This window comes from Myxococcus virescens (assembly GCF_900101905.1).
GTDB lineage: Bacteria > Myxococcota > Myxococcia > Myxococcales > Myxococcaceae > Myxococcus > Myxococcus virescens.
The window spans coordinates 228,349-457,020 of record NZ_FNAJ01000004.1 but is presented as its reverse complement, the minus strand read 5'-3'; the positions used below and the strand labels follow the sequence as shown (position 1 = coordinate 457,020).

Sequence of the window (228,672 nt, the reverse complement as noted above, 5' to 3'; positions counted from 1 at the left end):
GGTGCAGGCGCCGCTGTCGGGAGGCGCGGGCGGCATGGAGTTCCCGGGGCTGGTCACCATCGCGACGCAGCTGTACCGCGGCGCGGCGGGGGCCTCCGAGATGCTGGGCGGCGGCATGCCGGGCATGGAGGACCTGGAGGCGATGCTGGGCATGCTGGGGCAGAGCGGGGGCGGGGGCGGGGTGCTGGGGCAGCTCAACGGCGCCATGGAGCGCACGCTGGAGTTCACCGTGGCGCACGAGGTGGCGCACCAGTACTTCGCGGGGCTCGTGGGCTCGGACCCCATCCTGGAGCCGGTGGTGGACGAGTCGCTGGCCCAGTACGCCGCGCTCCTCTACCTCGAATGGAAGCACGGCAAGAAGGTGGCGGAGTCGGTGCGCCAGGAGACGCTGGTGGGGCAGTACCACCTGTACCGGATGACGGGTGGGAAGGACGGCCGCGCGGACCGGCCCACGGGCCACTTCGCGGATGAGATGGAGTACGGCGCGCTCGTCTACGGCAAGGCGCCCCTGCTGCACCACGCCTCGCGGAAGCTGGTGGGAGACGCCGCCTTCCTCAAGGCCCTGCGCGCCTACGTGGACACGTACCGCTTCAAGTGGACGTGCAAGGACTGCTTCACGAAGGAGCTGGCGAAGGCGAGCCCCGCCAACGCGAGCGCGCTGGAGCGGCTGCGCACGCGCTGGTGGCGGGAGGCGAAGGGCGACGAGGATTTGGGCAAGCCCCGTCTGGAGTCGCTGTTGGGGGGCTTCGAGGGCCTGGAAGGACTGGAGGCCCTGCAGTCGCTGCCCGGCATGGACCTGGAGGCGCTCCAGGGCATGCAGGGCTTCGAGGCCTTCCAGGAGATGGACGCCCAGTCGAAGGAGCTGCTGGAGCAGCTCATCCCCGGGCTGATGGGGGAGTGACGCGGGCCCTCAGTCGAAGAGGGCGCGGACGAACTCGCGCGGTTCGAAGCGGCGCAGGTCGGCCACCTTCTCGCCCACGCCCACCCAGACGACGGGGAGCTTCAGCTCGTCGCAGATGCCGATGACGACGCCGCCCTTCGCGGTGCCGTCCAGCTTCGTCAGGGCGATGGCGCTGACACCCACGGCCTCGTGGAACTGCTTGGCCTGCTGAATCGCGTTCTGGCCGTTGGTGGAGTCCAGCACCAGCAGCACCTCGTGCGGCGCGCCGGGCAGGGCCTTGTCCATGACGCGCTTCACCTTCTTCAGCTCCTCCATCAGCGGAGCCTTGGTGTGGAGCCGGCCGGCGGTGTCCGCGATGAGGACGTCCGCGCCTTCCTCCTTCGCCTTCTTGACGGCCTCGAAGATGACGGCGCTGGGGTCTCCGCCCTCGGCGCCCTTCACCAACTGGGCCTGGGCGCGCTCGGCCCACACGTCGAGCTGCTCGGTGGCGGCGGCGCGGAAGGTGTCACCCGCGGCCAGCACCACCTTCTTGCCCTCGCCGGTGAGCTTCGCGGCCAGCTTGCCGATGGTCGTCGTCTTCCCGGCGCCGTTGACGCCCACCACCATGACGACGTGCGGCGGGCCGCCGCCTTCCAGGGAGCGCGGCACGGGCAAGTCACAGATGCGGGCGACCTCGTCGCGGATGAGGCCCTTGATGCGCTCGGGGTCCTTCAGCTCGTTGCGCTTGAGCTTCTCGCGGGCCACCTCCACCAGGTGGTTGGCGGTGCGCACGCCGATGTCGGCGGTGAAGAGGATTTCCTCCAGCTCCGCCAGGACGGACTCGTCCACCTGGCGCTGCTGGCCGAACAGGCCGTTGAGCCGGGCCATGAAGCCCTGGTTCCGGGTCTTGTCCAGGCCCTGGGCCAGGGTGCGGCCGGCCTCGGCCTCCACCTTGGCGCGCGCGGCGGCTTCCTCGGCGCGGCGGGCTTCCTCGGCGGCGGCGGCCTCGCGGGCGCGCTCCTCCTCCATCAGCCGCTGGGCTTCGACTTGCTCGCGCTTGCGGCGCTCCCGGGCCTCGTCGTCCGCGGCCTTCTTGGCGCGGTACTCGGCGCGCTTCTCCTCTTCTTCGCGCTCCTTGAGGGTGCGGGCCTCCGCCTCCAGCCGGGCGCGCTCGGCGGCGTCCGTGGCGGTGCGGGCGGCCTGGGCGGCCTCGGTGCGCTGGCGGGCCAGGGCCTCGGCGCGGTCGTGGGCGGCCTCGGCCTCGCGGAGCCGGGCGGCCTCCGCTTCGGAGGGGGGCAACTCCACGCGCAGCCGGGGCTGCTCGGCGGGGAGGGCGGGCTTTTCGGCCGCGGGGGGGACGGTGGGGGGCTTCTTCTCCTCGGGGCGCTTGCGGAAGAACAGCTTCCGGGCGGCCAGCACCATCAGCAGGACGAAGAGGGCGGCGGCGCCAATGCCCACGACGTCGCCCGCGGGGAAGCTGTCCGAGGGGGGCGTGCCGGTGCCCGGCTGCGTGGAACCCCCGCCCGGGGTAGGAGCGGGAGAGGGGGCGGGCGGCACCTGAGCGGTCAGGGTGTCGAGGGCGTTGGGCGTCTTCATGTGCGCGGGTTCGCATACACCAACGCGCCGGTGGATGCAGCGCCCGTGGCCGGGTAGAACCCGGTCGTGATGCGTCTCAAGCCCTCTTGTGTCCTGCTCCCGTCGCTCCTGCTGCTCGGCAGCGCCTGCATCGTGGAGGCGCCCGGCGGCGCGAGCGCGCAGGAGCGGCGTGCGGCCACCGTCACCCAGGTGCCCCCCCTGTCCGTGAAGAGCGGCGCCAACCTGGGCGGCAAGGTGGAGCTGGTGGGGGCCACGGTGGAGCCCGGCCGGCTGACGCCCGGAGACCAGGCGAAGGTGGCGCTCTACTTCAAGGTGCTCCAGGCCATGGACGACGACTACCTCATCTTCGTCCACGTGGAGGACGCGGACGGCCGCGCCGAGCGCATCAACGTGGACCACAAGCCCGCGGGCGGCATGCTGCCCACGTCGCAGTGGAAGCCCGGTGAGACGGTGAAGGACGAGTTCCCCATCTACGTGCCGCCCGGCTCGACGGCCCGCGCGCTGAACATCTGGCTGGGGTTCTGGGAGCCGCGCACGGACTCCCGGCTGCGCATCCTCAACCCGAACGCCGTGCGCAACGACGGCAAGGACCGCATCCTGCTGGGCCAGGTGCCCGTGGCGCGTTGAGTCGCGCCTGAGCGGGCGTCTGGGGACTCACGCTTCATCTCCTGGTCCTCAAAGATGGGCGGGGGCTCGGCGCCTGACGCGTGCCCTCACTGCCGCGAACAGGCTCCAGGAGGAAGGCGACCTTGACGCCGCACGCGCACTGCTGTTGGACCTGCTCGCGGTTGAGGCTGTCCCCTCCTACCGTGAGCTCGCCCAGATTCAGTGGGATGCGCCCGACGAGCCGTCGCTGCTTGAGTTCACGAAAAACGCCGGAGCGGCCGTGTAAGCCGAGTTCTGTTCCCACCCCTTTCGGGATGGGCGGTGAACATTCATCTAGGGCCCTGGTTGCCCAGGGGCCTCATCAGCGAGCAACCCGAACGCATGGGACGGGCCATCCCTGTCCTCCGTACGGCGAGGACGCGCTCCTATTGGCTCTTGCTCCAGGTGGGGTTTACCGAGCCGTCCGAGTCACCCCGGACGCGGTGCGCTCTTACCGCACCGTTTCACCCTTACCCGCCCCTTGCGGAACGGGCGGTCTGTTTTCTGTGGCACTTTCCTGCGAGTCGCCTCGACTGGCCGTTAGCCAGCACCCTGCCCTCTGGAGCTCGGACTTTCCTCCCGCCACCCATGACTGCGGTGACCGGCGTTCACCCGGGCCGCTCCGGCACCTTGCGCTTACAACAGCCGGGCAGGGGCGGTCCACTCCAGGGCGTCCACCGGGCTCAGGAACGTCCGCTTCCGCGCGCGCAGGCGGCGGCCCGCGCGAGGAGCAGCGCGCGTTCTCGCGCGTTCCCCGTGAGAGCGGCGGCCTGCTCGAACTCCGCGCGGGCCTCGTCGAGCCGGCCCAGCTTGCCGAGCAGGTCTCCGCGGACGCTGGGCAGCAGGTGGTAGCCCTGGAGTGACGGCTCCGAGGTCAGCGCGTCCACGAGGGCCAGCCCCGCCTCCGGGCCGAACGCCATGGAATGGGCGACCGCCCGGTTGAGCTCCACGACAGGGGAGGGGACGACCTGGGCCAGGGTGTCGTAGAGCGCTGCGATGCGTGCCCAGTCCGTGGCCTCGGGCGTGCGCGCGCGGGCGTGGCAGGCGGCGATGGCGGCCTGGAGCGCATAGGGACCCTGGGCGCCTCCCAGCGCCTCGGCGCGTTCGAGCGCCGCGAGGCCCCGGCGAATGAGGAGTTGATCCCAGAGGGCCCGGTTCTGTTCCAGCAGGAGGACGGGCTCGCCCTTCGGCCCGACGCGCGCCCGTGAGCGGGACGACTGAATCTCCATCAAGGCGACGAGGCCATGGACCTCCGGCTCCTTTGGCGCGAGCCCCGCCAGGATTCGGCCCAGGCGCAGGGCATCCTCGCAGAGCGCAGGGCGCATCCAGTCATCGCCGGCCGTCGCCGCGTAGCCTTCATTGAAGACGAGGTAGATGACTTCGAGAACGGTCGACAGGCGGGCGGCCAGTTCCTCGCTATCGGGGACTTCAAAGGGGACGTGTGCCTCCGCGAGCGTGCGCTTGGCCCGGACGATGCGCTGGGCCACGGTGGGGATGGGGACGAGGAAGGCGCGGGCAATCTCCTCGGTCGTCAGGCCTCCGAGCAGCCGGAGCGTGAGCGCCACCCGTGTCTCCTTGGAGAGCACCGGGTGGCAGGAGACGAACATCAATCGCAACAGGTCATCGCCCACGACGTCGTCGAGCGCGGCGTCCAGGTCCGGCGCGGCCGTGCCTTGCAGCGACTCCAGTTCGTGACCGAGTTCCGCGTGCTTGCGCTCGAGGAGCTTGCCCCTGCGCAGTTCGTCGATGGCGCGGCGCTTGGCGGTGGCCATGAGCCACGCGCCCGGGTTGTCCGGGACGCCCGTCTCCGGCCATTTCTCGAGCGCGGCGACGAGCGCGTCCTGTGCGAACTCCTCCGCGCGGCCCACGTCGCGCACCATTCGCGCGAGCCCCGCGATGAGCCGAGCCGACTCGATTCGCCAGACTGCTTGAATGGCCCGTTGTGTCTCGGTGGAAGCCGTCACGGGGGCCACTCAATCACCGTCTGCTCCCGACTCAAGCGTTCTGCGCGTCCGTCATTTTCTTTTGGGTTCACGACTCCCTTCAACTACGCGGGCTCCGTGCTGCTCAGGTTCTTGTGCCGCATCAACTCCAGTTGATGTGACGTGGCTCCAGCCCAAGCGCCTTGCTGATGCGCGGCCCATGGCGCCGCTGGACGGACAGGAAGGCCCGTGCCCTGGCGTCCGGCATCGCCACCGGCAATGCAGGAAACCGCAATGTCACCCCCGACCGGGCGAGACGGCAGCGCATCCACCGCAGGGCAAGGTGGCTTCTGACGGTCTTCTGCGCATCGGGCTTCATGTGCTGGAGGACCGTCGTGCCGTACCAGCACAGACCGCCTCTACCACGTTCCGGGAGCGGTAAATACCGCCCTGGGGTGACGCATCGCGGGCAGCGTGCCAGGCAGGCACGACATAGAAATCGTGGGGCTGGTCTACCCCTGCCGACTGCCCATCCGGGGTGATAGACGCATGAAACGGAGCCATGAGCAGGCCTCGCACCATGCGAAAACAGAACGCCGCACCTGGCCTGATGTGCCTCTTGGCCGCCATGTCGCTGGGCTGCTCCAGCAGCGCCACCGGCACCGTTGGTCGCCGCGACATGGGCCGTCGCGACGCCTACGCGCTGGCGTCCTGCACTGACACCGTCTCGTGCTGCATCCAGCGCAACCCGGGCGTGCCCGATGCGTGCGGCCTCACGGCAGCCGAGGCCGCCGCTTACGTGGGGACCATGGATGCCGCCATGAAGCGCGCGAATGAGAAGGCAGAAGAGGAAGAGGACGATGACGCCGACGACGGATGGAAGGAGCACTGCATCAACACCTACGTCGCCTGCCGAGACGAGAAGAAGCCGCGTTGGCAGGGCGACTGCTACGCGTGTTTTCGACTGTGTGAAGGACAGAAGCAGTGGCCATTCCACGAATGCCGCAAGCGCAGATAGGGCCCCCACATGCCGGAATATGAATTTTGGAACCAAATCTGGGAGCTGAATCACCGGGTTGCCGACTTAGGGGAGCCACTCGCTCTCACGGACGAAACCCGCGCGTTGCTACGGGACACAGCAGCCGAGGTGGCCATCGCGCCCGAAGAAGCAGCCAGCGCACTGCAAGGCGACGTGAGCGCCGCTGCGTTGCTCAAGGAGATTGCGAAGCGTATCCGTGTCGGCTCGCGACGCCTGTCGCGTGCGCTCATTGAAGCAAGGAAGCACGAAGAGGCTGGCGACCGTGACGCCGCACGCGCGCCTTTGCTGGCACTGCTGGATGTCGAGGTCGTGCCGCTCTACCGCGAACAAGCCCAGATTCAGCTCGACGCACTCGACGAGCCGTAATGACAACGGGGGCGCGACTGACGCCGCGCCCCCGCCGTACTCAGGTGCCGCCACCAGCTCCAGGCGGAGCCGGCTCCACGGGCGGCGCCTCGGCGCGCCCCACCACGGCGGACACCTGCGACACCACCGATTGCAGGTTGCTGTTGTTGTGCACGGATGCGCTACGCGAGGGAGCCATCGCGGTGAGCGAACCCTCCGGCCGCATCGCGCGGAGAAATGGCCGCGAGGGTGGGCGATGAGGCCGCATGCCGTTGTGAGGGGAATGGGACTGGAGGGGTAGTTGTGACCCGTCTCAAAACGAGTAGTTCGAGAAAATTCGGTTGGGATTAGACTCAAGGGGTGTCCGCTCTCCAGCCGCGCTCCTCGAACTTCGAGTTCTTGCGGTCCCATGATCCCCTGCTCGTCGCGCTTGGGGCGCAAGCAGAGAGGTACTTCACCGAGGACCCCACCACGTGTCTGATGAAGCTCAGGCAATTCGCGGAGGTGCTCGCGCAACGAGCCGCTGCGAACCTTGGCCTGCTCGCTTCCTCGAATCAGAGCCAGGTGGACCTCATCCGAGCCCTCGACTCGCGCGGTGCGTTGACCGCCGAGGTTCGTCAGGTTCTCCACGACCTTCGCCGGACCGGTAACGCCGCCGCACACGAAGTTCGCGGGACGCACAGCCAGGCCCTCCACGGGTTGAAGCTCGCCCGCGCACTGGCCATCTGGTTCCACCGGAGTTTCGGTGATGACCGCGGGTTCAGCCCTGGGCCGTTCATTCCTCCACCTGACCCGACGCTGGAGACCAAGGCCCTCGCTCAAGAACTCGAGCGGCTTCGGTCTGAGCTCGCCCAGGCCAAACTGGGTGCGGAAGCCGCCCAGGCCGCCGCCGCTGAAGAGTCCAGGCGGCGCCTCAGTGCCGAAGAGCGGGCTCGGAGAGACGCGGAAGATCGCGAGGTTTGGCAGGCGCTCGCGGAGGAGGCGGAAGCGAAGCTCAAGGGGCGCCTCGACGCGGCTCAAATTCAGGCCGAAGCGACGCCCACGCGGCAGCTCGATCTCATGGTCCAACAGGCGCAGGCCGCAGGTGCCTCCCTGGACCTGGATGAGGCCGACACGCGGCAGCTCATCGACGAACAGTTGCGTCAGGTGGGCTGGGAGGCTGACTCCCAGAACCTCACGTTCAAGGCCGGCGCCCGGCCGCAGCGCGGACGCAACCTGGCCATCGCGGAGTGGCCAACCCAGAGCGGACCCGCGGATTACGTTCTCTTCCACGGTCTTGAGGTCCTGGCCGTGGTCGAAGCCAAGCGTCGCGGGAAGGATGTTGCAGGCGCTGTCCAGCAGGCGAAGCGGTACAGCGAGGGGTACCAGCGCCAGGGGGAAGAGGCACCGCCCGATGGCCCTTGGGGCAAGTACCGGGTGCCGTTCCTCTTCGCGACGAACGGCAGGCCGTATCTGCGCCAGCTCGAAACGAAGAGTGGCATTCACTTCCTCGATGCGCGGCGCCCGACCAACCACCCCCGGGCGCTTGTCGGTTGGTACTCGCCTTCAGGGCTTCGTGAACTCCTCCAACAGGACCGGGAGTCTTCCGAGGCGGCGCTTCGCTCCGAGCCGAGCCACTACCTTGGCTTGCGCGACTATCAGGTCAAGGCGATTCATGCCGTCGAAGCCGCCCTTGAGACGGGGCGCCGTGACTGCCTGATTGCCATGGCCACTGGCACCGGAAAGACGCGCACGTTCATCGGGCTCGTCTATCGGCTCGTGAAGACGCGGCGCTTCCGCCGGGTGCTCTTCCTCGTGGACAGAAGTGCGCTCGGCGAGCAGGCCATCAATGCCTTCAAACACGCGCGCCTGGAGGGCCTTCAAACTTTCACCGACATCTTCAACGTGAAGGGCCTTGAGGATGTCCGGCCGGACCCCGAGACGAAGCTCCACTTCGCCACGGTCCAGGGGATGGTGAAGCGGCTCCTCTACAGCGACGACGCGGAGCGGCTAACGGTGGACGACTACGACTGTATCGTCGTGGACGAGTGCCATCGTGGCTACACGCTTGACCGGGAGATGAGCGACGCGGAGCTGAGCTTCCGAAGCCAGGATGACTACATCAGCACGTACCGTCGCGTCCTCGACTACTTCGACGCCGTGAAGATTGGTCTGACGGCGACGCCGGCGCTGCACACCACGCAGATCTTCGGCGCGCCGGTGTACACGTATAGCTACCCGGAAGCCGTCATCGATGGCTGGCTCGTGGACCATGAGCCGCCGATCCGCATCAGCACGGAGCTCTCCGACGGAGGCATCCACTGGGCCGTGGGGGAGGAGGTTCCGGCCTACAACACCGAGACCCAGCAGCTCGATCTCATTCACGTGAAGGACGAGCTGTCCTTCGATGTGGAGTCGTTCAACACGCGGGTCGTCACAGAGAACTTCAACCGGGTGGTCTGCGAGGAGCTGGCCCGGCAGATTGAGCCTTCCGCTGACGGAAAGACCTTGGTCTTCTGCGCCACGGACCAGCACGCGGACATCGTGGTCGCGGCGTTGAAGAAGGCGCTGGACGCGCAATATGGCGGCGTCGATGACAACGCCGTGATGAAGATCACCGGCAGCTCGGACAAGCCGCTTCAGCTCATCCGCCGCTTCAAGAATGAGAAGCAACCGAGCATTGCCGTCACCGTGGACTTGCTCACCACGGGCATCGACGTGCCGCCCATCGTGAACCTCGTGTTCCTGCGGAGGGTGAAGAGCCGCATCCTGTACGAACAGATGCTGGGGCGTGGCACTCGCCGCTGCGACGATATCGGCAAGGAGGTGTTCCGGATTTTCGACGCCGTGGAGCTTTACGATGCGCTGGAGCCATTCACGTCGATGAAGCCCGTCGTCGTGAACCCGTCCTTCACATTCGCTCGGCTCATCGAGGAAGTGCTTCGTCTCAAGGAGGAGTCCTCACAACGGCAGGTCATCGATCAACTCGTGGTGAAGCTGCGGCGCAAGCGCCGCCTCTTGGAGGGGGCGTCCGCAGACTCCTTCGAGGCAGCGGCTGGAATGCCCGTCGCTGACCTGTTGACCCTGCTCCGCGAGAAGTCCCCAGCCGAAGTGGCCGCCTGGTTCTCGGCGCACCAGCAGATTGGAGAAGTCCTCGACGCCACGACGGGCCCAGGGCCGCGTCTTTACGTGAGCAGCCATGAGGACAGCCTGAGGGCCGTGGAGCGGGGCTATGGGCCGGGCCGTGTAAGACCGAAGGACTACCTGGACGAGTTCGAGACCTTCATCCGGGAGAACCAGAACGTGTTGCCGGCGCTGATGGTGGTCTGCCAGCGCCCTCGCGAGCTGACGCGGCAGCAGCTCAAGGAGCTCAAGCTCGCGCTCGACAGCGCGGGCTACAACGAGACCTCGCTCCAGACAGCCTGGAGAGACATGACGAACCAGGACATCGCTGCCTCCATCATTGGCTTCATTCGCCAGCGGGCGTTGGGAGAAGCGCTGGTTCCGTACTCCGAGCGTGTGGATCGTGCCCTCCGCAAGGTGCTGGAGTCGAAGTCCTGGACGCCGCCGCAACGGAAGTGGCTGGAGCGGATCGCCAAGCAGCTCAAGGTCGAGACCGTCATGGACAAGGAGGCACTCGACCGAGGTCAGTTCGAGGCCAGCGGCGGCTTTGGCCACATCAACAAGGTCTTCGAGGGCCGGCTGGAACAGGTCCTTGCTGACTTGAGCGCCGCCCTCTGGCAACAAGGTGACAAGGCGACGGGATGAATACGAACGCGAACGACCTTGTACAGAAGCTTTGGAACCTCTGCTCGCTCCTCCGCGAGGACGGAGTCACCTACCACCAGTACGTTGCCGAGCTGGCCTTCGTGCTGTTCTTGAAGATGGCGAAGGAGACGAAGCGGGAGGAGCAGCTCCCCAAGGGATACCGTTGGGATGACCTTGCCCGGCGAGAGGGCATGGAGCAGTTGCGGTTCTACCGAGAACTACTCCTCCATCTCGGCACCCATGGAAGCACGCGCGTCCAGGACATCTACGCGAACGCAAGTACGGCTCTTCGCCACCCGAAGAACCTGAACGCGCTCGTGAAGGCCCTTGATGCACTCGATTGGTACGGGGTGGATCGGGAGAACTTGGGGGACCTCTATGAAGGACTCCTGGAGAAGAACGCCACCGAGGTGAAGTCCGGGGCGGGGCAGTACTTCACGCCCAGGCCCCTCGTGGACGCGATCGTCTCCGTGCTGAAGCCGCAGCCCGGTGAGACCGTGCAGGACCCTGCCGCTGGCACGGGCGGGTTCCTGATCGCCGCCGACAGGTACGTCCGCGCCCAGACCGACAACTACTTCGACCTCGCCGATCCAAAGCGGCAGGAGTTCCAGCGGAAGAAGGCGTTCTACGGGGTGGAACTTGTTCCGGAGACCCGTCGTCTGGCCCTGATGAACATGGCGTTGCATGGCCTCGAGGGTGAGCTGATCCTCGGCGACACGCTCTCGCCAGTCGGGCGCGACTTGCCGAGGGCAGACATCATCATCACGAACCCGCCGTTTGGAACCAAGAAGGGCGGCGGCAAACCCGAGCGCGACGATTTCACGTTCCCGACCTCGAACAAGCAGCTCGCGTTCCTGGAACATGTCTATCGGGGCCTGAAGTCCGCTGGTCGCGCGGCCATCGTTGTCCCAGACAACGTGCTCTTTGAGGAAAACGTCGGCCAGGAGATCCGCGCCGACCTCATGGACAAGTGCGACCTGCATACCGTCCTGCGACTGCCGACGGGCATCTTCTACGCGCAGGGAGTGAAGACCAACGTGCTGTTCTTTACCCGTGGCCAGACCGACAAGGGCAACACGAAGGCCGTCTGGTTTTACGACATGCGGACCAATGCTCCCGCCTACGGGAAGCGAACGCCGTTTCTGCGAGAGCACTTCACGGACTTCGAGAAGGCGTTCGGGGCCGATGCCTACGGCAAGAGCAGGCGCAAGGACCAGGGCGCCGAAGGTCGGTTTCGGAAGTTCTCGCGTGAGGAGATCAAGACCCGGGGCGACAACCTGGACGTGCTCTGGCTCAAGGATGAGGGGCAAGGCAACGGTGATGACCTACCAGAGCCAGCGGTGTTAGCCGAAGAGATCCGCCAGCAACTCCAGACGGCATTGATGCATATTGGCGAACTGGGTTCACTTCTGGAGGCTGATTCGATGGAGACGAAATGAAAGGCCTTCGACCTCTGCCGCCAGGATGGATGTGGGTTCCGTTCGATGATGTGGTGTCTATCGAGTCAAATCTTGTTGACCCTAGGGACTTTCCAGACGCCCCTCACATCGCGCCGAATCACATCGAGTCAAAGACAGGGCGACTGCTCCCTTATGTGACCGTAGCTGCAGACAAAGTGACCAGTCCCAAGCATCGGTTCCGTTCTGGTCAGATTTTGTATTCAAAGATTCGGCCTTACCTCGCTAAGGCCGTCCTTGCAGATTTCGAGGGACTTTGCAGCGCGGACATGTACCCATTGTCCACGTGGCTCGAATCTGGGTTCCTATTGCGATGGCTGCTGTCGGACGAATTCACCGCGAGGGTATCGCTTGAACAGGGGCGTACAGTCCTTCCCAAAGTGAACCAGACTGCTCTTGGCAAGATCAACGTTCCCGTACCTCCAAGGAACGAGCAGCGTCGCATTGTTGCCAAGCTCGAAGCCCTTCTGGCTCGTAGCCGCCGGGCGAAGGGTGCCCTGGATGTCGTTCCTTCGCTGCTGGAGCAGTTCCGGCAATCGGTGCTCGCAGCCGCGTTCAGAGGCGACCTGACACGGGATTGGCGAGAGAAGAACCCCGATGTGGAACCCGCCTCGAAGTTCCTGGAGCGGATCCGCACCGAGCGCCGTCACCGCTGGGAAGAGGCAGAACTGAAGCGGATGCAGGCCAAAGGCAAGGTGCCGAAAGACGAACAATGGAAAACGAAGTACGAGGCCCCGGCACAGATCGACGACAGCGGCTTGCAGGCGTTGCCCAGCGGTTGGGCCTGGGCTTCAATCGAGGAGGTTTGCCCGCTCGATGCACCCGTAGTCTACGGAATCATTCTCCCTGGTGATGATGTACAGGGCGGCGTTCCGTATATCCGGCCCGTAGACATGAACTCCGACGGGACGATCGACTTCACGTCCATGAAGAGAACATCATCGTCAATTGCGGCGCAGTACCAAAGGGCGAGCCTGCGAGGCGGTGACATCGTGCTTTCAATCGTGGGCACGATCGGCAAGGTGATTGTCGTACCGGACGAACTCGACGGCGGTAACATCACCCAGTCATCCGCACGGCTTCGGCCGCCTGAATGGCTATCAGGTGAGTACCTTCGCCTTGCACTTCTATCCTCTACTCTTAGAAGTCAGTATGACAAGTTCAGGTTCGGGAACGCGGTACAGCGCTTGAACATTGAGCACGTTCGCAGATTGGCCATCCCGATTGCGCCAGCGGAAGAGATGAAGTTCATAGTGACACGGGCAACCGCCGCTCTTGCTCGCGCAGAGCAGGTACAGATCGTCGAGCAGCGTCAACAGTTCGACAAGTTTGAGCAATCAATTCTTGCCAAGGCTTTCCGAGGGGAACTTGTGTCCCAGGACCCTACTGACGAACCGGCATCGGCACTAATCGATCGCATCCGCGCCCAACGAGAGATGGCCGAACAACAGCAGATGCCGGCCCGTTCGAAGCGGCGCCGCGAGACCACAGTTGCCTGACCATGACTATCCCTGACTTCCAGAGCGCGATGCTTCCGGTCCTCAGGCTCGCCCAGGATGGCAAGGACCACACGCTTCGCGAGGCTGTCGAGGCCATTGCGGTGGAGTTCAAGGTCACTGATGTAGAGCGCAATGAGATGCTCCCCAGTGGTCGCCAGCGGAAGCTCCACAACCGGGTGGGCTGGGCGAAGACCTATTTGCAGAAGGCAGGCCTTCTGGAGGCAAACGGGCGTGGGCGCTTCCGAATCACCCCTCGCGGTAGGGAGGCGCTGCAGGCCAGGCTGAGTCGCATCGATTTGAAGTTCCTGGCGCAATTCCCTGAGTACAACGCCTTCGTGGCACTCCGACACGATGCTGCTGATGTGGAGCCCTCCGTACCTCCGCTCTCGGCAACGTCAGAAACCCCAGAGGAGATTCTCGAAGACAGCTACCAAGAACTGCGGAAGCGCCTCGCGGATGAACTACTCGAACGCATCAAGGCTTGCGACCCCAGGTTCTTCGAGAAGCTGGTTGTCGACCTGCTTGTGGCCATGGGGTACGGCGGCTCCCGCACGGATGCAGGGCAGGCTGTTGGACAGAGTGGCGACGAGGGCATCGACGGCATCATCAAGGAGGACCGCCTAGGGCTGGATGTCGTCTACATCCAGGCGAAGCGATGGGCCAAAAACGTCGGCAGACCTGTGGTTCAGGAGTTCACAGGAAGCTTGGAAGGTCAGAGAGCGCGAAAGGGCGTGCTCATCACGACTTCCGACTTCAGCCGCGATGCGCGGGACTACGTGAAGCAGATCGAGAAGAAGATCGTCCTCATTAATGGCGTCGAGCTCGCCAAGCTGATGATTGATCACGGCGTCGGAGTCACGGAGGTCGTGACGTACACGGTGAAGAAGCTCGACCTCGATTACTTCGGTGACGAGGACTAACGCACGCCGTCGCGAGCTACAGCCGCTCGTCGATGGCGCGGTTGCTCATCTCATCCGCCTCGGCGTTCTGTGCGCGGGGGACGTGATGCAGCTTCACTTTCGTGAAGCCCTTGAGCAGCTTCCGCGCCTCTTCGTACAGCGGCTTGAGCGTCGGACTCTTCACCTGGTAGCGCCCGCCGAGCTGACGAATCAGCAGCTCGCTGTCCGCGAAGACTTCCACCTCGCGCGCGCCCAGCGACTGCGCATGCTTTAGTCCCAGCAGCAGGCCCATGTACTCCGCGCAGTTGTTGGTCTGATGCCCCAGGAACCGCCCGAGCCGGGCCACCACGTTGCCCTCGGGGTCCATCAGCACCGCGCCCGCGCCTGCAGGCCCAGGATTGCCCCGCGCCGCGCCATCTGAATAGACGCGCAGCCGCGGATGCGATTCGGAAGCGGGCGCCGCATCCACCGGCGGGCTCATGGCCCCAGCCGGCACCTGCGTGCTCGGAGCCGACGCAGCGGAGGCTGGCGACATCCCGCCGAGCCGCTGTGCGGCATCCTCAATGAGCTGCCCGAGGTGCTCTCGGGTGAGGCCTCGGAACGCACGTACCGTCCCTTGCAACGGCTCCTCACGCGCGATGTGGCGGAGGATGTCGATGATGGACGGCGCGGGCATGTCCACGAAGCCGTGCCGCTACTTCGACGCCGCCGGGGTTTCCTGCAGCGCTTCCACCGCGTAGATGATGCGGTTGCACGAAGGGCAGATGTCCGTGCCCAGCCCGGTGCGGAGCTGGTTGTAGAGCTGCGGGGGCACGTTCATGTTGCAGCCCTGGCAGGTGCCGGCGACCACGCCGACCATGGCGGGCAGCTTCTTCTTGCGCACCACCTCGTAGCGGCGCAGCAGGGTGGCATCCACGCTCGAGGCCACTTCGGCACGACGACCTTCCAGCCCCTTCACCTGCGACTCGGCCTCGCCCAGCTTGCCGCGCAGCTCCGTCATCCGGCCGGACAGGCCCTGCTGCTTCGTCGCGTAGTCGGCCTCCTTGCCTTTGATGGCCTCGCGAGCGCCGCCGAGCTGCTTCGTCAGCTCCGTCAGCTCCTCCGCCATCGTCAGATTGGCCTTCTTGGCGATGTCGATTTCACGGGCCAGGGCGGAGTACTCGCGAGTGGAACGCTGCTCGCTGAGCCGCGTCTCCCACTTCTTCACCTTGTCCTTCTCGTCCGTGATGTTCTGCTCGAGCTGGGCCTTCTGCTTCTCCATGTCGGAGACGCGTGCCCGTTCCGCCTCGATGGCGCTGCGGGCCACACCCAGTTCCCGCTCCAGCTCGGCAATCTGACGGGGGTGAACGTCCGCGGCCTTCCGGAGCGAGGCGACCTCGAGGTCTACGTTCTGCAGCTCCGCCAGCGCTTTCAATTTCTCCCGCAAAGTTGCTGCCTCCCACAGGGCCGCACCGTGTACGGCAACGGCCTCGTTCTTGTACCAACAAGGTTAATGAGGGTCCAACGTCCAAATGGGCCACGAGTCATCCCTCGTGGCCCTTGCTGCCATGCTGCATTTGAAACAGCTTCACGCACCCGTTAGACCGGAGCGCGTGCTTCGTCCATCCTTCGTCATCGTTCTCTGCGCGCTCACTCCTGCCTGCAAGGAGTCCGCGTCCCCACCGCCCGCCACCACCACTGCGCCGGCCATCGCGCCTGCCGCTACGAACACGAAGTGGGGTGTCATCGAGGGGCGCGTCCGTCTTGTCGGCACGCCCCCCGCACCTGCCCGCCAGCCCACCATCGGCACCGTCGTCTCCGTGTGTGGCGAGGAGACGGAGGAGCGCACGCTCGTGGTGGGAAGCGAGGGCGCGTTGGCCCACACCGTGGTTTCCCTTAGAGACGGCCACACGCTGCCCGCGTCCACGCGCGCCGCGCCGGAGCCCGTGCTGGACCAGAAGCAGTGTGTCTATGACCCGCCCGTGCTGGCCGCTCGCACTGGCAGCACCCTGGTGATCCGCAACTCGGACCCCTTGGTCCACAACGTTCGCGCCGCCTCCGGAACGAACCGCGCCTTCTTCAACGTGGCCATGCCGCTGGAGGGCATGTCGGTGAAGCGGCAGCTGCCCGCGGAGCCAGGCGAGGTCCCCATCCACTGCGACATCCATCCGTGGATGCGCGCGCGCGTGCGCACCTTCAACCATGGGTACTTCGCGACCAGCGGCGCGGACGGACGCTTCCAACTGGAGGTCCCCGAGGGCACCCACACCCTGGTCCTCTGGCACGAGCGGCTTCCAGAACAAGCCCGCACCGTGACGGTTCGCGCCGGCGAGCGCGTCCAGGTGGACGCGGAGTGGCCGGTGGCCGACCTGAAGTAGCCCGCCAGCCCGTACCCTTGAAGGATTCCGGCGCTCGACGTCTAAAAGGTTGAGAAGCCGCGAATCGATTGGCGTTTCCGTTCCGACAGAAAAATTGTTATGCGGGCGGCAGAAGCCACGACCGAGAAGAGGGGGCCGAGTCATGCAGCAGCAACCAAAGAAGCAAGCATTCCCGAGCAACGGCATGCGCGGCCTGGAGGCGCCCCGCAAGGCGGCGGTTCGGCCCATCGGCATGCAGGAGATGGGGCCGACCCTGTACGAGCAGCTCCGCCGCGCGCTGGTGGAGCTGACGCCCGCCTCGTCCAACTGAGGCCTGGCCGTCCGGGCGCGAACCCCCGGCCTGAAAAGCGAAGGGGCTCCCGGCTTGTGCCGTGGAGCCCCTCGTTGTTTGCGAACCTAGATTTCGTCCTCTTCGCTATCGCCTCCCGCCGCCTCGTCGTCGTCGAAGGAGTCCAGCTCCTCCTCGTCGTCTTCGCCGCGACCGGCGGGTTCCTCCGGTTCAATAGGCTCAATGACCTTCGGGGCAGCGGCGAGACGGCCACGCCTTCCCTCGGGCTGGGGCTTGAGCGCCGGGCTTTCCCGCTGATCCGCCCCACACTTCGGGCAGATCGGGTCCGGCTTCTTCATGTCGTAGAACTTCGTCTGGCACTTGAAGCAGACGTGTTTTGTTCCGAGGTCCTTCGCCGGCATTCGCCACCTTGTGTAAAAGGCGAGTGAAGACAGGGGGGAGGGCGGCTCAATAGTTGGGCCGCAAGACAGAGTCAACCTGTGGTTTGCGCCGGAGATTTCTAGCGGTAGCATCCCGCCCACGTTTTCCCCCGGAAGCTGGACACCCCTCTTGAACTTTACCTGCGACAATTGCCAGAAGCGGTATTCCATTGCGGACGAAAAGGTCCGCGGCAAGACGGTCAAGGTCCGCTGCAAGAACTGCCAGAACGTCATCACCGTCGAAGGGCCCGCCGAGGAAGAGAACACCCGCGTGGTGTCCCTCGCGGACGTGGAGCGCATCCGCGCCCAGGAGCGTTCCCTGGCGGAGCCCGAAGCGAGCGCCGCCCCGGCGGCCGTCATCAGCGCGCCCATCGCGGCCGCTCCGGTGGCGAAGGCGCCCGCGGCCGCGCTGCAGACGCCCTGGGACGATGAGCCCACGCGCGCCGCGCCCATGAAGGCCACGGGTTCGCCCTGGTTCGTCATGGTGCGCAACAAGCAGGAGGGCCCGCTGGACGAGGGCGCCCTCCGCGAGCTGGTGGCCACCAACACCGTGAATGGCCGCAGCTTCTTCTGGCAGCAGGGCATGGCGGACTGGAAGCGCGGTTCGGACATCCCCGAGCTGGCCGGCCTCTTCGAGCCGCCGCCCGTCGCAGAGCCACCCCCGCCGCCGCCCGCCATCGCCGCGCCGCCTCCGCCCGAGCCTGCACGCCCCTCGCGCGGCACGCCCGCGCGCCGGGAGCCGGAACCGCAGGACTTCATCCCGGAGCCCGAGCCCGAGCCGCGGCACGCCGAGTCCGAGCAGCCCTGGCCGGACGAGGAAGACGAAGCGCCGGACAACACGTATTACGGCGACCCCTTGCCGCGCGCGCAGCCGCAGCCTCAGCAGCAGGCCCAGGTGACCCGCCGCGCGCAGCAACCGCAGCCCCAGGCCGCCAGCGCCGCGCCGCTGGACGACGCGCTGTTCTCCGACCTGGACCTGCCGGGCAACCGCAACGGCGGTGACGGCGAGGAGCCCCAGGACGACGGCGGCGTGCCGTACCCCGACGACCCGCGGGCCGCGCTGGGCGGCGGCGAGGACGACGACGAAGGCAAGGCCGTGGAGGACACGCGCCACTTCGCCAAGAAGTCGGGTGTCACGCGCCGCAACCCCGCCTGGAAGTACGCCGTCTTCGCGTTGCTGCTGCTCATCGTCCCGCTGGGGCTGGCGTATGTCCTGTCGGAGACGCTGGGCGTGGTGCCGCTGCGCGTGCAGACGGTGGACGCCAGCGGCAACGCGGTGGAGCAGCCCATCTTCTCGTCGGAAGGCGTGGGCGCGCTGCGCGACAAGCTGATGGGCCGTGAGCCGCCGCCCGCGCCCCCCAAGCCGCCCGCAGAGGGCAAGCGCCCGGTGCCCCCCTCGGAGGGAAAGCGTCCCGCCTCCGCGCCCGGTGACACCGGCGCGGTTGCGGACCCGGAGGCCGCCGCGGCGCCGTCCAAGGGGGCGCTGGAGGCCGTCTACGTGGACCCGGACAAGAAGGACGTGGACCCGACGGTGCGCAGCGGCGAGGAAGTGGCCGCCGCGGACACCGAGGAAGTCGGCGGCCCGTCCGACGAAGAGGTGGAGCGCGTGCTGGCGAAGACGCAGCCCGCCTTCCGTGACTGCGTGGAGGCCGAGCTGCGGAAGAACCCGTCCTTCAAGGGCGGCAAGGTGACGCTGACGGCCACCGTGGGCAGCTCGGGCACGGTGAAGGCTGCCACGTTCGACCGCAAGGACCTGAACCGCAACAGCCCCGTGGGCACCTGCATCCGTGACCGCGCGAAGGGGATGGTCTTCTCCGCCTTCGCCGGCGAGGACGTGGACCTGGAGATTCCGCTGGTCCTCTCCAAGTCGATGTAGCCGCCTAGAGGTCGAAGCTCCCGGCCGGCGGCGGCTTCTTGCCGCGCGTCGCCTTCTCGCGGGCCCTGCGCACCTCCTCGCGCAGGGCCTCGGTGGCCTCAGCGTCCACCTCCAGGGTGTCGAGGTCGAGCACGTCTCCCTCCCGGATGCCCGCGGGCAGTTCGCTCAGGGGGCGCGTCAGCTCGCGGCCCTCCACCACCAGCACGGCGATGTCGTCTTCGATTCGGTCCAGCGTGGCCCGGGTCGTCATGGGGCGTGGCTCCTCAGGGGTTGCAGTCCCGGGCAGGCCGCCGTCCGCGCGAGGCCTCTTCCCGGCTGGAGAAGGTCACCAGGTTCGATGACTTGATCTTCACGACGTTGCGGCAGGTGGGCCTGTGGAACACGTCGCTGCGGACGCTGCCGACGTAGGTCCCCACCTTCACGGCGCCTGAGTCGGAGGTCCCGCTTCGCGAGCGCGAGCCCGCGCGAGAGGGGGGCGCCCCTTCGTCCGTCGGGTCGTCGAGGCTCAAGGTGTACATCTTCCCCGTGGGCTGCTTGCCCGAGCCGTCCCGGGTGCCGGAGCGGCCCGTCCCGCGCCGGGAGTCCCCCGTGAGCGCGGCGTCCCGGGGCATGGGCGTGCCCAGGCCCGGGTAGCTGTAGCGCGTGTCCTCCGGGACGCCCGCCGACAGGCGCTGCGGCGTGACGACGAGCGTCTTCCCGTCGCTCACCACCTGCACCTCGCCGTGAAGGTCGGTGCGGAACACCTGCGCGCCGGTGGTCTCCAACTGCTCGAGGATGGCCGGCGCGGGGGCGCCAATCAGGTTGCCTTCACCCGCGGAGATGACGGCGGCGCGAGGCCCCACGGCCGTCAGGAAGGCGGCGGTGGTGGGCCCTTCGGTGCCGTGCGCGGCCACCTTGAGCAGCGTGGCCTGCATGGGGGCGTTGCGCGCCAGCAGGTGGTCCACCGTCCGGGCATGCGCGTCCGCCATGAAGAGCACCGCGGTGTCCCCATAGGTGAGCCGGAGGATGACGGAGTTGGCCTCCAGCGCGGCCTCGGGCACGTCGAGCAGCGGCTCGGTGGGCGCGCGGGGCCACAGCACCGTGAGGGACACGCCCGCGCCCAGGGGCAGCCGCTGGAGCGCGTTGGGCGTGGCGGGGGAGGGGGACGGGGAGATGAACTCCACGCCCTGGCTGGCCACGGCGCCGAGCAGCGCGTCATAGGCCTTTGGCGTGGCGCCCAGCTGCGGCTCCAGCAGTTGCCTGGCGCCCACGCGCTTCAGCACCGGCTCCAGCGCGCCATGGTGGTCCGAATGCGGGTGGGTGAGCACCACCAGGTCCAGCCGCTGCGTGAGCAGCTCGGGCAGCCGGTTGACCAGGTGCTCCGCCGCGGAAGCGGGGCCCGTGTCCACCAGCGCGGTGTACCCGTCCGGCGACACGATGAGCGCGGCGTCGCCCTGGCCCACGTCGAAGAAGTAGACGTGGAGCTTCCCGTCCGGGGTGCCACCGAAGTAGCGCCGAGGGGGCTCCGCCGGTCGCGTGGCAACCGGCTGCGGGGGAGGTGGCGGCGATTCCTTGCAGGCGGCCAGTGCCAGCAGGACGGGGAGGAGGACGCGCGGGCGGAAGCTCATGGGTGGCAGTCCTCGGCGGGGCGGCGCTCGCGCATGGCTTCGGCGCGGCTCGAATAGGCGGTGCGGTCCGACTTGGAGCGCTTCAGGGTCCGGCAGCTCTCTTTGTGAAATACCTTGCTGCCCTTGAGGCTGAAGTATCGGGGCGCGTCCGTGTCGCGTTGCGTGGAGTCGGTGCCGGGGGCCTCCGCCGGGGCGGACGCGGCGCCGCGCCCACGGGGCGTGCTGGTCCGGCGCGTTCCCCGGGTGATGGGCCCGAGCGCGACCGAGCCGGGCTTCACGCCTCCGGGAACCAGCTCCGACGCCCCTGCGCGCTTCTCCGCGCGCAGGGAGACGACGTTGCCGTCGCTGGTCGCCACCACCTCGCCGTCCTGGTCGGTGCGGAACACGGTGGCCTTCACCGCGCGCAGCCGCTCCAGCACCGCGGAGGTGGGGTGGCCGTAGTCGTTCTTCGCGCCCACGGAGATGACGGCGGCTTGGGGCTTCACCGCGGCCAGGAAGTCCGCGGTGGACGAGTGCCGCCCGCCGTGGTGGGCCACCTTCAGCACGGTGGAGGCGAGGTCGATGGGCTTGCGCAGCAGCGTGGCCTCGGTGTCCGGCTCGGCGTCGCCGGTGAAGAGGAACGCCGTCTTGCCGTAGGTCAGCTTGGCGACGATGGAGTTGGAGTTCGGGTCCGAGCGGGTGCCCGTGAGGAAGGGGTCTTCCGGCACGCGAGGCCACAGCACGGTGAGCGCCGCGCCATCCCCCAGGCCAATGGTGACCAGGGAGCGCGGGTCCTGGGGGTTGGGAACGGGCGTCATCACCTGGCCCACTTCGTCGCCCACGACGTTGAGCAGGTCTCGGTACGCCTCGCTCGGGTGGTCGAACCCCGGGTCCATGAAGCGCCGGGCCCCCACCGAGCGCAGCGCGGTGGACATGCCTCCCAGGTGGTCCAGGTGGGGGTGCGTGAGGATGGCGAGGTCCAGCGGCTCCTTCACCAGCTCCCGCAGCCGCTGCTCCAGGCGGTGCCGCGCGTCGGGCGGGCCGCTGTCGATGAGCACCGTCTTGCCGGTGGGGGAGATGATGAGCGCGGCGTCCCCCTGTCCCACGTCGAAGAAATGCACCGTGAGTGGCTGGCCGGCCGATTGGGCCAGGGCCTGGCCCGGAACCGAGGCGAGGAGAAGGACGAGGAGTGCGAGCCACCGGACAAAAGACATCACGAGGCGGACTCTACCGCTCCGTCCCCCCACTGGCACCCAGGGGCTCCGATGATGCGCGCTTCTCCCGCGAGCGCTTCCCGAGGGCCTGGAAGTGGGCTAAGGGGCCGGGCATGTCCGACTCCGAAGACCTCTTCCATTTCGTCGAGGACATTGCCAACCAGGCGCGCCGCCGGCTCGAGGCGTGGAAGGAGGGGCAGACGCCCGGGGCCCGTGCTCCCGCCTCGGGCCCGTCCACCGCCCGGGTGGCCATGGAGACGGTGCGCTCCCACGCGGACCTGGCGCCGTACATCGACCACACGCTGCTCAAGCCCGAGGCTCGCGCCGAGGACGTGGTGAAGTTGGCCGAGGAGGCCCGCCAGTACGGCTTCGCCACCGTCTGCGTGAACAGCACGCACGTGGCCACCGCCGCGCGGGTGCTGGCCGGCACGTCCACAGTGCCCATCGCCGTGGTGGGCTTCCCGCTGGGCGCCTCGCTGCCGTCCGCCAAGGCCTTCGAGGCCCGGGAGTCCATCCGCGCCGGGGCGCGGGAAATCGACATGGTGCTGAACGTCGGCGCGCTCAAGGCGCACGACTACGCGCTGGTGCACCAGGACATCGCCGCCGTCGTGGAGGCCAGCCGGCCCGTGCCGGTGAAGGTCATCCTGGAGACGGCCCTGCTGACGGACGAGGAGAAGGTCATCGCCTGCTCGCTCTCCAAGGCCGCGGGCGCCGCCTTCGTGAAGACGTCCACGGGCTTCGGTCCGGGCGGGGCCACCGAGGCGGACGTGGCGCTGATGCGCCGGGTGGTGGGCGACACGGTGGGCGTGAAGGCGTCGGGCGGCATCCGCTCCGCCGAGGACGCGATGAAGATGCTGCGCGCGGGGGCCAACCGTCTGGGCGCGTCCGCGTCGGTGGCCATCGTCTCCGGGCAGACCTCCTCCTCGAAGTACTGACCCGGGGCGGACACCGTGAACGCGAAACAGCGAGACGAGCTCAAGGCGCTGCTGCTCGCGCTCCACTCGGAGCTGACGGAGAAGACGCCGTCGAGAATCGAGCCCAACCGCACCGATGACGCGCGCATCGGCGGCGACGAGGACGAGCAGCCGCTCAATGAGATGATGCAGGCCATCGCCTCCAACCGGAACCGGAACATGGATGGCGTGCTGGCCCGCGTGCTCAAGGCGCTGGGCAAGCTGCGCGACGACCCGGACGCGTTCGGTGAGTGCGAGGAGTGCGGCGACGAGATTCCGCTCGGGCGGCTGCGCGCCATGCCCTACGCGGAGTTCTGCGTGACGTGCCAGGGCAACAAGGACGGCCCCAAGGGCCGCGCCACCCGCAGCAAGCTGACCGACTACACCTGAACAACCGGCGTGCGAGCCCCGTGCCTCGCGCGCCCTCAACGGCTACACGAGGCTTCGAGGGCTCATGGACACCACCGGACTGAAGGAGCGGGCGGAGGCGTGGCGTCAGGCGGACCCGGACCCGTCCACCGCGGCGGAGCTGGCGACGTTGCTGGCGAAGGCGGACTGGGCCGAGCTGGAGGACCGCTTCTCGCAGGACCTGGAGTTCGGCACCGCGGGCCTGCGCGGCGTGCTGGGCGCCGGCCCCAACCGGATGAACCGCGCCGTCATCCGCCGCACCACCGCGGGCCTGGCGCGCTACCTCAAGGAGCAGGTGCCGGACGTCGCCGCCCGGGGCGTGGTGGTGGGCCGCGACGCGCGCAACCTGAGCGCGGAGCTGGCCGAGGACACCGCCGCGGTGCTCGCCGCTGAGGGCATCCCCGCCCATGTCTTCCCGGAGCCGGTGCCCACGCCGCTGGTGGCCTTCGCCGCGCTGCACCTCAACGCCGCCGCGGCCGTCATGGTGACGGCCAGCCACAACCCGCCCGAGTACAACGGCTACAAGGTCTATTGGGGCAATGGCGCGCAGATCATCCCGCCGCATGACACGGGCATCGCCTCCGCCATCGCCCGGGTGGAGCCCGCCAACCGCGTGCCGCTGCTGACGCTGGCCGATGCGCGCGCCAAGGGCCTGTGGCGGGATTTGCCCGCGGCCATCGGCGACGCCTACGTGCGCGCCATCCTGGGGCTGCGCGTGGTGGGCAAGGGCTCCGAGTCGCTGTCCATCGTCTACACCGCCATGCACGGCGTGGGCGGCGACTGGGCCGTGCGCGCCCTGCGCGAGGCGGGCTTCCCGCGCGTCACCCCCGTGGCCGAGCAGCAGCAGCCGGACGGCCGCTTCCCCACCGTGCGCTTCCCCAACCCGGAGGAGCCGGGCGCCATGGACCTGGCCACCGCCACCGCCGAGCGCGTGAAGGCGGACGTGGTGCTGGCCAATGACCCGGACGCGGACCGGCTGGCCGTCATGGCGCGCGACGCGGACGGGTCGCTGCGGCTGCTGACGGGCAACGAGGTGGGCGTGCTGCTGGGCCACTACGTCCTCACCCAGGGGTCGAAGCAGGGGAAGCCGCACGTCGTCACCACCATCGTCTCCTCGGCGCAGTTGGGAGACATCGCGCGTTCGCTGGGCGCCGCGTGTGACGAGGTGCTCACCGGCTTCAAGTGGATCGCCAACCGCGCGCTGGAGCGCGAGCAGGCCGAGAGCACCCGCTTCGTCTTCGGCTACGAGGAGGCGCTGGGCTACACCGTGGGCACGGTGACGCGGGACAAGGACGGCGTGGGCTCGGCGCTCGTCATGGCGGACCTGGCGGCGTGGTGCCAGGCGCGCGGCACCACGGTGCTGGGCTACCTGGAGGAGATTCAGCGCGCGCATGGCCTGTACGTGGGCGCGCAGCGCAACTTCACGTTCCCCGGCGCGGCGGGCGCGCAGGTCATCCGCGGCATCATGGACGCGTTCCGCGCCTCGCCTCCGAAGGACATTGGCGGTGACGCCGTCCGCGCGGTGAGTGACTACAAGAAGGGCGAGCGGGGCCTGCCTCCGTCCAACGTCGTCGCGCTCGAGTTGGAGAGCGGCGGCCGCGTCACGCTGCGCCCCTCTGGCACCGAGCCGAAAATCAAATACTACTTCGAGCTGAAGGAGACGCTCGCGGACGGTGAGCCCCTGGCTCAGGCCCGTGCGCGCGCCGAGTCCCGGCTGGCCCGCTTCATCGATGCTTTCCTCGGCCTCGCGCGTGAGCGCGGGCAGCCGGCATGAGTCTAGAGACGCAGCACCGCACCCACCGCCCGCCCTCCTCGGCGGCCCTCGCAGAAAGGTACCGTGTGAAGCGACTGCTCCCCGGAGTCCTCCTCGCTTGCTTCCTGGCCCTCCCGGCCACCGCGCTGGCGCAACGCGGTCAGGGTTGGTCTGTCCTCGCCGGTGAAACGCTGGGACGGGGCAACACCGCCTTCCATGGCCAGATTGGCTGGCCCGGCATCTCCCTGGGCCTGCTGCACGGTGGCTCGGAGCGCTTCGACATCGGCGGCAAGTTCAGCTTCAACTGGGGCCGCGAGGGCTGGGTCCGCTACACGGACCCGGGCATCAAGCTCCAGGCGTGGATGCGGTTGCAGCTCGTCAAGGAGCGCAACTTCTCGCTGGCGCTCACCTTCCAGCCGGGCCCGTTCTTCTACTTCAACCGGCATGACACCGACGTGGGCCTGGCGCTGCCCCTGGGCCTGGTGGTGGGCATCCCCGCCGGCAGCGCCGTCATGGTGAACCTGGGCCTGGACATCCCCTTCCACGTCTACTTCGGCGAGGGAATCGGCCCGGTGTTCCCCATCCTCGTGGGCGGCGGCCTGGAGTACTTCGTCAACCGCCAGCTGGGTGTCACCTTCAACGTCCGGCTGGGGCCCGCCGTCATCCCGGACATCGACGACACCGAGTTCACGCTGGAAGCGCTCTTCGGCGTCGCCTACCGCTTCTAGCTACCAGGACGACGTCTGCTCGGGCAGCTCCACCGTGAAGGTGCTGCCCAGGTTGACGCGGCTGTGAACCGTCACCGCGCCGCCCATGGCTTCCACCAGGGTGCGCGCGACGGTGAGGCCCAGCCCGGCGCCCTTCTCGGGCGCCTTCGTCGTGTAGTAGGGCTCGAAGACGGCCTGCAGCTCGTCCTCGAAGATGCCGATGCCCGTGTCCTTCACGTACAGGCGCGGGCCGAAGTCCCCGAAGATGTCCGGAAGCTCCACGCCCACATGGATGCGACGCGGGCGGTCCGTCACGTCCTCCACCGCGTCCACCGCGTTGGCCAGCAGCTCCACCAGCACCTGCTCCAGCTGACGGCGGTTGAAGACGACGGCGATGGCCTCGTCCGGCAGCTGCACCTTCACCTCGGCGGTGCCGAGGCGGCCGGCGTCACGCATCCGCTCCACCACCGCGGGGACGAGGTCGCGCAGGTCGAAGCGCTGGATGTCCTTCGGATTGGTGGTGCCCAGCGACAGCAGGTGCTGGCCGTGCAGGCGCATCTGCTCGCCGGCCACGCCCAGCTTCTTGAGCTCGTCTGCGTCCGGCGGCAGGCCCTGCAGCGCGCGCGTGCGAACGTGCTCCAGCGCCCGCTGGAGGCCTTCGCCCACGCGGCCCAGGTTCTGCGCCACGTCCGCGGCCAGCGTGCCCACGCGGGCCAGCCGCTCCATCTCCACCCAGCGGACGCGCGGGTCCTGCAGCGCTTCGGCGCGCTGGCCACCGCGCTCGCGGTGCGCCTTGAGCTCCAGCAGCGTGTGGATGCGGACCTTCAGCTCCAGCGGGTCCAGGGGCTCGGTGATGAGCAGGTCATCCACGCCCGCCTCGAGCACCTCGCGGCGCGTCTCCCGGTCCGCGCTGGGCGTCAGCATGAGCACGGGGAGGGCCGGGCTTCCCAGCGCGTCCTGAAGGCGCCGGTACGTCGCGAGGCCGTCCGTGCCAGGACGCTCCACGTCGAGCAGCACCAGGTCCGCGGACTGGTGGGCCGCCGCGGCCGCCGCAGCCGCCAGCCCGCTCGCGGTCAGCACGTCATAACCCGCCGGCGCGAGGATGGAGCACAGCCGCTCCATGCCGCCCGACTCCACGTCCACGGCCAGAACTCGGGGCCGATACGTCGCGGTCTCCGTCGTCTCCAGCATCACGCCACCCCTACATGGTGACCAGGTGAGCTTCACCCGGGTGTTCCAGGCCGTCCTACGGACCCCTCTCGCCCTGGATGGAGCTCCTCCGGGCACCTGCGTCCAGTCCGGTACGTGATCCGATACCGCGCTGTGTCTATGCGAGGCTCATGCCGCGCTTCGTCCTGGCGCGTCGGAGCCGCCCATTGCACCACCAACGGTGGAAGCCCTGTAACGTCAGGGGGTTGAATCGTTGCGACACTGGAGAAAGTTAGCTCAACTGGAATCCGGCCAACGAAAGACGAGGTCGCTCCTGACCCGAAATCGTTTTTCACCCGGGTATTAAATGACCTCCTTGCGCGCGAAGTGTCAGCGCGACTCTTGCTCGTACGGCGTGCCGAGCGCGGCGGGGGCGCTGCTGCGTTGGCCCTGGAGGGTCAGCACCACCAAGGTGAGCAGATAGGGGAGGGCCAGGAGGACGCCCTGGGGGATCAGCTCGACCAGTCCGGGGGCGCTCGACACCAGGCCGATGCGCAGCGCGTTACCGAAGGCGAAGAAGGTGGCGGCGAGGAAGGCGCCCACGGGCGTCCACCGGCCGAACACCATGGCGGCCAGGGCCATGAAGCCCAGGCCCGCGGGGGTGTGCTGCTCGAAGCGGTCCAGCACGGCGGTGGACAGCACCGCGCCGCCCAGGCCCGCCAGCAGCCCGCTGCCCAGCACCGCGCCCCAGCGCAGCCCCGGTACCGACAGGCCCAGCGTCGCCACGGCCTGGGGCTTGTCGCCCACCGCGCGCAGCCGCAGGCCCAGGGGCGTGCGAGTCAGCAGTCCCTGGAAGGCGAAGGGCAGCAGCAGCGCCAGGTACGTGGGCGCCGAGTGCCCGGACAGCGCGCCCAGCACCGGCACGGAGCCGAGCCCGGGGATGTTCCAGCGGGTGAGCTGCTGGATGGGCGGGGTGCCGTTGGGGCCGTAGAGCGACTCCAGCAGGAAGGTGCCGCCGGCCAGGGCCACCAGGTTGAGGGCGATGCCGGACACCACCTGGTCCGAGCGCCAGCGGATGCTCAGGAAGCCATGCACGCCGGCCAGTGCCGCGCCCGCGAGCATGCCCATGACGACGGCCAGGGGCGTGGGCATCGTCAGCGCCGCCACCGCCGCACAGAAGGCGCCCACGCGCATCATCCCCTCCATGCCCACGGCAATCACGCCCGCGCGCTCGGAGAGCACCGCGCCCAGGGCGGCGAAGATGAGCGCTGGCGCCGCGTCCAAGGTGGAGAACAGCAGCGAGTGGAGGACATCAAGCACGGGGCACCTCCGCCGACGCCGCGGGCGCCACGTTCCGCCGGCGCAGCAGCGCCAGCCACACCATGCGCCCGGCGACGAAGAGCAGCGCGAGGCCCTGGATGAGCTCGGGGAAGCTCTTGTGCACGCCGAGCAGCTGCATGCGCGTTCCGCCCGCGCGCAGCACGCCGAAGAAGAGCGCGGACACGGTGGCGCCCAGCGGGTGGTTGTTGCCGATGAGCGCGATGGCGATGCCGTCGAACCCGTAGGGCGCGCCCAGTGTGCCGGGGTAGCGCCCCTCCGTCCCCAGCACCAGCACCGCGCCCGCCAGCCCCGCCATGGCCCCCGCGAGCGCCATGGCCAGGCCCATGCGCCGGGCCACGGGGATGCCCGCGGCGCGCGCGGCCTCGGCGCCCAGGCCCACCGCGCGCGTTTCGAAGCCGGAGCGCGTGCGCGTCAGCCACACCCACACCGCCAGCGCCGCGGCGAGCGCCAGCGGGAAGCCCAGGTTGAGCCGCGAGCCTTCCCCCAGCAGCCGGGGCAGCACCGCGGTGGCCTGGATTTCGGCGGTGCCGGTGATGGACTGGCCGCCTTCGGCCGCGCCGCGCAGCGGGCCCACCACCAGCCAGTTGTCCACCAGGCTCAGCGCCACCCAGTTGAGCATGATGGTGGAGATGACCTCGTGCACGCCCCGGTAGATGCGCAGCAGCCCGGCGATGCCCGCCCACGCCGCGCCCGCGAGCGCCGCGCCCAGCAGGGCCGCGGGTACGTGCAGCACGCCGGGCAGTGACACCTGGGCGCCCACCACCGCGGCGGCCAGCGCGCCCAGCAGCATCTGCCCCTGCGCGCCGATGTTGAACAGGCCCACCTTGAACGCCACCGCCACGGACAGGCCGGTGAGGGTGAGAATCGCGGCCTTCATCGCGGACTCGCCCAGCGGGCGGGTGATGACGGTGGCCGCGGCGCCGTCCAGGTACGCGGGCCAGTTGCCGATGCCACCCCACAGCATCTGCAGATAGGCGTCCGTCGCGGTGCCCGGCTCCATGGTGAGCGCGATGAGCGCCCAGCACACGCCCAGCGCCAGCAGCACGGAGAGCACCGACGGCAGCATCTGTCTCACGCGCTCAGGCATGGCCCGGCTCCGTGGTCCCCAGCATGCGCCGCCCCAGCTCGCGTTCATCGAACTCGTGACGGAGGAAGTGGCCCGTCACGCGGCCTTCGAAGAAGACATAGACGCGGTCCGACAGGGCCAGCACCTCTTCCAAATCGAGTGACACCAGCAGCACGCCCGTGCCCTGGTCGCGCGCCTCGCGCAGCTTCGCGTGGACCTGCGCCACCGCGCCTACGTCCAGCCCGCGCGTGGGCTGCACCACCACCAGCAACCGGGGCCGCGCGTCCAGCTCGCGCGCTACCACCACCTTCTGCTGATTGCCCCCGGACAGGGCCCGCAGGGCGACTTCCGGGTCGGGCGGCCGCACGTCGTAGGCCACGGTCAGCGCGCGCGTGCGCTCGCGGCGGCCCTTGAAATCAATCCACGGGCCCTTCGCGAAGGGCGGCCGCGTGTGCCGGCCCAGGGCCACGTTCTCCTCCACGCTGAGCGCCTTCACCACCGCGCGGTGGAGCCGGTCCTCGGGGATGTGCCCCACGCCGCGCGTCCGCGCCTGGGCCGGCGTGAGGCCGCTCAAGGGGCCTCCCAGGAGCGCGCCGCTCCCAGACGTCAGCGGGCGCAGGCCGGTGAGGACCTCCGCCAACTCGCGCTGTCCGTTGCCGTCCACGCCCGCGATGCCGACGATTTCACCCGCGCGCACCTCCAGGTCCACGCCGCGCAGGGCAGGGCGCCCGTTGTCGCCGGTGGCCTGGAGTCCGCGCACGTCCAGCAGCGACTCGCCGGGGGCCTGGGACACGGCCGGGGTGGAAGTGGCGGCGGCCGGAGTGCGCTGGCCTTCACCCACCATGAGCGCGGCGAGTTGTTCGGCCGTGGTGTCGGCGGCGCGGACCTCCGCCACGCAGCGGCCCCGGCGCATGACGGCGATGCGGTCCGCCACGCCGAGCACCTCCTTCAGCTTGTGGCTGATGAGCACCACGGTGTGGCCCTGCGCGACCAGTCCGCGCATGACCCGGGCCAGCTCGTCGGACTCCTGCGGCGTGAGGACGGCGGTGGGCTCGTCGAGGATGAGCACCTGGGCGCCGCGGTGCAGCGCCTTGACGATCTCCACCTTCTGCTGCGAGCCCACGCTGAGCGTGTCCACTCGCGCCCGGGGCTCCAATTGGAAGCCGAAGCGGGCGCAGGTGGCGGACACCTCCTGCACCGCGCGCTCCAGGTCCAGCAGGCCGTTGCGGGTGGGCTCGCGGCCCAGCACCACGTTCTCCGCCACCGACAGCGTGGGCACGAGCATGAAGTGCTGGTGCACCATGCCAATGCCCCGCGCAATCGCGTCCCGGGGGCTCTTGAAGCGCACGGGCTGGCCGTCCAGCGACAGCACGCCCGCGTCCGGCTGGTAGAGCCCGTAGAGGACGTTCATCAGGCTGGACTTGCCCGCGCCATTCTCGCCCACCACGGCGAGCAGCTCGCCACGGCGCACGTCCAGCGACGCGTCCGCCAGCGAGACGCACGTGCCGAAGGCCTTGTGGATGTTCTGGAGGGAAATCAGGGGGCGGCAGCCTGGAAGGAGGCGAGGTCCGCCGGGACGGCAGGGACCTGGAGCGTCCCGGAGATGATGCGCTGACGCAGGGCCTCCACCTTCTGGAGCGCCTCCGCCTTGCCGGGGAAGTCCACCCGCACCTCCGCCATGCCCACGCCGTTCTCCTTGAGGCCGAGCACCTGCTCACCCGCGGAGAACGTGCCGTCCACCAGGTCCTTCGCCGCCTGATACACGGCCAGGTCGGAGTACTTCATCATCGACGTGAGGATGGCGTCCGGCGCCACGTGCGACTGGTCGGAGTCCACGCCAATGGCGTACACGCTCTTGCCCGCGGCGCGCGCTTCCTTCACCGCCTGGATGACACCGATGCCGTCCGCGCCCGCGGCGTGGAAGAGGACGTCCGCGCCCTTGGAGATGAGGTCCTGCGCCACCTGCTTGCCGGCGGCCATGTTGTTGAAGCTGCCCGTGTAGACGGACATGAGCGCCTGGGACGCCTGGGCGTTGGTCGTCTTCACGCCCGCGCGGTAGCCCACCTCGAAGCGCTGGATGAGGGGGACCTCGATGCCGCCCACGAAGCCCACCTTGTTCGTCTTCGTCACCAGCCCGGCCAGCGCGCCCACGAGGAAGCTGCCCTCCTGCTCCTTGAAGAGGACGGTGCGCACGTTGGGCAGCTTCATGGCCTTGCCCTGCGCGTCCAGCACCTGACTGTCGATGAGCAGGAACTGGGCCTTGGGGTTTTCCTGGGCGGAGGTGCGCACCGCGTTGGCCAGCATGTAGCCATTGCCCACGGTGAGCCGGGCGCCCTGGTCCACCAGGAGCTGGAGATTGGGGACGTAGTCCTCCTGGGCCTTGCTCTGCAGGACGATGGGCTGGATGGCCAGCGCCTTGAAGCTGGCGGCGTCCGCGCTCAGGTGGGGCGGCAGGGACTGGCGGACCTCATCGGGGGTGGCGTCCACATACTTGCCGCCCTCGTAGCGCTTGCCCGCGGCCCACAGTTCCAGGCCACGGAGCGCCGCGTCATTGAAGGAGTGGTCTCCGCGCCCGCCCACGTCGATGACGAGCCCCACGGGGAGGGCCTTCTTTTCCGTCTTCCCAGCGGCGGGGGGGTGGGCGCCGGAGGGGGGCGCTTCTTCCTTCTGCTTGGAACACGCGCACAGGAGGGCGGTGAGGGCAAGGACGTGGAGGCGGAGCATCATGAGGCGTCTATCTACCAGATGCCCGCCCTTTCCCGGAGTGCATGAAGGGGGGGTTCCTGCTATGGGCTCGCCTCGTGCAACCCTACGAACTCATCAAGGCCAAGCGGGATGGCGGCCGGCTGGAACCGGCGGACATCCGTGCGTTCATCGAGGCGTATACGGCGGGGACGGTGGCGGACTACCAGATGGCGGCCATGTGCATGGCCATCTTCTTCCGGGGCATGGACTCCCGGGAGCTGGGCGCCTGGGCCCGCGCCATGCTGGAGTCCGGTGAGGTGCTGGACCTGTCCGACACGCCGGGTGTGAAGGTGGACAAGCATTCGACGGGCGGGGTGGGCGACAAGGTCTCCCTCAGCCTGGCGCCGCTGGCCGCCGCGTGCGGAGTCCCGGTGCCCATGATTTCGGGCCGGGGCCTGGGGCACACGGGTGGGACGCTGGACAAGCTGGAGTCCATCCCCGGCTTCAACGTCAACCTGCCGACGTCGGAGTACCGGCGGCTGGTGCGCGAGGTGAACTGCTGCCTGATTGGCCAGACGGCGCAGGTGGCCCCGGCGGACAAGAAGCTCTATGCGCTGCGGGACGTGACGGCGACGGTGGACTGCATCCCGCTGATCGCGTCCTCCATCATGAGCAAGAAGCTGGCGGAGGGCATCGACGCGCTGGTGCTGGACGTGAAGGTGGGCAGTGGCGCCTTCATGAAGCGCGACGAGGACGCGCGCACGCTTGCGAAGACGATGATTGGCCTGGGCGCGGAGATGGGGAAGAAGGTCGTGGCCCTGCTCACCGACATGGACCAGCCGCTGGGCCGCAAGGTGGGCAACGCGCTGGAGGTCATCGAGGCGGTGGACATGCTCCGCGGCAACGCGCCGGAGGACTACACCGAGGTGACGTATGCCCTCACGGCGGAGATGCTGGTGCTGGGCAAGAAGGCCGCCACGGTGGAGGAGGCGCGCGAGAAGCTGCGCAAGGTGGTGGAGGACGGCAGCGCGGTGCGCAAGCTGAAGGAGATTGTCCAGGTGCAGGGCGGAGACCCGCGCTCCATCGACGACTACTCCCTGCTGCCCCAGGCGAAGGCCACCGTGGACGTGGTGGCGCCCCGGGACGGCTTCGTCACCGGCATCGACACGGAGGGCGTGGGCCTGGCGGCGGTAGCGCTGGGCGCGGGCCGGCAGCGGACGGACAGCAAGATCGACCCGGCCGTGGGCTTCACGCTGCTGAAGAAGTCGGGCGAGTCCGTGAAGCAGGGCGAGCCCTTGGTGCGCGTGCATTACAACGACGCGGCCCCGTTGGAGAACGTGAAGGCGCGCCTCTTGGCCGCGTACCGGTTCGGCGACGTGGCCCCCGTGGCCCGGCCGCTCATCCGCGAGCGGGTGGAGTAGGGCGCCGAGCCGGGTGGTGACCTGGGAGCCCCCCGCCAATGCCCTTTCAGGGCGCGGCGTGGGGCTCCTTTCGCGTGGAGCATCAGGGAGTGGCGCCGTTCATGGTCGCCTCCGCCTCCGTCCTACGGGCCACGAGCAGCGACTCGATGTCTCTGATGATGCGGATGCACAGCACCGCCGCCGCGATGGAGAGACCCTCCGAAAGAATCCCGGCGAGGAGCGCCACGGACAGCGAAGTGGAGCTCGCGGCATCCGCCCTGCCGAAGGTGCTGCCGACGTTGCTGATGATGTTGCTGAGGATCCACGTCGCCCACCAGGCCGTGAGCATGGACTGCCTCTCCGGGGGGCCGCCCAAGCCTTGCCAGAGGCCTCGCACCACCTCGAGCGGCTTGAAGAGGTTGGCGAACGGAATGAACCAGCAGAACGTGGCCCAGCCCGTCGATTCGTTGCTCAACCCCAGGGCATTGGCGGTCTTCACACTCAAGCGCAGCCAGCGCAGGTAGAGGACCACGGTGGCGAGCATCGTCAGCAGGGAGGGGAGCGCGAGCAGCGCGTTCAGTTGGTCGAAGGACTCGGCGTCCTCGAGGCTGGGGCTCCCATTGTCGAAGCGCAGGTAGAGCCAGAGGTTGAGGATGGCGACAGGGACGGCGAGGACCGCGCTCGCCGCCAGGGCCACGCTCGCCCACCGCGTCCGGGCCCGGGTGAGGGGCAGTGCCTGGACCTGCCGGGCGGAGCAGGCGGCGCAGACACCCGCCTGGGCTGTTCGGCATTTCGCGCAGACGAAGCGCCCGCACCGCTCACACGTCCCCGTGGACGGTTCGCCAGCATGGTCAGGGCAGACGGGGGCTGTTTCGGGAACGGCGGATTCGGTCAGCATGGTGTTGTCAGGGCAAGGGCAGGCCGCCGCGCACGCAACGCGCGTTGGGACGTGTGGGGGGCGGGCGGGGAGGAACTTCGGACGCGCACTCTAGCGGCCTGATGCACCGCCGCACAGAGGTGGTCCGGACCCGCCCCGGCACCGGGGGGCATGGCGGCAACTTGTGGCTTCACCCCGCACCGGGAAGGCGCCATCCTTCAGCCCTGAGCCATGCGGGGCAGGGGGCCATGAACCAGGGCGCGGCGCTGTACATCCATCCGGGCGTGAAGGTCCGTCCGTGCGAGTGGGGCTACGGCGTCTTCACGGACGCCTTCATCAAGGCGGGCGACCTCATCGAGGAATGCCACTACCTCAAGTTGCCGCGCGCCCTCTCGCAGAACCCCCAGCTCCAGGACTACGTCTTCCTGCTCCAATGGGCGAAGCACGAGGTGCCCCGCGAGGGGGAGTGGGTGGCGCTCGTGCTGGGGTACGGGATGATCTACAACCACGCCCGAGAGCCCAACACGTCCTATCACCGCGAGGCGACCCGGGACGTCTTCTGCTACCACGCGCTGCGGGACATCCACCCCGGCGAGCAGCTCTGCATCAGCTACGGCGAGGACTGGTGGGCGTCCCGGGACCAGGGCGTCCCAGCCTGAGCGCGACCCCAGGTCTCACGGGGCCAGCACCGGGCGGGGGGCGCCGGCAATCCGCCAGATGGCCCCGCCTGGAACGGTGGGGGCCCCAATTTTTCCCAGCCTCGCGGGCCGGTGTTCCCCCGTATGATGGACGGGTGACGGGGCGTCGTGACAAGGCGGGGCGGGTTGTCGGAGGGGGGAACGTCGCCTCGGACGAGACGGCGGCACGCGTCTACGGTATGGGCTCGCGGGCCAGGACCCACGTGGGTTTCCAATGACGGGCGGTGGCGCGAGCATGAGCGGCAGGGAGGTAACGGCGATGGCCGAGAGGAACGACTCGATGAGCGACAAGGCCGAGGACCGACGGGATTCGCCCCGGGTCCCCATGCGCCTGAAGGTGCGCCGGGAAGGCAGCTCGGGGGACTTCGAGCAGCATGAGGGAGACCTGTCCCTGGGCGGCTGCGCCTGGCAGGGCTCCGGTTGGGAGCAGGGGACGCGCGTGGAAGTGCGCTTCCGGCTGCCCATCCTTCCCGATGAGGTGGAAGCGAAGGGCGAGGTGCTCCAGGCCGCGCCGGGCGCCAACGGTCCGGCGGCGCGGGTCCGCTTCGTGGACCTGCCGGTGGAGTCCGAGCTGGCCATCGCGCGCCACCTGGATGATGTGCAGAGCGGCACGGCCCGCTCGTAACGGACCTCAAGCCAGCTTCGTGTAGGAGGGCGTCATGGCGGACGAGATTCCCTGGGAGCGCCTGTTCGAGGAAGCCGCGCGCGTGCGAGCGCGCGCCCACGTGCCCTATTCGCGGTTCCCCGTAGGGGCCGCCGTCCTCTTTGCGGACGGCGCCGTGGTGGCCGGCTGCAACGTGGAGAACGCCACCTACGGGCTCACCGTCTGCGCGGAGCGCAATGCCTTCGCGGCGGCCGTGGCCCAGGGGCACACCCAGCCGGTGGCCGTGGCCATCGTCGTGGATACCCCCGAGCCCTGTCCTCCGTGTGGCATGTGCCGCCAGGTCATGGCCGAGTTTGGCGGGCAGGAGCTGCCCGTGCGCAGCCGGACGCCTCAGGGCGGCGAGGCGCGCTACACCCTGGGAGGCCTGCTGCCGCATGCCTTCACCAAAGACTTCTTCTAGCGAGAGAGCCTGAGCACGCCGTGGATTTGCTCCTGACTGGTGGCACGGTTGTAACGATGAACCGCGAGCGCGAGGTGCTCGTGGATGCGGACGTCCTCGTCCAGGATGGCCGCATCGCCAAGGTGGGCCGGGGCCTCAAGCCTCGCGGCACCCGGCGGGTGGTGGACGTGACGGGAAAGGTGGTGCTGCCGGGCCTCATCCACGGCCACCTCCACGCTTGTCAGACGCTCTTCCGTGGCCGCGCGGACGGGCTGGAGTTGCTGGACTGGCTCCGCGAGCGCATCTGGCCCTTCGAGGCCTCGCACGACGCCGCGTCCATGCGGGCCTCGGCGGACCTGACCTTCGCGGAGCTCATCCGCTCGGGCGCCACGGCGGCGCTCGATATGGGCAGCGTGTACCACTACGACGCCGTCTTCGAGTCGGCGCGGGACGCCGGCTTCCGGCTGGTGGGCGGCAAGGCGATGATGGACGCGGGCGCGGGCGTCCCCGCGGGCCTGCGCGAAAGCACCGAGGAGTCGCTGCGGGAGAGCCTGGCGTTGAAGGAGCGCTGGCACGGCACGCACGGCGGCCGGCTGCGCTACGCCTTCGCCCCGCGCTTCGTGCTGTCCTGCACCCCGGAGCTGCTGCGCGAGGTGGCGCGGCTGGCCAAGGAGCACGGGCTGCGCATCCACACCCACGCCAGTGAGAACGCGAAGGAGACGGACGCGGTCCGCCAGTACACCGGCGGCGAGGACAACGTGGCCTTCTTCCACACGGTGGGGATGTCCGGCCCGCACGTGACGATGGCCCACTGCGTGTGGCTGTCCCAGGAGGAGCAGGACATCCTGCGCGACACCCGCACGGTGGTGTGCCACTGCCCCGGCTCCAACCTCAAGCTGGCGTCGGGCATCGCCAAGGTGCCGGAGCTGCTGGAGGCCGGCGTGGCGGTGGCGCTGGGCGCGGACGGCGCGCCCTGCAACAACACGCTCGACATCTTCTACGAGATGAAGCTCGCCGCGGTGATGCACAACCCGCGCGTGGGGCCGTGCGCGATGACGCCCATGCGCGTGCTGGAGATGGCCACGCTGCACGGCGCCCGGGCGCTGGGCCTGGAGGACGAGGTGGGCTCGCTGGAGCCCGGCAAGCGCGCCGACATCACCGTGGTGGACGTCAGCGGCCTGCACGCGGGCCCCACGCCCGAGGACGTGCTGGTGCCGCTGGTGCACTCCGCGCGGGGCAGCGACGTGGCGCACGTCTTCATCGACGGCCAGCCGGTGCTGCGTGATGGGGTGCTCACCACCTTGGACGCGTCCTCCGTCCTGGCGAACGCGAACGCGCAGGTGGCGCGCATCCTCAAGCGCCGCCAGAAGAAGGCGCGCAGCGGCTGAGGCTCAGGCCGGCAGCCGCAGCACGAAGGACGTGGACCAGCCGGGCGCGTCCTCTACCGCCAACCGCCCGCCGTGGGCCTCCGCGGCGAGCCGGCAGAAGTAGAGCCCCAGGCCGTAGCCACGGCGGCTGTCCCGCTCCGCGTCGGCCTGCTCGTACTTGTCGAAGATGCGCCCGCGCGCCTCTTCGGAGATGGGCGGGCCGTCGTTGCGCACCGCGAGCCAGCGGCCGTTCACATCCGCGCCGGCTTCCAGGCGCACCCTCCCGCCCGACGGGGCGTAGCGCAGGGCATTGGTGGTGAGGTTCTCCAGGACGCGGACCAGCAGGTCGGCGTCGCCCTCCAGCTCCAGTTGGACGGGGACCTCCGCGTCCAGGGTGAGCTTGCGCGCGCGGGCCACGCTCTCCAGGGAGCGGCGCACGTCTTCCACGATGCGCGTGGCGGGGAAGGTGGTCCGCTGCGGCTCCAGCCGGCCTTCCTCCAGGCGGGGCACGTCCAGGAGGTCGGAAATCATCCGGTCCAGCCGCGCGGTGACGGCCAGCCCTGTGCGGACGGACTCGCCGAGGATGCCCTGCTGGGGCACCTCCTGCTCCATCCACGACAAGGAGAGCGTCAGCGCCGACAGGGGCGAGCGCAGGTCGTGGACCAGGAACTCGGTCAGCTGCTCCTTGTCCCGTTGCAGCCGCTGCAGTTCGGCGTTCTGGGCCTGGGCGTCCGCCAGCATGCGCTCAATCGTGCGGCGCGCCTCCTCCACTTCCTGGAAGCGGCGGGCCTCCAGCGCCCGGTCCACTTCCAGGCGGGAGAGCGTCACCGCCAGGTTGCGCAGCCGCCCGGTGCCGTAGTGGCTCACCACGGCCACCAGCACCAGCGCCACCACGGCGATGGCCACCGCGCCCCAGCCCACGTCCGCCTGCCGCATGAGCGCCGCCTGGGCCACGGCGGACAACAGCGCGGTGCCGTAGACGACGGTGCCTCGCATGCCCAGCCCGCTCAGGGCGACGACGAGCGCGAACAGGCCCAGGCTGAAGCCCGCCACACCCGCGGGAAAGGGCGAGACGGGCAGGGCCGTGGACTGAAGCCAGTACACGAGCCCCACGTCCACCAGGGACTGCACCGCGCCCAGGCCCCGGGCCACGCGCCGCTGGCGGAGCATGAACAGCACGCCGGCGACCGAGGCGTAGAGCCCCAGCGCCGGTGGGTACATCCCCCAGTCCCGGCCTCCGGCCAGCCACAGCGTGGTGCTGATGGCCAGGAACAGGGCCGCGCCGACGAGCCGCACCGCCGCGCCCGCGCCGACGACGCTCCTCCGTTGGGCGTCCATGGCCCGGGACATCGTCTCTTCGAGCGGGCCGGGCACGGGATGCGGAGACGTCACGAGGCGTGGTTTTTCCCTGCTTCCTTCGTGGCTTGCAAGCCCCGCTGCCTGTCGTGCGGAAGCGGACGGACGGGCGGGCGTAGCGCGGGCGGGCTCCATTTTCCGACGTAGAACCGTCACGTCACGCTTTTGGAAACGCCGCAATCGCCTTAGGTAGAAGCGCGTAAGTACTGAGAAGACATTGGGACTGTGTCTGCTTGCTCGCCCCGGGGATCGTGTAAGGTGGCTGCAAGTAGGTCTGGACGGAGGTAGACCGCCGATATGTGGCAACGATTCAAGAGAGCAATGCGTAGCTTCGCCGGGTTCTTCGTCTCCTCCATCGAGGACCCGGAGTTGATTCTCGAGCAGAACGTCCGTGACCTGAACGACCAGGTCCCGAAGATGAACGAGTCCATCGCCATGGTCCGGGCGAACGTGACGCTGCTGGAGAAGGAGAACGCCAAGTACCAGGACGACGTGCGCTCGCTGACGGCCAAGGTGAAGGCCGCCATCCAGGCGGGCCGTGACGACCTGGCCGCGCAGTACGCCTCCAAGCTCCAGATTGAGAAGGACGCGCTGGCCCGCAACGAGCAGCAGCTGGCCACGGCCCGCCAGGCGTACGAGAAGGCCCTGTCGGTGAAGAAGGCGTTCATGCGCGAGAAGGAGCGCAAGACGCAGGAGGCCATGAACGCCATCCGCGAGGCGCGCCGCGCCAAGTGGCAGGCCAAGGTGGCCGACACGATGGAGTCCTTCACCGTGGCGGGCATCGACTCGACCCACGATGAGATGCTGCGCAAGGTGCAGGAGAAGTCCGCCATCAATGAGGCCCGCATGCAGATGGCCCTCGAGTCGGTGGACCACACCGCGGCGTCCATCGAGGAAGAGGCCGAGAAGATCCAGGCCAACGAGCTGGTGAAGCAGTTCAAGATGGAGATGGGGCTCGTCAGCAGCCCGGCGCCGGTGTCCGAGGTGGGCAGCGGGCCGGAGAAGACCATCGGCAAGAAGGTCGGCGTCGAGTAGTCCGTCTTGAATGAGGCTCCACCGCGGTCCAGGTCTCTTCCTCTTCCTGTTCCTCTGTGTGCTCGGCGCGAGCTATGCGCTCGCGTCGCGCATGGGGTACCTGGACCGCTTGCAGGAGCGGTACTTCCCGTCCACGCGTGAGGCGGTCCGCCTGTCGCCGGGAGACTTCCCGGCCGGCGTGGCGGCCCCGGTGGCGGACGTGGCCTCCGTGCCCCTGCGGCCGGTGCTCATCGGCTTCAGCCCGCGCGGTGCCTCCGCGGGCCTGCTGGTGGCGACGGGTGGGGCCACCACCCTGGACAACCCGGTGCCTCCGCCCGGCGCGGCGCAGGGGCTGCTGAAGACGGCCTATGCGTTGGACGCGCGGGCGGTGCTCTTCGCCAAGGAAGAGGACCTGCGCCACGCGCTGTCCATTGGCGCGGAGAACGGCGGCGTGGACATGGCCACCCTGTCCGTCGACCGGCTGGCCGCGTGGGCGCCGTTGCTGCGGGACGCCGCGCCTCGCACGCTGCTGCTGGTGGGGCGCAGCCGGGGGCAGGAGGCCCTGGCCGCGGTGGGCGTGCCGGACCTCGCCTCCCTGCGTGGCAGGCGATTGGGCGTGTACCCGTACGGCTCGTCGCACTACTTCGCGCTGTGGTTGCTGTCGCGCGTGGGGCTGCGCATCACGGACGTGCGCTGGGTGGAGCTCCCCACCACCTTGGATGCGGGGCGGGCGTTGCGCGAGGGCCGGGCGGACGCCGTGGTGGGGCTGTGGGGTGACGTGGAGCTGGCGGCTCGGGACCGTGGCGGCGCGGTGCTGGCAACGACGGCGGATGCGCCGCACCTGGTGGCCACGGTGCTGGTCGCCAGGGGGGACTTCGCCGCCCGCTACCCGGATGCCGTGCGGCGGGTGCTGCGGGGGCTCCTGGACGCGGGTCAGAGCGTGTTGAAGGACCCGACGGCGGGGGCCCGGATGCTGGGGGAGGTGGCGCCGTACCTGGGCGACCCCATTGAAGCCATCCGCAGCGCGCCGCCGGCCACGCTGGCGGACAATCGGGCCTTCTTCGGGCTTTCCGGCGAGGCGCCTGTCACCTATGACGAGCTCTTCCAGAGCGCCGCGGCGCTCTTCCAGAAGTTGAAGCAAGGGCCTCCGGTGCCTCCCGCGGAGGACACGAAGGATTTGGGGGCCTTGAAGTACGTGTCGGAGGCTCGCGGCCCCTGACGCTGGAGGACGGACGTGGCGAAGTCGCCGAACTACATCAAGGCCGCCTTCATGATGCCCGCCAACCTGGTGGGGCTGGGCACGGCGGCTGCCTCGGCGGCCATGACGGGTGAGCCGCTGCCCATGCTGGTGGCCCTGGGCCTGGAAGGCCTCTACCTGGGCGTCATGTCGTCCATGAAGCGCTTCCAGCGTGCGGTGCGGGCGAACACGCTCGACGACCCGGAAGCGGCGCGCAAGGCGCTGGACGCGCTCCAGGCGGACCTGGCGCCCTCTCAGCGCGAGCACTACCAGCAGCTCGTCGGGCTGAAGGAGAAGATCCTCGCCAACTACCGGAAGCTGCCGGGCGGCAAGGTGCTGGAGGCGGACAGCGAGCCCCGGTTGGATGCGCTGCTGACGTCCTTCCTGCGGCTCATCTCCACGCTGAACCAGTACCGCACGTACCTGAACAGCTCCGACCGCGAGCACCTGCAGCGCGAGGTGGCGGAGCTGGAGGTGGACGTGGCGGGGGAGACGAACCCGCGGCTGAAGGACGTGAAGCAGAACCGCGTGGACATCCTCCGCAAGCGGCTGGCGCGCTTCGAACAGGCCGGTGAGAGCCGCGAGGTGGTGAGCCACCAGCTGGCGGGCATCGAGGACCTGATGCGGCTGACGCACGAGCAATCCGTGGCCATCCGCGACCCGGAGGTCGTCAACCGCCAGCTCACCATGCTGAGCGCGGAGGCGGAGGCCACCGAGGAATCCGTGCGGCAGATGGAGCAGTTCCTTGAGTTCTCCGAGGAGACGCGGGGCCCGCTGCCCCACGGCAGCCGGGTGCGTTGAAGCTCCACGGCCGGGGGCCGTCTCCTGGCCGTCGCCTGCCCATCCTCCGGGCTCCTGGACTGGCACTGGGGGCCCCCACGAATCGGTTGACTCTCCGCCCCAGGCAGCCTGAGGTGCCCGCATGCTCCGCCGAGTCTGGCTTCCGTCCCTCCTCCTCGTGCTCGCCGTCGCGGGCTGCTCCCGTTGTGGCAAGGACGTGGACCCCGCCGCCCCGGCTCCGACGGCAGGGGTGGCCCGCTACCTGCCGCGCGACGCGCAGGCCGCCGTGGTCATCAATGACCTGGGAGCGCTGGGAGAGAAGCTCGCCCGCTTCCAGAAGCTGAAGGCCGCCTCATTCGCCGCGCAGCTCCAGAACTTCTCCACCGCGGAAGGCTACGTCTCCGCGGTGATGCGCCAGATTGGCGTGGACCTGCGCAGCCGGCAGGCGCTCGAAACGGCCGGCATCGCGCCAGAGCTCGGCGCGGGCGCGGCGTTCCTCGGGGGGCACCGAGCCATCTCCGTGGTGGGCGTCAAGGACGCGGGCAAGCTCGAGGAGACGTTCGGCAACTTCGCGCGCAGCCGCCTGGGCGCGTCCGACAAGAAGCAGTCCTCCGTGGACGGTGGGGACCTGGTCACCTTCAGCCGGCCCGGCAGCGCCACGCCCGCGCTGGGCATCTTCTTCGTGAAGGGGACGCGCTTCGCGCTGCTCGGCGCGGGGCCCACCGCCGCCACGTTGGGGACGCTGGCCACGCAGCCGGAGGAGCGCTCGCTCGCGAAGGAGCCGGTGATGGCGGCGTCGCTGCAACGGCTCCCGGCCCAGCGTGACTTCCACGTCTGGCTCCCAGGCGGCGCCGGGCTCGTGCCGCCGGGCACCGTCCAGGGCGTCACGCTCACGGGCCGCATCGAGGACCGCGCGGTAACGCTGAACGCGGACGCGCCCTGGCCGGATACCCAGGCGTCCCTGGCGGCGCTGGACGCGGTGGCGCCCGCCGCGAGCACGCTCCTCACCGCGCTGCCCACCGACAGCTTCCTGGTGGCCCGGTTCCGCGGGGACGCGTCGCACCTCGACGGCGTGTGGCCCTACCTGGCCGGCGGCTACCTGACCCGGGCGGTGCAGAACAGCGGCCTCAACGTGAAGACGGAGCTGCTCGACAACCTCAAGCCGGGCACGGTGCTGGGCCTGTCACTGTCGCCCACCGTGAATCTGGGCGCGGGCATGCCGGTGCTGGATTTGCGCCGCACCAACCCCTTCCGCTTCGTCCACCTGGTGGCGCTCGCGGACGCCGAGGACGCTGCGAAGATGCAGTCCACGCTGGAGCAACTGCCGCGCATCGCGGAGAACTTCGGCGCGAAGGTGGAGGCGTCGGAGCTGAGCGGCCAGCGCGTGTACCTCACGTCCTACCGCGCGGGCGAAGGCGCGCACTTCGCGCTCGCGCCCAACGGCCGGCTGGTGGTGGCCTCGCCCAAGGCGCGGCTGGAGTCCACGCTGGCCTCGCTCGCGAAGCCCTCGGGCGACGGGCCGGTGGCCGCGGACCTGAAGGACGCTGGCAAGGACGCGGCCTTCAGCGCCGTGCTGGATTTGCGGCGCCTGTCGGACGCCGTGAAGAACCTGCCGTCGGAGGCCTGGGGCATTGGCGGCTTCGCCATCAAGGCTACCACCGTGCGCTGGCTGGAGGCCGTGGATGACCTGCGCGCCGTGACGCTGGCCGTGTCCCGCAAGGACAAGGCGCTCCAGGCGGAGCTGTCCCTGCGCCTGGCGCCCTCCGCCGCCACCTCCAGCCCGTCGGCCGCGCCGTGATTCAAGCCCGGGACGTCGTGAAGACGTACGTGGACGGCGACGGCACCCAGGTGCGCGTGCTCGACGGCATGTCGCTGGACGTGGCGCAAGGGGAGTTCGTCGCGGTGGTGGGCTCGTCCGGCAGCGGGAAGTCCACGCTGCTCCACCTGCTGGGCGGCTTGGACGTCGACTACCGCGGCGACATCCGCGTGGGCGGTGTGACGCTGCGAGGACTGGGCGACAAGGCCCTGGCGCACTTCCGCAACACACACGTGGGCTTCGTCTTCCAGTCCTTCCACCTCATCCCCAACCTCTCCGCGGTGGAGAACGTGCTGTTGCCGTCGCACTTCGGCGTGGCGCCCCCGGATGCTCGCAAGCGCGCGGAGGCGCTGCTGGAGCGCGTGGGCCTGGGCGCGAAGAAGGACCGCGCGCCGGTGCGCCTGTCCGGCGGCGAGCGGCAGCGCGTGGCCATTGCCCGCGCCCTGTTCGGCAAGCCCCGCCTGTTGCTGTGCGACGAGCCCACGGGCAACCTGGACGCGGCCACGGGCACGGGTGTCATCGCCTTGTTCCAGGAGCTGCACCGCGAAGGACTCACCGTGCTGTGCGTCACCCATGAAGAACGGATGAGCGCGGCGGCCGGGCGCGTGCTGCGGCTCAAGGACGGGCAGCTCGTGGAGGAGCGCGCGGGGCTTCAGGTGGCCACGGGAGGTGCGCCATGAGGCTGGACGCACTGTCCCGGCTGGTCCGGCTGAGCCTCGCCCGCGAGCGCAAGGGGGCGTTCTTCTCCGCCTTCGGCGTGGCCATGGGCGTGGGCGCGCTGGTGTTCTTCGTGGGCCTGGGCCTGGGCGTTGGCCGCGTCATCAAGGAGAAGGTCTTCCCCACGGACGCGCGGCTGGTGGACGTGGTGCCTCCGGCGGTGTCGCTGGGCTCGCTGCTGGGCGGTGGCCAGCTGGACGCGCCCACGGTGGAGCGCCTGCGCGAGCTGCCCGGCGTGGAGGCCGCCTACCGGAAGATGAACGTGCGCGTGCCCGCGGTGACGCGCTACGACGGCGTCTTCTTCGGCACCCGGCTGCGCATGGGCATGGAGGTGCTGGCCCTGGGCGTGGAGCCGGCGCTGGTGCAGGGCGACGTGCAGCTGGGCGAGTTCAAGGACGCGGGAGAGGGGCAGCCGATTCCGGCGCTCGTGTCCACGCGGCTCCTGGAGCTGTACAACAAGACGTTCGCTCCGGCGCGCAAGCTGCCCCAGCTCTCCGCCAACATGCTGGTGGGCTTCGGCTTCCCGGTGGAGTTCAACCGCTCCTACGTGGCCGCGGCGTCCGCGTCGGGGCCCACGCAGTCCGGGCAGGCGCAGGTGGTGGGGGCGTCGGACCGGGCGCTGCTGGCCGGCATCACCATTCCGCTGGACGCGGCCATCCGCCTCAACCGCGCGTTCGGCGTGGACGCGGAGAACTACTCCGGTGTCACGCTGGTGGCCACGGACCCGTCGCAGGTGCCCGTCATCGTGGACGGGGTGAAGGGCATGGGGCTGGAAATCGACGACCAGGAGCGCCGGATGGCGGAGAACTCGGGCGCGGCGGTGGCGCTCACCACGTCCGCGCTGGCGCTGCTGTCCCTGCTCATCTGCATCCTCGCGGCGGTGAACATCGCCCACGCGCTGTCCGCCTCCGTCCGGGCGCGTGCCAAGGAGATTGGCGTCATGCAGGCGGTGGGGGCCTCTCGCGCGGACATCCGCGCCATCGTCCTGGCGGAGGCCGCCGTGGTGGGGCTCGCGGGCGGCGCCGCGGGAACCATCGCCGCGCTGCTGCTGGCCCTGGGCGTCAACCGCCTGGCGGCGGGGTACCTGCCCAACTTCCCCTTCAAGCCCGACAGTTTCTTCTCCTTCCCCTGGCCGGTGGTGGCCGGAGGTGTCGCCCTGGGGCTCGTCGCCGCGCTCGCGGGCGCGTACTTCCCCAGCCGCCGCGCCGCCGCCACCGACCCCGCACGCACGCTCGCCGGATGACACTTCCTTCTCGCAAGACGCTGCTTGGCAATGCGCTGAGCTTGATGGCCCTCGCCTGGATTTACGGAGGCGACCTCTCCGACGCCGTGCGCGCCCGCACCGCGGACGTGTCCGCCTTCATGACGGTGCCCTCCCTTGAGCGGCCCGCCGTGGTGCTGGCCGTGGCCGCGGTGGCCGCGCTCGCGTTCGTCGTGGGCCTGCTCCAGCGCAAGGAGGAGGGCTTCAAGGGCTACCGGTTGCTGCCCATCGTCCTGGTGGGCGCGCTCTTCGTGGACCTGGTGCTGTCGGAGAGCCGCACGCCGCTGACGTCCACGGACATCGCGTCCATGGCGCTCCAGCGCTTCCACCAATCGGCGCAGGAACGGACCTCCGCGCTGGAGGTACCGGATGACCCGCGCCTCCTCCAATCCCTGCTGGAGGAACTGGGCCGGCCGCCGTACCTCGTGCGGGGGGAGTCACTCCCGGCGTACACCCTCCAGGTCAGAAAGGACTGCGAGGGGCCCGTGCGAGATGCGCCCGGCGTGCGTGCCGGGACGATTCTCTACTGCGTGGCGCCCGAGCGGCAGGGCGCCTGGGTGACGATGGTGGGCCTCCCCGCGGAGGAGCGCTTCGGGCCGCCGGCCGTCGTGTCCGTCGCGGGCGAGCCGCGCTTCCTGCTGGTTCGCCCCATTCCACCCGATGAGGCGGAGCCAGGAGCCGCATTCCGCGACAGCCTTGCTGCCCCACCGTCACCCGCTGGTGACACGGACGCGGGTTCTCCTCGGGCCGGGCCCTGATCCACCGCCTGCCTGCCTGGTCAGTTTGGGCGGGGCTTTCACGAGGTTGACCCCTTGGAGCCCCGGTCGATAGGCTCGCTGAGAACGGACCCTCCCCCACGTGACGACCACTCAACCGAAGCGGCAGCCCATCCCGTTTGGGAAGTACCTCCTTCTGGACCGCATCAACATTGGCGGCATGGCGGAGGTGTGGCGCGGGAAGCAGTTCGGCGCGAGCGGCTTTGAGCGGCTCGTCGCCATCAAGCGCATCCTCCCCAACATCGCGGAGGACGACGAGTTCATCTCGATGTTCATCGACGAGGCGAAGATCAGCGTCCAGCTGACCCACGCCAACGTCGCGTCCATCTACGAGCTGGGCAACATCCTCGGCAGCTACTTCATCTCGATGGAGTACATCCCCGGCAAGGACATGCGGGCCATCTTCGACCGGTGCCGGAAGAAGGGGGAGCCCGCTCCGGTGCCGCTGGTGGCCTTCTGCGTGTCCAAGATGTGCGAGGGCCTGGACTACGCCCACCGGAAGAAGGACGGGATGGGGCGGGACATGAACATCGTCCACCGCGACATCTCGCCGCAGAACGTCCTCATCTCCTATGAGGGCGAGGTCAAGGTCATCGACTTCGGCATCGCGAAGGCGGCCGGCAAGGCGACCAAGACGCAGGCCGGCATCCTCAAGGGCAAGTTCGGCTACATGAGCCCGGAGCAGATCCGCGGCCTTCCGTTGGACCGGCGCTCGGACGTGTTCGCCATTGGCGTGTGCCTCTACGAGATGCTGACCGGTGAGCGCCTCTTCGTGGGCGACAGCGACTTCAGCGTGCTGGAGAAGGTGCGCAAGGCGGAGGTGCCGTCGCCCAGCACGTACAACCGGCGCATCCCGGAGACGCTGGAGCGAATCGTCCTCAAGGCGTTGGCCAAGGACGTGGACGAGCGCTACCAGTACGCCAGCGAGCTGGGCGACGACCTGCAGCGCTTCCTCATCACCAGCGACACCATCTTCAGCCGCAAGGACCTGGCGCAGTACATGAAGTCCACGTTCGCGGAGGACGTGGAGCGGGAGAAGCAGCGCCTGCTGGACTACGCGGACATCAAGCCGCCTGAAGGCATGCAGGCCGCGCTGGAAGCTGCGTCCTTCAACAGCCCCATCATGCCCTCCGCGCCGCCGCCGGCGCCCGTGCCGGTGGTGCAGCCGGTGGCGCCGCAGCCCCGGATGACGGGCTCCATGCCGACGGTGCCTCCAGGTGGCGTGCGCCGCTCGCCCACGCTGGCCGCGCTGCCGAAGCTGACGGCCGCCACCGCCGCGCCTCCTCCCGACGAGGACGAGGGTGGGGCGACGCAGCTCGTCTCCAGCGACCACGAGTTCGCGGACACGCCAGAGCCCACCACGCAGCCGGGGGCCGCCGTCGGGCGTGCCATCACCCCGCTGGAGTTGCCGTCGACGCCGGGTCACGACGCGGACGACGAGCCCGTCAGCGGCAGGACGGCGGTCATTTCGCCGCCCGCGCCCCTGTCGCCTCCCGTCGGCCCGCCACGGCTGTCACACGCGAACATCCCCGTGGTGCGGCCGTCCATGTCCGTGCCCACGCTGTCGCCCTCGGACGCGCCGCCGCCCGCCTCGGGGTCCACGCCCCGGACGAGCCGGAGTGGGGGCCTGCCGCGGATGACGCGGGATGTGCAGGTGCCGGACGCCTCGCAGGCCGCGGCCCGCCCGGTGTCGCCACCGGCCCCCGTGGCTCAGCCCGCGCCGGTGGCCCCCGCGTATGACGATGAAGACGACGGGGACGCCCCGGAGCGGACCACCGGCGCGACGCCGACCGTGGGCGGCCGAGCGCCCATTCCCAGGAAGGTGCTCTTCGGCGGCATCGGCGGGGTCGCCGTGCTCGTGCTGGCGCTGATCGGCTGGGCGGTGTCGGGGCCCGGTGTGGGCTACGTGCTGGTGGACCTGCAGGGCGTGCCCTCGGAGGTCCGCAACCGCGTGCAGGTGCGCCTGGACACGCAGCTGGTGCCCCTGGAGGGTGGCAGCGCGACGCTCCTGCGCGAGGTGCCCGCCGGCAAGGTCATGGTGGTGGTGAGCGCGGAGGGCTACAACACCTTCACGAAGACGGTGGAGGTCGCCGAGGGGAAGGACGTCACGCCCGTGCAGGCGGTGCTGGAGAGCCTGGTGCGCACCTCGGCGTTGGTGCTCACGACGGAGCCCGCCACGGCCGAGGTGAAGGTGGATGGCCGGGTGGTGCGCGAGCAGGGCAAGTCGGCGGCCTACATCAAGGACGTGCCCATCAGCGGGTCGGAGTGGGTGGTGGAGGTGAGTGCGCCTGGCCACAAGCCCGCGTCCAAGCGGGTGCCGGTGTCCGGCGGTGGACCGGTGGAGGTGTCGCTCAAGCTGGAGCCATTGGTGACGCGGGTGTCGGTGAAGGTGGAGTCCAAGCCGGCCGGTGCCACCATCTTCGTGGACGGCAAGGACATGGGCGCCACCACGCCCGCCGTCGTGCAGGTGCCACCCAGCGCGCGGCAGCTCACCCTGAAGCTGAAGTGCCACAACGAGGCCGAGGTCGACGTCCCGGACGCAGCGCCAGGCAATGAGCCGGCCACCGCGAGCGTTTCCCTCAAGCGGCAGCCGCGCTGCCGTTAGCCGAAGGCCCGCTTCCCGCGAAGGGGGCGGGCGCGCCAGCTCCCCTGTGGGTGGAGCGAGAGGAGGCGGGAGTTCGTGAGCAAGGTGCGCAAGGTGAACAAGGCGGATCCCCTGGCGGATCTTCCTCGCTGGGCCCAGCAGCTGGCCCGGAAGTACTACACGAAGACGGTCAGCGCCTTCCTGCTGTACGGGGCCGTGCGGGACTTGCAGCCCCTGCAGTTGGAGGATGGCGGCCGCGGCTTCGGCACGCTGAAGACGTTCCTCTCCGAGGAGCTCTTCGGCGGCCGGGACCACGTCATCTTCTATGACCGGTCGTCCGGCATCCGCTCCGCGACGCCGGAGACGCAGAAGGACCTGCAGCGGGCCATGGCGGGCTACGACGCCATGTACGGCACCGACTACGCCAAGGTCATGCCGAGAGACCCGGGCCGCGCGCTCCAGATTCTGGAGAACTTCATGCGCATGCGCCTGAGCGAGGGCCGCTCGCTGGCGCTCATCGTCGACTTCGCGGAGACGCTCGTTCCCGGCGGGGAGATGAGCCACCTCTCCAGCGAGGACCGCTTCGTGGTGGCCACGTTGGACAAGTGGGCGCACGACCCGCAGTTCCTCGCGTCCGACGTGTCCGTGGTGCTGCTGGCGGAGAACCTGGCGGACGTGTCGCCGCGCATCAGCCGCAACCCGTACGTGGCGCCCATCGAGCTGCCCCTTCCCACCGAGGAGGAGCGGCTGGAGTACGTGCGCTACAAGCTGGAGGGCAAGCGGCTCCAGTCCGTGTCGGACGTGCCGCTGGCGGGCCTGGCGAAGATGACGGCGGGTTTGTCCCGCATCAACCTGGACCGCGTGCTCACCGAGGCCATCGAGCGCGAGGTGCGCATCACCTCCGAGCTGCTCAAGGAGAAGAAGCGCGAAATCATCCAGGCGGAGTGTCACGGCCTGCTGGAGTTCATCGAGCCGGTGCACACGCTGGACGCCGTGGCGGGACACGCCAAGGCCAAGCAGATGCTGCGGCAGGCAGCCGGGGCCCTGAAGAAGGGGCGCCTGGAGGTCATGCCCATGGGCTACCTGCTGTCGGGTCCCGTGGGCACGGGCAAGACGTTCATGGTGAGCTGCTTCGCCGGGGAGATTGGAATCCCCGTGGTGAAGTTCCTCAACTTCCGCAGCCAGTGGCAGGGCGTCACCGAGGCGAACCTCGAGAAGATCTTCAACCTGCTCAAGGCCCTGTGGCCGGTGGCGGTGATGATTGACGAGGCGGATACGTTCCTCGGCAACCGTGACTCCGGCGGAGACTCCGGGACGAGCAGCCGCGTGTTCGGCTCCATCGCCTCGTTCATGGGCAACACGTTCTACCGCGGGAAGATTGTCTGGTTCCTGATGACGGCGCGGCCGGACCTGCTGCCCATCGACCTCAAGCGGCAGGGGCGCGCGGAGGAGCACCTGGCGCTCTTCTATCCGCAGACGGACGCGGAGCGGGACGAGCTGTTCCAGGTCATGTCCAAGAAGACGGGCGTGTCCGTGGAAGGCATCGAATCCTTCTCCACGCTGATTCCGGAGGGCGTGCGCGCCTTCAGCGGCGCGGACATCGAAGCCGTCATGGTGCGCTCGAAGTTCCGCGCGCTGGCGGAGGGCCGCGAGGCGGTGACGAAGGACGACCTGGCCGCGGTGCTCGCGGACTTCGTGCCCCCCAGCTACCCGCTGGAAATCGAGCTGCAGAACCTGGTGGCGGTGCAGGAGTGCACCAGCCGCGAGCTGCTGCCCGAGGGCTTCCGCCAACTGGACCGGGACTACATCACCCGGCGCGTGCGCGAGCTGAAGGCGCTGCTGGAGTCGCAGTAGCCGGTGCCGCCTCACGCCCAGGCGCTTGTCCTGGGCGCACGGCCCGCTGAGACTGGGGACATGGCTGCTGGCCCCACTGCTCCGCGTTCCTGGTTCGCGTACTCCCTCGACCTGGCCCCGGTGATTGCGCGCGAGCGCCTCCCGGGGCTCCCGCCCATTCCCGACGTGCTGGAGGGCGAGCTGGCGGAGGCGCTCGACGTGGACGTCGTCTACGACGTGGCGTCGGCGGCCTGGGGCGGGAAGGTGGCCCGGCTGGTGGATGCGCCAGGCCACAAGCTCCCCGGCATGCTCCGCCGCGTTCCCGCGGACGCCTGGGACGCGCTGGTCCGCCTGGAGTCCGCGATGGCGGGCGCCACCGAGGTCCGGCAGGTGAAGGTGCGCACCTTCACCGGGGCCGTGCTCAGCGCCCACGTCTTCACGCCCACGGCTCCCGCGACGCCCGCTCAGGGGCTCGTGAGTGAGGCCTTCCTCGTCACCCTGGCGCTGTCGGCGGAGGAGGCCGGGCTGTCCCCGGACCACGTGGAGCGGCTCCAGGCCGAGGCCCGTATCGTCCAGGCCCTCCAGAAGGCGGGCCCGGAGGCCCTGAGCCTATCGAAAGCCCCTGGAAAGAAGGGTTAGGCGGGTATCCAGGTGCAAAACGACCCCCAGGTTCTTTTTCTTCGTAAGAAAACGGAGCCGTGACGCAACTTGGCGCGCCGAACGGCCGACGATGGGAGAAGGGGCTCCACCTCGTGCCTCACCTCGTCGGCCCCGAGGACGTTCAGGATGACGCTGCGACCCACCACGACGCGAGCCGTTCCCCCGCGCCCGACATCGGCCGCTTCGCCCCTCAATGCCGTCACCACGCCGGGAGGAAGCTGGAGACGCTCGACGGCCCGCGAGGTGCCCATCAACGAGCTCCAGGAGAAGTTCGGCTGGAAGGATGACAGCTGGCAGGTGGGGGTGATGCAGGCCGCCGACGCGGCGGGCAGCAAGACGCGCGGAGGCAACGGGCAGGTGTCCGCGGCGGAGCTGGAGAGCTACCTGGCCGCGCCCGAGGACGGGCAGTACCTGACGTCCACCGCGCTTCAGCAGAAGCGCTCCTCGCTGGACGCGAAGCTCGCTCAGGGAAATGGCTCCGCGGTGGGCGTGGACGCCTTCGAGAGCGGCTGGCAGGCCACGGTGGCCCGGCGCGCGGACCTGCTGGGGGGCAATGGAGACGGCCAGCTCAGCGCGGAGGAACTGGACGCGTTCATCCAGGCGTCGAAGGCGGGCAAGCACGCGGACACCCGCTGGGTGCCGGACCAGCAGATGGCCGCGTTCCAGAGCCGCGTGGCCGAAGCGGCCGGAGAGCTGGACCCACTGCGCCCCGCTGGAGCCCTGGGCTCGGAGGGGCTCAGCCTGGTGAAGGAGTATTCGCGCCTGGCGCTGGACCAGGGGGCGAACGTCCCCACCTTCGTGAGCTACATGCTGTCCGCGTCGGACATCCAGGAGACGCCCGCGACGGTGTCCCGGCTGGAGAGCACCTTCGTTCGCGACCCCGAGCTGGGCCGCACCGGCGTCACCGACTCCGACTACACGCGGACGGGCTTCGACCGGGGCCACATGAAGCCGGCGGAGGACTCGCCCACGCAGGAGGCGATGAACGAGAGCCACCTGATGACCAACATCGCCCCCCAGCATGGCAACCACAACCAACAGGTGTGGCGCACGCTGGAGCAGGGCGTCTCCGGTCTCGTGAACTCGCTGGGCGGCAAGGCGTACATCCTCACCGGCAACCTGTACCTGGATGACAAGGGGCAGCCGCTGCCTCCGGAGAAGCGGGAGACGACGGGGGCGGGGGAGCGCCGCATCGCCGTGCCCACGCACAACTTCAAGACGGTCCTCCATGAGCTGCCGAACGGCAGCCTCACGATGTACGCGTACCTCGTGCCCAACATGAAGGACGGGCCGTCGAAGAAGGAGGACATCCTCCCGCTGCTCGATTCGCACCGCGTGCCCGTGGACCGCATCGAGGAGCTGCTGGGGCAGGACCTCTACGCAAACCTGCCCAAGCGGGTGCAGGACAAGCTGGAGACGGGCACGTCGGCCGAAGGCGTCTTCCAGCGCAACAGCCTGTACTTCGCCGCCAGCCTGTTCCGTTTCGCGCCCGGCAACTGACGCGGGGCTTCGCGGTCTGGGCTTCGCTTCCGGGGGAGGCACGGGCTCACGCCACGGGGCGCGGTACGCCCAGGGGCGGGTCGTCCACGTGCTCGACGACGGCCACGCGGTCTCCCACGGAGAGCGCGTCGTGCAGCACGCGCACGGCCTCGTTCGAGTGGCGGATGCAGCCGTGCGAGACGTCCGTGCCCAGGAGGGCGGGGGCGTTCGTTCCGTGCAGCTCCTCACCGGAGTGCCGGCCGTCCGCCCAGGAGAGGTCGAGCATGCGCACGCCGAAGACATGGCGGTCGTTCCACAGCCGTGCGCCGGCCGCTTCGGTGGCCAGTTGATCCAACTTCGTGCGGACCACCTTGAGCCCGGTGCGGGTAGGGGAGGCCGCGGCGCCCGTGGCGTTGGGGAAGATGTCCACGAGTTGCCCACGGGTGTCGAAGAGGAAGGTCCGGTGCTCCCGGAGGGCCACCACCACGCGGACCTGTTGTCCGTCGAAGAAGGCGGAAGGCAATCCCCATGTCTGCCCACGCGCCCCTGGCGCTGGCGCCAGTGCATCCAGCGCGCGCAGCGTGGCGGCATCCAGCGCGCCCGTGGGGAGGACGGCGGGGAAGGTGCGCGAGGCGTGGACCTGGAAGTTCCGCAGCGCTCGGCTCGTGTGCGGGCCGTGGCGTCCGTCCGCGCCGCCGTGCAGGGCGAAGCCCATGTCGAGCAGGGTGGCTTGTACGGCGCGGAGGCCCTCGCCCTGGCTGCCGGGGCCGAGGACCTGGGCCCCTGACGCGACGTCCGCCAGTTGGGGCAGCCCGGTGAAGCGCGCGTTGTCAGGGGGCGCTGGAGTGCGCGCGGGCCGGTCCACGCCTTCCGGAGGCAAGGGCGTCCCGGACCGTGGACGTGCATCCAGCGCGGGCTGAGGACCTTGGCCGACGGTGACTCGGGAGGCGAGCTTGGGACTGCGTGCCGTCTTGCCGAGGGCGGGTGTTGATGCCGCGTCCGAGACGTCAGGCGGAAGGAACGAGATACGTGACTCCGGTGGCGAGATGGATGAGGTCATCCCCGGCCTCAGTGCAATTCGCTCGCCCGACGCAACCACGTGAGGCTTGCCGTCGCGCCGGAGACTACGGCGCGCTGAGGAGCAGCACCTTCCCCGTGGGAATGGTGCGGTTGTCCTTGATCTTGTTCCACCGCATGATGTCGTCCACGCTGACGCCGTAGCGCTGCGCGACAGACCAGAGCGTCTCGCCCTCGGCCAGCGCGTGGACCTTGCCGGCCTTGCCCGCGGGCTTGGCGACGCTCACCGAGTGCTTCGCGAGCACCGTGCCGCCGCGCTCCTGCACGCTGGCGGTGGCCGTGTTGCCATCGGGCCAGATGAACAGCGTGGAGCCCACCTGGAGCGTCGGGTTGCGCCGCTTGAGGTTGTTCCACTGCTTCAGCGAGTCCACCGACACGTTGAACTTGTTCGCAATCACCCAGAGGCTGTCGCCGGACATCACGCCGTATGTCACGCGCGTGCGCCCGTTGATGGTCTCCTTCTTCACGGGGCCCGCGGCCACCGGGCCTTTGGGCGTACCCGCCGGTACTTCGTCCTCGGGCCGCACCACCACGCCGCTGCGTCGGGCCTGCGCCACCTTCGTCGCCAGCGCGCCGCCCGAGCTCTTGCCGGCAGGAATCGGAATCACCAGCTCTCCGCCCACGCGCAACGTCCGGGCCGACTTCAGCTGGTTCATCTGGAGGATGGCCTCGGACGCCGTGCCGTACGTCTCCGCGATTTGGGACAGGGTGTCGCCGCGCTTCACCTTGTGGATGCGGAAAGTGAGCCGCTCCGCGGGGCTGATGCGCTTGTAGTTGTCCGCGAACTGAGTCCCTGCCCCCTTGGGAAGCCGGAGCGTGTAGGGCTTCTTGGCCGTCGCCGGCGGGGTGCACCAGCGCTTCAGCTCGGGGTTGAGGTCCTGCACCACCTTGACGGGCACGCCGGCCGCGCGGGCGACGACGTCCAGGTCCGCCGCGTCGGTGAGCTGCACCTCGTCGAAGTCGAGCACGGGCTCGGGGTCGAACTCGTTCTCGTTGAATCCGAACGCCGCCGGGTGCTTGGCCACCAGCGCCGCGGCAATCAGCTTGGGCACGTAGTGCTTCGTCTCCTTCGCCAGGCCGCGCTCTTCGGACAGGAGCCAGAAGTTCGTCGTCCCGTGCCGCTCCACCATCCGCCGGACGCGCCCGGAGCCGGTGTTGTAGCCGGCCCACGCCAGGTACCAGTGCCCCAGCTCGCGCTTGAGGTCCTTCAGGTAGGACGCCGCGGCGTGGGTGGCCTTGATGGGGTCCCGCCGCTCGTCCACCCAGAAGTCCTGCTTCAGCCCGTACTGCTTGCCGGTGCTGGAGATGAACTGCCACGGCCCCGCCGCGTGCGCCCACGAATAGGCATGCGCCGAGAAGCCGCTCTCAATCATCGCCAGGTACACCGTGTCCTTCGGCAGGCCGTACTGCTCCAGGATGGGGTGCATCACCGGCACGTACCGGGCCGCGCGCGACATCCACTTGCGGAACCAGCGTCGCCCGGGCCCCTGGAAGAACTGGACGTACTGGGCCACCAGCGGCTGCATCTCCACTGGGATGTCGTAACGGTCCTGAATCTGCGCCACGTCAAAGGTCGCCAGGTCCGTGATGAGCGGAATCTCCGGCAGCTCTTCGTCCTCGCGGAAGGTGTGTTCGTCGAGCGCGTCCAGCATGCGCATCCGCAGCGGGTTGGCGAGCCCGAGCCGCCGCAGCGACTGCATCACCTCCGCGGTGGAGCGCGACGCCGGGTCCAGCGCGGCGCCTTCCAGTGCGCGCAGTTCCTCCAACTCGGCGGACTCGGACTCAACCGCGTCGCGCGTGGCCTCGCCTTGCTCGGAGGCGTCCCCGGCCACCATCGGCGTGCCGGGCTCCAGCGGCTCCAAACCGGGCTCATCGACATCCTCGGTCGCGGTATCCGCGGCGCCGGGTGCCGTAGCAGCCGTTGGTGCCTTCTCGCCACCAGCCACCGGCGACGGAGCCTCGCCTGCCGGCTTTACGGCAACGGGGGCCGCTTCCAGGCTGGCCGTGGGCGCCTTCTCGGCCGGTGACTGCGCCACAGGTGCCTGCGCACCCTCGGATTCCACCACCTGAGCCTTGGCAGGAACGGGCCCCACGGGCGGTGGGGTGAGCCCCGAAGCAGGGGCTGAGGCCAGGGCGAGCAGGAGCAGAGGTAGAGGCGGCATACAGTCGCGGGAACGGGCGCCCGGAGGCAGGCGAAAGCGGGAAGTAATCGCCCTTTTCCTTGACAGTCAAACAAGGAGTCGCGGCATGCGCGTCTTGTTCGGACGCCGGGTAGGAGCAACCACCCAGGCGAGGGCCTGGATTCCCGGATGACTAGGGCTTCCCGTGTCCTGGCCCCACGATGCGCGGCAGGTACGTCGCGAAATCGAAGTGAGGCGAGTTCTCCGGGTTGTGACAGGTGACGCACACGCTCTCGCCCGGCGAGGCGATGATGTTGTGGGCTCCAGGCGCGTCCGCGTGCTCCGAGCCCGGACCGTGGCAGCTCTCACAGCCCACGTCCTCGCGGCCCGCCACCTTGTCCAGCCGGCAAACGCCGCCGGGCTGCTCCCAGCCGGTGACGTGGCACCCCACGCAGTTGAGGTGGAACTGCTTGCCCACCTGTTCCAGCGTCTCCCAGGCGTGGTGGTGCTTGGACTTCTCCCAGACGGGGAAGGCGTCCTCGTGGCAGGTGCGGCAGGGCTCGTTGCCCACGAAGCCCGCGCGGCCCGGCGCGGGAGGGGGGCAGTCCTGTCCATGCGCCTTCGCCCAGGCGAGGTTCATCTTCCCCACGTCCGCGTCGTAGGCGGACACCAGCGCGACCGCCTCCGCGTCGGAGGGAAGGCTGGACTCCAGGGGCACGAAGCGCAACGTGAATGCGTTGACGCCGTCGGGGGTGACGGGCGGAGCGTCCAGCAGGGCCTGCCGGCGCGCCACCAGTTCGTCGCGCTTGCCCTGCTTGAGCGCCTTGAGCTTCGGGTCCGTGCCGGGGAGGTTGATGTCCTTGTCCAGCAACGCCGTGCGCTGCTCCAGGGCGGCGGCCTCACGCTCCAGGTCATCCTGACCCTTCTGCAGCGCGAAGGGGCCCGTCTGGGGCGCATAGGCCAGGTCCACGCGCAGCAGCGAGCGTCCCTTGCTCTGCAGCGCCACCACCGGCACCGCGGACCGCACCAGCCGGTTCTCCTCGCCGCTGAACTCGGTGGCGGTGCGGGTGGCCACCACCACGTCGGCCTTCAAACCCGGCTGCTCCACCGCCTGCTGGGCCACGTCCAGGGTGACGTCCAGCAGACCCACCACGAAGTCCGCTCCCTGCGCGCGGGCCTGGGCGCTGGCCTCCGCGAGCTGCGCGGCCGTGGTCGCCGCCACCACGCCCACCTTCCGTTCGCCCGCGGGCAGCAGCTTCACCGCGCCCGGCGCCAGCTCCGGCAGCCCCAGGCCCTTGCGGAAGTCCACGCCCTGCGTGTCGTCCAGCGGGCCGGTGGCGCGCACCGCCAGGCCCATGTGCCGCATGGCGTCCGCGAGCGCCTTGGCCTTGCGTTCCTCCTGGGGCACTTGTCCCGGCTTGAGCCGCTGCTCGCCGAAGAGGCTGTTGCCGCCATCCACATAGAGGACCGGCAGCGAGCCCTTGCGCGCCGACTGCACCTGCGCGGCGGCGCGGGCAATGCCGCCTCGCATGTTCTCGCTACAGCCGCACGGGCCCAGGTAGCCACGCGTGTCGGCGGAGAGGAAGAGGATGGCGCCCGAGCCCTGGCTTGCCGCCACGGCGGGCTTCGCGGCGGCGGTGGCCGACGTAGCCGAAGCGTCTGCTTCCGCGGGCTTGGGGGGCGGGTCCTTGCGTGCACAGCCAGCGAGCGACGCGGCCAGCAGGGCCGCGGCGAGGAAGGCACGCATGGGATTCACCAGAGGATGCTCTGCACCAGTTCGTCGATCTTCTCACCCATGGCTTCCAGCCCGTTCACCTTGGACAAGGAGCCGTCTGCCCCCACCTGTTCGGCGAGCTTGGACAGCTCGTCGTCCGGGAGGCTGGAGAAGAGGACGATGGGGATGTCCTGCGTGCCGTACTCGTTCTTGAGCGTGCGACAGATATCCGTGCCCTTGGCTTCGGGCATGTGGATGTCGGTGAGGATGAGGTCCGGGCGCCAGGTCTGCAGCGTCTTCTCGAACTCCATGAGCGTGGAGGTGGCGATGACCTCGTAGCCGCGCGCTTCGAGCACGGCCTTCTCCATCGCGAGCGTAATCTCGCTGTCATCAATCAGGAGGATTCTTCGCTTCTCGGACACGGCGACCTTCCTTCACTCCTTTATCTATCCTACCCCCACGCGCCGCACCAACGCTTTCCCGTGCGCTCCCGGGGCCGGTGTTTCCCTGATTTCGGATGTCCACCGCCGCACGCTCGCCCGCCGGGTCTCCGGGGACGACTTCTTTCCAGTGAGACATCCAAAAAGGGATATGGAAGTCAGCCATGATGCACCGTGACAGATGGACCCTGAGAGCACTCGTCCTGGGACTGGGGCTGCTGTGGAGCCTTCCTGCCGCCGCGCTCAACGCGGGTCTCAACCCGCCGCCCCCCTCGGTGGACCGGAAGACGCCGCAGGCCACTGTGCAGGGCTTTCTGGCCGCCGCGCACCGGGGGGACTACGCCCTGGCGGCGCACTACCTGGACCTGGACTACATCCCGCGCGCCCAGCAGGCGGAGCGGGGCTTCCAGTTGGCCCGCGCGCTCAAGTTCGTGCTGGACCGCAAGCTGCCCGTGGACGTGAGCGCGCTGAGCAAGGAGCAGGAGGGCGACCCGGCCGACGCGCGCTACGACCAGTTGGGCACCATTCCGTTGCAGGGGAACAACGTCCCCGTCCGCGTCCAGCGGGTCTCCTCGACTGAGGGGGAGCTGGTCTGGGTCTTCAGCGAGTCCACGGTGCGGCAGGTGGACCCGCTCTTCGCGGAGTATGGCCCCCGGCTGGTGGGCCTCCTGCCGGCCTTCTTCTTCAGTGACACGGTGCTGGGACTGGAGCCCTGGCAGTGGCTGGGGCTGCTGGTGACGGTGCTGGGCAGCCTGGGCCTGGCGGTGCTGCTGGAGCGCCTGGTCCTGGCTTTCGCCCGCCGTGTGGCGCGGTGGACCCGGTTCACCTGGGAGGAGAATGTGGTCTCCTCGGGGAAGGGGCCGCTGAAGCTGCTCACCTTCTCCGCGCTGCTGGTGGTGGGCACGCTGCTGTTGCGGCTGCCTCGTCCGGCGCAGGGCGTGTTCATCCGGATCGGCTATTCGTTGAGCGTCGTGGCGCTGGCCTGGGCCGTGCTGCGCATCCTCCACGTCTCCGTCGCCTTCGTGCAGAGCCGCGTGTCGTCGGAGATGAAGGACGCGGCCCGGGCGCGCAGCGTGAGCACGCAGTTGGTGGTGCTCCGCGCCATCTTCGAGGTGGCCACCTACGTCATCGCCGCGGCGCTGCTGCTCATCCAGTTCGAGGTGGTGCGCAACGTCGGAGTGTCACTGCTGGCCTCCGCCGGTATCGCCGGCCTGGTGCTCGGTCTCGCGGCGCAGAAGTCCATTGGTACGCTGCTGGCCGGCATCCAGCTCTCCATCACCCAGCCCATCAGCATCGGCGACACCCTCATCACCGAGGGCGAGTGGGGCACGGTGGAGAAAATCACGCTCACCTACGTGGTGCTGCGGACGTGGGACCAGCGCCGGCTGGTCATCCCCATCGTCCAGTTCCTGGACAAGCCCTTCCAGAACTGGAGCAAGGGGAACCCGGAGATGCTGGGGCCCGTCATCCTCCAGGTGGACTTCCAGACAGACATCGACGCGCTCCGCGCGGAGCTGCGCCGCATCCTGGAGAACGAGGGCAAGGCCCTGTGGGACGGCCGCGTGGCGACGGTGGTCGTCCTGGACGTGCTGGACCGGACCCTCACGGTGCGCGCGCTGGTCAGCGTGTCGGACTTCAGCAAGCTCTTCGACCTGCGGGCCCTGGTGCGCGAGAAGCTGGTGGCCTTCCTGCGCGCCCACCCGCTGTGGCTGCCCGTCACCCGCACGGAGGCGCGTCCCTTCCCGCCGCCCGAGCTGGATCCGGCGCGGCTGTCCGCTTCCCCGGATTTGCCGCCCGCGCCGCCCGTGCCGCCTCGGGCGTGAAGGCGGGCTGCTCCCCAGGCGCAGTGAGCCCTTGCCTGGGGGCATGGGGTTTTGAATAGTCGGCGCGCCGCGCCGTCATAGCGCTGGAAATTCGCACCTACCGCCCGGGGGAGTCTTCGAGATGATGCGTCATGTCAGGTTGTGTGGGGCCCTTGCGATGGTGGCCGCCACCGTGCCGCTGACCGCCAGTGCCCAATCCGGAGGCCGTACGGACGGTCCAGAGGAGTCCGAGTACGGCAAGGGTGGCTACAGCGGCCCCGGTGGCCGGAGCGTGTCGCTCCAGCTCGACTGGGGCGCGGCCATCAACTCCCGCAAGCCGCCTCGGGGCGCGCCGGAAGGCCCGCCGCTGTTCGTGGGTGCCACGCTGTCGCTGTGGGGCGCGGACTGGTACCAGCTGGACGTGAGTGGTGCCTACGTGTTCGACGGGGGGCGCTTCGTCGGCATGGTGGGCCCGCGCTTCCGAACCTGGGGCTGGCCGCTGGTGTTCACCGCGGGCCTGAAGGCCGGCGCCATCGTCATCCCGGAGGGAGAGGGCCTGCGCTTCGGCATCTCCCCGCAGCTGGGTGCCGAAATCCTCCTGGGGGACCGGGAGAACATCCTCATGGCCCTCAACTACACCCCGGACATCCCCATTGGCGGTGGCGGCGTCACGCACCGGCTGGGCATGTCCGTGGGCTACAAGTTCTAGCAAGGAGGCTTCGACATGATTGCCCAGCTGCTTGCCGCCACGCTGGCGTTGACCTCCAGCCAGGCGCCCGTCTCTGTTTCCGGCCGGGGAAGCCCGCAGGTGAACCTGCCGTTTCCGGCCGGAGACGTGCAGACCTACAACATCATCCAGTGGGACCCCAACCAGCTCCCGCGCATCTACGAGCGCTCCGACCAGCTCCCCCTCACCGACGAGGAGCTGACGAAGCTGTCCCAGGCTGGCTTCGAGCCCGCCCAGCTCGTGAAGATGATTGAGGAGCGCCGCTGCGCCTGCGACGCCAGCGCGGACGGCCTCATCCGGCTCAAGAAGGCCGGCGTGGACAAGGACGTGCTGGCTGCGGTGTCCCGGCACGGCCTGGCGCCCAACCGCGGGTTGAACCTGCTGGTGACGTTGGACTTCACCGGTGAGAGCCGCACCGCGCGCGAGGCGTTCCTCTACTTCTTCGTGGACGACGGGGACATCACCCGCGTCTTCACCGCCAACATCCCGGAGCTGCTGCGCCGCCGCAACAGCCACGAGACGACGGTGGACCGCAGTGACATCCTCGTCGCGCGCACCGTGCGCCGCGTCCAGCTGGCGGGCCAGGTGCCCCTGCGCACCTACGGCAAGCACAACGTGCTGGTGGTCGCCAGCGCCAGCCCCACGCTCACGCATCCATCCCAGCTCACCGCGCAGGAGCTGTCGCGGGCGCAGCGCTACACCTTCGACTACCCCCGTGCGTCGCTGCAGAACGTCTGCCGCCTGACGGCCGGGTACCGCCGCGACGCGGTGCTCGCCTACAAGTGGAACTTCGAAGGCAGCCGCTTCGAATGCGAATGGAACTAGGAGTGACCCGCACCATGAACACCCGCCGCCTGCTTCTGTCCGCCTGTCTCGCCGCTTCGCTGTCCGCCTGCACGGGCCCGCGCGCCTTCACGCGTGGCACGTACGAGGACCCGAACACCATCGAGATGCTGTCGGACCGCTTCAACGAGAACGACCTGCAGCTCATCGCGAAGAAGATGGCGGAGTCGCTCGCCACCTCGCCGCGCTTCTCCCAGCCCCGGCCGGACGGCTCGCTGCCCATCGTCCTGGTGGGCAAGCTGAAGAACAGCACCTCCGAGCACATCGACATGCGCTCGCTGGGCGACAAGATTCAGACGGCGCTGGCGCAGACGGGCCGCTTCGCCCTGGTGGACCAGCAGGCGCGCCAGGACATCGCGGAGGAGTACGAGTACCAGCAGTCCGGCTACGTGGACCCGAACACCGCCAAGGGCCCGGGTCAGCAGACGTCGGTGGACTTCCTGATGACGGGCGACCTCGCCTCCATCATCCAGGAGGTCGGCCGGGACAAGCTCGTCTATTACAAGATGACCGCGAAGCTCAGCAACGTGCGGACCGGCCTCATCGAGTGGACGGACGAGAAGCAGATCCGCAAGAAGTTCGAGAAGCGCGGCGTGAGCTGGTAACGGGCGCACCCTTCCATGTCCATCTTCTCCCGCAGCCCGGTCCGCCTGAGCGGGTGGGGCGCGCTCGCGCTCGCGAGCGTGCTCCTCCTGTCGTCGGGCTGTGCGGGTGACTATGTCGCGCGCACCCGGGGCGTGCGGTCCGCGTACCAGCAAGGGGACTATTCGCGCGCGCTGTCTTCGCTGGAGGCCGCGGCGAAGGAAGGGCCCGAACAGGACCGCCTGCTGGTGTTGATGGACAAGGGCATGGTGTTGCACGCCGCCGGGCAGTGGGCGGAGAGCAACGCCGTGCTCGAGGAGGCGGAGCGGCTCAGCGAGCAGATCGACAGTGTCTCCGTCAGCGAGGAGGCGAAGACGCTCGTCACCAACGAGCGTCAGCGCACCTACCGTGGGGAGGACTTCGAGAAGCTGATGATTTCCGTCCTCCAGGCGCTCAACTACGCGGAGCTGGGCGACGACGAAGCCGCCATGGTGGAGGTCCGCCAGGTCAACGAGCGCCTGGAGAAGATGATCGCCGAGGAGAAGAAGCCCTACGAGCAGCTCGCGATTGCCCGCTACCTGGGCGGCGTCATCCGGGAGGACCAGCGGGACTGGGACTCGGCCTACATCGACTACGCGAAGGCCTATGAAATCGCGCCCCGCAAGGACGCGCTGGCCGAGCCCCTGCTGCGGCTGGCGAAGAAGGTGGGCCGCGACGACATGTACGCGGAGCTGCTGGCGAAGTACCCGGACGTCCCGCACGAGCCGCTGGCGCCGGACGAAGGGCAGCTCGTCGTCGTGGTGGAGGCGGGCCTGTCTCCCGAGAAGCAGCGCGGCTCCAGGGACCCGGGCGGCGGTGGCGACCTGATTGAAGTCCCCACCTACCGGAACCGGGGGCTCGCGCCGCCCGTGAGTGTCGCCCTGGAGGGCCAGTCCCAGCAGGCGGTGACGGTGACGTCCCTGGCGGACGTGGCCGTGGTCCACCTGAATGACCGGATTGGCCGCATGTTGGCGAAGCAGCTCGCGGGCGTGGCCGTGAAGGCGGGCGTGGCCGCGGGCGTGGGCGCGCTGACGAAGAGCGATGAGCTGGGCGTGCTGACCTTCCTCGTCCTCAACGCGATGAATGCGCCAGACCTGCGTTCCTGGCTCTCCCTGCCCGCGGAGTTCCAGGTGGCGCGCTTCCGCGTGCCCGCGGGGAATCACACCGTGCGTGTGACGAGCTGGGGGCAGGTGACGGAGCATCCGGTGGAGGTGAAACCGGGCCGGGTGGGGTTGTTGGTGCTCCGGCGCTACTGATTTGGTTTTTTGATGTAGGGTGCGCGCCCCATGTCGCCGGTCCTGGCCACGGTGGCCCTGTATTCCCTCATCATCGTCCTCGGCGCGCTGGCTGGCGCAGTGGTCGTCGTCTTGAACGACCGGCCCACCCATCTGGTGCGCTTCCTGGCTTTCGCCGCGGGCGTGATGCTGGGCGCGGCCTTCTTCCACATGCTGCCTGAGGCGTATCTGGGTGGCGGATGGTGGGCCTTCGCCCTGGTGCCCGCGGGCTTCGCCTTCCTGCTGGTGCTGGAGCGCTACCTCGTCGCGCACGCGGGCGAGGACATCTCCCACGGAGACACCATGGCGGGCACCGGGCACTCAGTGCATCCGGGCCACGTGCTGGGGCTCACCGCCTTCCTGGGGTTGTCCACGCACACGTTGTTCGACGGGATTGCCCTGGGGTCGGCGGTGGAGGAGGGCGTGGGGGGCATGGCGCTGCTGGCCATCGTCGCGCACAAGGTGCCCTCCGCGCTGTCGCTGGCCTCCATCCTCAAGACGGAGGGGCGCTCGAAGGCCTCCATCCTGTCGCTGTCCACGCTGTACGGGATGATGGTGCCGGCCGGCGCGCTGCTCTACTTCCTCTTCGACGCGATGCTGCAGTTCGAAAGCCTCGCGGCCAAGGCCCTGGCTTTCTCCGCGGGCACGTTCCTCTACATCGCCGTGTCGGACCTGCTGCCCCACGTGCACCGGCACGGCAAGGACCAGCCGGGCCGCAACGTGCTGGCGCTCTTCGCGGGCCTGCTGCTGATGTTCCTGCTCGCGCGGCTGATGGGGCACCCCGAGCACCCCGGCCACTGAGCGCCCTTCATGGAAAAACGCACCGACTGGTACGAACACCCGCAGTACTACGAGGCCATCTTCGGCACGGACACCGTGCGCGAGGTGGACTTCCTCCAGACGCTCAGCGAGCGCTTCGGCACGGGCGGCAAGCAGTGGCTCGAGCCCGCCTGCGGCGCGGGGCGGCTCGTCGAGGAGGCATCGAGCCGGGGCCTGCGGGTGGTGGGCTACGACATCTCCGAGGCGATGCTGGCCCATGCGCGCAAGCGCCTGACGCCGGCGCAGCGGCGGCGCGTGAAGCTGGGGCCGTCACGCATGGAGTCCTTCGCCGACCCGTCGCTGGAGGGGCAGGTGGACCTGGCGCACTGCCTGGTGTCGACCTTCCGCTACCTGGACAGTGAGGCCGCGGCGCGCCAGCACCTGCTGGGGACGCGGCGGCTCTTGAAGCCGGGCGGCATCTACGTGCTCGGCTTCCACCTCACGGACTACGCGCGCGCCCGGCCCGAACACGAGCGCTGGGTGGGGCAGGTGGGGGAGGACCGCGTCGTCTGCAACACGAACGAGGGCCTTCCGGAGCAGCGGGCGCGGCGCTCGCCCATGCGCAACCGCCTGCGCGTCACCGGGCCGGACAAGGATTGGCTCATCGAAACCCAGTGGTACTTCCGCACGTACAGCAATGCCCAGGCGGCGAAGCTGTTCCGTGACGCGGGCATGCGGGTGCTGGCCGGGTACACCTTCGACTACGACATCAACGCACCTGTGGAGCGGGGCAGCCTCCGGTTGGACCGCGTCTTCGTCCTCCAGCCGGACCCCGAGTCTCCGTCCGCGGACCCTGCCGAGCCTGGGCGTGCGTCCGCGCGGAAAGCGCCCAAGAGGGCCTCGACGCCCCAGAAATCGCGCAAGATTTCACGATGAGGGCGTCTTGAGAGGGCTGGAGAGGCACTCTCGGTGAATTCTGGGCGGCCTGCGTTCTGATGGGACGCGGGCGCGTCCTGCTGGAACGCAAAACAGGCCCCTCGTGGTGGCCGCGTTCACCCATCTCCTTGGAATCACACGAATGTCGCGTTTGGCACGGGACGCGCATGTCGTTTTGCCGTGGCGCTTCGGGAAACCGGGCTGCCCCGCAGTATCGGAGTTTCGGGAACGCGGAAGGAGGGGCCGCTCCTTCCGCGTTCTTCATCTCCGCTACACTCCGTCCCCCTGATGTGGTTCCTGACAGAGCCTGTCGGAGGGCATTGGACGGAGGCGAGTGGATGCAAGACGAGATGGCGCAACTCCTCACGGATTTGCGGGGAGCCAAGGACTTCGAGGCTGCGGCTGCCGCAACGCTCCGGCGGCTGCAGGCCGTCGCCCAGGAGGCCGTTGCGTCCAGTCGGTACGCAGCCCGGGGGCGGGTGCTGCGAGGCATCGTCCACCTCCGTCCCGGCGAGGCCTACCGCAGTCTGGCCGCGCTGGAGGTAGGGGCTGCGGAGATTACGGATGCCAGTGTAGGCACGCCCTTCTTCACCTCCGCCACGGCCTGGCGCGCGGTGGTGGAGCACCGGTGCGCGGTCTCCATCGACGTGAATGTCGGGACGGTGCAGCCCCATGCGCCCAACGCCCCCGTGACGGGAGACCCGAGCCTGGCGGGCTTCAACAGCCATGAGAGCCGGCAGCGCTTCCTGGGCCGTCATGCGACACACGTCTGTGTGCTTCCGCTGCGCACGCCGGGTGGGGACATCGAGGGCATGATTTCGCTGGAGGCGGACTGCCTGGCCGCGATGGGGCAGGACTTCGTCTGGCTGGAGGCGGGAGACCGGCTCCAACTGCTGGCGGACGTGGCGGCGCCGTACCTGGCCCGGCTGCCGCAGCGGCCCGTGGCCCGGCCGGAGGTGGATGAGTTCCTCCCGGTGGTGGGGCGCTCCATGGCGGAGCTGCTGCCCATCCTCCGTGTCTTCGCGCTGCAGGATGAGACCATCCTCATCAGCGGCGCCACGGGCGCGGGCAAGTCACGGCTGGCGCGCTGGTGCCACGAGCGCTCCAATCGTCGCGGCAAGCCCTTCGAGACGCTGGACCTGGTGACGGTGCCGGAAGACCTCCAGATGGCGGAGCTCTTCGGCTGGAAGAAGGGCGCCTTCACCGGCGCGGTGCGAGATGCCCCCGGCAGCGTGGCCCGCGCGGAGGGCGGCACGCTGTTCATCGACGAAATCGACAAGCTGTCGCTCAAGGCCCAGGCGGGACTGCTGCACCTGCTGGAGTCGCGCAGCTACCGGCCGCTGGGCGAGGGCACCGGTGAGCGGCAGGCGGACGTGCGCTTCATCATCGGCACCAACGCGGACCTGCACGCGGAGGTCCGCGCCGGCCGCTTCCGCGAGGACCTCTACTACCGCGTCAACGTGCTGCCAGTGCGCATGCCGGCCCTGCAGGAGCGCCAGGACGAAATCCCCCTGTGGGCGCAGTACATGGTGAACCGCCGGCACCGCGAGCGCTCGCCGGACGGCCACGCCCGGCTGATGAAGGAGGCGGAGCGGTTGCTGGTGGGGAGCCCCTGGCCGGGCAACCTGCGGCAGCTCGACAACATCGTCCGCCGCGCCTACACGCTGGCCATGGTGGAGCACGCGGACGCCTCGGGCGAGCTGGTGCTGCACGAGAAGCATGTCGCGCGGGCGCTCGACTATGAGCAGGCCCCGGGAGCCCGGCCGCTGCCGGAGGCGCTGCGTGCCGCCGCGCAGGCCTTCGTCGCCGAAGCACGCCGCCGCAATGCCCCGTTGGATTTGGACCTGGCCGATGCCTTCCGCGGCATGGTGCTGGGGCTCGCCATCCGCCAGGTGGGGCGGGACGAGGGCTTCAAGCTGCTGGGCCGCGAGAGCCTGGTGAAGAACCGCAACCACCACAAGGCGCTCAAGCGCGAGCTGGAGAAGGTGGACTCGCTCTACAAGGCGCTGGGCGAGGAGGGCTCGCCCTTCTCCGACTTGCTGTCGGAGGTCGAAGCCGTCTGAGTCGCGGCGCCCGGGATGCTACCGGGCGTCGGCGTGGGGGCCCGCGGCGATGCCCGTGGCGCCCCGGGCCAGCTCGTTACACACGAGCGCGTGGAGCCGGAAGGCCATGCGCGCTTCCTGCACCACCTCTCGCGCCTCATCCTCGTCCAGCTCCAGCCCGTCGAGGCGCGAGTGGAAGCGGACGCGGAAGGCCGCCAGCTCGGCCTCGGGCACCGTGCCGTAGAAGGTGGTGCCCTGGCCTTCCGCCAACTCGAAGGCATCCGTGATTCGCCGCGCCCGGCGGTGCCCGCTGAAGACGTCCAGCACGCAGCGCGCGTAGGCGTGCGCCACCAGCAGGTGAGGGGCCTCCTCGGCCACCTCCCGGATGCGCTCGGCGTGCAGCCGCGTCTCCACGCAGGCGAAGGTGTCCGCCCGGGACTCGCCGCAGAAGTACGTCAGGTCCGCTTCCAGCGCGGAGGCCAGCCGCAGCTCGGGCAGCAGCAGCGCGGTGGTGAGCGTGGTGCCCATGACGTGGGGCAGCGCCGCTTCGAACGCCGCATAGAGCGTGTGGAGCTGCCTCAGGTGGCTCACGTAGTGCTGCGCCCGGACGTACTGGCCGTAGATGCCGCCCTCCCACGCGTCGAAGAAGAGGGACTGGATGAACAGCGAGCGCTCCGCCTGCTCGGCCAGCTTCGCCGTGCCTTCCGCCAGCAGCACGGACAGGGGCGCCGGGGGGGCGGCCTGGGGCTGCTCCGGGGACGCAGGGAGCTGGGGCTCCACCAGCCGCTTCACACGCGCGGACACATCCGTCCGCGGCAGCCGCAACGTGCCGGTGGCGCTCACTGCTTCCACCCGCCACCGGCCAGCGTGCTCATCGCCAGGAGCCCGGCGTCCTCGTTCGACAGGGCCTCCAGCGGTGTCCCCAGTTGCTGGAGCGCCTCCGCCAGCGTCATCCCGATGGCGCGGAGGACCTCCTCCTCCACGCGAATCGTTACCGGCCCCATGGCCAGGTGGATGTGCCCGCACGAGCACTGCGTCACTTCCGCGCATGGGCCTCGCGCCAGTACCGTCTTGCCGCATCCCTGACCGGGCATCGTCGTCATCCTTGATTTTGATTTTGAATATCGAAATCAAAATGGATGATGCACCAAAGGCCGGCGGAGAGCAAGCCCCGGCCTTTTCTCGACGTGCTCCGAGTGTGGGGAAGGAGAGCGGCGTGGGACAGCGGGGCGTCAGCGGCCCAAGGGCTGGCGCTGCGCGTCCCTCAGGCCCACCAGCACGCTGGAGCCGCTGTCCGCCACGCGCAGCTCGCCGTAGCGGGCGCCCTCGTAGCGGTCGGCGTGGCCTTCCTGAAAGAAGAAGGCCTCCGCGCCCAGGCGGAAGCGCTCCTTGCGCAGGCGGTACCGGAGCTTGAGCTCGCCGGGCGCGAGCGGGGTGCCGGGCGTGTCGAAGCGCACGAAGGAGCCCACGCCATTCGCGTCCAGCCGCAGCACCATGTTTCCGTCCTTGGCGGTGGTGACGGGATTCGCGTCCCGCTCGCGGCTGATGGCGTAGTCCAGCACCATGTAGTCGCCCTGAATCAGCGAGCGCGGGTCGACGGGGGCCAGCTCCAGCAGCACCGGCGTGCCCGAGCGCAGCACGTGCTCCTTCTGGACGACGAGCCCCGCGGGGACGAGCAGCGCGAAGGCCAGCCCGCCGAAGATGACCGCCGTGCGCACCATCACCGCACCTCCGACGCCGGGGCGGGGAAGCGCCGCAGCAGGAACGAACGCAGGCCCAGGAACACCAGGCCGCTGCCCATCAACGCCAGCGACTTGGCCAGCAGCGTGAGGCCCAGGTCGTAGTAGTACCAACTGCCGGACGCGAGCAGGTACGCCACCGCCAGCCCCAGCAGCACGCTGCTGCGCCGGTGGAAGCCGAGCACCAGCATGCCCACGGCGGTGATGACCGCCGGTGTATGGGGCGTGAGCACGGCCACCAGCGTCAGCGCCGCGAACACCGCCGCGCCCGCCACGCCGGTGGGCTCCAGCGCCAGCTCACGCAGCACCCGCCACGCCGTGTACAGCGTCAGGGCTGTCAGCCCCAGCGTCAGCACGGCATCCGGGAGCGCGGAGGCGGTGTCGAAGAGGTGCCGGGCCACGTCTCGCATCCCGCGCGCCAGCAGCACGCCGGGGATGGCGCACGCGAGCGCGAAGGCCACTGGCCCCACCAACTCGCCCGTGGGGCCCCGTCGCAGCCGGGCCTGCTCCAGGAAGAGGAAGTACATCAGCGCAGCGCAGCCCAGAATCAGCAGGTCCAGCGCGAAGCCGCCCACCACGTGCCATGCGAGGAAGCCGGCTGCGCCGACCACCCCCAACGTGCTCAGGAAGCGGAGGATGGCGTCTGGGTAGACAAAGAGCAGCACGCCACTGATGACCAGCACCAGCGTCGCGGCGACGTTTTCGTTCTCCGTTTCGATTCCGAAGCTGGCGGAGGCCATGGCGGCGCCGGCCAGACACAGCGCCAGCGCGAGCTGCTCCACGAAGACGCCGCGCAGCGTGCGGCGCAGCATCGTCGCGCCCGCGCACAGGCCCAGGCCCACCACGCCCATTACTACCTGCTCCTCCCAGAGGCCCGCGCAGGCGAAGAAGCTCAGCACGAAGATGGCGGACAGCCAGGCGCCGACGCCAGCGAAGGCCTTCACGAACCAGGGCACGGCCACGGACTGGCGCTGGTATGCCTCCAGGGCCACGCGGGCGCGGTCCACGGCGTCGGGCTCGAGCTGGCCTTCGGCCTGGAGCGCGTTCAACACGTCCTGCAACGAGGGACGCAGGGCCATGTCAGGACTCCTCCGTGGCGCCGGTGACGCGGGCTTCATGCCGCAGCCACCACACCGCGAGCGCCACCTGGGCGATGACGAAGAGCGGCAGCACGAAGAGGCCCAGGACTTCCACGTCCTGGTAGGAGTCGAAGACGATGCTGACGGCGCCGGAGGTCAGGAGCGTCATCACGCTCACCGCGCCGAGCGTGAGCATGAACAGCTCGCCCTTCAGGTGCCGGTGCAGGGCGTACTCGGCCGCGAGCGAGGCCAGCACCAGGAGGAGCGCCACCACGGCGCCGGTGGGGGCTCGTGCCGGGTGCATGATGAATGGCACCGAGGCGATGAGCACCGGGCCCACCGCCATCACCGCCAGCACCCGGGGCACCCAGCGCGCCTGGAGCCAGGACACGCGCAGGTTGGCGAAGTGCTCGTAGGTGGCCCAGGTGAAGCCGTTGAGCCCGCCCAGCACCACCGCCAGCCAGTAGGTCTGGTCCAACTCCGTATCCAGCACCTGCTCCCAGAAGAGGAGGATGCCGGTGTTGACCAGCACCAGCGCCAGCAACCCCAGAGGCGCGAAGCGGGACACCGCCACCCAGGGAAGGATGAGCACGGTCCAGCCGATGAACAGCTCATACGGGTCCGCGCCCGTCTGATACGCCTGCCCGTAGACGGCCAGCAGCGCGCCCACGAGCACCGAGGCCGCGAACAGGGACAGTTGCCCGCCCAGCGTCGCGCCTTGCTTCCAGGCGCCCACGGCCGTGCCGGTGATGGCCGCCGCGATGAGGCCCAGCTTCGCGAAGCGGTGCATGTCCGCCCAGTTGTACGCGAAGAAGTAGATGACGCCCGCGAGCACCAGCAGCGCGCCCAGGCCCATCAGCGTGGTGGAGAGGAAGCGCCGCCAGTCCTGCCGCGGCGGGGTGGCCACGGACAGGTGCAGCGCGCGCTCCAGGGTGGTCGGCGTCAGGATGCCAGCGTCCGCGAGCGCCCGGAGTCGCTCCGGCGTCGCGTCAAGGTCGAGCAAGGGTTTCAACACGGGCGCAGTCTAGCTGTCCGGCAGGGTGGCGCGTCCATTCGCGTGCCTGCCGCGCCTGTCCGAAGGTCGGCCCGTGGGCCATGCTAGGCTGCCCGCCCTCGTGCGCGGCTCGCACGTGTGCCAAGGGGCCCTGTCCATGGCGGCGAACCTGGAGTGCCCGAAGTGCGGCAGCGAGCTCGATGTAACAGGGCGGGGCCCGGGCGCCATCATTCGCTGTGCCTGCGGGAACCTGTCGGCCGTCCCGAAGCGCTCCTATTGGGCGAGCCCGCGCGGCGTGGCGCTGGCCCTGGGGGTGTTCTTGCTCTGCCCCTGTGTGGGCGTCCTGGCCGCCATCGCCATCCCCAACTACAACAAGCTTCCGGTGCGCTCGAAGCAGCAGGAGTGCAAGGCGAACCTCCGTGGTTTCTACGCCGCCCAGCGCAATCACAACGCCGAGCACGGCACCTTCGAGCCGCGCATCGTGAATGGGGGCTTCATCCCGGAGCGAGGCAACCGCTACGCGTACTTCACGGGCACGGGGCCACTGGTGACGCGCGACGCGGAAGAGGACGCGGTTCCGGTGGACGCGGAGGGGGTTGGCGTGGACCGCTCGCGGGACGCGAGCCGCCGAGCCATCACCCTGGCGGACCTTCCCGCGTGGGTGTCCCGTCAGGTGGGTGTCTTTGGGACGTGCCCGGATTGCTACGTCACCATGGCCTGTGCGGGGAACATCGACATCGATGACACGGTGGATGTCTGGCTCATCTCCACGAAGCCGCTCAAGGATGAGTCCGGCGAGGCCGTTCCTCCCGGCACCCCGACGAATGTCGTGAACGACGTCGACGGTTGACGGGCCCGGTCCGCCGGGAGCCGTCGCCTCGCCCGGCGAAATCGTCGTGGGCGGACGACCCGGAAATCCCGCGCTTTACGTATCTGACTCTGAGAGCGAGGGACGGATGGACGGGCCTGAGTCCCGTTCCGCCTCGCTCGCCAATCCACAGAAAGGTTTCAACCGTGCGCTCGATGATGAAGCGTCTCTCCCTGGGTGTATGCATTTCCACGTCGATGGCGTTGCTGGGATGCGGCGGCGAGATGATGGACGCCGACGCCATGGCGGACATGGCGCTGCCCGAGGAGGCCGTGGGCACCACCGCGTCCGCGGTGGAGACGGCCAGTGACTTCCGCTTTCGCACCGCCAACCGCTACGCGGGCATTCATGGCTACGCGGCGGGCTACGGCAACTTTCATGAGGCCAACTACGGCGCGGGCGTGGTGCGTGGCACCATCCTGCTCAAGCCGGGCACCGTGGCGCACTACCTCGCGGTGCCCCGCTCCTCACTGGGCAACACGGCGCTGAGCAACATCCCTGAGCTGTTCCGCCGCGCGCAGGACTACGGCAACGCGCACGGGTTGGGTATCGCGCTGCCCGCGTTCGAGCAGGGCCTCAACGGCTCCATCGTGGAGTACGGCATCCACTTCCTCCACCCCAGCGTCGTCGAGTTCCGCGACGTCCCGGGCTGGGCCATTGGCTACCCGGATGTGACGGACGCCGGGGCCATGATGCGCGCCGCCAGCGACTACGCCTCCTCGAACGGCTTCGCCGCGGGCCTGCCCACCTTCCACTCCGCCATCTACAGCGGCACGAGGGTGTACGGCATGCACCTCATCCGTCCGGGCTACGCCGATACGCGGGACGTGCTCGCGGACGTGCTGGCGATGCAGGACCGCTTCAGCTCTGACGCCGCCACCGTCACGGGCGCCAACTGGGCCCGGACGCTGCGGCGCCACGAGGCCGCGCAGGACGCCATCCAGACCTGCACCCACCTGACGACCCTGGAGAAGGCCGCGCTGCGCAGCGCCTACCGCAAGGCCATCCGCCACTCGGGCACGAACGAGGCCGGCATCAACGCGCGGGCGGAATTGGGGGGAGACGATGTCTGGATCAACTTCGGCGTGCTCTTCCCTCAGGGGGACACGGAGATTGCCCAGACGCTCATCCACGAGATGATGCACATCGCCGGCTACTCGCACCCGGACCGCCGCGACGGCATCGACACGCCGTATGACGGTGGCCCGTACTACAACTCCGCGCCGCTGCGCGCCGAGCTGTGCATCGCGGGCTTCCAGAGCATCCACTCGACGCGCGAGTCCAGCCGCGAGCCGCAGACGCGCTGAGCGGACAACGGCTCGGCCGTGGGGGAGCCGAATCAGGGGGGAACAGGGGGCTCCGCGCGGTCCAGGCGGAGCCGTCCTCCCAGTCAAGCAGCCGCAGGTCCGCGGAGGAATCGCGCGACGTGAGGGGGGCTGAAGGGATACCGCGCTGCCAATGATGAGGCAGTTGCGAGGGATGGCTCATTGGCATCAGCGGCTTCCAGGGCTCCAAGAACCGCGCGATGCAGGCCATGTGCAATTTGCAGTTGAGGCAGTGGTACATCGCCCAGATGGCTCACTACGCCGAGCACGACGCTTATGAGCCTGTCTTCGCGAAGTTGGACCATGAAATTCCGCGGGGCAATCACTTCGCCTTCCTGGCGGGGGTCGAGCCGGCGGATGCTCGTGACACGGCTGGGGCCACGACAGTGGAGGACGCCGTCGCCGTGGGCGTGGACGTGGCGACGAACCCGGCCTTGAAGGCCATCCAGTTCGGCGAACTGCCGGTGCTCGTGGTCAAGCAGGTCGGACTTTCGGGGGAGTGCCCTGACTGCGCCATCACGGCCGCCTGTGTCGCCAATCTCGACCGGGATGGCGACCTGGACGTGTGGCTCATCTCCTCCAAGGAACTCACCGGGCTGGATGGACAGCCTGTGAATCCGGGTGAGCCCCTCCACTTCATGAACGACCTGAAGGACTGACGCGCGCTTTCGTGAGCGGTCATGCGCGGACGGGCGGTCGCATGCGCCGTCTCACTCAATCCCGTGCGTCGTCGTCGTCCACGAGCATCATCCCGTGCTTCGTGAGCAGCTTGCGCAGGTACACCCGGGCGATGCCTGCCTCGCGGGCCGCGCGGGAGATGTTCCGGTCGCAGCGCGCGATGAGGCCCTGGAGGTAGTCCCGCTCGAAGACCTCGATGAGCCGCTCCTTGGCCTCCTTGAAGGGCAGCTCCGCGTCGAGCGCACCTTGTGGCGACCGGAGCGAACCGGAGGGGGCGTCCATGGGCGGCAGGGTGTCCTCGCCCAGATGGATGGCCTGCTCCACCACATTGCGCAGCTCGCGCACGTTGCCGGGCCAGGGATACTGGGCCAGCAGGGCGCGCGTCTGTTCGGACAGGGCGCTGGGCGGACGGCCCAGTCGCTCCAGCATGGCGTCGATGAGCAGCGGCAGGTCTTCCACCCGCTCCCGCAGTGGGGGCGGGATGACCTTGAGCACCGCGAGCCGGTGATAGAGGTCCTTGCGGAACCGGCCCTGTTGCACGGCCTGCTCCAGGTCGACGTGCGTGGCCGCGACGACGCGCATGTCCACCGTGCGGTAGTCGTTGGCGCCCACGCGCTTCACCTGCCGGCGCTCCAGCGCGCGCAGGAGCCGGGGTTGCAGCTCCAGCGGCAGCTCGCCGACCTCATCCAGGAAGACGGTGCCTCCCTGGGCACGCTCGAAGGCCCCGGCGCGCTCCGCCTGGGCGCCCGTGAACGCACCCTTCACGTGCCCGAAGAGCTCCGACTCCATCAAGGAGGGCGGAATCCCGGCGATGTCCACGATGATGAAGGGCCCACCGGCCCGGGCGCTCTCCTGGTGAATCGCCTCCGCGCACAGCTCCTTGCCCGTCCCCGTCTCGCCTTGGACGAGCACGTCCCCGCCACCCGCGGCCACCCGCTCCAGGACGGTGAACAGCTCGCGCATCCTCACGCTGGCGCCCACGAGCGCGCCGAAGCTCCGCCGCGAGGACAGCGGTAGAGGCCGCTCCCGTGAGTCCTCGGGCACCACCTTGAGGACGACGGTGCCCAGCGTCAGCGACGCCCCGGGCCGCACCTCCAACTCGGTGAAGCGCACCCCTTCATGGAAGGTGCCGTTGCGCGAGCCCAGGTCGGTGGCCACCACCCGTTCGTCTGTCACCTCCAACTGGAGGTGCTGTCGGGACACGACGCGGTCCGTCAAGACGATGTCGCACGTCGAGGACGTGCCGAGTCGGACCACCCCCGGGCGCAAGACATGGCTGTGTCCCGCCTGCTCTCCGGAGAGCACCAGCAGCTTCAACCGCAAGGGGCCGCGCCGCGCCACCGGGACGGGCGCCGTCTGGACCAGCGCGTCCATCTCCGCGTCCATGTCACCTGGGTCCGCCACGGCGGGCAGGCTACCACCGCACCCAGGTAGGGGAGGGGGGTGACAACTGTTGTTGCCACCTGACAACCGCGGTTACCAGGCCCGCCGGAGCGCCTTGCCGGGCGTCCTCCTCTAGGGCGCGCGCCTCGCATTGGCTCCGGAGGCACTGGAGGGCCCTGGCACACCCACTGCAGTGGCCTGGGGCTGCATCGAGAATGGCACCACCGAGCCGCCCACCCGCGATGTCTTGCCTTGAATGGAAAGGCACTTCGTGGGTGGGTTTGTTTGTCTTTGTTTTGCGCTCGTTTCCCTCGGAAGCGCGCGAAAAATAAATGAAAACACCGCACGAAACACCGCGCGTATCCGACAGAGAATGTTCATGTAGTCAGCGCGCGGGGCTTTCGGCTGAAACAGCCACCTGCCTCCAATCCAAACCATCGTAGCAATCGCTATCAGGAGTCACGACCATGAGCCTGTCCATCGCGAAGTCCATTCTGTGCAACGGCTTCTCCGGCAACACCCGTGGCTGCGGCCCCACGGACCGCTACCAGGCGGCTTATCAGTCGATGGACCCGTCCAAGGCGGCGCAGACGGTGCTCAAGCACTTCGACGCCATCGAGGGCGTGGGCATGAACGCCAGCGGCAAGGGCGCCGGGGACAACAACATCGGGACGTCGGAGCTCAAGCGCGTGGCGGACCCGAACAGTGGCTTCCCGCCCGACGTCCGCGCCGCCGCGAAGTGGATGCTCGACCACCCCATCGCCCTGCGCTCGCTGGACCAGGGCGCCAGCAAGGCCCATGGCGGCAACAATGAGGTGCACCTGAGCAAGGCGGACCTCCAGGCGCGCGCCGGCAATGCGTCGGACTCCGGGGCTCCGCAGCGGCCTGGCTTCCCGCCGCGTCCGCCGCTGTTCGGCTCCGGGTTCGGCGGCGGCTGCGGTGGCGGACTCGGTGGCCCGGGCGGCCTGCCCAACCCCCACCGTCCCAACCTGCCGCCGCGGCTGGACCTGTGCGGCCCTTCGTTCGGCCCGCAGTCCCGCCCGCCCTTCGGCGCTGGCCGCCACGAGCCCATGGACGTCTACAAGGCGGCCCAGACGCTCAAGGACCACTTCAACTTCGCCGAGGGCGTGGGCATGAACGCCAGCGGCAAGGGCGCCGGGGACAACAACATCGGCATGTCGGAGCTCAAGCGCGTGGCGGACCCGAGCAGCGGCGCGCCGAAGGAGCTCCGTGAGGCGGCGCAGTTCCTGATCAACCACCCCACGGCGTTGCGCTCGGTGGACCAGGGCGCCAGCAAGTCCAAGTCCAGCAAGGAGGTCCACATCAGCCTCCAGGATTTGGAGTCCTTCACGGCGAAGGCGCCCCGCCGCGAGACGCAGTCCAACCGCCTGGACCTGGCGCAGTTCATGGGCCGGGCGAGCGTCTGGGGCTGAGCCCGCCCGCTGTCCCGGCGGCCCACCCGTCATGGGCCGCCGCGCTGGGCTGGAGGTGACTGGGAGCCGGGCCCTGGGGGGAGCCTGGCTGGCCATGTCCTGACACTGGCGCCTCCGGGGGGGAGGGCCCAGTGTCAGGGCATGGCAACCATCGACATCACCAAAGCCAACTTCAAGGAAATCGTCTCGAAGGAGGGAATCGTCCTCCTCGACTGGTGGGCCGAGTGGTGCGCACCGTGCCGCACCTTCTCACCTGTGTTCGAACAGGCGAGCGCGAAGAATCCGGACCTCGTCTTCGGCAAGCTCGACACCGACGCAGAGGTGGAACTCGCGGGGGCTTTCGCCATCCGCTCCATCCCCACGCTGATGGTCTTCCGTGACGGCATCATGTTGTTCGAACAGGCGGGAGCGCTGCCAGCCAACGCGCTGGATGACCTCATCCGCCAGGTGCGCGCGCTCGACATGAACGAGGTGCGCAAACAACTGGTGGATCGCCAGGCGCAGCAGGGCGCGCCGTCCCAGGCCTGAGACGGCACGCCTCTGTGCAGCGTGAAGACGGGCGGGGCCTCTCGGGGGGAGAGGTCTTCCGCCACGTCTTCGTTTCAGCTCAGGACCTGCACCTTGCCGTGGTCATCGCAGTGGCCGTCATGCGGGTGATGCAGGTGGCCGTCCACGAGATAGTCCACGTGGTCCCCGTGCGGCGCGGCCGCGTGGCCACACGAGGGGCCGTGACGGTGCGTGGCTTCATGGGCACCACAGGCATGCTGCGGCGTGCATTGCGCGGGGTTGCGCGCGTCTTCGGCGAGCGTGCACTCGTCCGTGTGGTCCGAGTGCGGGTGGTGCAGGTGCCCGTCGTGCAGATAGTCCACGTGGTCCTGGTGCTGGATGGCGGGGTGGCCACAGCCCTTGGCATGGACGTGGTCATGGCGCTCGTGCGTCTTGTGATTCATGGCAGCCTCCCTGGCGGCGGTGTCCCTGGATGACACGACGGGACGGTCGCCATCCAGGACGGCCAGGACAAGCGCCGCCAGGACGAGCTCCGACCGCCGGACCAGTCCGTGTCACCCGAACGTCGTCGGCCGCCTGTCTGCCGTGCGTGCGCTAGCGCTCCTGGGGCGCGGCGAGGAACGCCTTCAGCTCGGGGAGCACGCGCTCCGGATGTTCCTGGTGGGGGCTGTGGCCCGCGTCCAGGCGCAGGAGCCGGGCCCGGGGAAGGCGCCGCGCCGCCCGCTCGGCGATGGAGACGGGCAGGGTGTCCTCGTGCTCACCCCAGACGAGCAGCACCGGCGCCGTGATGGCGTCGAGCTTTTCCGCGCGATGAAAGACAGGGCCGGCCACGGGCACGAGCCGGTTGAAGGCCCGCGTGGCGTCGGGGCTGGCGCCCGGGCGGGTGTGCAGCTCGTACTCCAGGGCGCCCAGCCGCTCACCCAGCGGCGTCGGGGGCGGCGGCATCAGCTGGGCCCAGGCCCATGGCCCTAGCGAGCGCGCCAGCCGTTCGGGACCGGCGCGGAAGAAGAGGCGGGCTTTTCGCTCCATCTCCGGGCCCAGGCCCATGGCATCCACCAGGGCCAGCCGCTCCACGGGCACCCGGCCGCGCAGCGCGAGCTCCAGCGCCACGAGCCCGCCCAGCGAGTGGCCCACCACGGCCACCGGGCCCGGGGCGAGCTGGGACAGCAGCGCCTCGATGGGGGCGGTGAAGAAGGCCGCCGCGTCCTCGCCGGTGGCCAGCGGGCCTTCGGGGGGGGGACGACATGCCGAAGCCCGGCAGGTCCACCGCCAGCACGCGGTGGCTCCGGGCGAGGACCGTCAGGTAGGTGAACCACTGGGAGGCCGCGCCGCCTCGCCCGTGGAGCAACACCACCGTGGGGCCGGCGCCCGCCTCCAGGACCCGGAGGGCCCCGCCGCCCGGCAACCAGTGAACCGTCGCGACCACCGCCGGGGCCAGTTGGGCCAGCAGCGCGGCTTCCACCGGCCCCACCGAGGGGGCCTTCATGCCGGCTTCCTCGGCACCGGCGTCCGCCGGGAGTGGAACAGGGGTTGGCGTGGCGGCTGTGAGTGGTACATGGGGAGGACACTCCAGGAGGGGCGGACGGACGGGCAACATACTGGAATGCGCGGCCCTCAGCGGTGTTGAGCCGGATACCCTGTAAACCCTAGGCTGCCCGCCGCCAGTCCGACACGAGGCGACATGAACACCGACATTCGCGCGCTCACCGAACGCGTGCAGCAGGAAAGCAGCTTCGTCGAGGTCCTCAACCAGGAAACCAGCAAGGTCATCGTCGGGCAGCGCTACATGCTGGAGCGCATCCTCATCGGCCTGCTGTGCAACGGGCACGTGCTGCTGGAGGGCGTGCCCGGCCTCGCCAAGACGCTGACGGTGCGCACCGTGGCGGATTCGCTCAGCGCCACCTTCATGCGCATCCAGTTCACCCCGGACCTGCTGCCCGCGGACGTGGTGGGCACCATGATCTACAACCAGCAGGCGGCGAACTTCACCGTCCGCAAGGGGCCCATCTTCGCCAACATCGTGCTCGCGGACGAAATCAACCGCGCCCCGGCGAAGGTGCAGTCCGCGCTCCTGGAGGCCATGGCCGAGCGCCAGGTCACCATCGGCGACCAGTCCTTCCCGTTGCCCTCGCCCTTCCTGGTGCTGGCGACGCAGAACCCCATCGAGCAGGAAGGCACCTACCCGCTGCCCGAGGCGCAGGTGGACCGCTTCATGCTCAAGGTGAAGGTGGGCTACCCGACGCGCGACGAAGAGAAGGTCATCATGGACCGGATGTCCGGTGGCTCGTCGCCGCGCGCCCAGCGGGTCATCGACCTTCAGCACCTGGTCCGTGCGCGCGAGCTCGTCCACCACATCTACATGGACGAGAAGGTGAAGGAGTACATCCTCAACGTGGTGTTCGCCACGCGCGAGCCCAGCAAGTACGGCCTCAAGGACCTGGCGGACTACATCCAGTTTGGCGCCTCGCCGCGCGCCACCATCGCGCTGGCCCAGGCGGCGCGCGCGCATGCCTTCCTGCGCCACCGCGGCTTCGTCACCCCCGAAGACGTGAAGGCCATTGCCTTCGACGTGCTCCGCCATCGCGTCGCCATGACGTACGAGGCGGAGGCGGAAGACCTCACGCCGGAGAAAATCATCCAGCGCGTGTTCGACCGCGTCGAAGTCCCCTGACCCTTCCTCCTCGAGCCCGCCAGGCGCCCCGTGCTTCCCAAGGACCTCATCCGCCGCATTCGCAAGCTGGAGATTCGCACCCGCAAGGTGGTCTCCGACATGCTCGCCGGCCAGTACCATTCGGTCTTCAAGGGCCGGGGCATGGCCTTCTCCGAGGTGCGCCAGTACCAGCCCGGTGATGAGATTCGCATCATCGACTGGAACGTCACCGCGCGCATGGATGAGGCCTACGTCAAGGTCTTCACCGAGGAGCGCGAGCTGACGGTGATGCTGGTGGTGGACGTCTCCGCGTCGAAGGAGTTCGGCTCGCGCGAGCGCACCAAGTCGGAGATCGCCGCGGAGGTCGCAGCGCAGATTGCTTTCAGTGCCATCGCCAACAATGACCGGGTGGGGCTCGTCCTCTTCTCGGACCGGGTGGAGAAGGTGGTGCCGCCGCGCAAGGGCCGCACGCACGTGCTGCGGCTGGTGAGCGACATCCTCACGTTCCAGCCGCAGGGGCGTGGGACGGACCTGGCCGCGGGGCTCAACTACCTGACGCGGGTGGCGAAGCGGAAGGCGGTGACGTTCCTCATCTCCGACTTCCAGGCGCACGACTACGAGAAGCCGCTGCGGCTGGTGGGGCGCAAGCACGACCTGGTGCCGGTGGTGGTGGCGGACCCGTTGGAGGAGGCCTTTCCCCGGCTGGGCCTGGTGGACATGGAGGACCCGGAGACGGGCGAGCGCTTCGTCGTCGACACCAGCGACCCGCGCGTGCGGGGCCGCTTCGCCCGGGCCATGCAGGCCGCGCGCGACGAGCGGCGCAAGCTGTTCAAGAAGCTGGAGCTGGACCACGTGGAGCTGCGCGCGGGTGATGACCACGGCAAGGCGCTGGCGAACTTCTTCCGCGCGCGGGCCCGGAGGATGGCGGCATGAACCGGCTCATCCCCCTGTTGACGGTGTGGCTCGTGGTGGCGGCGCTGGTGGTGGCGGCTCCGGCGTGGGCCCAGGCTCCGGCCCCTGCACCGGCGGCCGCGACGACGGAGCAGGTCGAACCGCGGAACCTGTCCGTGCGGCTGGAGCCGGAGCAGGTCCGCATCGGTGACCCCTTCGTCTACGAGGTGGTCATCACCCATCCGAAGGACCACCGCTACGAGCTGAAGGTGCCCCAGGAGACGGGGGACTTCGAGTTCCTGGACCAGACGCGCCAGCGCCAGGACGGGCAGGACTCTGCGACCACCACGTTCCGGGTGCGGATGTCCGCCTTCGCCCTGGGCTCGGTGGCGGTGCCGGCGCTGCCCTTCGACGTGGCCACGCCGGAGGGGCCCAAGGCGTTCACAGTGCCGGGCCGCACGGTGGAGGTGACGTCCACGCTGCCGCCGGACGCGGAGGGGCAGGGCGCGGACCTCTTCGACTACAAGCCGCCGGAGGAGGTGCCCATCCGTTCGTGGCGCCTGGTGCTCACGGTGCTGGGCGTGCTGGCGGCGGCGCTGCTGGCGTGGGTGCTCTTCCGCTGGTGGAGGAACCGGCCCAAGCATGTGGAGGTGGTGCCGGCGCTGCCCCTGGACGTGCGCACCCGCAAGGCGCTGGACGCGCTGAAGGCGGAGGACCTGCCCTCGCGCGGCCGGGTGAAGGACTTCTACTTCCGGCTGTCCGAAATCGTCCGGGGCTACCTGGGCGAGCGCTACGGCTTCGAGGCGCTGGAGTGCACCAGCTCCGAGCTGATGGCGTCGCTGCGGCGCATGTCCACGCCGGGGCTGCCGGAGGACAAGCTGATGCGCTTCGTGTCCGAGTCGGACATGGTGAAGTACGCACGCGCGGATGCCTCCGCTGACGCCTGCCGCGACGCGCTGGCCTTCGGCTACTCGCTCATCGACACGACGTACGTTCCGCCACCGCCGCCCCAGGCTCCCGACAATGCCGCCGCTCCCCGCGTTCAATAACCCCGAGGCGCTCTGGGGGCTGCTGCTCGTGCCGCTGCTGCTCTGGCAGGCGTGGCGGGAGCGGCGCGCCCGCGCCACGCTGCGCTTCTCCGCGGCGCATGTCTTCGCCCGGGGGGGCCGCGGCTTCCGCGCGTACCTGCTGCCGCTGCTGCCGCTGCTTCGCGTGGCGGCGGTGACGGCGGCGGTGCTGGCCATCGCCCGGCCGCAGGTGCGTGACTCGCGCGTGCGGGACTTGTCGGTGGAGGGCATCGACATCGTGGTGGCGTTGGACCTGTCCACGTCGATGGAGGCCGGTGACTTCCGTCCGCAGAACCGCATGCACGTCGCCAAGGAAGTGCTGAGCGAGTTCATCGCCAACCGGGTGAATGACCGCATCGGCCTGGTGGTATTCGCGGGCGCGGCGTACACGCAGGCGCCGCTGACGCTGGACTACGGCGTGCTGAAGGAAGTGGTGAAGCAGCTGCGCACGCGCGTGCTGGAGGACGGCACGGCCATTGGTGACGCGCTGGCCACGTCCCTCAACCGCCTGCGGGACTCGGAGGCGAAGAGCCGGGTGGTGGTGCTCATCACCGACGGCGACAACAACTCCGGGAAGATTTCGCCCATGGACTCGGCGAACATGGCCCAGGCGCTGAAGGTGCCCATCTACACGATTCTGGTGGGCAAGGGCGGCAAGGTGCCCTTCCCGCAGGGCACGGACCTGTTCGGCAACACCGTGTGGCGCGACACGGAGATTCCCATCAACCCGGAGCTGATGCAGGACATCGCGGACCGCACTGGCGGCGAGTACTACCGCGCCACGGACCCGGAGCAGCTGCGAGAGGGACTCCAGAAGGTGCTCGATTCGTTGGAGCGCTCGAAGCTGATGGAGGGCGGCGCCAGCGCCACCTACCGCGAGGAGTTCCATCCCTTCCTCCTGGCCGCCTTCGGCCTCGCCGCGCTGGAGCTGCTCCTGCGCGCCTCCTTCCTGAGGGTCTTCCCGTGACGCCCGTGGAACCCTGGCGCTTCACCGTGCTCGGTTACCAGGCGGGGCTCGCGCAGCCCCTCTTCCTGCTGTTCGTGCTCGCGGGCATGACGCTGGGCCTGCTCGCGCTGGTGGGGGCGCTGCGGCGCCGCTCGCGCGTGCGGGCGCTGCTGCATGAACGCCACGCGGAGCGCTTCACGCCGGGCGTGTCGGTGTGGCGTCCGGCCACGCAGGGCGGATTGTACGGCCTGGGGTTGGCGCTCTTCGGCTTCGCGCTGGCGCAGCCGCAGTGTGGCACCAAGAGCGAGCTGACGAAGCGGCGCGGCATCGACGTGGTGGTGGCGCTGGATGCCTCCAAGTCCATGCTGGCGCGGGACATCCAGCCCAGCCGCCTGGAGCGCGCGAAGCTGGAGCTGACCACGCTGCTGGACGAGCTGAAGGGCGACCGCGTGGGCCTGGTGGTGTTCGCGGGTGATGCGTTCATCCAGTCCCCGCTCACGTCGGACTACTCGGCGGTGAAGCTGTTCTTGCGCGCCGTGGACCCGGAGGTGATGCCCCAGGGCGGCACCAACGTGGGCGCGGCGCTGCGGCTGTCGCGGCAGGTGCTGGAGAACGCGGACCGCGGCTCGAAGGAGCGCGTGGTCGTCCTGCTGACGGACGGCGAGGACCTGGTTGGCGACGTGGCGGAGGCCACCGAGGCGCTGAAGGATGCGGGCGTGCAGGTGCTGGCGGTGGGCGTGGGCTCGGAGTCCGGTGAGCCCATCCCCGTCTTCGACCGGCGCGGCGCGTTCGTGGACTACAAGAAGGACGCCGCGGGGGAGACGGTGATTACGCGGTTGGACCGGGCGGGGCTGACGGCCATCGCCGAGGCCACCGGGGGCACCTTCTATTTCCAGCCCCGTGGCGTGGCCATGTCGCAGGTGGTGGAGCGCATCGACCAGATGCAGAAGAGTGAGCTGGAGAGCCGGGTGACGGTCCGCTACGACGAGCGCTTCCAGTCGTTCGCCATCCCGGGGCTGGCCTTGCTGGCGCTGGGCATGTTGTTGCTGCCGTCGTCGCGCCGGAGGCCGTCACCATGAGCGCCGCGAGGACGCGCGCTGCGCGGTGGCTGACGTGGGGCCTGGTGACGTCGCTGGCGCTGCCGTCGCCCGTATGGGCCGCGGGGCCGCTGGAGCGGGGCCACCCGCTGGTGGAGCAGGGCCGCGAGGCGTACACGGCGGGGCGGTTCGAGGAAGCGCTGGAGGCGTTCGAGGCCGCGAAGAAGGAGCGCCCCAACGACGTCACGGTGGACTTCAATCGCGCGGACGCGATGGCCAAGCTGGGGCGCATCGCGGATGCGAAGGCGCTGTTCCAGTCGGTGACGGAGTCCAACCGCGCCGACCTCCGGCAGAAGGCCTGGTACAACCTGGGCAACCTGCATGCGACCACCGGAGACCGGCAGGAAGCGCTGAAGGCCTACCGGCGCGCGCTCACGCTGGACCCGCAGGACGTGCAGGCCCGCCACAACTACGAGGTGGTGTTGCGCAACCTGCCGCCGCCGCAGGACAAGGGCCAGGACGGCGGCACGGACGGTGGCAACGACGGCGGCAGTGACGGTGGGCGCCCGGATGCCGGCGAGGACGGCGGCACGAAGGGCGACGGCGGCACGCCCCAGGACGGTGGCACCGATGGTGGCTCGGACGGTGGTGCCGACGGCGGCGCGGATGGTGGCGCCAGCGATGGCGGCATGGACGGCGGTGCGGACGGTGGCGACGGGGATGGTGGCAGCGACGGCGGCTCTGACGGAGGCGCGGACGGCGGCGAGCAGGGCCCACCGGACAAGGGCGACGGGGGCGCGGACGGCGGCGCGGATGGTGGACAGGACGACGGAGAGGGCGAGCCCCAGGACGGTGGCAGCGACGGCGGCAGCGCGGGAGAAGAAGACTCGGAGGAATCCGAGGCGGACGGTGGCTCCAGCCAGTCGGACCTGGATCGGCAGGAGGCGGAGCGCCTGCTGGATGCGATGAAGCAGAACGAGAAGAACCTCCAGCTCTGGCGGTTCCAGCAGAAGAAGAAGCAGAGGAAGCCGAATGAGAAGGACTGGTAGCGCCCTCGGCGTGGTGTTCGCCGTGTTCGCCCTGCTGGCAACCGCGCCAGCGTGGGCGGCCTCGGACGACCTCGATTTCTACCAGACGGCGGACCGTACGGAGGTGGGCACCGAGGACACCTTCCGCCTCACGGTGGTGGTGGTGGACGCGCCCGCCAACGCGCAGGTGAAGCTGCCGGAGTCGGACGACTTCTCCATCCTCTCCAGCTCGCGCAGCAGCCAGCGCTCCATCTCCCTGTCGGGCGGTGGCCCCGCCGTCATCCAGGACGTCACGCGGCACGTGTTGGTGATGCAGGCCACGCGCGCGGGACGGCTCAAGATTCCACCGTCGCAAATCACGGTGCGCGGCAAGACGTACCGCACGCAGCCCGTGGAGTTGACGGTGAAGGCCGGCCGGGTGGGCGGTGCGCCGTCTCCGGGGCAGGCGGGACGTGGCGGTGGCAGGCAGCCGGACCCCTTCTCCAGCATCCAGTCGCAGATGCAGCAGATGGAAGAGGCCTTCGGCGACATGATGGAGCCGGACCGGCCCACGATTCCTCGTGGGGACTCCGACCTCTTCCTGCGCGCCAGCCTGGACCGGGACAACGTGTACGTGGGCGAGCAGGTGACGCTGTCGCTCTACATCTATTCGCGCGTGGACCTGTCCAGCGTGGACGCCGTCACCATGCCCAAGTTGGAGGGCTTCTGGACGGAAGAGGTGGAGAGCCCCACGCAGCTGTCGGGCGAGCAGCGCGTGGTGGACGGCATCCCGTACCGCGCCTACCTGCTGCGCCGCCGCGCCATCTTCCCGGTGAAGTCCGGCACGCTGTCCATCACCCCCGCGGAGGCGGACATCACCACTGGCTTCCTCTTCGCCGGCCACCGCGTGCACCGGGTGTCCAACGCGCTCAAGGTGAAGGTGAAGCCGCTGCCGCCCGGTGGGCCGGAGGACCTGCCCAACGCGCACGTGGGCAACTGGCGGCTGTCCATGGACGTGTCCCAGACGCGCGTGGAGCTGGGCCAGCCCGTCACGGTGAAGGTCAGCCTGGAAGGAGTGGGCAACGTGAAGAACGTCACGCCCCCCGCGCTGAAGGGCCCCGCCGCGCTCAAGATTTATGACCCCACCACGACGGACAAGGTGTCGCCGCAGCGCCACCGTGTTCAGGGCCGGCGGGTGATGGAGTACCTGGTGATGCCGCAGCGCACGGGCAGCTTCACGTTGCCCGCGCTGGAGTTCACCTACTTCGACCCGCGCGCCCGCAAGTACGAGGTGGCGCGCACCGACCCGGTGACGATTACGGTGGAGGCGGGCGCGGGTGGGGCATCGTCCATCGCCTCGGGGGCGCCTCAGGCTTCGTCGGACCAGGCCAACGAGCAGAAGAACGTGCTGACGGCGGGCGGCCTTCGGCCGGTGCGCTACCAGGCCCGCTTCGAGGCGCCGGGCGTGCCCGTGTGGAAGCGGGGCTTCTTTGTCCCGACGGTGCTGGCCCCGCTGGGGCTGCTGCTGGGCGTGGCGCTGATTGGCGGCGTGCGTGGGCGGCTGGCGCTGCGCTCCGAGGCGGGGCGTGGGCGTCAGCAGGCGAAGGCCGCGCGCAAGCGTCTGGCGGATGCGGAGAAGCTTCAGTCCAGCGGGGACGTGGGGGCCTTCTACGGCGAGGTGGAGAAGGCGCTGCACGGCTTCCTGGAGGCGCGGCTGAGCATGCCGGTGGTGGGCCTCACCCGCGAGGTGCTCGCCGAGAAGCTGACGGCGGGGGGCGCGGATGCGGAGCGGCGCGCCAAGGTGCTCTTCGTGCTGGAGGCGTGCGACTTCGGGCGCTACGGCGGCGGGGGTGACCCGGCCGAGCGACAGAAGGTGATGGATGCCGCCGCGGCGGCCATGGAGGGCTGGGCGTGAGCGGCTACTACACGCCGGAAGAGGCGCAGGACATCTTCCTCAAGGCCAACGAAGCCTACGCGCATGAGGACTACGCGGCGGCCAAGGAGGGCTACGAGAAGCTGCTGGCGAACGGCCAGGGCGGCCCCGACGTGCTCTACAACCTGGGCACCACGCACCTGGCCCAGGGGGATTTGGGCCGCGCGGTGCTGGCGCTCGAGCAGGCGCGGAAGGAAGGGGGCCAGGCGCCGGACCTGGAAGCCAACCTCTCCGTGGCCCGGGCGCGGCAGGTGGACAAGGTGGTGGGCGCCACCGCGGAAGACGCCTTCCTGCCTCGCGTCGCGGCGGCCACGGACGGCCCGGTGGTGGCGTGGACCTTCCTGGGCACCTGGGTGGCGGCCTTCGTCCTCGTGCTGCTCTGGCGCTTGCTGGGGCGGGGCCGGCGGACGGCGGTGGGCGTGCTGGCGGTCCTGCTCTTCGCGGTGGCGGTGCCGTCAGGGCTGCTGGTGGCCACGCACGCCTACGTGGGGGCCACGGTGCATGAGGCCGTGGTGCTGGCGCCCACGCTGGTGGCGCGCGAGCTGCCCCAGCCCGGCGCCCGTTCCATCTTCGAGGTGCACGCCGGTCTCAAGGTGCGCCTGCTCGAAGAGACGGGCCGCTTCGTCCGCATCCGCCTGCCCAACGGCCTGGAGGGTTGGGCCGAGCGGGAAGGCGTGGCCGAAATCTGAGGCCGTACGCGGAGTGTCGGGACGCGAAATCCTGGAAATGCCTGCCATTCGGAGGCTAGAGTGCCTCCGGAGGGATAGCAGGTAATGCCAGGAGGTCGTGGCCCTGTGTTTTCGGTCGAGGCACTCGTTGGCAAGAACCGGTTGGTCATCCGCCTCTGGGGTGTCGTCACGGAGGAGGAAGCGCTCCAGATTGGCGATGCATCGCTGCGCGAGCTCGAGCGGCTCCGGCCGGGCTTCGACATCCTGTCTGACCTGACGGGCGTGACGGAGCTCCCGGAGTCGGGCTCGGGGCAGATTGAGCGCGTCGTCGAAGCGGCCCGGGTCCGCGGCTTTCGCCGGGTGGTGCGCGTGGTGGGGCGCTCCGCGATGGCGGCGGTGCGATTCCAGCGCAGCAGCCGGAACGTGGGGCACGAGGCCTACCTGGCCTTCTCCCTCGAAGAGGCGGAGCAGCTGCTGGAGGGCGGCTGGACATGAGCCTCGGCCCCGGCACGACGCCGGTCAGCTCCGGCGGCCCGTGAGGCGCGCGAAGAGGCCGCGCTTCTCTTCCTTGCGAGGGCCAGGGGAGGCCGCCGCGAGGCCTGTCACCTTGAGCAGGTTCTGCTGGAAGACGGGATGGTTCGGCTCCAGCGCCACCGCGCGCTCCAGCAGCTCCACGGCCCGCCGGTAGTCCTTGCGCTGGTGAACCAGGATGAGGGCCAGCTTGCTGTAGAGCACCGCGGCTTCGGGCGCCTGGGCAATGGCGCGTGTGAGCACGTCGATGGCCCGGTCCACCTGGCCCTCGCGCTCCAACCGCACGGCGCGCTGGAGGAAGTCCTCCGCCGACCCTGGCTCGATTCCGAGCCGCCGGACGGTGCGCGGTGGGATGGGCGGGCTCGGGGGCGTCGCCGCGCGCGTGGGGGCGGGGGGCGGCGGTCGGTGGGGGGCTCTCATCGCGGGCACTGGCCGCGCGGGCGGCTCCTCGTCCCCGAGTGCCAGGGGCTCTGGCACGAGGAAGTCCTGCCCGTCCAGGATGGGCAGCTCATCCGTCATCGTGCGCATGGCGGGCGCGCCGGGCAGGCGGTGCAGCTCCACGACGCCGCGCTCCAGCAGGGCCTTGAGGACGACCATCACCTCGATTTCGGGCAGCCGTGCCGCCCGGGCCAGGTCCGGCACGGCATGGTCCCCGTCGATGAACGAAGCAATGTGCGCCTCGAAGGGGTGGAGCGGCTGGAGCGCGATGTCCAACCCAGCGCGCAGGTGCGGCACGGTGTGCGCGTCCATGGGCACCGTGAAGCGTGCGGTGGCCAGGTCATGCGGCGTGGGGCGCTGGGGTGGGGGCCTTGGCAGCTCCATGGTGCGCGTGCGCTGCGGCGGGGACAGCAGCGCCCGGACGATGGTGGGCTCGGTGATGACGTACTCCCCGCTGGCCTGCTGCGGGTCCAGCAGCAACCCGCACTGCGTGCACTGGAAGTCGTTTCCACCCACTGCCGCCCGGCACTCGGGGCATTCTGGTTTCGCGGCCATTCCAGGGTCATCATAGCGCCCGGTTTCTGGCCGTGTTGGACGAGGCCGTGCCCACCCTGGCTACGCCCGCCTGTCAGCCCTTCTAATCAAAAAGCAAGGCATCCAGTGTGTGTCCGACTTACGTATGGGGGAGACGGGTGCCATTGCACAATCCGTTGCATCCTCCCTGGTGCGGCTACGCCCCGGAGGGCTATACCGCGCGCGGCGGGTTGCATTGGCATCGTGTTGCGTCCGGAGACCCATGGCTGGCAATTCCCAGGCACCCTTCCACATCCTTCTCGTCGAGGATGAGCCGGTCATCCGGGAGCTGGTGCGCTCCATGCTGAGCGACGGCACCGTGGAGGTGGTGTGCGCCGCCACGGGGCTGGAGGGCCTGAAGCTGGCCAAGAGCCAGACGTTCCACCTCATCCTGATGGATGTGGTGTTGCCGCAACTGGACGGTATCTCCGTGTGCCGCATCCTCAAGGGGGACCCGGTTACCGCGGGAGTGCCGCTCTACATGCTCACCGCGAAGGCGAAGCGCTCCGACATGGAGAGCGCCACCCAGGCGGGGGCGGACGGCTACATCCACAAGCCCTTCCGGGGCGCCGAGCTGATGGCGCTGGTGGAGCGGCTGCGCGAAGCGGGGCCGAAGCCGCAGTTGCCCTGAGTCAGGCGGGCTTCAGGGCAGGCGCGGGTGGAGGTAGCGCGCCAGGGCGATGAGGTCGTCCCAGTCCAGCTCGCCGAACTCCAGCGCCACACCGTCCACTTCGCGGCGGCGAATCTGGCAGGTGGTGACGATTTCCCGGTCGCCGGGCAGCGGCACCGCGATGGTGAGCTCCCGTGCGGTGTCGGCCGGGTGGGCCATCAGGAACAGGCCCGCCATGGACACGTCCCGAGCGCGAACCATCACCGAGCGTCCCTTGAGGAGCACCTTCACGGGGAGGTTGGCGTCGACGCGCGGGTGAAAGCGCTCGGCAATCTGGGGGCCGCCATCGGTCGTCCGCACCGGGTTTCTCCTCTTCTCCACACGACAGGGTGCAACAACTCTGAGGCACTCCGGAGCGGACGCAAGTTTCCAGCCAGGGCCGCCGTCCCGCCTCGCGGACGCTCCTCCCGGTCCGCGGAGCGCTTCCGGACCCGCCGTGGTGCCTCTTCGCCTGGGATTGCCGGGGGTTATCCCTGGCACGGCGGCTGAAACAGGGCCGGGCAACTCTCCGCAGGAGGCTGCCCGTGTCCAATGACAGTCGGATTCCCACACTGACCATCACCCATACGGTTCCGCGTCAGACGCCGCAGAACGACTTCGGCACGGTGCTGGCGCGCGCGGCGAACGAGGTGGTGCGCTCGGGAGCGGGCCTGGTGGGCGGCATGATTCCGGGAGGGCCCATCGTCAGCGCGGCCGTCTCCAGCGCGAAGACGGTGGTGTCGGCGGTGGCACCGAAGACGTCGGGGGCGGGGATGCCCGCGACGGCGGATACGGGGAGCGCGGGGGCCGCGGCGGGCAACCAGGAGGCGTGGGACCTGCTGGAGGCGCAGAAGGTGCTCGCCGCGGAGGGCCAGAAGTTCAACATGGCCTACCTGCAGCTCCAGAACGAGATGCAGAAGGAGAGCCGGGAGCACACCGCTGTCTCCAACATCATGAAGGTCCGCCACGACTCCGCGAAGGCGGCCATCAACAACATCCGCTGAGGAGCGACACCAGCCATGGCCATGGACACGTTGGGGCCGGTGGGGGGAGCGGGCGCGTCGCCCGCGGTGGAGCCCAGCCGGGAGCGATTCAGCGAGGTGTTGGACGAGGTGCAAGGGCCTGCGAAGGGCACTGGGGTTCCGGTGGCCACGGAGGGGCCGCCGAAGCCCGCGCCCACGGCGGCGCCGCGGGGTGTCTCCCGGGCCGAAGGGGTGGGGCCCGCCGCGCCGGGCTGCGCGGACGTGAAGCCGGGCACTCGCGTGGACTCGGTGCAGGCGGCGCGAGCGCAGCAGGCGGCGCAGGTGCTGGACCGGGTGGGGCAGGCGCAAAAGCGGCTGGACCACATCCTTCAGCTGGCGCAGTCCGGCCGCAGCTTCACGCCCGCGGAGTTGCTCGCGTTGCAGGCCCATGTCTACCGGGCGAGCCAGGAGCTCGACCTCGCCGGCAAGGTCGTCGAGAAGGCGACCGGCGGCGTCAAGCAGGTCCTCCAGACCCAGGTTTGAGGAGCACCCGATGCGTTTGCTTTTCCGTCGCGCTTTCTTCCTCGTGCTACTCGTCAGCGTCACCGCCTGCCGCGAGCGCATCCAGCATGGTCTGGATGAGCGGCAGGCCAACGAGCTTCAATCCGTGCTCGTCGAGCGAGGGCTCGACGCGCGCAAGGTCTCCGAAGCGGGCAAGAAGCCCACGTGGTCCATCGAGGTGGCGGATGAGCACGCCTCGGACGCGGTCCGCATCCTGTCGGAGCTGGGGCTGCCGAGGCCGAAGGAGGAAGTGGGCTGTGACGTCTTCGGCGGTGGCGGGCTGGTGCGCACGCCGGTGGAGGAGAGCGTCTGCCGAGTGAGGGTGATGGAGCGGAGCCTGGAGAAGACGCTCCAATCCGTGGAAGGGGTGCTGCTCGCGCGCGTCCACCTGGTGGTGCCCGCGCCGCCGAGAGTGGGACAGGCCCCGGGGCCATCGAAGGCCTCGGCCATGCTTCGCGTGGCGCCGGGCAATGCGGCACGGGTGCGGCAATCCTCCGAGACGTTGAAGGTCCTCCTCGCGGGTGGTGTGGAGGGCCTGTCGCCGGAAGCCGTCTCGCTGTTGGTGGACGAGGTCTCCACCCGAGTGGAGGCTCCGACGGAGGTGGGCGCGTCTCCGCTGACCCGACTGCGTGCCCTCTTGGCCGTGTTGGGTCTGATGGTGACGGGGCTGTCGGTGGCGCTGGTGCTGGTGACGCTCCGGATGCGGCACTACCGCGACCGGACACCGACTCCGTCCGCACCGCCTGGACCTGCGCGGCCCGTGTTGTCACCGGGACCGGCGCGCAAGGTGGCGTGAGGTGGCCATGGAGCGCGAACGCATGGATGCGACACGTATAGGGCGCAAGCCTCGGCCAGGCCGGAGCTCCGCGTCCGTCCGGGCCGCTGCACCGACCGAGGAGGTGCCCCGTCTGGTGGGCCCCTTGCCGATTCCATTCGAACGCCTCGCGCTCGTCGCGTGGGTGCTGGGGCGGGAGCGGGCGGGCACCCTGCTGGGCGAACTGGGCGAGGAATCTGCGGTGCGCGCGCGGGAGCACCTCCAGCGTCTGTCCGCGCTGCCCTCCGCGCAGCGACAGGCGAAGGTGGCGTTGGAGTTCGGGGAGCGAGCTGATGCCGCTGCTCGGCTGAGGCGCCTCATGAGTGACGCGCCTCCCATGCTTCGCCGGGAAATCTTTCGGCGTCTGCCTCCGTACCACCGGACCTTGTTTCCCGATGCGAGTCTGGCACCACAGGCGACAGAGGTACCTCCCGCGCTGGGGGCACTGGCCGACCGCTTGATTCGCGAGGCCACGCGCTGAGTCTGGAAGCGGCGCCGTCCCGGCCCGCGTACCCGGCGTCCCGCGCGCGGATGCCATGCCCTCCCAACCCCGCGACTCCACGAGCCCGGCCCCTGGCGGGGGCCCTGCACGGGAGGCGTGCGTCTCGATGCAGCAGCGGAGCCACCGATGAATACCCGTATCGAACATGCCGCCAGCCGGAAGGTCCGCCCCCTGCGCCGCTTGGGGGCGCGCCGGCTGACCCGGGCCCACCTCGTGCTCGCGGAACGGCCCCAGGCCGGGGGCCTCGGAAGGGAGGCGCTGGACGCGGTGATGGCGGCCCTGACTCGGGAACTCGGCTGTCCCGTGCTTGCGGAGGCCCGCTTTCTGGAGTCCGTCGTCTCGCCTTCGGTTGGACTGGGCGAGCCCGCGATTTTCGCGCTGCTGGAGCTGTCGGCGGTGGGGGGCACGGCGGTGCTGGAGCTGGAGCCCGCGCTCGCCTTCATGGGGCTGGAGCGCATCGCTGGCGCGGGGCAGCGGCCCGGCGTGGTGACGGAGTTGGCCCGGTTGGAAGAGGCGACGTTGGCCTATGTCCTGCTGGTCGCGCTCTCCGCGGTGAGGGCGGCGGGCGGGGCATACCCGTGGCTCGGTCCACGGCTCGCGGGCGTGACGATGTCCAGGTCGGACGTGGTGGCGCGCTTGGACCCTCGCGAACCCTTGGTTGGCATCGAGTTGATGGTGACCGTGGGCGAGTCGCGCGCGGGCGCGCGGTTGCTGCTGCCGTCACAGGTGGTCCAGACAGTCTTTCAAGCGCTGCCGGTGGAGCGCGCGCCGCGCATCGCGCCAGAGGTGCTGGCCGCCTCGCTGGAGGCCCGGTGCCTCGTAGGCCAGACGCCGCTGCCCGCGAACGCTCTGGATGCGCTCGTGGTGGGGGACGTCGTCGTCTTCGAAGGTGTGCGCAAGCAGGCCGGCCAGCTCTTCGGGCCGGGGCGGCTGGTGACGCGCGGATTCGCGCTCTCGGGAGACTTCCTCGCCGAGGGCTTTTCACTGACCCGCGCGCAGGGGCGCGGGATTCCCCAGGAGTCGGACATGGTGGCCGTGAACAAGCAGGAGGAGGGCATGCCTCCGCTGCCCGTGGATGTGGAAATCGAGCTGACGCGGGTGATGATTCCCCTGTCGGAGCTCGCGGCGCTCAAGCCAGGCGCGCTGCTTCCCCTGCACATCAACGCCAGTGAGCCGGTGGTGCTGCGCGTGGGAGACCGCGCGGTGGCCCGCGCCGAGTTGGTGGAAATCGAGGGCGAGGTTGGAGCCCGCGTCCTGGCGCTGCTGCCGTGAGTCCCGTCATGAATGCACAGCGTTTCGTTCATTCGCCGCGCTCGCGCTTGCTGTTGGCGGGCGCACTGGTGCTGGGGTTGGCGGTGATGGGCCCGGTGGCAGGGGTGTCCACCACGGTGGCCGCGCGGTGGCTGTTGGGCGTCGTGGCGCTGGCCGCGCTGGGATGGTGGTTGCACCGGCGCGGCGCTGTCGTCAGGGGCGAACCCACGGCGCCACGGCTGAACATCGTATCGCGAGCGGGACTGTCGCAACGGTGCGGTGTTGCGCTCGTGGAGGTGGATGGGCGCAGCTACCTCGTGGCCTTCGGTGACGCGTTCGCGGAGATTCGCGAGACGCCAGCGCCAGCGCCGGAGTTCGGCCATGTCCTGGCGCAAGCCCGGCGGCCCATGCCCAGGTCCCGCACGATTCGGGGCCGGCGGGAGGGGCCATGAGCCACGGCTTGCTGGGAGCGCTCCTGCTGGTTCCTGCCGCGGCCGCCGCGGCGGAGAATTCGCTGTCTCGGATGTCGTACGCAGGCAGCCCTCTGTCGATGATGGGCATGCTCGCGGTGATGTCGCTGCTGCCGTTCGCGGTGCTGATGCTGACGAGCTTCTCGAAGATTGCCGTCGTGTTGTCGCTCGCCCGCTCGGCCATGGGCACGCAGCAGGCGCCGCCTACCATCGTGCTCACGGGCCTGGCGGCGGTGCTCACCGGGCACATCATGGCCCCGGTGATGGAGCGCATGTACGACGCGGGGCAGGTGGCCTACGCGGAGGTGGCGTCGGGCTCCGGCGCGGAGATGCTCTCCGCCGCGAGCCGCGTGTCGGAGCCGCTGCGCGCCTTCCTGGTCAAGCACGGGAGCGCTGAGGAGCGCGCGCGCTTCGTGGACCTGGCGCGCGAGCTACGTCCGGTGGAGGAGATGGACGCGGTGCGGGAGACGGACCTCTTCGTCGTCATTCCTGCCTTCGTCATCACCGAGCTGAAGGAAGCCTTCCAGATTGGCTTCCTCGTCTTCCTCCCGTTCCTCGTGCTGGACATGGTGATTGCCAACGTGCTGCTCGCGCTGGGGATGCAGACGCTGTCACCCAGCCAGGTGAGTCTGCCCTTCAAGATTCTCCTCTTTGTCGCCGTGGATGGCTGGTCGCTGCTCGCGCGGGGCCTCATCCTCGGCTACCGGTGACACCATGACCCAGGATGTCTTCCTCACCCTGGGACGTGAGGCCCTGCTGTTGATGGTGATGGCGTCGTTGCCGCCCATTGGCGCGAGCCTGGTGGTGGGGTTCTTGTCGAGCCTCTTCCAGGCCACCACCCAGCTTCAAGAGTCCACGTTGTCGGTGGTGCCCAAGCTGTGCGCGGCCGTCCTGGCACTGGTCCTCGCCGGGCCCTGGATTGCCGGGCAGCTCACGCGCTTCACCCACCAGCTCCTGATGCTCATCTCCGAGGTCGCGGCATGAATCTGGAGCCACTCCGCGCCTGGCTCGAGTCACTGGCGCCGGACATCATCGTGGTGGCGCTGTGTGCCGCGCGGCTGCTGCCCATGACGTTCCTGTGTCCGCTACTGGGAGGACAGGCCACGCCGACGATGGTCCGCCTGGCATTGGTGCTGTCCCTGTCGCTCTTCCTCCGGGTGGAGGCGGGCGTGGTGCTGGATGCGCCTGTCACGTCCGCGGTGGCCCTGGGAGGATGGGTGATTCGCGAGCTGCTCTTCGGGACGTCCGTGGGGTTGGTCGCGGCACTCCCCTTCGATGCCGCGCGCATGGGGGGCCGCTTCATCGACCTGCTTCGTGGAACCTCCGCCGAGGTGAGTCTGCCCCTGGCGGGGAGCCGTGAGTCCGCGGCAGGGGAGGGGCTCTACCATCTGCTGGTGGCGCTGGTGGTCTCCGGTGGCATGTGGCCGCTCGTCCTCTCCAGCGTGCTGCGTGGGTTCGGCGTCGTGAAGCTCGGCGCCTTCGTTCCAACCGAGGCGGCCACGCTGCATGTCGTCCTGCTGGCGGGCGCGGCCATGGCCACGGGGCTGGCGGTGGGGGCGCCGATCGCCGCGGCGGTGCTGACCGTGGACTGTTTCCTGGGCCTGGCCTCGCGAGCGGCACCACAGGTGAATCTTCAGGAGGTGGGGACGCCGCTGAAGATTCTGGGTGGGGGCGCCTTGTTGTGGCTGGGGACGGGCGTGTTGTGTGAGCGGCTGTTGGCGGGCGTGTTGTCCGTGGAAGGCGCGCTGGCGTTGCTGGCGGAGGTGACGCGGTGAGTGGGGAGAAGACAGAGAAGCCCAGCGCGAAGCGCCTTCGTGAAGCACGGCGCAAAGGACAGATTCCCCGCAGCCGCTTGCTGAACGCCAGCGCGGTGACGGCGGGTGGTTTGTTCGGGCTCACGGAGGCCGCGCCAGTGGGCATGGCGAGGCTCCAGGCATGGACGGAGCACCTCTTCCTGGGACAGCAGGACCTTGGGGCGTGGCAGGAAGGGCTCTGGATTGCCGCGCGTTTTTGTGGCCCGGTGCTGGGGGGCGCGTTCGCCGCGGCGCTGCTCGTGTCCGTGGCCACGGTGGGTCTGGAAGCCGAGCTCCTGCATGTCGAGCCGAAGCTTGAGCGCATCAGTCTGGTGGCGGGCATGCAGCGGCTCTTCAGCTGGCGCCCCTGGGTGGAACTGGCGAAGACGCTGCTGATTGTCTGCCTGGTGGGGGCGCTCGTCTGGCGCGATGCGGAGGAGGCCGCTCCGGATGCGATGAAGACCGCGTGGCTGGGGGGGACGGAGGGCTTGCGCCTGGTGGTCGCGCACGTGTCCGGACTCGCGAGCCGCCTGGCCTGTTTGCTGGTGGTGCTGGGCGTGGGGGACTACGCGCTGGCCTGGCGGCGCCACATCAAGGATTTGATGATGACTCGCGAGGAGATGAAGCGCGAGTACAAGGAGAGTGAGGGCGACCCCCGGCACAAGGGACAGCGGAAGGCCCTGCATCGCCAGCTTTCGCAGGGCGGTGCGGCACGCGGGGTGCAAAAGGCGACGGCCGTGGTCGTCAACCCCACGCACATCGCGGTCGCGCTCCGCTACGACGTCGACGAATGTGAGGCGCCCTATCTCGTGGCCAAGGCCCGGGAAGGGGATGCGCTCGCCATGCGGGAGCAGGCCCGCCGACTTGGCATTCCGGTGGTGCGGGACATCCCGCTGGCACGCAGCCTCATCCACTACGACGTGGGCGAGCCCATCCCAGAGGAGCTGTACCAGGCGGCGGCGGTCGTCCTGCGCACGGCGATGGATGCGCGGGAGTTGGACGACCATCCACGGAGACAGACGTCATGAACCCCCTCATGAAGGTGTTGCTGAAGGCCCGAAACTCCTCGGACGTGGTGTTGGCGATCGCCATGGCCGCGGTCCTGGGCGCGCTCATCATCCCCTTGCCCGCATGGCTCCTGGACGCGGGGCTCGCCGTCAATCTGGCGGCGTCGGTGGCCCTGCTGGTGGCCGCGCTGCGTGCCCGGGACGCCTTGAAGGTGACGTCGTTCCCCACGTTGTTGCTGTTCACCACGCTGTTCCGGTTGGCACTCAACGTGTCCTCCACGCGGCTCGCGCTCGCGGAGGGGCACGCGGGAGACGTCATCCAGGCCTTCGGTGAGTTCGTCGTCCGGGGCGACTACGTTGTGGGCGCGGTGGTGTTCGCCATCCTCACGCTGGTGCAGTTGCTGGTCGTCACCAAGGGCGCGGAGCGGGTGGCGGAGGTGTCCGCGCGGTTCACGCTGGACGCGATGCCCGGCAAGCAGATGTCCATTGACGCGGATCTGCGCGCGGGCGCCATCGACCAGGCGCAAGCAAGGCGCCGGCGGCGTGACCTGGAGCGCGAGTCACAGATGTTCGGCGCCATGGACGGCGCGATGAAGTTCGTGAAGGGGGACGTGATTGCGGGCCTGGTCATCGTCGCCGTGAACCTGCTCGGAGGAACCGTCATCGGTGTGCTGCAGGGAGGCATGCCCCTGGCCGAGGCGGCGTCGACATTCGCGCTCATCGCCATTGGTGACGGGCTGGTGTCCCAGGTTCCCTCGCTGTGCATCGCCGTGGCCGCGGGCCTCGTCGTCACGCGCGTCGCCTCGGAGAAGGAAGAGGACACGCTGGGGGCGGAGATTGGGGCCCAGTTCTTCGGAGAGGCACGGACGCTCTGGGTGGTGGCGGGCCTGTGCGTCGCGTTGGCCCTCATGCCGGGAATGCCGCACGTGACGTTCCTCCTGCTGGCGGGAGGCCTGGGCGGGCTCGGCCATGTGCTGAGCCGCGCGGGTGTTTCGAAGGTCGAAGAGAAAGCAGGCGCGCCCGCGGAGGGCGTGGCGCCTGGCGCGGCTGGAGCCCCTCCGGAGAGTGCCGCGTCACCCGTGGGTGTCTCCCCGCTCACGTTGGACCTGGCGCCTGACCTGACGGTGCTGGCCGAAGCGGAGGGCGCCGCCTTCGTCCACAAGACGTTGAACGGCGTGCGGGATGAGCTGTTCTTCGAACTGGGGGTTCGGGTGCCCGGCATCCGGGTGCGCACGCAGGCCGCCTACCTGGGCCCGGGTGAGTACCGCGTCCTGGTGGACGAAGTCCCGGCGGGTGGAGGGCAGGTGCTGCCGGGGGCGCTCTACGCGCTGGCGCCTCCGGATGAACTGGCGTTCCTCCAGGTGAGCGCGGAGGCCGCGACGGAGCCCTCGAGCGGGAAGGTCATCAGCCGCATTCCGGAGTCGGCTCGGGTCCTGCTGGAGACGGCGCAAGTGCCGCTGCGGCGTCCGGGAGAGCTGGTCGCGGACCACGTGCGCGCCATCCTGCGTGTCCGCGCCGCGGACCTGCTGGGGCTGCAGGACGTCCAGGGACTGCTGGAGGGGCTGGAGGCGCAGGCGCCCGTGCTCGTGAAGGAGGCGCTGCAGAAGGTGCCGCTGCCGCTGCTCACGGACGTGCTTCGCAAGCTGCTCCAGGAGGGCGTCAGCATCCGGGACTTGCGAGCCATCCTGGAGGCGCTGGTGTCGCCGACGACGGAAGGGGATGCCGTCGCGCTCGCGGAGCGCTGTCGGCAGGCGCTGCGGCGGTACCTCAGCCACAAGTTCGCGCCCACCGGGCCGCTGTACGCGTACCTCGTGGACCCGGAGGTGGAAGAGGTGCTGCGCGGCATGGGCCCGCGAGGGCTGGCGCCCGACCCGGAGCGGGTGGCGGAAATCCTCGAAGGCGTGCGGCAGGTGGCCACTGAGGGACGGGCCGTGCTGCTCACCGCTCCGGATGTCCGGCGGCCTCTGCGCAGGCTGTGCGAGGGCGCGTTCCCGGACGTTGCAGTGCTCACCTATGGCGAACTGGATGGGGCCCTCCAGATTCGCCCCATCGGCCGGCTGTCGCCGGTGGCGGTGGGGCGCTGACGGAGGTGGGCTTAGAGCCCCGTGCCCGTGTTGCCCGGCCCCTTGCTTTCGGGAAGCGGGGGCAGCTCCGTCTGGGCCTGCTGGGGCGCCGGACGGTTCACGCGGTCGCGCAGCTCCTTGCCCGTGCGGAAGAGCAGGCCGCGCTTGGGCTTCACCGGGATGACCTGCCCCGTCTTCGGGTTGCGGCCCTGGTAGCCCTGGTAGTTCTTCACGTGAAAGGCACCGAGCCCGCGAATCTCGATGTTCTCGCCGCGGCAGAGGGCATCCTTCATCGACTCGAAAATCGTCTCGATGGTGGCCTCAGCCTGCTTCTGCGTCACGCCCCTCTTGGCCACGAGGATGTTGATCAGATCGGACTTGAGCATCGGACGCTCCCGCAAACCCGGTGACCCCTTGGAAACAGGGCGCTCTGGCCCGTGGTCGAATCCTGAAAACATAACAGAACACATCCTTCGTGCAAGCAGGGTGAGCTTCCAACCACCCAGAAACGCTACGGATTTCCCCCTGCGGCCACCCTGGGTGGTGGGGCGGGAGCAGGCTCGGCCAGCCCTGGGCGGAGCGGCACCACCAGGTCCAGCCATCGGGTGCGACGTAGCAGGTCGACACCGGCGCAGTCAGCTGCCTGGAAGATGGGCTCCATCTGTTCGAATCCGGGCGCCCGTGGCCCGTTCCATCCCTCCGCGCCGCCGGTGAGCATCACACCGTGCACGGCGAGCGTGGTGTCCGCCAGCGTGAGGGCAGCCGGGTCCTTCGCGGGACGCAGGCCCCCTTTGCGGAGGCGCTCCAGCAACTCGGCGGCCACCATGCGGTCGACGACCTCGTGGACCAGCGACTCGGGGACGCGCAGCCGCGTCGCCAGCTCGCGCGGCGAGGGAGGCGGCAGTCCGTCCACCCAGGCCAGGGTGGCCTCCTGGGCGACACGGGCGGCGACCAACTCGTGCGCGCGCGGGTGGCTTCCAAAAGCGAAGAGGGAGTGCCGGAAGGCGGTGTGTTCCACGGCATAGGAGAGCCGGGCGCCAAAGAGCACCAACAGCCAGCTCACGTAGACCCACGCCAGGAACAACGGGAGCGCGCCGAGCGAGCCGTAGAGGGGGTTGTACTGGAAGCTGCGCTCCGCGAATGCGGCGTACACCTGCTTGGCGAACGTCCACCCCAGGCCGGCCACCAGTCCTCCGGCGAGCGCGGACCGGACGCGGACATGCGCGTAGGGCGTCCAGTAGTAGAGCAGGGTGAGGCTGGCCACGGTGACGAGCGTGGTGCCCAGCAGGATGAAGGCGCTGGCGTAGGGCGCGTGGCTCTGCAGGAAGACACGGACCTTGCCCGTCCCGGAGAAGGAGAGCGCGAGGAAGAAGGGGCCCACGAGCAGGAGGCCCGAGTAGATGAGCAGCCGGATGCGCCACGGACGCTGCCGCCGGATGCCCCACAGCTCGTTGACGGCGCCGTCGAGCTGCCGCAGCAGCGAGCCGGCGGACAGGAGCACCGCCAGGAAGCCCACGCTGCCAATGGCGACGGTGTGCGTGGGGTTCAGGAACCGGTCGAGGAACTGGGAGGACTTGCCGCGCACCCCGGGGTTGAGCACCTCGCTGACGACGAAGCGCAGCTTCTCCTTGAACTCGTCCTGGTGGAAGGCGGTCAGCAGCACGAGCGCCACCGTCAGGAGGGGCACCAGGGAGAACATGCTGACGTAGGTCAGCGCGGCGGCCCGAAGCCGGAGATTCTCCCCGCGAAAACCCTGGGCCACCGTCTTCGCGGCCAGGAGGGTGTCCGTCGCGAACAGCCCCACGGGCGTGTGCTGCAGAGGCGCCCAGAGCCGGGTGGCCCGCTCGCGGAAGTGACGGAGCCACGGCAGGGGCGTCAGTTTCACCGATTCCCTCAAGAGGCCCGGCCGCGCCAGGGGCGGGCCTGACGGAGGCAGAGGGAACGTGGCCCCAGACGGGGCGATACGTGCTCGGAGCGCGAGGACATCATCCGTGTGACATGGCCGGCCCACGAGGCGGGAACCGCCTTGGGGCATGGACGCTCACGCTAGCCAATCCGCGGCCGCCAGTGCCAGCCCACCCCGGCTTGAGGTGGCTTGCCAGCGTACACAGTCCGACACGGTGCGGGGCTTCCTGTGCACTGGCCAGCGACTTCCGCTACGCCAGCGCCGCCGGCTCCCCGCCCCGGCCTTGAAACCACCGGCAGGGCAGGGCGCCGACGACTGACCGGCGGAAAGAACTCAGGTCGTTCCGCCCGAAGGCTCCGACCCGCCACCCGAGGCTGGAGGCGGAGGCGGCGTCGAGCCACCCGCGTGCTCGCCTCCACCAGGCGTGTTCTGCGAACCGCCGCGCTCTCCACGCTCGCCGCGGTCGCCACGCCGGTCGCCGCGCTCGGGACGCTCGCCGCGCTCGCCGCGCTCGCCGCGCTCGCCGCGCTCGGAGCGTTCACCACGCTCACTCCGTTCGCCGCCGCGCTCGGAGCGTTCACCACGCTCACTCCGTTCGCCGCCGCGCTCGGAACGGTCGCCCCGCTCGCCACCCCGGTCTCCCCGAGGACGGTCTCCGCCACTTCGGCCGTCGCGGCGGCCCTCGCGACGGTCTCCGCCCCGCTCACCGCGCTCGGAGCGTTCGTTGCCCCGCTCACCACCCCGGTCCCTGCCACCACCGCCGCCGCCACCACCGCCGCGCCGGCCCTGCTCCTGGCGGCCGTAGCCTCCGCCATTGCTGTCGGGCTTGCGCTGCTGCATGGCCAGCTCGCCATCACCCGAGCCAGGCGACGAGGCCACCTTGTGCTCCGGTCCCGAGGCCGAGCGTCCGTAGATGTCGTACTGCTCGCGGTGGTAGTTCTGCTGCGCCTTGACCTGGATGGACTTGTTGTACCGGTCCATCAGGTGCCGCAGCTCGTTGCGCTCCTCGCCCTGGAGCAGGCGCGCCACTTCCGCGTTGCAGTTGATGACCAGCGTGGAGTCCTTGTAGCCCGGCGCTTCGCGGCGAATTTCCCGGAAGATTTCGTAGGCCACGGTGGTGGCCGTCTTCACGAAGCCGTTGCCGTCGCAGTACGGGCAGTCCTCGTGGAGCATGCGGCCAATGGACTCGCGCACGCGCTTGCGCGTCATCTCCACGAGGCCCAGCTCGGAGATGCGCAGCACGTTCGTCTTGGCCTTGTCGCGGCCCAGCGCTTCCTGCAGCGCCTTGAAGACCTTGTCGCGGTTCTGCGCCTTCTCCATGTCGATGAAGTCGCAGATGATGATGCCGCCGATGTTGCGCAGCCGGAGCTGGTAGACAATCTCCTTGGCCGCCTCGACGTTGATCTTGGTGATGGTCTCCTCGAGGCTCTTCTTGCCGACGTAGCGGCCCGAGTTCACGTCGATGGCGGTGAGCGCCTCGGCCTGGTCGATGATGAGGTAGCCGCCGCTCTTCAGCCACACCTTGCGCTGGGTGGCGCGCTGGAGCTCCTGCTCGATGCCGTACGCGTCGAAGACGGTGTCGTCGCCCTCGTGCAGCGCCACCCTGTCTCGCAGCGCCGGGTCCTGCGCGGTGACGAAGCCGAGGATGCGCTCGTACTCCTCGCGGTCATCGACGACGAGCTTCTCCACGTCGTGCGCGAAGAGGTCGCGCGTGGCGCGCAGGATGAGGTCCAGGTCGGGGTGCAGCAGGCCGGGGCCGCCGCGCTTCTCGTTCTTGCGCACCACCTGGTTCCACACCTCGATGAGGAACCGGATGTCGCTCTCGAGCTTCTCCTGCGGCACGTTCTCCGCGACGGTGCGGACGATGAAGCCCGTCCCGGGCGGGCGCAGGCGGTCCACGATTTCACGCAGACGTCGGCGCTCCTTCTCGTTGGAGATGCGGCGGCTGATGCCCACGTGGTCCACCGTGGGCATGAACACCAGGTGACGGCCGGGGATGGAGATGTGCGAGGTGAGCCGCGCGCCCTTAGTGCCGATGGGGTCCTTGGAAATCTGGACGACGACTTCCTGGCCCACCTTCAGCAGGTCCTCAATCTTGTCGGTGCGGCGCGGCTTGGCCTTCTCCTTGTCCTCGTGCTTGTCGCTCCGGCGCTTCTCCTCCTGCGGCCGGCGGCCTTTGTCCTTCTCGCCGCGCTCCTTCTCCCGGCTCCGGGGCTCACGCGCCTCACGGGCCTCGCGCGGCGTGCGGCGCTCGCCGGAGACCTCGGACGGCTTCGCAGCCTGCGCGCCCTCCTCAGCGGGCGAGGGGATGAGGTCTCCCAGCGCGGCGGCCGCGGGGGGAGGGGGTTCGACGGGAAGACCGGCGGCCTCGCCCTCGGCCACTTCCACGGCCGATTCAGCAGGCGTCGCCACCCCGGCCGCGTCGGGCTCGGACGCCGCGGCAACGGCCAGCGAAGCCTCGGGCGACGCCACGTTCGCGGCGGGCTCCACGGCGGCCTCGGCCACCTGGGGCTCGGAGGAGGGCGCGGCCTCGGCTTCGCCACCCGCCGGAGCAGGCGTGGCCTCCACGGGCGCTGCCGTGGACGGCTCGACCGCGACAATCTGCTCGGGCGTGACGGGCTGAACGGCCACCTCGGCGGCCACCACCCTCTCCGCCCCGGCGGCCGGCGCTTCCTCCGCGGGCGCCACCGGCGTCTCCGCGCCCGGCGGCGTCACCGTCGGGGCGTTGGCGGCCAGCTCCAGGGCGGTGTCGCGCGGCAGGGACTCGGTGGGCGCCGCGACAGGCTCGAAATGGGCGTCCTCCGGCTCCGGCTCCGCGTGACGGGGAGGCGCGTGCCGGGCGGCGGCCTCCGCGGCCTCGGCCTCGGACTCGTCCGGGACGTCCGGCGCATCCTCGTGCTCACCTTCGGTCAGCTCGAACTGCGCGCGCGCGAAGTCAGGGTCGTAGACGACGTCACTGACATAGAGGAACGCGGCCTTCTCCAGGCCAATGTCCACGAAGGCGGCCTGCATGCCCGGGAGCACCCGGACGACGCGGCCCTTGTAGATGTTCCCGACGACGCCCTTGTCCTTCTTACGCTCGAGGTAGAACTCCGCGATGTGTCCGCCCTCGACGAGCGCGACGCGCGTCTCTCGACCCGCGGCGTTGATGACCAGGATGCTGCTCATGGATGAATCCTGCTGGCGCGCGCGGTAGGGCGGACCTCACCGGACGGGCGGCGGCGAGACGCCGCGCCTCCGAGCGCGCTGCGAAGGGAGAGGCGGCCTCCGGCGGGCCTACAGCGAGCGACGCCGGCCCGGGCATGCCGGGTGCGGCTGGGGGCTCGTTGTCGAGGACCGAGGGGACCACCGCCTGCTCCTCCGAGTTCATTGGCGCCCCGCATTGCGACCGGCACCGTGCCGGGCGAGGCCTTGTCTTCACAACGCGTTCGAGCTTCCCCACGACGCGCGTGCCGCCCGCTCTTCTATCCACACCCGGTCGATGCCCATCGTGGGCCACCTTGGGGGGGCGACTGGAGTCTCGGTGCAGCTGACGCGCCCGGAGGAGCCGGGAACGCAACCCGTCAAAATCCCTACCAGACGTCGACCCCCGACAACGCGGGGCGTCACACAACCGTCCAGAAACACGGGGAGTTTTTCACGGCCCCCCAGGTGTGTAAAGCCGAGAAACGGCTTCCATCCACTGTCAGGCAGATGCCGGGCGGCTACCCGGCAGGGCATCAGGCCTGGGCGGTGGCTCGCTTGCGCTCCCCTGGCTTGTCCGGTCGCCCTCGGGGCCGCCTCACCAGCCGGAGGCCGGTCCAGGTGGCGTCGATGATGCAGATTTTGTTGTCCACCAGACCAATGTCCAGGGCCGCGTGGCGGACGAAGTCCTCAGAGAGGTCCCGGCGGGCACCCTCGCCCCCCGGCCAGCACACCCAGATGCCGCCGGTGAGGGCCATGGCGCGGGCCAGGGCCGGCAGCCGCTGCACCAGTTCCTGCGGGTCCTCGGTGAAGAAGAGGATGACATCCAGGCCCGTCACCGCGGTGATGAGGAACTCCACCCCATCCGGCAGCGGGTTGAGCTTCTGCACGAAGCCCCGCGGCGGGTTGATGACGGAGACCTTGGACCCGGCCCGGATACCCAGCATGGCCGGGAGGGAGGCCAGCGCGTAGGGCGTCATGACGTGCGCTCCACGTTGAATTGACTGAACTCGCCGGTGGCCTCGCTGTCCGTGCGCTGAACGCCCGAAACCCGGGCCTGCGTCGGACCTCGATGACACCAGCGGATGAATTCCTCGAGCACGGCGGGTTCCCCTTCCACGACGGCCTCCACGGCCCCGTCCGGCCGGTTGCGCACCCAGCCCGTCAGGCCCAGGCGTGTGGCCTCAACGCGGGCGCTCTCCCGGAAGAAGACGCCCTGCACCTTGCCTTCGATGCGCAGCGAGGCTCGCCGCGTGCCACTCATGGACCGCCCCATCCTCTAGGCGTTCGTCTGCAACATGTGCAGGAACGCCTGCTCGTCCAGGATTCTTACCCCGAGTTCCTGGGCCTTCTTCAGCTTGCTGCCCGCATCCTCACCGGCCACGACGAAATCGGTCTTGCGCGAGACACTTCCGGCGACCTTGCCGCCCCGGCGCTCGACCTCTTCCTTGGCCTGCTCCCGTGTCATACCCGTCATCGCGCCGGTGAGCACCACCGACTTGCCCACGAAGGGGCCTCCCGTGGCGACCTGGGGCGCCGCGGGCTGGACCCCCGCCGCCAGGAGCGCGCGGATGGCCTCCTGGTTCTGGGGCTCCTGGAAGAAGGTGTGGATGACCTGGGCCATGATGGGGCCCACGTCCTTCACGCGGGAGATGTCCTCCAGGCTGGCCTCGAAGAGCATCTCCGACCGGGGGAAGGCCTCCGCCAGCGCCTTGGCGGTGGCGTCGCCCACGTGGCGGATGCCCAGGGAATAGAGGAAGCGGCGCTGCGTGGTCTGCTTGGAGCGCTCCAGCGACGCGATGAGGTTGTCCGCGCTCTTGTCGCCCATGCGCTCCAGCTTCAGCAGGTCCTCCTTGGTGAGCGCGTAGAGGTCCGCGAACGCCTTCACCCTGCCGGTGGACACCAGCTGCGCGGCCAGCTTGTCGCCCAGCCCTTCGATGTCCATGGCCAGGCGGCTGGCGAAGTGGCGGATCTTCTCCACCAGCTGCGCGGGGCAGGAGGCGCCCGTGCAGCGGATGATGGCGCCGTCCTCGTCCTTGGTCGCCACCGCATCGCAGACGGGGCAGTGCTTGGGGAACTCGAAGGGCGCGGAGTCCGCGGGGCGCTTGGACAGCACCACGGAGACGATTTCCGGAATCACGTCACCGGCGCGGCGCACGAAGACGGTGTCGCCCTTGCGCACGTCCTTGCGGCGCAGCTCGTCCTCGTTGTGCAGCGTGGCGCGCGCCACCGTGACGCCGCCCACCTTCACCGGCTTGAGGTGCGCCACCGGCGTCAGCGCGCCCGTGCGGCCCACCTGGATGCCGATGTCCATCACCTCCGTGGACTCCTCCTCCGGAGGGAACTTGTACGCCACCGCCCAGCGGGGGCTCTTGGAGACCTGGCCCAGGCGCTTGCGCTGGTCCTCGTCATCCACCTTCACCACCATGCCGTCCACCTCGAAGGGCAGCTCGTGGCGGCCCTTGAGGGAGGCGTCATAGGCCTGGCGCACGCCGTCCAGGCCCTCGGCGCGGCGGTACTGGTTGATGGGCAGGCCCAGCGTCTTGAGGTACTCCAGCTTCTCGATGTGCGTCTTGAAGACGGGCACGCCGTCGCCCGGGACGCATTCGTAGAGGAACACGGAGAGGGGCCGGGCGGCCGTCATCCGCGGGTCCAACTGGCGCAGGCTGCCCGCGGCGGCGTTGCGCGGGTTGGCGAAGAGCGGCTCGCCTTCCTCCTCGCGCTTCTCGTTGAGCTTCTGGAAGTCCTTCTTGCGGATGAAGACCTCCCCGCGGACCTCCAGCACGTCCGGCACCTTCACGCCGTCCTGGGGAAACAGCGACATGGGCAGGCTGCGGATGGTGCGCAGGTTCGAGGTGACGTCCTCGCCGGTGGTGCCGTCGCCCCGGGTGGCGCCCTGGACGAACGCGCCCTTTTCGTAACGCAACGCGATGGCGAGCCCGTCCAGCTTGGGCTCGCAGACGTAGGCGATGCCCGGCAGGCCCACCAGCTTGCGGATGCGCTCGTCGAACTCAATGAGGCCCTGGTCCTCGAAGATGTTGGCCAGCGAGAGCATGGGCGCCCGGTGCACCACCTCGCCAAACTCCTCGGCGGCCGCGCCGCCCACGCGCTGGGTGGGCGAATCCGGCGTCTGGAGGCTCGGGTGCTTCGCCTCCAGGTCCTGCAGCTCGCGCATCAGCTTGTCGTATTGCGCGTCGCTGACCTCGGGCGAGTCGAGGACGTAGTAACGGTAGTTGTGGTGCGCCAGCTCACGGTGGAGCTCACGGGCTCGGGCTGCGGCTTTCTGGAAGTCGTCCACGGTTCGCGGTCCTTACTCCAAAACACGGCGCGTCGGCGCGTGCCTCGAAAGGCGGCCACTCTACGGTTCCCGACTGACAAGGTCCGGTCGTCGCCTCCGCGTGAACCGCCTCCTGAGGGGAAGCGGACCTGGAGGGCCGGGTGTTGTCGCTGGCAGTGGCGCTGTCCGCGCGCCGACCCGCCGGGTCCTCAGGTTCGGGGCAGGGGACTCCGGAAGGCCCGCACGGCCGGCTGGAAATGAGGGCCCCGGGGGCGCGTGTTGCTCATCTGGAAGCGACGCAACCGTGGCCCTCAAGATGCCTTGACAGGCCAGGAGGGGGTCAATAACGTCCCTTGCGGTTCATGGCGCAGGTGTATTCCGACGGCGCCGACGCTTCTCCCAACCACAAGGCTCACGCCCGCGCAGTCCCTTCCTGGGATTCCGGCGGGGCCGTCCTCCTGGAAGGTGCTTCCGAGGGCCGCGCGGACGTTTCCCCCCGCCATTCCACCCGTCCGAGTCCTCGGGCGCTTCATTCCTCCCAAGCGTTACAGACATGCGTAAAGCCCGTACTTCGAGAGAGAAGGCTGCCGACACCGATGTCGCCGTCGAGGCCGACACGGAGAAGCCACGCCGCAAGCGCGCCGCGAAGACGGTGGAGCGGGACGAGGCCGAGAAGCCCGCCCCGCGCGCCCGCCGCAGCGCCGCCCGCCGCGACGAAGAGCCCGGCGCCGAGGTCGAGGAGGCCCCCGCCGAGCCCCCCCGTCCGGTGCTCACCCCCATCTCCCGCCCGGTGCGGGACGACGACCTCCAGGAAGCTCGTATCTCCGGCGAGTCCGAAGAGCCGGCCGCCTCCCTGCCGCCTCCTCCGGAGTCCCCTGAGACTCCCGCCATCACGGAAGTCACCCGGGATGGCGAGCCCATGCAGGTCATCAAGCTCAATGACCTGAAGCGGATGAAGATCACCGACCTCTCGAAGATGGCCCACGACGTGGGCATCGAGGGGTACCAGGGCCTGAAGAAGCAGGACCTCATCTTCGCGCTGCTGGGCGGCATCGCCGACAAGCGCTTCGAGGTCCACGCGGAGGGCGTGCTGGAGCTGCTCAGCGACGGCTTCGGCTTCCTGCGCAGCGCGGACAGCGACTACCAGCCCAGCCCGGACGACATCTACGTGTCCCCGTCGCAGGTGCGCCGCTTCAACCTGCGCCCCGGCGACACGGTGACGGGCCCCATCCGCCAGCCCCGCGAGGGCGAGCGCTTCTTCGCGCTCCAGAAGGTGGACAAGGTCAACTTCGCGGACCCGATGTCGGACGCGGCGCGCGAGCGCATCCTGTTCGACAACCTCACGCCGCTCTATCCGACGCGCAAGCTCAAGCTGGAGCATGAGTCGTCGGAGATGACCACGCGCATCATCGACATGTTCTGCCCCATCGGCCTGGGCCAGCGCTGCCTCATCGTGGCGCCGCCGAAGGCCGGCAAGACGGTGCTGCTGCAGAACATCGCGCACGCCATCAGCCGCAACCACCCGGACGTGTACCTCATCGTGCTGCTCGTGGATGAGCGCCCGGAAGAGGTGACGGACATGGAGCGCAGCGTGCGCGGCGAGGTGGTGTCCTCCACCTTCGACGAGCCCGCCACGCGCCACGTGCAGGTGGCGGAGATGGTCATCGACAAGGCCAAGCGCCTGGTCGAGCAGAAGTACGACGTCTGCATCCTGCTGGACTCCATCACCCGTCTGGCGCGCGCCTACAACACGGTGGTGCCCGCGTCCGGCAAGATTCTGTCCGGCGGCGTGGACGCCAACGCGCTCCACAAGCCCAAGCGCTTCTTCGGCGCCGCGCGCAACATCGAAGAGGGTGGCTCGCTGACCATCATCGGCACCGCGCTCATCGACACCGGCAGCCGCATGGACGAAGTCATCTTCGAGGAGTTCAAGGGCACGGGTAACTCCGAAATCGTCCTGGACCGGAAGCTGATGGAGAAGCGCATCTTCCCGACGCTGGACATCAACAAGTCCGGTACGCGCAAGGAGGAGCTGCTGCTCGGCCCGGGCGACCTGGTGCGCATCACCGCCCTGCGGCAGGTGCTCCACCCGTTCACCCCCATCGACGCGATGGAGTTCGTGCTCAAACACATGCGGCCCACCGCGTCGAATGCGGACTTCCTCGGGTCGATGAACCGGTAGAGATTGTCTGAGCAAGGGGTGTCCATTGCTCAGACACGGACGTTTCCGCCTGCTCACCCTCGTGCTGGGGGTGACGCTGGGCGGTGGTGGAGTGGGGTGTGACGGTTTGGGAGACCTGCCGCTGGGGGACGTACCCCCGGTGCTGTCCGACCAGACCTGTTACACGGACGACGACTGCGTGGCCGACGCGTGCTGTGGGCTGGGAACCGCCGTCACGCACGCGGACGAAGGCCCGACGTGTAGCGGCCCCTGTACCAGTGGCTGCCCGGAGGGCTCCATCGACTGCGGGCGTTGCATCCCGACCTGCCGTGAAGCGCGCTGCGCCGCCGCCTGCCAGTAGGGCTCAGGCGGCGGGCGGCTGACGTTCAGCGGGCAGCACTCCGGGCGAGGCCAGGGCCACCGCGGGCGCGGGCTGGGCCTTGAGCCGTGCGTAGTCGAAGCACGCCACCAGGACGGACGCCACGGGCACCGCGAAGAGGGCGCCCACCAGTCCGAAGAGCCGCTCTCCGGCGATGAGGGAGAAGGCGACGATGACGGGGTGCAGGTGCGCCGCCTGCCCCATGATTTTGGGGTTGAGGAAGTACGCCTCGACCGCGTGGATGCCGATGATCCACGCGAGAATCGCCAGCCCCTTCTGGAAGCCGTCCGCCAGCGCGATGAGGACGATGGGCACCGAGCTGAGGATGGTGCCGAAAATCGGGATGAGGCTGAAGAAGGTGGCGATGGTCGCCAGCAGGAAGGCGAACTTCACGCCGAACAGCAGCAGCCCCATGAACGTCAGGATGCCGTTGACGATGCAGATGGTGACCTGCCCGCGCACCACGCCGGACAACGAGCGGTCGATGCGCTCCAGCAGTTGCCGCGCGTCGGTGGCGTACTCCGGCGGAATCAGCGTGCCGAAGTAGTGGCGGATGGCCTGCGCGTCGATGGAGAAGAACGCGGCCACCATCAGCACGAAGAAGAGCATGAACACGCCCGCGGCCACGCTGGTGACGATGCTGCGGGACACGTTGACGATGTCGCCCAGGTTCTCCTGCACCAGGATGGACACGCGCTTCACCGCGTCCCCCAGGAACTGCTCCAAATCCAGCGCGAAGCCGAAGGTGCCGTTGCTGCTCCCCGCGTCCGCGCCCTCCAGCGCGCGGTTGGAGAGCGCCACCGGAATGCCTCGTGTGCTGAGCCACGTCTCCGCGCGCTGCGCGAGCTCCTGGACGTGCTCCGGGGTGAGCGTGTTGGCGAACGTCACCGCCTCACGGCTGACGCGGGACAGCTCGCGGTAGAGCTGCGGCACCAGCGCGACGATGAAGAGGTACACGCCCACGAAGAAGCCGGCGTAGATGAGCAGCAGCGCCGTCCAGCGCGGCACCGGCCGGCCGGCCACCTTCACCCGGGAGATGCGCCCCACCAGCGGCTGCACCAGGTAGGCGATGAGCGCGGCGCCCGCGAAGGGCATGACCACCGAGCGGAAGGCCAACAGGACCAGCGCCAGGCTCAGCCACAACACTCCCAAGAGGAGCAGGCGCTTGCGTCGGTTGGCGGAGGCGGTGGTGTCCGAAGGCTGCTGCGACATGCCGTCTGGCTTACGGCAGTGCCTTCCCGGTGACAAGGGCCGCCACGTGAGCCGCCCGCCCGCGTCCTGGGAGGGGGATGGTGCCTGTTCAACATTTCACCGGGCCACCCGGCGGCGGCTCAGGCGCCAGGCACCGGGAAGGCGCCGAGCTTTGACTGGAGCCGCTCCAGGCAGTCGCGCATGTGCTTGCGCTTGACGCGTCCCTCGGTGGCCTCACCCAGGCCCAGCATCTGCTCGGTGAGCCAGCGGCTGAGGAGCAGCAGGGGCAGCCGGTCGCCTGGCACCAGGCCGCGTTCCAGGTAGCGCTTGTTGCGCATGTAGTCGTCGTAGGCGTCCGTTTCTCGAGCCAGCTCCCACTGCGCCAGCCGGAACGCCTCCGTGTAGACGGCCCGGGACGGACGGGGCCGGGGCTCCGTGAAGAGCGGCGCGAAGTGGCCACCGGTGTCCAGGTCCAGCTCCTCGACGGGCGGCGGCCACTGCAGCAGGTCCTTGTGCAGCAGCTTCGCCACCTCCTCCAGGAGGTGCTCCAGCAGGGAAGTCGGTTTGAGGTCGAAGAGGTGGTCCCAGCGAGACGCCATGGCTTGTTCTCTACCTCAAATGCCGGCGTCGGCCGTGCCCGCGTCGGGGACGCCCCCGTCACCCGTGCCCGCGTCGGTGCCGCCGTCGTCCGCGCCCAGGCCCTGGCAGCAGGTGGGCACCTGCGCGAAGTAGAGCGCCGACTGGGAGCAGGACACGCGGATGTCGCGGCGGTAGGCGCTGCAGCCGGTGACGAAGCGGTCGCTCCCGCAGGTGGGCGGGGCCGCGGTCGCCGGGTCGCAGGCCTCCAGGGTGACGGCGCACACGGCGCGAGAGCGGTAGAAGCGTGCGTCGTTGCGGTCTCCGGGGACGACGGTGCACGTCGTGCGCTCGGTGCACGCCTGGAGGATGGGGCCGCTGGAGCACGGGCCCACGGTGCACTCCGGCTCGCAGTTGAGCGCTTCCGAGTCATCACAGCGAGGCGCCTGGGTGCACAGGTCTTCCGAGCACGCGGTGGTGAGCAGGGCGAGGAGCAGGGTCGGCAGGGCAAGACGGGACACGGAGGGCCTCTGTCAGGTCAGGTGAAGCGCTCGAGGAAGTTCAGCAGGATTCTGCGGCCTGCGGGAGAGGGCGTGAGGCCCGCCAGGAGCTGACGGACGTATTCGCCGGGCGCGGCGCCTCGCGCCACGGAGTCCCGCTCCAGGCCCTCCCAGCGGGCCTCGATGACGGCGCGAAGGGTGTCCACGCCGGCCTCTGGATGGAACTGCACGCCGCGCACGGTGGGGCGGAAGGCCAGCGCCTGCGCGGCGGTGTTCGCGTTGCCCGCAAGCACCTGCGCGCCGTCGGGGAGGTGCGAGACGATGTCCTCGTGCGTCGCCTGCGCGATGAAGCGCTCCGGCACGCCGTCGAAGAGTGGGTCCTGCTTGCCGGCCTCGGTGAGCGTCACCTCGACGCTGCCCGTCTCCCGCCCCTGGGGATTGCGCGAGACGCGGCCGCCATACGCATGCGCCAGGAGTTGCTGGCCGAAGCACACGCCCAGCACGGGCGTGCCCCGCTCACCGGCCTCCACCATGAAGTCCGCGGCGCGCTTCATCCACGGCTCGAGCGCCGTCACCGACAGCGGCGAGCCCGTCATCATCACCGCGTCGTAGCCATCCGCGCGCGTGGGCAAGGGGGCGCCCCGGTGCGCCAGCACGATGTCGAAGCGGTAGCCGGACAGTCCGATGGCTTGCAGAAACCACCGGTCGTAATCGCCGACGGAGACGCGCACGGCCTCGGCCGCGTCACCGGCTTTCAGCAAGAGGACGTTCTTCACCGCCGTAGGTTGCCGCATTGCATCCCCATTCCTACCGTGTCGTGCCCCGCGTGTCCGTTCCTGGCCAGTCGCAGTGGAACGTGCCCGTGTGTTTCGAGGGACCCACATGACCAGCGCCTGTTGGCTCACCTCCTCATTCCTCGACCCCAGTCTGCGCATGGGCGGGCGGCGGGTGGAGCCCCAGGTGCCGGGCGTTTCCAGCAAGAGAGGGGATTGAATCGATGCCGACCCGACCCAAGGCGAAGGTCCTGACCCACCCTGCCATGGCTCGCCGGGTTCGCGGCAAGGCCTCGCGTGCTCCGGCGCGAGGCCCGGCGCTGCGGGACGCGGCGAGCGTGGACACGCTGCGCCGCTGGCTGGATGAGAAGGGCATCCAGAAGGTGAAGGTGGGCGCGGTGGACGTCGATGGCGTCTGGCGCGGCAAGTACATCTCCCTGGAGAAGTTCCTCAGCGCCGCCAAGGGCGGCCTGGGCTTCTGTGATGTCGTCTTCGGCTGGGACTTGAGCGACGACCTGCTCGACAACACCCAGGTGACGGGCTGGCACACCGGTTACCCGGATGCCCACGCGAAGGTGGACCTGACCACCGGCCGCGTCATTCCCTGGGAGCCGGATACCGCGGCGTTCCTGCTCGACTTCGAAAACCCCGACGGCACGCCTTTCGAGGCGAGCCCCCGGCAGTTGCTCCAGAAGGTGGCCGCCCGCGCGCGCTCGCTGGGGTACCTGCCGCGCTTCGGCGCGGAGTACGAGTTCTTCATCTTCAAGGAGCAGCCGCAGAGCCTGCGCGACAAGGACTTCCAGGGGCTGACGCCGCTGACGCCGGGCATGTTCGGCTATTCGTGGCTGCGCGCCTCGCTCAATGCGCCGCTGGTGCATGCGCTCATCGACGGATGCAACGCGTTCGGCCTGGGCATCGAGGGCTTCCATACGGAGACGGGGCCGGGCGTCTTCGAGGCGGCCATCTGCTACGACGACATCGAGAAGTCGGCGGACAAGGCCGCGCTCTTCAAGACGGTGGTGAAGGAGATTTGCGCCCGCCACGGCGTCACCGCGTGCTTCATGGCGAAGGTGGACGCGAAGCTGCCGGGGTGCTCGGGGCACGTCCACCAGTCGCTGTGGGACTTGGACGGGGAGCAGAACCTCTTCCACGACGCGAAGGCGCCCCACGGCATGAGCAAGCTGCTGCGCCACTACATCGGCGGGCAGGTGGCGCTGATGCCGGAGCTCACCGCGCTCTACTGGCCCACCATCAACAGCTACAAGCGCAGCGTGGAGAACACCTGGGCGCCCACCACCGTGACGTGGGGCCTGGAGAACCGCACCACCGCCATCCGCGTCATCGGTGAGAGCGCCAAGGCGATGCGCCTGGAGTACCGGCAGCTGGGCGCGGACATGAACGCGTACATCGGCATGGCGGTCAGCCTGGCCGCGGGCCTGTGGGGCATCGAAAACGAGGTGGAGCCGCCCGCTCCCTGTGAGGCCAACGCCTACGCGAAGCGCGACGCGCCGCCCTTGCCCCGCAACCTCAAGGACGCGGTGGCGCTGCTGAAGGGCAGCGAGCGCGCGCGGGAGTTGCTGGGCGACGGCTTCGTGGACCACTTCGTCCGCACGCGCGAGTGGGAGGTGCGTCAGTACGAGCGCGCCGTCACCAACTGGGAGTTGGAGCGTTACCTGGAGCTCATCTGATGAGCGCAAATGAGGCAGCCGCCATGAAGCCGTTCGACATTCCCTCCGAGCCGCGCGTCACCGAGATGGCGTGGCCCACGCGCATCGTCTTCGGCGCCGGCGCGCTGCTGCGCCTTCCCGCGCAGGCCCAGCGTCTGGGCATCCGGCGCCCGCTGCTGGTGACGGACGCGGGCGTGGTGAAGGCGGGGCTGGCCGCGCGCGTGGCGGACGTGCTCAAGACGGCGGGACTGGCCTGTGAAGTCTTCGACCGCGTGGAGCCCAACCCCACCGAGCGCGACGTCTTCGCGGGCCTGGAGGCGTACCGGAGCCACTCCTGCGACGGCATCGTCGCGCTGGGGGGCGGCAGCGCCCTGGACGCGGGCAAGCTGATTCAGCTCCTCACCACGCACGAGCCGCCGCTCAGCCGCTACGACGACGCGAAGGGCGGCGACCAGTACGTGCGCGATGACCTGCCGCCGCTCATTGCGATTCCCACCACCGCGGGCACCGGCTCCGAGGTGGGGCGCTCGGGCGTGGTGACGCTGGAGGACACGGGCCGCAAGACGGTCATCTTCAGTCCGCACCTGCTGCCGCGCGCCGCCATCTGCGACCCGGAGCTGACGCTGGGGCTGCCGCCGGGAATCACCGCGGCCACGGGCATGGACGCCTTCACGCATTGCCTGGAGGCCTACCTGGCCCATGGCTTCCACCCGCTGGCGGACGCGGTGGCCATTGACGGCATCTACCGCGTGGGCCGCTCGCTGGAGACGGCGGTGCGCGACGGCAAGGACCTGGCCGCACGCACGGACATGATGGTGGCGGCGATGGAGGGCGCCATGGCCTTCCAGAAGGGCCTGGGGGCCTGCCACGCGCTGGCCCACGCGCTCACGCCGGTGTCCAACGTGCACCACGGCCTGGCGAATGCCATCGTCCTGCCCGTGGTGATGGAGTTCAACCGCGCGGTCTGCACGGCGCGGCTGGCCCGGGTCGCGGTGGCGCTGGGGGACACGACGCAGGCGCGCGAAGAGGTGCTCGCGGGCAACGCCATCGACCGGGTGCGCAAGCTCAACGCGGCGGTGGGCATTCCCTCGAGGCTGCGCGACGCGGGCGTCCAGGAGAAGGACCTGGAGCGGATTGCCGAGAAGGCCTTCCAGGATGCCTCGCACCTGAGCAACCCGCGGAAGGTGTCGCAGGCGGACCTGCTCGCCCTGGCGCGCGAGGCTTACTGAGCCGCCGCCCGCCGGGGGAGGGGATTCCCCCGGCGCGCCGCTTCATGGCTCAGGGCGCTTCGTCCATGGCGCCCATGCCGCCGCCCTCGGTGCCACCATCCGACAGCACCGGGGCACCCGTGCCTTCCGGTTCGGTGTCGCCTCCCGCGCCCACCACGGTGCCCGTCACGGGCGTGCCGCCTTCCTCGGGGGTGAACTCCAACGTCTCCACGAACACGCGGCCGGGCAGGCGCAGGTCCATGGCGTTGATGCGCTCCTGGCTCCGAAGCTCGTAGAGCTGCTGCGCCACCGGGCCCGCGGGGATGCGGTCGTCGGAGAAGAAGATGTACATGCGGACCTTCCCCTCCTGCACGGGGATGCGGAAGCTCGTGTGCGCCACGGGCTTGTTCGCATCACAGCGGATGGAGCGGTTCTCCCGCGTCAGCGTGAGCTGCCGGATGACGCCCTTCTCGGACACCGTGTACAGCATGCAGTAGGGAAGCTGGCCGTCGGAGGGGATGACCTCCACCGTGGCCCCGCCCGTCTTCCGCAGCTCGGCCCGCGTGGGCCTGTCCGTCGACTTCTTCCCATCACAAGCCGCGCCACACAGCGCGGCCACCGCCAACAACCCAGTCCAGCGCCTCATGTGTCCCTCCCGGGGTGTGGAAGAGCCTTCACCTGCCTCCCTCCAGCCTACTTCGACGCTTCGTCCTGAGGGGAGGTCAGGGGTTGTCCTGTGACAGGTCGCGCCAGCTGCAACGACCGCCAGTGCACACCGCGACCGGGCGGGCGCGCGCATGCACGGCGTCATGTCCCCCGCGCGCGACGTGGGCGCGCTCCTGACGGGGCTCAGGGACAGCCGGAGCTGACCTGGAGGGCGTCATAGGCCATCCACCCGTTGCGCTTCGTTCCCGTGGCGGCGATGACGTAACCGTAGAGGAATTTCATGGTGCCGGACTGCTGACGGTAGCGTCCCGCGCTGTCCTGGACCCACAGGGGAATGTCGATGGACGGCACGCCGTGCTCGGTGGGGACGTCCAGGCGCTGGAACTTCGTCCCCGCAGGGAAGTGGTCCACCGCGGGCCCGCCCAGCGCGAAGCCCGGCACGTTGAAGACCAGGTTCGCCGAGCGCAGGCCGTTGGCGCGCACCAACGGCAGGTAGTCCCCGGCCCGCTCGTGCGTCGCCGTGCTGTCGTAGACGACCTTCTTGAATTCGAGCGTGGTGTCGTGCCAGTCGCGCACCGCGTAGCAACCCAGGTTGCCCAGGCCCGCGCCCAGCGCGGAGACGTGGCCGACCTTCTGCTCGAAGGAAGTGCTCCCCAGGATGCTGGAGATGGGCAACCACCCGGCGCTGGAGTTGGACGTCGACACCGCGAAGGCGTGCTTCTCACCCGCGAAGGTGCGGGTCTGGCCATAGTTGAAGGCCGCGCTCGTCCGCGTGTTGGTGCCTACCACCGTGCCGTGGCCGTCCCGGATGGGAACGCCTGTCACCAGGCCCCAATTGTCGTCCTCGGGCGCGTTGGTGGGGACGCGGTTTCCACCGGACGCTTGCAGCTTGCAGTTGTAGGGGCTGACCAGACAGTAGGTGCCATTCACACCGGAGAACGCCGCCTGCTCCCGTGAAGCGAGGGCTTCGTCCGGACTGGAATCGGCTGGGGACGGTGCCTCGCCTCCACAAGCCGAGGCCACGAGCGTTGCTGCGATGAAGGCATGGAGTGGGATTCGCATCTTGGGATGGGAATGCGACAGGATTTGAGAAAGCAAGCGAGCGGTGGTGCGGGCCTCCCGGAGGGGCGGGGAAATGGTCAATGACAGACACATTCCTCTCGCCGCCGCCCGCTGCCCAGCCTTTCTGGGGGACGGGCTCACGGCGCCAGGGATTGGGATTCAATTGAGCAGCGGCGGCCTCGAGGGGCTACCGCGTCTCCGGCCGGACGTAGACGACCACCTGGGGCGTCTCATCCAGGTAGAGGCCCGTCACCGGCGTGCGCGTGCCGAAGGCCTGCCACGTGAGGAACTCGTGCTCGCGGAACTCCTGGTGGTACTGGTACGCGACGATGTCCGCGTCCGCCGGGCTGCCCACCGCGCGCAGGTCCTTCCGCAGCATGCCGTTGCGCTGGTAGTCGCGGAACGAGCCGCCGTGCACCTCGTGCAGGAACAGGCGTGCGCCCTGCTTCGCGTTCGCGTTGATCCACGGCAGCACGCCGGTGACGTGGCTGGACCAGAACTGGCGCTGCATGCCCAGCGTGGCCGCGCCCGGCAGCCCTCCCGCCAGCTCCGAGTACGCCGCCGTCCCGTAGGGGAACACGCGCACCGAGTACACCAGCGCGGGGGCCAGCAGCACCGCGAACACCGGCACGGACACCACGGCCTGTGGCAACGAGGGCCACTTCATCTTCAGCCGCTCCCACAGCGCCGTGCAGCCCCGGGCCACCGCGGCGCCCGCGAGGATGCCCAGGAACACCATGGACGGGAACCAGTGCTTCACCCCGCCGAAGTGCGGCACCTGCGGGTGGCTGATGATGAGGATGGACGCCACCGCGTTCACGCACACCAGCGCCTCCGTCATCGTCACCGGGCGCTCCACCCACGCGCGCGTCCGCGTGAAGGCCCCCAGCACCATGCGCGCCACCAGCGCCGCCAGGCCCGTCACCATGGGGACGAAGAGGCTGGTGGGCACCGTCAGCGCCGTCTTCACGACGACGTAGGCGAGCGGGAAGGGCGGCTCGCGCAGCAACTGGTTCAGATAGAACCAGGCGTAGTGGTTGTGCTTGGCGTGGAAGGCCAGGTACCACGCGGTGCGGTCCACCGGCTGGTGCCACAGGTAGGGCCAGTGCAGGTAGAAGATGACGGGCCCCAGCACCGCCATGGCGGCGATGGGCACCAGCGCGCGCGTCACCTGCGCGTTCACCTTGTCCACGCCCTTGAGCACCCAGGCGCCGCCCACCGCGAGCCCGGCGAACAGCAGCGTGTGCGGACTGAGCAGCAGGAACTTCCGCTGGAAGCCCTCACCGCCGCCCAGCGACAGCACCAGCAGGCCGTAGAACACGGCCACCGCCGTGAACACGCCCACGAAGCGGCCCAGCCAGGCGCGAGCCTCCGGCTGACCCTCGCTGGCGCTGTAGGCGCGCCACAGCGCGAAGGGCGTGAGCACGAAGGGGAGGAACAGCGCGTTGTGCTTGGTGGCCAGCGTCAGGCCGAAGGCCACGCCGCACCACAGGCCCCAGCGCACGTCCTCCATGGCGCGCCAGAAGCAGTACACGACGAGCAGCCACATGGCGGCCACGGGGACGTCGAAGCACGCCATCTCCGCATTGAAGTACTGCCGCGGCACCAGCATGAAGGCGAAGGCGGCGAACAGCCCCGCGAGGCGGCCGTACATGGCGCTGCCCAGCAGGAAGGACAGCGCGGGAATCAGCGCCGCCATGGCGAAGGCGGGGATGCGGAACGCCGTCGCCGAGCGCACCCATCCCAGCTCCGTGTGGAAGAGCAGGTGGCTCAGGCCGAACAGCGTCTTCATCAGCACCGGGTGCTCGTGGTTGTAGTCCCACGCGCGCACGATGGCCGCGTCCGTCAGCGCCCGGGCCGGTGACTGGAAGAGCTGCCGGAACCAGCTCGAGTAGCCCTCCGCCGCGATGAAGTAGACGCTTTCGTCGCGCGTGTAGCCCACCGCGGACTCCGTCAGCCACAGCGCCGCGAAGGCCAGCACCCAGAGGGCCCAGGCCAGGGACTTCTCGTCGCGCGTGGGGGCGCGTCCTTGCATCATCCCCGCACTCCCACTTCGGGCTCCACGGCCAGCACGTCCAGGCACACCTGCCGCCGGTCCGCGTTGTCCGCCTGCACCCAGACCTTCACCGTGTGTGGCGCGCCCTCGGGGAGCCGGACCTCGGCCTTCTGCACGCCCTCCAGGCCCGGCGGTATCGCCAGCGACAGCAGCCGCGCGCCGTTCGCCGCGTCATCCACGCCCAGGTGCGTGGTGGAGAAGCGCGAGTCCTTGGGGAAGGCGTGCTCGAAGATGATGCCGCCCTCCAGGCGCAGGCCCAGGCCACCGGGCACTCCGTCCAGCTCCGCCACCAGTCGCTGCTTGCCGCCCGGCGCGTGCATCCACAGGCAGCGGCGCGGCTCGTAGAGGATTTCGTGCCACTCCGGCGCCACGTACAGGTGCGCGGGCCCGGGGCAGCGGTGCACCTTGCCGTCGAAGGGACAGTCGCGGCGCGTGCCATCCGGCTGCTCCAGGTATACGCGGGCGCGCGCATAGGCCTCCGTGGCGGTGAAGCGCCGGGGCCGGTGCCGGCCGTTCTCATAGAGCGCCAGCGTCAGCGTGCCATGCCTCGACGTGGCGCCCACCGCGCGGCGGCCACGCAGGAAGGTTTCGAGGAAGCCCGCCTCGTCCGAGCGGGGCAGCTCCGGCTGGCCCAGCACCCAGACCCGTGGGTGCGCGGACAAGTCATCCTGGTCCGAGCCCAGGTAGCCGTACACCGGCAGGGTGGAGGGGACGAAGATGCGAGCGCGCTCCGTCCACCACGGGAAGAGCAGCACCGCGTCACCGGGCTGGGCTTCCGCCTGGAGGCGCTCCGCCACCGCGCGGTAGTCCGCCTCCGATGGGAGGCGGCCCGGCAGGCGCAGGTGGAAGAGCAGGCACAGGAACGCGACCAGGAGCAGCCCCCCCAACTCCACGAGGGGCAGCGCGCGCGTGATGCTAGGACTTCGCAAGGCGAATCTTCTGCTCGCTCTTTTCGCGGCAGAAGGTGCAGAAGATGGCTTCACCCTGGGCGAAGGACGGCGTCCAGGGCGGGTACATCGAGCAGCGCGGGTCCAGGCAGTGGTGCAGCTCCCAGAGGTGCCCCAGCTGGTGGAGCGCGTGGCGGGAGACGGCCTTGAAGGCGCTCTCCAAATCCTTGTGCGGCGCGATGGTGAGGATGGCGCGGTCCTTCCCCTGGCGCGCGAAGCCCGCCGTGGGCGCCACGCCGCTGGGAAGCTCGCGGTCCTTCAGCTTGCGCGTGGTGAGGAGCAGCACCTTGTCGTCCTTGTAGGAACGGATGCCCTTCACCTCATCAACCAGCTTCTCCGCATCCAGCGGCTCGGACATGCCCGCGGGCACCTCCACGCTGCCGGAGTGCTCACTGCCCACGCCGAACGCCGTGTAGAGCGTGCGGTTGAACTTCGCGAGCTGCTTGTCGTCGAAGGGGTCCAGCGTCACGACGCGAATCACGGGGCGTCACCTCGGCGGAAGGGCCCCATGTGCAGGGGCCCGTCGGTCCATGGGGCTGTCAGCTCTCACCCTCGGGCGGCTTGACCTTGGGCGGACGGCCGCGCTTCTTCGGCGCGGCGGGCGCGGCGCCTTCCGCCTCGGGCGGCTTGGGCTTGGGCGGACGGCCGCGCTTCTTCGGAGCAGGGGGCTCGGCGCCCTCTGCCGTGGCTTCCGGCTTGGGCTTGGGCGGACGGCCGCGCTTCTTCGGCGCGGCGGGCTCGGCGCCCTCGGGCGCCTCCGCCTTGGCCTTGGGCGGACGGCCGCGCTTCTTGGGGGCGCTCTCCTCGGAGGTCGCGGCCTCCTCGGACTCGCCTTCCTCGCTGGACTCCTCCTCGGACGGCTCGGAGGGCTCCTCGTCGGACGGCAGGTCCAGGTCGCTGTCCAGGCCCAGCAGGTCGCTGTCCAGGTCCAGGTCGCCTTCCTCGCGCTGGAACTCGGCGGCGGTGCGCTTGGGGCGCTCGCGGCCGGGCGGGAAGAGGACGATGTCGATGGCGTCCTCGGCGTTGACCTCGGCGGTGCCCAGCGCGGCGGCGACCTCCGTCACCAGCAGGTGCCGGGCATTGTCGTAGAGCTCGCGCTCCTTGGTCGGCAACGGGCGCAGCTCACTGAGAACCTGGAGCCCCTTCACCACCTCGGCCAGACCCATGATGCCGCCTTGGGTCATCCGGTCCAGGTTGGTGCGGGCTCGCTGCTTCCAGTCGAGGTCGGCCTTGTCGCTGTCCGAGCGGAGGAAGGTGAAGATGGCCTCCACGTCCTCGGCGGATGCGACCTTGCGCACGCCGATGGCGAGCACCTTGCCCTCGGGGACCATCACGACGGCGCCATCCTCTTCACGGCGCATCGTGACGAAGGTGAGCTTCTGTCCCGCCACTTCCTTCATATCGATGGCGGAGACGCGGCAGACCCCCTGGTTCGGATAGACGACCCGGTCGCCAACCGCGAGCTGGAGTGACGCGGACCCTTCAGGCATGTCCCCCTCACGGGTGTGGTTGATGGGCTGAACGTCGGAACAGGCCCGGGCTTAGCACCGAGCCACGTCGGACGCCACGAGTTTACCGGTGGATTGCCGCCGTGCGTGCGTCCGTTTGCTGAACCCTGAGGAGGTTGCCCAGCACCAGCTTCTGCCGCGCGTCCAGCGCCGCCTCGACCTGTGCATCCGTTGGCTCCATCCCGTCCACTCCCGGCCGGGCGTCCACGCGCGCGGCCATCCCCAGGGTTCCCATCAGGCCGAACACGGCCACCGCCACCAGCTTCTTCATGGTGAGTCCTCCGTGGCGCCCAGGGTAGGGGGCAGCCTCCGGTGATCAACTTTTCGGCAACAGGTCGCTGCACCGCTGTAGCGGCCCGTTACCGGGTGGGGGCGGGAGGTCCTGGTGGGGGAGCGGGCGAGGTGCCGGGCGCCGCGACGGGCGATACCTCCAGCACCAGGCTGCCGGTGTTGTCGGCCAGGTGGTCGTCGGGGAACGCGAGCTGCAACCAGGTGGCGCCCCGCAGGCGCAGGGGGCGGCCCACCTCCAGCAGCGTCAGCAGGCCAGAAGCGGTCTCCGGGCCCTCGCCAGCGCCGTACAGGCCCAGCACGCGGCCCACCGGCCCCCCGTCGAAGCCCCGCGTGCGCGCGGACTCAGCGGTGTCCCGCAGCACGACGTCATAGTGCGTGTCCGGCTCCAGCCCGCGCAGCAGGAAGCGGTCGACGCGCGACAGCTTCACCGCGTGCGTCCGGGCGTCCACCCGCAGGGTGGTGACGGCGCCGTCATTGTCCCATTCGCGCACGCGGACCATCAGCGTGCCGTGGTTGTCCGTGCGGTTCGCGTCCAGCAGGAAGACGTGGAGGCGCGAGGCGTGGCGCACCAGCCGCTCTTCGCCGTCCAGCACGCCGAAGGACTCGCGTGCCGCCAGACGCGCGTCTCCCTCCAGGAAGTACCCGGCGTGCTCCACCATGCTGGCATGTCCCAGCGAGGCCCAACCCTCCACCCGGACGCTGTAGGTGCGCGACGGGTCCAGCCGCATCTGCGCGGTGGAGAGGTAGGGCACGCGGAAGGCGTGCACCACGCTGGACAGGGCCATCTGCCCGGCGGGCATTCGCACCTCATGAGGAGGCGGGGCGCGGTGTGGCTGCTGGGCGGGGCCTTGAATCCGCTTGGGGAGCAGGCGGGCATGGACGGCCAGGGTGGTGCCTCGCTCGGCGCGCACCGTCTGACTCCACGCCACCATGCCCGGGACCTGGACCTCCAGCAGATGCTCCGCGTCCGCGGGGAGCTGCGTGAGCAGGGCGGGGGTGCGCGCGGTCTGTTGCTGGCCGTTCACCCGGATGGCGGCGCCTGGAGGGGAGGAACTCAGCTCCACGGAGAAGGTGCCCGTGCTGTTCGACACCAGCAGGGCCAGCGTGGCTGTCAGCGCCACGATGATGGGCGCGCCCAGGGTGACGGCCCGGGGCATGCCCATCGTCCGCGATGCCGCCGCGTCCAGGGGCGGGACACCGGGCTCGGGCGGCGCTCCGGGGCCGGGCAGCGCGGGGAGCGGCAGCGTGGTGCGCTCCATCCGCCCTTCGACGGGCTCGGAGGCCTGGGAGGGGGGCAGCTCGACCTCGGCGATGGGGGTCCGCTCCTCCTCCTCACCAGGCGGCTCGCGGACGGGCGGCGCCATCTCCCGGAGGGCGCGGCGCTCCAAGGGGGACTGGGTCCACCGGGCCATCTGCGCCAGGAACTCACGGGGCAGCAGCACGGGGCGGCCTTCGCCCACCAGCTCCGCCTCGAAGAGGTAGCCCATGAAGTGGGCGCGCGCGCTGGAGGACACGTCGGGCGCGGCCGTGTGGAGGTGGCGTGTGAGGGCCTCGGCGAAGGCCTCCGCGGTGGCGTAGCGCTGCTCGCGCTCCACGGCCAGCGCGGTGAGCAGGATGCGCTCCAGCGCGGTGGGGATGCCTGGGTTGAGGTCGCGGGGGCGCGGGAAGTCGCCCAGGGCGAGCTTGCGCAGCACGTCCGGCATCTTCCCTTCGAAGGGGAGGCGGCCGCACAGCATCTCGTAGATGACGATGCCCGCGGCGAAGATGTCCGAGCGCGCGTCGGGCTCGCGCCCGCGGACCTGCTCCGGCGCGAAGTAGGTGTACTTGCCCTTGAGGTCGTGCTCCACCGGCTCGGCGCTGCCGGCCAGCCGCGCCCGCGCGATGCCGAAGTCGACCAGCTTCACCTGGCCTTCGTAGCTGAGCAGCACGTTCTGCGGGCTGACGTCGCGGTGGACGATGTGGAGCGGTCGGCCGCGTTCATCCAGCCGCGTGTGCGCGTAGCCCAGCCCTTCCAGCATCTCCACGGCGATGAGCAGCGCCAGCGGCTGGGGCAGGGTGTACATGCCCTTCTCCCGCGCGCGCCGCATGACGCTCGACAGGGTGCGGCCGTCCACCCACTCCATGGCGATGAAGTACTCGCCGTCCACCTCGCCGAAGTCGAAGACCTGGGCGATGTTGCCGTGGCTCAGCCCCGCGGCGATGCGGGCCTCGTTGACGAACATCGACAGGAAGGCGCTGTTGCCCGCATAGCCCGGGAGGATTTTCTTGATGACCACGGGCTTGGTGACACCCGCCGCCGCTGTCATCCGAGCGCGGTAGATCTCCGCCATCCCGCCCGTCGCGATGCGCTCGAGCAGCTTGTATTTACCGAAATGAAGCCCTTCGGAAAGCTGCTGCACGTTCGTTCCGGCTCCTTCGGGTGCAGGTGGCCGCTGCGCCAAGGGGGCCCGTGCTGTCTTGGCAGGGCCACCTGAATGTATCATGGGGTAGGTAAAACGCCATGACGGGAAAAATCCGTTGACTGTGATTGGGTGGTGGGTGTGCCTCTTCCTACGTCTCGTGACATCCACCGCCATGGCGGTGCCCGAGGTGCTGTGGGGGCCGGGGAGCAGGGCCGGGCGCCGAAGGATGCCTGCTCGGCGCGCCACGTATCGATGCGTCATCGCCAGCGACGTTGGATGGCGGCCACTTCGGTGGAGCGCCACGTGAGGACGGTGCGGGGCATGGATGTGGCCACCCAGGCGCTCGCCCTGGTGCTGCTCGTCGTGGTGGGCGCCGGCTGTCGGGAGGAGACGCAGGCCGAGCCGCTCAAGTCATTGAAGCCCGAGCCCTTGCCCTCGCTCGCCGTGCCGGGCGAAGCGGCTCCGGACGCACCGCGACCCGCGTCGCCATCCGAAGGGGAGGTGGCGGGCCCCATCCAGGGTGAGCCGCTTCCTGCGTCCGCGCTCCGGGTGGCGCTGGCGGGGGAGCGCGTGCGCGTGGGGGAGGAGACCTTCGAGCCGGCGCGCCCGGATGACGCCGCGCGGCTGGCGCAGCGCGTGAAAGGGCACACGGTGTTGGTGGTTCCGGACGCGGACACGTTCCTGGTGCAGACGTCGGAGCTGTTCACCGTGCTGCGGGACTCGGCGGAGTCCGTGTGGCTGGCGCACCCGGATGGGCCCGTGGCCTATCCCGTGGTGCTGCGGGACGAAGCGGGCTTCCGCGCGTGGCTGGAGGAGGTCGCGCCGGGCAAGCTGCGCATCATCATGCGCGCGGATGGCTTCGAGCTGACCACCAGCGTGGGCAAGTTGCCGGGGCCGGATCCAAATGGTCCCTCGGTGCCGGTGCGGGCGGGGCGGCAGGACATCGTCACGCTCCGCCGGGGCCTGGGCTTGCTCAAGGGGCGCTTCAAGACGTCCGAGGACATCTGCCTCGTGCCCTCGTTTGGCACGGAGGTGGCGCAGGCGGCGCGGGCGCTCGGCGGGAATTTCACCGCGCCGGGTGAGCCGCTGTTCGACATCCTGTGCTTCGTCTACCCCACGCCGCACAAGGCCCCGGACGGAGGGTGAACCCGCGGTGCGGAATCCTCCGTGGCCGCGCGCTCGGGTCATCGCCTCGAGCATTGACATCTTCGATAAGTCGCCGTTTATATAAGTCCACGCTTATCAATGGAGGCGACATGATGGATGTGAAGCGGTACCTGGGGGCCGTCGTGCGGGAGGTGGAGAGCCGTGAGCATGAGGGCAAGCCCGCACGGGTCGTCGTCGCCACGCGCGATTACGACACGACGGTGGAGGACCTCTGGGACGCGCTGACCAACCCCGAGCGCATTCCCCGCTGGTTCCTTCCGGTGTCCGGCGATCTGAAGCTGGGTGGGCGTTACGAGCTCAAGGGCAATGCCAGCGGCACGGTCACCCGTTGCGATGCCCCGCGGCACCTGGGGTTGACGTGGGAGTTCGGAGGGACGGTGAGCTGGTTGGAGGTCATCCTGGCCAACGCGCCTGGTGGTGGCACCCGGCTGCGGCTGGAGCACATGGCCCATGTGAGCCCCTTCTGGGACGACTACGGCCCTGGCGCGACCGGCGTCGGCTGGGAGCTGGGGCTGATGGGCCTGGGCATGCATCTGGAGTCCGGCGGCGCCGCTGTCGACAGCGCGGCGGTGGAATCCTGGACGGCCTCGGATGAAGGCAAGGCGTTCATCACGGCCAGCAGCGAGGGCTGGGGCCAGGCGGATGTGACACGGGGAGAGGACGCCGCGGCGGCGAAGGCCCGCGCGGCGCGGACGACGGCCTTCTATACTGGAGCGCCGCCGCCCGACGTGCGGCATCCGGGGACCTGATAGCCACGATGCATGCCTTCGACGTCCTGGGTGAGCCGGTGCGCAGACGGATCCTCGAGCTCCTGGCCGAAGGGGAACGCCCCTCTGGCGAGGTGACCGAGTCCATCCAGGCGGAGTTCGGCATCAGTCAGCCGGCGGTCAGCCAACACCTGAAGGTGCTGCGCGACAGCGGCTTCGCGGAGGTTCGCGCCGAAGGGACCCGCCGCCTCTATCGCGTCGACCCGGCGCCGTTGCAGCAGGTCGACGCGTGGCTGGAGCAGTTCCGCGTGTTCTGGACACCGCGCCTGGAGGCGCTCGCCACCGAGGTGGCGCGGGGCAAGCGGGCTCGGGCCAAGGCCGACAACGAAGGCGGCGGTCCGTAGCCAGGCGCGCGCGGTGTCCAGGACCGCCTGCTTCGGCTGGCTTGAAGGGCACCGCTCGCCCCTTCGCTTGCGGGAAGACGCTGCCTGCCGGACAGCGGGCCTCATCTGAAGCGCAGCAGGGCAGTGGACTGGCGAGGACTCGCCGGGTCTTCACGGGCGACTTCCGGCCGGAGGATTAGATTCAGGCCCCAGGGCGGGGTGCGCTCGCCCGCTGGAGGGAGACTCATGGATGCCGCATCCAAGCCCACTTCGCAGCAGGTGCTTGCTCCCGGGGGCGCGTTCCTCTTCGAGGAGGTGGGCTCGGCCCGCATCCTCACCCCGGAGACCTTCACGGAGGAGCAGCGCCTCTTCTTCAAGACGGCGCTCCAGTTCTCCCGCGAGCAGGTCCTCCCCCTGTCCGAGCGAATCGAGGCCAAGGACAACGCGCTCCTGCGCCAGTTGCTGCGACAGGCCGGCGAGCTGGGCCTGCTGAGCGTGGACATCCCCGAGGCCTACGGCGGCACTGGCCTGGACAAGACGACGTCGCTGCTGCTGGCGGAGGCCATGAGCCTCAACGGCTCCTGGTCGGTGACGTTCGGCGCGCACACCGGCATCGGGACGTTGCCCATCGTCTGGTTCGGCAACGCCGAGCAGAAGGCGAAGTACCTGCCGAAGCTGGCCACGGGGGAGTGGGTGGCGGCCTACGCGCTCACGGAGCAGGGCAGCGGCAGTGACGCGCTGGGCGCGAAGACGAAGGCGGTCCGGTCCCCCGACGGCAAGCACTGGATTCTCAACGGCTCCAAGCTCTACATCACCAACGCGGCCTTCGCGGACGTGTTCGTCGTCTTCGCGAAGGTGGACGGGGACAAGTTCACCGGCTTCATCGTGGAGAAGGACACGCCCGGCCTCACCGTGGGGCCGGAGGAGCACAAGATGGGCATCCGCGGCTCTTCCACGTGCCCGCTCTACTTCGAGGACGCGCGCGTCCCGGTGGAGAACCAGCTGGGCGAGGTGGGCAAGGGCCACAAGATTGCCTTCAACATCCTCAACTACGGCCGCCTCAAGCTGGGCGCGGGTGTGCTGGGGGGCATGAAGCTCCAGCTCCAGAACGCGCTGCGCTTCACGCAGGAGCGCAAGCAGTTCAACGCGCCCATCGTCCAGTTCCCGCTGTCACGCGAGAAGCTGGCCCGCATGGCCGCGCTCGTCTACGCGGTGGAGAGCATGACGTACCGCACCGCCGGGCTCGTGGACGCGCGCCTGGGGCAGGGGGACAAGGACGCCCCGGGCTACGAGGCGCGCCTCCTGGAGGCGGTGGAGGAGTACGCCATCGAGTCCTCCATCATGAAGGTGCACGGCTCGGAGTCCTTCGGCCACCTCGTGGACGACGCCGTCCAGCTCCACGGTGGCGCGGGCTACATCGAGGAGTACCCGGTGGAGCGCTCGTACCGCGACGCGCGCATCAACCGCATCTTCGAGGGCACCAACGAAATCAACCGCATGCTCATCACCGGCATGCTCCTCAAGCGCGCGGTGAAGGGAGACCTGCCGCTGTTCGCCATGGCCGGCAACGTGGCGGAGGCGCTGTCCCGGGGCGAGCGGCCCCGCGCGCGCGTGCAGGACGCCCTGGCCCCGCAGGAGGTCGCCGCCGAGGCCGCCAAGCACCTGGCGCTCCACGGCCTGCGCGTGGCGGCGGAGACGTTCGGTCCGGAGCTGGAGCAGCACCAGGAGGTGCTCGCGGCCCTGTCGGACGTGGTGATGGACGCCTTCGCCCTGGACTCCATGGTGACGCGCACGCGCCAGGCCGCCACGTCCGGCGCGTTGGACCCGGTGCGGGTGGCGATGACGCAGCTCTACGCGCTGGACGCCATCCCCCGCGCCTACGACAGGACGCGGCGCGCGCTGTGCGCCACGTTGAAGGGGGACGCGCTCGACCAGGAGCTCGAGCGCCTGGGCACGCTGGACGTCTTCACGCCGTATGACCCGGCGGCGCTGCGGGAGACGGTGGTGGCGGCCCTGGAGTCCGCGGGCGGCTACCCCCTGGGCGCGGTGTAGCCCGCGGGGGCCTCCGGGCCGTCACGGCATCCGCGCGACGGCCTCCATGCCGAAGCTCACCCGGGCCTTCCAGGGGACGGGCGGCAGTGTGGCCAGGGACAACAGCCCCTCCAGCCGCTGCTGCATGTCCGGCCGGAGCCGGCCGAAGGTGGCGCCGAAGCCCGGCGCCACCGTCCCCGAGTTCTTCCGGGGCACCGAGGAGGTCCACACCACCTCGCCGTGCAGCATCATGGGCCCCTCCCGGAAGTCCATCTCCAGCAGGAAGGGCGTGCCCACCTTCACCTGGCGCGGCAGGGCAGGGGCCTGCACCTCCAGGCCCACGCCGCCCCGGGAGATGTCCCGGACGACGAAGCCCGGGGACAGGGGGGCCGCCTCGACGGCGCGCAGGTACAGGGGCAGCCGTGGGAAGCGGCGCAGGCCGGAGCGTTCATCGGCGGAGTAGATGCGCTGGAGGATGGCGTCCAACGCGCTGCGGTCTTCTCCGACCCCATAGCGGACGGTGAGGAGGAAGCGCTGGGACTCCTCGTGTGGGACGACCTGGACCACTTCCCCCAGCACTTCCACGGGTCGAGGCACACCGCCCGCATGGAGTTCAAAGGTGAAGCGGGTCCCCAGCGGCAGGCTGCGGCGCGTCTCCAGGGTGACGCCCCCCAGGCCGACACTGCGCGTGTACTCCCCCACCAGGGACTGCGGCGTCTTGTAGGCCACCTTCAGCCGAACGTTCGTGTTCACGCGACTGACACTTTGCGCCTGGGTCAGGGGGGAACTCAAGTTTACCCCAGCGCAATAGGTAGGGCGTCGTACGGCGCCAACCACTGGACCTTCCAGGTGTGACGGCCTTTCCGGACGTCCGGCGCGGACAAACCGCTGTTTCAACCTGTTGCGGTTTCTTGACCCCCCCAGGTGGGGCGCGTATGTATGCCGCCCGGAAGTGGCAAGCAGTGGGAAGGAGTGGAGGTTCATCCCTCAGCGGGCTGAAAAGGTGGATCGTCCCGAGTGTTCCGAGGCGTCTATGAGCACCAGATCGACGCGAAGGGGCGGACGAGCCTCCCGGCGAAGCTCCGGGACACGCTGGTGGGCGCCTACGACGAGAGGCTCATCCTCACGACGGCGCTCGACCGATGCCTCCACGCCTACCCGGTGCGGGAGTGGGAAGCGCTGGAGCTGTCGTTGGCCAAGCGCAACCCGATGGAGCCTGGGGTGAAGACGCTGATGCGCTTGTACGTGGCCAGCGCGCAGGAGTGCCCGCTGGACAAGCTGGGGCGCCTGCTCATCCCTCCGACGCTCCGCTCCTATGCGGGGCTGGAGAAGGACGTGGTGTGGGCGGGGATGGTGAAGGTCATCGAGCTGTGGAGCCGGGAGGGGTGGGCGAAGGCGCAGGAAGAAGCGCGCCAGGAAGCGACCTCCGCGGACGTGATGAAGGTGCTCGCCGAGCTGCGGCAAGCGTGACGGGAAAGTCGACAGGACCCCGAAGTACCGGGAGGGTGGCAAGCGTATGAACCAGGTTCTGGAGGTTCGGCCAGGGTTGGCGGGCGCGGCGATGGCCGCCGGCCGTGTCGAGACGCTCATGCTGGAGGGCGAGCTGAGCGAGCAGGACCTGCTCGAGCTGTGCGACGACCTGGGCCGCAAGCTGCAGCGCGGCACGCGTCAGGTGGTGCTGGACTTCGGGGACGTGGGGCACCTGAACTACCGCGGCGTCAAGCCGCTGATGGCGCGCACGGATGCCTTCCGCCGCGCCGGTGGGGACGTGAAGCTGTCCGGACTGTCGCCGTACCTGGCCGCCATCTTCCGCGCGGCCGGCGCGCACGACTGTTTCGAAATCTACCCGCACATGAACGATGCCCGAGCCGCCTTCGCGCTGGCGCGGGCACCCTTCGTCTGACGGCCCGTGACGGCTTCGGACTTCCAGCACCAGACCGTCCTCCTGCGGGAAGCAGTGGCGCTGCTCCAGCCGGCGGATGGGCGGGTCATCATTGACGGGACGCTGGGTGGCGGTGGCCACTCGGAGGCGCTGCTGGCCTCGGGCGCCACGGTGGTCGGCGTGGACCGGGATCCGGTGGCGCTCGCCGCGGCCACCGCGCGCCTGGGCGCGAACCCGCGCTTCCAGGGCCGCGCCGGCAATTTCGCCGAGCTGCCCCGCGTCGCCGCGGACCTGCTGCCCGTGGATGGCGTGCTGGTGGACCTGGGCGTGTCGTCGCCGCAGCTGGACGTGGCCGAGCGCGGCTTCTCCTTCTCCAAGGACGGCCCGCTGGACATGCGCATGGGGCCGGACGGCCCGACGGCGGCGGAGCTGATCGCCACCACGGATGAGCGCGAGCTGGTCCGCATCCTCAAGGACTACGGTGAAGAGCCCTTCGCGCGGCCCATTGCCCGCGAGCTGAAGAAGGCCCTGCCCACGCGCACGCTGGAGGCCGCGGAGGTCGTGAAGCGGGCGGTGCCGCGCAAGGCGTGGCCCAACCGCATCCACGTGGCCACCCGGACCTTCCAGGCGCTGCGCATGGCCGTCAACGGCGAGCTGGAGGCGCTGGACGCGCTGCTGGCCGCCATCCCCGGGCTCCTCAAGGTGGGGGGCCGCGCCGCCGTCATCGCCTTCCACTCCCTGGAGGACCGGAAGGTGAAGGAGGCGTTCCGCGCGCTCGCGGGGCGCTGCACCTGTCCGCCGGGCCTGCCCGTGTGCGTCTGCAGCGGGGTGGGTGATTTCGCCCTGGTGACGAAGAAGGCCGTGGCCGCCTCCGAGGCGGAGGTCGAAGCCAATCCCCGTTCACGCAGCGCGCATCTGCGCGTGGTGGAGAAACTCCGATGAGCAAGGTGCACTCCCGGGTGTCGGCGTTGCGTTCTTCCGTGACGGTGGGCGGCGTGCTGCTGCACCTGCTGCCGGCCGTGTGCCTCTTCGCCCTCTTCGCGGCGGTGGGCATCCTGCACGTCACCAGCCGGGTGCTGGTGGTGGACATGGGCTACCGCCTGTCGCGCGAGGAGGCGGAGAGCCGCATCCTCACGCGCGAGAATGACCGGCTGAAGCTGGAGCTGGCCACGCTCAAGGCGCCGGGCCGGCTGGAGCGCGTGGCGCGTGAGCAGCTGAACATGGCCATGCCGCGCGGCGGCGCCGTGGTGTCGCTGTCGGCGGAGAAGCCGGCGCGTGGCAGCGGGGCGCGCGCGGAGTCCTCGGACGCCACGCAGCCCACCGCCCGCGTGGCGGGCCGCGCCGGAGCCGGTCGGTGAGGGATTTCAAGGCGGCGCGGGCTCCCGAGCCCAACGCGAAGTGGCTGAAGCTGCGGGTACGGCTGCTGTTCGGGCTGTTCCTGATGCTGCTCGGCGTCGCCTTGGGTCGTGCGGTGCAGCTCCAGGTCTTCGAGCAGGAGAAGCTGCGCGGCATGGCGCAGGACCAGTACGTCCGGCACATCGAGATTCCGGCCCGCCGCGGCGACATCTTCGACCGGCGCGGCACGCCGCTGGCCCAGAGCGTGGAGGTGGACTCCATCTGGGTGGACCCCTCCATGCTGCCCGACGTGAAGGCCGCGTCCCGGGCGCTGGCCAAGGCGCTGAAGCTGGACCCCGACGAGCTGGGCGCGCGCCTGGCCCGGGCCAAGCGCTTCGCCTGGGTGAAGCGCCAGGCCAAGCCCGCCGAGGTCGCCGCGGTGAAGGCGCTGGCGCTGCCGGGCATGGGCTTCTCCAAGGAGCCCAAGCGCTTCTATCCCCAGCGCGAGCTGGGCGCCCACGTGGTGGGCACGGTGGGCATGGACGGCCGCGGCCTGGAGGGCCTGGAGCTGGCCTTCCAGGACGAGCTGTCCGGGCAGAACTCCTCCACCTCCGGCTTCCGTGACGCCAAGGGCCGCAAGCTGCTGGTGCAGGGCGCGTTGGATCCGCTCCAGCGCCAGGGCGCCGCCGTCACCCTCACGTTGGACCGCCACCTCCAGTACGTCGCGGAGAAGGCGCTCAGCCGCGCGGTGGAGGATGCCAAGGCCGTGGCCGGCATGGCGGTGGTGTTGGATCCCCGCACGGGCGAGCTGCTCGCCGTGGCCAACCACCCGCGCTTCAACCCCAACACGCCGGAGTCCAGCTCGCGCTCGGGCATGCGCAACCGCGCCGCCCTGGACACCTTCGAGCCGGGCTCCACGCTGAAGGCCTTCGTGGTGGCCGCGGCGATGGAAGAGAAGGCCATCACCGCCGACAGCCTCTTCTTCTGTGAGAACGGCGCCTGGCGGGTGGGCCGCCACACCATCAACGACACCCATCCCTACGGCTGGCTCACCCCGCAGGGCATCCTCCAGAAGTCCTCCAACATCTGCATGGCGAAGATTGCCCAGGCCATGGGACGTGAGAAGTTCGTGAAGGGCTACCAGACCTTCGGCTTCACCGAGCGCACCGGCCTGTCCCTGCCGGGCGAGGGGCGCGGCGTCCTGCCGTTCCCGAAGGCGGAGATCTCCCTGGCCAACCAGTCCTTCGGACAGGGGATGACGGCCACGGCGGTGCAGATTGCGGCCGCCTATGGTGCGCTGGCCAACGATGGGGTGCTGATGCGGCCCTATCTGGTGTCGAAGGTGGTGGACCCGGACGGTGTCGTTCTGCTGGAAAACCGTCCCACGGAGCTGCGCAGGGCGGTCTCCGCGAAGGTCGCCCGGCAGGTCGTGGGCATGCTCGAAAGCGTGGTGGTCAAGGGAGGGACGGCCACCAAGGCCGCCATGGAGGACTACCGGGTGGCCGGAAAGACGGGCACCGCGCAGAAGGCAGACCCGGTGGCGCGGGGGTATTCGGACAAGCGGATCGCCTCCTTTGTTGGGGTGGTACCGGCCGAGTCTCCGCGAGCAGTGATTCTTGTCGTAGTGGACGAACCCAAGACGGACGTATACGGGGGGACCGTGGCTGCCCCTGCTTTCAAGGAGATTGCGACCGCCGCCATGGCTCACCTGGCCGTGCCCCCGTCCCGGACGGTGGCACCCGAGGTGGCCGTGGCCGCCGAGTCCCCCGCGCCTGCCGCGGCGAAGTCGGGGGCGAAGGCCTCCGGCGCCGCCCGGACGGCGCTGGTGGACGCGGTGACGGAGACCCCTGAACCCGGCACGGTGCGTGTGCCGGACCTTCAGGGAGAAGTAGGACGTGAGGCCGTGGTGAAGCTGCTCGCCGCGGCGCTGGAGCCACAGGTATTGGGCAGTGGACGCGTGGTATCTCAAACCCCCGCCGCCGGTTCACTGGTGGAGAAGGGGGCCCGGGTGACGCTGGAGCTCGCCGCGCGGCAATAAGGCCGCGTCCGCTCCAGGCCCCGCTCTTGCAATGCGTGTGAAGGGGAAGAGATGAAGCTGACGGATGTCCTCGCAGGATGTGGTGCCGAGCAGACCTCGGGCGGCCGTTCCGCGGTTGACGTCACCGGTGTGACGCAGGACTCGCGGCGCGTGAAGCCGGGAGACCTGTTCGTCGCCATTCCTGGCACGAAGGAGGATGGGGCCCAGTTCATCGGTGAGGCCGTGTCCCGTGGCGCCGTGGCGGTGGTGTCGGAGAAGCCGGTGCCGTCCTCTCAGGTGCCCTTCTTCAAGGTGAGCAGCGCTCGAAAGGCGCTGGCGCTCATCGCGGCCAACTTCTACGGCCGCCCGGCGGACCAGCTGACGTTGCTGGGCATCACCGGTACGAACGGGAAGACGACCACCAGCTACCTGCTGGAGGCCATGAGCACCGCGGCGTACGCGTCCACCGGTGTCATCGGGACGCTGGGCTACAAGTTCGCTGGCCGCACGGTGGAGTGCGCCAACACCACGCCGGATCCGCTGGAGCTGCACCGCATCCTCCGGGAGATGGTGGAGGCGGGCGTGGAGACGGTCATCATGGAGGTGTCCAGCCATGCGCTCGCGCAGGAGCGCGTGCACGGGCTGACCTTCAAGGCCGCGGGCTTCTCCAACCTGAGCCGCGACCACCTCGACTACCACAAGGACATGGAGGACTACTTCCAGTCCAAGCGGAAGCTCTTCGCGGAGAACCTGTCCGCCACGGGCGTGGCGGTGGTGAACGGCGACGACACCTACGCCAGCCGCATCTACAACGAGCAGCGCGGCCAGAAGCGCATGGCGTGGAAGTTCAGCCGTCAGGGCTCCGGGGAGATTTCCGCGGCCGACGTGAGCTTCTCGCTCCAGGGCATCAAGGGCGTGCTGAAGACGCCCGCCGGTGACATCCCGCTCAAGAGCAAGCTCCTGGGGCCCCACAACCTGGAGAACATCCTCCTGGCGGTGGGCATTGGCCTGGGCGCGGGCTTCGCGCGGCGCGACGTGCAGGAAGGCATCGAGCGGATGATGCCGGTGGCCGGCCGCATGGAGCGCGTGGAGAACTACGGTCCGTCTGGCGCCCCCGCGGTGCTGGTGGACTACGCGCACACGGATGACGCGCTCAAGCGCTCCATCGAGGCGGCGCGCTCGCTGGCCAAGGGCCGCGTCATCGCGGTGTTCGGCTGCGGCGGGGACCGCGACAAGGGCAAGCGTCCGCTGATGGGCGCGGTGGCGGGTGAGGGCGCCGACCTGGCCGTCATCACCAGCGACAACCCCCGCACCGAGGACCCGGAGGAGATCATCTCCCAGGTGACCGCGGGCATCGAGAAGAGCGGCCTGCGCCGCATCTCCGCCGGCAAGGCGAAGAGCGGTGAGAAGGGCTACCTGGTCGACGCGGACCGCCGCGCGGCCATCGAGCAGGCCATCAGCCTGGCGTCCGCGGACGACGTCGTCCTCATCGCGGGCAAGGGCCACGAGACGTACCAGCAGGTCGGCGAGGAGAAGCTCGTGTTCGACGACCGGCAGGTGGCCGCGAAGGCGCTGGCCAACCGCATCGCTGGCTGAGCCCGAGCCTCCCAAGCCCCGTCGACCCGCCCGCCCATCTCTCACACCATGGCAGCTTCCTTCAGCGACGAAGAGGTGGTGCAGGCGACCGGGGCGACCCGGCGTGGCGGCCCGGCCCCGGCCGCCTACGCTACCGTCTGTACCGACACGCGGGCACTCACCCCCGGGTGCCTCTTCGTGGCCCTGGTGGGTGAGCGCTTCGACGCCCACGCTTTCGTGGACGCCGCGGCGAAGGGCGGGGCGGCTGGCGCGGTGGTGGCACGCGGGCGCCCGTTGCCCGCGCTGCCCGACGGGCTGACGCTCTATGAAGTGGATGACACCCTGCGGGCCCTGGGCGCGCTGGGACGGCACCACCGTCAGCGCTTCCGGATTCCGGTGTGCGCGGTGGGTGGCTCCAACGGGAAGACGACCACCAAGGAGATGGTGGGCGCCATCCTGGCCACGCGCGGGCCGGCGCTGAAGACCGAGGGCAACCTCAACAACGAGATTGGCGTCCCGCTGACGCTCTTCCGGCTGGAGCCGCGCCACGTCGCGGCGGTCATCGAAGTGGGGATGAATCAGCCGGGGGAAATCGAGCGGCTGGCGCGCGTCGTCCAGCCGGACGCGGGCGTCATCACGGTGGTCCAGCCCGAGCACCTGGAAGGGCTGGGCAGCATCGAGGGCGTGGCGGCGGCGGAGGGCGAGCTGTTCCAGGAGATGGGGCACGGCACCACCATTGTGGTGAACGTGGACGACGCGCTCATCCCCGCGCAGGCGGAGCGCAGCGGCGCGCAGCGGCTGACGTTCGGCCGGGCGGAGCACGCGGACGTGCGGCTGGCGGACGTGAAGACGCTGGGCCGCGAGGGCATGGTGGCCACGGTGCGGCACCTGGGCCGCGAGTGGCCGGTGCGGCTGCACTTCGTGGGGCCACACAACGCGCAGAACGCGACGGCGGCCTTCGCGGTGGCGCTGGCGCTGGGGTACACGCCGGAGGAGTGCGTGCGCGGCCTGGAGTCGGCGCGGCCGTACTCGCGGCGCCTCAACGTGGTGGACGGGCAGCACGGCGTGACGGTCATCGACGACTGCTACAACGCCAACCCGGCCTCCATGGACGCCGCGCTGGAGACGCTGGGCACGCTGGTGCCCGCGAGTGGCCGGGCCGTGGTGGTGCTGGGGGACATGCTGGAGCTGGGGCCGGGCGAGCTCGAGGAGCACGCGCGCCTGGGCGGCCAGATTCCCTCGCACGCGGCGCTGGCGGCATTTTTCGGTCCCCGCTCCTTGAAGGGGTGGGAGGCCGCTTCCATGGGTGAATCCGCCGCCCACTTCACCGACGTGGAGCCGCTGATGGCGTGGTTGGCGCCGCGGCTTCGCGAAGGTGACGTGGTGCTGGTGAAGGGCAGCCGCGGCATGCGGCTGGAACGGGTGGTGGCCGCCCTGACGGGCACGGCCGTCCCCGGAGGAAACCACTAGTGCTGTACCTCCTCTACGAGGTCATCCAGAACTCCGAGGCGGGGCGCGTTCTCAACTTCCTGCGCTACCCCACCTTCCGCATCATCGCCGCGGGCGTCTTCGCGCTCCTCCTGGGCATGCTCATCGGGCCCAAGCTCATCGCCCGGCTGCGGCTGAAGCAGCACGGGCAGAGCAACGTGCGCGAGGACACGCCGGACTCGCACCAGAAGAAGAAGGGCACGCCCACCATGGGCGGCGCGCTCATCCTGCTGTGCATCGCGGCGGGCACGCTGCTGTTCGCGGACCTGAAGAGCCGCGCCGTCTGGGTGATGCTGCTCCTGACGCTGGGCTACGGCTTCATCGGCTTCCTGGATGACTGGCTCAAGCTGTCCAAGCGCAACTCCAAGGGCCTGGCCGGGCGCAAGAAGATGGTGCTGCAGACCTTCTTCTTCCTGGTCGCCGTGTTCGGTCTGCTGACGACGTGGACGCTGCCGGACGGCTCCTTCGGCCCCACGCTGCTCATCAATACCAAGCTGACGCTGCCCTTCATCCCCACGCGCTGGTTCAACCCGGACCTGGGCTGGTTCTACGTCTTCTTCGCGTGGATTGTCGTCGTGGGCACGTCCAACGCGGTGAACCTCACGGACGGCCTGGACGGTCTGGCCATCGTCCCCACCATCGTGTCCGCCATCACCTTCGCGGTGCTCTGCTACGTGGCGGGCACCACGCTGAGCATCGCGGACGCGGAGGTGGTGGGCGGCGTGTCGAAGCTGGTGGCCACGCCGCTGTACCAGTACCTGGGCGTGCTCCAGGTGCCGGGCGGCGCGGAGCTGGCGGTGTTCTGCGCGGCCATCGTCGGCGCGGGCATCTCGTTCCTGTGGTTCAACACCTACCCGGCCTCCGTCTTCATGGGCGACATCGGCTCGCTGGCCCTGGGCGGCGCGCTGGGCGGGCTGGCGATGCTGTCCAAGAACGAGGTGGTGTCCGCCATCATCCACGGCATCTTCTTCGCCGAAATCCTGAGCGTGATGATTCAGGTCACGTCCTTCAAGATGACGGGCAAGCGCGTCTTCAAGATGGCGCCGGTGCACCATCACTTCGAGCTCAAAGGGATGGCCGAGCCGAAGATCATCGTCCGTTTCTGGATCGTCTCCATCCTCTGTGGTGGCGTGGCGCTCCTGTCCCTGAAGCTCCGCTGAAGCCGGAGGTGGCACGGCCATGACGTTGGCGCTGTCCGGTCAGAAGGTGCTGGTGTTCGGGCTCGCGAAGAGCGGCGTGGCCGCGCTGCGCCTGCTGCGTCAGCTGGGCGCGGACGTCACGGCGCTGGACGCACGTGGCGAGGACGCGCTGGGCGCGGTGGCCCACGAGGTGAAGGCGCAGGGCGCCACGCTGGTGTCCGGGCCCACGCCGCCGGGGCTGCTCGCGTCGCAGGACCTGGTGGTGGTGAGCCCGGGCGTGCCGCTGGCGCTGCCGGAAATCCAGGCCGCGCGCGCGGCGGGCGTGGCGGTGTGGGGCGAGGTCGAACTGGCGGGCCGGCTGCTGTCCGGCGTGCCGCTGTTCGGCATCACCGGCACCAACGGCAAGAGCACCACCACGGCGCTCACCGGCACGCTCTTCGCCAGCGGCGGCAAGCGCACCTTCGTGGGTGGAAACCTGGGCCGGCCTTTCAGCGAGGCGGCCATGTCTCCGGACGACTGGGACGCGCTGGTGGTGGAGCTGTCCAGCTACCAGTTGGAGGGCATCCGCACGCTGCGCCCTCGGGGCGCGGCCATCCTCAACCTGACGCCGGACCACATCGACCGCTATCCCAGCCACGCGGCGTACGGCGAGGCGAAGGCGCGCATCTTCCAGCAGCAGCAGGCCGGTGACTTCGCGGTCGTGAACGCGGACGACGCGGACGTGCTGGGCCTGGCGCGCGGCGCGAAGGCGCCAGTGTACGGCTTCAGCCTCACGGGCAAGCCGGTGGCGGACGCCCCGACGCTGGCGGGCCTGGCGGTGGCGGAGCCGGGCGGCTTCCGGCTGGCCTTCCTGGGCGAGCACTACACGCTGACGAACCGCGCGCTGCGCGGTGCCCACAACGCGCAGAACGCGATGGCGGCGGCGCTGCTGGCGCGCCTGGGAGGCGTCACTTCCGGCGAGGTGCAGGCGGGGCTGGACGGCTACCCGGGCCTGCCACACCGGCTGGAGAGCGTGCGCGTGCTGGATGGCATCGAGTGGGTGAATGACTCGAAGGCCACCAACGTGGATTCGGTGCTGGTGGCGCTGCGCGCGTTTTCCAGCGGCGTGTGGCTGATTGCCGGCGGCAAGGGCAAGGGCGCGTCGTACGCGCCCATGGTGGAGGCGGGGCAGGGCAAGGTGAAGGGCGTGCTCACCATCGGCGACGACGCGGACACGCTGGCCCGGGCCTATGCCGGCGCGGCGCAGGTCCACGCGTGTGGCACCCTGGCCCATGCGGTGGCGCGGGCGCGAGAGTTGGCGGAGCGGGGTGACACGGTGCTGCTGTCGCCCGCGTGCGCGTCCTTCGATCAGTTCAAGAACTTCGAGGACCGGGGCGATTCGTTCAAGCGCCTGGTGGAGGCGCTGTGACGGCATGAAGACCCCTTCTCCTCCGTCCTCCGCCCTCGTGCGCTTCGACCCGGTGCTGCTTTGCGCGGTGCTCGGGCTCGTGAGCTTCGGGCTGGTGATGGTGTACTCGGCCAGCGCGGTGCTCGCGCAGGACAAGCTGGGCGACAGCCTCTACTTCCTCAAGCGGCAGCTCGTCGCCGCGGGTCTGGGGCTGGTCGCCATGGCCGTGGCCATGAAGGTCGGCTGGCGCCGGCTGGCGCGCTGGGCCTATCCGCTGCTGCTGGCGGCCATCGTCCTGTTGGTGCTGGTGAACATCCCCGGCATCGGCAGCACGGCGGGCGGCGCGCGGCGGTGGATTCGCCTGCCGGGCTTTGGCCTGCAGCCGGCGGAGGTGGCGAAGTTCGCCTGGGTCGTCTACCTGTCCTACTCGCTGGCGAAGAAGCGGGAGAAGGTGGCGAAGTTCTCCGTGGGCTTCGTTCCGCACCTCGCGCTGTGCGGCATCCTGGTGTTGCTTTGTATGATGCAGCCCGACTTCGGCAGCAGCGTGCTGCTGGTGTTCATGCTCTTCGTGCTGCTGTTCGCGGCCGGCGCGAAGCTGAGCTACCTGGTCGGCATGGTGCTGCTGGCGTTGCCCCTGGCCTACGTGGCCATTGCCTCCAGTCCGTACCGCATGAAGCGCATCCTGGCCTTCATGGACCCGTGGGCGCACCGGCATGACGTGGGCTACCAGGTGGCCGAGTCGCTGATGTCCATCGGTTCGGGCGGCGTGGTGGGCCTGGGCCTGGGCGACGGGCGGCAGAAGCTCTTCTTCCTGCCGGAAGCCCACACTGACTTCATCTTCTCCATCATCGCCGAGGAGACGGGCCTCATTGGCGTGGGCCTGCTGGTGGTGCTGTACGGCGTCGTCCTGTGGCGCGGCGTCCGGGCCAGCCTGGCGGCGGGGGAGACGTTCGGAACGTACCTGGGGCTGGGCATCAGCTCCATCATCGCGTTCCAGGCCGCGGTCAACATGTGCGTGGCCATGGGGTTGCTGCCGACGAAGGGGCTGACGCTGCCCTTCGTGTCGTACGGAGGTTCGTCGCTGGTGGTGTTGATGGGTGCGGCTGGAGTGCTGTTGTCGTTGAGCGCGAACACCCAGGGGGTCGCGAGGCCCAGCCGGGTGGGAACCGACATGCGGGAGGTGGCGGCATGATGAAGGTGCTCATCGCGGGTGGGGGCACGGGCGGACATCTCTTTCCGGGCATCGCCCTGGCGGAAGAGGTGGTGACACGGCATCACCGCAACGAGGTCGTCTTCGTGGGCACCGAGCGTGGCATCGAGTCGCGCGTGGTGCCGAAGGAAGGTTATCCGCTGGAGCTGGTGAAGGTGCAGGGCCTCAAGGGCAAAGGCTTCGTGTCCCTGCTCAAGGCGCTCTTCGCGCTGCCGCTGGCCTTCATCGAGTCCTTTCGCATCCTCGCCCGGCAGAAGCCGGACGTGGTGGTGGGCGTGGGTGGCTACGCCAGCGGGCCGGTGGTGCTGGCCGCGTGGCTGATGGGCATCCCCACCGCCATCCAGGAGCAGAACGCGCTGCCCGGCTTCACCAACAAGGTGCTGGGCCGCATCGTGCGCGTGGTGTTCATCGCCTTCGAGGAAGCGCGCGCCTTCTTCCCGGAGAAGAAGGTCCAGCTCATCGGCAACCCCATCCGTCGCAAGCTGATGGACAACTACCTGCGCAGCCACGTCGCGCACGAGCGCTTCTCCGTGCTCGTCTTCGGCGGCAGCCTGGGCGCGCGGGGCATCAACCAGCGGATGACGGAAGCGCTGGACTCGCTGGGCGACCTGAAGGACAGCCTGCACTTCGTCCACCAGACGGGGAAGAACGACCTGGAGTCGGTGCGCAAGGGCTACGCGGACAAGGGCTTCCAGGCGGAGGTGGTGGAGTTCATCGACGACATGTCCAGCGCCTATGCCCGCGCGGACCTCGTCGTCTGTCGCGCCGGCGCGACGACCCTCGCGGAGCTGACCGTCTGTAAGAAGGCCAGCATCCTGATTCCCTTCCCGCACGCCACGGACGACCACCAGGCCGTCAACGCGCGGGCGTTGGTGGATGCGGGCGCGGCGCTGATGTTCCGCGAGTCGGAGCTCACCGGGGAAAAGCTGGCGCAGACGGTGCGTGAGCTGAAGAGCCACCCCGAGCGCCTCAAGAGCATGGAGAAGAAGGCGGGCCTGTTGGGCCGCCCCGAGGCCGCCAAGGAACTGGCGGACGTGTGCGTGGACCTGATGGTCCAGACGTGGGGCCCCAACGGCCGCGAGCGCACCCCCATCGAAGCCGAGAAGAAGGCCCCCAGGAGCCATTCGTGACGCGTAACAAGCCCCCCAGCCTCTTCAAGACGCGCCATGCGGCGCAGGTCCACTTCGTGGGGCTCGGTGGTATCGGCATGAGCGGCATCGCCGAGGTGCTGCTGAACCTGGGCTACCGGGTGTCCGGCTCCGACTTGCGAGAGAGCGACATCACCCGGCGCCTGGTGCGCATGGGCGCGACCTTCTTCGAAGGCCACCGCGCGCAGAACCTGATTCAGGCGGACGTGGTGGTGATTTCCTCCGCGGTGCGCAAGGACAACCCGGAGGTGGTCGCCGCCCGGCAGCGGAAGATTCCCGTCATCCCCCGCGCGGAGATGCTCGCGGAGTTGATGCGCCTGAAGTACGCGGTCGCCGTGGCCGGCAGCCACGGGAAGACGACGACGACGTCCATGGTGGCCACCGTGCTGAGCGCGGCGGGGCTGGACCCGACGGCGGTGGTGGGCGGCAAGGTGAACGTGCTCGACTCCAACGCCAAGCTGGGCAAGAGCGAGCTGATGGTGGTGGAGGCCGACGAGAGCGACGGCAGCTTCCTCCACCTGCATCCGTCCATTGCCATCGTCACCAACATCGACCCGGAGCACATGGACCACTACGGCGACCTGGACACGCTCCAGTCCGCCTTCGTGGAGTTCTGCAACCGGGTGCCGTTCTACGGCCTCAACGTGCTGTGCCTGGACAACCCCAACGTCCAGGCGCTGCTGCCGCGCATCGAGAAGCGCTTCGTCACCTACGGCAGCTCGCACATGGCGGACTACCGGCTGGAGAACATCCAACTGGACGGCTTCACCACGCGCTTCCACGCCTACCGCCGGGAGGAGTCGCTGGGCGAGTTCCGCGTGCGGATGGTGGGCGCGCACAACGCCTTCAACGCGCTGGCCGTCATCGCCGTGGCGGAGGAGATGGACATCCCGCTGGAGACGGTCCGCGAGTCGCTGGCCGAGTTCGGCGGCGTGCAGCGACGCTTCACCGTGCGCGGCGAAGCCCAGGGCATCACCGTGGTGGACGACTACGGGCACCACCCCACGGAAGTGCTGGCCACGCTGGCCGGCGCGCGGCGGGCCTTCGGACGCCGGGTGGTGGTGGCCTTCCAGCCGCACCGCTACACGCGCACGCATGACCTGATGAAGGAGTTCACCACCTCCTTCAATGATTCGGACGTGCTCTTCGTCACCAGCGTCTACGCGGCGGGCGAGGAGCGCATCGAGGGCGCCACGGGCGACGCGCTGGCGGACGCCGTCCGCGCCCACGGCCACCGCGACGTCACGTTCGTGGAGAAACGCACCGACCTGCCGGCGTCGCTGCTGCCGCGTCTGCGCGAGGGGGACCTGGTGCTGACGCTGGGCGCGGGTGACATCACCCACGTGGGGCCGGAGTTGCTCGAGCTGCTGCGCACCACCCCCCTGTCGAAGGACTAGCGCCATGGTGGAAGCGGGCGTGAAGACGGCGCTGGCGACGCGCGTGGAGTCGCTGGGCGGCTGCGAGGTGAAGGCGGGCGAACCGCTGGCGCCTCTCACCAGCGTCCGGGCCGGCGGCGCCGCGGAAGCCCTGGTGCGCCCGCGCTCGCCAGACGCCCTGGTGGCGCTGCTGAAGCTGGCGCGCGAAGAGGGTGTCCCCGTTTCGATTCTGGGCGGCGGCGCCAACACGCTGGTGGGGGACGGCGGGGTGCCCGGCCTGACGCTGAAGCTGCCAGGAGACCTCTTTCCGGAGGTGGCCGACGTGGGCCCCGAGGAAGGGTGGCTCACCCTGGGCGCGGGGGCGGCCATCGTCCGCCTCATCAACGTCATGCGGGCCCACGCGCTGGTGGGCGCGGAGTTCCTGGCCGGCATCCCCGGCACGCTCGGCGGCGCGGTGTCGATGAACGCCGGCACCAAGAACGGCGAGGCCTTCTGCGTCATCGAGGCGGTGGAAGTGGCCACGGCGGACGGGGTGGGGTGGCTGACGAAGGCGCAGGTGCCGTATTCCTACCGTCACTCCGAGTTGCCGCCAGGCGGCGTCGTCACCCGGGTGCGTTTCGCGCTGCGCAAGGGGGACGTGGTGGCCTCCAAGGCCGTCATGGACGCGGACCTGGGTTACCGGAAACGGACACAGCCGCTCAGTCAGCCCAACTTCGGCAGCGTCTTCACCAACCCGCCGGGCGACCATGCCGGACGGCTCATTGAACTGGCGGGCCTGAAAGGGTACTCGCTGGGGCGCGCGCAGGTGTCCACCCTGCACGCCAACTGGATTGTGAACCTGGGCGGTGCCACCGCCCGCGACGTGCTGGGACTCGTCACCCTCATGCGGCAGCGGGTGCTCGAGCAGTCCGGCGTTGACATGAAACCCGAAGTCAAGCGCCTGGGAGACTTCCTGTGACTCCGAACCGCGGTGCCTTCACGAAGGACGAGCTCAAGCAGAAGCGTGTCGGTGTGCTGTTGGGCGGAATGTCCGCGGAGCGCGACGTATCCCTGCGCACCGGTGAGGCGGTCTCCGGGGCGCTGCGCGGGCTGGGCTACGACGTGGTGGAGATTGACGTGGGCCGGGATTTGCCCGCGCGCCTGGCGGCGGAGAAGGTGGACGTGGCGTGGCTGGCCGTCCACGGGCGTTATGGCGAGGACGGCTGTCTCCAGGGACTGCTGGAGTCGCTCTTCATTCCTTATACCGGCAGCGGCGTGCTGGCCTCCGCGCTGGGCATGGACAAGGTGTACGCCAAGCAGGTCTACGTGGCCCACGGCATCCCCACGCCCGCGTACCGTTCCTTTCGGGACGCCGCGTCGGCGCTGGCGGCGGCGGACAGCCTGCCCTTCCCGTTTCCAGTGGTGGTGAAGCCCAGCCGCGAAGGCAGCAGCGTGGGCGTGCACATCTGCAAGACGCGGGACGCCTACGAGGCCGCCGTGACGGATGCGGCGAAGTACGCGGGCACCCTGCTGGTGGAGCAGTTCGTCAAGGGACGCGAAGTGCAGGGTGGCGTGCTGGACGATGAGGCCCTGGGCGTCATCGAGGTCCGCGCCGCGCGCGAGTTCTACGACTATGACGCGAAGTACAAGGCGGGCACCGGCACGCAGTACCTCTTCCCCGCGCCCCTGCCTCCGGATCAGTATGCGCGGGTGAACGAGGTGTGCCTGGCCGCGCACCAGGCCCTGGGGTGTAGCGGGGGCTCGCGGTCGGACGTCATCGTCACCGACGGAGGCGATGTGTTCCTGCTGGAAACCAATACGCTGCCGGGCATGACGGCCTCGAGCCTCTTGCCCAAGATTGCCGCGGGGCGCGGTATCGACTTTCCCGCCCTGTGTGAGCGCCTGCTGCTGGGCGCGTGTCTCAAGGCCTGAGCGTCTGGTATGGGGCCGGCGCAACTTGGCGTCGGCCTCCTTCGAAAATTTCCGAAGCGCTTGTGTGGCGCCTTGCGCTACAGCGACGTGCCTGTAGCCAAAAACTGGCGTGGCTCCCGAACCGGGCACAGCATGCGTCAACCCTTTTCTCCCCATGGCCTTCGGTAAATCCAAGAACCGCCGCCGTCAGGACGCCGCCCAGCAGAAAGAGGCGGTCCGGGGCGCGGTGCGCTCGCATGGGCCGGGCGTGCTCAAGGTGCTGGGGCTGACCCTGGGCACCGGGCTGCTGGTGTGGGGTGGGGTGGCGCTGCGGGAGTGGGCGCTGACGTCGCCGCGCTTCGAACTGGAGGCGGTGTCCTTCTCCGGCCTCCAGCGCGCCTCCCGGGTGGAGCTGCTGCGGCTGGCGGCGCTGACGAAGGGGCAGAACCTGTGGACGCTGGACGTGGACGCGCTGGAGCGCGCCATGCACCAGCACCCCTGGCTGCGCACGGTGGAGGTGACGCGTCGCTTCCCCAACCGCGTGTCGGTGGAGGTGACGGAGCACGTGCCGGTGGCGATGGCGGTGCTGGGGGAGCTGTACGTCCTGGACGAGGAGGGCGAGCCCTTCAAGCGGGTGACGCCCGGGGACGGACTGGACCTGCCCCTGGTGACGGGCCTGGACCGGGAAGGTTATGTGGCGGACCCGGCGGCGGCGCGGGAGCGCCTCCGTTCGGCGCTGACGGTGGCCAGCGCGTACGCGCGGCTGTCACCCGAGAAGGCCGAACAGTTGTCGGAGGTCCGCCTGGAGGCGCAGAGCCTGGCGCTGGTGACGGCGTCCGGGCAGGAAGTGCGCCTGGGTGAAGGAGATTCAGAGGTCAAGCTGCAGCGTCTTGCCCGTGTCCGGCGCGAACTGGGTGCGAGGGGGCTTGCAGCGGAGATCATTCACCTGGATAACCGTGCCCGGCCCGGCTGGGTGGCGGTGAAGATTTCGAGCCCCGCGTCCGAGAGGAGCGGGGCTTCGATGCGGTAAGAGGACGCGCCCCTTTCACGAGAGTGGGGGGCCTGGGAGGGTTGTCATGGCGAAGCAGAAGTCGGGGGAGATCATCGTCGGCCTCGACATCGGCACGACGAAGATCTGCGCCATCGTCGGAGAGCTGACCGACAGCGGCATCGACATCATCGGTATCGGTACGCATCCGTCGAAGGGTCTGCGCAAGGGCGTGGTGGTGAACATCGAGGCGACCGTCTCTTCCATCCGCCGCGCGGTGGAAGAAGCGGAGCTCATGGCGGGGGCGGAGATTTCCCACGTCTACACGGGCATCGCCGGAGGCCACATCAAGGGCTTCAATTCCCAGGGCATCGTCGCCGTCAAGGACAAGGAGGTCCGCGAGGCGGACATCGCCCGGGTCATTGATGCGGCCAAGGCCGTGGCGATTCCGCTGGACCGGGAGGTCATTCATGTCCTCCCGCAGGAGTTCATCATCGACGACCAGGGCGGCATCAAGGAGCCCCTGGGCATGGCGGGCGTCCGGCTGGAGGCCAAGGTCCATATCGTCACCGGCGCGGTGTCCAGCGCGCAGAACATCGTCAAGTGCGCCAACCGCACCGGGCTCAATGTCTCCGACATCGTCCTCCAGCCGCTGGCCAGCGCGGAGGCGGTGCTGGGCGAGGACGAGAAGGAGCTGGGCGTGTGCCTCGTCGACATCGGCGGCGGCACCACGGACATCGCCATCTTCTCCGGCGGCTCCATCGTCCACACGGCGGTGATTGCGCTGGGTGGCAACAACCTCACCAGTGACATCGCCATTGGCCTGCGCACCCCCGCGCACGAGGCCGAGCGCATCAAGCAGAAGTACGGCTGCGCGCTGTCGTCGCTCATCAACAAGGACGACACCATTGAAGTGCCCAGCGTCGGGGGCCGTCATCCCCGCGTGCTCGGGCGGCAGATTCTCTGCGAAATACTGGAGCCGCGCGTGGAGGAGATCTTCCAGCTCGTGCACCGCGAAATCCAGAAGTGCGGCTACGAGGACCTGCTGGCCTCGGGCGTGGTGATTACGGGTGGCTCCACGCTGCTGGCCGGCATGCCAGAGCTGGCCGAGGAAGTGCTGGGCCTGCCCGTCCGCCGCGGCATGCCGCGCGGCATTGGCGGTCTGGTGGATGTGGTGAAGAGCCCCATGTACGCCACCGGCGTGGGCCTGGTCGTCTACGGCGCCCGCCACCTGGACCGGCGCATGTTCCGCATCCGCGAGGAGAACGTGTACAAGAAGGTGAAGGGCCGCATGCGCGAGTGGCTCGAGGAAATCTTCTGACGCGCCGGGCCGAGCGCCCACCGCGTTGCCAAAGGGCTCTCCGAAAGGGGGGCCCTTTTTTGTTGGCCGTGGGCCACACACCCTGCGTCCCGGTTGACGCGTCAGCGTCCTGGTTTGACGCGTCAGCCGACCTGGTGGGTTGCCCTCCGAAGTGCCCGAGCCGGTCCAGTTTCCGGAATCTGGATCCGTGGTTCGGATGGGGCACGGGATACCCCGTGAGCCGGACGCTGAAATCCTCGGAATCTCCAGCGTCGTAGATTGGACAGCGGCTGGCTCTCGGATTGCTATGTGCGGCATTTGCCGCTGGGCCCACACCCCCCAACGACCCCAGGTTTATGACTCGAAAGACCTTTTACGTTCCCCTGCTTGAGCGGGTTTCCCGAGGACGCCTCGGCTTGGCCGTCGCACCTCTGGTGCTGCTGTGCGCGGCGCTGCTGGGTCCCGTGGCGAAGGCCGCGGTGGACACCTTTGGCCTGGGGAACGGGAGCAGCGGCGCGCTGACCGTCGGTGTCGCCGGCACAGTCATCAACACCTACACGCGTGTGACGGCCGCAGTGCCGGCGGGACAGAGCTTTGTGCCTGTCGCCTCGTCCACGGGCTTCGCGGTGGGCAACCTGGTGATGGTGTACCAGACCGCGGGCCTCACGGCGCCTGCGTCTGGGAGCCAGACGGCCGTCAATCTGGTCGGGGGCCCGGTGGGCCGCTGGGAGCTCGCGCGGATTCAGAGCCTCACGGCGACGCGCCTCAACTTCTCGCAGCCGCTCACGGTGAACTTCGCGGCCAACGCGACGCAGGCCATTCGGGTGCCCGAGTACACCTCTGTGACGGTGAACGCCGCGGGCAGCATCGTGGCGGGTGCCTGGGATGGCACCACGGGTGGTGTGGTGGCCTTCCTGTCGCAGGGACCTGTGAACAACGTGGGCTCCATCCACGCGGATGGCCGGGGGTTCCGCGGTGGCTTCGCCTGGAATGGTGACGGAGACGGCTGCACTGGCGTGGACCAGGCTTGGCCGGGCGGGACGGAGAAGGGTGAAGGCCTGGTGCTCGGCCGTTTTGGTAATGGCGCCTTCCCGCCTGCTGCTGGGGCGACGGGTCGGGGCAACGTCGCGAACGCGGGTGGCGGTGGCGTCTGCCACAACTCGGGTGGCGGTGGCGGCAGCAACGCGGGTGCGGGCGGCATCGGTGGCCGCACGTGGGTGGGCGAAGAGGCACCGGCCTCCCGCGCGGTGGGCGGTTTCGGTGGCGCTTCGCTGACCTTCGATGCGGTGTCCCATGCGGTGTTCGGCGGCGGTGGTGGCGCGGGCCATGGCAACGACGACGCCGCGGGCGGTGGGAGCGCGGGTGGTGGTGTCGTGTTCATCCGCGCGACTTCGCTCTCGGGGGCGGGTCGCGTGTCGGCGGATGGCGTGGCGGGCGTCAACGCCGTGGGGCTTGCCAATGACGCCGCAGGCGGCGCTGGCGCTGGCGGTACCGTGTATCTGCGCGTCACTGGAGCCCTGCAGTGCTCGGCCAATACGGTGACGGCCAGGGGCGGCGCTGGTGGCAGCACCACGTACGACCAGCACGGAACGGGTGGCGGTGGCGGTGGTGGTCGCGTGCTGATTCAGGGCGCCGCGGTGGGATGCACCCCGGTCGTCACGGGCGGTGCCGCGGGCACGCAGCCGACGGCCAGCGCTCCGGACGGGTTCACGTATGGTGCCGCTCCTGGCAACGCCGGTGTCGTCACCATCCTGCCGGGTGCCTTCCCGGCGAATGTGGCGGCCCCCGTGGTGGTGACGCCTGCCAACGGCTCCAACACGGGCTTTCGTCCGGTCATCAGCGGTACTGCCCCCGCGAACTCCACGGTGGTCATCTTCGTGGATGGCGTCGAAGTGGCCCGCGTGCCGGCGGACCCCTCGGGGAACTTCAGCTTCACGCCGACCGCGGATCTGTCCGTCGGTGCGCACACGGTGAATGCCTACGCCCTGTTCCAGGGCGTGTCGTCCGTGCTGAGCAACACCAATAGCTTCACCGTGGTCTCCGACACCACGCCTCCGGATACCACCATCGTGAGTGGGCCGCCGGCGGTGTCGAACTCCACCAGCGCCACGTTCGACTTCATCTCCAACGAGAGCCCGGTGACGTACCAGTGCGCGCTGAACGGCGGTCCGTTCGTGGCCTGCGCGGACCCGCAGACGTTCCCAGGCATGAGCGAGGGCGACCAGACCCTGGCGGTGCGCGCGGTGGACGCGGCGGGCAACATGGACCCGACGCCTGCGACGTACGCGTGGACGGTGGACACGACGGCACCGGACACGACGATTGTCAGCGGCCCTTCGGGGACGACGACATCCCCCAACGCCACGTTCGACTTCAGCTCGGACGAGAGCTCGGTGACGTACGAGTGCTCGCTGGACGGCGCGCCCTTCGTGGCCTGCACAGACCCGCAGACGTTCCCGGGACTGGCGGACGGTGCGCATACCCTGGCGGTGCGCGCGGTGGACGCGGCGGGCAACATGGACCCGACGCCCGCCACCCGGACGTGGACGGTGGATGCCACCGCGCCGGACACCACCATCGTGAGCGGCCCGCCGGCGGTGACGAACGCCACCAGTGCCACGTTCGACTTCAGCTCGAATGAGAGCCCGGTGACGTACGAGTGCTCGCTGAACGGCGCGCCTTTCACGGCCTGTACAGACCCGCAGGCGTTCCCGGGGCTGAGCGAGGGCAACCAGACGCTGGCGGTGCGCGCGGTGGATGCGGCGGGCAACGTGGACCCGACGCCCGCGACGTACGCGTGGACGGTGGACCTCACGCCCCCGACGCTGCCGACCATCGACTCGCCCGCGGACCAGGAGGAGGTCGCCACCGGGACGCCGACGCTGACGGGAACGGGTGAGCCGGGCAGCAACATCTACCTGGACGTGGGCGGCGCCACGCACGGCCCCATCCTGGTCGATGAGGACGGCAACTGGACCTTCACCGTGCCGGAGCCGCTCGACGAGGGGCCGCACACGGTGTCCATCACCAGCGTCGACCCGGCGGGCAACTCCGCGGGTCCGGTGACGAGCACGTTCATCGTCGACCTGTCGGCGCCTGACACGTTCATCGACTCCGGCCCGATGCTGCTGACGCGGGACGCGTCCGCCACCTTTGACCTTCGCTCGGAAGGCGGAGGCGTGGCCTACGAGTGCAGCCTGGATGGGGGCGTCTATGTGGCTTGCGTCGACCCCGCGACCTTCACGGGGCTGGCGGATGGGGACCACCTGCTCCTGGTGCGCGCGGTGGACGCGGCGGGCAACGTGGACCCGACGCCCGCGCAGTACGCGTGGACGGTGGACACGACGGCGCCCGACACGCTCGTCGTGAGCGGCCCGGCGACGCCGACCTCGTCGAATTCGGCCTCGTTCGAGTTCGCCGCTTCCGAGCCGGGCTCCACCTACGAGTGCAGCCTGGACGGCGCGGCCTACGTGCCGTGCGCGGAGACGGTGACGTTCGACGGCTTCTCGGAAGGGGAGCACACGCTCCTGGTTCGCGCGGTGGACGCGGCCGGCAACGTGGACCCGACGCCCGCCGAGCACACCTGGACGGTGGATTTGACGCCGCCGGTGGCGCCGCTCATCACCACGCCCGCGAACGGCGCGGTGCTGGATGACGGGGTGGTGACCATCACCGGAACGGCCGACGGCGCTGAGTCCGTGACGCTGGTGCTGGATGGCGTGCCCTACGGCCCCATCCCGGTCGATGCCGGTGGCAACTGGACCTTCACGCCGCCGGTGACGCTGCCGGACGGTCCGTACACGGTCACCGTCACGGCGACGGATGATGCGGGCAACACCAGCGCTCCGACGAGCTCCACCTTCACGGTGGATACGGCGGCGCCGGATACCGCCATCGACAGTGGCCCGGCGGTGGTGACGAACGTGGCCACCGCGGACTTCGTCTTCTCGTCGAACGAGTCTCCGGTGACGTACGAGTGCTCGCTGAACGGCGCGCCTTTCACGGCGTGCCCAGCCCAGGCACAGTTCGGCCCGCTGCCGGACGGTGACCACACGCTTGCGGTGCGCGCGGTGGATGCGGCCGGCAACGTGGACGCGACGCCCGCCGTGTACACCTGGACGGTGGATGCAACGCCGCCGGTGGTGGTCATCACCACGCCCGCGAATGGCGCGGTGCTCGATGTGCCGGTGGTGACGTACTCCGGAACGACGGAGGCGGGCAGCACCGTGACGGTGGTGGTGGATGGCGTCACGGTGGGCACGGTGGTGGCCGACCCGTCTGGCAACTGGTCGCTCCCCGTGGGCGACACGCTGTCGGAAGGTCCCCACTCGGTGTCCGTCACGGCGGAGGACGAGGCGGGCAATACCAGCACGACGGTGACGCACACGTTCATCGTGGACGCGGAGCCGCCGGAGACGACGTTCACCTCGACGCCGCCCGCGCTCTCCAACAGTGATTCGGCGACGTTCGACTTCGACTCGGACGAATCCCCGGTGACGTACGAGTGCAGCCTGGACGGCGCGGCCTTCACGGCGTGCACGGACCCGGCCACCTTCACGGGCTTGGATGACGGCGAGCACACCCTGGCGGTGCGCGCGGTGGATGAGGATGGCAACGCGGACCCGACGCCGGCCAGCTACACCTGGACGGTGGACACCTCCGCGCCGGACACCCTCATCATCTCCGGCCCGCCGCTGACGGAAGCGCCTGGCACCGCGACGTTCGACTTCGATTCGGACGAATCCCCGGTGACGTACGAGTGCAGCCTGGACGGCGCGGCGTACGTGCCGTGCTCGGACCCAGTCACCTTCACGGGCCTGGCGGGAGGCAGCCACACGCTGAGCGTCCGCGCGGTGGATGAGGCGGGCAACGTGGACGGCACGCCGGCGACCTACAACTGGTCGGTCGCGGTCGACACGGATGGCGACGGCCTGACGGACGCCGAGGAGGTTGTGCTGGGCACGGACCCGGAGAACGCCGACACGGACGGTGACGGACTGCCGGACGGCATCGAGGTGAATACCGCGGGGACGGATCCGCTCGACGACGACTCGGATGACGACGGCATCCTGGATGGCAACGAGGACGCCAACCACAACGGCATCGTCGATGAGGGCGAGACGGACCCGAACAACTGGGATACCGATGGCGACCTGCTGTCGGACGGTCTGGAGCTGGGCCTCACCGAGCCCCAGGGCGCCGGTACGGACACGACGCGCTTCGTGGCGGACTCCGACCCGACCACGACGACGGACCCGCTCAACCCCGACACGGATGGCGGCAGCGTGCGTGACGGCATCGAGGACGCCAACCGCAACGGCCGGGTGGACCCAGGCGAGACGGATCCGCTCAACCCCGCGGACGACGTCGACTCCGACGGCGACGGCATCGATGATGCGACCGAAATCGCGCGGGGCCTGGACCCCAACGACGCGGACAGCGACGACGACGGCGTTCCGGACGGCATCGACGGCATCACCGACACGGATGGTGACGGCCTCATCGATGCGTTGGATCCGGACAGCGACAACGACGGCATCCTGGATGGCACGGAGATGGGTGTGACGCTGGAGAGCGCTCCGGCGGACACGGACCGCACCTCGCCCAACTTCCGTCCGGACGCGGACCCGAGCACCACCACCGACCCAAAGAACCCGGACACGGATGGTGACGGCCTGCTGGACGGTGATGAGGATGCCAATCACGATGGCCGCGTCGACAGCACGGAGACGGACCCGAACAACCCGGACACGGACGCTGACGGCCTGACGGACGGCGTGGAGGTGCGTGGCTCCAACCCCACCAACCCGCTGAACCCGGACACGGACGGCGACGGCCTGCTGGACGGCGCGGAGGACGCCAACCGCAACGGCTCCTTCGACAACGGCGAGACGGACCCGAACAACGCCGACACGGACGGCGGCGGCGTGAACGACGGCGAGGAGGTCTCCGGCGGGACCAACCCGCTGGACGGCAACGACGACTTCGTCATCTCCGGCCGTGGGTGCAGCACGAGCGGGGCGGGCACCTTCGCTCCGCTGGCGCTGCTGCTGCTCGGGCTGCCCCTGCTGGGCCGCTTCTGCCGCTCGGCGGGGCGGGCCGGTGGGGCCCCTGTGGCCGCCGCCGCCGCCGTGCTTGCGCTGGCGGTCCTGATGGTGTCGCGGCCGGCCGTGGCGCAGGTGCCCACGCTGTCCGCGTCCCAGGCCATCGACGTGCAGCAGTACAAGCCGGGGCCGAGCTCAAAGGACATCCTGGGCGTCCAGAGCGCCCAGGTGCATTCCCATCTGGGTTGGAACGTGGGCGTGTCCGTCAACTACGCGGACAAGCCGCTCAACTTCATGGACCCGCGCTCGGGCCGGTTCATCACCGCGCTGGTGCGCAGCCAGGTGGGTGTGGACCTGATGGGCTCGGTGGGCCTCTTCGACCGCTTCGAGCTCGGCGTGCTGCTGCCGGTGACGCTCCAGCGTTCGCAGGCGGCGCCCATGGTGGACCCGTCCTTCGCCCAGGGCGTGGGCTCGGGTGGTATCGGTGACCTGCGCCTGGTGCCCAAGGCCCGCCTCCTGGAGGAGGGCTCCTTCGGCCTGGCCCTGACGGTGCCGGTGGTGCTGCCCACGGGCGGCGGCTCCGACTTCCTCGGGAGCTCGGGCGTGGGCGTGCAGCCGCGCCTGGTGGCCGAATACGGCGAGCGGTTTCGCGTGGCCGCCAACGTGGGCGTGGACTTCCGGGAGAAGCAGCAGCTGCGCAACCTGAACCTGGGCAACGCGGTGTCCTACGGCGTGGGCGCCGAGCTGCCCTTCACGGTGAGCGAGGTGCCGCTGGCGCTCGCGGCCACGCTGGTGGGCGCGGTGAACCTGGAGCAGCAGGACACCGAGGAGCGCCCGCTGGAGCTGTTGGCGGCGCTGAAGTACCGCGCGCTGGGCGGATTCTCCGCGCACGTGGGCGGTGGGCCGGGGCTCACCCGCGGCTACGGCACGCCGGGCTTCCGGCTGCTCGCGGGCTTCAGCTACAGCCCGGAGCCGTCCCGCGAGCCGAAGCAGGCCGCGCCGGTGGACACGGACGGCGACGGCATCCTGGACATCGACGACGCCTGCCCGACGGAGCCCGAGGACAAGGATGGCTTCCAGGATGAGGACGGCTGCCCCGACCCGGACAACGACGCGGACGGCATCCCCGATACGGCGGACACGTGCCCGAACGAGCCGGAGACGGTCAACGGCTTCGAGGACACGGATGGCTGCCCGGATGTGGCGCCGCCCCCGCCGCCGGTGGACACGGATGGCGACGGCATCATGGATCCGGATGATCGCTGCCCCAATGCCCCCGAGGACAAGGACGGCTTCCAGGACGAGGACGGCTGCCCGGACCCGGACAACGACCGGGACGGCATCCCCGACGCCGAGGACAAGTGCCCGAACGAGCCGGAGACCATCAACGGCTTCCAGGACGAGGACGGCTGCCCCGACAAGGGCAAGGTGAAGGTGCTCGTCGAGGGCGAGCGCATCGTCATCCTGGAGAAGGTCTACTTCGCCACTGGAAAGGACGTCATCCTGGCCCGCTCGTTCCCGCTGCTGAAGCAGGTGGCCGCGGTGCTGCGCGCCAACCCGCAGGTGGAGCTGGTCCGCATCGAGGGCCACACGGATGACCAGGGCAACGACGCGAAGAACCTGGACCTGTCCCAGCGCCGCGCGAACAACGTGCGCGCCTTCCTGGTGAAGGAGGGCATCGCCGAGGGCCGCATGGAAGCGGTGGGCTACGGCGAGACGAAGCCGGTGGACACCAACAAGACGGCGAAGGGCCGTGAGAACAACCGCCGCGTGGGGTTCACCATCCTCCGCGTGGGGAAGGTGGAAGTGGAACGCGAGGCGCACTGACCCACGGGCTCTGAATCCCCGGTGAAACACACCGGGTGATTTCAGCGAGGGTGGCTCCGAAAGAGATTTCGGGGCCACCCGTCGTTTTTTGGGGCATGCTGCGCCCCACCCGCCAAGCAGTGCCGTGTATCGCGAGTCAAGGGGCGAAGTTCACCCACCGCGTCGCACGCCTGCACGTCCATGGGTTGGCGTAAGTGCGCGTCAGGACTCAGACGCGCAGCATCCCGCTACAGGCTCGTAGCGGAATACTTGCCAAAGCGTGGGACTTGCTGATGATTGTGGGGGTTGGGAGCACGCGCGCTGCATCGTGCGACTCCGGGCGAGAGGACCACCATGGACCAGTTCGATCAGAACAAGCAGGCCGCCAAGATTCGGGTCGTCGGGGCGGGTGGGGCCGGCTGCAACGCCGTCAATACGATGATCCTGTCCAAGCTGGACCGGGTGGACTTCATCGCCGCCAACACCGATGTCCAGGCGCTCGCCGCGAGCAAGGCGCCCACCCGGCTTCAGCTGGGCCAGACGCTGACGAAGGGCCTGGGCGCGGGCGCCAACCCGGAGATGGGCCGCGAGGCCGCCCTGGAGTCGCGTGACCAGATTGCCGCGGTGCTCGAGGGCGCCGACATGGTGTTCGTCACCGCCGGCATGGGCGGCGGCACCGGCACGGGCGCCGCGCCCATCATCGCGGACATCGCCAAGAGCCTGGGTTGCCTCACGGTGGGCGTCGTCACCAAGCCCTTCCTCTTCGAGGGCAACAAGCGCCGCAAGCAGGCCGAGCAGGGCATCGTGGAGCTCAAGGCCGCGGTGGACACGCTCATCACCATTCCGAACCAGCGCCTGCTGTCGCTCTCCAACGAGCCGATGCCGCTGCTGGAGACCTTCAAGCGCGCGGACGAGGTCCTGCTGAACGCCGTGCAGGGCATCAGCGACCTCATCCAGTACCACGGCTACATCAACGTCGACTTCGCCGACGTGAAGACCATCATGAGCGACAAGGGCATCGCGCTCATGGGCACGGGCAACTCGACCGGTGACAAGCGCGCGCTGATTGCCATGCAGCAGGCCATCGCCAGCCCGTTGCTGGAGGACGTCTCCATCGACGGCGCCACGGGCCTGCTCATCAACATCACCGGTGGCCGCGACATGACCCTGCAGGAGGTCAACGAGGCCCTGACGCTGGTGCACGACGCCGCCGACAGCGAGGCGGAGATCATCTTCGGTTCGCTCATCGACGAGAACATCTCGGATGAGGTGAAGATCACCATCATCGCCACGGGCTTCGTGCATCGCGACGCGCCCAAGGTCCGCACGGTGGCGCCGGTGGTGCAGGTGCCGCTGTCGCGTCCGGCGCCGTCCGTGCTCGCGAACGCGCGCGAGGAAGTCGCCAGCCTGGTGCCCACGAAGGGCAGCGGCTCACGGCCCCTGACCGTGGAGAGCGCCAAGTCGGTGAGCGCCCGCACCGCGGTGGTGAAGGACGCGCCGCTGCCGCTGGACGAGGACCAGTTCGACATCCCCACCTTCCTGCGGCGGCAGGGCCAGACGGAACTGCCGTAAGGGGCAGGGGAGACGCGGGGCTCAGCGAGCGGGAAGCTGGGCCACGCTGGCTTCGTCGCGTGCGGACAGGGTGTCCGCGCGGGCGAAGAGGCCGTCGACTTCCGAATAGAGCGCGTCCACGCGCTCCGGGAGCCGGGCCGCGGGCAGCACGCCGTCGCCGGACACTTCCTCCAGGCGCGCGTGGGCCCGCTGCAGCAGCTGGAGCGCCTTCAGCAGGGAGAGGCCGCGGCGCGTGCCCTCCTCGGTGAAGAGGGTGCCGCTCTGCGTCAACGTCTCGAGCGTGGTGCGCACGAAGCGCACGCGGTCCGTGTGCCGACCACGGTAGATGTCCAGGCGCTTGGCGCGCCGCGCGTGGTGCAGATTGACCACGCCGCCAGGGCTTGAGGAGGTGGGGGGCGTCACGGGGAACAAGGTACGACACCGCCTCGTAGACCCGCAAATTTACTGGACTGTAGGGACCTGTTGCACGTCCGTTCGCACCCTTGTCTTGGGAGGGAGCGAGGGTTAGGTTCGCCGCCCTTTCGCACCCGCACCCCAGGGGTTTCGCCATGTTCCAGAAGCTGCTCATCGCCAACCGGGGAGAGATTGCCCGCCGCATCGGCGTGGTGGCCCGGGGCATGGGGCTCAAGACGGTCGCCGTTTATTCGGACGCGGACGCCGAGCTGCCCTTCGTGAAAGAGGCCGACGAGGCGGTGCGCATCGGCCCCGCACCGGCCAAGGACAGCTACCTCAACACCGCCGCCATCCTGGAAGCCGCGAAGCAGACGGGTGCGCAGGCCATCCACCCGGGTTACGGCTTCCTGTCGGAGAACGGCGAGTTCGCCCAGGCCTGCGCGGACGCGGGGCTCATCTTCGTGGGACCGCCGCCGGAGGCCATGGCGCGGATGAAGGACAAGAGCCAGGCCCGCAAGTTGGTGTCCGCCGCGGGGGTTCCCGTGGTGCCCGGCAGCGAGGGCGTGGTGCCGGACGTGGCCAGCGCGCTGGCGGAGGCCGAGCGCATCGGCTACCCGGTGCTCGTCAAGGCGGCCAGCGGCGGCGGCGGCATTGGCATGGCGGTGGCCAGGAACCCCGCGGAGATGGAGAAGGTCTACCGCCAGTGCACGGACCGGGCGAAGGCCGCCTTCGGCAAGGAAGGCGTGTACGTGGAGCGCTACTTCCCGGCGCCCCGGCACATCGAGGTCCAGATTCTGGGGGACCAGCACGGCCACCTCATCCACTGCCTGGAGCGGGAATGCTCCATCCAGCGGCGCCACCAGAAGGTGGTGGAGGAAGCCCCCTCCGTGCTGTTCGCGGACGGGCGCAATCCGGAGCTGGCGCAGAAGCTCTTCACGGCCGCGGTGGCCGCGGCGAAGGCCTTCGGCTACGCCAACGCCGGCACGGTGGAGTTCCTCTACTCGGACGGTGAGGTCTACTTCATCGAGATGAACGCCCGCCTCCAGGTGGAGCACCCGGTGACGGAGCTGACCACGGGGCTGGACCTCATCGGCTGGCAGCTGCGCATCGCCGCGGGCGAGCGCCTCACGGTGAAGCAAGAGGACGTGAAGCGGCGCGGGGCGGCCCTGGAGTTCCGCATCTACGCCGAGGACCCGGTGAAGTTCTTCCCGTCTCCCGGGCCGCTGAAGGTGTTCCAGCCGCCCACGGGCGAGGGCGTCCGGCTGGACGCGGGCTACGGCGAGGGCAACACCGTCACGCCCAACTACGACCCGATGATTGCCAAGCTCATCGTCACCGGTGAGACGCGGGCGCAGGCGATTGAGCGCTCCGTGGCGGCGCTCCAGTCGTTCCGCATCGAAGGCATCAAGACGAACATCCCGCTCCACCTGCGCATCGTGCAGGATGCGGCCTTCCAGGCCGGCGAGCTGGACACGCACTTCCTGGAGCACCACGCCAAGCCGGCGTAGCGGGGCCCGCTCCAGCCCCAACCACCCCTGAGGAGGCACGGATTCATGGCGGACGTAGCGGCGCACATCACCGGCACGGTGTGGAAGATTGAGGTTCAGGTCGGCCAGCAGGTCAACGCGGGCGACACGCTCGTCATCCTCGAATCCATGAAGATGGAGATGCCCGTCGAGGCAGAGGATGGCGGGACGGTGAAGGAGATTCGGGTGAAGGAGGCGCAGTCGGTCAACGAGGGCGATGTCCTCGTGGTGCTCGGCTAGCAGTGGAGCCCGTCGTCGCGACAGGCGCTTCGCTGAACGTCGAGGACCGCGACGACGGGGTCCGGGTGTTGACGCTGTCCAACCCGGCCCGCCGCAATGCGCTCGATGACGGCCTTCTGGCGCGGCTGGACGCGGCGCTGGAGCCCGCCCCGCATGTGCGCGCCTTGCTGGTGCGCGGCGCGGGCGGGGCTTTCTGTTCCGGCTATGACCTGACGCACCTGGGCCCCCCGGGCGCGGGCGGGCGGCTGCCGGATGACTTGCTGGTGGAGTGCCTGCTGAAGCTGGAGTCCCACCCCGCGCCCAGTGTGGCGCTGGTGGAGGGCCCCGCGGTGGGTGCCGGCTTCGACCTGGCGGCCTCGTGCGACTTCCGCATCGGCACGCCCAACGCCGTCTTCCTCATGCCTCCCGCGAAGCTGGGCATCGTCTACTCCCCGGAGGGGCTTGCCCGGGCCGCGCGGCTGGTGGGCGTGGCGCGCGCCAAGCAGCTCTTCCTGGCTGCGCGGAAGCTGAGCGCGCGGGAGGCGCTGGACTGGGGGCTGCTGGATGACTGCCTGGCGGACGCGGAGACGCGCGCGCTGGCGCTGTGCGCCACCCTGGCGAGCCATGCACCGCTGGCGGTGTCGGGGATGAAGGAGTCCTTCGGGCGTCTGGCTCGGGCCCCGTTGGAAGAGGCTGACCGGGCGCGGCTGCGCGGCTTGCGCGCGGCGGCCTTCGGGAGCGAGGACGCGAAGGAGGGGCGGGCGGCCTTCCTTGAAAAGCGCCCGCCCCGCTTCTCCGGCCGCTAGTCAGGGCGGCCGGCGGGGCACTCCCACGGCGACATCAGGTATCGCCGAAGAGCTCGCCCATGCGCAGCTGCAGCGCCGAGGCAATCTTGTACAGCGAGGAGATGGAGGCGGAGGACTCCGCGCGCTCAATCTGCGACAGCAGCGACACCGACAGGCCCGTGCGCCGCGCCAGCTGCTTGAGCGTGAGCTCCTGCGTCTTGCGTGCGTCGCGGATGGTGCGGCCAATGGCGCGGTGCAGGTCCGCCTCCGGGTCCTGGGACAAGCCCTTCTTCTGGAGGGCGTTGCGGACCGCGGTGATGAACTGCTCCGGCTCCATGGGCTTCTTGACGTAGTCGGAAGCCTGCGCCTTGAGCGAGGCCACCGCCGTGTCCACCGTGGGGTACGCGGTGGCGACGATGACGGCCACGTCCGTGTCGTACTTGCGAATCTGCTCCAGCACCTCGGTGCCCGACATCTGCGGCATCATCATGTCGAGGATGACGAGGTGGAAGTCGGAGCCCCGGAGGATTTCCACCGTCTGGGTGGGGTCCGTCGTGGTCACCACCTCGTAGCCTTCACGGGTCAGGACCAGCTTGAGGTAGTCGCAGTTGTCCTGCTCATCATCAACTACCAGGATGCGAATCTGCACAGCGTCTCCTCGCTGCAGTTCAGTGCCATGGGACCGGAATACCCCCGGGGGGCGAGGGTGATTCCGGCAGACCACTACTTCTTGGGATTCTCGTAACTCTCGACCAAACCCTTCACGCGCTCGTAGTACGCGTGATTGGGCGCAAGTTCCAGGAATCGCTTGTAGTGAACCGCGCCCTTCTCGGGCTGGTTGTCGTTCGCGTAGGCGGACCCGAGGTAGAGGTGGCACTCGGCGCGGGTGGGTTCCAGGTCGAGGCACTTGTTCAGCTGCTCGATGGCCTGCCGGTAGCGCAGTCCCTTGATGTGCTCGAAGCCGTCCGCCTGGGCCTTGGCCGCCGCGGACTGCGCGGCGGGCGGCGCCTTCTCCGTGCCGGAGGTGGGAACCGCGGCGGGGGGAGCCGCCTTCTTCTGGGCCTCGGCGACCTGCGTCTTCAGCGCCGCGTACTCCTTGGCGAACGCCTTGGTGGCGGCGCTCTCGCGCAGGGCTTCCTCGGCCTCCGGCAGCTTGCCGTCGCCCAGGGCCTTGCGGACGTCGTCGAGCCGCCGCTTCATCAACTGCTCGGCGCGCGCCTCATCGAGCCGGGTCTCCACGTCACGGGGGCGCTGGCCGTTGGCGTCCTTGATGCGCTCCAGCGCGTCCACGGCCGTGTCGAAGTCTCGCGCCGCAATCGCCTTGTCAGCGACCGCGCGCTGCTCCTCCATGGAGGGGCCACGCGGGGGCGGAGGCGTTTCAGGCGTCTGCGCCGCCGCCGTTGCCGTCGTGGGCGGGGTGTCGTTGGCCGCGGCCTGTTCCTCGATGGTCGGCTGCGGATCCTCGTCCAGAGGGGGCGTGGGCGTCTGCGCGATGACGGGAGGCGCCGTCGGCTGGGCGCCCTGCTGGTTCATGTACCAGAAGGCTCCGCCACCTCCGCCGAGCAGCAGGGCCGCGAGGCTCGCCACCAGGGGCAGCTTCGAGCGCGAGCCGCCACCCGCGGCCACGTCGTCCGACGCGTCACCGGCGTTGACGAAGCGCAGCTTCACGTGCCCCAGTTCGATGATGTCACCGGTGGCGAGCGTGGCCTGTGCGTAGCTCTCACCGTTGACCGTCATCCCGTTGGCGGACTGCATGTCGATGACGCGCCACTCGCCCGCGTCCTCGCGGACGAGCTTGGCGTGGGTGCGCGACAGCGACCGATGATCCAAGGTGATGTCGTTGTCGTCGGTGCGGCCGATCCGCAGCTCCGTGCGGATGCAGGCGAACTCCTGGCCCTTGAGCTCGTCCGGGGACAGCACGAGCAGGCGGGGAGCGTCCTCGGCGGGCACGTCCACCACCTTGCGTGGCCGATCCGCCTCCACCTGGTCCAACCGGATGATGGAGGTGGAGTGACGGCGCGCGTCCGCGGCGCTGAGGGAGGGCGGGGTGTGCTCGCTCTCCTCCGGCTCGTCGTCGTCGGAGTCGTCCTCCTCCGGCTCGGGCTCCGGCCGGCGGGCGGGCACTTTGGTGGTGATGGGGCCTACGGCGTTGGCCGCGCCCTCCGCTTGGAGCGCGAGGTCGTAGTCGCCAATCTGGACCAGGTCACCCTCTTTCAGGGGCGACTGACCCGCGATTCGCTCGCCGTTGATCCGGGTGCCGTTATAGCTACCCAGGTCTTCCACTACGACGTGGCCATTGAGTCGCACCAATCGTGCGTGACGGCGAGACACATTCCGTTCCGTCAGGCGGATGGTGTTTCCCTCCTGACGGCCGATGGTGATCTCGTCACGCACGAAAGGAACAACGGTCTTGCGCCCCTCGTCGTCTTCGATGATGAGCTTCAGCACGGGTCCGATCCGCGTACAGTCATAGCAGAACGGCCTTTCCCTGTACAAGCCATGTATCCCCCTCAAAAGACACGACTTTCTCCCGAGGAAGAGGGGCAGCCGAGGCTGTTGTCCATCGGTCAATCGGCCGGTGGAATGCGACTTGGGGGGGCGCCCTGGCTCACGTTGATCCTCGCCACCGTGCTGGTGGGCATCCACGGCGCGGCGCGAGCCGCGGGGCCGGTGGGGCTGGACACCCTGCTGCGGTGGGGCGCGAAGGCGGGGCCTCTGGTGGTGGACACGGGCCAGGTCTGGCGGCTCGTCACCGCCCACTTCCTTCACCGGGACTTCCCCCACCTGGCGCTCAATGTCCTGGTGCTGTTGGCGGCGGGAAGCGGCCTGGAGCGGCTGTGCCGGCGCCGGGACTACGCGGCGCTGCTGGTGGCGGCGGGGCTGGCCACCATGGCGGGCTCGCTCGGCAACTCCGGGGGTGTGAGCGTGGGGGCTTCTGGGCTCGTGTACGCCTGCGTCGGTGCGTTGCTCGTCCTGGGCCGGCGTCACCGGGCGAAGCTGCCGGCGCGGTGGATGTCCAGCGAGGCCGCGGTGCCCACGGTGCTCGTCTTCCTCTGGATGGGGTGGACGTCGGTGGGCGTGGACAACGCGGGGCACCTGGGCGGATTGCTCGCGGGGCTGCTGGCGGGCGTCTTCCTGGAGCCGCGCTGGCACCTGGACACAGGCTGGCTGCGCCCGGTGGGGATGGTGGTGGCGGCGGTGGTGGTGACGGGGGGCGTGGTGGCGGAGCGCTCCGTCTGGCGCACGGAGCGGGATGACGGCTTTGGCCTCTCCGTGGCCCTGCCGCGCGACTGGCGGGGCGACGTGGACGGGCAGGGCCGGCGGGCCTTCTCCAACGGACTGCCGGGGCGTGGCCGCGCGACGTTCTCGGCGGAGGCCATCGAGGCGGGAGAGCCAGGAGACGGCTCGGTCCAGGCGCGGCAGTTCCAGCAGGAGGTGCTGGTGCAGGGCGCTCCGAGCCCCGAGGGGCGGACACTGAATGTGACGGGGCCGGTGGCGGCGCGCGTGGGCGGGCGGAGCGCGCAGCGGCTGCATGCGGAGTTGGAGGGGCCAGGGGGGCCCACTCATCTGATGGCGCTCTTCGTGCCACGAGGGGAGTGGGTGTACCGGCTGGTGTTCACCTGGCCCGCGGCGTACCCCGCCTACCGCGCGGTGGTGGACCGGATGGTGACGGAGGTGCGCTTCGACGAGCCGTCCGTCCTGCGCGAGGCGCGGGCCAAAGCGCTGCTCGTTCCGGGGGCGCCGGGACCGCTGCGTGCATTGGGCGGAGTGCTGCGCCGCCTGGGCCTTCCCAGGGAAGCCGTGGCGCCGTTGAGCGAGTCCGTGCGGTTGGCGCCCGCTCATGTGGAGACGCGTGTCGAACTGGCGCGCGCTCTCCTGGAGGCATCGCGGGTGGAGGAAGGGTGTCACGCCGCCGCGGAGGCGCGGGTGTACGGGCCTTGGGACACAGGCGCGCTGGAGGCCGGCGTGCGCTGTGAGCTGTCACGCGGCAACGTCGCGCGGGCCCTGGAGCGCCTGGTGGAAGCGCGCCGGGTGGACCCTCAGGATGCCCGGCTGCGCGCGGCGGAGCTCGCGCTGAGGACGGTGCTGGAGGCTGCGCCGCACCCCTGAAAATCAGGTCGGAAAGTGTAGGCGAAACTCCCGAGAATCATCGCAGATAACCCCAATGTAGGCCGAAGGCACACGCAGTGGGGGGATACCATGACGAGGATTTTTGGAAAGCCGACCGTTTCGCCCAGCAAGCCGCCCGTCAATCTGGGCGCCACAGGGGTGGAAATCGGGGACCGGACCGTCAACGCACTTCAGCTCGGAGCGACCGGCGCGAAGAGCGTGGGAGGCAAGAGCGGGACATCGGAGCAGGTCCAGACGCCGCCGCAGTCGGTGATGAGCCAGGTGGGCAGCATGTCCGGCACGGCGAACAACGCCATCAACGTGGCGGACACTTTCGAGTCAGGCGTCCGCGTCATCAAGGATGGGCTGCAAGGCAACATGCCTTCGTCGATGCCCTCGACGACCGTCGCGAAGACGGTGGGCAAGGCCGTGCCGTTCCTGAACGTCTTCAGCACGCTGTCCTCGTTGTCCAACACGCGGGACGTGTTCACCGACCCGACGTCCACGCCGTCGCAGAAGGCGCACGCGGTCATCGACTCGGCGACCTCCGTTCTCTCCGCGGTGCCTTACCCGCCTGTGGCGCTGGGGGCGACGCTCGTGAACGTGTTGAACGGCGCCGTCACGCCGACAGAGCCGAAGTGAGCCAGCGCCGGGCGCTCCTTGGGGGGAGCGCCCGGGCGCCGGGCTTCAGTCCTCGTCCTTGAGCAGGAAGTCGTTGTTCGCATCATCGGGCACCGAAGACTCGGACCGCGAGCCCGACGTTCGCGGTCCACTCACTGCGCCGGTCCAGCCCCGCGTCCCGGTGGACATAGGCCCCGCTCACCTGGAGCACCACGGGCTGGTCCGCCACCGCGAGCACGACGCGCTCCAGGCCTACGTCCGTCCTGGCGCGGAAGTACAGCCCTCGCTCGATTCCGATGCGCCAGCCCGCGAGCCCCGATGCGCGCAGGGCCCACAGTCCGTCCCGTGACTCCAGGCCCGCGTCGAACATCAGCTCGGTGAAGGGCGCCACCGTGTGCGAGACGCCCTCCCGGGAACGCCGCACTGCGTGCCCGGCGACAGGCCCCACGCCGAACCACACCCGCTCCGTCTCCGCGCGCATCGGGTCCAGCAGCAGGCCCAGCCGTCCCGTTTCCAAGGTCCAACCGGGGCCCTCCCAGACGCGGCGCTCCAGGTGCCCCAGTCGCAGCGCCACCGTCACGTCGAAGGGGAAGGGAATGCGCGCCGGCCGCGCCGTGGGCACCAGGATGAAGCCTTCCTCCAGGTGCCGGCGCAGCGTCCCGTCATACGCCGTGAAGGTGAGCCCACGCTGCTCTCCATCCCATGCCTCCAGCCCGAGCAGCCGGTGGTTGTTGAACCAGGGCGAGCCCTTGCTCCGGCTGCTGCGTCCGCTTCGGATGTGCACGCCCGTGCGCACTGCCTGCGCCATCACCGAGCCGCTGAGCCGCGCGCGCGTGCCCACCACGAAGCCGTCGCCGGGGTCGAAGCAGATGGGGAAGCGCTCACCGCGTTCGTCCAGGGCCACGCAGGCGTCGTCATCGGGCACGCCCCGCGGCACGTCCGCGGCAGTGGCCAGCAGCAGCGCCAGTCCGAGCATCAGCATGGAGGCCTACTCCTTCACGGACGTGGCCATGGGTGCGGAGCGACGCGCGGGAGCCCAGAGGGAGAAGCGCAGGCCCGCGGACGCGGACCATTCCCACTGCTCGGGGACGCCCGCGATGTCGCCACGCTTCACTCCGCGGCCATCCACGAGCAGGCTCAACGGCTGGTCGTTGATGGCCAGGATGATGACCTCGTAGCCGGCCTGGAGCCGCAGCCGCTCCGGCCTCAGCGGGCGGCCCGCGACGGCCGGGGCCAGCAACACCTTCTCCGCCTCCACTCCCAGCCGCAGGTGGTGGAATCCGTCCCGGTCCACCGTCAGGTCTGCTTCGAGCGCCGCGCCGGGGACGAAGGTGTTGAAGCCATTCGCAGCGTCCCGCTCGAAGGAGGGACCGGCGCGCACGCGCACGTAGGACACCAGGTCCTTCGAATGCCACAGGTCCACCGTGGCGTGGATCGTGCCCCAGGTGAGGAAGCGCCCCACTTCGCCGCCGCGTTCGAGCTCCTCCACGCGAAGCGTCTCCATCCACAAGCCCAGGTTGAGATGGAGGTCATGTCGTCGCGGCTTGCCGAAGAAGGTCGTCACGCGGAAGAGCGGGTCGTCGCGCTCGACGCTGAAGTCGTAACGCGCCGCCGTCAGGTCGAGCGAGGGCACGCCCAGGTGCAGCTCCGTCTCCAGGAAGCGGAGCCGGTGCAGCCGCTTCCCCCGGTGGGACGGTGCCTCCACCGCGATGCCGAAGTCGGCGCGCATGCGGCCCTGCACCTGGCCGTCATGCCACAGGGGCGCCCAGGCACCTCCGAGCCAGACGCGCCGGTTCAGGTCGAAGTTGAACTGCATCACCCGCCCGCGCTCGTCGCGGTACCAGCCGGGTGGGGCCGCCGCGCGGGCCGGCTCCATTCGATAGCCCTTCACCCGCTCCGCCGTTTCCTCATCGAACGGGATGGAGCAGGTCGTCACCCGCGCTTGCAGCCGGTCCGTCTCCACGCCCTCGGCGTCCAGCTCCCTCAACGGGGACACCCGGCACACCTGGGCGGTGTCGTCACACTGGGCCCGCCACTCGCCGGAGGGAACGTCCTTCGTCGGTGGCAGCCGCAGGCACACCGTGGGGGCGTGCCATGCCTGGACCGGAAGCGGGGTGGTGGGCGGCTGAAGGACGGGGGCCTCGTTCCCTGGCTGCGCGAGCAAGAGGGCGCAAGCCAGGGACACTGCGGGGGCGAGCATGATGTCTCCTCGGCGGCCACGTCCCGTCGGCCTCGGGAAGCACCGCCGGCCCCGGGCGTTTCAAGCGCCGTGCCTCTGCCGAGGAGCCGTGCTTTCGCGGGGTTGACGGCCCTGTCGTGTACATCCCCCTGCACAGCGGTGCGCAGTCAGGCTCACGGCAGCGGCCGTTGGCGGTGGTCGACCAGAGGGGGCTGCGGGGATATAACGCCGCGTCCTGCCGAGGGTGGGCCGCCCACCGCCCGGAACGACTCAAGGAGCCTCAGTCCGTGGAGAGCGAAGTCGAACAGCAGCGGGAGCAGACCTTCGTCGAGGCCATCCTCGGCAAGGACTTCTTCCAGGCGAAGTGGGCGAAGCGGTGGCTGGAGCTGTCCCTCAGTCTGCGCGTCGTGACGGCCACGGCGGGCTTCGCGGCCCTGCTCTTCCTTCCCTACCTGGGCGCGGTGGGGCTCTGGGACCCCTGGGAGACGCATTACGGCGAAGTCGCGCGGATGATGATTGTCCGCCAGGACTACGTGTACCCCTTCTGGGAAAACTCGTGGTTCTTCTCCAAGCCGCCGCTCACGATGTGGATGCAGGCGCTGGGCATGAACGTGGTGGGCGCGGCGAACCCGGGTGGGATGCTGGGCCGCTATACGGAGTGGGGCATGCGGATGCCCTTCGCGCTCCTGAGCATCACCGCGGTGGCGCTGCTGTCACTGGCGGTGGCGCGCGTGGTGTCCCGGCGCGCGGGATTGGCCACCGGCTTCGTGCTGGCCACGATGCCGCTGTACTTCCTGCTCACGCGGCAGACGGTGACGGACACGCCCTTCGTCACCACCTTCATCTGCGCCATGGCGTGCGCGCTCATCGGCCAGCTGGATGCGACGACGAAGCACCGCGCCGCCTGGTGGTACGGCTTCTATTTCTTCGCCGGCCTGTCCGCGCTGGCCAAGGGCCTGCTGGGTGTGGGCCTGCCCGCCGTCATCCTGGTGCTGTACGCGGCCCTGTCCGTCATCCCCTGGGACAGCGACAGCCTGGACGCGCACTTGAAGTGGCTCACGCAGTCGCGCTTCCGCAAGGACGTGCGCGAGGGCCGTCAGCCCATGCCCGTGCTGTGGGGGCAGATGTTCAAGATGCACCTGGGCACGGGCATCCTGGTGTTCTTCGCGGTGGCGGGCCCCTGGTACCTGACGCTGTCCCTCTTCGGCTCCGTGGACGATGAGGGCAAGCTCTTCTGGTACCGCTTCTTCGTCCACGACCACCTCAATCGCCTCACGGCGGGCGTGCACACCACCACGCCGGGCGGCACGTTCATCTACTTCATCGAGCAGGGTGGCTTCGCCATCTTCCCCTGGGTGGCGCTGCTGCCCGGCGCCTTCGCGGTGGTGGCGCGGCTGAAGCTGCGCTCGGAGAAGGCGGCGGACCACCTGGCCATCATCGCGGTGCTGTGGGTGGCCTTCTCCTTCTGGCTGCTGTCGTCCAGCGCCACCAAGTTCCACCACTACGTCTTCCCGGTGCTGCCGGGCGTGGCCGTCCTCCTGGCGCTCTTCATCGACCGGCTGTGGGAGGAGGGCATCTCCGCGCACGCGGTGAGCCTCATCTTCGGGTTCATGCTCTTCGTCCTGGTGGGGAAGAACATCGCGGAGAACCCGAAGATCTTCACCGACCTGTTCGTCTACAACTACGACCGGACCTATCCGCAGGACCTGGTGACGAAGCCCATCGCGTTCTTCACCTCGCGCCCGCTGTGGACGGGAGATCTGGTGACGCTGGTGCTGCTGGCCTTCGGCGTCTACCTGTCCTTCGATGCCTTCTCCGCGAAGGGGCGGGCCCGGACGACGCCGAGCGCGCGCGCCGTGGCGCTGATGCTGCTCCTGGGCGGCGTGGCGACGCTGGGCGCGGTGAGCGCCCAGGCCCAGGTGTCCGCCAAGGCGCTGGTGGGCGTGGCGGTGCTGGCGGTGGCGGGCTATCTGGCGTGGGAGTCCATGCGGCCGGGCGCGGAAGGCCGCGCGTCGATCCAGACACTGGCCGGCGTGCTGGCGGTGGTGGGCATCGCGTTCGCGGTGCGGGGATTCCGCCAGCCGGCGGCGGAGGACTCGCTGCTCAAGGCGCTGTCGGAGCCCGTCAACGTCAAGAAGACGCTGGGCTTCACCTTCGCGGTGGCGGGCGGCATGGCGGTGGTGGCGTCGCTGATGCGGGCGCGGGCGATGCTGTTCGGCACCTTCTGGGTGCTCGCGGCGGGCATGGCCCTCTGGTTCAACTGGAACCACTGGGTGGACCTGTCCCACCACTGGACGCAGCGCGACCTCTTCTGGCGCTACTACGCGCAGCGTCAGGCGGGCGAGCCCATCGTCGCGTACATGATGAACTGGCGCGGCGAGACGTTCTACTCGCAGAACACGGTGGAGCAGTACCGCGTGTCGGACGCGAACGCGCGCATGCGCGCCCTGGCGCAGCGGCCGGGGCGTGAGTGGGCCCTGGTGGAGCACAACCGGCTCAACCTGCTGCGCACCGCGGTGGGCTCGGACAAGGTCGTCACGCCGGTGGACCGCGACATCAACAACAAGTTCGTCCTGGTGACCATCGATTGAGCGGCATCCACGTCCAGGACCTGGGCAAGCGCTTCGGAGACCGGGTGGCCGTGGAGGCGTTGTCCTTCCACGTGCGGCCCGGCGAGGTATTCGGCCTGCTGGGGCCCAACGGCGCGGGGAAGACGACCACGGTGCGCATGCTCACGGGGCTGCTTCAGCCCACCGAGGGCGAGGCCACCGTGTGGGGCCACCGGGTGGACCGCGACGGCGAGCCGCTGCGCAAGGTGGTGGGCCTGCTCACCGAGCAGCCCGGCCTCTACGACAGGCTCACCGCGCGAGAGAACCTGCGCTTCTTCATGAAGCTGCACGAGTTGGATGAAGCCGCGGCCTGGCCTCGGGCCCGGCACTACCTGGAGCGCTTCGGGTTGGGTGGGCGCGAGGAGGAGCCGGTGGGCGGCTTCTCCAAGGGGATGCGGCAGAAGCTGGCCATCGTCCGGACGCTGGTGCACGACCCGAAGGTCATCTTCCTGGACGAGCCCACCAGCGGCTTGGACCCGGAGTCGGCGCGCACCGTGCGCGACGCCGTGGCGGAGCTGGCGTCGGAGGGGCGCACCATCGTCCTGTGCTCGCACAACCTGGCGGAGGTGGAGCGCCTGTGCGAGCGCGTGGCGGTGGTGAAGCGCCGCCTGCTGGCCATGGGCCCGGTTCGCGAGCTGCGGCACGCGGGGCAGGCGCTGGAGGTGCGCGTGGAGGGGGAGGCGGAGCGCTTTTGTGTCGCGCTGGCCCAGCTGCCCTTCGCGCCCAACGTGCTGGCCGAAGGGCCGAAGCTGCGCGTGATGTTGGCGGACGATGCGCAGGCGCCCGACGTGGTGGCGTGCCTGGTGGGAGCGGGCGCGCGGGTGCACAGCGCGGTGCCCACGCAGCGTCCCCTGGAAGAGGTCTATCTGGAGCTGCTGCGCGAGGGGAGGGGGTAGCCCATGGCGTTCCGTCCGAAGCGGGCCCTGGCGGTGTTCTGGAAGGACTTCCTGGACCTGCGAAAGAACGTGGGCCTGGTGGTGTCCATGATGGTGCTCCCGGCCGTCATGGTGCTGGTGCCCATTGGCGTGGTGTGGACGTACGTGCGCACGCCGGACCACGCGGACCTGCGCAGCGTGGCGCTTTTCTACGACCCCACGTTGCCGTTGGGCGCCAGCGCCGCGCGCTTCCTCATCGACAAGACGCTCACCGACTGGTTCGGCATGTTCCTGGTGATGCCGGTGTTCGTGCCCATCCTCATCGCGTCCCAGAGCGTGGCGGGGGAGAAGGAGCGGCGCACGCTGGAGCCGCTCCTGGCTTCGCCCGTGACGGCGGCGGAGCTGGTGACGGGCAAGAGCCTGGCGGCGTTGGTGCCGTCCGTGGCGATTACGTGGACGGCGTTCGTCCTGTTCTGCGTGGGCGTGGACATCGTCGCGTGGCCGCTGGTGAAGATGCCGCTGATGCCCAACGCGCTGTGGACCTTCGGCGTGTTCGTCATCGCGCCGCTGTTCGCCTTCTTCGGCAACGGGGTGGCGGTGCTCATCTCCGCCCGGGTGAGCGAGGCGCGCATGGCCCAGCAGTTGTCAGCGCTGGTGGTGCTGCCCATCGTGGGCATGGTGGGTGGGCAGGTGGCGGGCGTGCTCAAGGCGGGCTTCGGCTACTACCTGCTCCAGGGCGCGGTGGTGCTGGTGCTGGACGCCCTCCTGCTGTGGGCCAGTATCCGCCTGTTGGACCGCGAGCGGCTGGTGAGCCGCTGGGGCTAGCGCGGACGCCGGCCGTCGCTTTCCAGGGCATCCGGCCTGCCGAGCGGCTAGGCTTTCGCCAGTGAAACTGGCATGTTGCGAGCAGGTGCCGGTACGGGAGCGCGCGCGCTTTCGTCCGGGATGCCATGCTCTTAAAAGGGTTGGGGTGGCGGTGCGGGTTGACCGGCTGCCAACGCGGCCACGGAGGCGCTGACGGCAATGGGTATCTTCGACAGCATCAAGGGTGAGACGAAGCGCAACTTCATCGCCCGGGCGGACTCGGCGAAGGGCGACATCATCTACAAGTATCCGGAGAACAACGTCCGGATGCTGACCCAGCTCACCGTCGATGCGGACGAGGTCGCCCTCTTCGTGAAGGACGGCAAGGTGGAGGGCAAGCTGGGGCCCGGCCGTCACTCACTGGACACGAACAACATCCCGTTCCTGTCCCGCCTCATCGAAGGCTTCACGGGCGGCAACCTCTTCATCTCCGAAATCTTCTTCGTCTCCACCCGGGAGTTCGCCGGCGTGAAGTTCGGCGGCCCCATCGGTGACGTGCGCGACCCGGAGACGGGCCTGGGCATCGGCACCATGGTGTACGGCGACTTCTCCATCCGTGTGACGGACCCTGAGCGCCTGGTGGTGGGCCTGGTGGGCATGGGCCGCACCGGCAACGACGAGCTGCTCGGTTGGTTCAAGAACCAGGTGCTGAAGGTGACGCGCGACCGCATCGCGGAGCTGCTCGTCAAGAAGCGCTGGCCGCTGCTCGACGTGACGAGCGGCGCGTACACCGAGGAGATCGAGACCGAGGTCATCTCCGGGCTCAAGCCCCACGTGGACGGCTACGGCCTCACCGTGGTGCGGATGGGCAACTTCCACGTCTCCATCAAGGAGGAGGACGAGGCGACGCTGAAGAAGCTGGGCAAGGACGTGGCGTACTCGCGTCTGGCCGGTGGCTTCCAGCAGTACGCGCAGGGCCAGGCGATGCTCGGCGCGGCCGAGGGCATGGCCAAGGGCGGTAACGGCGGTGGTGGCGCGGGCAACGCGCTGGGCGGCATGGGCATGGGCATGGGCTTTGGCATGGCCCAGCAGTTCATGAACCAGCAGCAGCACCAGCAGCGGCCTCCGGAGCCCGCGCCCGCGGCGCCCCCGGCGGACACGCGCAGCCCCGCGCAGCGCCTGAAGGAAATCAAGGAGCTGAAGGACGCGGGCGTCCTCAGTGACGAGGAGTACAATGCGAAGCGCGCGGAGCTGATGAAGCTCCTGTAGTTCCCTTCGTGTGCCCCTGCGGTACCCAGAGCCTCCGTCCGACACCGGGCGGGGGCTCTCGTGTTTTCCCCGACATGCACTGGGGCTGGATGGACCTCAAACGTTCCCTGCGCTACATAGGGGCCGCCGCGGTCGTCGTGCGGTGTGCGTTTCAGGGCGCCCCACCTGGGGACTCAGATGGCGTGCGCCGTGCACGGGCGCGTGTGGGACGTGTCGCAGGAGGTGCGTACTTCTGCGGGCCGGACGTCCCCGTGCCAGCCATGCTGGCTGTTGGTTCCCAGGGAGACAAGGCATTGAGGACCTTTCGTTACAAGTCCCGCACGGCGCTATTGGCGCTCACGATTTCACTGTCCGCCTGCCGTGAGGATGTCCCGCCGGCGCCACCCGTGCCGCCCATTGACGACCCGCGGGAGGAGCAATCCGTTCCGTACGTGTCCATTGATGGCATGGACAACGCGTCTGGCCTTCTGCGGGGCACCATCCAGGGGCAGGGCGACATCAGGGCCGTGGAAGTCCACGTGGACGGCGTGCTGCTCGGCTGGGCCGAGGTGAATGGTGACCAGTGGAGCATCCAATGGCTGCCCGGCGCGGCGATGCACTCCATCGAGGTGGTGGCCCATGACGGCTCGGGCACTCCGGCCCGCGCGTCGTTGGCGCTCCAGCCATTGGATTTCGCCACGCCGCACGCGCTCTACCAGCCCCCGTCCCTGCTGACGCTGCCCACGAGCGAGTCCGCGACGACGCGCTACACGCTGGATGGCTCGACGCCGACGGCCAACTCGCCCATCTACACCTCGCCGCTGGTCCTGATGCGTTCACAGGGCGAGCCCGCGCCCCTGTCCCTCATCCCCACGAATCCGCCGGAGACGCCGGTGGAGTGGCGATGGCTGCCGCCTCGCGGGCCGGTGGGCCGCGCCGCCGTGGTGCGGTTCCAGCAGTTCCAGGACGCCACGCCCGTGGGCGCCTCCGGCACGCGGAGCTATCTCATCGACAAGTCACATGGTCCGTTGCCGGTGATGTCGCTGACGGTGGACGCGGAGCACTTCTTCGGCTTCGAGCACGGCATCTATGTCCCCGGGCGGATCCACGCGGAGGACCCCAGGCCGGACTGGATGTGGGGCAACGGCAACTATCACCAGAGCGGCAAGGACTGGGAGCGCCCCCTCCACGTGGAGTGGTTCGAGGTGAACGGCCAGCCGGTGATTTCGCAGGGGGCGGGCGTGCGCATCCACGGCTCGGGCAGCGCGGCGCTGCCGCACAAGAGCCTGCGCCTGTACGCGAAGGAGGACTATGGGCCGAAGACGTTCCGCGCGGCGGTGTTCCCCGATGAGACACTGGACGAGTACACGCGGCTCATCGTCCGCACGTCGGGACAGGACCTGCTGTATTCCAAGATTCGCGACTGCGCGCTCCAGGGACTGCTGCGGGAGACGGCGCTGCACCTGCAGGCCTGCCGCCCCACCGTCTTGTACATCAACGGCGAGTACTGGGGCCTGCACGAGCTGCGCGAGCGGTATGACGAGTACTACCTCGCGTCGCGCCACGGCATTGACCGCAAGAAGGTGGCCATCCTGGAGCTGGACGGGGTGCTCGACACTGGCGAGGAGGGCGACGAGTCGCACTACCTGGCGCTGCTGGACTTCGTCCGGAACAACGACCTCTCGTTGCCGGAGAACCTGTCCCACGTGGAGTCGATGATGGATGTGGACGACTTCATCGACTATCAAATCGCGGAGATCTTCTTCGCGAACCTCGACTGGCCCCACAACAACGTCAAGTTCTGGCGGTACGTGGAGCCAGATGCCGAGGGGCCCGTCGCGAAGGACGGCCGCTGGCGTTGGCTGCTCTACGATTTGGACGGGGCCTTCCTCGGCGACGCGGATTACGACTCACTGGCCCGGGTGCTGACGGATGAAACGCTCCCGGAGTGGTCTGTGCTGCTCATCCGTAAGCTGCTGACGAACGCGGACTTCAAGAGCCGCTTCGTGTCGCGCTTCCAATGGCACCTGGACAACACCTTCCGCGAGGAGCGCGTGACGGCACACCTGGAGTCGCTCACCGACCTGGTCGCCGCGGAGATTCCCGCGCACATCGAGCGTTGGGGCTATCCAGTGTCCGTGGAGTCGTGGCGATACTACGTGGACGCGATGCGCGACTACGCCACGCAGCGGCCCACGCACGTGCGCCAGCACCTGGAAGCGAGCTTCGGTCCCTTCTAGGGAGCGGGCGGGGCGGGGGGCGCGCTGAAGTCCTCCAGCCCCGGCGCGGGCGGGGGCTGGGTGAAGTCCTCCAGCCCCGGCGCGGCGGGGAGGATGGCGTCCTCCACGCCTTCGAGGTTGAGCTTCATGGGCACCTGGAGCGTGGTGCCCAGCCGCAGCAGCAGCACGTCCGGCTCGATGCCCTTCTCACCAATCGCCTGGGCCACCTCGCGCGCGGACATCGCGTTGCCCTTGGCCCACAGCGTCTTGAGGAACTCGCCCGCCTGCGACGTGCGCCACCACGCGGGGCCGAAGCGCGCCTTGAGCTGCGCCTGGAGCTGACCCGCCAGGAACCAGGCGCGGAAGCTGTCCGCGGACTGAAAGAAGTCCTCCTGGTCCACGAGGTAGCGCTCGGTGTCCTCGTCCGTCATCGGGATGTCGTCGGTGCGCGACATGATTTCGCGGTACAGCGCCTTCGGGTCGGCCTCGACGCGGCGGTGCAGCTCCAACTGGTAGAGCAGCCGGCCCGCGGCATGGCGGATGAGGAACAGCTTGTGCGCGCTGGACGCGGCCAGGTACTGCGCGCGCTGCTCGCCGCTGACGCCCGCGTGCTCCTCCAGCCACACCGGGTCTTCGGCCAGGTCCTCGAAGAGGGCGGAGTAGGCCTCGCCCACGGTGGGGTTGCCCAGGCGCGCCAGTTCGAAGCGCGTCTCCGTGGTGAAGGCCGCGTGCAGCGCGTGGCCGAACTCGTGGAGCACGCGTGCCTGGTGCAGCACGCCCGTGCCCGGCTTGAAGGAGATGCGCACGTCGGAGGGCACGCGCACCGCCAGCGCCAGGGGGCGTGAGCTCTTGGCCTTCACGTCCCGCGCGTCGATGGTGACGTGGGGCAGCTCACCCAGGTCCAGGCCCATGCCCGCCAGCGTCCCGTGGGCCTTGAGCAGGGACTCGCCCTTGGGGAAGGCGTCCTCCACTTCGCGCGAGCGGAACAGGCGGGGGATGTCCGCGCGGGTGATGTCCTTGAACGCCATGCCCAGCTCGCGCTGGCTCAGCCGCTCCATCACCACGCGGTAGGGGGCCTGCGTGGCCTGGAGGATTTCCTCCGCCAGCACGCTCAGCCGTCCCAGGTCCGACTGCCGCAGCTCGCTGCCGAAGGCCTCGTAGGAGGCGAAGCCCAGCTCCCGCACCAGCTCGTCCGCGCGCTCCTCGCGGCGGCGCAGCGTCTGGTTGAGGCGTTCAATCGCGGGCGTGGCCGCGGCGTACAGGGCCCGGCGCCGCGCCGCCGTGCGCTCGTTGGCGAGCAGCCGCTCCAGGTCCCGGTAGCGCACGTCCTTCCCGTCCACGGGGAAGGTGAGAGACGCTTCCAGGTTGGCCGCCGCGTCGTTGAACTCGGCCAGCGCGTGGGACAGGTACTCGCCGGCGAAGTGCGAGTGCAGCGCGGTGAGGGCGCGCACCTCGCGGGCGTCGTCCGTGAGCTGGCGCAGTCGGTCGATTCTGCGGATGTTCTCGATGGTGAAGAGCGCTTCCTGGCCGGCGTAGGTGGCGGCGACGTCCACGTGGCGGCCCTCCGTCCAGAAGTCCCACACCAGGCGGCTCTGGGCTTCGAGGAGCGTTTCAGCCTTCGAGGACATGGCGCTCACATCCGCCTCGAGCTGCTGCCTTTCGGAAAGGACCTGCCGGCCATCGGCGGGCGGGCCCTTGGGGCAGGCGGTGAGGCAGCAGGCGAAGGCCAGCAGCAGGGGAATCCTTGGGTGCATGTGGCTCCTCATGTTACTTGCGCGCTGCCCATGCCCAATCTTTCTCAATGGCGGGCCGCCCGGGGACGCCAGTCCCTCTACTCCGCCCTGCGACGTTTCTTCGCCGCCCACGGCTACCTGGAGGTGGAGACGCCGCTGCTCGTCCCCGCTCCGGGGATGGAGCCGCACATCAACGCGTTCGAGGCCGGCTTCATCCCGGAGACCGATGTGGGCTCCGCGCGGACGCTCTACCTGCACTCCAGCCCCGAGTACGCCATGAAGCGGCTGCTCGCGGATGGGGCCGGGCCGTTGTTCCAGCTGTGCAAGGTGTTCCGGAATGGGGAGGTGTCCCCGACCCATAATCCGGAATTCACGATGCTGGAGTTCTACCGGCCTCACGCGGACTACCACGCCATCATGGATGACCTGGAAGGGGCGCTGGCGGAGGCTGGCCGCGGCGCGACGGAGGGGGAGCCCGGGGCGGACCCGCTCTTCTTCACCCGCACCCCCTACGAGCGGTTGACGGTGCGTGACGCGGTGCTGCGCGCCACCGGCGTGGACATCCGCCAGCATTCGGACGGCCCGTCATTGAAGCGGGCGGCGGAGGCGGCCGGGGTGCGCACCGGGAACGCGGAGACGTTCGACGACGTCTTCTTCCACCTCTTCCTCCAGAAGGTGGAGACCGGCTTGGGCCACGAGCGGCCCACCTTTCTCATGGAGTACCCGGCGTCCATGGCGGCGCTGTCCCGGCTGAAGCCCGGTGACGCGGCGGTGGCGGAGCGGGTGGAGCTGTACGCCAAGGGGTTGGAGCTGGCGAACGGGTTTTCCGAGCTGACGGACCCCGTGGAACAGCGGGCACGATTGACAGAAGAACAGGAGCTCAGGCGCCAACTGGGCCGGGCCGTGTATCCTCTGGACGAGCGGTTCCTTGACGCGGTAGGGCGAATGCCACCCTCGGCGGGCATCGCCGTCGGGCTCGATAGAATCCTGATGCTGCTGCTCGGGGTCCAGCGCATCTCGGACGTGCTCCTTTTCCCCGCCCACGAGTTCGTTTGATTCGCAAGCTCCTGCAGACGGCCTTTGCTGGAACGGCGGCGGTGGGCATCACCGGTGTGCTGTCTCCCGTGGTGTCGGCGCTGTCGCTGCGCGACGCCAAGGACGCGGACGGCGTGCTGGTGCTGTGGGCGCGCTCGCTGCTGGCGTCCGCGGGGGTGCGGCACGAGGCGGTGGGCGTCGAGAACGTCCCCACCGACACCCACGTCGTCTTCGTGAGCAACCACCAGTCGCACTACGACGCGCTGGTGAACTTCGCCCACATCCGCAAGCACACGCGCTACGTGGCGAAGGCGGAGCTGTTCCGCATCCCCCTCTTCGGGCCCGCGCTCCGGCGCGCGGGCAACATCCCGGTGGAGCGCACCGGGGGGGCGGGAGACAGGGCCCGCCTGTCGGAAGCCGTCACGGCGCTGCGGGAACGGGTGAGCGTGCTCTTCTTCGCGGAAGGCACGCGCAGCACGGATGGGCGGCTGCGGCCGTTCAAGAAGGGAGCCGCGACGCTGGCCATCCAGGCGGGCGTTCCGGTGGTGCCCCTGGCGGTGTCCGGGACGCGCCTCATTCTTCCCAAGGGGGGCCGGGCCGTGCAGTGGGGACAGCGCGTGGCGCTGGTGGTGGGAAAGCCCATCCCCACCCAGGGACTGACGATGCAGGACCGCGACGCGCTCACGCGCCAGTTGGAGGACGCGGTCGCAGAACTCTATGCCGAGGCCTGCAAGCGCTCGGGAGACACGCCATGAAGAAGCCAATCCAGACCACATCCCAGGCGCACCCGTGGCACGGCATCACCCCGGGTGAGGACGCCCCCGAAATCGTCACCGCGTACATCGAAATCGTCCCCACGGACGCGGTGAAGTACGAGCTGGACAAGGAGTCCGGCATCCTCAAGCTGGACCGTCCGCAGCGCTTCAGCAGCCAGTGTCCCACGCTCTACGGCTTCATTCCGCAGACGTACTGCGACGAGCTGGTGGCGAAGCGCTGCGCCGAGCGCACGGGCCTGAAGGACATCAAGGGCGACGGCGACCCCATCGACATCTGCGTGCTGACGGAGAAGGTCATCTCCAGCGGCAACCTGCTGGTGCGCGCGATTCCCATTGGCGGCTTCCGCATGGTCGACGGCGACGAGGCCGACGACAAGATCATCGCGGTGCTGGAGTCCGACCTGGTGTACGGCGAGCTGCAGCACCTCGCGCAGCTTCCGCGCGCGCTGCTCGACCGCCTCAAGCACTACTTCCTCACCTACAAGCAGATTCCCGGTGAGGGGAAGCGTAGCGTGGAGATCGCCGAGGTCTACGACCAGCCGGAGGCGCTCGAGGTCATCAAGCGCAGCATGAAGGACTACGAGCGCATCTACGGCCCGCAGGTCACCACGAAGGCGCGCGCTGTCCGTACGCGCGGCGCGGCGGTGGAGGCGAAGATCGCCAAGCCCGCGAAGGCCAAGACGAAGGCGGCGCGCAAGTCTCGCGCGTCCTGAGCCGGCTCAGCGGACCTCGACCAGCCGCACGCGCTTGTAGATGCGGCGGTCCAGCGGCAAGCGGGTGTCGATGAAGCCGAGCGCTTCGTCGAACTCGAAGCTGAAGGTGGGGATGGGCGGGCTGATGGAGATGAGCAGCTCGAACTCCCAGACGCTGGTGAGCCGCGAGCGGCCGCCCACGGCCTCGTCCGGCGGCGGGGGCAGCTTCTCCGCCATGGCCCGCACGTCCTTGAGGGCCTCCTTGTCGACCTCGGGCTGGTGGCTGGGCTCCAGAAGGTGCACGTCCACGAGCTGGCCCTTCGCGTCCTGGACGACGCGGATGAGGGCACGGCGCGTGGTGCGGAACTCCTGACGCATCTGCTGGCGCATCTCGCGGCGGGCATTGAGCGTGGGGTCTCCGGCGGTGCTGAGCGGCCTGCGCCGGTCCTCGCCCGGGCCGTTCTTCGTGGCGAACGAGCCCGACGCGCCGTAGTCCGCCGCGCGCTCCACCCAGATGCGCGAGTACGCACGGCCGCGCTCCATGCCCATGTCGAAGTAGCCTTGGAGGCCGTGCTCCTTCACGGAGCGGTCGGCGTCCCACGCCTTCATCAATGCCTTGCCGAGCTGGCCGTAATACGGGTGCACCACCCCGCGTTCCACCCGGCCTCGGCCCACGCTTTCGGACACCAGCTCTTCCACCAGGCGCTGGGCGGAAGGAGGCGCATGCGGGTCCACGCCGCCGTCGAGCTCCGCCGCCACATCGCGATGCGTTCCTGAAAGCGCGGTGACCTGACGGGCCGCGAGCAACAGCCGTGAGCCCGAGACGGCGTTGGCGCCGGGCTCCGCGCGGGGCATGTCCGTGGGGGGCGTCCCCGCCAGGGGCGCGTCCGCGAAGCGGGGCAGCGCCGGAGCCGAGTCCAGGGCCTCTACGTGACGTTCAGGCCGCGCGTCCGTTTGGGCGACTTGCGTGTCGTGGGCGGGCTGGGAACTCGCGTGGGCGGGTTCCGTGTGGCGCTCGGACCGGGACTCCGCGTGGGCGGGCGCGGCGTCGCGCTCAGGCGTCGCCTGCCCCGACGGAGCCCGGTGCTTCGCGGCCGTGCGGGGCACAGGGGGCGCATGGGCGCTGTCCGAACGCTTTGGCGGCACCGGCTGGGCGGCGCCGGCGACCGGACCCTCGTCCGGCATCAGCGTGTCCTGCGATACATGGGCCTCCGCCACCTCCACATCGACCCATTCCAGGGCAGGCTGCGGGGACGCCGGAGGGGGCCTCGCGACCGGCTCCTCGCGCTCCAGGGTCAGCCACAAGAGCCCATGCACGCCCATGCTGGCGGCGAGCGCTGGCAGCAGGCGTCTGGTGGGCTCCGGAGGCATGCGCCTCCATTTAACCCCGCTTTCACGTCATGCCCTGGGAATCCGCGAGGGGAGGATAGGAAACGCAACCCTGACGCGTTTACTCTTCGCGGCATCGGAGGAAGGACCCCAAGATGTCGACCTCGCTGCTCGCGACGGATGGCTACAAGTTCAGCATGGCGGAGGCCGGCTGGCCGCTTCGTCGGGAAACGTTCTACTACTCGCACCGGCGGGGGGGGCTCCAGGTGATGCCGCTCGACGTGGCGGCCTTCGTCAAGTCGCTCATCCCGGAGCCCAGGTCGGAGGACTACGACTACCTCAGCCGGTACGACTATGAGATGGGCGTGGGGTTCAAGGCGGCCATCCTCCGCCGTGAGAAACTCAGCATCCGCGCCATCCCCAAGGGCGCGCTCTTCTATCCGCGCGAGCCCATCCTCACGCTGACAGGGCCGTCCGCCCTGGTGTCCTGGGTGGAGCCGCTGCTGCTCCAGCTCAACTTCCGCATCCAGGTCGCCACCCTGGCGCTGTCGGACCGGGACGCGCTGGCCCGCGCGCTGGCCACCGTGACGTGCGACGAGCAGAAGGCCATCGCGCTGGAGACGCTCGACTCGGTGGGCGTGAATGCGGTGCCCATCACCGTGGACACGGAGGGCTACGCCAGGCGCGTCTTCGCCACCGTCAAGGAGCTGGTGGACATCGTCGAGGACCCGTCTCGCATCTTCGAGGTGGGCCTGCGCGCGGCCACCTGTCTGGAGCAGCACGAGGTGGCGCTGCGAAGCTGCAAGGACGCGGGCGTCACACGCACCTCCAACGTGGACGGGGCGGCGAAGCTGGGAATGGTCCCCGTGGGCACCATGGGGCACGAGCACATCCAGCGCTATGGCTCGGATGAGGCCGCGTTCCGGGCCATGCGCGAGCGCCGGCCGCAGCGCTCCAGCTACCTGCTGGACACCTTCGACACGCTCACGTCCGGAATCCCCGCGGCCTTCCAGCTCATCCAGGAGGAGCCCGGCAACAACGACTCCATCCGCTTCGACTCCGGCAACAAGAAGCTCCAGTACCTCTACGCGGTGACGCGGGCGCGGGACCTGGGGATTCGGCCCGTCAACATCCTGGAGGACGGACTGGACGCGGAGGCCACGCGGGAGTTCGAGGAGCTGCGGCGGCAGGTGGGCTGGGAGCCGTCGGCCCAGTTCTACGGCTACGGCGGCCACATCATCGCGCGGACCATGGACTGCCCGCTCACCCGGGACAAGGTGGCCGCCATCTACAAGCTGTCTCGCACGGGCAACACGCCGGTGATGAAGTTCGGCAACGAGCTGGCCGAGGGCAAGAAGAGCATCCCCGGCGAGCCCGTCCTCTTCCGCCGCCGCCATGGCGCGGGCCCCGTCGGACTGGTCGGCCAGGTGGGCGAGCCCGTCCCGGATGGCTACTTCCCGCTCATGGAGAGCGCGCCGGAAACCCCATCACTGGTGGGCGCGCAGGAGACGGCGGCCGAGGCGCGTGTCGCCTACACCGCCGCGACGCAGGCGCTGGTGGATGCGCTGCACCGGCGTCACTTCCCCCAGCAGCACCGCTGAGTCCGACATGCCCTTGCCCATTCCCCGCTTTCACGAGGACGCCCGCGTCAGCCAGCTCTACCTGGAGCGTGGCGCGGAGGTGACCGAGGAGGCCCTCCGCTACGTGGCGGAGCACCGCATCCGCCCCGCGCGTGAGGACGCGACGCGCATCGCCGCGTTCGGCATCGACGTGCAGGTGGCCTTCTGCACGCCGGGCGCCAGCCTCTTCGTGCCCGGCGCGGTGGAGGACACCCAGCGCGCGCTGCGCTGGCTCTACGCGAACCTGGACCGGGTGACGGAGCTGGTGTTCTCGCTGGACACGCACCACGCGTACCACGTGTTTCATCCGTCCTGGTGGCGGGACGCGGAAGGCCGGCCGCCGCCGCCATTGACGGCCATCACCGCGGCGGATGTTCGCTCCGGCCGCTGGCGGGCCACGCGCTTCCACGAGGAGAGCCTGGCCTACTGCGAGCAACTGGAGGCCAGCGGCCGGTACGTGCTCACCGTCTGGCCCTTCCACGCGATGCTGGGCGGCCTGAGCCACGCGCTGGTTCCGTCCGTCTTCGAGGCGAGCCTCTTCCATGCCCTGGTGCGCGACATGCCCACGCACTTCGAGCTGAAGGGGGAGCACCCGCTCACGGAGAACTACTCCGTGCTCTCACCCGAGGTGACGGAGCTGAAGGGGCAGCAGGTCGGGGCCTTCAACACGCGCCTCTTCGAGCGTCTGATGTCCTTTGACCGCGTCTATGTCTTCGGTCAGGCCAGCTCCCACTGCGTGCTGAACACGCTGCTGGACCTGCGGCGTCACATCGAACAGACGGACCCGTCGAAGATGGGCCGCATCCACATCCTGGAGGACGCCATGAGTCCGGTGCCGGCGCCTCCCCTGGAGCCGCTGCCCGCCTCGTTGGACTTCCCCCGGTTGGCGAAGGAGGCCCTCCGGGACTTCCAGGCGGCGGGGATGCGGGTGGTCCGAACCTCGGACCCGCTGGAAGGGTAGCCGGGCGGCATTCCGGGCGCGTGCTCCCCCGTACCCAGCGTGTGGTAGAATCTCCCGTTCGTTCCCGGCGAGGCTGGGGACCTCCGCGTCGGTGAAGGGGGAGTCATGGCCGCTCAATTCAATCCGCCTGCGTTCACGGTGCAGGTCGGCTCACACGGCGCGGATGCGCTGAGTGTTTCGAGCATTTCCGGCACCGAGGCGTTGAGCCACCTGTTCGACTTCCGGGTGGACTTCTTCGCCAAGGATGGCAACCCCATCGCCACCAGTGAGCTGCTGGAGCAGGACGCGTTGCTCACCCTCTCCATCCGCGACAGCGCGCCCCGCTACGTGCACGGCTGGGTCCGCGAGGTGGAATCGCTGGGCATGAAGACGGGCCGCCGCCGCTACCGCGCGCACGTGGTGCCCCGGCTGTGGCGGCTCACCCAGCACCACCGCAGCCGCATCTTCCAGCAGAAGTCCGTGCCGGACATCCTCAAGGACGTCCTGGACGCGGCGGGCGTGAAGACGCGGCTGGCCCTGTCCGGCAGCTACGCCCCCCGCGAGTACTGCGTGCAGTACCGGGAGAGCGACTTCGCCTTCCTCAGCCGCCTCATGGAGTGGGAAGGCATCTTCTACTTCTTCGAGCACACCGAGGACGGGCACACCCTGGTGCTGGGGGACAAGCCCAGCGCGCACGCGCCCCTGCCGCAGGGCCAGCAGCTCCCGCTGCGTCCCAGCCTGGGCAAGGAGGTCGTGGAGGGTGAGTACCTCTCCGCGCTGGAAGTGGTGCACCGGCTGCGCCCCGGCGCCGTGCACCTGAAGGACTTCGACTTCGAGAAGCCTGGCCTGGACATCTCCGGCAAGGCGCAGGCGCCCGAAGGTGTCACGGAGCTGGAGCTCTACGACTATCCGGCGGGCTACGTGGCGCCGGGCGTGGGCAAGGCGGCGACGAACGTGCGCACGGAAGCGGCCAGCATGGGCGGGCGCACGCTGATGGGGCAGGGCGTGGCGCCGCGCCTGACGCCCGGGTACCTGCTGGAGGTGCAGTCCCCGGAGGATGGCACCTTCGCGGGTGAGTACCTGGTGACGGAGGTGGTGCATTCGGGCACGCAGCCGGACGTCAGCGCGGGCAGCGAGGCGATTCAGGGCCTGTACCGCAACCAGTACCAGCTGCTGCCCAAGGCCGTGCCCTTCCGGCCCCGGCGCCTGACGCCCCTGCCGCAGCTGGCGGGTCCGCAGACGGCCACGGTGGTGGGCCCCGCGGGCGAGGAGATTCACACCGACGAGCACGGGCGCATCAAGGTGCAGTTCCACTGGGACCGCGAGGGCAAGCGCGACGAGCGGTCCTCGTGCTGGGTGCGCGTGGGCCAGCCGTGGGGCGGCCCGGCCTGGGGTGACGTGTGGCTGCCGCGCATCGGCCAGGAGGTGGTGGTGCGCTTCCTGGAAGGCGACCCGGACCGGCCGCTGGTGGCGGGCGCCGTCTACAACGGCACCAACACGGTGCCGTATGGCCTGCCGGGGGAGAAGACGAAGTCCACGCGCAAGAGCGCCTCCAGCCTGGGCAGTGACGGCTTCAACGAGGTCCGCATCGAGGACGCGGCGGGCCAGGAGGAGGTCTTCACCCACGCGCAGAAGGACGAGGACCTGCTCACGGAGAACGACAAGGACCAGCAGGTGACGGGCTTCGAGGACCTGCTGGTGAAGAAGGACCGCAAGCGCACGGTGGAGGGCAACCAGGAGCTGCGCGTGGGCTTGGACGACGTGGGCGTCGTCGAGCAGAACCAGACGTTGGTGGTGCAGGGCAACCGCTCCACCCGGACGACGCTGTCTCACGACGAGGAAGTGGAGGGCAACCAGACGATGACGGTGGGCGGCAACCTCACCGCGCTGGTGCTCCAGGGCGCCATGGAGAACGTGGGGGCCGCGAAGGCCACCACCATTGGCGGCGCCTACAGCGTCAACGTGGCGCTGGCCTACAACGAGGCCACCGGCGGCGCGCGCGGCCTCCAGGTCGCCGCCGCGCACACCGAGCACGTGCTGGGCTCGCGGCAGGAGACGGTCGGCAAGGACAAGACGGTGGACGTCGGCATGGACTGGGACTTGCGCACCAAGGGCCAGCTCACGCTGACCATCGGCAAGGACTGGGAAGAGGACATCGGGAAGACGACCGGCCTCTACATCACCGAGGACATGGCGGGCCTGGCCAAGAAGTTCGAGCTGAAGGCAGACACCTTCTCGCTGCTCGTCGGTGACAACCTCATCCTGAAGATGGAGAAGTCCGGCAAGGTGACCTTCGCCCTCAAGACGCTCACCGTCGACGGCAAGGAAGTGAAGATCAAGGGCGGCAAGGTGAAGATGGAGGCGGCTGGTTCGCTCAAGAGCGACTCGCGCAAGGCGAAGGAGCTGGAGCACTTCAAGGAGCCAGACCCCGTCAACGTCGAGTTCAACCTCAAGGGCATGGACGGCAAGCCCATCAAGGACCAGCCCTTCGAGCTGCACATGCCCGACGGCACCATCAAGAAGGGCCGCGTGGACGGGAGCGGGAAGGGCGTGGTGGAGAAGGTGCCGCCCGGCGACTACCGCGTCGTCTTCCCGGAGATGTCAGGCCGCATCAACAAGGGTTCCTGAGCCGCACCCGCCCGCGCGGGCACACGCGCCATTTCGGATAGGCCAGCGATGGAAACGTACGTCGTCAAGGACGGGGACTCCCCCGACTCAATCGCGCAGAAGTACGGGTTCAAGGAATGGAAGCTCATCTACGAGCATCCGGACAACGGGGGCCTGCGCGCCACGCGCGGCGCCAATGAAGTGAAGGCGGATGACCGGGTCATCATCCCGGACCTGCCAGAGAACCAGGTGTCCGCCGGAGGGCCGCAGAACCTCATCGCCACGCCGGGAACGCCGCTCACCTTGCCGCCCGTCCACTTCGACGCGCACATGCACATCATGAGCGGCAACTGCACGCCCATGCCCGCGCTGGTGCAGATGATGAAGGACAAGGGCCTGGGCTTTCTCATCGGCACGGGCACCAGCCGCACGAAGATCAACCGCCTGGGCTTCTGGGCGGCGAAAATCCCGTTCGCGCCCGACATTGGTGATGTGTCCCACCGCGACACGCACCGCATTGGCGAAGAGGCCGTGCGCTCCAATGACAGCCTTGCCCAGGACCGGACGGGATACACCTCGGATGGAATGGGCAACGTGGAGGAGTACACCATCCCCGCGCCCCTGCGAGCCTATGCGTCCACGCAGGGCCACGCGGAGGCCAGCGCTTCCTACCTGGGCATGTCCATCGTCCTCACCATGGACATGGATTACTGCCACCTGGCTGGCTACCAGGGGGACCCTATCTACAGCTCGGATTTCGATGGGGCCGAGCCCCGCTTCACCTACCGCTGGCGCACGAAGTCCGATGACCCTGGCGAGCTGATTGAAGCGAAGTCCGATGAGATACGGCTTCACGAGACGTGGGACCGGCAGCTCCGGCACACCGAGCAGGTGGTCGCGGAGAATCCCTTCCGGCTGCTGCCCATGTTTCACTTCGAACCGCGCCGCTTCATCAAGAACGAGGACAAGTCGTTCCCCTTCGAGAAGGTGGTGACGGCCTCCAAGGCGGCTCCCTACATCGGCTTCAAGATGTACACGCCCCAGGGCTACATGCCCAAGGAGCGCCATGCGCCGGTGAAGGACATCCTGAGCTGGTTCTTCTCCGAGTGCGCGTCGAACGACATCCCGCTGATGACCCACTGCACGCCGTCCGGCTTCTACACGCACGAGCGGCGCTTCTACCTGGACCACGAGCCGGACGAGGCCATCCGCAACGACCCGAAGTACTGGCCTTCGAAGGAAGCCATCGCCAAGGCCGACGCGGACATCACCAAGGCGCGCGACTACGTGACGGAGCTGGAGGCGAGCTGGAAGAGCCACATCCCGCTCGTGCTCCGCCGCGCGCGCAATGGCGTGGAGGACGCCATCGAGGCCAAGGAGAAGCTGCTGAACCCGGGCCGGATGCGCTACTTCTATGAGAACTACGTGCACCCGGAAGCGTGGCGTCCGGTGCTCAATGACAACCCGAAGCTGCGCCTGTGCCTGGCGCACTTTGCCAGTGACGGCACCTTCTGGGACTTCCGCAAGGGATTGACCGTCAAGCAGGATGGCCAGAAGGTTCAGTACGACAAGAGCTGGATTGGCTCCATCGTCGAGCTGTGCAACGAGTTCCCCAACTTCTACACGGACATCTCCTATCTGGACCTGATGGAGAAGCAGAAGTGGAAGCTGCTGGCTGACATCCTCAAGTCCAGTCCATGGATGCTGAAGAAGATCATGTTCGGCACCGACTGGTACATGATTACCGCCGAGCCCGTGGCGTACGCGGCCTGGTACAGCCGCACCATCCGCGGGCTGGAGTTCATCCAGAAGGAGCTGCCGACGCAGGTGAACCTCTTCACCCAGTTCGCCATCGTCAATCCCATGCGCTACTACCGCATGATGGAGGTCGCTCCGAAGATGAAGGAGGGCCTCAAGAAGCTTCAAACGGACCTCAACGTGACGGGCGCCGCGGTGGACAAGCTCGAGGACAACTTCACGACGCTGATGCGGCTGCAGCACCCGCTGGAACAGATTGACAAGGCGGGCGGCCTGGCCAGCGGTCCCATGTTGTTCACCGCGACCACGAAGGCGAAGTAGGAGCCCCGCCCATGGAGCCCAACAAGGACCCCTTCCTGCTGACGCCTCAACTGCCCGCGGCCGCGGCGCCCGTGCGTCATCCGTCGCCGTTCCCCTGGAATCAGGTGGCGCTCGTGTTTCCATCGCCGGCGCCGGATTCGGTGTCGGTGCTCACGCTGAATGACAAGCTCTGGCGGCTGGAGCTGTCCGGCTCCGAGGTGCGCCGCGTCGAGGTGGATGACGAGTACCTGGAGCAGGTCTCCGGAGGCGAGCTGCAAGGGATGCTGCCTCCATCATCCACGCACCTGGCGTACCTCCAGACTCGAAGCCTGGTGATGTACGACCTCAAGTGGCAACTGGCCAAGACGTGGTTCATGGTCGAGCGACTGGAGGAGGTCGCCATCCGCGGCGCGTGGATTTCTCACGCCCCGCTGGTGGTGGCGGCGGAGCTGGAGGACACCACGAATTATGCCCGCACCTCCCGCATCTCCTTCCGGCTGCGCACCTGGCGGCTGGAGGGCGAAAAGCGCGCGAAGTTGGGCTCGCTGGAGCTGGGCTCCGTCGTCGGCGCGGTGAAGTGGGACGCGGGGGCGGGGCTGGTCGCGGTGCAGAAGCCCGGCGTGCCGCTGGAGCTCTATGGGCCTGACCTGGCCAAGCCCCAGCCGGAGCACCCGCTGGCGCTCGCGCTGCGCAAGCTGTCGGTGGATGGCCTCACGTTGCAGTCGCTGCGTTTGCATCCCTCGTTGCCGGTGGCGCTCGTGGCACTGGGCCGTGACGTGACGCCGAAGCGGGAGGAGGGGAAGGAGAAGCCCGAGGACCCTGGCATCTGGCGCGTGTCGTGGGAAGGCGCGCCCGCGGTGACGGTGCGGCTGGCGCGCCATGCCTCCGGGGAGTCGGTGACGCTGGGCTCGCTGTCACCCGAGGGGGACTGGCTCTTCTACCGCGTCCTGAACAGCGCGGGCCGCAACCCGCACCTCTACGTGCAGCAGGTGGGCGCGGCCTTCAAGCCGCCGCTGGCGCTGGGCGCTGTTCCAGAGAAGGGCGCGGCGCTGCTGTGGACGGGCGGGGCGCCGTCGCTCGTCATGTATGACGGGACGAAGGACGCGCTGGTTCACTGGAAGCTGGCGGGCGCGGCGGCACCGGCGAAGCCTCCCGCGTCGCCGCCCAAGCCAGACGGGAAGTGAGGGGACGGCGCAGCGTCCCTTGAGACGCTGCGCGGCGCCGGCGACGCCTCACTCGCGTCGTCAGGCCCGGAAGGATGTGACGGCTCGGCTCAGCGTCCCTTGAGACGCTGGGCCGCCCAGCGCGCGGCGGCTTCGCACAGCACCTTCGAGGCCGCTTCGCCCGGCTGGGCGTGGGCGCTCAGCTCCACCACCTCGTGGAAGAGGTCCAGCGCCAGGCCTTCATCCCGCTGCACCTGTCCGGCGAAGAGCACCACCGGCGTGCCGTGCTCGCGAGCCAGCCTCGCGATGCCGCCCGGGCCCTTGCCCAGCGACGTCTGACGATCGAAGCGTCCCTCACCGGTCAGCACCACGTCCGCCATCAGCACGCGCCGCTCCAGGCCCAGCGCGCGTGACACCAGCTCGTAGCCGGGCACCAGTCGCGCGCCAGTGAGGGCCAGCAGGCCAAACCCAAAGCCTCCCGCCGCTCCCGCGCCGGGCCAGCCCGCGGACGTATCCCCCAGCACCGTCGCCGCGTGTGCCAACGCCGCCTCCAGTGCTTCCACGCCGGCCTCGTCCGCGCCCTTCTGCGGACCGAAGAGCCGCGCGGCTCCGTCCGGCCCCAACAGGGGCGAGGTGACGTCCGTGGCACCCAGCAGCTCCACGGCGCCCAGGCGAGGATGACGGCCACTCGCGTCCACGCGGGCGAGCTGGGCCAGCGCCGCGCCTCCCGGGGGAAGAGGCTGTCCTCGCGCGTCCAGGAAGCGGAAGCCCAGTGCGCTGAGCGCCCCGGTGCCCGCGTCCGTGGTGGCGCTGCCACCCAGGCAGACGATGAGGCGTTCGCAGCCCGACTCCAGCGCCGCGTGCATCAGCTCGCCGGTGCCATACGTGGATGCCTTCAACGCATCGCGAGCCTCGGGCGCCAGCAGCGACAGGCCGGACGCGGAGGCCATCTCCACCACCGCCGTGCGTCCGTCCTCCACCAGGGCCCAGTGTGCTTCCACGGGCGCGCCCAGCGGTCCACGCACCACCTGCTGACGACGCTCGCCGCGCAGGCCCGTCAGCAGCGCTTCCACCGTCCCAGGCCCGCCATCCGCGAGCGGCGCCACGTCCAACACCACTTCCGGCGAGGACTCACGGAGGCCGCGAGCCATGGCTTCAGCCGCTTCCACGGCGGACAGCGTTCCCTTGAATTCTTGCGGTGCGACGAGCCAGCGAGGAGAAATCACGGTGAAGGGCTTGGCGCTTTCTGAGGTGTCCAGGGAACTCCAGAAGGCCAGGGGACCTGTACCGCGTCCTCTACCTGCGAGAGCCCCCACCCCTGGCATACCACTCCCAACGTCATTCCCACTCCTGGGGTGATGCGTGTTTCATCACTTCTATGTATCAACCGGACGTTAGCGCCGCGAATTCCTACAAAGACTTGAATTGAAAAGTGGCAATTCAAGCTTTTGTCGCCGCGTGCCAGGCCTCCTCATGCCAGTCCAGCAAAGGGCGCGGAGCCTTCAGTGAAGGGGCCACGCGCTGAGACACACGCTCCAGCCGCTCCAGCAGCGTGGCCACCGTCTCCGCGGGTTGGCGTGAGGGGCCTTGGATGCGCTGGCAGAAGAAGGTCCGGCAGCCGAAGGGCCGGTCCGCGTACACCGAGCAGCGCAGGCCCGTGGCGTCCAGGTAGGGACAGCCGCCGTCCGTGCGAGGTGGCGGCAGCGGGCGCCCTCGGGACAGCAGCTCCCATTCGGGCTGCCACAGCCAGGGCTGGCGCTTCGTGATGGCCAGCTGACAGCACTCGCCGCTGGCCGGGCAGGAGTAGGGGGCGTAGGCCGCGTCCGCCTGGCGGTAGACGGCGCGCACCTCCTTCAGCGCGCGCTCCCTTTCGCGGGTGCCACCCAGGGGCGCGTCGTCGTCCTCGTCGTCCCAGTCCCGCGTCCGCATGGGCGAGTCCTCAGAGCACCCGGAGCACGAAGCACTTCAGGTAGCGCGTCTCACGCAGGTTGAGCAGCACGGGGTGGTCCCGGCCGGCGCCGCGGCGCTCGATGATTTGCACGCGGCGGCGGGCATCCGCGGCGGCGGAGGCGAGCATGTCCTCGAAGGCCTGCTCGTCCACGTGGTACGTGCAGCTGGCGGAGATGAGGATGCCGCCGGGCCGCAACAGCTGCAGGGCGCGGAGGTTGATTTCCTTGTACCCGCGCACCGCGGCGGGGATGGCGTCCTTGTTCTTCGCGAAGGACGGCGGGTCCAGGACGATGGTGTCGAAGCGTTTGCCCTCGTCCACCGCGTCGCGGAGGAAGTCGAAGGCGTTGGCCACCACCACGTCCAGGTTGTTCAGCTTGTTGGCCGCGGCGTTCTCCCGAAGCTGCGCCGAGGCCGCTTCAGAGATTTCAATCGCCGTGACGTGCCTGGCCCGCGTGGCGAGCTGGAGCGCGAAGCCGCCGACGTAGGAGAAGCAGTCCAGCGCCTCGCCGTGGGCATAGCTCGCGGCCATGACGTGATTCTCGCGCTGGTCCAGGAAGGCGCCCGTCTTCTGGCCCTCCAGCAGGTCCGCGCGCATCTTCACCAGGCCCTCGTCGAAGGACACCGGGCCGGGATGTTCGCCGCGCAGCACGCCCTTCTCCGGAGTGAGGCCCTCCAGGTTGCGGACGCCCACGTCGGAGCGGTTGATGATGCCGCGCGGGTTGAACTGCGCCTGGAGCAGGTCGGCGATGAGCGCCTTGCGCTGCTCCATGGCGGGGACCAGGAACTGCACGCTGAGGAAGTCGCCGTAGCGGTCCACCACGAGCCCGGGCAGCCCGTCCGCCTCGCCATGCACCAGGCGGTACGTCTTCTCCCCCGGGAGCGCGAGCTGGCGCAGCCGGTCCGCGGCCAGGAGCCGCTCCCGGAAGAAGTCCGCGTCCACCGCGACGTCGTCGAAGGAGAGCCAGCGCAGGGAAATCTTCGAGTGCTTCGAATAGAAGGCCTTGCCCAGGAACCATCCCCGGGTGTCCGTCACGCGCACCACCTCGCCGCCGGGCAGTCCGGGGTCGCCGTTCAGGTCCGCGCGGTAGATCCACGGGTGGCCGCCCTGCCAGCGCTCCACGCCGCGGCGCAGCAGCGACACCTGGGGAAGGCCGTCCGGGCCCAGCTCGGGCGAGGTGCGGTCCGGGGCGGGCTTCTCGGGGCGGGTGTGGGGACGGCCCCGGCCCTGCTGCTGAGAGGAGGGGCCCGAGGGCCGGTTTCCGCTTCGGCGCGGGTAGGGGGGCTTGGAAGAGGTGGACATGGCGTTCGCGGCGTATACTCGCAACCCGCGTGAGATACGAGTTGCTCCTCCAGACGATGACGCCGGGCTCGCCTTATGAGGCAGCGCGGGTGGATGCCCTCCTTTCCGAGCGGGGTGTGGTCGCCCGGCCGGACGGCGTGCGCAGGTGGTCCTTCAAGAACGGCGACGTCGACGTCGGCGAGCTGCGTGAGGGCGGACAGGTGGTGGCCACCGAGCTGCGCGTGCCGCTGTCGGACCGCCCCGACCTGATGCGCGAGGCCGTGGAGGCCGCGGCGGCCCTGGCCTCCGAGGCCGGTGTCCGGCTGGTGGACCCGCAGCTGGGCCGCTCGCTGACCGGCAAGGACGACGCCGGAGTGGTGGAGCAATACGTCCGCACGGCGCGCTACGCGGGCGAGGTGGCCGGCGTGCCCGAGGCGATGGGCGCGGGCAGCTACGCGCTGGAGACGGAGGGCTCCCGCGGCTTCCAGCTCTCCACGCGCATGGTCCTCATCGCCATTGGCATCTTCGTGGTCCTGTACCTGGTGGTGGACACCCTGGTGGGGCAGCTCGGCGGGCGCTGACGCGGCGGCGGAAGACGAGCACGACCCCTCTCGAAGCGTTACCTTGGGGGCGTGTTCCGCTACCTCCTCCTCGCCCTCATCGTGGTGCCCTTCCTCGAGCTCTACCTGCTCCTGGCCATTGGCCGGCAGATAGGGCCCATGCCCACCCTTGCCTGGGTGCTGGTGTCCGGCCTGGTGGGCACCGCGCTCTCCCGGCGGGAGGGCAGGCGGGTGCTGCGCCACTGGCGTGAGTCCATGGCGCGCGGCCAGGTGCCCGAGGAAGGCATCCTCAGTGGCGTGCTGGTGCTGGCCGGCGGCGTGTTGCTCGTCATCCCTGGCGTCATCACCGACGTCGTGGGGCTGCTGCTCCTGCTGCCGCCCGTGCGGCGCCTCATCTCCGCGCGCGTGCGCCGCACCCTGGAGCGCAAGGTGCGTGCTGGCTCGATGCACGTCACCACCTTCGGTGGCGGGGCGTTTGGGGGCGGCTTCCACGCGTCCGTGGGAGGCCCTTTCCCTGGAGGCCCCGTGCCGCGTTCTCCGCGGACCGGTGCCCTGGAGCCGGACGCCGGCGGCACCGAGGCCCGCCGGCCTCAGGACCCGCAGCCGGAGGTGGACGCCGAGTTCACCGAGGAGGAGCCCAGGCGGAGCTGACGCGCCGCCCGGACGTCAGTTCCCGCGCGAGCCCAGGCTGCCCACGCTGGCCTCCAGCGTGGTGGAGCCGGTGCGCCACGGCCGGGCCTGGTCCCTCAGCCACGTCCCAAGGCGGGCCACCAGGGCGCAGCCCACCAGCAGCGATACGCCGATGCCCAGTCCCTCCGGAAGCGTCAGGGTGGGGCCCACGCGGCTGGACAGGCCCGCGTAGCTGGACCAGCCGTACACGATGGGCAGGTGCAGCACGTAGACCCAGAGCGACAGGCGGCCCAGAGGCGCCAGCAGGCCGCTGACCTTGCGCGGCAGCAGGTTGACCACGCCCAGCACCATCATCCCCTGGCCCACGCGGTACGCCACCAGCCACGCGCTGGCGGTGCCCCAGTCCTGGTTCTGTCCGCGCATGAACCAAAAGAGGCCGCCGCCCAGAATCAGCAGCGCCAGCCCCTGCGGCACGCCGGGGCGGAGGGTACCCAGCAGGCTCGCGGCCAGGGCGCCCGCGAAGAAGTAGCTGGCCCACGGGAAGAAGGGGAAGCGGCTGGCGCCGCCACTGCCGATGAACTGGGTCAGCGGCCCGGGCAACCCTTCGCCCAGGGTCCACAGGGTGGCGCTCACCAGCGGCAGGCCCACCGCGACCACCGCCAGCATCACCGTGCGTCCCCAGCGGCCCGGCGTCACCGCCAGCAGGGTGGCGCCCGCCAGGAGGGCGAAGCCGATGCATTGGAGCGCGTCGAAGACGAGCACCTTCGTCAGCATCCGCTCGGTCATCCCCATCTGGATGACCGTGGACCACCCGGGCCAGTGGACGAGGTAGCCCAGGAAGATGAGCAGCAGCGCGCGCCGCACTCGCTTGCCGTAGGTGTCCCGGGCCGCCGTGGGCTTCGAGCCCAGCGCCGCGACCACCGCCCACCCCGCGACCATCAGGAACAGGGGCGCGGTGATGCCTCGGCAGGTCCAGTAGTGCTGGACCCACACGTCCGCGCGCACGGCCGGCGACAACACCGCGTCCAGCGTGTGGCCAATGACCATCGCCATCACCGCGAGTCCGCGCGCGCAGTCGAGCCCGGGGTGCCGGGTGTCTCGTTTCTGGAAGGTGAAGGTAGGGCCGAGTTGACTCACGAGGTCCCCAGCATAGGCCGTGACTCGGGCTGCGTCTCGAAAACGCATGAACCCGTCAGCCCCCACTTCACGGAGAGACAGGGCACCCTGACGGGTCGTGTGGTGCTACAGGGAGGGACATGCGCCTGCACGCCCTGCTGCCCAGCTTGCTGTTGCTCGTCCTCCTGGCGCCTCTCGGCGCGCGCGCCGCGTCGGGTGATGCGTGGCTGGGGCCGGACAAGCCCAAACACTTCGCGGCGTGTTTCATGTTCGCGGGCGCGGGGTACGCCGGGGGCGCGCTGCTCTTCGACAATCCCCACGCGCGCTGGCTCACCGGCGCGGGGCTCGCGATGGGCGCGGGGGTGGGTAAGGAACTCTATGACTTGGGGCGCGGGACGACGTTCTCGATGAAGGACCTGGCATGGGACGCGGTGGGCGCGGCGTCCGGGCTCGCGGTGTCGTACGTGGTGGACCGGCTCGTCTTCCGCCGTGACGACACGCCGTCCGAGGTGGCCCGCCAGGCGCGGCTACGTCGCCCCGTCGCGCTCCGCCTCCACGTCGCCGGGGACGGGGGCCTCCCGGGTGGGCTCGCCACGCGCATGGCGTTCGACGAGCTGTACCAGCTCCTCTCGATGCAGCCTCGGGTCCACCGTCACCAGGGCGCCGCCGCGGCCGGAGTCGCTGGAGACGAGCACGGTGACCTTGCCGCGCGGGCACTGGTTCATGCAGCCGGAGGGGCGCACGCGGACCTGTTCCCCCAGGCCGCGTTCGGTGAGCGTGCCTTGGAGCCAGCGCGGCAGGTCCAGTCCTCCGGCACGCGTGCCGCCCTTCATCAGGCACTTCCGGCAGACGAGCACCTCCACGTCCTCCACCGGTCCACCATCGTTGCCGTCCCGCATCCGTCCTCCATCGTCTCGTCGATGCCGCTCGATGCGCCGCGCGCCCGGCCCTGAGGCACAGGGGCCCTGTTGGCTGAAGCACGCATGGCGGCCTGAGACTGGGAGGTAGCGCGCTGTCGGAAGTCTCGCAGGCCACCCTGGTCGTTCGAGTGCTTCCGGAGCGGGAAGGCGGCCCGGTGGCTGATGGGTCCGGAAAGCGGACGTACAGGGATGTCTCGACGCGGCATTCCTCCTGGGCTGATTGCTGGTAGCTTGCGCCGCGCTATCGAAGCGGCCATGGAGGGCTTCCATGATTCAGAACCGGTGGGTCTCGCTGCTGTCGCTGTCCGCTCTGGGCGTCAGTGCGCTCACGGGGTGTGAGCGGACGCCGCCGCCCGCCGAGGCGCCCGTGGCCGCGCCGGAAGCCCAGAAGCTGCCGGCGCCCAAGCCGATGACGGCCGAGCAGCTCGCGCACTTCTTCAAGCCGCTGCCTCAGCGCAAGGACGCGCCGCCTCCCCCCGAGGACACTGAAGCCCAGGTGGCGCTGGGGCGGATGCTCTACTTCGAGCCGCGCCTGTCGAAGAACCACGATGTGTCCTGCAACACCTGCCACGGCCTGACGACCTTCGGTGTGGACAACAAGGCGCTGTCGGACGGCCACAAGGGGCTGAAGGGCACGCGCAACTCGCCCACCGTGTACAACGCGGCCGGGCACATCGCGCAGTTCTGGGACGGGCGCGCGGACACGCTGGAGGCGCAGGCCACGGGCCCCATCCTCAATCCGGTGGAGATGGCCATGCCGGATGAGAAGCGCGTGCTGGCCACGCTGACCTCCATCCCGGAGTACACGAAGCGTTTCCGTGAGGCCTTCCCGGGCGACAAGAAGCCGGTGACCATGGCCAACACCGCGCGCGCCATCGCCGCCTTCGAGCGCAAGCTCGTCACGACCTCGCGCTTCGACGCCTTCGTGGGCGGCAAGCACGACGCGCTGACGGAGCAGGAGCAGCGGGGCCTGCAGCTCTTCGCCACCACCGGGTGCACCACCTGCCACAACGGCCCCGCCGTGGGCGGTACCTCTTTCCAGAAGCTGGGCCTCATCGAGGACTACCCGGGCCTGAAGGACGCGGGCCGCTTCGACGCCACGAAGAACGAGGATGACCGGGGCAAGTTCCGGGTGCCCACGCTCCTCAACGTGGACAAGACGGGGCCATACCTGCACGACGGCAGCGTGGTGGAGCTGCCGCAGATGGTGCGGCTGATGGCGAAGCACCAGCTGGCGCGCACGCTGACGGACCCGGAGGTGGACGACCTGGTCGCCTTCCTCAAGAGCCTCACGGGGGAATTGCCCCCCGCGGAGTTCATCGCCCCGCCGGAGCTTCCCCCCAGCACCGCGAAGACGCCCAAGCCGGACCCGTCTTGAAACGTGCGCGGCGCCCCGCGCGTTGCTAAGCAGCGAGGCCCATGGACCGAATGCTCTTCTACGCCCACTCCGGGCTCCGTTATCTGGTGCTGCTGGCTGGAATCCTGGCCCTCGCGTACTTCGCCTACGGGCTCGCCACCCGGAAGCCCTTCGACAAGCTGGGGCGCATCTTGGGCTCGGCCTACTCCGGGCTGCTCCAGCTTCAGGTGCTGCTGGGTGTTGGCGTGCTGGTGACGCGCTTCTATTACCCGGCGCTCATCGGGCACATCGTGATGATGGTGCTCGCCGCCGGCGTGGCGCAGGCGACGTTGTCCATCAACCGCCGCAAGCCGCAGCCGGCCTTCGTGCTGCCGCTGGTGGGCGTGGTGGTGTCCATCGTCTTCATCATCGGCGGCATCATGGCCATTGGCCGTGGCGTGTTCACCACGACGGCGATGTGAGCCGCGCCGGGTAAATGCTGCGCTGAATCACGGCGCGCGGCGCAAATGCTGCGCGCATCAGGCCAACCCCCACGCACGTCCGCCTGGGTGTTGGCCTTTCGTCATTCTGGCCCTCGCATTGCAATTCGTGTCACGCGTGCCGGGCAGTGAGCCCGGCCTCCCTTCGAGGAGGGGCACGCGGCGATGCGGACACACGCCCAGGACGGACGACCGCGCAGGGCGCGGGGGCTCGTCCCCGTCATTCAGCTTCTGGCCCTGGTGGCGGCGCCAGTGGCGGGAGCGCAGAGCGCCTCGCAAGGGGCCACGCTCTTCACGCAGCGCTGCGCCACCTGTCACACGGTGGGCGAGGGCGACCGCGTGGGGCCGGACCTGCACGGCGTCATGGAGCGGCGCGACGAGGCATGGGTCACCCGCTTCATCACCAGCCCCGGCGCCGTCATTGACGAAGGCGACCCGGTGGCCAACGCGCTGCTGAAGCAGTTCAACGGCATCCGCATGCCGGACCAGCAGCTCGCTCCCGAGGAACTCGGCGCCCTCTACGCCTTCTTCCGCGACTGCGCGAAGAAGGGGCCGGGCGGCTGCAAGCCGTCGCCCGCGGCGAAGATGGGCACGGACGCGACCTCGGAGGAGGTTGCGCGCGGCCGCCGGCTCTTCGAGGGCACGGAAGCCCTGGCGAAGGGCGGTCCCGCCTGTTTCGGCTGTCATGACGTGCGCGGGCTGGGCGTGGCGGGTGGCGGCACGCTGGGGCCCAACCTCACCTTCGCCTTCGCGCGCATGGGCGAGCGCGGCATGCGGCCTCTCCTGGCGAAGCTGGACACGCCGATGATGGCCGCGCTGTACGCGAAGGCCCCGCTGGAGGAGGAGGAGCAATACGCCCTCAAGGCGTACCTCGCGGACGTGTCGCGCGACGGCAGCAAGCCTCGCACGGACAGGGACTTCTTCTACCTGGGCCTCGTCGGGATGCTCGCGGTGCTCGGGTTCATGGGCGTTGCCTTCAACGCGCACACCAAGCGAGGTCAGCCGTGAGTGAAGCCCTCTTCTCCGCCATCCCCTACGTGGCGGCGGGCGCGGCCGTGGCGGGCGTGGCGCGCCGGCTGATGGCACGCGCGCCCGCGGGTGCCCCCAGCGCGCCCACGCCCTGGACGCTCTCTGGGCGGGCCGTGCTGGCGGGGGGCGTCATCGTGGCCCTCATCCACCTGCTGGGGCTGCTGGCGCCGCGTGCGATGCAGGCCTTCAATGCGTCGCCGGGCCGCCTCTTCACGCTGGAGGCGGTGGGCCTCATTGGCGCGCTGCTGCTCGCCTGGGGCCTGGTGGGCCTGACGCTGCGCCGCGCGCGAGAAGGGCAGTGGAGCACCGCCGCGCTGCTGGGGTTGCTGTTCGCGCAGTCGTGCTCCGGCCTCTACCTGGCGGTGGCGCTGCGCTGGGGCTCGGCCTGGTACGTCCACGTGGTGGTGCCGTACCTGCGCTCGGTGCTGGCCTTCCAGCCGGACGCGTCGCTGCTGGCGCAGGCGCCCTTCATCGTCCAGTTCCACACCCTGTTCGGGATGGTGGTGCTGGCGCTGGCTCTCTTCATCCGCGCGCGGCCCGAGCCCCTCACCGCGCCCCTGCTCGTCACGCCTCGGGAGGAGACCGCCCGCTGACGCGGCGGCACACCCGTCATGAAAGACGCCTCGATTCGCTTCCCTTATCGTGCCCTGACCGCTGCCTGGATGGGCCCGCTGGCCGCGCTCTCCCTGGCCGGCTGTAGCGGCCCGGTGAACAACCAGCAGGGCTACATGCCCGAGCAGCCCGTGGCCTTCTCCCACGCCGTCCACGCCGGGCAGTACGGCCTGGATTGTCAATACTGCCACGTGGGCGCGGAGAAGAGCCGCCACGCCGGCGTGCCCTCCACCAGCGTGTGCATGAACTGCCACACGCAGGTGAAGACGGACTCGCCCGAAATCCAGAAGGTCGCGGCCGCGGTGGCGGAGAACAAGCCGCTGGCGTGGGTGCGCATCCACCGCCTGCCGGACCACGCGTACTTCAACCACGCCAGCCACGTGGGCGCGGGCCTGGACTGCCAGACGTGCCACGGGCCCGTGCAGGAGATGGTGCGCGTGGAGCAGAAGGAGCCCATGACGATGGGCTGGTGCCTGGACTGCCACCGCGACACGGCGGCGAAGCAGGTGTCCGCGCCGCCGCCTTCCGCGCCCCGCGCTGGAGAGCTGCTGGCCCTGTCGTCCGGTGCACCCGCGCCGGAGCCCTTGAAGGCCCCTCGAATCCTGCAGCCCCCCACGGACTGCTCGAGCTGCCACCGCTGAGGAGTCCCATCCATGTCCGACCCACTTCCCAAGTACTGGCAGAGCCTGGCGGAGCGCGCTGGCGACCTTGGCGCGCTCGCACAGACGCAGGACGAATTCGCGGAGCCGCTCCCCGTGGGCGTCGCCGCCACCCCTCCGGATGCGAACAGCCGCCGTGACTTCTTCAAGCTGATGGGCCTGAGCGCCGCGGCGGCCATGGTGGCCTGCCAGCGCGCGCCGGTGCAGCAAATCATCCCCTACGTGGCGCGCCCGGATGAAGTCACGCCGGGGCTGGCGCTCTGGTACGCGTCCACCTGCGACGGGTGCAGCGCCCGGTGCGGCCTGCTGCTCAAGACGCGGGATGGCCGCCCCATCAAGGTGGAGGGCAACGACGAGCACCCCGTGTCGCGCGGCGGTGTGTGCGCGGTGGGCCAGGCGTCGGTGCTGTCGCTCTACGACGCGAGCCGCGCCCGTTACCCCACCCGCGGCGCCACGCGCGTGTCCTGGACGGACCTGGACGCGGACGTCACGCAGGCCCTGCGCAAGGCCACCGAGGCGGGGAAGGGCATCCGCGTGGTGTTGCCCTGGCACCTGGGGCCCACGGCGGAGGCGGCCGTGAAGCGCTTCCTGGCCGCGTACCCCACTGCGCGGACCGTGCGCGACGAAGCCCTGGGGGAGCTGTCCGCCATCGCCGACGCCCACCGCGTCACGCATGGCGTGCGCGCCGTGCCGGACTACCGCTTCGACAAGGCCGCCGTCATCGCCAGCTTCGGCGCGGACTTCCTGGGGACGTGGGTGTCGCCCGTGGCCTTCACCCGGCAGTACGCGGAGTCGCGCGACGCGGCCCGGCGCCGGACGATGTCGCGGCACTTCCAGGTGGAGCCGGTGATGACGCTCACCGGTGCCGCTGCGGACCGCCGCTTCGTGGTGGCGCCTTCCGATGTGGCGCTGGTGCTGGCGGACCTGGTGCGGCGGCTGGCGGTGAAGGCGGGCCGCGAGGTGCCCGGACTGGCGTCCCTGCCGCCGCCCGCGCTGGATGAGGCTTCGAGGGTGGAGCTCGCGGACACGTTGTGGGCCCAGCGCCAGGACGCACTGGTGGTTGCGGGCGGTGATGACGTGGCCACGCAGGTGCTGGCCAACACCGCCAACGCGCTGCTGGGCAACGAGGGCCACACGGTGTCGCTGGCGGACGGCACGGCGCTGGATGCGGACGCGATGTCCTTGGGGACGCTGCTGACCGAGCTGCGCGCCGGCAGCGTGGGCGTGGTGCTCTTCATGGGCGTCAATCCCGTCTACAGCGACCCGCGCGGCGCGGAGCTGGCGGCGCTGCTGAAGGACGTGCCGCTCACGCTGTCCACCAGCGACCGGCGGGACGAGACGGCCGTGCACGTGGGCCTCCATGCACCGGAGTCCACCGCGCTGGAGTCGTGGGGCGACGCGGAGGTGCGCCGGGGCGTCGTGTCCCTGCGCCAGCCCGCCGTGGCGCCGCTGCACGAGACGCGCAGCGGCGTGGAGTCGCTGCTCCAGTGGGCGGGAGCGCCCCAGCCGCACTACGACTTCCTCCGCGCGCGCTGGGAGGCGGAGGTCTTCCCCCGGGCCAGCGGCCTGGGGCAGGGCTTCATCGCCTTCTGGGATGATGCCCTCCGCCGGGGCGTGGTGACGCTCGGCGCCGCCGCGGCGGAGGCACCCGCCTTCCGCGAGGAGGGGCTGGCGAAGGCGCTGGCCGGCGTGGCCCGTCATGCCGCGGAGTGGGAGCTGGTGCTGTACCCCACGGTGGCGCTGCGCGACGGCGCCCCCGCGAACAACGCCTGGCTCCAGGAGGTGGCGGACCCCATCACCAAGGTGACGTGGGGCAACCCGGCGTGCATCGCTCCGGCCCGCGCGAAGGCGCTGGGACTGAAGGACGGCGACGTCGTCCAGGTGCGCGCGGGGAGCACGACGCTGTCGGTGCCCGTGCTGGTGCAGGCGGGGACGCACCCCTCCGTCATCGCGGTGGCGGTGGGCTACGGCCGCACGCAGGCCGGGCGCGTCGCGGATGGCGTCGGCGTCAACGGCTACCCGCTGTCGGCGGTGGTGGACGGACGCGCGCGGCGCACGGTGCCCGGCGTCACGGTGCAGGCCACGGGCGAGCAGCAGCCCCTGGCGCTGACGCAGACGCACCACCGGCTGGAGGGGCGGCCGCACGTGCGCGAGGCGGAGCTGGCCGCCTTCCTGGCCAACCCGCGCGCGGGCAACGAGGTGCATGCGGGGCACGGCGGGGGAGGGCACTCGCTCTCCCTGTGGTCCGGCCACGAGTACAAGGGGCACCGGTGGGCGCTGGCGGTGGACCTGAGCGCCTGTACGGGGTGCTCGGCCTGCGTGGTGTCGTGCCAGGCGGAGAACAACATCCCCAGCGTGGGGCGCGACGAGGTGCTGCGCCGGCGGGACATGCACTGGATGCGCATCGACCGGTACTACCAGGGGGACGAAGCCAATCCCCAGGTCGTCCACCAGCCGATGATGTGCCAGCACTGTGAGAATGCCCCGTGCGAGACGGTGTGCCCGGTGCTGGCCACGGTGCACTCCAGCGAGGGCCTCAATCAGCAGGTCTACAACCGCTGCGTGGGGACCCGGTACTGCGCCAACAACTGCCCCACGAAGGTCCGCCGCTTCAACTGGTTCGACTACGAGCACGCCGAGCCGTTGGAGCGGATGGTGCTCAACCCGGACGTCGTGGTGCGCAGCCGGGGCGTCATGGAGAAGTGCTCGATGTGCGTGCAGCGCATCCAGGAGTCCAAGGCGGCCGCGAACCGGGAAGGCCGCCCGCTGCGTGACGGGGACATCCAGACGGCGTGCCAGCAGAGCTGCCCCGCGAAGGCCATCCACTTCGGTGACGTGAACGACCCCGACAGCCAGGTGGCGCGACTGGCGAAGGACGGGCGCGCGTTCCGGCTGCTGGAGGAGCTGAACATCGGGTCGTCCATCACCTACCTCACGAAGATCCGGAACACCGGGTCGGGAAGCGGCACATGAGCAACCAGCATCTGTCCCCGCTGCGCGAACCGCTCGTCACCGAGCCGCGCTCCCTGGGCCAGCTCACCGAGGAGATCTGCGCCCCCATGGAGCGGGCCCCCACGTGGAAGTGGTGGGTGGCCTTTGGCATCGCGGTGTCCGTGCTCGGCACGGGCGCCGGCATCGTCGGCTACCAGGTGGCCACGGGCATCGGCGTGTGGGGCCTCAACAAGACGATTGGCTGGGCCTTCGACATCACCAACTTCGTGTTCTGGGTGGGCATTGGCCACGCCGGCACGCTCATCTCCGCCATCCTCTTCCTCTTCCGGCAGAAGTGGCGCACCAGCATCAACCGCGCGGCGGAGGCGATGACGCTGTTCGCCGTCATGTGCGCGGCGCTCTTCCCCGTCATCCACATGGGCCGGCCGTGGCTGGCCTTCTGGGTGCTGCCGTATCCGAACGACCGCGGCAGCCTCTGGGTGAACTTCCGCTCGCCGCTCTTGTGGGACGTGTTCGCCATCTCCACGTACTTCACCGTGTCGGCGGTGTTCTGGTACGTGGGCCTGATTCCGGACCTGGCCACGGTGCGCGACAGGGCGAAGGCGGGGATTCGCAAGGCCGTCTTCAAGGTGATGTCGCTGGGGTGGACGGGCTCGAACCGGACGTGGAGTCGCTACGAGACGGTGTACCTGCTGCTGGCGGGCCTGGCGACGCCGCTGGTGCTCAGCGTGCACACCATCGTCTCCATGGACTTCGCCACGTCGGTCATCCCCGGCTGGCACACCACCATCTTCCCGCCGTACTTCGTCGCGGGCGCGGTGTTCAGCGGCTTCGCCATGGTGCTGACGCTGATGATCATCACCCGCGTGGTGCTGGGCTACGAGCACCTCATCACCCTGCGCCACCTGGAGAACATGACGAAGATCATCATCGTCACGGGTGGCCTGGTGTCGCTGGCGTACGCGACGGAGTTCTTCATCGCCTGGTACTCGGGCAACCCCTACGAGCGCTTCGCCTTCATGAACCGCGCCTTCGGCCCCTACGCCTGGGCGTACTGGATCATGGTGACGTGCAACGTGGTGTCGCCGCACCTCTTCTGGTTCAAGAAGATTCGCACCTCGCCCGCGGCCATTTTCGTCCTGTCGCTGGTCATCAACGTGGGCATGTGGTTCGAGCGCTTCGTCATCATCGTCACCAGCCTCCACCGCGACTTCCTGCCGTCGAGCTGGGCCATGTACACGCCGACAATGGTGGAGGTGGGGACCTTCATCGGCACCTTCGGTCTCTTCTTCACGCTGTTCCTGCTCTTCGTCCGCGTGCTGCCCATCATCTCCATCGGCGAGGTGAAGAGCGTGCTGGGCTTCGCGCGTGACGGCCATGCGGCGCAGCCACACCCGCCCGCGAAGCCCGTCGCCGAGGAGCCGCACCCCGTGGCCCACCGGCCCGCGTCGCCGGTGCCGCTGGCCATCGCCACCCGAAAGGATGCACCTGTATGAGTGCCCCGGTTCTCATCGGCTACTTCGACAGTGAGGCGCAGGTGCTCGACGCCACCCGGGCGGTGCGGGAGGCGGGCTTCGTCCTCCACGACGTGTACACGCCGTACGCGGTGCACGGGCTGGATGACGCCATGGGCCTCAAGCCCAGCCGCCTCACCTGGGTGTGCTTCGGCGCGGGCCTGCTGGGCTGCACGCTGGCGCTGTCGCTCCAGTACTACACCAGCGTGGTGAGCTGGCCGCTCAACGTGGGCGGCAAGCCCTTCAACTCGTTCCCCGCGTTCATCCCCGTGACTTTCGAGCTGACGGTGCTGTTCGCGGCGCTTGCGACGGTGGCGGCCTTCCTGGCGCGGGCGAAGCTCTTCCCCGGGAGCCGCCGCTCGGTGCTCCCGCGTGTCACGGATGACCGGTTCGCCATCGCGGTGACGCCGCGCGAGGCCCCCTCGGAGCTGGACGCGGCCGAGGACCTGATGCGCCGCCACGGCGCGGTGGCGACGGACCTGCTGGAGGAGGTGGCGTCGTGAGAAGGCTATCCCTGGGCGTGGTGGTCCTGAGTCTGACCGTCGCGGGCTGCGAGCAGGACGAGACGCGGCCCAACTTCGAATACGCGCCGGACATGGTGTCGTCCGTGCCGTTCGACACCTTCGCGGCCAACCCCGTCACCGTGGATGGCAAGACGCTGCTGGCGCCGGTGAAGGGGACGATACCGCGTGGGCATCAGCCGCTGCACCTGGCCGCGGGCGCCGAGGAGGCGGCACGCGCGGGGCGGGAGCTCCAGAATCCGTACCCGGCCTCTCCGGAGGTCCTGGCGCGGGGCAAGGTGACGTTCTCGCGCTACTGCGGGCCGTGCCACGGCCCGGAGGGCCTGGGAGACGGGCTCGTCACCGCGCGCTTCCCCATGCCGCCGTCGCTGCTGGCGGAGCGCGCGAAGCAGCTCCCCGACGGGCAGGTGTTCCACATCATCACCCACGGGCAGGGGCTGATGCCGGCCCATGGCTCGCAGGTGGCTCCAGAGGACCGGTGGAAGATCGTCCACTACGTCCGGACCTTGCAGGACCCCGCGCGGACGGCGCGGAAGGACGTGCCATGAGCGCTTCGACGCATGAGGAGGCCGCTGTTTCGACCAGCGGCTTCGAGGTTCCTCCCGCCGTGCACCGCGCGGCGCAGGTGTTGGCCGGCGTGGGCCTGGGCATCCTGGTGGCGGGGTTGGCCATCGCGCGTGAGCGGGCCCTGACGAGCCTGCTCACCAGCGGCTTCTACTTCCTGTGTTTGGGCCTGGGCGGCGCGGTGTTCCTGGCGCTGATGTACGTGGCCAACGCGGGCTGGTTCACCGTGTTCAAGCGCATCCCGGAGGCCTTCGCGGCCTACGTGCCCTGGGGTGCGGTGACGATTCTGGCGCTGCTGCCCTTCGTGTCCTCGCTGTATCCGTGGGCGAAGCCGGGCGTCATGGAGACGGACCACCTGCTGCATGAGAAGGCCGCCTTCCTCAACGTGCCCTTCTTCGCGGTCCGCATGGTGGTGATGCTGGCGCTGTGGGTGGGCTTCACGTGGATGCTGCGGCGCATCTCCCTGCGGCAGGACGCGGAGCGCTCCCTGGAGCTGGCCGGGCGCAACGTGACGGTGTCGGCGGTGTTCCTGGTGCTCTTCTCGCTGACCTTCTGTCTGGCCGCGTTCGACTGGCTGATGACCCTGGAGCCGCACTGGTTCAGCACCATCTACGCGCTCTACAACATCGCGGGCCTGCTCAGTTCCACGGTGTGCGCCATCACCGTGACGGCGATCCTGCTCCACCGCGCGGGCGCGCTGCCGCAGCTCAACACCAGCCACCTTCATGATTTGGGCAAGCTGATGTTCGGCTTCGCCACGCTGTGGGCCTATCTGTGGTTCTCGCAGTTCCTGCTCATCTGGTACGCGAACATCCCGGAGGAGACGGTCTACTTCGTCACCCGGCTGCACGGCACCTGGGCGGTGGCCTTCTATGTAAACGTGGCGCTCAACTGGGCGCTGCCCTTCGTGCTGCTGCTGCCGAGGCCCGCGAAGCGCAATCCGTCGCACCTGCTGCGGGTGGCCGCCATCCTCCTGGTGGGCCGCTGGCTGGACCTGTACCTGATGGTGGTGCCGGGTGGTCAGCCTGACGGTGTCGCCCTGGGGGTGTTCGAGCTCGCCGGCTTCGTGGGAATGGCGGCGCTCTTCACATTGGCGGTGACGCGCACCGTGCGCTCGACGCCGATGGTCCCAGTGGGGGACCCGTACCTGGTGGAGAGCCTGCACCACCACACCTGAGCCTGTTTCTGAGAAAGGGAGCGGTGGAAGCCTCGGCGCCGAGGCCTCCCCGGAAGCCCGCTCCCGACCGCGACGCCGCCCGTCCTCCTCGGCGGGCGGCGTTGCCCTTTCCAGGGTAGGGTGCGACATGGCCTTCTCCTCTCCTGGACGAGCCCCCCTCCGAGTGGCCTTGCTGGGCTTCGGCGTCGCGGGCAGGTCCATCCACGCTCCGCTGATTCAAGGTGTGGACGGGCTGGTGCTCCAGGTCGTCGCCTCGCGCCAGGAAGCGGCGGTGCGGTCCACGCTGCCGCACGTCACCCTCTGTGGCTCTCATGAGGACGGAGCAACACATTCCGACGTGGACCTGGTTGTCATCGCCACGGCGAATGACCGCCACGCGCCGCTGGCCGAGGCCGCGCTCCGGGCGGGAAAGCACGTCGTCGTCGACAAGCCCTTCACCATCACCCTGGCCGAAGCCCGCGCGCTGCGGGCCCTGGCGGAGTCGCGCGGCCTGCTGCTCTCGGTGTTCCACAACCGGCGTTGGGACACCGACTTCCTGGCGTTGAAGGCGCTGCTGGCGGAAGGCACCCTGGGCCACGTTGCTCACGTCGAGTCGCGCTTCGACCGGTTCCGCCCGGAGGTTCGCACCCAGTGGCGGGAACAGATGGTTCCGGGCGCGGGCGTGTGGTTCGACCTGGGGCCGCACCTCGTCGATCAGGCGCTGCAACTGTTTGGACTGCCGGAGTCGGTGTCCGGCACGCGCGAGACGCTGCGCGAGGGCGCTTTCGTCGATGACTGGTTCCAGTACACGCTCGTCTATCCACGGCGGCAGGTGGTGCTCCAAGCCTCCATGCTCATCGCGGCCCTGATGCCTCGCTTCGCCGTACATGGCTCACGGGGCTCATGGCTCACCTTGGGCAGGGAGCCGCAGGTGCCACGTCTGGTGATGGGTGCGTCTCCAGAAGGCGCGGGGTGGGGCGAGGCCCCGGCGCCTGGCCGGGATGGAGCGCCTACCGTCGCTTCGGCAGGGGACTACCGCCAGTACTATGCGGGCATCCGGGATGCCCTGCTGGGAGGGGCGCCCAACCCCGTGACGCCCATCCAGGCCGTGGCCGTCCAGGCCGTGCTGGAGGCGGGCATCCAGGCGCAAGAGCGTGGCGGCTCACAGGGCCTGGACCTCTCGGAGGCGGAGCGCGCCGCCTTCGACGCAGGCGCTGCTTGATTCCCGCCCGGTGGGATGCCTACTCCTAGCACCGTCGTGGACTCTCCTTGTCGCCTGCGCGACCCCCTGAGGACCTCTTGAGCTCGAAGAAGCCCGGCCGAAACGACCCGTGTCCCTGTGGCAGTGGCAAGAAGTACAAGGTCTGCCATGCCGCCGAGGACCGGGCCCGCGCCGCGCCGCCCGCCGCCCCCGCCTCGTCCGCCAGGGCCGACCTCGAGGCGGCGATGGAAGTGCTGGGCGACCCCGATGTGTCCAAGCTGTCCGGTGCCCTGGAGCGGCTGGCGGAGTTGCTGACGGACTGGGGCCCGGCGCCGGGCCTGCGCTTCGACGTGAAGGCCTTCTCCGAGCACGTGGGGAATGAACTGGCCCGGCTGTCGGAGAACACGGAGCAGGACGCCGCCAGCGCCCGTCGTGAGCTGTTGGTGGGAACGGTGCGCGCGCTCGGCACGCCTGCGTTCCTGGAGGCGCTCGGGGCCGCGCTGATGTCCAAGATGTCCACGCCTGGACTGTCCGCCGAGGACCGGCGGGCCATTGGCGTGGGCACACTGCTGGCCTCCGCGTCCAAGCGGATGGGCAAGGCCCGGCCGGAGGACATCCCCGTCCTGGACGTCGTCTTCGACGTGCAGTTCCGCGAGTGGAGCGCCAGGCACAAGGAGCTGTCCCAGAAGTACGAGGCGCTGGTGAAGGGGCTCGAGGAGGAGTCCCTCTCCGACGAGGCGAAGGCCGCGCTCCAACAGGCTCGTGGCGGCGACGTGGGCGCGCTGCTCAAGTACGTGCAAGAGGACCCGGAGCTGGCCGAGCGCATCGCTCGCGAGGCCAAGGAGCGCGCCGCCCGCGTGGAGGCGTGGCTGCGGGCCTCGACGACGCCGGCCGTCTTCTCGCCCGAAGAGGAGCTGTGGCTCACGTGCGCGCTCTGGGACCCGATGCAGGCGCTGAAGGCCCTGCCCACGGGCACGGAGCCCTCGGTGCGCCGGGACGCAGTGACGGCGCTGATGCGCGCGGTGAAGGGCGCGCTCGACGAGGACTTCCTCGTGGGGCTGCTCGACCGGCTGCGGGAGAAGGCGAAGGACGCGGCCGCGGATGACGCCACCCGCACGGCGTACATGGACGCCGCCATCGCCTTCGAGGCGGAGCCCGCGCGGATGACGCTCGCCGCGCTGCTCACGGCACGGAAGGAAGCAGAGGGGCGCTCGCCCGAGGAGATGGTGGCGCTGGCCGACCTCAAGGCGCTCACCGCGTGGACGCCGGAGGCCTTCGAGCCCTACCGCGCGCTGCTGCTGAGCATGGGCCTGCCTGCCGCCGCCGCGCGCATCGAGCGCTGCCAGGCATGGCTCAAGGAGCATCCGGTGACGCTGCGCACCGAGCAGGCCTGAGCCGGGACTGCGTCAGGACGCCTCGGGCCGACGACGGCGCGGGGCGTCCACGGGGCGCACGTTGTTCAGGTCGAGCATGTTGAATGAGCCCCATCGCATGGCCGCCGAACGAGTGGGCGACGATGAAGAGCGGCCAATGCCTCGGTAGCCGAAGGTCAAGGTCCCGAAGCCGCTCCGGGCCTGTCGGGCCCGGGACGAGGATGCGCCCGCGAGGGGCGCTGTGGCGGCAAAGCGGCTCGCGCCGAGCGAGCATCCGTCGGACGCGCGGAGCGAGGTGGGCTCCCCGTGATGGGGCTCTGGATGCGCTGGAATGCCCCGGCCTCCTGAGACCGTCATCGGCCGCGGAAGGTCGCGGGCCGGCGTTCGAAGTGGGCGGAGAGCGCCTCCTGCACATCCTCGGTCGTCGCGAGCTGCTGGATGGCCGGCAGGAGCTTCTCCGCCGCGGCGCGCTCCCCTTCGAGGACGGCCGTCCGCGCGCTCTCGATGGTCGCCTTGATGGCGAGGGGCGGCTTCGACGCGATGCGGGCCGCGAGGCCCATCGCCGTCTCCATCAGCGCCTCGCGCGAGACGACTCGCTGCACGAGCCCCAACCGGTGCGCTTCACGCGCGTCGAGCGCATCGCCCGTCAGCAGGTACTGCATCGCGTTGCCCCAACCCATGGTCCGCACCCACCGGGCCGTGCCCCCGCCGAAGGGGAAGATGCCGCGGTCGATTTCAATCTGCTCGAAGGTGGCGTCCTCGGAAGCCACCGTGATGTCGGCCGCGAGCATCAGCTCGATGCCGAGCGTGAGGCATTTGCCATGCACCGCGATGATGAGCGGCTTCGTCCTCGCGGGGCCATGCGTGGCCCACGGGTCGATGCCCGCCGCGCTGAACAGCGTCCGGGCATCACCCAGCCTGGGAAACACATCCATGAGGTCCAGCCCCGCCGTGAACACGGTGCCGTGAGCGAAGAGCACGCACACCCGGACGTTCTCGTCGGCCTCGGCCCGTCCCAGCGCGCCCGAGAGTTGCTCGATGAGCGCGATGTTCATCGCGTTCCGCTTCTCAGGGCGGTTCAGTCCAATCTTCCGCACGAACCCTTCGGTCTCTTCCGTGATGAAGTTGCTCATGAGTCCCTCGTTGGGTGGTGAAGTCACTTCGTCTGTTCGAGCCAATCCGCCGCCTCCACCCAGACGGCCTCGGGCGTGCTGGAGCGGAACCAGCCGAAGTGGCCGATGCGCTTCATGCCGAGCTCCGCGGGCGTGCGGTGCAGGTGCTCGCGCGCCGCGTTCGGGTAGTAGTCGAGCAACGCACGCGCGGCGGCCTCCGGCGCGATGGAATCGTCGGAGAAGCTGTAGAGCCGTATTCGCGCCCGGACCCGGTCGTTGTACGGCCTCAGCGGCGCGCCGTTGTCGTCGGAGACGTAGTGTGGGTTGCGGCACCAGCGCGCCCACTGCTTCGCGATGCCTCCTGGGAGGTCTTCCGAGCCCACGGCGCGGCCCGGGAAGTAGCCCAGCAGCGCGACGGAGGCGGGCAGCGCGACGTACCAGATGGCGGCCAACGCCAGCCGTTGGCGGAGCGGCCAGTGCCGCCACCAGCCGTGCTGTGAGCCAATCAGCAGCACGGAATGAATGCGGGAGGCGTTCTCCGCCAGCCCCAGCATCTGACCGCCCGCCGAGTGGCCCACGACGGCCAGCCGGTGCGAGGGGAACCGCGCCGTCACCCAGTCCAGCACAGCGGGCGTGTCCAGCTCGCCCCAGTCCTGGAAGCGGGCCTGGTTGCGCAGGGACGCATCGACGACCGAGTCCCCCATGGTCCGGTAGTCATACGTGACGACCGTGAAACCCCGGCCCGAGAGGAACCGGGCGAAGGCGTCGTAGTACCTGCGCGGCACGGCCGTCGCGGGATTGATCTGGACGACCACGCCATTGTCCTGGAGCCCCTGGTACACCGTCGCGGCCAGAGGGAGCCCATCCCGGGCGGGAATCCGGACGACCTCCGGTGAGGCCGTCGCGACGGGAGAGGGCAGGGCGTCATCCGGCATCATGGCACCTTCCTGGAGGGGGCTGTCTCTGGACGCAGGCATCGCCAGGCGGCATCTGCGAGGACCTTCTCGATGCCGGCCTTGAGCTCCACGTGACCGTTGGCCCAGGCGCGCAGCAATTCCTGGGCGGGGCCGAGCATCAGCGGCATGTAGACGGCCGGAGGCAGTGGCAGCAGCTCGCCCGCCTGGGCATGGGCCTTCATCCGGCTGAAGCCTTCCCGGATGAAGTCGCCCGTCGCGGATTGGATTTCCTGTTCGGCCGCGGCCACGGCTTCCTCACGGCGCATGCGCAGGAGATAGCGGGCGGCCTCCGGGTGCTCCCGGGACCAGGCGATGTGGTGGGTGACGATGGTGCGCACGAAGGCTTCCGCGTCGTGCTTCCGCTCCAGCCGACTCCGCAACGACTCCTGATGGAGACGCAGGCAGTCGATGTAGAGCGCCACCGCGATGCCTTCCTTCGCACCGAAGTGGTGGTAGACGCTGCCCACGCTGGCGCCGCTGACCTTGCGGATGTCCTCGATGGTCGTCGCCGCCCAGCCCAGCCGGGAGAAGCAATCCAGCGCGGCATCCAGGATGGCGCGACGGCTCTGCTCGCCGGTCGCGCTGCGACGTTTACGCTCCATGACTAGAATCTGATTCTAGAGCCAGATTCTAGTCAAGCGGCCGGCCGGGCCGGCCCATGTTGTCTGGAGGTCAGAACGCTGACCCTGGCATTCCTGGGCCTACAGGGTCGCCGCGCGGACGAGTCGCAGGACGACCGTGAAGTGGAGCCCCGCACCGACCAGCGTCAGGGCGTGGAACAGCTCGTGGTAGCCGAAGACGCCGGGCCGGAGGTTCGGCCGCTTCAGGGCATAGGCGAGGGCGCCCGCCGTGTAGGCGACACCCCCCGCGAGGATGAGCGCCAGGTTGCTGCCCGTGAGGGCTTGCCGTGCTTCATCGAAGTACGGCACCAGCGTCCAGCCGACCGCGACGGCCAGCGCCGCCGTCACCACCTTGGGCGCCTGTATCCAGAACAGCGACTGCAGGACGCCAGCGAGCGCGCCTGCCCAGATGAGGAGCAGCAGGCGGTTGCCCGCGGTCCCGGAGATGCCCAGCAGCGCGACGGGCGTATAGGTGCCCGCGATGAGGATGAAGATGGAGGCGTGGTCCATTCGCCGCATCCATGTCCTCCCTCGCGTGGACCAGTTCACCCGGTGGTAGGTCGCGCTGACCGAGAACAACACCACCAGGCTGACGGCGAACACGGCGGCGGCCGTCGCGGCCCGGTCGGTCGGGGCCATCAAGACGAGCACCAGGCCCGCTCCCAGCGCCCCCGTGGCGGCGAACTGATGCAGGACACCCCGCAGTTTCGGCTTCTCCGCGGCCTGGGCGCTCAGGACCGGACCCGCGATTCGAGGACGGCGAGGATGTTGAGCTCGGCTGTGTCGGGCAAGACGGCTCGGCGAGAGACGCGATACATGAGGGGCTCCAACTCCACCGGAGAGTTACTGGATGGTAGGTTCCGGTTGGGTAAGTTACTGTTGGGTAGGTTAGAGGTCAACGTGGCGACGAAGAAGCGACTGTCGGGTGCCGACCGCCGGGTCCAGTTGATGGCGGTGGGGCGAGGCGTGTTCGCCTCGAAGGGTTACGAAGCGACCTCCATCGAGGAGGTGGCCCAGCAGGCGGGCGTGTCGAAGCCCATCGTCTACGAACACTTCGGCGCGAAGGAGGGGCTCTACGCGGCCATCGTGGACCGGGAGATGGATGACCTGGTGACGCGCGTGTCGGAGAGCATCGCCTCGGGCACGCCCCGCGAGCGGTTCGAGCGGGCGGTGCTGGCCTTCATGACGTACGCCAAGGAGGAGCCCGCGGGCTTCGCGGTGATGACGCGCGATTCACCGCTGGCGGCTGGACGGCGAGGCCTGACGCGCGTCATCGACGACCTCGCGCTGCGGGTTGCGGACATCTTCAAGAGCGAGTTCGAGCACGCTGGCTACAACCCCAAGGTCGCGCCCATCTACGCGAACGCGCTGGTGGGCATGGTGACGCAGGTGGGGCAGTGGTGGGCGGAGGATGGGCGCTCCTTCTCGATCGACCACGTCGCGCGCCACGTCGCGGCGCTCGGGTGGATGGGATTGCGGCACCTGCCGAAGGAACCGGCTGCTTCGAACGGGCGGCGTGGCGCGAAGCGACGCGGCGGTTGAGTCCCGCGGCGCGCCTCCGCGGCCCAGTTCGAGCATGGGAAACTGGTGGAGCGCCTCGACTTGGTGGATGGTCTCCCCAGCCCCGTGGACTCCTTCCTTCGTTCACCCCTCCGCTGGCTCTGGCTGCGCTGGTTCTCCATCTCACCGGCGACGTTGCTGGCGCTCTCCTTCGCGGTCCTCATCGCGGTGGGGACGGCGGGGTTGCTCTGGCTCCCGGCGTTGTACACGGGCCCGCGCCTGGGCTTTCTCGACGCGCTCTTCACCATGACGAGCGCGGTGTGCGTGACGGGGCTCTCCGTGGTGAACACCGCGACGGCCTTCACCCGCTGGGGGCAACTGTGGCTGCTCGTCTTCATCCAGTTGGGGGGCCTGGGGCTGGTCACCCTCACCACGCTCGTCATCGGCGCGTTGGGCCGGCGGCTGTCCCTCCGCAGCGAGGTCATCGTCGGTGCGCCCATGGACTACACGCACCGGCACAACGTGCTGTCGCTGACGCTGCGGGTCGCGCGCTTCACCTTGGGGGTGGAGGCGCTGGGGGCGTTGTTGCTGTGGCTGCTGTGGCTGCCGCGCTTCGGCTGGAAGGAGGCGGCCTGGCACGCTGTCTTCCATTCGGTCAGCGCCTTCTGCAACGCCGGGTTCTCGACGTTCAGTGATTCGCTGGCGGGCTTCAGCCGGGAGCCCCTCACGCTCCTGGTCATCTCCTTCCTCATCATCATGGGGAGCCTGGGCTACCTGTCGAGCGAGGAGGCGCTGCGCTGGTGGCGCAGCCGCGACCAGCGCTCCCGGCGGATGAGTGTACACACCTTCGCGGCGCTGCTCGTCACCGGGGTGCTGCTGGTGGGCGGCACCGTGCTCTTCGCGCTCTTCGAGTGGCGGGGAACGCTGGCGCCCCTGGGCTACGTGGACCGGGTGGTCAACGCCTGGTTCATGTCCGCCACGGCGCGCACGGCGGGCTTCAACAGCGTGAGCTACTCCGAGGTGAGCAACGCGAGCGGTTTCTTCACCATCCTGCTGATGGTGGTGGGAGGCAGTCCTGGCTCCACGGCCGGGGGCTTGAAGACGACGACGCTGGCGGTGCTGGGCGCGCTCGCCTTCACGCGCATCCGGGGACGCCGGCATGCCGAGTTGCATGGCCGCGCCATCCCGGAGGGCACCATCGAACGCACGGTGTCGCTGGCCCTCATCGCCTTCGGGGTGATGACGGCGGCCGTCTTCGTGCTCTCCTTCACGGAGGGGCGCGGAGCGGAGTCGGTGCAGGCCGCGCGCGCCAGCTTCCTTCCCGTCTTCTTCGAGGTGGTCAGCGCCTTCTGCACGGTGGGGCTGACCATGGATATGTCGCCCAGCCTGAGCGTGGCGGGCAAGCTGCTGATCATCGGGCTGATGTTCGTGGGACGGCTGGGGCCGCTGTCCTTCTTCGCCGCCCTCAGCCTGCGCGCCCGGACGCACCTGCGGCACGTGCGCCCCGCGCAGGAGGACCTCATCGTTGGTTAAGGAGCACGGATGAAGCGCATCATCGTGGTGGGCCTGGGCAACTTCGGCTCGGTCATCGCCGCGCGCCTGCATGAGCAGGGGCATGACGTCATCGCCATCGACCCGCGACCGGCGGTGGTGGACGCCCTGGGCGCGCGCGTGTCCAAGGCCATGGTGGGGGACGCCACGCAGCGCCAGGTGTTGGAGGAGGTGGGCGCGCGGGGGGCGGACGCCGCCATCATCTCCACGGGAGAGGACCTTTCGGCCAGCATCCTCGCGCTGCTCGCCCTGCGGGACACGGGCATCCAGGACATCTACGTGAAGGTCCGCTCGGATGACCATGCGCGCATTGCCAACGCGCTGGGGGCCACCGAGAGCATCTTCCCCGAGCGGGAGAGCGCCCTGGGACTGGCCAGCCGCATCACCAGCGGCCGGCTCCTTCAGTACGTGCAGCTGGGAACGGAGTTCGGCCTTCAGGAGATGCCCGTGCCGGAGGCCTGGTATGGCAAGAGCCTGCGTGTGCTCGCCCTGCCGCAGCGCTACCGCGTGCACGTGGTCGCCGTGCATGACGTGCTCCAGGACCGCATGCTCCCGGTGCCGGACCCGGACCGGCTGCTCACCCCATCCGACGCGTTGCTCGTCGCGGGTGAGCCCTCCGCGCTCGAGGCAGTGGCCGCGCTGCGCTGAGCTCGTGGCGCGGACGGCCCGGTGCTTTCGCCCGGAACGCCCGCGCCCTTCTCAGTGACAGCTGGCTCCACCGGCGTTCACGCTCACCGCGCGGTAGACGAGCACCGCCGCCGCCGCCAGCGGCACCGCCCGTTGGAGCAGCAGGGACATCCACTTCGGACGGTGCTTCCACAGCGCCGCCTGAAGCTGCGCCCCCAGCAGGGCGGGCAGGCCGCCGAGCGCGAACGCGGCGAGCACCAGCGCTCCGCCTCCGAACGAACCGCTCGCCAGCGCCACCGCGAAGACGCCATAGAGGAGGCCACAGGGCAGCAGCGGTGTGACCGCACCCATTGCGCTCGCGCGGCCCGTCCACGAAAACTTTGCGCCCCAGCGCGTGACATGCCGCGCGAGGTTCGCCATGCCCGGCAGCGGGCGCAGGCGCTTGCCCAGCTCCAGCGCGGACGCGACCAGCGCCACCGCCATCAGCCAGGGAAGGTAGGGGCGGGTGGAGACCGCCAGCGTCTGGGTGACGCCTCCACCCAGCATGCCCAGTGCGCCGCCTACGAGGGCATAGGCGCCCAGGCGCGCTCCCTGGTAGGCGACGACGGCCCGGCGGCGCTCGGGGCCCGGCACGCTGGGGAGACCCGCGCAGGCCAGCGGTCCGCACATGAGGAGGCAATGCACGCTCCCCGTGAGCCCCACCACGAAGGCGCCCAGTGCGCCGGCGATGACGGTGGGTTCGGAGGTGTGCAGCAGCGAGGCGAGTGCGGCCGGTTCGGGCGACATGAGCGCGGTGCATCGCAACAGGCATGCCGTTCGCAAGGTGACATCGTGAATGCCTGCCTCCACGACATCGGAGCCTGCTCCGGCCGCCTGTCTCCACTGCGGCAGCCCCGTTCCTCCGGGGGGCGCGGCGCGCGACTTCTGCTGTGTGGGGTGCGAGGCCGTGCACGGCCTGCTCGTGGAGCAGGGGCTCACGCGCTACTACCAGCTCGCGCAAGGAAAGACAGCGCCCGCGCCTGAGCCGCGCAAGGAACGCGCGTTCGCGTGGCTGGAGCCGCTCATGAGCCGCGCGGAGTCGACTCCTGGCCCCTTGTGCGCGCTCGAGCTGGACGTGCAGGGCATCCACTGCGCCGCATGTGTGTGGCTGATGAACGAGCTGTTCCGCCGGCAGCCGGGCGGGGCGGGTCTGACGGTGGACCCGGCCCTGGGCAAGGTGCGGATGCTGTGGCGGCGCGGCGCTTTCGACGTGGCGGAGTTCCTTCGCGGCGTGGAGGGCTTTGGCTACCTCTTCGGACCCAGCCGCAAGCGCCCGGAGCGCACGAGCCTGGACCTGCCCATCCGCCTGGGCATCTGCGCCGCGCTGTCGATGAACGTGATGCTGTTCTCGGTGAGCTTCTACGTGGGGCTCACGCCGGAGGATGGCGATGTCTTCCGTCTCTTCACACGGCTGAGTCTGTGGCTGTCGTCCGCGGTCGTGGTGGTGGGAGGCTGGCCCTTCTTCCGCTCCGCGCTTCAGGGCTTGCGGCGCGGCGTGCTGCACCTGGACCTGCCCATTGCCCTGGGCATCCTGCTGGTGTTCGGCATGTCGCTGGCGCAGGCGCGCGGAGGGCGCGGCGACCTGGCGTACTTCGACACGCTCAACACCTTCGTCACGCTGATGCTGGTGGGACGGTGGCTCCAGCAGCGTGTGTTGGAGCGCAACCGGCGCTTCCTGCTGGATGACGACGGGGCGGAGGGGCTCTTCGTGCGCAGGGAAGAGGGCGCGCGGCTCGCCACCGTGCGCGCCGCCGAGGTGGCCGACGGCGACGTGCTGGTGATTGCGCCGGGGGACCTGGTGCCGGTGGACGCGGTGCTGCTCGATTCGGGGGCCCGCGTGTCCACGGATTGGATTACGGGCGAGCCCGGCGAGCGCGCGGTGGGGCAGGGCGGTGCGTTGCCCGCGGGCGCGTTCAACGCCGGGCGCAAGGCCGTGCGTGTCCAGGCGAAGCAGGCGTTCACCGACTCGCCGCTGGTGGCGTTGCTCCGCCGGGCGCCCACGGGCGTGGGGGGCCCCGCGCTGCACACCCGCTTCTGGGACCGCGTGTCGCGCCGCTGGGTCGTCACGGTGCTCTTCGTCTCCGCGTTGGGGCTCGCGCTGTGGTGGCCCGCCGGGCCGGACAAGGCGCTGGAGGTAGCGGTGGCGTTGCTGGTGGTGACGTGCCCGTGCGCCATCGGTATCGCCACGCCGCTGGCCTACGAGTTGGTCCAGGCGCGCCTGCGCCGCGGCGGCTTCTTCATCCGGAGCACGGACCTGCTGGACCGGCTGCCGCGCGTGCGAAAGGTGCTCTTCGACAAGACGGGGACGCTGACGCTGGGACGGCTGGAGTTGGTGGACCGCGCCGCCGTGGCGGGGTTGACGCCCGCGTCGCGCGACATCGCCTTCGACCTGGTGTCGCGCAGCAACCACCCCGCCAGTCGCTGCCTCGCGGCCGCGCTGGCTCGGGAAGGCGCGCGCTTCAATTCGGAGGCGCGTGTGTCGGAGCTCGCGGGCCAGGGGCTCGAGCTGAATCGAGAAGGCGTGCGCTGGCGGCTGGGCCGCGCGGACTGGGCCACCGAAGCGGTGGACACAGGGCTGCCGGACCACGAGCCCATGGATGGCGCGTCGCGTGCGTGGGGCGGCCCCGCGAGCCGCCACTCCAGGCCGAGTGGGCGAGTGGAGGTCCTCCTCTCCGGTTCGGGCCTCGCCGCGGGCCCGGTGCTGACCCGTGACGGCGTGCCAGTGGCCTTCTTCCAGCTCCGGGAGTCGGTACGTCCCGACGCGCGCCGTGAGGTCCAGGCGCTCCAGGGAGAGGGCCGCGAGGTGTGGCTCATCTCCGGGGACAGCCAGGGCCGCGTGAATGACATGGCCGCCGCGCTGGGCATTTCCACCCAGCGCACCCTGAGTGGCCAGCGTCCCGAGGACAAGGCGGAGGCCGTCGCGAAGCTGGACGCGGCGGACACGCTGTACCTGGGCGACGGCGTCAACGACAGCCTCGCCTTCGAGCGAGCCCTCTGCGCGGGTACGCCCGCCATCGACCGGCCGGTGATGCCCGGCAAGAGCGACTTCTTCCTCCTGGGCGAAGGCCTGGGCGCCATCCGCGAGGCACTGCGGTTGTCGGCCCGGTTGCGCCAGGTGGTGCGCCGGCTGCTGGTCCTGGCGGTGAGCTACAACGTGGTGGCCGTCGCCGTGTGCCTCGCGGGTTGGATGACGCCCCTGCGCGCCGCCGTGGCCATGCCCGCCACCAGTCTGGCCACCGTGCTCTTCACGGTGTGGTGGCTGTCCGCCTCACGCGAGCGCGCTGCCGCCTCGCCCACGCCGCCGCTTCGGGAGGTGCCGGCATGAACGTCCTCGTCCTCCAGGTCTTCGTGAGCCTGATGCTCGTCGCCAGCTCGGTGCTGCTGTTCGTCTACAGCGTGCGCCACCGCGACCACGAGCACGCCGACCGGCTCTCGCTCTTCCCGCTCGAAGACGACAGCGCCGCTCCGGCGCCGCGTGCTCCCGAGCCTCCGCCCTCCGCTTCCCAGGAGTGAAGCCGTGCATCAGCAACGAATCATCTATGACGACACCACGGTCCGGCGCTTCATCATCGCGTCGGTGCTGTTCGGCATCGTGGGAATGGCGGTAGGGGCGCTGGCGGCCAGTCAGCTCGCCTGGTGGCAGGCGAACCTGGGCATCCCCTACACGACCTACTCCCGCCTGCGCCCGCTGCACACGAACGCGGTCATCTTCGCCTTCGTGGGCAACATGATGTTCGCGGGCATCTACTACTCCACGCAGCGTCTGTTGAAGACGCGCATGGCGTCGGACCTGCTCTCGAAAATCCACTTCTGGGGCTGGCAGCTCATCATCGTCGCGGCGGCGATTTCGCTGCCCCTGGGCTTCACCACCTCCAAGGAGTACGCGGAGCTGGAGTGGCCCATCGACGTGGCCATCGCCGTCATCTGGGTCGTCTTCGCCATCAACTTCTTCTGGACGCTGGCGAAGCGCCACGAGAAGAACCTCTACGTCGCCATCTGGTTCTACATCGCGACCATCGTCACGGTGGCGGTGCTGCACATCGTCAACAGCCTGGCGCTGCCGCTGTCGGGGATGAAGAGCTACTCCGTCTTCGCAGGCGTCCAGGATGCGCTGGTGCAGTGGTGGTACGGCCACAACGCCGTCGCCTTCTTCCTCACCACGCCCATCCTGGGCATCATGTATTACTTCCTGCCCAAGGCGGCGGAGCGGCCGGTGTACTCGTACCGGCTGTCCATCATCCACTTCTGGGCGCTGGTCTTCATCTACATCTGGGCCGGTCCGCACCACCTGCTCTACACGGCGCTGCCGGACTGGGCGCAGTCGCTGGGCATGATTTTCAGCGTCATGCTGTGGGCGCCGTCGTGGGGCGGCATGCTCAACGGCCTGCTCACGCTGAAGGGCGCCTGGTACAAGCTGCGCGAGGACCCCGTCCTCAAGTTCCTCATCGCGGGCGTCACCTTCTACGGCATGGCCACCTTTGAAGGGCCGCTGCTGTCCATCAAGTCGGTGAGTGCGCTGGGCCACTACACGGACTGGATTGTCGGCCACGTCCACAGCGGCGCGCTGGGCTGGAACGGCTTCATGGCGGCCGGCATGTTCTACTGGCTGGTGCCCAGGCTGTACGGCACGAAGCTGCACTCGCCCAAGGCGGCGGACGCGCACTTCTGGCTCGGGACGGTGGGCATCCTCCTCTACATGGTGTCGATGTGGATCAGCGGCGTCACGCAGGGCCTCATGTGGCAAGCGGCGAACCCTGACGGCACGCTGCTCTACCCGAACTTCGTGGAGACGCTGCTGGCCATCCGGCCCATGTACATCGTCCGCTTCGTCGGCGGGTCCATGTACCTGGTGGGCTTCATCATGATGGCGTGGAACCTGTGGAAGACGGCCCGCGCCGGCAAGGCCGTGGACGGGGAGACCACCGTCGTCGTGGAGCCGCCCACGCCCGTCGCCGAGCCCGTCCCCGCCAAGGCCCCGACGCCCGGCTGGGTGCAGGTCGTCACGGGCCGGCCGTTGGTGTTCGCCATCGCCATCCTCACGGTGACGATGTTCCTCGGCTGGGCGAAGCCAGTGCGCGCGGTGGTGCTGATGGGCGCCATCATCGCGTTGGGCGAGTTCGCCTGGATTGTCACTCGCAGGGACCGTGAAGCAGGCCGTCCGTCGTGGTTCGGCCTCATCGAGGGCAAGCCGCTGGCCTTCACCGTGCTCACGCTCATCGCCATCCTGATTGGCGGTGTGGCGGAGCTGCTGCCCACCATCATGCTCAAGCAGGCGGTGCCGGCGCACGGCCAGGCGCAGGAGCCGTATTCGCCGCTGGAACTCCAGGGACGCGACCTCTACGTCCGCGAGGGTTGCTACACCTGCCACTCGCAGATGATTCGCCCCTTCGTGGCGGAGACGCAGCGCTACGGCGACGTGTCCCGCGCGGAGGAGTTCATCTACGACCACCCCTTCCAGTGGGGCAGCAAGCGCACCGGCCCGGACCTGCACCGGCTGGGCGGCAAGTACCCGAACCTCTGGCACTACACGCACATGATGGACCCTCGGGCGACGAGCCCCGGTTCCAACATGCCGCCGTACCCGTGGCTGGCCGAGCAGCGCATCGTCGTGAAGGACGCGCCGAAGAAGCTCGCGCTGATGCAGCGGCTGGGCGTGCCGTACAGCAACGCGGACGTGGACGGCGCCGAGGCGCGACAGAAGCGTCAGGCGGAGGGCATCACCGCGGACCTGGCGGCGCAGGGCGTCCAGGTGGCGTGGGATTCGGAGATGGTGGCCATCATCTCCTACCTCCAGCGCCTGGGCCGTGGGCCGCAGGACCTGCCCGCGCCGCCGGAGAAGGCGCCCGCGCCGCCGGACCGTCTGCCTGCCGCCACCATCGCCAGTGAGGAGGGCCGCTGATGTACAAGCAATTCTATCAAGGGATGTCGCTCACCGAGCTGCCCCTCTTCGCCTTGGTCCTGTTCATCGCGGTGTTCCTCGGCGTCGTCGCCTGGGTGTTCGTGGCGCGGCGCAGCGGGGACTTCGACGCGCTCGCGCGGATGCCGCTGAGCGAGCAGGGGGAGGTCCGCCATGAGCAGTGACAAGCCGCTGGTGCACTCCGTCTATGACGGCATCGAGGAACACGACAACCACCTGCCCAATTGGTGGCTGTTCATCCTCTGGACGTCCATCATCTTCAGCGCGGGGTACTGGTTCTGGTACCACATCGCCGAGGCGGGGCCCGGACAGCTCGGCGAGTACGCCGCTGAGTCCGCGGAGGTGGCGAAGCGCGCGTCCGGAAACGCGCCGGCGTCGGACAGCATGCTGCTCGCGCTGGCCAAGGACCCGGCCTCCCTGGAGAGCGGCAAGCAGGTGTTCCAGGCGAACTGCGCGGCCTGTCACGGCGTGCAGGGGCAGGGCTCCATCGGCCCCAACCTGACGGACGCGTACTGGATGCACGGTGGCGGGCCCATGGCCATCCACAAGGTCGTGGCGGACGGCGTGGTGGCCAAGGGCATGCCCGCGTGGGAGCGCACTCTGGGCGCCGAGCGCGTCAAGGCCGTCACCGCCTATCTGCTCACGCTCAAGGGCACCAACGCGCCTGGCGGCAAGGAGCCGCAGGGCGAGCCCGAGCAGCCGTAGCTCACGGAGAGGAAGCAGCCATGTCGGCGGCACCGCAGCGGGATGGCCCGCGCATCGACCAGCTCACGTCCATCCACGCGGATGGTTCGCGGCTGGCGCTCCACCCGGCGGACGTTCGCGGCCGGTTCATCACTCGGCGGCGGGTGGGCTTCGCGGTCCTCATCGCCATCTACCTGGCCCTTCCACTGGTGGAGGTGGGGGGCCACCCGGCGGTGCACCTGGATGTGGCGGCGCGCCGCTTCTATCTCTTCGGGGGCACGTACAATGCGCAGGACTTCTGGCGCGTCCTGTTCTTGCTGACGTCGGTGGGCTTCGGCCTGCTGTTCTTCACCGCGTGGCTGGGACGCGTGTGGTGCGGCTGGGCGTGTCCCCAGACGGTGTTCCTGGAGGCGCTCTATCGTCCCATCGAGCGGTTCATCGATGGGCCCCGGGAGCGGCGGCTGAAGGCCGCGAAGGAGCCGTGGACGCCCGGGCGCGTGGCGCGGGCGGTGCTCAAGCATGGCGCGTACGTCGCGGTGTCGCTGCTCATCTCCCACGCGGCGTTGAGCCTCTTCGTCTCGGCGGGAGGGCTCGTCGCGATGGTGGCCGATGGCCCAGTGGCTTCGCCGGTGGCCTTCACCTGGGCCATGGCCGTGACGGGTGCGCTGTACTTCAACTTCGCGTGGTTCCGTGAGCAGCTCTGCGTGGTGGTGTGCCCGTATGGCCGCCTCCAGTCTGCGATGCAGGACCGGGACTCGCTCATCGTCGGCTATGACACGCGGCGCGGAGAACCCCGGGGCCGCCTCATCAAGGCCGCTCCGGGTGTCCCGGCCCCGCCTCCGCGCGGCGACTGCGTGGACTGCTTCAAGTGCGTGGCCGTGTGCCCCACGGGCATCGACATCCGCAATGGCTTGCAGATGGACTGTCTGGCGTGCGCGCAGTGCGTGGATGCGTGCGACGGCGTCATGGACAAGCTGGGCCGGCCGCGTGGGCTCATCCGCTATGACTCGCTCAACGGATTGGACGGGCAGCCGCGGCGGGTGCTCCGGCCCCGCTTGTTCATCTACGGCGCGTTGATGCTGGTGGCGGTGGTGGGCCTCACGCTGAGCCTGGTGCGGCGCGTGCCCTTCGAGGCGAACCTGCTGCGCTTCCAGGGCATGCCCTACGTCGTCGAGCAGGGCACGGTGCGCAACCAGTTCGAACTGCACCTGGTGAACAAGAATCCCTCCGAGACGGTGCTCACCATCCGCGTGGACAGTCCCGTGCCCGCGAAGGTGGTGGTGCCACAGGCGCAGGTGACGCTCGCCTCGCTGGAGAGCTTCCGAGTGCCGCTGTTCATCACCGTGGAGCAAGGCGGAACGGAGCTGCCGTTCCACTTCACCGTCGAGGTGGCCGACGCGGCCTCCGGTGAAGTGAAGCGCATGGAGGCCCGGTTCCTGGGACCTGCCGCCAAGGGCGGTTGACATGAGATGATAGAGAAATGCCAGGTGACGTCGATGAAGAACGTCACCTGGCTCGGCTTCTCACGGTGGACCGTGGTTCATCCGGTCCTGGGCAAACCGCTCATGGCGGCTGAAATCCCAGTGGCAATCAGGCGTCCGCGTCCGTGGCCACACAGGTCGCGGTGCAGTAGCTCTCGCAGACAGTTCGCATGTAGGTCTTCGTCTTCGTGGCTGGCACGGTGCACGTTTCGGAATCCCATGGGAACTCGGTGCCATCGTCTGGGCACGTCCACCATCCGTGCAGGGAGCAGGCCTGGGCGCTTACTTCGTTCGACTCAGTCGAAGTTTCCGGCGTTCCCTCCGGGGCGGAACCTGGGCCACATGCCGTCATGCCGAGTGCAATGCAAAATGCTGCTGCCAACGTAGTTGACGCACGCTTCATGTTGGGTCTCGTTTCGCTAGTGGATGATGGTTTCTGCTTCCGGGCCCGTCTTGGCAGGCAAGTCTATCTATTGGCTTTGGTTTGAATTGTCGAATGATGGTTGCGTGTGGAGGGGATTGGAATTGAGTCTTGATGGATTGATCGAGGTGTGTCCTGTGTTTGTTGTTGCGGCGGTTTAAAGATCCAGTTTGGGTGTGCTGTGAACCTGGCTCCTGTTGTTGCAGGTGGTGCGTCCCAATTGGGAAGCCGATGCGTCCTTTGTGGCGCTGAAGTTCGGGACATTCGTCCTGGCCGGGGCTTGGCCGGTACTGCCAGATGCGTAGGTGCATCCGTTTGTTTGCGCAGGACTTGCACAGGGCCTGGGGGGAGTCGCAAATCGTGCGCGATCCTCGCCGGTTCCCGTCCCTGGCCCGTCCTGGATGATCCTGGCACGAGGCTTGGAATGGTGAAGCGGTGAGATGGAGCCCCCCCGCCAGGAAGTCCCCACGCCACCCGAAGCCCTGCTGAGCCGGTACGACGTCTCCGGCCCTCGCTACACCAGCTACCCCACGGCGCCCGAGTGGCGGAAGGACTTCGGTCCGGAGCACCTGGTGGAGCGGCTCGAGCATGCAGGCTCCCGGGAGCACGCCGAGCCGCTGTCGCTCTACGTGCACTTGCCCTTCTGCCGCAGCCTCTGCTGGTACTGCGGCTGCAACGTCGTCATCAGCCGGGACCGGGCCGCGGCGGACCAGTACATCGATCATCTGGAGATGGAGCTGGACCTGGTGGTGCAGCGGCTCGGCTGGCGGCGCTCCTTGTCCCAGATTCACTGGGGTGGAGGGACGCCCACCTTCCTGGATGAGCGGCAGCTCGAACGGCTGTGGACGGCGCTCACCCGCCGCTTCCGCATCGCGTCGGACGCGGAGGTGGCCATCGAAATCCACCCGGCCGTGACGACGCCCGGCCAGCTCACGCTGCTGCGGAGCCTGGGCTTCAACCGCGTGTCCATGGGCCTGCAGGACTTCGACGCGCGCGTGCAGGCGGTCACCAACCGCATCCAGTCCCCGGAGGAGACGCGGGCGCTGCTGGAGCACGCGCGGCTGCTGGGCTTCAAGGGCGTGAACTTCGACCTCATCTACGGCCTGCCGCACCAGGACGCCGAGGGGTGGGCCCGCACGCTGGACACGGTGTTGTCGATGCGGCCGGACCGGCTGGCCGTCTACTCCTTCGCGTTCATGCCCGAGGTGCTGAAGCACCAGCGGCGCATGCCCGCGGAGGCCATTCCCAGCGGGCGCGCCAAGCTGGAGTTGTTCCGCTCCGCCTACTCGGCCTTTGTGTCCGCGGGCTATCGGCCCATCGGCATGGACCACTTCGCCGTGCCCGAGGACGAACTGGCGCGCGCGCAGGCCGAGCGCCGGCTGGGCCGTAACTTCCAGGGCTACACCGTCAAGGCCGCGTCGGACGTGGTGGCCATTGGCAGCACCGGCATCAGCGACGTGGATGGCGCGTATGCGCAGAATGTCCGCGCGCTGCCGCGCTACTACGAGCGCGTCTCCCAGGGCTGCCTGGCCACGGAGCGGGGCTTGTCATTGACGGCGGACGATCAGCGCCGCCGCGCGGTCATCACCCGGCTCATGTGCAACTTCTGGGTGGACCTGGGGGCGGACGGCGCCGACTACTTCGCGCCGGAGCTGGGGCGGCTGCGCGCGTTCGAGGCCGATGGCCTGGTGACGCGCACCGGCTCGCAGCTGGAGCTGACGCCCATGGGGCGGCTCTTCGTCCGCAACGTGGCCATGGTGTTCGACGCGTATCTCGCGGGGACGGAGCGCCCCCGCTTTTCCCGCACGGTGTGAAGGGGTCGGTCATGGATGCATTGGACGTGTTGAACCAGGAGCACCGCCACATCCAGCGCGTGCTGGTCGTCTTGGAGCGGGCGGTGGCGAAGGGGCGCGATGGGGAGTTCGTCTCGGCCTCGCTCTTCCTGCGCGCCGCGAACTTCTTCCTCACCTTCGTGGACGGCAGCCACCACGCGAAGGAGATGGTGCTCTTCCAGACGATGGTGGCGCACCGGCTGCCGCTGGCGCCCGGGCTGCTGGCCCAGGTGTCCGGCGAGCACGGCACCGGCAGCGAGCACGCGGTGGCCATGCTCTGCGCGGCGGAGGCGATGCTTCGGGGTGGGGAGACGGACCCCGCGCGCATGCTCGACGCGGCGGATGACTGGTTGCGCCTGTACCGGGGGCACACCGCGGTGGAGGAGGCGCAGGTGTTCCCCATGGCGCGGCGGCTGCTGCCCGCGGGAATCCTGGACCGGATGCGGACGCGCTTCGCCCGAATCGAGGCATCGCATGGCTCGCTGGCGGAGGCTGCGGAGGCCATGGAGCGCGCCTTCACGCCCCCCACGGCGGGACGTCTCTTCCCGCGCGGACCGGTGTGCTCGTTCTAGAACGCGACGGGCGCCGCGGAAGCACTTCCCGCGACGCCCGGAGTCCTGCTGTCTGCCTGTCAGCCCGCGCGGCTCAGCGCTGCGAGAGAATGTCGTCCAGCCGCTTCTTGTCGCTGGAGAAGGTGAAGTGGCTGTAGAGCGTGTGGCTGTTCTGCGGGTCCAGGATGTACGGCTTCAGCTCGCGCACCACGGCCAGCTTGTCCTGGGTGAACTGGAAGTTGCCCAGGAGCTGGCCCACCTGGGAGACCAGGAAGTAGTGGTGCTGGGCCGCCGAGACGAGCACGCGCATCTTGTCCTCGGCGAAGGTCTGCAGGGAGATGGAAGAGTGGATGCGGCGCAGCTCGCTGTCCGAGATGGGCCGCACCACCGGCTGCGGGGGCGGCATCGGCGCCGGCGGCGGGAGGACGGTGGCCAGCAGCGGCGCCCGGTTCACCAGGTCCTGCACGGAGTTCAGCGTCTCCTTGGCGTTGCGGAACTTGTTGCGCTCCTGCCGGTTCATCCGCTGCTCGGCTTCCTTCAGCAGCTTCTCCAGCCGGTCCAGGCGCTCGTTCAACTCCCGCCGGTCCACCACCACCTGGCTGCCGGTGTGCTGCGGCGGGTAGTTGGGCTGGTGCGGATGGTGCGGCTGCGGCATCTGCTGCCCCGGCGGCGGGCTGGGCGGACGGCGCATTTCCGCTTGGGCGTGGGCATCCAGGGAGGGAAGGGCGAAGAGGAGAGCGAGGGAGGTGATCAGGGCCTTCATGGGGAGCGTCCTTTCATGTGCTCGAAGCATCTGACGCGCCGGGGCCGGTTCCATTCAACCGGACGCGGTAGGGCGTGCAGCCTGCCTCCGGACCACGGAAGTTCCCCCTGGAGCGGCCTGAGCCGTCCTCGCGCCGCCGTGCGTATCCCATGACTCCAGGGGGATGGGTAGTCCCCCTGTGCCTTCACCTGAGTCAGGGGGACGCGGTGTGCTTGGACAGCACCTCGCCGTCCGGCGACATCTCGTAGACGAGCGGCACCCCGGTGGCCAGCTCCAGCCCCACCACCTGCTCCCCCGTGAGGTGGTCCAGCTTCATCACCAGGGAACGGTTGGAGTTGCCGTGGGCCACCACCAGCACGTTCTTCCCCAGGCGCAGGTCCCCGGCGATGGCGCGCTCATAGAACGGCAACACGCGCTCCGCCGTCATCTCCAGGGACTCGCCGTTGGGGGGCGGCACGTCGAAGGAGCGGCGCCACACCTTGATTTGCGCGTCCCCCCAACGCTTCGCGGCGTCCGCCTTGTTGAGCCCCTGCAGGTCGCCGTAGTTGCGCTCGTTGAGGGCGGCGTCCCGGATGGTGGGGACCTGCTGTCCCAACGCGTCCAGGAGGATGGACAGCGTCTCCTGCGCCCGGATGAGCGCTGACGTATAGGCGACGTCGAACTTCATCCCTTTCAGCGCCTCCGCCGCGCGCCGGGCCTCCTGGCGCCCCTGGTCGGTGAGGGGGACGTCGACGAGGCCGGTGAAGCGGTTCTCTTGATTCCACAGCGACTGACCGTGTCGGACCAGGACGAGGGTAGGCATGGCCTCCAGGTAATCCCGAAGCCCTGGGGCGGCCAGGGGTGTACGCGTCCACCCGGGGCCGGGCGTTCCAGGCTCCACAGTCTCGCGCTCCGTTCAGGCTGCTTTCTCACGCGGTGCCCCTGGTGGAGCCGGGGCCCATCGCACTAGAGGGAGCGGAGGAGGAGACACCATGGCTCGCAAGGTCGCCGCATCCGCTGATTCCGCGCTGAGCATCACCCTGGCCCGCGCCCGTGCGCACTGGCTGCGGACGCAGGGGCTCGCGGAGCCGCTGAAGGGGAGCCTGGAAGAGGTGGTCGCCGCGACAGGCTGGGTGCGGACGCTGGGCGGCGTGGACGTGTACCTGGCGGTGCGGGCCCGAGTGCCGGGGCTGCGGCGGGCGGACCTGGACGCGGCGGCGGAGGCGTCCCAGCTCCAGGTGATTCCCGCGGTGCGTGGCTGCATCTACCTGGTGCCTCGCGCCCACGTGCCCCTGGTGATGCGCGTGGCCGAGGAGGCGTACCGCAAGCGGGCCGACCGCGAGCACGAGAAGGTGGGCCTGGACGCGAAGGAGCTGGCGGACGTGGCCGAGGCCGCGTTGGTGGCGCTGCGCAAGGGGCCGCTGTCCACGGACGCGCTGCGCAAGGCGATGCCCGCGGGCGTGGTGCGCAGCCTGGGCGAGGTGGGCAAGAAGGTGGGCCTGTCCTCGACGCTGCCGCCCGCGCTGCGCCACCTGGAGTTCGAGGGCAAGGTGGAGCGCCGCACGGAGGGCGGGCGGCTGGATACGGAGCGCTACCTGTGGCGGCTGACGGCTCGCAACCCCTTCACCGGGGCCAAGGTGCCCGCCGCGGCGGAGGAGCGCAACGCGCGGCTGGCGGCCCTCTTCTTCCGCCAGTTCGGTCCGGCGACGGTGGAGGACTTCGCGGCGTGGTCGGCCTTCTCGCAGCGGGACGCGAAGGCGGCCGTGGCGCGGGCGGGGCTGGTGCCAGTGGCCGTGGAAGGGTACTCGGAGGCGGCCTATGTGCCCGAGGACGTCCTGGCTGCCTTGCGAGAGAAGGTCCCCGTGGCGACGTCCGTGTCCCTGCTGCCCGCGCATGACCTGTATGTCTCGTCGCATGGCGGGCCCGCCTGGGTGACGGACCCCAAGCACCATGGCCTCGAGGTTCCGACGTGGGGCTCCGCCAAGGGCGGAACCCTGGGAGCGGCCGCCCACATCTTCGTCCGCCCCGTGCTGGATGCGGAGCGGCTGGTGGGGCTGTGGGAGTTCGACCCGAAGGCGGACGACGTGGTGTTCCACACCTTCGAGCCGCTGGCGCCCAAGCGGCG

At 69.5% G+C, this 228,672-nt stretch carries 202 protein-coding genes, 1 other RNA gene and 2 pseudogenes (2 of these 205 cut by a window edge); 137 read left to right on the top strand and 68 right to left on the bottom strand.

Annotated elements, in window-relative coordinates:
• Window positions 1-901, top strand: the 3' portion of a protein-coding gene (locus tag BLU09_RS15435; protein WP_090490295.1) for a M1 family aminopeptidase. The gene continues 989 nt to the left of window position 1, outside the view; only the last 901 of its 1,890 coding nucleotides appear in the window; its start codon lies off the left edge, out of view; its stop codon occupies window positions 899-901.
• A gap of 9 nt (window positions 902-910) precedes the next feature.
• Here the strand turns inward: BLU09_RS15435 and ftsY are convergent, their stop codons facing one another.
• Window positions 911-2,476 (bottom strand): signal recognition particle-docking protein FtsY, encoded by a 1,566-nt coding sequence (gene ftsY, locus BLU09_RS15430; RefSeq protein ID WP_090490294.1) that lies wholly within the window; start codon window positions 2,474-2,476, stop codon window positions 911-913.
• 69 nt (window positions 2,477-2,545) lie between these two features.
• Here ftsY and BLU09_RS15425 point away from each other — a divergent pair, with 69 nt between their 5' ends.
• Window positions 2,546-3,103, top strand: coding sequence for a hypothetical protein (locus BLU09_RS15425; protein WP_186817787.1), 558 nt, complete (start codon window positions 2,546-2,548; stop codon window positions 3,101-3,103).
• A gap of 7 nt (window positions 3,104-3,110) precedes the next feature.
• A pseudogene (locus BLU09_RS15420) lies at window positions 3,111-3,299 on the top strand (DUF2379 family protein); the annotation flags it as partial.
• Between the two features lie 50 nt (window positions 3,300-3,349).
• Here BLU09_RS15420 and rnpB read toward each other — a convergent pair.
• An RNA gene (gene rnpB, locus BLU09_RS15415) (RNase P RNA component class A) lies at window positions 3,350-3,745 on the bottom strand.
• A 59-nt stretch (window positions 3,746-3,804) separates the two neighbouring features.
• Window positions 3,805-5,085, bottom strand: coding sequence for an RNA polymerase sigma factor (locus BLU09_RS15410; RefSeq protein WP_090490292.1), 1,281 nt, complete (start codon window positions 5,083-5,085; stop codon window positions 3,805-3,807).
• A gap of 538 nt (window positions 5,086-5,623) precedes the next feature.
• Here BLU09_RS15410 and BLU09_RS15405 point away from each other — a divergent pair.
• Both BLU09_RS15405 and BLU09_RS15400 read left to right on the top strand, forming a co-directional pair.
• Entirely contained in the window at window positions 5,624-6,061 is a 438-nt protein-coding gene (locus BLU09_RS15405) for a hypothetical protein (RefSeq protein WP_090490291.1), read from the top strand.
• Between the two features lie 9 nt (window positions 6,062-6,070).
• A complete protein-coding gene (locus BLU09_RS15400) occupies window positions 6,071-6,448 on the top strand; it encodes a DUSAM domain-containing protein (protein ID WP_090490290.1) in 378 nt (125 codons plus the stop codon).
• Window positions 6,449-6,488: 40 nt separating this feature from the next.
• Here BLU09_RS15400 and BLU09_RS38760 read toward each other — a convergent pair whose 3' ends face one another.
• Window positions 6,489-6,626, bottom strand: a complete 138-nt coding sequence (locus BLU09_RS38760; RefSeq protein ID WP_167371088.1) for a hypothetical protein — start codon at window positions 6,624-6,626, stop codon at window positions 6,489-6,491.
• A 161-nt stretch (window positions 6,627-6,787) separates the two neighbouring features.
• Here BLU09_RS38760 and hsdR point away from each other — a divergent pair, with 161 nt between their 5' ends.
• Genes hsdR through BLU09_RS15380 form a run of 4 tightly spaced genes read left to right on the top strand, consistent with a single transcriptional unit; the run spans window position 6,788 to window position 14,050 of the window.
• Complete coding sequence (gene hsdR, locus BLU09_RS15395) at window positions 6,788-10,174, top strand: type I restriction-modification system endonuclease (protein ID WP_090490289.1); 3,387 nt, start codon at window positions 6,788-6,790, stop codon at window positions 10,172-10,174.
• Window positions 10,171-11,613, top strand: a complete 1,443-nt coding sequence (locus BLU09_RS15390) for a class I SAM-dependent DNA methyltransferase (RefSeq protein WP_090490288.1) — start codon at window positions 10,171-10,173, stop codon at window positions 11,611-11,613. Before hsdR ends, BLU09_RS15390 begins: the two co-directional genes overlap by 4 nt.
• Window positions 11,614-11,642: 29 nt before the next feature.
• Window positions 11,643-13,130: a restriction endonuclease subunit S gene (locus BLU09_RS15385; RefSeq protein WP_167371087.1), complete on the top strand. Its 1,488-nt coding sequence runs from the start codon at window positions 11,643-11,645 to the stop codon at window positions 13,128-13,130.
• A 2-nt stretch (window positions 13,131-13,132) separates the two neighbouring features.
• The gene (locus BLU09_RS15380) at window positions 13,133-14,050 is read left to right on the top strand and encodes a restriction endonuclease (RefSeq protein ID WP_090490286.1); all 918 of its coding nucleotides are present in this window, start codon (window positions 13,133-13,135) and stop codon (window positions 14,048-14,050) included.
• 16 nt (window positions 14,051-14,066) lie between these two features.
• On the opposite strand, the gene BLU09_RS15375 is transcribed toward BLU09_RS15380, so the two are convergent.
• Both BLU09_RS15375 and BLU09_RS15370 read right to left on the bottom strand, forming a co-directional pair.
• A complete protein-coding gene (locus tag BLU09_RS15375) occupies window positions 14,067-14,705 on the bottom strand; it encodes a ribonuclease HI family protein (RefSeq protein WP_090490449.1) in 639 nt (212 codons plus the stop codon).
• Between the two features lie 18 nt (window positions 14,706-14,723).
• Window positions 14,724-15,455, bottom strand: a complete 732-nt coding sequence (locus BLU09_RS15370; protein ID WP_011555679.1) for a zinc ribbon domain-containing protein — start codon at window positions 15,453-15,455, stop codon at window positions 14,724-14,726.
• A 106-nt stretch (window positions 15,456-15,561) separates the two neighbouring features.
• Between BLU09_RS15370 and BLU09_RS15365 the strand changes: the two genes are divergently transcribed.
• The gene (locus BLU09_RS15365; protein ID WP_090490448.1) at window positions 15,562-16,386 is read left to right on the top strand and encodes a cupredoxin domain-containing protein; all 825 of its coding nucleotides are present in this window, start codon (window positions 15,562-15,564) and stop codon (window positions 16,384-16,386) included.
• A gap of 142 nt (window positions 16,387-16,528) precedes the next feature.
• The gene (locus tag BLU09_RS38755) at window positions 16,529-16,696 is read left to right on the top strand and encodes a hypothetical protein (protein WP_163884686.1); all 168 of its coding nucleotides are present in this window, start codon (window positions 16,529-16,531) and stop codon (window positions 16,694-16,696) included.
• Between the two features lie 86 nt (window positions 16,697-16,782).
• Here the strand turns inward: BLU09_RS38755 and BLU09_RS15360 are convergent, their stop codons facing one another.
• Complete coding sequence (locus BLU09_RS15360) at window positions 16,783-17,076, bottom strand: TIGR02300 family protein (RefSeq protein ID WP_090490285.1); 294 nt, start codon at window positions 17,074-17,076, stop codon at window positions 16,783-16,785.
• A gap of 148 nt (window positions 17,077-17,224) precedes the next feature.
• Between BLU09_RS15360 and BLU09_RS39890 the strand changes: the two genes are divergently transcribed.
• Complete coding sequence (locus BLU09_RS39890; protein ID WP_090490284.1) at window positions 17,225-18,970, top strand: AgmX/PglI C-terminal domain-containing protein; 1,746 nt, start codon at window positions 17,225-17,227, stop codon at window positions 18,968-18,970.
• A gap of 4 nt (window positions 18,971-18,974) precedes the next feature.
• Here BLU09_RS39890 and BLU09_RS15350 read toward each other — a convergent pair whose 3' ends face one another.
• The 3 genes from BLU09_RS15350 to BLU09_RS15340 are packed head-to-tail and all read right to left on the bottom strand — an operon-like array spanning window position 18,975 to window position 21,770.
• Entirely contained in the window at window positions 18,975-19,220 is a 246-nt protein-coding gene (locus tag BLU09_RS15350; protein ID WP_090490283.1) for a DUF3006 domain-containing protein, read from the bottom strand.
• 13 nt (window positions 19,221-19,233) lie between these two features.
• Window positions 19,234-20,577 (bottom strand): ComEC/Rec2 family competence protein, encoded by a 1,344-nt coding sequence (locus BLU09_RS15345; protein ID WP_090490282.1) that lies wholly within the window; start codon window positions 20,575-20,577, stop codon window positions 19,234-19,236.
• Window positions 20,574-21,770, bottom strand: coding sequence for a ComEC/Rec2 family competence protein (locus BLU09_RS15340; RefSeq protein WP_090490281.1), 1,197 nt, complete (start codon window positions 21,768-21,770; stop codon window positions 20,574-20,576). Before BLU09_RS15340 ends, BLU09_RS15345 begins: the two co-directional genes overlap by 4 nt.
• 113 nt (window positions 21,771-21,883) lie before the next feature.
• Between BLU09_RS15340 and deoC the strand changes: the two genes are divergently transcribed.
• From deoC to BLU09_RS15320, 4 genes are all read left to right on the top strand, one after another.
• A complete protein-coding gene (gene deoC / locus BLU09_RS15335; protein ID WP_090490280.1) occupies window positions 21,884-22,705 on the top strand; it encodes a deoxyribose-phosphate aldolase in 822 nt (273 codons plus the stop codon).
• Window positions 22,706-22,720: 15 nt separating this feature from the next.
• Window positions 22,721-23,113 carry a TraR/DksA family transcriptional regulator gene (locus BLU09_RS15330; RefSeq protein WP_090490279.1) on the top strand — a complete coding sequence of 131 codons (393 nt, stop codon included), beginning with the start codon at window positions 22,721-22,723 and terminating at the stop codon, window positions 23,111-23,113.
• 64 nt (window positions 23,114-23,177) lie between these two features.
• On the top strand, window positions 23,178-24,905 hold the full coding sequence (locus BLU09_RS15325; protein ID WP_090490278.1) for a phospho-sugar mutase: 1,728 nt from the start codon (window positions 23,178-23,180) through the stop codon (window positions 24,903-24,905).
• A 65-nt stretch (window positions 24,906-24,970) separates the two neighbouring features.
• Window positions 24,971-25,612, top strand: a complete 642-nt coding sequence (locus BLU09_RS15320) for a hypothetical protein (RefSeq protein ID WP_244171744.1) — start codon at window positions 24,971-24,973, stop codon at window positions 25,610-25,612.
• Here BLU09_RS15320 and BLU09_RS15315 read toward each other — a convergent pair whose 3' ends face one another.
• The 5 genes from BLU09_RS15315 to BLU09_RS15295 all read right to left on the bottom strand — a co-directional run bounded on the left by BLU09_RS15315 (window position 25,613) and on the right by BLU09_RS15295 (window position 31,874).
• Window positions 25,613-26,782, bottom strand: a complete 1,170-nt coding sequence (locus BLU09_RS15315) for a sensor histidine kinase (protein WP_090490276.1) — start codon at window positions 26,780-26,782, stop codon at window positions 25,613-25,615.
• A 348-nt stretch (window positions 26,783-27,130) separates the two neighbouring features.
• Entirely contained in the window at window positions 27,131-28,060 is a 930-nt protein-coding gene (locus tag BLU09_RS15310; protein WP_090490275.1) for an ABC transporter permease, read from the bottom strand.
• Window positions 28,053-29,168 (bottom strand): ABC transporter permease, encoded by a 1,116-nt coding sequence (locus BLU09_RS15305; protein WP_090490274.1) that lies wholly within the window; start codon window positions 29,166-29,168, stop codon window positions 28,053-28,055. The genes BLU09_RS15310 and BLU09_RS15305 overlap by 8 nt, the downstream gene beginning before the upstream one ends.
• A complete protein-coding gene (locus BLU09_RS15300) occupies window positions 29,161-30,618 on the bottom strand; it encodes an ABC transporter ATP-binding protein (RefSeq protein WP_244171743.1) in 1,458 nt (485 codons plus the stop codon). Before BLU09_RS15300 ends, BLU09_RS15305 begins: the two co-directional genes overlap by 8 nt.
• A gap of 65 nt (window positions 30,619-30,683) precedes the next feature.
• The gene (locus BLU09_RS15295; RefSeq protein WP_090490272.1) at window positions 30,684-31,874 is read right to left on the bottom strand and encodes a BMP family lipoprotein; all 1,191 of its coding nucleotides are present in this window, start codon (window positions 31,872-31,874) and stop codon (window positions 30,684-30,686) included.
• 74 nt (window positions 31,875-31,948) lie between these two features.
• Here BLU09_RS15295 and BLU09_RS15290 point away from each other — a divergent pair, with 74 nt between their 5' ends.
• The gene (locus BLU09_RS15290) at window positions 31,949-33,253 is read left to right on the top strand and encodes a thymidine phosphorylase (protein WP_090490271.1); all 1,305 of its coding nucleotides are present in this window, start codon (window positions 31,949-31,951) and stop codon (window positions 33,251-33,253) included.
• A gap of 82 nt (window positions 33,254-33,335) precedes the next feature.
• Here BLU09_RS15290 and BLU09_RS15285 read toward each other — a convergent pair whose 3' ends face one another.
• Window positions 33,336-33,929 carry a DUF4328 domain-containing protein gene (locus BLU09_RS15285; protein WP_244171742.1) on the bottom strand — a complete coding sequence of 198 codons (594 nt, stop codon included), beginning with the start codon at window positions 33,927-33,929 and terminating at the stop codon, window positions 33,336-33,338.
• A gap of 428 nt (window positions 33,930-34,357) precedes the next feature.
• On the opposite strand from BLU09_RS15285, the gene BLU09_RS15280 reads away from it, so the two are divergent.
• The 4 genes from BLU09_RS15280 to BLU09_RS15265 all read left to right on the top strand — a co-directional run bounded on the left by BLU09_RS15280 (window position 34,358) and on the right by BLU09_RS15265 (window position 37,238).
• On the top strand, window positions 34,358-34,768 hold the full coding sequence (locus BLU09_RS15280; RefSeq protein ID WP_090490269.1) for an SET domain-containing protein-lysine N-methyltransferase: 411 nt from the start codon (window positions 34,358-34,360) through the stop codon (window positions 34,766-34,768).
• A 298-nt stretch (window positions 34,769-35,066) separates the two neighbouring features.
• On the top strand, window positions 35,067-35,432 hold the full coding sequence (locus BLU09_RS15275) for a TIGR02266 family protein (RefSeq protein WP_228560323.1): 366 nt from the start codon (window positions 35,067-35,069) through the stop codon (window positions 35,430-35,432).
• A gap of 34 nt (window positions 35,433-35,466) precedes the next feature.
• Entirely contained in the window at window positions 35,467-35,871 is a 405-nt protein-coding gene (locus tag BLU09_RS15270) for a cytidine deaminase (RefSeq protein ID WP_011555658.1), read from the top strand.
• 20 nt (window positions 35,872-35,891) lie between these two features.
• Window positions 35,892-37,238, top strand: coding sequence for a 5'-deoxyadenosine deaminase (locus BLU09_RS15265; protein WP_090490267.1), 1,347 nt, complete (start codon window positions 35,892-35,894; stop codon window positions 37,236-37,238).
• A gap of 3 nt (window positions 37,239-37,241) precedes the next feature.
• Here BLU09_RS15265 and BLU09_RS15260 read toward each other — a convergent pair whose 3' ends face one another.
• Window positions 37,242-38,609 carry a sensor histidine kinase gene (locus BLU09_RS15260; protein ID WP_090490266.1) on the bottom strand — a complete coding sequence of 456 codons (1,368 nt, stop codon included), beginning with the start codon at window positions 38,607-38,609 and terminating at the stop codon, window positions 37,242-37,244.
• Between the two features lie 261 nt (window positions 38,610-38,870).
• Here BLU09_RS15260 and BLU09_RS15255 point away from each other — a divergent pair, with 261 nt between their 5' ends.
• From BLU09_RS15255 to BLU09_RS15205, 11 genes are all read left to right on the top strand, one after another.
• On the top strand, window positions 38,871-39,608 hold the full coding sequence (locus tag BLU09_RS15255; RefSeq protein WP_011555655.1) for a PspA/IM30 family protein: 738 nt from the start codon (window positions 38,871-38,873) through the stop codon (window positions 39,606-39,608).
• 10 nt (window positions 39,609-39,618) lie between these two features.
• Entirely contained in the window at window positions 39,619-40,806 is a 1,188-nt protein-coding gene (locus BLU09_RS15250) for an ABC transporter substrate-binding protein (protein ID WP_011555654.1), read from the top strand.
• A gap of 15 nt (window positions 40,807-40,821) precedes the next feature.
• On the top strand, window positions 40,822-41,625 hold the full coding sequence (locus BLU09_RS15245) for a hypothetical protein (protein WP_011555653.1): 804 nt from the start codon (window positions 40,822-40,824) through the stop codon (window positions 41,623-41,625).
• A 121-nt stretch (window positions 41,626-41,746) separates the two neighbouring features.
• The gene (locus tag BLU09_RS15240; RefSeq protein ID WP_090490265.1) at window positions 41,747-43,402 is read left to right on the top strand and encodes a hypothetical protein; all 1,656 of its coding nucleotides are present in this window, start codon (window positions 41,747-41,749) and stop codon (window positions 43,400-43,402) included.
• The gene (locus BLU09_RS15235; RefSeq protein ID WP_090490264.1) at window positions 43,399-44,100 is read left to right on the top strand and encodes an ABC transporter ATP-binding protein; all 702 of its coding nucleotides are present in this window, start codon (window positions 43,399-43,401) and stop codon (window positions 44,098-44,100) included. Before BLU09_RS15240 ends, BLU09_RS15235 begins: the two co-directional genes overlap by 4 nt.
• On the top strand, window positions 44,097-45,380 hold the full coding sequence (locus BLU09_RS15230) for an ABC transporter permease (RefSeq protein WP_090490263.1): 1,284 nt from the start codon (window positions 44,097-44,099) through the stop codon (window positions 45,378-45,380). The genes BLU09_RS15235 and BLU09_RS15230 overlap by 4 nt, the downstream gene beginning before the upstream one ends.
• The gene (locus BLU09_RS15225; RefSeq protein ID WP_090490262.1) at window positions 45,377-46,156 is read left to right on the top strand and encodes a hypothetical protein; all 780 of its coding nucleotides are present in this window, start codon (window positions 45,377-45,379) and stop codon (window positions 46,154-46,156) included. The genes BLU09_RS15230 and BLU09_RS15225 overlap by 4 nt, the downstream gene beginning before the upstream one ends.
• A 100-nt stretch (window positions 46,157-46,256) precedes the next feature.
• A complete protein-coding gene (locus tag BLU09_RS15220) occupies window positions 46,257-48,779 on the top strand; it encodes a serine/threonine-protein kinase (protein ID WP_090490261.1) in 2,523 nt (840 codons plus the stop codon).
• A gap of 75 nt (window positions 48,780-48,854) precedes the next feature.
• The gene (locus tag BLU09_RS15215) at window positions 48,855-50,612 is read left to right on the top strand and encodes an ATP-binding protein (RefSeq protein WP_090490260.1); all 1,758 of its coding nucleotides are present in this window, start codon (window positions 48,855-48,857) and stop codon (window positions 50,610-50,612) included.
• Window positions 50,613-50,672: 60 nt separating this feature from the next.
• Window positions 50,673-51,230 carry a gamma-glutamylcyclotransferase gene (locus BLU09_RS15210; protein ID WP_186817779.1) on the top strand — a complete coding sequence of 186 codons (558 nt, stop codon included), beginning with the start codon at window positions 50,673-50,675 and terminating at the stop codon, window positions 51,228-51,230.
• A 69-nt stretch (window positions 51,231-51,299) separates the two neighbouring features.
• A complete protein-coding gene (locus BLU09_RS15205) occupies window positions 51,300-52,751 on the top strand; it encodes a DNA/RNA non-specific endonuclease (RefSeq protein ID WP_090490258.1) in 1,452 nt (483 codons plus the stop codon).
• A 46-nt stretch (window positions 52,752-52,797) separates the two neighbouring features.
• Here the strand turns inward: BLU09_RS15205 and BLU09_RS15200 are convergent, their stop codons facing one another.
• The 4 genes from BLU09_RS15200 to BLU09_RS15185 all read right to left on the bottom strand — a co-directional run bounded on the left by BLU09_RS15200 (window position 52,798) and on the right by BLU09_RS15185 (window position 58,063).
• Window positions 52,798-53,790: a L,D-transpeptidase family protein gene (locus BLU09_RS15200; RefSeq protein ID WP_090490257.1), complete on the bottom strand. Its 993-nt coding sequence runs from the start codon at window positions 53,788-53,790 to the stop codon at window positions 52,798-52,800.
• Between the two features lie 64 nt (window positions 53,791-53,854).
• A complete protein-coding gene (locus BLU09_RS15195; RefSeq protein WP_090490256.1) occupies window positions 53,855-55,969 on the bottom strand; it encodes a LysM peptidoglycan-binding domain-containing protein in 2,115 nt (704 codons plus the stop codon).
• A gap of 151 nt (window positions 55,970-56,120) precedes the next feature.
• Window positions 56,121-57,674 (bottom strand): multiheme c-type cytochrome, encoded by a 1,554-nt coding sequence (locus BLU09_RS15190; RefSeq protein WP_186817780.1) that lies wholly within the window; start codon window positions 57,672-57,674, stop codon window positions 56,121-56,123.
• Between the two features lie 5 nt (window positions 57,675-57,679).
• Window positions 57,680-58,063, bottom strand: a complete 384-nt coding sequence (locus BLU09_RS15185; protein WP_002634498.1) for a response regulator — start codon at window positions 58,061-58,063, stop codon at window positions 57,680-57,682.
• A gap of 182 nt (window positions 58,064-58,245) precedes the next feature.
• Between BLU09_RS15185 and BLU09_RS15180 the strand changes: the two genes are divergently transcribed.
• From BLU09_RS15180 to BLU09_RS15145, 8 genes are all read left to right on the top strand, one after another.
• Complete coding sequence (locus BLU09_RS15180; RefSeq protein ID WP_090490254.1) at window positions 58,246-59,904, top strand: mechanosensitive ion channel family protein; 1,659 nt, start codon at window positions 58,246-58,248, stop codon at window positions 59,902-59,904.
• 121 nt (window positions 59,905-60,025) lie between these two features.
• Complete coding sequence (locus BLU09_RS15175) at window positions 60,026-60,592, top strand: hypothetical protein (RefSeq protein WP_090490253.1); 567 nt, start codon at window positions 60,026-60,028, stop codon at window positions 60,590-60,592.
• 15 nt (window positions 60,593-60,607) lie between these two features.
• Window positions 60,608-61,435 carry a hypothetical protein gene (locus BLU09_RS15170; protein WP_090490252.1) on the top strand — a complete coding sequence of 276 codons (828 nt, stop codon included), beginning with the start codon at window positions 60,608-60,610 and terminating at the stop codon, window positions 61,433-61,435.
• Between the two features lie 14 nt (window positions 61,436-61,449).
• Window positions 61,450-62,058 carry a penicillin-binding protein activator LpoB gene (lpoB, locus tag BLU09_RS15165; RefSeq protein ID WP_090490447.1) on the top strand — a complete coding sequence of 203 codons (609 nt, stop codon included), beginning with the start codon at window positions 61,450-61,452 and terminating at the stop codon, window positions 62,056-62,058.
• A gap of 15 nt (window positions 62,059-62,073) precedes the next feature.
• The gene (locus tag BLU09_RS15160) at window positions 62,074-63,330 is read left to right on the top strand and encodes a COG3014 family protein (RefSeq protein WP_090490251.1); all 1,257 of its coding nucleotides are present in this window, start codon (window positions 62,074-62,076) and stop codon (window positions 63,328-63,330) included.
• Between the two features lie 30 nt (window positions 63,331-63,360).
• Window positions 63,361-64,149, top strand: coding sequence for a ZIP family metal transporter (locus BLU09_RS15155; protein ID WP_090490250.1), 789 nt, complete (start codon window positions 63,361-63,363; stop codon window positions 64,147-64,149).
• A gap of 9 nt (window positions 64,150-64,158) precedes the next feature.
• Window positions 64,159-65,043 carry a class I SAM-dependent methyltransferase gene (locus BLU09_RS15150; RefSeq protein ID WP_090490249.1) on the top strand — a complete coding sequence of 295 codons (885 nt, stop codon included), beginning with the start codon at window positions 64,159-64,161 and terminating at the stop codon, window positions 65,041-65,043.
• A gap of 338 nt (window positions 65,044-65,381) precedes the next feature.
• Entirely contained in the window at window positions 65,382-67,106 is a 1,725-nt protein-coding gene (locus BLU09_RS15145; protein ID WP_026113778.1) for a sigma-54-dependent transcriptional regulator, read from the top strand.
• An 18-nt stretch (window positions 67,107-67,124) separates the two neighbouring features.
• On the opposite strand, the gene BLU09_RS15140 is transcribed toward BLU09_RS15145, so the two are convergent.
• From BLU09_RS15140 to BLU09_RS15120, 5 genes are all read right to left on the bottom strand, one after another.
• Window positions 67,125-67,928: a biliverdin-producing heme oxygenase gene (locus tag BLU09_RS15140; RefSeq protein ID WP_090490247.1), complete on the bottom strand. Its 804-nt coding sequence runs from the start codon at window positions 67,926-67,928 to the stop codon at window positions 67,125-67,127.
• Window positions 67,925-68,179: a hypothetical protein gene (locus BLU09_RS15135; RefSeq protein WP_186817781.1), complete on the bottom strand. Its 255-nt coding sequence runs from the start codon at window positions 68,177-68,179 to the stop codon at window positions 67,925-67,927. Before BLU09_RS15135 ends, BLU09_RS15140 begins: the two co-directional genes overlap by 4 nt.
• Before the next feature lie 138 nt (window positions 68,180-68,317).
• Complete coding sequence (locus BLU09_RS15130; protein ID WP_186817782.1) at window positions 68,318-68,806, bottom strand: GDYXXLXY domain-containing protein; 489 nt, start codon at window positions 68,804-68,806, stop codon at window positions 68,318-68,320.
• Window positions 68,806-69,903 (bottom strand): DUF4401 domain-containing protein, encoded by a 1,098-nt coding sequence (locus tag BLU09_RS15125; protein ID WP_090490244.1) that lies wholly within the window; start codon window positions 69,901-69,903, stop codon window positions 68,806-68,808. Before BLU09_RS15125 ends, BLU09_RS15130 begins: the two co-directional genes overlap by 1 nt.
• A 1-nt stretch (window position 69,904) precedes the next feature.
• Window positions 69,905-70,918, bottom strand: a complete 1,014-nt coding sequence (locus BLU09_RS15120; protein ID WP_090490243.1) for a DUF2157 domain-containing protein — start codon at window positions 70,916-70,918, stop codon at window positions 69,905-69,907.
• Window positions 70,919-71,054: 136 nt separating this feature from the next.
• On the opposite strand from BLU09_RS15120, the gene BLU09_RS15115 reads away from it, so the two are divergent.
• The 3 genes from BLU09_RS15115 to BLU09_RS15105 all read left to right on the top strand — a co-directional run bounded on the left by BLU09_RS15115 (window position 71,055) and on the right by BLU09_RS15105 (window position 73,749).
• Window positions 71,055-71,747 (top strand): fimbrial protein, encoded by a 693-nt coding sequence (locus BLU09_RS15115; protein WP_244171740.1) that lies wholly within the window; start codon window positions 71,055-71,057, stop codon window positions 71,745-71,747.
• A gap of 173 nt (window positions 71,748-71,920) precedes the next feature.
• Entirely contained in the window at window positions 71,921-73,072 is a 1,152-nt protein-coding gene (locus BLU09_RS15110; protein WP_244171739.1) for a hypothetical protein, read from the top strand.
• A gap of 227 nt (window positions 73,073-73,299) precedes the next feature.
• The gene (locus BLU09_RS15105; protein WP_244171738.1) at window positions 73,300-73,749 is read left to right on the top strand and encodes a hypothetical protein; all 450 of its coding nucleotides are present in this window, start codon (window positions 73,300-73,302) and stop codon (window positions 73,747-73,749) included.
• Window positions 73,750-73,804: 55 nt separating this feature from the next.
• On the opposite strand, the gene BLU09_RS15100 is transcribed toward BLU09_RS15105, so the two are convergent.
• The gene (locus tag BLU09_RS15100) at window positions 73,805-75,154 is read right to left on the bottom strand and encodes a sigma 54-interacting transcriptional regulator (RefSeq protein ID WP_090490241.1); all 1,350 of its coding nucleotides are present in this window, start codon (window positions 75,152-75,154) and stop codon (window positions 73,805-73,807) included.
• Between the two features lie 464 nt (window positions 75,155-75,618).
• Here BLU09_RS15100 and BLU09_RS15095 point away from each other — a divergent pair, with 464 nt between their 5' ends.
• Together BLU09_RS15095 and trxA are read left to right on the top strand one after the other, a co-directional pair.
• Window positions 75,619-76,584 (top strand): hypothetical protein, encoded by a 966-nt coding sequence (locus BLU09_RS15095; protein ID WP_090490240.1) that lies wholly within the window; start codon window positions 75,619-75,621, stop codon window positions 76,582-76,584.
• 141 nt (window positions 76,585-76,725) lie between these two features.
• Window positions 76,726-77,112 carry a thioredoxin gene (gene trxA / locus BLU09_RS15090; RefSeq protein WP_090490239.1) on the top strand — a complete coding sequence of 129 codons (387 nt, stop codon included), beginning with the start codon at window positions 76,726-76,728 and terminating at the stop codon, window positions 77,110-77,112.
• 74 nt (window positions 77,113-77,186) lie between these two features.
• Here the strand turns inward: trxA and BLU09_RS15085 are convergent, their stop codons facing one another.
• Both BLU09_RS15085 and BLU09_RS15080 read right to left on the bottom strand, forming a co-directional pair.
• Window positions 77,187-77,534 (bottom strand): hypothetical protein, encoded by a 348-nt coding sequence (locus tag BLU09_RS15085; protein WP_186817783.1) that lies wholly within the window; start codon window positions 77,532-77,534, stop codon window positions 77,187-77,189.
• Window positions 77,535-77,685: 151 nt separating this feature from the next.
• Window positions 77,686-78,577, bottom strand: a pseudogene (locus tag BLU09_RS15080) (alpha/beta fold hydrolase).
• Window positions 78,578-78,772: 195 nt separating this feature from the next.
• Between BLU09_RS15080 and BLU09_RS15075 the strand changes: the two are divergent.
• From BLU09_RS15075 to BLU09_RS15035, 9 genes are all read left to right on the top strand, one after another.
• Entirely contained in the window at window positions 78,773-79,762 is a 990-nt protein-coding gene (locus tag BLU09_RS15075) for an AAA family ATPase (RefSeq protein WP_090490237.1), read from the top strand.
• Between the two features lie 30 nt (window positions 79,763-79,792).
• Window positions 79,793-80,674, top strand: a complete 882-nt coding sequence (locus BLU09_RS15070; protein WP_090490236.1) for a DUF58 domain-containing protein — start codon at window positions 79,793-79,795, stop codon at window positions 80,672-80,674.
• Entirely contained in the window at window positions 80,671-81,681 is a 1,011-nt protein-coding gene (locus BLU09_RS15065; protein WP_090490235.1) for a hypothetical protein, read from the top strand. Before BLU09_RS15070 ends, BLU09_RS15065 begins: the two co-directional genes overlap by 4 nt.
• Complete coding sequence (locus BLU09_RS15060) at window positions 81,656-82,666, top strand: vWA domain-containing protein (protein WP_011555616.1); 1,011 nt, start codon at window positions 81,656-81,658, stop codon at window positions 82,664-82,666. Before BLU09_RS15065 ends, BLU09_RS15060 begins: the two co-directional genes overlap by 26 nt.
• Window positions 82,663-83,724, top strand: coding sequence for a VWA domain-containing protein (locus tag BLU09_RS15055; protein WP_090490234.1), 1,062 nt, complete (start codon window positions 82,663-82,665; stop codon window positions 83,722-83,724). The genes BLU09_RS15060 and BLU09_RS15055 overlap by 4 nt, the downstream gene beginning before the upstream one ends.
• Window positions 83,721-84,731 (top strand): tetratricopeptide repeat protein, encoded by a 1,011-nt coding sequence (locus BLU09_RS15050; RefSeq protein WP_090490233.1) that lies wholly within the window; start codon window positions 83,721-83,723, stop codon window positions 84,729-84,731. The genes BLU09_RS15055 and BLU09_RS15050 overlap by 4 nt, the downstream gene beginning before the upstream one ends.
• Complete coding sequence (locus BLU09_RS15045) at window positions 84,715-86,604, top strand: BatD family protein (RefSeq protein ID WP_090490232.1); 1,890 nt, start codon at window positions 84,715-84,717, stop codon at window positions 86,602-86,604. The genes BLU09_RS15050 and BLU09_RS15045 overlap by 17 nt, the downstream gene beginning before the upstream one ends.
• Entirely contained in the window at window positions 86,601-87,311 is a 711-nt protein-coding gene (locus BLU09_RS15040; protein ID WP_090490231.1) for an SH3 domain-containing protein, read from the top strand. Before BLU09_RS15045 ends, BLU09_RS15040 begins: the two co-directional genes overlap by 4 nt.
• Window positions 87,312-87,416: 105 nt before the next feature.
• The gene (locus BLU09_RS15035; protein ID WP_225909466.1) at window positions 87,417-87,785 is read left to right on the top strand and encodes a hypothetical protein; all 369 of its coding nucleotides are present in this window, start codon (window positions 87,417-87,419) and stop codon (window positions 87,783-87,785) included.
• A 24-nt stretch (window positions 87,786-87,809) separates the two neighbouring features.
• Here the strand turns inward: BLU09_RS15035 and BLU09_RS15030 are convergent, their stop codons facing one another.
• Window positions 87,810-88,814 (bottom strand): tetratricopeptide repeat protein, encoded by a 1,005-nt coding sequence (locus BLU09_RS15030; RefSeq protein WP_244171737.1) that lies wholly within the window; start codon window positions 88,812-88,814, stop codon window positions 87,810-87,812.
• Between the two features lie 241 nt (window positions 88,815-89,055).
• On the opposite strand from BLU09_RS15030, the gene BLU09_RS15025 reads away from it, so the two are divergent.
• The gene (locus BLU09_RS15025; protein WP_090490229.1) at window positions 89,056-89,463 is read left to right on the top strand and encodes a response regulator; all 408 of its coding nucleotides are present in this window, start codon (window positions 89,056-89,058) and stop codon (window positions 89,461-89,463) included.
• Between the two features lie 12 nt (window positions 89,464-89,475).
• Here the strand turns inward: BLU09_RS15025 and BLU09_RS15020 are convergent, their stop codons facing one another.
• A complete protein-coding gene (locus tag BLU09_RS15020; RefSeq protein WP_026113775.1) occupies window positions 89,476-89,802 on the bottom strand; it encodes a PilZ domain-containing protein in 327 nt (108 codons plus the stop codon).
• 224 nt (window positions 89,803-90,026) lie between these two features.
• On the opposite strand from BLU09_RS15020, the gene BLU09_RS15015 reads away from it, so the two are divergent.
• The 11 genes from BLU09_RS15015 (at window position 90,027) to BLU09_RS14965 (ending at window position 98,925) form a co-directional block, all read left to right on the top strand.
• Window positions 90,027-90,485, top strand: coding sequence for a hypothetical protein (locus tag BLU09_RS15015; RefSeq protein WP_090490228.1), 459 nt, complete (start codon window positions 90,027-90,029; stop codon window positions 90,483-90,485).
• A 15-nt stretch (window positions 90,486-90,500) separates the two neighbouring features.
• The gene (locus BLU09_RS15010) at window positions 90,501-90,986 is read left to right on the top strand and encodes an ATP-dependent helicase HrpB (RefSeq protein ID WP_090490227.1); all 486 of its coding nucleotides are present in this window, start codon (window positions 90,501-90,503) and stop codon (window positions 90,984-90,986) included.
• A gap of 10 nt (window positions 90,987-90,996) precedes the next feature.
• Entirely contained in the window at window positions 90,997-91,800 is an 804-nt protein-coding gene (locus BLU09_RS15005; RefSeq protein ID WP_090490226.1) for a flagellar M-ring protein FliF, read from the top strand.
• Window positions 91,801-91,924: 124 nt separating this feature from the next.
• On the top strand, window positions 91,925-92,299 hold the full coding sequence (locus BLU09_RS15000) for a hypothetical protein (protein WP_244171736.1): 375 nt from the start codon (window positions 91,925-91,927) through the stop codon (window positions 92,297-92,299).
• A 147-nt stretch (window positions 92,300-92,446) separates the two neighbouring features.
• Window positions 92,447-93,592 carry a type III secretion system cytoplasmic ring protein SctQ gene (sctQ, locus tag BLU09_RS14995; RefSeq protein ID WP_167371086.1) on the top strand — a complete coding sequence of 382 codons (1,146 nt, stop codon included), beginning with the start codon at window positions 92,447-92,449 and terminating at the stop codon, window positions 93,590-93,592.
• 8 nt (window positions 93,593-93,600) lie between these two features.
• The gene (locus BLU09_RS14990; protein WP_244171735.1) at window positions 93,601-94,023 is read left to right on the top strand and encodes a flagellar biosynthetic protein FliO; all 423 of its coding nucleotides are present in this window, start codon (window positions 93,601-93,603) and stop codon (window positions 94,021-94,023) included.
• Window positions 94,020-94,751 (top strand): type III secretion system export apparatus subunit SctR, encoded by a 732-nt coding sequence (gene sctR, locus BLU09_RS14985; protein WP_090490223.1) that lies wholly within the window; start codon window positions 94,020-94,022, stop codon window positions 94,749-94,751. Before BLU09_RS14990 ends, sctR begins: the two co-directional genes overlap by 4 nt.
• A 4-nt stretch (window positions 94,752-94,755) precedes the next feature.
• On the top strand, window positions 94,756-95,025 hold the full coding sequence (locus BLU09_RS14980; RefSeq protein ID WP_011555600.1) for a flagellar biosynthetic protein FliQ: 270 nt from the start codon (window positions 94,756-94,758) through the stop codon (window positions 95,023-95,025).
• Window positions 95,022-95,816 (top strand): EscT/YscT/HrcT family type III secretion system export apparatus protein, encoded by a 795-nt coding sequence (locus BLU09_RS14975; RefSeq protein WP_090490222.1) that lies wholly within the window; start codon window positions 95,022-95,024, stop codon window positions 95,814-95,816. The genes BLU09_RS14980 and BLU09_RS14975 overlap by 4 nt, the downstream gene beginning before the upstream one ends.
• Window positions 95,813-96,862 carry an EscU/YscU/HrcU family type III secretion system export apparatus switch protein gene (locus tag BLU09_RS14970; RefSeq protein WP_090490221.1) on the top strand — a complete coding sequence of 350 codons (1,050 nt, stop codon included), beginning with the start codon at window positions 95,813-95,815 and terminating at the stop codon, window positions 96,860-96,862. Before BLU09_RS14975 ends, BLU09_RS14970 begins: the two co-directional genes overlap by 4 nt.
• Entirely contained in the window at window positions 96,859-98,925 is a 2,067-nt protein-coding gene (locus BLU09_RS14965) for a flagellar biosynthesis protein FlhA (RefSeq protein WP_090490220.1), read from the top strand. Before BLU09_RS14970 ends, BLU09_RS14965 begins: the two co-directional genes overlap by 4 nt.
• A gap of 11 nt (window positions 98,926-98,936) precedes the next feature.
• Here BLU09_RS14965 and BLU09_RS14960 read toward each other — a convergent pair whose 3' ends face one another.
• The 6 genes from BLU09_RS14960 to ligA all read right to left on the bottom strand — a co-directional run bounded on the left by BLU09_RS14960 (window position 98,937) and on the right by ligA (window position 107,291).
• A complete protein-coding gene (locus tag BLU09_RS14960; protein ID WP_011555596.1) occupies window positions 98,937-99,290 on the bottom strand; it encodes an HU family DNA-binding protein in 354 nt (117 codons plus the stop codon).
• Between the two features lie 125 nt (window positions 99,291-99,415).
• Complete coding sequence (locus BLU09_RS14955; RefSeq protein ID WP_228558011.1) at window positions 99,416-100,789, bottom strand: YhjD/YihY/BrkB family envelope integrity protein; 1,374 nt, start codon at window positions 100,787-100,789, stop codon at window positions 99,416-99,418.
• A gap of 354 nt (window positions 100,790-101,143) precedes the next feature.
• The gene (locus BLU09_RS14950; RefSeq protein WP_090490218.1) at window positions 101,144-103,978 is read right to left on the bottom strand and encodes an Rne/Rng family ribonuclease; all 2,835 of its coding nucleotides are present in this window, start codon (window positions 103,976-103,978) and stop codon (window positions 101,144-101,146) included.
• Between the two features lie 551 nt (window positions 103,979-104,529).
• Entirely contained in the window at window positions 104,530-104,973 is a 444-nt protein-coding gene (locus tag BLU09_RS14945; RefSeq protein WP_011555593.1) for a DUF3052 family protein, read from the bottom strand.
• A complete protein-coding gene (locus BLU09_RS14940; protein WP_090490217.1) occupies window positions 104,970-105,269 on the bottom strand; it encodes an acylphosphatase in 300 nt (99 codons plus the stop codon). The genes BLU09_RS14945 and BLU09_RS14940 overlap by 4 nt, the downstream gene beginning before the upstream one ends.
• 3 nt (window positions 105,270-105,272) lie before the next feature.
• Window positions 105,273-107,291, bottom strand: a complete 2,019-nt coding sequence (gene ligA / locus BLU09_RS14935) for an NAD-dependent DNA ligase LigA (RefSeq protein ID WP_090490216.1) — start codon at window positions 107,289-107,291, stop codon at window positions 105,273-105,275.
• Window positions 107,292-107,823: 532 nt separating this feature from the next.
• Here ligA and rho point away from each other — a divergent pair.
• Window positions 107,824-109,452 carry a transcription termination factor Rho gene (gene rho / locus BLU09_RS14930; protein ID WP_186817784.1) on the top strand — a complete coding sequence of 543 codons (1,629 nt, stop codon included), beginning with the start codon at window positions 107,824-107,826 and terminating at the stop codon, window positions 109,450-109,452.
• Window positions 109,453-109,477: 25 nt separating this feature from the next.
• Window positions 109,478-109,792, top strand: a complete 315-nt coding sequence (locus BLU09_RS14925) for a hypothetical protein (protein WP_090490215.1) — start codon at window positions 109,478-109,480, stop codon at window positions 109,790-109,792.
• Window positions 109,793-109,795: 3 nt separating this feature from the next.
• Here BLU09_RS14925 and BLU09_RS14920 read toward each other — a convergent pair whose 3' ends face one another.
• The 4 genes from BLU09_RS14920 to BLU09_RS14905 form a co-directional block, all read right to left on the bottom strand.
• Window positions 109,796-111,022, bottom strand: a complete 1,227-nt coding sequence (locus BLU09_RS14920) for an AI-2E family transporter (protein ID WP_090490214.1) — start codon at window positions 111,020-111,022, stop codon at window positions 109,796-109,798.
• A gap of 119 nt (window positions 111,023-111,141) precedes the next feature.
• Window positions 111,142-111,600: a hypothetical protein gene (locus BLU09_RS14915; protein WP_090490213.1), complete on the bottom strand. Its 459-nt coding sequence runs from the start codon at window positions 111,598-111,600 to the stop codon at window positions 111,142-111,144.
• Window positions 111,601-111,615: 15 nt separating this feature from the next.
• A complete protein-coding gene (locus BLU09_RS14910) occupies window positions 111,616-112,098 on the bottom strand; it encodes a hypothetical protein (protein ID WP_090490212.1) in 483 nt (160 codons plus the stop codon).
• A 17-nt stretch (window positions 112,099-112,115) separates the two neighbouring features.
• On the bottom strand, window positions 112,116-112,871 hold the full coding sequence (locus tag BLU09_RS14905; RefSeq protein WP_090490211.1) for a glutamine amidotransferase: 756 nt from the start codon (window positions 112,869-112,871) through the stop codon (window positions 112,116-112,118).
• A gap of 203 nt (window positions 112,872-113,074) precedes the next feature.
• Here BLU09_RS14905 and BLU09_RS14900 point away from each other — a divergent pair, with 203 nt between their 5' ends.
• Window positions 113,075-114,538, top strand: a complete 1,464-nt coding sequence (locus tag BLU09_RS14900; protein WP_244171734.1) for a glutamine synthetase family protein — start codon at window positions 113,075-113,077, stop codon at window positions 114,536-114,538.
• Window positions 114,539-114,561: 23 nt separating this feature from the next.
• Window positions 114,562-115,746: an iron-containing alcohol dehydrogenase gene (locus tag BLU09_RS14895; RefSeq protein ID WP_090490210.1), complete on the top strand. Its 1,185-nt coding sequence runs from the start codon at window positions 114,562-114,564 to the stop codon at window positions 115,744-115,746.
• A 49-nt stretch (window positions 115,747-115,795) separates the two neighbouring features.
• Here the strand turns inward: BLU09_RS14895 and BLU09_RS14890 are convergent, their stop codons facing one another.
• The 8 genes from BLU09_RS14890 to BLU09_RS14855 all read right to left on the bottom strand — a co-directional run bounded on the left by BLU09_RS14890 (window position 115,796) and on the right by BLU09_RS14855 (window position 124,654).
• A complete protein-coding gene (locus BLU09_RS14890) occupies window positions 115,796-116,371 on the bottom strand; it encodes a hypothetical protein (RefSeq protein ID WP_244171733.1) in 576 nt (191 codons plus the stop codon).
• A 203-nt stretch (window positions 116,372-116,574) separates the two neighbouring features.
• Complete coding sequence (locus BLU09_RS14885; RefSeq protein ID WP_090490441.1) at window positions 116,575-117,453, bottom strand: hypothetical protein; 879 nt, start codon at window positions 117,451-117,453, stop codon at window positions 116,575-116,577.
• 187 nt (window positions 117,454-117,640) lie between these two features.
• Window positions 117,641-119,491, bottom strand: a complete 1,851-nt coding sequence (locus BLU09_RS14880) for an ArnT family glycosyltransferase (RefSeq protein WP_090490208.1) — start codon at window positions 119,489-119,491, stop codon at window positions 117,641-117,643.
• Window positions 119,488-120,438, bottom strand: coding sequence for a hypothetical protein (locus BLU09_RS14875; protein WP_090490207.1), 951 nt, complete (start codon window positions 120,436-120,438; stop codon window positions 119,488-119,490). Before BLU09_RS14875 ends, BLU09_RS14880 begins: the two co-directional genes overlap by 4 nt.
• The gene (locus BLU09_RS14870; protein WP_090490206.1) at window positions 120,425-120,937 is read right to left on the bottom strand and encodes a zinc metalloprotease; all 513 of its coding nucleotides are present in this window, start codon (window positions 120,935-120,937) and stop codon (window positions 120,425-120,427) included. Before BLU09_RS14870 ends, BLU09_RS14875 begins: the two co-directional genes overlap by 14 nt.
• A 58-nt stretch (window positions 120,938-120,995) precedes the next feature.
• Window positions 120,996-121,946, bottom strand: a complete 951-nt coding sequence (locus BLU09_RS14865; RefSeq protein WP_090490205.1) for a CarD family transcriptional regulator — start codon at window positions 121,944-121,946, stop codon at window positions 120,996-120,998.
• Between the two features lie 82 nt (window positions 121,947-122,028).
• A complete protein-coding gene (locus tag BLU09_RS14860; RefSeq protein WP_011555575.1) occupies window positions 122,029-122,235 on the bottom strand; it encodes a hypothetical protein in 207 nt (68 codons plus the stop codon).
• 88 nt (window positions 122,236-122,323) lie between these two features.
• A complete protein-coding gene (locus tag BLU09_RS14855) occupies window positions 122,324-124,654 on the bottom strand; it encodes a serine/threonine-protein kinase (RefSeq protein WP_090490204.1) in 2,331 nt (776 codons plus the stop codon).
• 324 nt (window positions 124,655-124,978) lie between these two features.
• On the opposite strand from BLU09_RS14855, the gene BLU09_RS14850 reads away from it, so the two are divergent.
• The 4 genes from BLU09_RS14850 to BLU09_RS14835 all read left to right on the top strand — a co-directional run bounded on the left by BLU09_RS14850 (window position 124,979) and on the right by BLU09_RS14835 (window position 128,966).
• Window positions 124,979-125,803, top strand: a complete 825-nt coding sequence (locus tag BLU09_RS14850) for a hypothetical protein (protein ID WP_090490440.1) — start codon at window positions 124,979-124,981, stop codon at window positions 125,801-125,803.
• 110 nt (window positions 125,804-125,913) lie between these two features.
• A complete protein-coding gene (locus BLU09_RS14845) occupies window positions 125,914-126,573 on the top strand; it encodes an SRPBCC family protein (protein WP_090490203.1) in 660 nt (219 codons plus the stop codon).
• A gap of 8 nt (window positions 126,574-126,581) precedes the next feature.
• Window positions 126,582-126,935 carry an ArsR/SmtB family transcription factor gene (locus BLU09_RS14840; protein ID WP_011555571.1) on the top strand — a complete coding sequence of 118 codons (354 nt, stop codon included), beginning with the start codon at window positions 126,582-126,584 and terminating at the stop codon, window positions 126,933-126,935.
• Window positions 126,936-127,160: 225 nt separating this feature from the next.
• Window positions 127,161-128,966 carry an acyl-CoA dehydrogenase family protein gene (locus BLU09_RS14835; RefSeq protein WP_090490202.1) on the top strand — a complete coding sequence of 602 codons (1,806 nt, stop codon included), beginning with the start codon at window positions 127,161-127,163 and terminating at the stop codon, window positions 128,964-128,966.
• A 21-nt stretch (window positions 128,967-128,987) separates the two neighbouring features.
• On the opposite strand, the gene BLU09_RS14830 is transcribed toward BLU09_RS14835, so the two are convergent.
• Window positions 128,988-129,698: a PilZ domain-containing protein gene (locus BLU09_RS14830; RefSeq protein WP_186817785.1), complete on the bottom strand. Its 711-nt coding sequence runs from the start codon at window positions 129,696-129,698 to the stop codon at window positions 128,988-128,990.
• A gap of 264 nt (window positions 129,699-129,962) precedes the next feature.
• On the opposite strand from BLU09_RS14830, the gene mraZ reads away from it, so the two are divergent.
• The 18 genes from mraZ to ftsZ all read left to right on the top strand — a co-directional run bounded on the left by mraZ (window position 129,963) and on the right by ftsZ (window position 157,102).
• Window positions 129,963-130,415, top strand: a complete 453-nt coding sequence (mraZ, locus tag BLU09_RS14825) for a division/cell wall cluster transcriptional repressor MraZ (protein ID WP_090490200.1) — start codon at window positions 129,963-129,965, stop codon at window positions 130,413-130,415.
• A 46-nt stretch (window positions 130,416-130,461) separates the two neighbouring features.
• Window positions 130,462-130,848, top strand: a complete 387-nt coding sequence (locus tag BLU09_RS14820; protein WP_090490199.1) for an STAS domain-containing protein — start codon at window positions 130,462-130,464, stop codon at window positions 130,846-130,848.
• Between the two features lie 6 nt (window positions 130,849-130,854).
• On the top strand, window positions 130,855-131,769 hold the full coding sequence (gene rsmH, locus BLU09_RS14815; protein WP_090490198.1) for a 16S rRNA (cytosine(1402)-N(4))-methyltransferase RsmH: 915 nt from the start codon (window positions 130,855-130,857) through the stop codon (window positions 131,767-131,769).
• Window positions 131,766-132,185, top strand: coding sequence for a cell division protein FtsL (locus tag BLU09_RS14810; protein WP_090490197.1), 420 nt, complete (start codon window positions 131,766-131,768; stop codon window positions 132,183-132,185). The genes rsmH and BLU09_RS14810 overlap by 4 nt, the downstream gene beginning before the upstream one ends.
• On the top strand, window positions 132,182-134,200 hold the full coding sequence (locus BLU09_RS14805; protein WP_090490196.1) for a penicillin-binding protein: 2,019 nt from the start codon (window positions 132,182-132,184) through the stop codon (window positions 134,198-134,200). Before BLU09_RS14810 ends, BLU09_RS14805 begins: the two co-directional genes overlap by 4 nt.
• Before the next feature lie 51 nt (window positions 134,201-134,251).
• The gene (locus tag BLU09_RS14800) at window positions 134,252-135,775 is read left to right on the top strand and encodes a UDP-N-acetylmuramoyl-L-alanyl-D-glutamate--2,6-diaminopimelate ligase (RefSeq protein WP_090490195.1); all 1,524 of its coding nucleotides are present in this window, start codon (window positions 134,252-134,254) and stop codon (window positions 135,773-135,775) included.
• 48 nt (window positions 135,776-135,823) lie between these two features.
• Complete coding sequence (locus BLU09_RS14795; RefSeq protein WP_090490194.1) at window positions 135,824-137,224, top strand: UDP-N-acetylmuramoyl-tripeptide--D-alanyl-D-alanine ligase; 1,401 nt, start codon at window positions 135,824-135,826, stop codon at window positions 137,222-137,224.
• Window positions 137,224-138,402 (top strand): phospho-N-acetylmuramoyl-pentapeptide-transferase, encoded by a 1,179-nt coding sequence (gene mraY, locus BLU09_RS14790; protein ID WP_090490193.1) that lies wholly within the window; start codon window positions 137,224-137,226, stop codon window positions 138,400-138,402. The genes BLU09_RS14795 and mraY overlap by 1 nt, the downstream gene beginning before the upstream one ends.
• 19 nt (window positions 138,403-138,421) lie before the next feature.
• Window positions 138,422-139,789, top strand: a complete 1,368-nt coding sequence (gene murD, locus BLU09_RS14785) for a UDP-N-acetylmuramoyl-L-alanine--D-glutamate ligase (protein WP_090490192.1) — start codon at window positions 138,422-138,424, stop codon at window positions 139,787-139,789.
• 4 nt (window positions 139,790-139,793) lie between these two features.
• Entirely contained in the window at window positions 139,794-140,960 is a 1,167-nt protein-coding gene (ftsW, locus tag BLU09_RS14780; protein ID WP_090490191.1) for a putative lipid II flippase FtsW, read from the top strand.
• Window positions 140,957-142,108, top strand: coding sequence for an undecaprenyldiphospho-muramoylpentapeptide beta-N-acetylglucosaminyltransferase (gene murG / locus BLU09_RS14775; protein WP_090490190.1), 1,152 nt, complete (start codon window positions 140,957-140,959; stop codon window positions 142,106-142,108). The genes ftsW and murG overlap by 4 nt, the downstream gene beginning before the upstream one ends.
• Entirely contained in the window at window positions 142,105-143,523 is a 1,419-nt protein-coding gene (gene murC / locus BLU09_RS14770) for a UDP-N-acetylmuramate--L-alanine ligase (protein ID WP_090490189.1), read from the top strand. The genes murG and murC overlap by 4 nt, the downstream gene beginning before the upstream one ends.
• A 4-nt stretch (window positions 143,524-143,527) precedes the next feature.
• Window positions 143,528-144,460 (top strand): UDP-N-acetylmuramate dehydrogenase, encoded by a 933-nt coding sequence (murB, locus tag BLU09_RS14765; protein ID WP_090490188.1) that lies wholly within the window; start codon window positions 143,528-143,530, stop codon window positions 144,458-144,460.
• Window positions 144,457-145,413 (top strand): D-alanine--D-alanine ligase, encoded by a 957-nt coding sequence (locus BLU09_RS14760; RefSeq protein WP_090490187.1) that lies wholly within the window; start codon window positions 144,457-144,459, stop codon window positions 145,411-145,413. Before murB ends, BLU09_RS14760 begins: the two co-directional genes overlap by 4 nt.
• 154 nt (window positions 145,414-145,567) lie before the next feature.
• The gene (locus tag BLU09_RS14755) at window positions 145,568-146,422 is read left to right on the top strand and encodes a cell division protein FtsQ/DivIB (protein WP_186817786.1); all 855 of its coding nucleotides are present in this window, start codon (window positions 145,568-145,570) and stop codon (window positions 146,420-146,422) included.
• 46 nt (window positions 146,423-146,468) lie between these two features.
• Window positions 146,469-147,701, top strand: a complete 1,233-nt coding sequence (gene ftsA / locus BLU09_RS14750) for a cell division protein FtsA (RefSeq protein ID WP_011555553.1) — start codon at window positions 146,469-146,471, stop codon at window positions 147,699-147,701.
• 335 nt (window positions 147,702-148,036) lie between these two features.
• Complete coding sequence (gene agmC / locus BLU09_RS14745; RefSeq protein WP_244171731.1) at window positions 148,037-155,551, top strand: adventurous gliding motility protein AgmC; 7,515 nt, start codon at window positions 148,037-148,039, stop codon at window positions 155,549-155,551.
• Between the two features lie 333 nt (window positions 155,552-155,884).
• Window positions 155,885-157,102 (top strand): cell division protein FtsZ, encoded by a 1,218-nt coding sequence (gene ftsZ / locus BLU09_RS14740; protein WP_090490184.1) that lies wholly within the window; start codon window positions 155,885-155,887, stop codon window positions 157,100-157,102.
• A gap of 21 nt (window positions 157,103-157,123) precedes the next feature.
• Here the strand turns inward: ftsZ and BLU09_RS14735 are convergent, their stop codons facing one another.
• The gene (locus BLU09_RS14735) at window positions 157,124-157,513 is read right to left on the bottom strand and encodes a hypothetical protein (protein ID WP_090490183.1); all 390 of its coding nucleotides are present in this window, start codon (window positions 157,511-157,513) and stop codon (window positions 157,124-157,126) included.
• 137 nt (window positions 157,514-157,650) lie between these two features.
• On the opposite strand from BLU09_RS14735, the gene BLU09_RS14730 reads away from it, so the two are divergent.
• Genes BLU09_RS14730 through BLU09_RS14720 form a run of 3 tightly spaced genes read left to right on the top strand, consistent with a single transcriptional unit; the run spans window position 157,651 to window position 160,046 of the window.
• Complete coding sequence (locus tag BLU09_RS14730) at window positions 157,651-159,003, top strand: acetyl-CoA carboxylase biotin carboxylase subunit (RefSeq protein ID WP_090490182.1); 1,353 nt, start codon at window positions 157,651-157,653, stop codon at window positions 159,001-159,003.
• Between the two features lie 45 nt (window positions 159,004-159,048).
• A complete protein-coding gene (locus BLU09_RS14725) occupies window positions 159,049-159,261 on the top strand; it encodes a biotin/lipoyl-binding carrier protein (RefSeq protein WP_011555548.1) in 213 nt (70 codons plus the stop codon).
• A gap of 2 nt (window positions 159,262-159,263) precedes the next feature.
• On the top strand, window positions 159,264-160,046 hold the full coding sequence (locus tag BLU09_RS14720) for an enoyl-CoA hydratase/isomerase family protein (protein WP_090490181.1): 783 nt from the start codon (window positions 159,264-159,266) through the stop codon (window positions 160,044-160,046).
• Between the two features lie 34 nt (window positions 160,047-160,080).
• On the opposite strand, the gene BLU09_RS14715 is transcribed toward BLU09_RS14720, so the two are convergent.
• Both BLU09_RS14715 and BLU09_RS14710 read right to left on the bottom strand, forming a co-directional pair.
• Window positions 160,081-160,674: a response regulator gene (locus BLU09_RS14715; RefSeq protein ID WP_002634367.1), complete on the bottom strand. Its 594-nt coding sequence runs from the start codon at window positions 160,672-160,674 to the stop codon at window positions 160,081-160,083.
• A gap of 74 nt (window positions 160,675-160,748) precedes the next feature.
• Entirely contained in the window at window positions 160,749-162,473 is a 1,725-nt protein-coding gene (locus BLU09_RS14710; RefSeq protein ID WP_090490180.1) for an FHA domain-containing protein, read from the bottom strand.
• Between the two features lie 135 nt (window positions 162,474-162,608).
• Here BLU09_RS14710 and BLU09_RS14705 point away from each other — a divergent pair, with 135 nt between their 5' ends.
• Both BLU09_RS14705 and BLU09_RS14700 read left to right on the top strand, forming a co-directional pair.
• Window positions 162,609-164,135: a rhomboid family intramembrane serine protease gene (locus tag BLU09_RS14705; RefSeq protein WP_090490179.1), complete on the top strand. Its 1,527-nt coding sequence runs from the start codon at window positions 162,609-162,611 to the stop codon at window positions 164,133-164,135.
• A 90-nt stretch (window positions 164,136-164,225) separates the two neighbouring features.
• Complete coding sequence (locus BLU09_RS14700; RefSeq protein WP_090490178.1) at window positions 164,226-164,777, top strand: hypothetical protein; 552 nt, start codon at window positions 164,226-164,228, stop codon at window positions 164,775-164,777.
• A gap of 82 nt (window positions 164,778-164,859) precedes the next feature.
• Here BLU09_RS14700 and BLU09_RS14695 read toward each other — a convergent pair whose 3' ends face one another.
• Together BLU09_RS14695 and BLU09_RS14690 are read right to left on the bottom strand one after the other, a co-directional pair.
• Complete coding sequence (locus BLU09_RS14695) at window positions 164,860-165,738, bottom strand: hypothetical protein (RefSeq protein WP_090490177.1); 879 nt, start codon at window positions 165,736-165,738, stop codon at window positions 164,860-164,862.
• Between the two features lie 6 nt (window positions 165,739-165,744).
• Entirely contained in the window at window positions 165,745-166,956 is a 1,212-nt protein-coding gene (locus BLU09_RS14690; protein WP_090490176.1) for a hypothetical protein, read from the bottom strand.
• Window positions 166,957-167,222: 266 nt separating this feature from the next.
• On the opposite strand from BLU09_RS14690, the gene BLU09_RS14685 reads away from it, so the two are divergent.
• From BLU09_RS14685 to BLU09_RS14665, 5 genes are all read left to right on the top strand, one after another.
• Window positions 167,223-169,526 (top strand): ArnT family glycosyltransferase, encoded by a 2,304-nt coding sequence (locus tag BLU09_RS14685; RefSeq protein WP_090490175.1) that lies wholly within the window; start codon window positions 167,223-167,225, stop codon window positions 169,524-169,526.
• A complete protein-coding gene (locus BLU09_RS14680; RefSeq protein ID WP_090490174.1) occupies window positions 169,523-170,440 on the top strand; it encodes an ABC transporter ATP-binding protein in 918 nt (305 codons plus the stop codon). The genes BLU09_RS14685 and BLU09_RS14680 overlap by 4 nt, the downstream gene beginning before the upstream one ends.
• Window positions 170,441-170,443: 3 nt before the next feature.
• Window positions 170,444-171,244, top strand: a complete 801-nt coding sequence (locus BLU09_RS14675; protein ID WP_090490173.1) for an ABC transporter permease subunit — start codon at window positions 170,444-170,446, stop codon at window positions 171,242-171,244.
• A 198-nt stretch (window positions 171,245-171,442) separates the two neighbouring features.
• Window positions 171,443-172,492 carry an SPFH domain-containing protein gene (locus BLU09_RS14670; RefSeq protein ID WP_090490172.1) on the top strand — a complete coding sequence of 350 codons (1,050 nt, stop codon included), beginning with the start codon at window positions 171,443-171,445 and terminating at the stop codon, window positions 172,490-172,492.
• A 293-nt stretch (window positions 172,493-172,785) separates the two neighbouring features.
• Complete coding sequence (locus BLU09_RS14665) at window positions 172,786-174,711, top strand: CotH kinase family protein (RefSeq protein WP_244171730.1); 1,926 nt, start codon at window positions 172,786-172,788, stop codon at window positions 174,709-174,711.
• On the opposite strand, the gene BLU09_RS14660 is transcribed toward BLU09_RS14665, so the two are convergent.
• Window positions 174,708-176,444 (bottom strand): chromosome segregation protein SMC, encoded by a 1,737-nt coding sequence (locus BLU09_RS14660; RefSeq protein WP_167371085.1) that lies wholly within the window; start codon window positions 176,442-176,444, stop codon window positions 174,708-174,710. The genes BLU09_RS14665 and BLU09_RS14660 overlap by 4 nt on opposite strands.
• A 30-nt stretch (window positions 176,445-176,474) precedes the next feature.
• Here BLU09_RS14660 and epmA point away from each other — a divergent pair, with 30 nt between their 5' ends.
• From epmA to BLU09_RS14645, 3 genes are read left to right on the top strand one after another with little or no spacing between them, the layout of a single operon-like run.
• Window positions 176,475-177,479 carry an EF-P lysine aminoacylase EpmA gene (gene epmA / locus BLU09_RS14655; RefSeq protein WP_090490170.1) on the top strand — a complete coding sequence of 335 codons (1,005 nt, stop codon included), beginning with the start codon at window positions 176,475-176,477 and terminating at the stop codon, window positions 177,477-177,479.
• Window positions 177,476-178,213, top strand: a complete 738-nt coding sequence (locus BLU09_RS14650; protein ID WP_090490169.1) for a lysophospholipid acyltransferase family protein — start codon at window positions 177,476-177,478, stop codon at window positions 178,211-178,213. The genes epmA and BLU09_RS14650 overlap by 4 nt, the downstream gene beginning before the upstream one ends.
• Window positions 178,210-178,947 (top strand): inorganic pyrophosphatase, encoded by a 738-nt coding sequence (locus BLU09_RS14645; protein ID WP_011555531.1) that lies wholly within the window; start codon window positions 178,210-178,212, stop codon window positions 178,945-178,947. Before BLU09_RS14650 ends, BLU09_RS14645 begins: the two co-directional genes overlap by 4 nt.
• A 6-nt stretch (window positions 178,948-178,953) precedes the next feature.
• Here BLU09_RS14645 and BLU09_RS14640 read toward each other — a convergent pair whose 3' ends face one another.
• Window positions 178,954-180,297, bottom strand: coding sequence for an energy transducer TonB family protein (locus BLU09_RS14640; RefSeq protein ID WP_090490168.1), 1,344 nt, complete (start codon window positions 180,295-180,297; stop codon window positions 178,954-178,956).
• A gap of 113 nt (window positions 180,298-180,410) precedes the next feature.
• On the opposite strand from BLU09_RS14640, the gene BLU09_RS14635 reads away from it, so the two are divergent.
• The 5 genes from BLU09_RS14635 to BLU09_RS14615 all read left to right on the top strand — a co-directional run bounded on the left by BLU09_RS14635 (window position 180,411) and on the right by BLU09_RS14615 (window position 188,663).
• Entirely contained in the window at window positions 180,411-181,856 is a 1,446-nt protein-coding gene (locus BLU09_RS14635) for a nicotinate phosphoribosyltransferase (protein ID WP_090490167.1), read from the top strand.
• Between the two features lie 7 nt (window positions 181,857-181,863).
• Window positions 181,864-182,835, top strand: a complete 972-nt coding sequence (locus BLU09_RS14630) for a cysteine hydrolase family protein (protein ID WP_090490166.1) — start codon at window positions 181,864-181,866, stop codon at window positions 182,833-182,835.
• A gap of 105 nt (window positions 182,836-182,940) precedes the next feature.
• The gene (locus BLU09_RS14625) at window positions 182,941-185,442 is read left to right on the top strand and encodes a type VI secretion system Vgr family protein (protein ID WP_090490165.1); all 2,502 of its coding nucleotides are present in this window, start codon (window positions 182,941-182,943) and stop codon (window positions 185,440-185,442) included.
• Between the two features lie 48 nt (window positions 185,443-185,490).
• Complete coding sequence (locus BLU09_RS14620; protein ID WP_090490164.1) at window positions 185,491-187,500, top strand: amidohydrolase family protein; 2,010 nt, start codon at window positions 185,491-185,493, stop codon at window positions 187,498-187,500.
• A gap of 11 nt (window positions 187,501-187,511) precedes the next feature.
• A complete protein-coding gene (locus BLU09_RS14615; protein WP_090490163.1) occupies window positions 187,512-188,663 on the top strand; it encodes a hypothetical protein in 1,152 nt (383 codons plus the stop codon).
• A gap of 89 nt (window positions 188,664-188,752) precedes the next feature.
• Here BLU09_RS14615 and BLU09_RS14610 read toward each other — a convergent pair whose 3' ends face one another.
• The 3 genes from BLU09_RS14610 to BLU09_RS14600 all read right to left on the bottom strand — a co-directional run bounded on the left by BLU09_RS14610 (window position 188,753) and on the right by BLU09_RS14600 (window position 191,892).
• A complete protein-coding gene (locus BLU09_RS14610) occupies window positions 188,753-189,868 on the bottom strand; it encodes a glycerate kinase (protein ID WP_090490162.1) in 1,116 nt (371 codons plus the stop codon).
• Between the two features lie 214 nt (window positions 189,869-190,082).
• Complete coding sequence (locus BLU09_RS14605) at window positions 190,083-190,571, bottom strand: YkgJ family cysteine cluster protein (protein WP_090490161.1); 489 nt, start codon at window positions 190,569-190,571, stop codon at window positions 190,083-190,085.
• 10 nt (window positions 190,572-190,581) lie between these two features.
• Window positions 190,582-191,892 carry a class I SAM-dependent rRNA methyltransferase gene (locus BLU09_RS14600; protein ID WP_186817815.1) on the bottom strand — a complete coding sequence of 437 codons (1,311 nt, stop codon included), beginning with the start codon at window positions 191,890-191,892 and terminating at the stop codon, window positions 190,582-190,584.
• A gap of 29 nt (window positions 191,893-191,921) precedes the next feature.
• Here BLU09_RS14600 and BLU09_RS14595 point away from each other — a divergent pair, with 29 nt between their 5' ends.
• On the top strand, window positions 191,922-192,452 hold the full coding sequence (locus BLU09_RS14595; protein ID WP_090490160.1) for a hypothetical protein: 531 nt from the start codon (window positions 191,922-191,924) through the stop codon (window positions 192,450-192,452).
• 51 nt (window positions 192,453-192,503) lie between these two features.
• Complete coding sequence (locus BLU09_RS14590) at window positions 192,504-193,082, top strand: FxsA family protein (protein ID WP_090490159.1); 579 nt, start codon at window positions 192,504-192,506, stop codon at window positions 193,080-193,082.
• 15 nt (window positions 193,083-193,097) lie between these two features.
• Here the strand turns inward: BLU09_RS14590 and BLU09_RS14585 are convergent, their stop codons facing one another.
• Complete coding sequence (locus BLU09_RS14585) at window positions 193,098-194,198, bottom strand: acyltransferase family protein (protein WP_373284015.1); 1,101 nt, start codon at window positions 194,196-194,198, stop codon at window positions 193,098-193,100.
• Between the two features lie 119 nt (window positions 194,199-194,317).
• Here BLU09_RS14585 and BLU09_RS14580 point away from each other — a divergent pair, with 119 nt between their 5' ends.
• The 13 genes from BLU09_RS14580 (at window position 194,318) to BLU09_RS14520 (ending at window position 208,535) form a co-directional block, all read left to right on the top strand.
• Complete coding sequence (locus tag BLU09_RS14580) at window positions 194,318-195,130, top strand: YfiM family lipoprotein (protein ID WP_090490157.1); 813 nt, start codon at window positions 194,318-194,320, stop codon at window positions 195,128-195,130.
• Window positions 195,131-195,365: 235 nt separating this feature from the next.
• A complete protein-coding gene (locus BLU09_RS14575; RefSeq protein WP_090490156.1) occupies window positions 195,366-196,475 on the top strand; it encodes a cytochrome-c peroxidase in 1,110 nt (369 codons plus the stop codon).
• A gap of 41 nt (window positions 196,476-196,516) precedes the next feature.
• A complete protein-coding gene (locus tag BLU09_RS14570; RefSeq protein ID WP_090490155.1) occupies window positions 196,517-196,915 on the top strand; it encodes a hypothetical protein in 399 nt (132 codons plus the stop codon).
• Between the two features lie 183 nt (window positions 196,916-197,098).
• The gene (locus BLU09_RS14565) at window positions 197,099-197,941 is read left to right on the top strand and encodes a c-type cytochrome (RefSeq protein WP_090490154.1); all 843 of its coding nucleotides are present in this window, start codon (window positions 197,099-197,101) and stop codon (window positions 197,939-197,941) included.
• Window positions 197,938-198,555, top strand: coding sequence for a respiratory nitrate reductase subunit gamma (locus BLU09_RS14560; RefSeq protein WP_090490153.1), 618 nt, complete (start codon window positions 197,938-197,940; stop codon window positions 198,553-198,555). Before BLU09_RS14565 ends, BLU09_RS14560 begins: the two co-directional genes overlap by 4 nt.
• Window positions 198,556-198,573: 18 nt before the next feature.
• Window positions 198,574-199,215, top strand: coding sequence for a cytochrome c3 family protein (locus BLU09_RS14555; RefSeq protein WP_090490152.1), 642 nt, complete (start codon window positions 198,574-198,576; stop codon window positions 199,213-199,215).
• A 12-nt stretch (window positions 199,216-199,227) separates the two neighbouring features.
• Window positions 199,228-202,206: a TAT-variant-translocated molybdopterin oxidoreductase gene (locus BLU09_RS14550; RefSeq protein WP_090490151.1), complete on the top strand. Its 2,979-nt coding sequence runs from the start codon at window positions 199,228-199,230 to the stop codon at window positions 202,204-202,206.
• Window positions 202,203-203,681, top strand: coding sequence for an NrfD/PsrC family molybdoenzyme membrane anchor subunit (nrfD, locus tag BLU09_RS14545; RefSeq protein WP_090490150.1), 1,479 nt, complete (start codon window positions 202,203-202,205; stop codon window positions 203,679-203,681). Before BLU09_RS14550 ends, nrfD begins: the two co-directional genes overlap by 4 nt.
• On the top strand, window positions 203,678-204,202 hold the full coding sequence (locus BLU09_RS14540; protein WP_011555509.1) for a DUF3341 domain-containing protein: 525 nt from the start codon (window positions 203,678-203,680) through the stop codon (window positions 204,200-204,202). The genes nrfD and BLU09_RS14540 overlap by 4 nt, the downstream gene beginning before the upstream one ends.
• Window positions 204,199-204,768, top strand: coding sequence for a c-type cytochrome (locus tag BLU09_RS14535; RefSeq protein WP_090490149.1), 570 nt, complete (start codon window positions 204,199-204,201; stop codon window positions 204,766-204,768). The genes BLU09_RS14540 and BLU09_RS14535 overlap by 4 nt, the downstream gene beginning before the upstream one ends.
• The gene (locus BLU09_RS14530) at window positions 204,765-205,961 is read left to right on the top strand and encodes a hypothetical protein (protein ID WP_090490148.1); all 1,197 of its coding nucleotides are present in this window, start codon (window positions 204,765-204,767) and stop codon (window positions 205,959-205,961) included. The genes BLU09_RS14535 and BLU09_RS14530 overlap by 4 nt, the downstream gene beginning before the upstream one ends.
• Window positions 205,962-206,088: 127 nt before the next feature.
• The gene (locus tag BLU09_RS14525; RefSeq protein ID WP_090490147.1) at window positions 206,089-207,162 is read left to right on the top strand and encodes an oxidoreductase; all 1,074 of its coding nucleotides are present in this window, start codon (window positions 206,089-206,091) and stop codon (window positions 207,160-207,162) included.
• 77 nt (window positions 207,163-207,239) lie between these two features.
• Window positions 207,240-208,535 (top strand): YecA family protein, encoded by a 1,296-nt coding sequence (locus tag BLU09_RS14520; protein WP_244171729.1) that lies wholly within the window; start codon window positions 207,240-207,242, stop codon window positions 208,533-208,535.
• A gap of 332 nt (window positions 208,536-208,867) precedes the next feature.
• On the opposite strand, the gene BLU09_RS14510 is transcribed toward BLU09_RS14520, so the two are convergent.
• From BLU09_RS14510 to trhA, 4 genes are all read right to left on the bottom strand, one after another.
• Window positions 208,868-209,647, bottom strand: a complete 780-nt coding sequence (locus BLU09_RS14510; RefSeq protein WP_090490145.1) for a crotonase/enoyl-CoA hydratase family protein — start codon at window positions 209,645-209,647, stop codon at window positions 208,868-208,870.
• Window positions 209,648-209,670: 23 nt separating this feature from the next.
• A complete protein-coding gene (locus BLU09_RS14505) occupies window positions 209,671-210,564 on the bottom strand; it encodes an alpha/beta hydrolase family protein (RefSeq protein ID WP_244171728.1) in 894 nt (297 codons plus the stop codon).
• Window positions 210,561-211,184 carry a TetR/AcrR family transcriptional regulator gene (locus BLU09_RS14500; protein ID WP_090490143.1) on the bottom strand — a complete coding sequence of 208 codons (624 nt, stop codon included), beginning with the start codon at window positions 211,182-211,184 and terminating at the stop codon, window positions 210,561-210,563. Before BLU09_RS14500 ends, BLU09_RS14505 begins: the two co-directional genes overlap by 4 nt.
• 99 nt (window positions 211,185-211,283) lie before the next feature.
• Window positions 211,284-211,907 carry a PAQR family membrane homeostasis protein TrhA gene (gene trhA, locus BLU09_RS14495; RefSeq protein ID WP_090490142.1) on the bottom strand — a complete coding sequence of 208 codons (624 nt, stop codon included), beginning with the start codon at window positions 211,905-211,907 and terminating at the stop codon, window positions 211,284-211,286.
• A 195-nt stretch (window positions 211,908-212,102) separates the two neighbouring features.
• Here trhA and BLU09_RS14490 point away from each other — a divergent pair, with 195 nt between their 5' ends.
• The 3 genes from BLU09_RS14490 (at window position 212,103) to BLU09_RS14480 (ending at window position 214,901) form a co-directional block, all read left to right on the top strand.
• Window positions 212,103-212,744 carry a TetR/AcrR family transcriptional regulator gene (locus tag BLU09_RS14490; RefSeq protein ID WP_244171727.1) on the top strand — a complete coding sequence of 214 codons (642 nt, stop codon included), beginning with the start codon at window positions 212,103-212,105 and terminating at the stop codon, window positions 212,742-212,744.
• 63 nt (window positions 212,745-212,807) lie between these two features.
• Entirely contained in the window at window positions 212,808-214,235 is a 1,428-nt protein-coding gene (locus BLU09_RS14485; protein WP_244171761.1) for a TrkH family potassium uptake protein, read from the top strand.
• Window positions 214,236-214,244: 9 nt separating this feature from the next.
• On the top strand, window positions 214,245-214,901 hold the full coding sequence (locus BLU09_RS14480; RefSeq protein ID WP_090490139.1) for a potassium channel family protein: 657 nt from the start codon (window positions 214,245-214,247) through the stop codon (window positions 214,899-214,901).
• 51 nt (window positions 214,902-214,952) lie between these two features.
• On the opposite strand, the gene BLU09_RS14475 is transcribed toward BLU09_RS14480, so the two are convergent.
• Window positions 214,953-215,666: a sulfite exporter TauE/SafE family protein gene (locus BLU09_RS14475; RefSeq protein ID WP_090490138.1), complete on the bottom strand. Its 714-nt coding sequence runs from the start codon at window positions 215,664-215,666 to the stop codon at window positions 214,953-214,955.
• A 49-nt stretch (window positions 215,667-215,715) separates the two neighbouring features.
• Between BLU09_RS14475 and BLU09_RS14470 the strand changes: the two genes are divergently transcribed.
• The 8 genes from BLU09_RS14470 to BLU09_RS14435 all read left to right on the top strand — a co-directional run bounded on the left by BLU09_RS14470 (window position 215,716) and on the right by BLU09_RS14435 (window position 225,826).
• A complete protein-coding gene (locus tag BLU09_RS14470) occupies window positions 215,716-218,244 on the top strand; it encodes a heavy metal translocating P-type ATPase (RefSeq protein WP_090490137.1) in 2,529 nt (842 codons plus the stop codon).
• Window positions 218,241-218,432 (top strand): hypothetical protein, encoded by a 192-nt coding sequence (locus BLU09_RS14465; protein ID WP_011555496.1) that lies wholly within the window; start codon window positions 218,241-218,243, stop codon window positions 218,430-218,432. The genes BLU09_RS14470 and BLU09_RS14465 overlap by 4 nt, the downstream gene beginning before the upstream one ends.
• Before the next feature lie 4 nt (window positions 218,433-218,436).
• On the top strand, window positions 218,437-220,818 hold the full coding sequence (gene ccoN, locus BLU09_RS14460) for a cytochrome-c oxidase, cbb3-type subunit I (protein ID WP_090490136.1): 2,382 nt from the start codon (window positions 218,437-218,439) through the stop codon (window positions 220,816-220,818).
• The gene (locus BLU09_RS14455; protein WP_090490135.1) at window positions 220,818-221,000 is read left to right on the top strand and encodes a cbb3-type cytochrome oxidase subunit 3; all 183 of its coding nucleotides are present in this window, start codon (window positions 220,818-220,820) and stop codon (window positions 220,998-221,000) included. The genes ccoN and BLU09_RS14455 overlap by 1 nt, the downstream gene beginning before the upstream one ends.
• Window positions 220,990-221,541, top strand: a complete 552-nt coding sequence (locus BLU09_RS14450) for a c-type cytochrome (RefSeq protein WP_090490134.1) — start codon at window positions 220,990-220,992, stop codon at window positions 221,539-221,541. The genes BLU09_RS14455 and BLU09_RS14450 overlap by 11 nt, the downstream gene beginning before the upstream one ends.
• Before the next feature lie 20 nt (window positions 221,542-221,561).
• Complete coding sequence (gene ccoG, locus BLU09_RS14445) at window positions 221,562-222,983, top strand: cytochrome c oxidase accessory protein CcoG (protein WP_090490133.1); 1,422 nt, start codon at window positions 221,562-221,564, stop codon at window positions 222,981-222,983.
• Between the two features lie 879 nt (window positions 222,984-223,862).
• Complete coding sequence (gene hemN, locus BLU09_RS14440; RefSeq protein ID WP_090490132.1) at window positions 223,863-225,236, top strand: oxygen-independent coproporphyrinogen III oxidase; 1,374 nt, start codon at window positions 223,863-223,865, stop codon at window positions 225,234-225,236.
• 11 nt (window positions 225,237-225,247) lie between these two features.
• Complete coding sequence (locus tag BLU09_RS14435) at window positions 225,248-225,826, top strand: hemerythrin domain-containing protein (RefSeq protein WP_186817816.1); 579 nt, start codon at window positions 225,248-225,250, stop codon at window positions 225,824-225,826.
• Between the two features lie 73 nt (window positions 225,827-225,899).
• On the opposite strand, the gene BLU09_RS14430 is transcribed toward BLU09_RS14435, so the two are convergent.
• Both BLU09_RS14430 and BLU09_RS14425 read right to left on the bottom strand, forming a co-directional pair.
• Window positions 225,900-226,568: a proline and serine-rich protein 1 family protein gene (locus tag BLU09_RS14430; protein ID WP_244171726.1), complete on the bottom strand. Its 669-nt coding sequence runs from the start codon at window positions 226,566-226,568 to the stop codon at window positions 225,900-225,902.
• Window positions 226,569-226,761: 193 nt separating this feature from the next.
• A complete protein-coding gene (locus BLU09_RS14425; RefSeq protein ID WP_090490129.1) occupies window positions 226,762-227,370 on the bottom strand; it encodes a 2,3-bisphosphoglycerate-dependent phosphoglycerate mutase in 609 nt (202 codons plus the stop codon).
• 169 nt (window positions 227,371-227,539) lie between these two features.
• On the opposite strand from BLU09_RS14425, the gene BLU09_RS14420 reads away from it, so the two are divergent.
• Window positions 227,540-228,672: the 5' portion of a DNA glycosylase AlkZ-like family protein gene (locus tag BLU09_RS14420; protein ID WP_090490128.1), read on the top strand. It continues 136 nt past the right edge of the window; 1,133 of the gene's 1,269 nt are visible here — the first part of the coding sequence; its start codon is at window positions 227,540-227,542; the stop codon falls past the right edge of the window.

Coding starts and splice junctions, on each gene's coding strand:
- BLU09_RS14895 (WP_090490210.1), top strand. CDS start 114,562: ATGAAGCCGTTCGACATTCCCTCCGAGCCGCGCGTCACCGAGATGGCG.
- BLU09_RS14505 (WP_244171728.1), bottom strand. CDS start 210,564: ATGATGCCGGATGACGCCCTGCCCTCTCCCGTCGCGACGGCCTCACCG.
- BLU09_RS14705 (WP_090490179.1), top strand. CDS start 162,609: ATGCGACTTGGGGGGGCGCCCTGGCTCACGTTGATCCTCGCCACCGTG.
- BLU09_RS15225 (WP_090490262.1), top strand. CDS start 45,377: ATGACACTTCCTTCTCGCAAGACGCTGCTTGGCAATGCGCTGAGCTTG.
- BLU09_RS14755 (WP_186817786.1), top strand. CDS start 145,568: ATGGCCTTCGGTAAATCCAAGAACCGCCGCCGTCAGGACGCCGCCCAG.
- BLU09_RS15155 (WP_090490250.1), top strand. CDS start 63,361: ATGTCGCCGGTCCTGGCCACGGTGGCCCTGTATTCCCTCATCATCGTC.
- BLU09_RS15135 (WP_186817781.1), bottom strand. CDS start 68,179: ATGCCCGGTCAGGGATGCGGCAAGACGGTACTGGCGCGAGGCCCATGC.
- BLU09_RS15085 (WP_186817783.1), bottom strand. CDS start 77,534: ATGAATCACAAGACGCACGAGCGCCATGACCACGTCCATGCCAAGGGC.
- sctQ (WP_167371086.1), top strand. CDS start 92,447: ATGAATACCCGTATCGAACATGCCGCCAGCCGGAAGGTCCGCCCCCTG.
- BLU09_RS14575 (WP_090490156.1), top strand. CDS start 195,366: ATGATTCAGAACCGGTGGGTCTCGCTGCTGTCGCTGTCCGCTCTGGGC.
- BLU09_RS14635 (WP_090490167.1), top strand. CDS start 180,411: ATGTCGACCTCGCTGCTCGCGACGGATGGCTACAAGTTCAGCATGGCG.
- BLU09_RS14835 (WP_090490202.1), top strand. CDS start 127,161: ATGGATGCCGCATCCAAGCCCACTTCGCAGCAGGTGCTTGCTCCCGGG.
- BLU09_RS15150 (WP_090490249.1), top strand. CDS start 64,159: ATGGAAAAACGCACCGACTGGTACGAACACCCGCAGTACTACGAGGCC.
- BLU09_RS15230 (WP_090490263.1), top strand. CDS start 44,097: ATGAGGCTGGACGCACTGTCCCGGCTGGTCCGGCTGAGCCTCGCCCGC.
- BLU09_RS14565 (WP_090490154.1), top strand. CDS start 197,099: ATGCGGACACACGCCCAGGACGGACGACCGCGCAGGGCGCGGGGGCTC.
- ftsY (WP_090490294.1), bottom strand. CDS start 2,476: ATGAAGACGCCCAACGCCCTCGACACCCTGACCGCTCAGGTGCCGCCC.
- BLU09_RS14695 (WP_090490177.1), bottom strand. CDS start 165,738: ATGCTGATGCTCGGACTGGCGCTGCTGCTGGCCACTGCCGCGGACGTG.
- BLU09_RS15375 (WP_090490449.1), bottom strand. CDS start 14,705: ATGCCCGCGCCGTCCATCATCGACATCCTCCGCCACATCGCGCGTGAG.
- BLU09_RS14510 (WP_090490145.1), bottom strand. CDS start 209,647: ATGAGCAACTTCATCACGGAAGAGACCGAAGGGTTCGTGCGGAAGATT.
- BLU09_RS14525 (WP_090490147.1), top strand. CDS start 206,089: ATGGCCTTCTCCTCTCCTGGACGAGCCCCCCTCCGAGTGGCCTTGCTG.
- BLU09_RS14465 (WP_011555496.1), top strand. CDS start 218,241: ATGAACGTCCTCGTCCTCCAGGTCTTCGTGAGCCTGATGCTCGTCGCC.
- BLU09_RS14840 (WP_011555571.1), top strand. CDS start 126,582: ATGCATGCCTTCGACGTCCTGGGTGAGCCGGTGCGCAGACGGATCCTC.
- BLU09_RS15065 (WP_090490235.1), top strand. CDS start 80,671: ATGAACCGGCTCATCCCCCTGTTGACGGTGTGGCTCGTGGTGGCGGCG.
- BLU09_RS14475 (WP_090490138.1), bottom strand. CDS start 215,666: ATGTCGCCCGAACCGGCCGCACTCGCCTCGCTGCTGCACACCTCCGAA.
- BLU09_RS15390 (WP_090490288.1), top strand. CDS start 10,171: ATGAATACGAACGCGAACGACCTTGTACAGAAGCTTTGGAACCTCTGC.
- BLU09_RS14990 (WP_244171735.1), top strand. CDS start 93,601: ATGAATGCACAGCGTTTCGTTCATTCGCCGCGCTCGCGCTTGCTGTTG.
- BLU09_RS14725 (WP_011555548.1), top strand. CDS start 159,049: ATGGCGGACGTAGCGGCGCACATCACCGGCACGGTGTGGAAGATTGAG.
- deoC (WP_090490280.1), top strand. CDS start 21,884: ATGTCCGACTCCGAAGACCTCTTCCATTTCGTCGAGGACATTGCCAAC.
- BLU09_RS15270 (WP_011555658.1), top strand. CDS start 35,467: ATGGCGGACGAGATTCCCTGGGAGCGCCTGTTCGAGGAAGCCGCGCGC.
- BLU09_RS14920 (WP_090490214.1), bottom strand. CDS start 111,022: ATGTCGCAGCAGCCTTCGGACACCACCGCCTCCGCCAACCGACGCAAG.
- BLU09_RS14940 (WP_090490217.1), bottom strand. CDS start 105,269: ATGGGGCGGTCCATGAGTGGCACGCGGCGAGCCTCGCTGCGCATCGAA.
- BLU09_RS15030 (WP_244171737.1), bottom strand. CDS start 88,814: ATGGCCGCGAAACCAGAATGCCCCGAGTGCCGGGCGGCAGTGGGTGGA.
- BLU09_RS14580 (WP_090490157.1), top strand. CDS start 194,318: ATGCGCCTGCACGCCCTGCTGCCCAGCTTGCTGTTGCTCGTCCTCCTG.
- BLU09_RS14795 (WP_090490194.1), top strand. CDS start 135,824: ATGGCAGCTTCCTTCAGCGACGAAGAGGTGGTGCAGGCGACCGGGGCG.
- BLU09_RS15075 (WP_090490237.1), top strand. CDS start 78,773: ATGAACACCGACATTCGCGCGCTCACCGAACGCGTGCAGCAGGAAAGC.
- BLU09_RS15110 (WP_244171739.1), top strand. CDS start 71,921: ATGATGAAGCGTCTCTCCCTGGGTGTATGCATTTCCACGTCGATGGCG.
- BLU09_RS38760 (WP_167371088.1), bottom strand. CDS start 6,626: ATGGCTCCCTCGCGTAGCGCATCCGTGCACAACAACAGCAACCTGCAA.
- BLU09_RS14850 (WP_090490440.1), top strand. CDS start 124,979: ATGGATGTGGCCACCCAGGCGCTCGCCCTGGTGCTGCTCGTCGTGGTG.
- BLU09_RS15240 (WP_090490265.1), top strand. CDS start 41,747: ATGCTCCGCCGAGTCTGGCTTCCGTCCCTCCTCCTCGTGCTCGCCGTC.
- BLU09_RS15115 (WP_244171740.1), top strand. CDS start 71,055: ATGGCGGCGAACCTGGAGTGCCCGAAGTGCGGCAGCGAGCTCGATGTA.
- BLU09_RS15060 (WP_011555616.1), top strand. CDS start 81,656: ATGCCGCCGCTCCCCGCGTTCAATAACCCCGAGGCGCTCTGGGGGCTG.
- BLU09_RS15315 (WP_090490276.1), bottom strand. CDS start 26,782: ATGCTGGAGACGACGGAGACCGCGACGTATCGGCCCCGAGTTCTGGCC.
- BLU09_RS15170 (WP_090490252.1), top strand. CDS start 60,608: ATGATTGCCCAGCTGCTTGCCGCCACGCTGGCGTTGACCTCCAGCCAG.
- BLU09_RS14975 (WP_090490222.1), top strand. CDS start 95,022: ATGAATCTGGAGCCACTCCGCGCCTGGCTCGAGTCACTGGCGCCGGAC.
- hemN (WP_090490132.1), top strand. CDS start 223,863: ATGGAGCCCCCCCGCCAGGAAGTCCCCACGCCACCCGAAGCCCTGCTG.
- BLU09_RS15045 (WP_090490232.1), top strand. CDS start 84,715: ATGAGAAGGACTGGTAGCGCCCTCGGCGTGGTGTTCGCCGTGTTCGCC.
- ftsZ (WP_090490184.1), top strand. CDS start 155,885: ATGGACCAGTTCGATCAGAACAAGCAGGCCGCCAAGATTCGGGTCGTC.
- BLU09_RS14880 (WP_090490208.1), bottom strand. CDS start 119,491: ATGATGCAAGGACGCGCCCCCACGCGCGACGAGAAGTCCCTGGCCTGG.
- BLU09_RS15180 (WP_090490254.1), top strand. CDS start 58,246: ATGATGCACCGTGACAGATGGACCCTGAGAGCACTCGTCCTGGGACTG.
- BLU09_RS14950 (WP_090490218.1), bottom strand. CDS start 103,978: ATGAGCAGCATCCTGGTCATCAACGCCGCGGGTCGAGAGACGCGCGTC.
- BLU09_RS15210 (WP_186817779.1), top strand. CDS start 50,673: ATGGCTGCTGGCCCCACTGCTCCGCGTTCCTGGTTCGCGTACTCCCTC.
- BLU09_RS15200 (WP_090490257.1), bottom strand. CDS start 53,790: ATGACCTCATCCATCTCGCCACCGGAGTCACGTATCTCGTTCCTTCCG.
- sctR (WP_090490223.1), top strand. CDS start 94,020: ATGAGCCACGGCTTGCTGGGAGCGCTCCTGCTGGTTCCTGCCGCGGCC.
- BLU09_RS14615 (WP_090490163.1), top strand. CDS start 187,512: ATGGAGCCCAACAAGGACCCCTTCCTGCTGACGCCTCAACTGCCCGCG.
- BLU09_RS15360 (WP_090490285.1), bottom strand. CDS start 17,076: ATGCCGGCGAAGGACCTCGGAACAAAACACGTCTGCTTCAAGTGCCAG.
- BLU09_RS14670 (WP_090490172.1), top strand. CDS start 171,443: ATGGGTATCTTCGACAGCATCAAGGGTGAGACGAAGCGCAACTTCATC.
- BLU09_RS15050 (WP_090490233.1), top strand. CDS start 83,721: ATGAGCGCCGCGAGGACGCGCGCTGCGCGGTGGCTGACGTGGGGCCTG.
- ftsA (WP_011555553.1), top strand. CDS start 146,469: ATGGCGAAGCAGAAGTCGGGGGAGATCATCGTCGGCCTCGACATCGGC.
- BLU09_RS15160 (WP_090490251.1), top strand. CDS start 62,074: ATGTCCATCTTCTCCCGCAGCCCGGTCCGCCTGAGCGGGTGGGGCGCG.
- BLU09_RS15175 (WP_090490253.1), top strand. CDS start 60,026: ATGATGCGTCATGTCAGGTTGTGTGGGGCCCTTGCGATGGTGGCCGCC.
- BLU09_RS14885 (WP_090490441.1), bottom strand. CDS start 117,453: ATGCGAATCCCACTCCATGCCTTCATCGCAGCAACGCTCGTGGCCTCG.
- BLU09_RS14530 (WP_090490148.1), top strand. CDS start 204,765: ATGAGCGCTTCGACGCATGAGGAGGCCGCTGTTTCGACCAGCGGCTTC.
- BLU09_RS14845 (WP_090490203.1), top strand. CDS start 125,914: ATGATGGATGTGAAGCGGTACCTGGGGGCCGTCGTGCGGGAGGTGGAG.
- BLU09_RS15125 (WP_090490244.1), bottom strand. CDS start 69,903: ATGGCCCTGCGTCCCTCGTTGCAGGACGTGTTGAACGCGCTCCAGGCC.
- BLU09_RS15005 (WP_090490226.1), top strand. CDS start 90,997: ATGCGTTTGCTTTTCCGTCGCGCTTTCTTCCTCGTGCTACTCGTCAGC.
- BLU09_RS14820 (WP_090490199.1), top strand. CDS start 130,462: ATGAACCAGGTTCTGGAGGTTCGGCCAGGGTTGGCGGGCGCGGCGATG.
- BLU09_RS15190 (WP_186817780.1), bottom strand. CDS start 57,674: ATGCGTGCCTTCCTCGCCGCGGCCCTGCTGGCCGCGTCGCTCGCTGGC.
- BLU09_RS14945 (WP_011555593.1), bottom strand. CDS start 104,973: ATGACGCCCTACGCGCTGGCCTCCCTCCCGGCCATGCTGGGTATCCGG.
- BLU09_RS14630 (WP_090490166.1), top strand. CDS start 181,864: ATGCCCTTGCCCATTCCCCGCTTTCACGAGGACGCCCGCGTCAGCCAG.
- trxA (WP_090490239.1), top strand. CDS start 76,726: ATGGCAACCATCGACATCACCAAAGCCAACTTCAAGGAAATCGTCTCG.
- BLU09_RS15255 (WP_011555655.1), top strand. CDS start 38,871: ATGTGGCAACGATTCAAGAGAGCAATGCGTAGCTTCGCCGGGTTCTTC.
- BLU09_RS15275 (WP_228560323.1), top strand. CDS start 35,067: ATGGCCGAGAGGAACGACTCGATGAGCGACAAGGCCGAGGACCGACGG.
- BLU09_RS14550 (WP_090490151.1), top strand. CDS start 199,228: ATGTCCGACCCACTTCCCAAGTACTGGCAGAGCCTGGCGGAGCGCGCT.
- BLU09_RS14900 (WP_244171734.1), top strand. CDS start 113,075: ATGCCGACCCGACCCAAGGCGAAGGTCCTGACCCACCCTGCCATGGCT.
- BLU09_RS14965 (WP_090490220.1), top strand. CDS start 96,859: ATGAACCCCCTCATGAAGGTGTTGCTGAAGGCCCGAAACTCCTCGGAC.
- BLU09_RS14435 (WP_186817816.1), top strand. CDS start 225,248: ATGGATGCATTGGACGTGTTGAACCAGGAGCACCGCCACATCCAGCGC.
- BLU09_RS14690 (WP_090490176.1), bottom strand. CDS start 166,956: ATGCTCGCCCCCGCAGTGTCCCTGGCTTGCGCCCTCTTGCTCGCGCAG.
- BLU09_RS14675 (WP_090490173.1), top strand. CDS start 170,444: ATGGCGTTCCGTCCGAAGCGGGCCCTGGCGGTGTTCTGGAAGGACTTC.
- BLU09_RS14960 (WP_011555596.1), bottom strand. CDS start 99,290: ATGCTCAAGTCCGATCTGATCAACATCCTCGTGGCCAAGAGGGGCGTG.
- nrfD (WP_090490150.1), top strand. CDS start 202,203: ATGAGCAACCAGCATCTGTCCCCGCTGCGCGAACCGCTCGTCACCGAG.
- BLU09_RS14645 (WP_011555531.1), top strand. CDS start 178,210: ATGAAGAAGCCAATCCAGACCACATCCCAGGCGCACCCGTGGCACGGC.
- BLU09_RS14860 (WP_011555575.1), bottom strand. CDS start 122,235: ATGAAGAAGCTGGTGGCGGTGGCCGTGTTCGGCCTGATGGGAACCCTG.
- BLU09_RS14600 (WP_186817815.1), bottom strand. CDS start 191,892: ATGTCCACCTCTTCCAAGCCCCCCTACCCGCGCCGAAGCGGAAACCGG.
- BLU09_RS14570 (WP_090490155.1), top strand. CDS start 196,517: ATGGACCGAATGCTCTTCTACGCCCACTCCGGGCTCCGTTATCTGGTG.
- BLU09_RS14640 (WP_090490168.1), bottom strand. CDS start 180,297: ATGCCTCCGGAGCCCACCAGACGCCTGCTGCCAGCGCTCGCCGCCAGC.
- BLU09_RS14980 (WP_011555600.1), top strand. CDS start 94,756: ATGACCCAGGATGTCTTCCTCACCCTGGGACGTGAGGCCCTGCTGTTG.
- BLU09_RS15305 (WP_090490274.1), bottom strand. CDS start 29,168: ATGCCTGAGCGCGTGAGACAGATGCTGCCGTCGGTGCTCTCCGTGCTG.
- BLU09_RS15340 (WP_090490281.1), bottom strand. CDS start 21,770: ATGTCTTTTGTCCGGTGGCTCGCACTCCTCGTCCTTCTCCTCGCCTCG.
- BLU09_RS15250 (WP_011555654.1), top strand. CDS start 39,619: ATGAGGCTCCACCGCGGTCCAGGTCTCTTCCTCTTCCTGTTCCTCTGT.
- BLU09_RS15100 (WP_090490241.1), bottom strand. CDS start 75,154: ATGGACGCGGAGATGGACGCGCTGGTCCAGACGGCGCCCGTCCCGGTG.
- ftsW (WP_090490191.1), top strand. CDS start 139,794: ATGAAGACCCCTTCTCCTCCGTCCTCCGCCCTCGTGCGCTTCGACCCG.
- BLU09_RS15380 (WP_090490286.1), top strand. CDS start 13,133: ATGACTATCCCTGACTTCCAGAGCGCGATGCTTCCGGTCCTCAGGCTC.
- BLU09_RS15350 (WP_090490283.1), bottom strand. CDS start 19,220: ATGACGACCCGGGCCACGCTGGACCGAATCGAAGACGACATCGCCGTG.
- BLU09_RS14540 (WP_011555509.1), top strand. CDS start 203,678: ATGAGTGCCCCGGTTCTCATCGGCTACTTCGACAGTGAGGCGCAGGTG.
- BLU09_RS15195 (WP_090490256.1), bottom strand. CDS start 55,969: ATGCCGCCTCTACCTCTGCTCCTGCTCGCCCTGGCCTCAGCCCCTGCT.
- epmA (WP_090490170.1), top strand. CDS start 176,475: ATGCCCAATCTTTCTCAATGGCGGGCCGCCCGGGGACGCCAGTCCCTC.
- BLU09_RS15400 (WP_090490290.1), top strand. CDS start 6,071: ATGCCGGAATATGAATTTTGGAACCAAATCTGGGAGCTGAATCACCGG.
- BLU09_RS14865 (WP_090490205.1), bottom strand. CDS start 121,946: ATGCCTGAAGGGTCCGCGTCACTCCAGCTCGCGGTTGGCGACCGGGTC.
- agmC (WP_244171731.1), top strand. CDS start 148,037: ATGACTCGAAAGACCTTTTACGTTCCCCTGCTTGAGCGGGTTTCCCGA.
- BLU09_RS14470 (WP_090490137.1), top strand. CDS start 215,716: ATGCCTGCCTCCACGACATCGGAGCCTGCTCCGGCCGCCTGTCTCCAC.
- BLU09_RS15010 (WP_090490227.1), top strand. CDS start 90,501: ATGGCCATGGACACGTTGGGGCCGGTGGGGGGAGCGGGCGCGTCGCCC.
- BLU09_RS14620 (WP_090490164.1), top strand. CDS start 185,491: ATGGAAACGTACGTCGTCAAGGACGGGGACTCCCCCGACTCAATCGCG.
- BLU09_RS15345 (WP_090490282.1), bottom strand. CDS start 20,577: ATGAGCTTCCGCCCGCGCGTCCTCCTCCCCGTCCTGCTGGCACTGGCC.
- BLU09_RS14915 (WP_090490213.1), bottom strand. CDS start 111,600: ATGGCGTCTCGCTGGGACCACCTCTTCGACCTCAAACCGACTTCCCTG.
- BLU09_RS14810 (WP_090490197.1), top strand. CDS start 131,766: ATGAGCAAGGTGCACTCCCGGGTGTCGGCGTTGCGTTCTTCCGTGACG.
- BLU09_RS14555 (WP_090490152.1), top strand. CDS start 198,574: ATGAAAGACGCCTCGATTCGCTTCCCTTATCGTGCCCTGACCGCTGCC.
- BLU09_RS15385 (WP_167371087.1), top strand. CDS start 11,643: ATGTGGGTTCCGTTCGATGATGTGGTGTCTATCGAGTCAAATCTTGTT.
- lpoB (WP_090490447.1), top strand. CDS start 61,450: ATGAACACCCGCCGCCTGCTTCTGTCCGCCTGTCTCGCCGCTTCGCTG.
- BLU09_RS15280 (WP_090490269.1), top strand. CDS start 34,358: ATGAACCAGGGCGCGGCGCTGTACATCCATCCGGGCGTGAAGGTCCGT.
- BLU09_RS14450 (WP_090490134.1), top strand. CDS start 220,990: ATGAGCAGTGACAAGCCGCTGGTGCACTCCGTCTATGACGGCATCGAG.
- murB (WP_090490188.1), top strand. CDS start 143,528: ATGGTGGAAGCGGGCGTGAAGACGGCGCTGGCGACGCGCGTGGAGTCG.
- BLU09_RS14480 (WP_090490139.1), top strand. CDS start 214,245: ATGAAGCGCATCATCGTGGTGGGCCTGGGCAACTTCGGCTCGGTCATC.
- BLU09_RS14905 (WP_090490211.1), bottom strand. CDS start 112,871: ATGCGGCAACCTACGGCGGTGAAGAACGTCCTCTTGCTGAAAGCCGGT.
- BLU09_RS14605 (WP_090490161.1), bottom strand. CDS start 190,571: ATGCGGACGCGGGACTGGGACGACGAGGACGACGACGCGCCCCTGGGT.
- BLU09_RS15425 (WP_186817787.1), top strand. CDS start 2,546: ATGCGTCTCAAGCCCTCTTGTGTCCTGCTCCCGTCGCTCCTGCTGCTC.
- BLU09_RS15405 (WP_090490291.1), top strand. CDS start 5,624: ATGCGAAAACAGAACGCCGCACCTGGCCTGATGTGCCTCTTGGCCGCC.
- BLU09_RS14730 (WP_090490182.1), top strand. CDS start 157,651: ATGTTCCAGAAGCTGCTCATCGCCAACCGGGGAGAGATTGCCCGCCGC.
- BLU09_RS14660 (WP_167371085.1), bottom strand. CDS start 176,444: ATGCACCCAAGGATTCCCCTGCTGCTGGCCTTCGCCTGCTGCCTCACC.
- BLU09_RS14800 (WP_090490195.1), top strand. CDS start 134,252: ATGAAGCTGACGGATGTCCTCGCAGGATGTGGTGCCGAGCAGACCTCG.
- BLU09_RS15295 (WP_090490272.1), bottom strand. CDS start 31,874: ATGATGCTCCGCCTCCACGTCCTTGCCCTCACCGCCCTCCTGTGCGCG.
- BLU09_RS15095 (WP_090490240.1), top strand. CDS start 75,619: ATGAGCCTGTCCATCGCGAAGTCCATTCTGTGCAACGGCTTCTCCGGC.
- BLU09_RS14430 (WP_244171726.1), bottom strand. CDS start 226,568: ATGAAGGCCCTGATCACCTCCCTCGCTCTCCTCTTCGCCCTTCCCTCC.
- BLU09_RS14625 (WP_090490165.1), top strand. CDS start 182,941: ATGGCCGCTCAATTCAATCCGCCTGCGTTCACGGTGCAGGTCGGCTCA.
- murG (WP_090490190.1), top strand. CDS start 140,957: ATGATGAAGGTGCTCATCGCGGGTGGGGGCACGGGCGGACATCTCTTT.
- BLU09_RS15130 (WP_186817782.1), bottom strand. CDS start 68,806: ATGGTGCGCACGGCGGTCATCTTCGGCGGGCTGGCCTTCGCGCTGCTC.
- BLU09_RS14425 (WP_090490129.1), bottom strand. CDS start 227,370: ATGCCTACCCTCGTCCTGGTCCGACACGGTCAGTCGCTGTGGAATCAA.
- BLU09_RS14455 (WP_090490135.1), top strand. CDS start 220,818: ATGTACAAGCAATTCTATCAAGGGATGTCGCTCACCGAGCTGCCCCTC.
- BLU09_RS14500 (WP_090490143.1), bottom strand. CDS start 211,184: ATGGAGCGTAAACGTCGCAGCGCGACCGGCGAGCAGAGCCGTCGCGCC.
- murD (WP_090490192.1), top strand. CDS start 138,422: ATGACGTTGGCGCTGTCCGGTCAGAAGGTGCTGGTGTTCGGGCTCGCG.
- BLU09_RS14890 (WP_244171733.1), bottom strand. CDS start 116,371: ATGAGGCGCTGGACTGGGTTGTTGGCGGTGGCCGCGCTGTGTGGCGCG.
- BLU09_RS15105 (WP_244171738.1), top strand. CDS start 73,300: ATGTGCAATTTGCAGTTGAGGCAGTGGTACATCGCCCAGATGGCTCAC.
- BLU09_RS15145 (WP_026113778.1), top strand. CDS start 65,382: ATGCAAGACGAGATGGCGCAACTCCTCACGGATTTGCGGGGAGCCAAG.
- rho (WP_186817784.1), top strand. CDS start 107,824: ATGCGTAAAGCCCGTACTTCGAGAGAGAAGGCTGCCGACACCGATGTC.
- BLU09_RS15025 (WP_090490229.1), top strand. CDS start 89,056: ATGGCTGGCAATTCCCAGGCACCCTTCCACATCCTTCTCGTCGAGGAT.
- BLU09_RS14700 (WP_090490178.1), top strand. CDS start 164,226: ATGACGAGGATTTTTGGAAAGCCGACCGTTTCGCCCAGCAAGCCGCCC.
- BLU09_RS38755 (WP_163884686.1), top strand. CDS start 16,529: ATGCAGCAGCAACCAAAGAAGCAAGCATTCCCGAGCAACGGCATGCGC.
- BLU09_RS15325 (WP_090490278.1), top strand. CDS start 23,178: ATGGACACCACCGGACTGAAGGAGCGGGCGGAGGCGTGGCGTCAGGCG.
- ccoG (WP_090490133.1), top strand. CDS start 221,562: ATGTCGGCGGCACCGCAGCGGGATGGCCCGCGCATCGACCAGCTCACG.